Source organism: Paenibacillus apii (assembly GCF_011043685.1).
GTDB classification, from domain to species: Bacteria; Bacillota; Bacilli; order Paenibacillales; family Paenibacillaceae; genus Paenibacillus_AQ; species Paenibacillus_AQ sabinae.
This window is the reverse complement of record NZ_JAAKGU010000003.1, coordinates 1-230,686: the sequence shown is the minus strand read 5'-3', so window position 1 is coordinate 230,686 and position 230,686 is coordinate 1. Positions and strand designations below refer to the sequence as shown.

The window sequence follows — 230,686 nt, the reverse complement described above, 5'->3', positions numbered from 1 at the left end:
TAATCAGGGCCGTCTGGAGCAGAAAGGCACGCCTTGGGATATTTATAAGGAGCCGAAGACGACGTTCGTGGCGACCTTTATCGGCGAGTCGACGCTGATCGAGAATGCGGCCGAGCTGAAAGGGTTCAAGCCGGCGGAAGGCAGCCAGCCGACCAAAGCGCTGATCCGCCCCGAGTACATCGAGGTAGGCGACCTTCAGGATTTCAAAATGGCTTCGGCAACCGAGAAAGGCATTGTCAAACATCTGCAATTCCGGGGCAGCGAATGGCTGGTCGAGGTTGAAGTGAACGGTCACAAGCTGGTGACCTATCGTTCGCTGGAGAAGGAAACGCTGCAGGTGGGGCAGGAAATTGCCGTGCTGGTGCACCGCGCTTACCTGTTCAATGACGAGCGCAGCTGGATTCAGGAGAACAGTTTGAAGGAAGATCCGATGCCGGTATATATTTAAGACCCGTTCCCCGCAGAGGAATCGGCGTTATCTGAATTGGCGCCGGAGCTGGACTTCACTTTGCGGGGTAAATTTTTGGCGTGGCAACTTGGGAAGAAATGAGGCTTGGAAATGAAGCTTTTCAGAAGGAGCAGACAACTGCACGGATGGCTGGCCGTATTGCTGCTGGCGCTGACGCTTACCGCTTGCGCAGCGGAAGGGAAAAGCACGGCGTCGGAAGCCGGGGCAAAAGGCGATGTAACCTTGGTCATTGGTGCTTACAGCGTGGCGAAGGATGCGATGGCGGATATTTTGCCGCTGTTTGCGGAGAAATGGAAGGCGGAGACCGGACAAACGATAGTGTTTCAGCAGTCATATGAGGCTTCGGGGACTCAGGCCCGGGCGATCGCCGGCGGATTCGAGGCCGATGTGACGCTTCTGGCGATGGAAGGCGATGTCAACAAGCTGGTCGACGCGGGGCTGGTGAACCCATCCTGGAAGGAACGGGGACAGAACGGCATGGTGACGCGTTCGATCGTCGTGATGGGCACGCGCGAAGGCAACCCGAAGGGGATTAAGGATTTTGCCGATTTGACGAAGCCCGGTGTAAAGGTGCTGTACCCCAATCCGAAGACCTCGGGCGGCGCCCAGTGGGATATCAACGCGATCTACGGCGCCGGACTGAAGCAGTCGGAGGAGAAGGACGGGCAGAAGGAACCGGAGGCGGCCAAAGCCTTTCTGGCTGACGTCCACGCCAATGTAGAGTCGCTGGACAAGAGCGGACGCGCCTCGATGGCTGCGTTCGAGTATGGCGTCGGCGATGTCATTGTAACCTATGAGAACGAACTGCTGGCGCGGATTGCCAAAGGCGTGAAGTATGAGGTGGTCATTCCCAAAGATACAATTCTGATCGAGAATCCGGCGGCGGTTGTCGATAAATACGCCGATAAGCACGGCACCCGGAAGGCGGCCGAGGCTTTCGTCGATTTCCTGGTGTCGCCTCAGGCGCAGGAGATTTTCGCCGAGCATGGTTTTCGGCCTGTTGATCAGCAGGTGTACAAGGCCAATCAGAGCCGGTTCCCCGTCCCCTCGGGGTTATTCGATATCGACTATTTGGGCGGATGGGACAAGGTCCGCAGCACGCTGTACTCGAAACGGGGCGTATGGTACCAGGTGCTTGCGGGAATTTAAGCCAATGAGAAAAAGCAGACTACCCTTCATGAGAGAGGCGGTCTGCTTTTTTTATTAGTTATGGCTGGTATATTAACTCAACTTACCATGCATAAGCCTCGGGGCTCACACCGCCGGGCCCAGGAAAAATGGCTTCAAGCTCGCGCATAACGTCCTCCCCCAGCCGAATCTCTACGGACCGCAATGTGTCTCTAAGCTGTTCAACTGTTCTCGGTCCGATAATCGGCGCTGTCACTACAGGATGTGCAAGCGTCCACGCCAATGCGACGTTCGCCTCTGTTTCTCCAAATTCCCTGCATAACGCTGAATATTTTTCAAGCTGCACCCGATGCCGTTCGATTCGCTCCGAAAGTGCGGACGTCCTGACTCCCCTATCCGTAGCGAGCGCACGCCCTCCAAGAAGTCCGCCAGCCAACGGACTCCATGGGATCACGCCCAACCCCAAGTCTTGTGCAGCCGGCAGTACTTCCAGTTCGGGTAGCCGTTCGAGCAGGTTGAATTTGTGCTGTTCGCTGACGAGTCCCATGAAATGCCGCGCCTCAGCGACCGACTGCGCCTTTACCAGATGCCAACCAGCAAAGTTGCTGGAACCAATGTAACTGACTTTGCCTGTGCGAACCTGTATTTCGAATGCTTCCCAAAGTTCGTCCCATGGCGTACGCCGATCGATATGATGCATTTGGTATAGTTCCACATGATCGGTTTGCAACCGTCGAAGCGATCCCTCCAGATGTCGCCTAATTTTGTAGAGGGATAATCCTCTTATGTCGTTTGGTCCGTCGAGCGGGTTAGATATAGGTTCATACACTTTCGTAGCCAGGATGACTTTTTCACGACGTTGACCCCCTTGTGCGAACCAGCGACCAATTATAGTTTCTGTAAGCCCTGCATTTGCTCCCCAGCCGTATACATTCGCAGTATCAAAAAAAGTGATTCCGGCATCCAGCGCTTCATCCATAATGCGAAATGCAGTTTGCTCGTCAGTATCAACACCAAAATTCATCGTTCCCAGACAAAGGCGACTGACTCTCAGGCCGGTTCGTCCCAAATAAGTGTACTCCATTGAACGTCCTCCTCTAGTATGATTGACGGTTCTTCTTCATTAACCTAACATCTTTATCAAAGTTCCTTGTTTCTCTCCTCCCTTTTCTTTTACACTTAAGATGACGGGGCTTTTTTGAAAAGGACGCAAAAACTTTTTTGGATGGTGACCTCTCATTATGCGAACTCAACATAACGAGTTATTTGAACTATATGACCAAGTCAAAAGATTTGTTGCCGCAAGGGTAAAATGTTCTACCGCTGTGGATGATATTGTGCAAAATGTGTATTTGAAGGCATATGCCAATCTTGCAAGTCTTACCGATCCAACCAAAATCAAGCCTTGGGTTTACCAGATTGCCCGGAACAGCATTACGGATTATTACCGGCTCCAAGTGCACAAAACTGTTATATTGGATGAATTGGAATTGAGCGTATCGGAGGATTCGGCTAGAGAAGATTTTTCGCAGGAAGTACTCTTTTGTATGAAAGAAGCGATCCGGCAACTGCCTGCAGCCTACCATAATGCATTGACACTTTATCTAGAAGGATTAACTCATAAGCAGGTAAGCGAGAGTCTGGGCATCTCATTATCTGGAGCCAAATCGAGAATTCAGCGCGGGCGGGAGAGAATAAGACGAAAATTAACAGGGTGCTGTCATATTGAAGCGGATCGGTATGGAAACATTGTCGATTTTGCAGTTAAAGAACGTTTCCGCAGACAAGTCGCCCGGGAATAACGTTTCTTACGTCCGATTAGGCAGACAGCGTTTTCCTATTTTATAATACAGAAAGGTTGTCTAATCTGGGTGAGAATAGAAGGGGGAGTAGAGAAATGGATACATTGAAGTTTCTGGGTACGGGCGACGCCATGGGAACGCCGAGGGTGTACTGCGGCTGCCCGGTATGCGAAGAAGCGAGAATAAGCGGAACGAACGCGCGGCTGCGGTCCTCCGTGCTGGTCGAGAGCGGTGACGATTTCTTCGTGATCGACTGCGGGCCGGACTGGCGCCGTCAGATGGAGAGCCTTGGCATTCGCGTTATGTGCAGACTGCTGGTGACCCACCCTCACTTTGACCATATCGGCGGTCTGCCGGAATGGGCGGATGCCTGCCGCTGGGTAGGGATTAAGGGCGAGTTGTATGCGCCGGCGGAGGTCATTCCGGTTATTTTGCGGCAGTATCCCTGGCTGGGAAGCCATATCGAACTGATGCCTCTTGATGAGGGGATCGAGCTGGACGGGTGGCAAATCGCCGCCTGGAGGGTAAACCACGGCAAAAACGGCTACTCTTACGCTTTTCGTCTGGAAAAAGAGGGCTACGCCTGGGTGTACTGTCCGGATTCGATCTCCCTGGGAGATGAGGAGACCCGGTTAATGCGGGAAGCGGATCTGCTTGTGCTGGGTACCAGCTTTTATCATGAGGAAGCCGAACTGTCGACCCGTTCTGTCTATGATATGACCGAAGCGGCCGAGCTGCTTGCGGATGTGAAGCCGCGGCGGGCCGTTTACACGCATATGTCGCATGACGTGGATCTGCGGAAGGCGTATGACCTGCCGGAAAATGTGGAGCTGGGGTATGCGGGCAAGACCGTGCCGCTGGGGCACCGGATCGAAGAATAACATTTTGGTCCTTGGGTAAAACAATACATGAATTTAACGAAAGCCGTCACATTGGTGTGACGGTTTTTATGCGTTTTTTCGATTAAATATCCACAAATCACCAAGGATTCTAGTTTAATCATTTACATTGTTAATTATGCAAAATTTAAATAATAGCCTTTTGACAAACTGTCTAGTGTGCCTGAATTTGAAACAATGCTAAGGTGTGATTAATTCTGACAAGCCTGATCGAATGCGTCTTTTTAACTGACATGACAGGAGCAAGGGGTCAGCATAATTATACAAAGAGAGGGGGATAGACTCGGACGCGTTGCAATCGTCGTTGCTTGCTGAACTATGACCATAAGGAGGCATCTAATGAAGATCAAGTGGACGAAGAAAATCGGTACAAGCATGCTGGTGGCTGCCATGATAGCCGTGTTATCGGCTTGCGGACAGTCCAATAATGCGGACACTGCCTCGGGCCAATCGGGCGAAGCGAAGAAAGAGCCGGTTGTGCTCTCTTTTATGACAACATGGTCGGAAAACGATCCTTTTACAGGCGTTTATTATAAAAATGCAATGGCTTTCCAGGAAGCCAATCCGGATATCAAGCTGGACATTGAAACGATCCCCTATAACGATTACCCGGTAAAATTAAGCACGACTGCGGCTGCGGGCAAATTGACGGATTTGATTCTGATGATCGGCGGGGGTTCCACGTTTGAACAGATCGCCCGTTCCGGCGCGCTGATGCCGATTGACGATATGATGGGCAACTGGAAGGAAGACTTTTTACCGTCCTCGAAAATCAAAGAATTTAATGTCGATGGCAAGCAGTACGGGATTCCGGGCGAGGTTTCATACGCTACGGTCATTTTTTACAACAAAAAAATAATGAAGGATGCCGGTTATACCGAATTTCCGAAGACGTATGAAGCTTTCAAAGCGATGGTGAAGGATCTGAAGGCCAAAAATATTACTCCAATCGCCTATGGCAATAAAACGGGCAGCGTCCTGCTGGCGTCTCTCCTGTCGCCTCTTAATGAAAGAATCTCGGGGCCGGATCTTTATGCGAAAATCAAGTCGGGAGAACAGAAGTTTACCGACCCGGATTTTATGAACGCCCTGAAAGATATCAAGGAGCTTTCCGATATGGGAGCGTTTAACGTTGATCTGAACAGTATTGACAATGTGCAGGCGACCAATCTGTTCCTCTCCGGCAATGCAGCTATGTATATAGACGGCAGCTGGGGAGTCAAGCAAATTTCCATGGATAAGGCTGCGGATTTTGAAGTAGGCTTCGCCGTATTCCCGCAAATTGAGGAAGGCAAAGGCAGCATGTCCACGATGCCGGGTGCGACGAATCAGGGAGTTGTCTTGAACGCAAAGCTGGACGAGACCAAAAAGGCGGCAGCCGAGAAGTTTTTGCAGTTCATGTATAGTGAACAATCCTACCAAAATATTATCCGGTCGGGAAATATGGTTCCGGCCAATGTAGAGGCGCCTGCGGATATCGATCCGCTGTTTAAAGAAATGACCGGCGCGCTTGGCGATGTCAAGGAAGTTACTCCGGTATTTGATATCGTAATGCCCGCTACCGTAGTCGCGGCAACCAAAAACGGCCTTCAAGGACTGACTACGCCAGGCGGAAGCGCTCCGGAGGCCGTGGCGGAGGAGCTGCAGAAGGAATTGGGCCAATAATGTTCTTCAGGCGGAGAGCAGGCTTTCAGGGGCTCTCCGCCTTCACTTTTACCCGGAGGTACCGAGCATGGAGATTCTTCTTCGCCGTAAATGGATAATAGCCGCCGGACTCCTTCCGGCCCTGCTGATTTATACCCTGTTCTCAGTCTATCCGATTCTCAGCTCCATCTATTACTCGTTGTTCAAATGGGACGGCTTCTCGCCGAAACAGTGGCACGGGCTTCAGAATTATGCCAATTTGATCGGCGACGGCGTCTTTTGGCAGTCTATCCGGAACAATCTTTATTTCGTGCTCTTCTCCGTGCTGGGAGAAATCCCGCTTGGCCTATATCTCGCGATTATGCTGAATGGCAAGCTGTTCCGCAGAGACGGCATTTTTCGAACGGTCTTCTTCATGCCTGTCGTCATCTCCACAATCGTTGTCTCCCTGATCTGGAATATGTTCTACAACTACCAATTTGGCCTTGTTAATACGGCGCTGCGGGCTTTCGGTCTGGACCACTGGGCGCAGAACTGGCTTGGCAATCCGGGGCTTGCGATCTTTGTACTCTGTCTTGTGGTGGTCTGGCAGTATACCGGGCTGTACATGGTAATCTTTCTGGCCGCGCTGCAAAATGTGCCGTCGGAGGTGCTGGAAGCGGCGGAGCTGGATGGCGCCGTCGGTTTTAAACGGACATGGAATATTGTGGTGCCGATTATCGCGGATACGATTTTTGCTTCCATCGTGCTGTGCATCAGCGGCGCGCTCCGCGCGTTCGATTTGATCTTCATCATGACGAACGGAGGACCGAGCCATTCCACGGAAGTGGGAGCCACTTACATGTTCGCCCAGACCTTCAACTCGATGAAATATGGGTACGGAAGCGCGATTTCCACGGCAATCATCATTATCAGCTTTGGCCTGATTATGATAAGCCAGTTCATGATGCGATCTCTGAAGAGGTGATTTTTGTCTATGGTACAACGACTGCTGCTCAAACGGCCCTTGTCGGCTCATATCCACCGCCTTGTTCTCGTGCTGCTGCTAGTGGTTAACATTTATCCTCTTCTGTGGATGATTCTTAATTCGCTGAAGACGGAGCAGGAACTGTCCATGAATCCGTTCGGAGTGGCCCGGAAGCCGATGTGGAGCAATTATATTGAAGCCTGGAAAGTGGCCAAGCTGGGTCCGTATCTTGTCAACAGCATTACAGTTACGCTGGCCTCGGTTGTGCTCACGCTGCTGGTCGGAGCTTTGGCCGCGTTCTTTTTAAGCCGATTTCAGTTCAAATCGAAGGGCTTTCTGCTTGTCTATTTCACCTTCGGCATGCTGATTCCGATCCACGCCACACTCGTACCGTTGTTCATCGAAATGCGCACTTTTAATCTGCTGGATAACCGACTGACTCTGCTGCTTCCCTATACGGCCTTCAATTTGCCGATCACGATCTTTATTCTGGCGGGCTTCATGAACGCTTTTCCGAAAGAGGTGGAAGAGGCCGGAATTGTGGATGGCTGCAGTGTGATGGGTGTATTTGGACGACTGATTGTTCCGATGCTGACGCCAGCGCTGGCGACGGCCTTTATCATTAATTTCCTGAATAACTGGAATGAATTCTCCTTCGCGCTGGTACTGATCAGCGATAGTGCACTCAAGACGCTTCCGCTTGGTCTGGCCAATTTCGCGGGTCAGTATAACCGCAGCTACACGCTGCAAATGGCGGGGTTGACGATCGTGCTCGTTCCCACGCTTCTCTTCTATCTCTCGGTTCAAAAATATCTGACCGCCGGCATGACCGCGGGAGCGGTTAAAGGATAACCTTCGGTGTCGATCATGAGAAACTGCGGGACGACATTATCGGCGCGCTGAGCCGGTATGGGGAAGGCACCGGTGCCGGACAAGATTAGTTCATATAATACCGGCTTCCGTGCGGGGAACGAGTGATATAATGGCATTACTTTTAAATCCCGGAGGGACTGCCATGACGCATTCTGTTGATCCTATTATGCTTTCCATTCCCGAAAGGTTAGAGACGGAGCGGCTGCTGATCCGTGCTCCGCTGTGGGGAGACGGCGCTGCGATGAACGAGGCGATTCTGGAAAGTCTGGAGGAGCTGCGGCCGTGGATGCCTTTTGCCCGAACCGCCCCCACCCTGGAGGACTCGGAGAAGCATATACGGCTGGCAAGGGTGGAGTTTCTGAAGCACTCGGAGCTGCATATGCTTATTTTCAATAAGCACACGGGAGAGCTGATCGGGAGCAGCGGCCTGCACCGGATCGACTGGGATATCCGGAGCTTCGAGACCGGCTACTGGATCAGAACCTCCTGCGCGGGGAACGGTTATATTACGGAGGCAGTGAACGGCATTGCCGATTTCGCCATCCGCGAGCTTGAGGCGAACCGGATCGAGATCCGGTGCAATGCGAAGAACGTCAAAAGCGCGGCGGTCGCGGAGCGTGCGGGCTTTACGCTAGAGGGCATTTACCGAAATAACCGGCGAGGGGAGAACGGAGAGTTAGAGAACACAAAAGTGTTCGCCAAAGTAAGGGGCATTGAGTACGAATAGAGGCGATGCCGGTTAACAGGACGGACGCCATTCTCCGGAACGTGAAACGCTCGAAACAAGAGCGGGAGAGCGGCAGATGAACGGTCGGAAGGGGTCCGTGAACCGGTAGCGCCTGATTAGTAAAAAGGAACGAACCAACCGCATCCGCGGCAGATTCGCTCCTTTTTTCGTTCTATATGAGTATTCCCGCACCGATGCCGCCCCTGAACTAGTTCATAGTCATGCCGCCTGTCACATTAATCGCCTGTCCGGTCATGTATGACGCAAGATGGCTCGCCAGGAAAAGCACGACGTTCGCGACATCCTCCGGCTGCGCCGTCCGGCCCAGCGGCACCTGCGAACAGTCCTCGGCCAAAATGTCCTCCGGCGTCATGCCGCGCAGCTGCGCCCCTTCCACGCGTTCGCGCCGCTTCATGTCCGTTTCGACTATGCCCGGACATACCGCGTTCACCAGGATTTGCTTGCGGGCAAGCTCCAGGGCCATAACCTTGGTAAATCCGAGCACGGCATGCTTGGAGGCGACGTAGCTCCCCATGCAGCGGTAGCCGTTCTTCCCGGCTTGCGAGGCGATGTTGATGATGCGTCCGCCGCCGCCCTGCCGCAGCATTTGCCTCGCCCCCGCCTGAGAGACGAGAAAGACGCCTTTGGCGTTGACGTCCATCACCTTATCCCAGTCGCTTTCCTTGATGTCCACCGCAAAATCCATCGTTGAAATCCCGCTGTTGTTCACCACGAAATCGATTCTTCCGAAGGTTGCCACGGCATAGGCGATCAGCTTGTCGGCGTCTTCCTCCTTGGTCACGTCGCAGCGGATCACCGCCAGCCGTTCCAAGGGCCGCTCCTCGCCTTCACAGGCGATATCTCCGATAACGACATTGGCTCCCGCCTGCAGAAACAAATCCGCGATTCCTTTGCCGATTCCCGACAAGCCTCCGGTAATAACCAGCGTCCTGCCGGTCAGATTGATCGTCAGCATACTTTGCTCGCTCCTTGCTTAACGCGAGAAGGGATCGTCGCTGATGCCCGCCTCAAGCACAAGCTTGGCGTATTCCTTCGCTCCGAAGAGGGAATGGTCCTTGTAGTTGCCGCATTCCAGCGCGCTGACGGCCGGTACGGTCTCCGTCTCCAGAACCTTGCGCAGCACTTTAGTTAGCGCCGCCGCGACCGCGGCCGGCTCATGCTCATCCCAGATAATCAGATAGAAGCCGGTGCGGCATCCCATAGGCGAAATATCGATAATTCCGGGCAGCTCATCGCGCAGATAGGTTGCCAAAAGATGCTCCAGCGTGTGAAGGGCCGCAGTCGGCACTGCATCGGTATTTGGCTGAAGCAGCCTTAAATCATATTTTTGCAGAACGGCTCCTGTTCCGTTTCGTTCCGTCCCGGCTACGCGCACATAGGGGGCTTTAACTTTCGTATGATCGAGTTGAAAACTTTCGACTTTTGCCATAGGTCTCTTCCTTTCGCGAGTTGTTCTATGTTTCTATGAGTTGCACTCTTATTTCAAAGTAGCATACTCGGAATTCGAAGTAAACTATTAATTCATACTTATTCGATAGAGTTAATGAAATCGGCAATAACCCGCGTTCCCAACGTATTGACAGTAATAAAGATGCATACTATGATATAAAACAATTAAAATCCGATTAATTTAATGGGTAAAGTTTGAAAATCGGATATTTTATCAAAGTGGATATTTAAGGGGGAAACTAGTATGAAAAAAAGAAAGATTCAATGGATGTCGCCGTTATTTGTCATTATGGCTGTTGCGCTTCTCATCTCGGGCTGCGGTCAAAGCACAGGCGCCTCATCTTCGGGAAACGGCTCGAAGGAGGAATCCAAGACGCTGCGAATCAGCTTTAATCCGGGGCCTTACAGCGATCAATTCAAGAACGGCGTAGCGCCATACCTTGAGAAGAAAGGATACAAGATTACATACAAGGAGTTCACGGACGGCATTCAACCGAATGTTGCGGTGGCGAATGGGGAGATTGACGCCAATGTGTTTCAGCATTCCCTGTACCTTGAATCGATCAACAAAAGAGAAAGCATCAACCTGATTGGTGCAGTGCAGGTTCCGACGCCTCCGATGGGCCTCTATTCGAAGAAGCACAAGAGTCTGGATGAAATCAGCGACGGCGCCCAGGTCAATCTGCCGAACGAGCCGGTTAATATGCTACGGGCATTGACGATTCTGAAAGAAATCGGCTGGATTACGCTGAAGGACAATATTGATCCGCTGCAAACCTCGCTTAACGATGTAACTTCCAATCCGCATAACATTGAATTTGTGGCGACGGAGCCGGCGCAGGGGCCTCAGGCGCTTCAGGATGTGGATTATGCTGCCATTCAGGGTAACTTCGCCATTGCGAATAATATCAAACTCACCACGGCGCTGAAGCTTGAAAATATGACGGACCCATTCACCAACATCGTGGCGGTGGACAGCAAAAACAAAGACAAGCAGTTCGTTAAGGACATTATCGAAGGCTATCATTCCCAGGAATTCAAGGACTATATCAAATCCAATCCGGCGTATGAAGGCTACAGATTGCTGGCTTATTTCAACGAATAACAATCAGGAGGAGGTGTTATCATGGCGAATTTTAAACCTTCCGCTGTCATTGGCCGGCTCCCCGAGCACTATTTCAGGGTACTTAAGGAAAAAGTGGCCGACTACCGCAGCAGAGGCATTGATATTATCGATCTATCCAGCGGAAATCCGGATCAACCGACCCCGGAACACATCGTTCGCAGCCTGAAGGAAGCGGCAGACAAGCCGGAGAACCATGGATACCCTCCTTTTTACGGAAAAAAGAGTACGCTTGAAGCCGTCGCCGCCTTCTACAAACGCGAGTATGACGTCGATCTGGACCCGGAAACGGAGGTTGCCGTTTTTCACGGATCGGGCATCGGCATTATGGGGATCTCGCAGGCCTTTCTCGGTGCCGGGGACATTCTGCTGACGGCCAATCCCGCTTATCCGCCGTATTATGCGGCCGCGGCGCTGGCCGGAGCGGATGTGCATGCGATCCCGGTATACGAGAAGGACGGATTTCTGCCGGATTACCGCACGGTTCCTGATGAGGCCCTCCGTCGCGTGAAGCTGCTGCTGCTGAATTACCCGAACAATCCGACCGGGGCGCTGGCGACGCGGGACTTCTTTGAGCAGTCGATCGCTTTGGCCGCCGAGCATCATTTTCCAGTGGTGAACGATTTCGCGTACGGCGCGTTAGGCTTCGAAGGACATAAGCCGATCAGCCTTCTGCAGGTTCCCGGAGGCAAGGAGTATGGCGCGGAAATCTATTCGCTGTCCAAGACCTTCAATATGGCGGGATGGCGGTTTGGGTTCGCCGTCGGCAACGCCTCGGTCATCGCCGCCTTGAAGCTGTATCACACCCATGTGTACAGCACGATATTCGGCGCGGTGCAGGATGCCGCTGCCGCCGCGCTGCTCGGACCCCAAAGCCAAGTGAAAGAGCTGGGTGAACGCTACGAACGCAGGCGCGATATTTTGGTATCGAAGCTGCGCAGCATCGGCTGGGACGTTTCCGCTCCCGCAGGAACCTTTTTCGCCTGGTTTAAAGTGCCGGAAGGCTATCGTTCGCGGGAATTTGCCGAGAAGCTGCTGGAAGAGGCCCACGTTGCGGTCGCTCCGGGCGAGGGATTCGGCTCACAGGGCGATTCCTATGTGCGGGTTGGACTGGTGAACAGCGAGGAGCTGCTGCTGGAAGCCGCCGAGCGGATTGCCAAGTCGGGAATCTTCCGCGGGTCTGCCGTTCATTCAAGCGAAAGGAGCCATCGAGGATGATCGAATTACAGGATATTCACAAAACGTTTAAACGCAAGGGACAGACGATTGAAGCGCTGAAGGGCGTGAACCTGCGGGTGGAGAAAGGCGATATTTATGGCGTCATCGGCTACAGCGGAGCCGGCAAAAGCACCCTGATCCGGATGGTTAATTATTTGGAGCAGCCGACGAAAGGCCGGGTCTTGGTGGAAGGCGAAGCGCTGGATCAATTCTCGCCGGCGCAGCTCCGCAAGGCCAAGAAGAAGATCGGGATGATTTTTCAGCATTTCAACCTGCTGGAATCGAAGACGGTATACGACAACATCGCCATTCCGCTCGTGCTGCTGAAGCAGGACAAGAAGCGCATCCGGGAGCGCGTGACCGAGCTGCTGCAGTTTATCGGACTCAGCGACAAAGCGGACAGTTACCCGAAAGAGCTGTCGGGCGGCCAGAAGCAGCGGGTGGGCATAGCCCGGGCGCTGGCGAGCAATCCTTCGATTCTTCTGTGTGATGAAGCGACCTCGGCGCTTGATCCGCAGACGACCAAATCGATTCTGGACCTGCTGAAAAAGATCAACGAACAGTATCACATCACCATTCTCATCATCACCCATGAAATGGCCGTCATTCAGCAAATTTGCAACAAGGTGGCCGTTATGGAAAAAGGCGAGATCATCGAGCAGGGCGAGGTGCTGGAGGTCTTCGGCAACCCGCAGCATCCCACGACGGAGAGCTTCGTGCGGACCGTTATTCAAACCTCCGTCCCGGATAGCGTCCTCCGGACGCTTCGGCCGAATGGAGCGGGGCGGCTGTTCAAGCTGAAATTTGTAGGAGGAAATGCCTCGGAGCCGATCGTCGACAGCCTGATCCGAAAATATAACGTCAGCGTCAATATACTGTTTGCGAACATGAGTGAAATCCAGAGTACCACGCTGGGAACCCTGATCTTGCAGATACAGGGCGAGGACAAGGATATTTTCCGGGCGGCGGAATTTCTCGGAACACGGGGTGTGGAGATTCAGGAGCTTCGGGATTATCAGAGCCTTCCGGAAGCAGAGGACGCTAAGGACGAGGTAAAGCAGAGAACGTTTAAGGAGGCAGCCGTATGAATACGATTATAACCGCCGATCAGTTGTTTCAGGCGCTGCGTGAAACGGTGGTCATGGTCGGCGTATCGCTTTTTTTCGGAGCATTGCTCGGCATCCCGATCGGCATCGTGCTTGTAATTACCCGGCCGGGGGGAATCCTGCGGAACCGGTTCGTCTACGCGGTGCTTAATCCGCTGATCAATATCATCCGGTCGCTTCCGTTCATTATTTTACTGGTCGCCATCATTCCGTTCACCCGGATTCTCGTTCACACTTCGATTGGGACCAGCGCCGCCATCGTTCCCCTGGTTGTCTATGTGGCGCCGTATATCGGCCGGCTGGTCGAGAACTCCCTGCTGGAGGTCAGTCCCGGCATTATGGAGGCCGCCGAAGCGATGGGAGCGACGACGTTTCAGGTGATCTGGCATTTTCTGCTCCCCGAGGCGTTCGGTTCCCTCATCCTGACGATGACTACCGCAACGATCGGACTTATCGGCGCGACGGCGATGGCCGGAACGGTCGGCGGGGGTGGCATCGGCGATCTCGCCATCTCCTATGGATACCAGCGTTTTGACACCTTTGTCATTCTCGTAACGGTTGCCATTCTTATCGTGTTTGTTCAGGGTATACAATCCGCGGGGAACCGGTTTGCCCGCAAGGCGCGCCGGGATTAAACCGAAGTCTCTGGCGAAATCCTGAAGGGTGAACTTCAGCGGATGAAAATAAAGGAGGAATGGGAAGGGTGGCAGATACACTGATCGTTCGCGCGGCTCCGCAGGAATATATTTGCGGGCCGGGCAGCTGGAACGGGCTTGAGCAGCACCTGGAGCGCAGGGGGATTTCCTCCGCTCTCGTCGTGCGCGGCGGACGTTCCTGGGAAGCGGCCAAAGGCTATTTTCCCGAATTCAAGCGGGTGGAGATTCAGTTTTACGGCTACGGCGGGGAATGCACCTATGCCGAGCGGGACAGAATCGCCTCGGAGGTAACCCGGCTCGGGCTTCAATCCATTATCGCCGTCGGCGGAGGCAAGGTGAGCGATTCGGCGAAGGCTGCGGCCGCGCTGCTGCGGATACCCGTCGTTATTTTGCCTACTTTGGCGGCAACCTGCTCGGCCTGGTCCTCTCTCAGCGTGATGTACGACAAGGCCGGAACAATGGTCGGCTTCGAGGTCTATCCTCACAGCAACTCGCTCGTACTGCTGGAGCCGCGGGTGATTCTGGATTCCCCTCCGGAGCTGCTGGTCGCCGGGATCGGGGATACGCTGGCCAAATGGTATGAAGCCGACGCGATTATCGCTCATTTGCCCTCCCCGTCTGAAGAGATCGCGCTGGCTCATTATGCCGCGCGCAGATGCCGCGACAATCTGATGGCCCACAGCGCCGAAGCGCTTGCCGCGCAGGAGGCGGGGGAGTTGAACGACGCTTTCGTCAGGGTGGTGGAGACGAATATTATGACCGCGGGCCTTGTGGGCGGCTTCGGCGAGGATTACGGCCGCACCGCGGGCGCGCATTCTATTCACGATGCCCTGACGATTCTGCCCGAGACTCACCGGCTGCTGCATGGAAGTAAGGTCGCGTACGGAGTGCTTGTTCAGCTCGTTCTCGAAGGAAAGCAGGAGGAAGTCGTCCGTCTTCTTCCGTTCTACGAGAAGATCGGGCTGCCTGCCGCCCTGAAGGATATGGGGCTGGACGGCTTAAGCCGCGAGGTGCGGCTCAGAGTTGCGGCCCGCGCGGCCGAACCGGGCGCTTCCATCCACCGCATGCCGGGAACGTTCGACGCGGTCACCGTGGCGGGTGCGATGGAAGATTTGGAGAGCCTTGTAGCGGCGATTCGCGTCCGCGAAACGGTTGCGGCGAGCCGCTAAGGGAAGACACACCGGGGCTGAAGGAACCTTTGGCCTTGGTTTGAAGGAGAGAAGCAATGAGTATAGCGATTATTGGCGCGATGGAAGAAGAGGTTGATGCCGTAAGAAGCCGGCTGGAGAATGTCCGGAGAGAGGAAGCGGCGGGAGGCATCTATTACAGCGGAACTTTTGACGGGCGGGATCTTGTGCTGCTGCAGAGCGGCATCGGCAAAGTCAACGCGGCTCTGACGACCGCGCTGCTGATCGAGCGCTACCGGCCGGAGCTGATTATTAATACCGGCGCTGCCGGCGGCATTGGAAGCAACTTGCGGATCGGCGATGTCGTCGTTGGGACAGAGCTGGCTTACAGCGACGTTGACGCGACGGCTTTTGCCCGGTACGAATACGGGCAAGTGCCGCGTATGCCTTCCCGTTATCCCGCGCGGGCGGAATTTCTGGCTCTCGCGCGGCAGCTTGCCGCCGGAAAGCCTGACGGGAGAGTCTTCACCGGCCTGATTACGACGGCCGATTCTTTTATTGGCAGTAAAGAGGCGGCCGATTTCATCCGCGGGCGGTTCCCGGAATCGCTGGCGACGGATATGGAAGGAGCAGCGATCGCCCAAACCGCGTACCGTTTCGGTGTGCCGTTTCTGGCGGTGCGCGCCATTTCCGACCTCGCCGGAACCGCTGCGGAAGAGCTGTTCACCTCCAACCTGGAACTGGCGGCTGCGAACTCCGCCGGGTTTGCTCTGGACTGGGTGAAGCTTTACCACACGGCGTTACGCGCCGAAGTATAAGCTTCGTAAGGCAAGCACTACACATACAGACAAAGGGAGCGCTAGACCCGTACGGCTTTGGGTTCGCGCTCCCTTTGTCTTTTTTTACAGGATGAATTTATCGATAACTTGCTTGACGCCGTCCTCGTTATTGCTTGCCGTTATATAGTTCGCAATTTCCTTCAGCGCGGGAATGGCATTGCCCATCGCTACCCCAAGGCCGGCCGTCTCCAGCATTTCATGATCGTTCCAGGAATCGCCAACCGCGATTGTCTCGGACACGTCGCAGCCGAAATAATCGGCGAGGAACTCAAGCGCAAGTCCCTTCGTGCCTTCGCGGTGCATGATCTCGAGGAAATGCGGCTTCGATTTGGTAATGTGCACCGCGTCGCCGAGAAGTTCCCTAAGTTTGGGCGCCAGTTCGTCGAGGAAGTCGGGATCGTCGATGATCAGCAGCTTAGGGGTCTTGATCCCGGCAAGCTTTTTCCAATCCGGCTCAATGTAGTATTGGGTCTTGTTCAGCGTTGCATAATCGATCAGCTTCTGGTTCTCCTCGCGGGAGTACAGCTTGTCGTCGACATAGGTTTGCAGGTGAAGGTTGTGCTCTATGCAGTATTCGAAGACTTTATGAACCGCGTCCTGGGGCACATACCGCTCGTACAGCACCTTCTCGTCGATCAGGTTCTTCACCAGGGAGCCCTGGTATGTAATGATCGGCACGTTAAGACCGGTCTGGCGGGCAATGGCCTGGGCCGATGCGTAGGCGCGTCCGGTGGCGAGCGTAACGACCACACCCTTGGCGACGGCCGCTTCCAGCGCCTCCTGCGTGGCGGGGGTTACTTCCTTGTCATCATTGATCAGCGTATCGTCAATATCGATGGCAATCAGCTTGTACATTCGGTTTCTCTCCTTAGTAAGTCCTCTGCTTGGTAAACGGACTATTTGTCTAGATTGTATCCTAAAAAGAAAGCGAGAACAATTGCACAAATCTGGACTGGACAAAAAGAAAAAGGCTTGTTATACTTCGGTAGCCGCACATTTGTTCGCGTTTATGAGAGAGGGCTGTCCATTTTAAGATGGGCGCACCACGTTTCTCCTGACATCTTAGAAAGGGGCGAAGCAGAGCAATGATGGGCAAATCCCACCTGGTGATTAGCACCGGAGTCACTTTGTCGGCCATGCAGCTGGCCGGCATTCATATCACGGTTCCCGCCGTCGCCGTAGCGGCGCTCAGCTCGCTGCTGCCTGACATCGACGAGCCGAATTCGCTGCTCGTGCGCAAGGCGGTTCCCTCCATGCTGCTGCGTACGCTGCAGTTAGCGTTAATTGCCGCAGCCATCTTTTTGTATTTTGCGGACATCGCGCCTTATCCCTGGAATATCGTGCAGGCGCTGCTCGTCGGCAGCGTGGCGTTTCTGCCGGGACGAAGGCTGCGCAAGCTCGTCATGCTGCTGATTGCAGTGGGGCTGATTGCGTTCGGAAGCGCTTATGATCCGTGGAATGCGATTGCGGGCAGTATTCTGGCTATTGCCGCCGTCGTTCCCCACCGGGGCCTGACCCATACGCTGTACGGTTTGGCCGGGTGGACGGCGCTGCTGTATATGGCCGGGAAGGGAATGGAAGGCGGAGAACTGCTGTGGGTTGCCGGAGGACTATCCTACGGGCTGCATCTGCTCGCGGATTCCCTCACCCAGCGGGGCATCACCCCGCTGCCGCCCCTCCCCTTCAAGCTTCGCCTGAAGCTGATGAGCACCGGCACGAAGAAGGGCGGGGCCGTAGAAGGCACATGCGTGGCGCTGACGCTGGCGCTTGTCGTCCTTACTTTTATTGTTGGCCGGTAGCGGTGGCTTCGGACTCTCGAAGTTCGACATGTCCGCATAACGCGCGGGCCGATGCGCGAAGAGCTTTTAACCGTCCGGGATTCCCGGAGCTTAAGCCTTCGCGCTTTTTTCTTGTCAAAAGATTTGACTTTCTTACTTGAAGCACAAATAATGGAATTCAGCTTGAGGCGATCGAATACATGGTATGATTAATGTGATGAATAAGCGATATAGGATGAATTGAACGGAGAAATAGCGTGGCTGAGATTAAGGTCCATGGATGAAAAGGCGGATATTTTGCAAGCGTAGTCATAAGGAGGGGGAGAGCATGGGAAACGGTATAAAGGGATGGTTCGGGAGACTGCCGATCCGCCGAAAGATCATCCTCATCTTTATGCCGCTGATCATCTTTCCGCTGCTGGCGCTTGGTCTGCTGTCCGGGGAAATGTTCAGCCGTTCGGTGATTGAGAAGACCAAGAACAACGTCCGGGACGAGTCCCGGCTTATTCTCTCTCAGATTGACTCCATCGTGAAAAATACGGAGAGCAGCGCCAATATTATGCTGACCGATATCAACCGTCTGTATGATGAACGCTCGGCCTCGCCTGAGGTACTGGAGGAAGAGAAGTTCCGCAATCTGATGGAGAGCCGCCTTTCCATTGACCTGGTGCTGTTTCCCGATGCAGACTCGGCCGTATTCGTCGATGTGACCGGAAGGGTGTATTCGTCGTGCCCTCCCCAAGAGAGCCGGGACAGAAAGGTACTATATAGCGGCCTGCCGGAGAAGGTGAAAAAGATGGGCAGCTATGGCGTGGGCCGCTGGCTGCCGGTGGAACGGCGGGATTTTATGGTCAGTGATCCTGCTGTTCCCGTGCTGACGCTGGGCAAGATCGTATTCGACCTGGATACCGGCAATGAGCTGGGTACGCTGTTTGTCAATGTCAGGGAGACGACCTTTGCTTCGATTCTACAGGTTATGGGCGAGAACTTGGCTTCCAAGCAGTATTATATTGTGGATGGCGCTGGAAGAATCGTTGCGTCGCCAAATGAACAGCTGCTGCTGAAGCCGTTCGCGGCAAATGTGTCCCCGGATCTTCTGGAGCGTGAAACCCCGGTTTCCGACATTGTCAGCTCGGGAGAAGGGAGCAAATTGGCAACGGTAACCGCATATGACAGGCTGGACTGGAAGCTGGTGAACATGGTTTCACTGCAAACGCTTAACAGCGATATCCGCCGGAACTTTGCCCTGACGTTCGCTTTCGGCGCTTTATGTCTGCTGCTGTCGCTGCTGCTTGCGGGGAAGCTGTCGCAGATTATTGTGAACCCCCTGCTTCAGGTTACAAAGGCGATGCGGAAGGTGAAGGAGGGCGACATCCATGTCTCCTCGCCGGTAACAACGCAGGACGAAACCGGGCTGATCGCCACGGTCTTCAATTCCATGGTGCAGCAGATCAAAGAGCTGCTGAAAGCCATAACCGAGGAACAGGGCCGCAAGCGGGAGTACGAGCTGGCTCTGATACATGCGCAGATTAGGCCTCATTTTTTATATAATACGCTGGATACGATTTATGTTCTGAACGATTTGGGAATGAATGAGGAGGCCCGGGATACGACCAAGGCGTTGGCCGATTTCTACCGGGTGGTGCTGAGCAAGGGCAGTGAACTGATACCGCTTGCTGCCGAGATTGACAATGTCCGGGATTACCTTAACATCATGCAGGTCCGCAATCCCGACGTGCTTCGCTATGAAATCGATGTTCCGCCGGAACTTACGGGCGTGATGGTGCCCAAGCTGTCGCTCCAGCCGCTTGTGGAGAATGCCATCTACCATGGGCTGAAAACGAAAGGCAGCCAGGGACTAATCGCCATCCGGGGAAGAAGAGACGGGGATGATGCGGCGATTGCCGTGATCGATAATGGGGTTGGCATGTCACCCGAGCAGATGCAGAAGGTTACGCGATTTGCCTCCGGGGACGGCAAGCCCGCATCCATCGGAATATACAGCGTCTATGAGCGCATCAAGCTCTACTTCGGTGAGCCGTACGGGCTAACGGTCCGCAGCAAGCCGGGGGAAGGGACGGTAATGGAAATGAAGGTGCCCTGGAAGGAGAGGAAGGCAGGCCATGTATAAAGTGATGATAGCCGACGATGAGCCGCTGTTCCGGTATTACATGCGCAGCAAGCTCGATTGGAGCGGATACGGCTTTACGATCTGCTGTGAAGCGGCCAACGGACGGGAAGCGCTGGAGGAGGCGAAGCGATACCTGCCCGATTTGGCGCTGATCGACATCAGCATGCCCTATATGAACGGTCTGGAGCTGGCCGAGAAGCTGAAGGTGAATGTGCCCGGGCTGCTGATCGTTTTTGTAACCGGACATAATGAATTTGAATACGCGCAAAAGGCGGTGCGGCTGGGCGTCCATGATTATCTGCTCAAGCCGTTCGACCAGCGGGAGTTCGGGTCCATGATGGGAAAAGTCAAAGAAACCCTGCGTCTGCGGGAAGGATTCGTCCCGCTGGCTGGCGAAGCCGACGGGAAATTGGCTTTGCCGTTCATTAAGGAACAGTCGGCGCAAAAGGCCCGGGCGCTCTTCAGTGAATCCTCGGCGGCTCCCGGGGAAGGAGCGCCCCCTGTTCGGCACGAGCTTCATCCGGGAACCCATGAAACGCTGCTGATGGCACTGAAGATGCGCGATCATGAGGCCGCCGCGGGCGAAATCGGCCGGACCATTGCCCAGTTTCGGGTTCGGCGCACCGGAGACCGGTTTGCTTTAACCGTTCTGATGAGCTATGTTTCGCTGTGTCTGTCCTATGCGGGCGAAATCGGCATGAACCCGGAGAGCCTGTGGCAGCCGGCGGCTTCACCGGAGCAGCGTCTTCGGGAGATGGTCTCCTGGGAGGAGACCGAGGAATGGATTGCCGGTCTGTACCGTAAAGTGATCGAGTACAGACCCGACGCGCGCCCCTCCAAATCGTATAATTTATTTCTGGCCGCCAAGGATTACATTCACCGACACTACTCCGATCCGGAGCTGACGGTCGATCAGGTGGCAAGCGGCATGTATGTCGATTCCAGCTATTTGCGCAAAGTATTCCGCAAGGAAGGGGCCATTGCCGTTCTCGATTACATCACCTATACGCGGATGAAGCAGGCCAAAGATCTGCTGGCCGAAGGCAACGTCAAGCTGGCCGAAATCGCCGAAAGGGTGGGCTACGCCGACCCGAATTATTTCAGCAAAAGCTTTAAAAAGCATTACGGCATGCCGCCGTCGGAATTCGAGCAGCGGGAGATCCGCATTCGGCAGAGCGGGCAATAGCTTTAAATATAGGCGATCATGGGGCGGTCCGTATTGGGCCGCTTTTTACGATGTCAGCCTGGATAACCCATCCAAGGCTCCGAAGCACTTCGGACATTTTAGCGGCTGCTTTTGTCCCGGATATTACCGATTATGCCCGGTTTAACCCTTATCGGTTATAGCGGGCTTCACTATAATTAGAGACATCAACCGACTGGAAGCGCTAACAAAGAGCGGTTTCAGAAACAGGATGAATTTTGGGAAGGTAAAAAAGAAAGGGGATTCAATATGAAACCGAAATATATGAAAGCGCTTAGTGTACTAGCTGCTCTATCCCTGACCCTCTCGTTGACCGCTTGCGGAGGAAGCAAGCCGGACAATTCAGCCTCCTCCGCAAACAGCGGCGGGGCAAACGACGGATCGAAGAAAATTCAAATCAAAGTATATGCGCAGCATTTTGACGAAGATACCGCCAAGCCTTTCGACTATGCGGTGGAAGAGCTGAAGAAGGAAATGCCGAATGTGGAAATCAAGCTGGATGAAGCGGTGCAGGACGGCTACCAGAAATTGAAAACGTATGCTGCAACCGGTAACATGCCGGATATTTACGAGACGGACTGGACAACGCTCCAGACCTTTGCCAAATCCAAGAACGTCGAGCTGCTCGACAGCTATCCGGAAACCGCTGACTTCAAGTCCAAGCTGAACACGGGGCTCGAATCCCGGCTGACCGCTCCGGACGGACATGTGTACGCCTTCCCTTATACGGGAATTGAGTTCCAGCTTCTTTACTACAACAAGGAAATCTTCCAAAAGGCCGGTATTCAGACACCGATAAAAACGGTCGATCAGCTGGCCGATGCCGCCAAGAAGCTTTCCACCGCAGGCTACACGCCAATGGCCATCTTCGCTAAGGAAAAATGGATTACAACCGCCTTCTACGCCGGATTGGCAACCCGGGAAGATGCAAAGGGCTTCGGCGATCTGGAAGCGGGTAAGCCGGCCGCGCTGCCGCCAGCGTTTGTTACAGCCGCTGAGCAGATGAAGAAGCTGCAGGAAGCAGGGCTGTTCGATGCCAACGCCACCAACACCAACTATGACCAGGCTTCGTCCCAATTCTATTCGGGCAAAGCGGCCATGTTCGTCAACGGCCAATGGGAGATTTACAGCAGCACGGAAAAGCTGGGCGACAAGGTAGACTGGATGTACTGGCCGGCCAAGGATGAAGCGACCTATGACAGCAGCAAAGGCTTTATCAACGGTGCGGGCGCACCCGGCGGATTCTCGGTATCCCCAAGCAGCAAGAACAAGGAAACGGCCGTGAAAGTGGCAAGCTTCCTTGCGCAAAAATACAGCGAATACAAATATACCGAACTGGGCAGCCCGATTGTATCCGTCAAAGTGGATAAGCCAATGACCGGCGAAGTGCCTCCTATGATGAAGCGGATTGCGGATGAAGTTCTGCCGAACGTGAAGAGCTACGCGACAGCGGTCAGCAATATTCAGATCAAAAATGCAATCGATGACAATACCCAGAACATGCTGGTCAGCGGCTTTACGGTGAAACAATTTACAGATAATGTTAACCGGATTCTGGCCAAGGAAAATAAATAACTTGGTTCAGAGAAGTCTGTTCGAAAGCAGCCGCCTGCTTCCCATGGGAAAACGGGGCTGCTTTCTAAAAAAGGAGTGGAATCATACGGTATGAACAGATATTTAAGCAATAAAAAAGCGATTGCGCTGTTTTTGCTTCCGGCCCTGCTTATCTATAGCGTCGTCATTATTTATCCGGTGCTTCAGACCGTATACCGGAGCTTCTTTAACTGGGACGGGCTGAGCACGGCAACCTGGAACGGGATTTCCAACTACAGAGATCTTTTGCAGGACCCTCTGCTTATCACTTCCCTGCGCAACGGCCTTCTCTTCGCGCTTGTGCTTGCGGTGTTCCAGATTGGACTTGGGACGGTGCTCGCGCTGGCCTGCGCGGACCCGCGCATCAAGGGACGCAAGCTGCTGAAGACGTCTTATTTTATCCCGGTCGTCCTATCCGTCACCGTTGTCTGCCAATTGTGGATTGCCATGTACGACCCGGCCAACGGGCTGATCAACCGTCTTTTTAACCTGCTGCATATTCCTTACCAGCAGAACTGGCTCACATCGCCGACTGTTTCCATTATTGCGATTGCGTTCGTCAATGCCTGGCAGTTCATGGGATATCAGTTCAGCCTGCTGTACGCGGGCGTCAAGTCCATTCCCGAACAGTACATGGAAGCGGCTACGATTGACGGCTGCTCCAAATGGATGGCGCACCGCAAGGTGACCATTCCTCTGATGAAGGAAAACTACAAGTTCTGCCTGATCGTTGCGATTACCTCCGGGATCGGAGCGTTTGTGCAAATGCTGATTATGACGAGCGGCGGACCGGGAACAAGCAACTATACCCTGACGTACATGATTTACCGCTATGCCTTTATGGAGAGCAATTATGGCTATGCCTGCGCCGTTTCGGTTGTGCTGGTTGGCTTGTCCCTGCTGGCGACAGTGATTATCAATAAGACGTTTGACCGGAACGAAGCGTAAATAGAGCGTTGTCCGGCAAGGAAGGAGTGCTATATGAATAAGCTGAGAGCGGTTCTGGTTCAGACTCCGTTATGGATCTATTTTGTGATTTCCGTCTACCCTCTGGTATGGATGATTTCGTATTCCCTTAAAAATAACGATGAAATTTTCGTCACCAACCCGTTTGGCTTTCCGACGCATTTCAGAATCGAGAATTATATTGCAGCCTGGTCGCAGTTCAATATTCCGCGCTATTTTATCAACAGCTTTGTCGTCTCAACCATTTCCACACTGCTGATTATTGTGCTGGCCCTGATGTTCTCGTTCGCCATCGCAAGAATGCGCTGGAAGTTCCGCGAGAGCGTCAGATTGTATATGACCATCGGCATGTTCATGCCGCTTCAGGTGATCATGATTCCTCTTGCCATTCTGGTTCGCGATTTTCATTTGACGAATACCTACGGCGCGCTGATCGTTCCCTATGTCGCCATCGGCCTGCCCTTCTCCTGCCTGATATTCTACGGCTTCATGAAAGGGATTCCCGGCGAGCTGGAGGAATCGGCCTGTATGGACGGAGCGAATATTTACCGGATGTTTCTCCAGATCATTGTGCCGGTAGTAACTCCCGCCATCGCGACGGTTGCCATTTTCCAATTCCTTAGCAACTGGAACGAATTCATGCTCGCCTATATTCTCATTTCCGACGAAGCGATGAAGACGCTCCCGCTCGGCCTGCTCTTCTTCCAGGGACAATACAGCACCGATTGGGGCGGCATGGGCGCGGTTATGACGATTGCGAGCTTGCCGATGGTTATTGTCTATCTGTTCTTCAGCGAACAGGTCGAGAATGCGATGACGGTCGGTTCGGCTGTAAAAGGGTAATCATTCAGGGACTCGTGAAGCCTAGCTTTATAATTCCTACGGTTATTGTTCCTATATGTGTAAAATCACAAGCCGGGCTTTTGAACATTTCAGTTTAAAGGTTCGGCTTTTTTATTGTCATAATAATCCATGAGGGAGTAACTTTGGCGGAGAGGTTCTCAATGACTTGAGTATAGACGAGGTGTTGAAGCACTTTACGGAACTCAGGGAGATGCAGGAGATAGAGCATTTCTGAGAGCGCTGCATTTTTATGAGGAAAATAGCCGGGTGGATCAACAGGTCGAAGCTTTGAATAACGATAATGCGGATGAGTTTCTAAGGCTGGTCAATGAATCCGGCAATTCCTCCTGGAAATGGCTGCAAAATTGTTATTCAAATTCGGCGCCCGAGATCCAAGGGGTAACGGTACATTTGGCTCTTACCGAACTCTTTATTAAGAGAATACGGGGCGGTAAATTTAAATCTTCTGTAATACTAGAGCGTCCCGCTTTGACAAATTAACGTGTACGTTCAAGGCTTTTTTGACGCTGGCTTCGATTATGGTCTGGCTGGTTTATTTTGCATACACGCCCTAGCTCAATCCTGCTGTAGTGTTATCCATCGTGGTATTATTGGATTACTGACTACATAATTTTGGAAGACTGGGGCTGATGGGGCGTGTATATGAAAGATCCTTTTAAGATAAAAAACTTCGATCTAGAAGAAACAAGCATATTGGATTTACAAGACGCGATGGCCCATGGAAAAACTACCTCAAGAGAATTAGTGTTTTGTTATTTATCCCGTATTGCAAAGTATGATCAGGATGGTCCTCACATCAATGCAATTATGGAAATCAATCCCGATGCCATCTTCATTGCAGAGGCGCTCGATTTAGAGCGGCAGCGTAAGTGCAGTAGAGGCCCTCTTCATGGAATTCCGATTCTTGTGAAGGATAATATCGAAACCGGAGACAAGATGCAGACTAGTGCGGGAGCATTAGCATTGGCACAGCATGTAAGCAAGGAGGATGCTTTTCTGATCCGGCGGTTAAGAGAAGCAGGAGCTGTCATCTTGGGCAAGACCAATATGACAGAATGGGCCAACGGCGTTTCCTCCACCATGTGGGCAGGATACAGTTCAAAGGGCGGTCAGGTCACGCACCCTTATGGTGAATTTTTCACAGGTGGGTCTAGTACTGGATCGGCGGCTGCGGTTGCGACGAATCTCGCAGCGGCGGCGATAGGTACAGAAACCTCTGCTTCCATTCTAAGTCCGGCCGTACAGATGTCTATCGTGGGCATCAAGCCGACCGTTGGATTAATCAGCCGTTCGGGGATTATCCCTTTTTCTTACTCCCAAGATACGGCCGGACCGATGGCAAGAACGGTTTCGGATGCGGCAATTCTGCTTAGTGCATTAGTTGGGAGGGATGAGCAAGATCCGGCTACTTGGCGGAATGAAAGCTGTCATACCAAGCAGGACTACACCGCATGCCTAGACAGAGAGGGATTATACGGAGCGCGAATTGGAGTCTTCTGTGAGGTACCCGATCATGTGCGAGAATCTGGCGAGTATGATGAGGCGCTATTCAATCAGGCAATCTCCGACTTGATTAAGGCAGGAGCCGAAGTGGTGGAGCAAATAGATATTCCCTCGTTTCATGGACCATGGAAGTGGAATAAGATGAATCTGGAATTCAAACATGGAATAGAGAATTATCTGCATCACCTTCCGGCACACATGCCGATTCATTCATTGTCCGAGCTAATCGAATGGAATAAGGAGCATGCTGAAAAAGCTCTAAAATACGGTCAAGATTGTTTGGAGTTCCGGGAAAGGCTGGCCGATCCCCTAAAAAATAAAGATTATATCCTGGAATCCATAATGGATTTGCATCTTGCTCAGAATGAAGGAATCGATTATGCGATACAACGTAATCAATTGGATGCGATAATGTTTCCTGCTTATATTGGAGCGGATCTATGCGCTAAAGCGGGCTATCCGTCCATTGCTATCCCCGCGGGGTATAGAGAGAACGGCAGACCCTTTGGGATTACTTTTGCTGGAACAGCATTTAGCGAGCCTACTTTAATTCGCATAGCATATTCTTTTGAGCAAAGAACGAAACATCGCAAAAAGCCTGTATTCAACTAACGGAGCGTGAGCTATCCTCCGCTGCAAAATCCGATCGAGACTGCGTTTCGTGCTATTGACGGAAAACAGCGTGTTTAACACAGGACTCAAAATATAAAAAAAGCGTCCCGGCATTATTCATGGCGGGGCGCTTTTCGTTTGCTTTTGTCAGCTAATCCTGAATCCTATTCCTCCAGAAAAATCAAACCGATGACATCCTCCGGCTCGATGCGTCCGAAATAATGCTTCAGATCAAGATGGGAGAGCGCCTGCCGAATCTCCTCCTGCTCATACCGCTTGCCGCGCAGCGCATCTTCTACGTCGGCCACGTCGCCCACGCCGAAGAAGTCGCCGTAAATCTTGATTTCCTCGATCCGCGCGTCCTTGATCTCCATTCGAATATCGACGATGCCGCCGGGGAACTTGACCGCATGCTTCACATTGCTCTTCGGCGACTTGCCGTAGTTCCAATCCCAGTTCTGGTAACGCTCCTCAGAGATTTTGTTGATCTGGAACCAGTCTTCCTCAGTAAGCTTGTACTGCGGCACCTCGGCAGGCTCCATCCCGAAGATGGACCGGAGAAGGCCCGCGCGGAATTCCTCAATGGTCATGTCTGTTCCAAGCAGCTCCTTAATATTGGCGACCCGGCTGCGGACCGATTTCGTGCTCTTGGACTTGAATTTTTCCGGATTCGCATTCAGCGACGCCTGCACGTCGTCCAGATTCAGGTCGTACATCAGCGTGCCGTGGCTGAACATGCGCCCCCGGGTCGAGAACTGTGCGTTGCCGGAAATCTTTTGCTCCCCGACCTGAAGGTCATTGCGTCCGCTCAGCTCGGCGTTAACGCCCATGCTCTTCAAATAGTCGATGACCGGCTGGGTGAATTTCAGAAAGTTATGAAAGGAATCGCCGTCGTCTTTAGTAATGAAGCTGAAATTCAGGTTGCCGAGATCGTGGTAGACCGCCCCTCCGCCGGACAGCCGGCGCACCACCTTGATATTATGTTCTTGGACATATTCCTGGTTGATTTCTTCTATAGTATTTTGATGCTTGCCGATGATAATGGACGGGCTGTTGATATAAAAAAGCAAGTAGCTGTCGTCCATGGGCAGAAACTTCAGCGCGTATTCCTCAATCGCCAAATTAATGGCCGGGTCCGTAATTCCGGCGTTATCGATAAAGAGCATAGTCCATTCCTCCGTTTAGGCTAATGAATACAGCTATTATTTTAAACCAGTTTCGCCTGTTTCACAAAAGAGATCCGGTCCCCCGGAGAACCGCGCCCGGCGGAAATCGCCGCTTGCGCGGTTCTTTTTTTGTCTGCGCAAATATGCCATGATAACGGTGGAGGAGATGCACGTATGTTCAATGATTTCAAGCTTGCGGAGGGGCGCCCGGTCTATCTCCAGGTCAAGGATTACATGAAACGGCTGATTGTCCAAGGGGCGCTTCAGGCGGACCGGCGGCTTCCCGCGACAAGAGAGCTTGCCGGGCTGCTCGGCGTCAGCCGCAATACGGTCATCTCTGCCTATGCGGAACTTGAGGAAGACGGATTCGCCTACACGGTTCAGGGCAGGGGCAGCTTCGCCGCCGAGGTGACGCCCAAGCGTACAGCCGATGAGGGGATAGCCGGCGGTTGCGGAAAGCTGGACTGGAGCGAACGCGTCAGTGAATACGCCCTCCTCGCGGAGGAACTGGACCTGATGAAGCGCGGCATCCGGGGCGCGAAAGGGATCATCTCGTTTACGAGCATTGCGCCCGACGAGAAGCTGTTCGATCTGGACAGCGTAAGGCGCGCTTTTTCGGACCGGATGGCCGTGGAAGGCAATGTGCTGCTAAATTACGGCTACGCCAAGGGCTACAAGCCGCTGATCGACTATTTAATGGACTATATGGCCCGCAAGGGCGTGGATACTCAGAATAAAGATATGCTGATTACGAGCGGCTTCACCGAAGGCTTCGACATCGTGCTGTCTGCCATCAGAAAGAATAGCGGAATGGTGCTGTGCGAGAACCCGACCCACAATACGGCCATCAAAAACTTGAAGCTGCACGGCTTCGGGATCAAAGGTATTGCGATGGAGCCGGACGGTATCAGCATTGGTGGGCTGGAACAGGCGCTTGAGGAAGGGGCTTACGACCTCGCCTATTTCGTTCCGTCCTACCATAACCCGACGGGCATCGTGACCTCTCTGCAAAAAAGGCTGGAGCTGATGACCCTGATGAATCGCTACGGGATTCCCGTAATCGAGGACGGCTTCAATGAAGAGCTGCGTTACTCTGGCTCGCATGTGGCGCCGCTGGCAGCCATGGCGGGTGCGGGAAATGGCGTCATTTATATCGGCAGCTTTTCCAAGGTGCTGTTTCCGGGTCTCAGAGTAGGCTGGGTGCTGGCGGACCAGCAACTGATCGGCACACTGGAGAGCATCAAGCGGGCCCGGAGCATTCATACCTCGACGCTCGACCAATCGCTGCTGTATCAATACTTGCATAACGGAAATCTGGAAAAATATTTACGCAGATCCCGGACCGAATATAAACGGAAATACGAGTGGACGCTTGCGTGCTGCCGGGAGCTAATTCCTTATTCCACCCTGTCGGGAGACGGCGGGCTGCATCTGTTCATGACGTTTGAGGAGGGCTTCGACACAAGGGAACTGCTGGCGGCCTGCTCGCGAAGAGGCGTAATCTTTACGCCGGGGGACAATTTCTTTACGGACGGAACAGGCGGGAATACGCTGCGCCTGGGCTTCTCCAGAGTGGCGGATGAGGACATCCGCAAGGGAATCGCCATTATTGGCGAAGCCGCAAGAGAGATGTTGAACAGCCAAGGAAGGAATGACGGCAGCCGGCGACAACAGGATGAATAGGCTTGTATGAGAATGGATGAACCGGTTAACGAAAAGGAGCGATACACATGAAGGTTGGCGTAATTATGGGCGGCATTTCGTCGGAAAGAGAGATTTCACTGAAGACGGGCGTGGAGATGTTAAAAATGCTGGACCCCGCCAAGTATGAGGCCGTTCCGGTCGTCATCAATAAGCGGGAGGAGCTGGCGGAGCAGGTGCGCGGCCTTGATCTTGCGCTGCTCGCGCTGCACGGGGCATTCGGCGAGGATGGAACGGTGCAAGCCGTACTGGAATCGCTGGATATTCCTTATACAGGAAGCGGCGTGCTGTCCAGCGCGATTTGCATGGATAAGGATATGTCCAAAAGACTGCTCCGCTCAGCCGGCATCCCTACCGCCGATTGGCTGTGCTGGAACCATATCGACGAGTTTGCGCCGAAGGGTGCGGAACAGCTCGGCTATCCGGTGATCGTCAAGCCTTCTTCGGGCGGCTCCAGCATCGGCATGACCAAGGTGAACGGGCCGGGTGAGCTGCAGGGCGCCGTAGCAGAAGCATTCCGCTGGGACCGGTCGGTTATGGCCGAGCGCTATGTCCGGGGAATGGAGATTACCTGCCCCATTCTGGACGGAGAGACGCTGCCGATCCTCGGCATCGTTCCACGGAACGCGGAGTGGTTCGACTACGACGCCAAGTATACCGAGAACGGAGCGGTAGAGCAGGTCGCCGTTCTGCCCCCTGAGCTGGAAAGCAAGGTACGGCAGATCGCTTTGGATTGCTACCGGACGCTGAAGTGCAGCGTGTACGCGCGGGTCGATATGATTCTATCGGACGACGTTCCCTTCGTCCTTGAGGTGAACACGCTGCCGGGCATGACGTCCGCCAGCCTGCTGCCCAAGAGCGCCAAGGCTGCCGGGCTGACATTTAGCGGTCTGCTCGATGCCATCATCACCGCTTCGCTGAAGGAAAGGGGCGTGCCCGTCCATGTCCGGTAATTGGATTTGTCAGACCGTCCGCGAGCTTCCGCCGTCGGGCATCCGCGCTTTCTTCGAAACAGCCGCGAATGACAAGGACCTCATTCAGCTTGGAGTCGGCGAGCCGGATTTCCGGGTGCCGGAATCGGTCCGGAAGGCCTGCATCCGCGCGCTGAACCGGGGAGAGACCGGATACTCCTCCAATGCGGGGCTGCCGGAGCTTCGCAGGGAGATCGCCGGTTATTTAAGCGCCGGCTTCGGGCTTTCCTATGATCCCGGGACGGAGATCATCGTCACGATGGGCAGCAGCGAAGCGCTGGATATCGCGCTTCGCACGGTCCTTTCGCCGGGGGACGAAGTGATCATCCCGTCACCCGGTTATGTGGCCTACGCGCCGATGGTTGCGCTGGGCGGCGGAGTCGTGATTCCCGTGGAGACGAAGCGGGAAGAAGGCTTCAAGCTGACGGCCGAGACGCTGCGGCGGAGCATTACCCCGCGCACGAAGGCGCTTCTCGTGAATTACCCGAATAATCCGACCGGCGCGGTGATGACCCGCAGGGATTGGGAGCCGATCGCCGAGCTTGCCGCCTTGCATGATCTGGTTGTTATCACGGATGAGGTCTATGCCGAATTGACCTACGGTGACCGGCATGTCAGCATAGCGTCGCTGCCGGGAATGAAAGAGCGGACCATCGTCATCAGCGGTTTCTCCAAGGCGTTCGCCATGACCGGCTGGAGAGTCGGCTACTGCTGCGCATGCGGCGAGCTGGCCGCCGCAATGCTCAAAATTCACCAGTATATCGCCATGTGCGCTCCGGTTCCGGGACAGATTGCCGCTCTTGAATCGCTGCGGAGCGGGCTTGAGGCGAAAGACCGGATGAAGGCTGCCTTTGACGCGAGGCGCGCCCTGTTCGTGGAGGGCTTGAATGCGCTCGGCCTGCCATGCCACATGCCGGATGGCGCCTTCTATGCCTTCCCGTCGGTAGCCGGAACCGGGCTGACCTCGGAGCAGTTCGCGCTCCGGCTGGTCCGCGAAGCCGGCGTCGCGGTCGTCCCCGGTTCCGTATTCGGACCCGGCGGGGAGCGGTACGTCCGCTGCTCCTATGCGGCTTCGTCCGGGCAGCTGGCCGAGGCGCTGCGCCGGATCGGACGTTTTATGGCATCCCTGTCTTCCGGCGGGAACGCGTTCCACTTTCAGGAGGACCGAATCCCAGGGCGCGGGGAAGCGGGGATTGAAGCCGGGGCGGCTGCGGTCGGCACTTAGTCCGTAAATGGCCGGACTTTTGCGGCCAAATTCGAGGAGCCGCTGAGTCCGGGACCGGATGATGATGGAAGTCGAAGCCGCCGGTTAGCGTTAGGGCAGCACAAAAGGTCCCGTCAGGCAAGGTGGATGCCTGACGGGACCTTTTTGAAATATAAGACTTTATAAGCTTTGCGCCTATCGTTTGGTCTTATATTAAATCTTGAACTTCCGGACCGCTTCCTGCATCTTCAGCGTCTGCTCATGTAAATGCTCGACCGTCTTCGCGTGGCCGTCCAGCTGTTCCTGCTGGGAATGGTAATTCTCGTTCAGCGCCTCGGCCCCTGCCTTCGATTTGGAAGTGATCTGCGCGGTTTCTTCTACGGACGCGGTCACTTCCTCGGTTCCGGCCGAAATTTCCTGCGTGGCTGCGGACACGGACTGGATGCTCTGGTTGATGCTTTGAATGAGGACGGCAAGGTGATTAAAGGCATTGCCCGCTTCTTCAACCTTGCCTACGCCGGACGCGACCTCTTCATTCACCTCGCTCATGCTGGCTACCGAACGCTGCATTTCCTCCTGCAGGCTCAGCAGGAACCCGCGGATCTTCTCGGTCGCTTCTCTGGATTGCTCCGACAGCTTGCGCACTTCTCCGGCGACAACGGCGAAGCCGCGGCCATGCTCGCCCGCCCGTGCCGCTTCAATGGAAGCGTTGAGGGAGAGCATCTGGATTTGCTTGGTGAGCTCCGAGATGCCCTGGACGATATCGCCGATTTTCTGCGACTGCTCGTCCATTTTGCGGAACTGCTCCAGCGACTCCCTGGAAGCCCGTCCGACCTGGCGCATCTGTTCGACGGCGCTTTGAGCCGTGCCGTTGCCGCTGACCGCTTCGGCGGAGGCTTCATGAATCTGCTCGGTGACCTCGCCTGCAGCGGAAGCGATATGCTGGATGCCCGAGCTGATTTCTTCCATGGCACGGGCGTTATCCGCGGCGCTGCTTGCGATTAATGTGCTGCCCTTACCGATTTGTTCGACAGATTCGTTGGAGCGTTCGGCCATATTGCGGATACCGTCCACTCGCTCCTTCAGATCGTTGGAGTCGGCCATAACGGTGTCGGCGGTATGCAGCACCTGACCGATCAGCTCTTTCAGGCGCTGGGTCATCGTCTGGAAGCTTTCGGCCAGCCGGGAGATTTCGTCGTGTCCTTCCACAACCAGCTCCTGGGTGAAATCGCCCTCGGCCAGTTGGTCGCTGTATGCCGCGAGCCGGGTGATCGGACGCGTAATCCGGCGGCTCATGAACAGAGCGGCGGCCATGCTGATGACCAGGGCCAGGAGCGTAATCCCTGCGCTGGTCCACAGGATGCTGTTCATCTTGTCTTCAACAAAGGTTAAGTCCGAACTCACACCAACGATAAGGCTGCTGCCGGGGATGCCGACATAGGCCGTTTTATGTATGCCATGACTGTCTTTGTAGATATCGCTGATCGCGGGTTTTCCCTTGGAGGCTTGTTGAAGGGCCGGAGTCACAACCAGCTCTTCCTTCCGTTTCAGCGCCGAGCCGTGATCCGCGCTCAGCACGACAGCTTTGCCGTTATTGTAGTCTGCCAGAAAGATCGTCTCCACATTATGCTGGGTACGCTTGTCCTGGAAATAATACTCAACATTCGTGGCAGCCTGGTCGTTGCTCCGGGATTGCTGGGCGTGGGTTGTATTCAGAGCCTTGAACACATCCTGCGAAGCCACGCCGAGCAGTTTATCAATCTGCGGGACGACATAGCTCTTGATGGTGTTCACGGATATGAAGTAAAAGCTGATACTAAGCGTAAGCGAAGTAAACAAGAGGGCGGCGAGCAGCAATAACATAAATCTCCGGCCGATGGAATGCCTGATCCGAAACATACGGTTCTCTCCTTTTTATTACAAGTAGTAAATTCCCATATCCGTAAGGCGGATTTGGCAGGGCAGCGGGAAATTCATAGATGCTTGGGTCTTTGATCCTACCTTTCACCGTGTATAAAGACATGGCGGGAACGTGCATGAATACTATTTTATATAATTAACCCTCGGTTGAATAGATAGAAATGCTCTGATGTAAGGTAAAATTTTCTGCAATATAATTACTTTTCCGATTTCTTTCGAAAGGTTTTTCTTTTTTCTGCAATCGGCGCCGTTTTCAGAGCATACTCTTTTATAAAAAAATTGTCGGAACCCCCTGGATTTCACCTTCCGCAGCAACAAAAAAAGAGAGTGCCGCGTCCTGAGGACAAGCGGGACTCTCTCTTCGTTTTCAACGGCCGCAGTTACAGTTCCAGCACGGTCAGGCCTTTCGGGAACCGGGTCAGCGTCCGGGCGCCGCCGCCCTCAACAAGCACCTCGTCTTCGATTCTGACGCCTCCGATTCCCGGTACATAGATGCCGGGCTCCACCGTGAAGACGTTGCCGCTCTCCATGATGTCCGTATTCAGGCCGTGCAGGGAAGGATATTCATGAGTATCCATGCCAAGGCCGTGGCCGACGCGGTGAACAAAATAAGACCCGTACCCCGCCTTGTCGATAACGGTCCGGGCCGCCAGATCGACTGAGCCGTATGAAGCGCCGGCCTTTGCGGCGGCAATGCCGGCTTCGTTGGCGGCCAGCACGGTATCATAGATGCGGACAAGCTCGCTGTCCGCCCGCTCCACGGCGAAGGTGCGGGTAATGTCGGAAGCGTAGCCGTCCGCGAATACGCCGAGATCGAACATCAGCAGATCGCCCGCCGCGATTTGGCGGCTGCCGGGAACGCCGTGCGGGAGGGCGGTATTCGGCCCGGACAGCACCATCGTATCGAAAGACGGACCGGAAGCACCGAGCTTTTTCATCAAATATTCCAGCTCCGCGACAAGCTCAATCTCGCTTACTCCTTCCTTTACGTGGACAAGCCCCTGGCTCAGCACTTCTTCCACCAGTTTGGCGGCGTGCTCCATCCGCGCGATCTCCTCCGGCGATTTAATGGCGCGCATCCGTCGAAGAAGCGGGCCGATATCGGCAAAGCCTTCTGCCTGCACGGCGCTGGACAGAAGCTCAAAGCGCGCGACGGAGAAGTGTTCCTTCTCGATGCCCAGCTTTCCAAGCTTCGGACCGAAGCGCTCCTTCAGCAGACTGTACGGGTCATCCGTATCGCTGTGCGTCACGATGGAGGAGACGGACGACGAAGCATGGGCCGACTCGGCGTCGAGCGCGGGCACGACAAGCACCGGCTCTTCGCCGCGGATAAGCAGCAGTCCCAGAAACCGCTCGTGCGGATTGCTGGCGAAGCCGGTCAAATAGTATACATGTTTGGGATCGGTGACAAGCAGGGCGTCCAGCCCTTCCGCTGTCATTTCCCTTTCCAGGCGTTTCAGAGCTTCATTCATTGGCGTATGGCTCTCCCTTCGATATACAATAAACAGTGAATATCTTAATCCATTCGCCTGCAAAAGGCCAGCCGCCGCCGGAGCTCTTAAAAGATTGACTTTCCGGGCGGCCATGGATTACCTTGAAACTAGTATGCGCTTGATGGAGGAATGAATAGATGGATTGGCAGAAGAGCCAAATTGAAGACGCAACGCTGGAAGATCTGCCGGGGATCGTGGCGATTTACAATTCCACTATTGCGGGCAGGATGGTTACGGCCGACCTGGAGCCCGTGAGCGTGGAGGACAGGCTTGCCTGGTTTCATGAGCACGGAAGCGGGCATCGTCCTCTGTGGGTGCTGAGGAAGGACGGGGAAATTGCCGCCTGGCTGAGCTTTCAGTCGTTTCACGAAAGACCGGCCTATAACGGAACGGCAGAACTCAGCATTTATGTAAGCGAAAAATACAGGGGAACAGGAGCCGGAAGACTGCTTGTAGGCAAAGCGCTCGAAGAATGCGGGCGGCTTCAAATAACTAATCTGGTGGGCCTGGTATTCGGTCATAACGGACCGAGTCTCGGCCTATTGGAGAGGTTCGGCTTTGAACGATGGGGGCTGCTGCCGGAGGTAGCCGATATGGATGGGGTGCTGCGCGATCTCGTTATCGTCGGCCGGAAGGTTTAGAGCGCCGGAAGTCTGCTTCGGGCGAAAAAAAGGAACCGGCCCGGCCGGTTCCTTTTATGCGATCTTCAATCGATCAGGTATGCTGGCTGCTGCATTCGGAATCGGTTTCAATCCAGTCCCGCGACCAATACTCCAAACCGCGGATAACCGATTCCAGCGCCATTCCTTTTTCGGTCAGGGAATACTGAATGCGCACCGGCGTCTCGGGGAAGACTTCGCGGCGCACGATGCCCTCCTGCTCCAGATCCTTCAGCCTCTCGGACAGAAGTCTTCCGCTGACTGGAAGGGAGGCTTCGATGGTGCCGAAACGCTGGGGTCCCTGAAGCAGCTGGTAGATGATCAGACCGGTCCAACGTTTTCCGATAATGTCCATGCTTTTTTGCAGACGGGGACAAAGGGAAGTCTGCTTCATGAGTCTCACCTCTTGCTTTCTATTATAAACGAAAAGACAATGGACCAAAACCAATTTAAATAAATAAAGGAGGGAACACCCAGTGGCAAAAAAGAAGAAAATTCCAAATGCACCTCGGGCGGCCAAGGAGGAGCCTCAGGCTACCTTGAAGGACCTGCTGAGCAGTGAGGTGCTGAATAAGCTGAAGGCGCAGGCCGACGAGCTGAAGAATGAGGAGGCCGACCGCAAAGAAGCCGAGCGGAAGGCGGCGGAGGAAGCGCGGAAGGCGGAGCAGAAGCGGCTCGACAACGATTTTGGCCATCTGCTGGAGAACAGCAGCCAGGACTGGCGCAAATATAAATAAGACAAGAACAAAGCTGGCCGGAACCTTCGGCCGGCTTTGTTAGTTCTGTTCCCCAACAACCGGCTGCTCCCCCTACCTTGTCATAATACGTGCGGCGATGATTAAAAAGTTGTTACTTAATGAATGATGAGGCGGAATATGATAGGGGTACAAATAGAAGCGAGACTGCCGATGGTAAGGAGAATTTTTACGTTGAGAAAAAGAATCGTCCCTGTAATGGCTGCCGCAATTCTGATCGGTCTTGCTTTTTTTTTCGGTCTCAGACACAAGTCCCGTGAAGTTGATTTTGAGATTGGGGGACAGAAGGTCAAAGCATCCGGCCCCATCGCATATTCGGGCCATGAACTGCTGGTCCCGCTAAAGTTCGCCGAAAGGCTGCTGGGCGTAAATATCCGCTGGAATCCCCCGGCGTCTTTGCCGAAAGGAGTCTACTACCGGGGCAAGGTTGCGGTCCTCATGTACCATCATTTGTCCCGGAAACCGCTGCTGCCCTCGATTTTGCCTGCGGACCGGTTCACCGAGCAGATGAAGCTGCTGAAACAGGACGGGTATCATGTGATCACCATGGAGCAGTACCGGCGGTTTATGCTTGGTAACGGCAAGGTACCGGACAATGCCGTGCTGATTACCTTCGATGACGGCTACGAGAGCTTCTATAAGCTTGCTTTTCCTGTCCTGCGGAAATACGGGTATACAGCGGTGGACTTTGTCATTGTCTCCGATGTCGACAACCCCGGCAAGGGTGGCCTGCCCAAGCTGACCTGGAGCCAGATGCGGGAAATGAAAAAATTCGGCATGGGCTTCTACAATCATACCTATGACCTGCATTATTACGTCCCTGTCGATGATCAGGGAGGGATGGGGCCGGCGCTTAGCTCACGGCTGTATATCGACGATGAGACGCGGAGCGAGTACAACGAGGAATATTACCGCAGAATTACCGGAGATCTCGGATTGGCCGAGCGCAGGCTGAAGGAGGATCTCGGCAATACCGACTCTGCGCTTGCCTTTCCGTACGGATCATACAATGACCACGTGCTGGATGCAGCGGGTTCGCTTGGAATTCCCCTGACTTTCACCGTCAAGGAAGGGCTGGCGGAGAGAGGCGAAACGAATGCCGACCGAATTAACGGGGGAAGCAATCTGCGCACCCCCGCCCAGACGATCGGCCGAATCAGAAAATTTGTGCCCAAACGGGAATTGACGGTTAACGGGCGCGGCGTGCCGCTTGCCGCCATCCAGCCGCAGCTAAGGAAGGGAACGCTTCTCGTTCCGCTTGACGATATCTGCCGGTCACTGCACATCGCCATGAATTACGACGGTCTTAAAGGCATGGTGAAGCTGACGATGCCGAAGGCAAGGCATGCGTAGCGCCGCAAGCGGGGAACGCACGGGAACAGGAAAATCACCGGCCTTTTCTTCCCGCCGAACCTTGTTCAAGGCTCTTGGTCCGCTGCTCGCCGCTTACAGTCTGGCTTCGCTCGGCTCTTATATTTTTGACATCGGCATTATCGTTGAGCTATACCGGAGGACGGGTTCTCCCGCCGCCGTCGGAGGATATTTCATTATTCAATTTCTGCCCGCGCTGCTGCTGACCCCGGCCCTCGGAACTTTCATCGACCGCTGGAGCCGCAAACGGATACTGCTGTGGACGAATCTGGCACGGGCGCTAACCGTAGGTGTCCTGCTGATCCACTTATCCGTCGAAACGATTTATGCGGCCGCTGTGCTGCTCGGGATATGCGACGAAATCTACGCCGCCACGGCTAATGCCATCGGTCCCGAGCTTGCCGGCCCGGAGGACCTTCCGCGCTTCAATTCGCTGCTCTCCGCATCGGACTCGATAAATCTGATCGCCGGCCCCGCCATTGCCGGACTGTGCGTATCGCTTGGCGGCACCAGGGCAAGTATCGGCGCAGATGCCGCCGTGTTCGCGCTTGCAGCTCTGCTCGTGCTGCTGATGCCGTACCGGACTCCGCGCAAGGCAGCTGAGGCTGCGGGATTTCTGGATGAAATGAAGGAGGGGCTGCGGATCGTTTCGGGAGAGCCGGTTGTCCAAAAAATGCTGCTCGTCTGGGGGCTGCTGCTCGCCGGCGTCGGCAGCACAGGCTCGCTGATCGTTGTCTTCATCGGCGGCACGATGGGGCTTCCGGCCGAAAAGTACGGATGGGTGATGGCCTTTCAGGGGGCGGGAATCATTACCGGTTCCGTATGGATTATGTCAAGGAAAAAGGCCCCGCGTCCCGGGAGGCTTATCCTCCTCGGGATGACGCTCATCGGCGTCGGGCTGCTCGCCGTATCGGCCGCCGGCACGCTGGCGGTTCTGCTCGGAGCCTATCTGCTCATCGGACTTGGCGCCGCAGCCGCGCCCAATGGCATCCGCTCCACGCTGCAAAGCGAGCTCGACCCGGGCGTGCTGGGCCGTGTGTTCATTACGGCCCGTTTCGTGGTGAACACGGTCCGGACGCTGTCCATCGGCGCCGCATCGCTGATCGCCGGAATTACCGGTCTTAGAGTTGTTTTTGCGGCAGCGGCGCTGTGCGTTCTTCTGGGCGGTAGCGCCGCTTATGTGATGGGAAGGCGGGCTGGGAAGGCCGAAGAGAGTGGAATTAATGTCATCGGAAAAAATTAAGTATGATTGATAATAAACTTTGTGCCATTTATAATCATAGGGAACAACTTTTTCTAGATTTTTAGTTGTTTTCCAGATCTCCATTAAATAATGAAAGGATGATGCCAGATGATAAATGCAAAATTGTCCGCTCACAACATTTCTTGGAGGGTGACTATAATTTAGCCCTCCTAAAAAAACGGAGGATTAGTTTACTATGTCATTTAACTGGATCAACGCAGAGGAGTTCTCTTTTAATAGCTTTTTGTTAATGGACAGATGGATGATTCGAATGATATGCAACAAGTATGTCGAATGGGATGAGTTTTGCGATAACTTGGGTATAGCGTTAGCACATAATCCATCAGTGGCGTGGTACTTTACTCATAAAAGTCCTGAAAGCAAGCCTGCGATTGAACAAATGATTGCAAAGGCACCCAAAAATCTTCCCCATCATGAAATTCGAAAAGCAGAAGTATTTGTAATTCACGCAATGGAAACTTCGGTCGTTTATGTTTATCCCGACATGATGAACCAAAATTGCGATTACATTAACGCCTGGGATAAACAGTTATTATTTGAACTTGCAGATTTTACGGATAAGGTCGTTCTCGACCTGGGAAGCGGTACAGGAAGGCTTGCATTTGCCGCAGCAGAAAAGGCGAAGCGTGTTTATGCAAGTGAACCTGCCGATATGCTGAGGGAGTACATGCGTGATAAAATCAAACGTGAGAATATTGATAATGTTGTAGTCGTAGACGGCATGATCGAGCAAATCCCTTACGAGGATAATTCCTTTGATATTGTGATGTCGGGGCATGTAGTAGGGGACAATTATGATCTTGAGATTGCTGAGCTGTCAAGGGTTGTTAAGAACGGCGGTTACATTATTGATTGTATCGGGGAAGATAATAGGAAGAGAGAAGCCGATGAAGAATTAATAGAAAGAGGATTTGAGTCGTTCTATCATGTTAGTAAATCTGGCGGCGATATCTATAGGTATCGTAAGCTGGTTAATAAATAAAGTCTCATCAATAGCTTGCCAGAAGGCTCTGTATTAACGAACAGAGCCTTTTTCATTATTCATCAATCTGAAGACAGGGGTTAATTATGGTGCAGGATTATGCTAATAGGAAACAATAGGCGTCCTGTGGACGAAGCACTGGCTTCGTCGTACAATGATTAACAATCTTATACCAATAAAGCGGGGAGATGAGCGATATGAAAGTGGGAATCGTATCCGATACGCATTTGGGCCGGATGGTGAAGCTGCCGAAGGCGCTGACGGAGGGTCTGGCCGGGGTCGAGCTGATTCTGCATCTCGGAGACTGGGTCGATCTGGCCGTCTACGACGAGCTGTCCGCTCTGGCCCCGGTAGACGGAATTGCCGGAAACAACGACGGGACCGAGATTGTGCGGCGCTTTGGCGAACGCAAAATTCTGACGCTTGCGGGCGCGCAAATCGGCATGGTTCACGGACATCGGCCGTATACCGGAAAGGGTACGGACAGCAATGCGTTGAGGGCGTTCGCCGGCGAGAGCCTGGACTGCATCCTGTTCGGCCACTCGCATCAGCCGCTGATGCGGAGCGAGAACGGTGTGCTGCTATTTAATCCGGGCTCGCCCACGGATAAGCGGAGGGAGAAGCTGTACTCTTTCGGACTGATGAATATCGAGGGCGGAAAGATTGAAGCCCGCCATATTTTTTACGATTCGAAAGGATGAGAGGACATGGCTTTTGAACTGAGGGAGCTGACGGTTACAGAGGATCGGCAGATCTACGGGATGGCTCGCGAAATCGGTCCCGGAGAGAACGGGTTTGTGAACAGCCTTTACACAGCCGGATACTCCAAGTTTCTGAGTCTTCTCCCGGTGCTGCGGGATTATTCCGCCGGGCGCGGTCTGCCTCCGGGACATGTGCCGCAGACGCTGTATTTCCTGTATGCTGATGGCGTTCCTGTGGGCTACGGCAAGCTCCGGCACCGGCTGACCGACAGCCTGCTTGTTACGGGAGGCCATATCGGCTACTGCATCCGGCCTGCCGCGCGGGGTAAGGGCTATGGGACAGCCCTGCTGGCCAGACTGCTGGGCAAGGCGTCGGAGCTTGGCATCGAACGGGCGCTGCTTACCTGCGACGAAGACAATCAAGGCTCGCGCCGCGTTATCGAGAACAACGGAGGGCGGCTGGCCGAGGTGGATAACCGGTACTGCCGGTACTGGATCGACCTTATGAGCGTCCAGGCGGCGGGCGGGCGGCCGGGATAAGTCCAAATAATGCGGCAATTTCTCCATGGCAAAGCACTAAGGCCGATTTTACAATGACGGTATAAAGGCTTTGACCAAAAAGGAGCGATGAAAGTGAAACGGTATGCTGCGGTGCGGGCGGGACTTGAGGATTTGGAACAAATTATCCCTCTGTTCGACGAGTATCGGATTTTTTACAGACAGGAATCGGACCGGGAGAGCGCTCGGGCGTTTCTGGAAGAACGGCTTAAAGCGCAGGAGTCGGTTATTTTTCTGGCGGTTGAAGCGGGGGAAAGCAGCGCCGGACGCGCGGTCGGCTTTACGCAGCTGTACCCCTCTTTTTCGTCGGTTACGATGCAGCGGCTGTGGATTCTGAACGATCTATACGTCTCGGCTGAGGCCCGGGAAGGCGGCGCCGGTGCGCTGCTGATGGAGACGGCCCGCGCCTATGCGGTGGAGACCGGCACGAAGGGGCTGACGCTGACGACCTGGACCGATAATTTTACCGCCCAGCGGCTGTACGAGAAGCAAGGCTACATCAGGGATGACGAATTTTACAGCTACAATCTTTTTTTCTGACTATAATATCCAGGGACAGCGGTTACATCCTGTCCTAATCAATAGTGGAAGCTAAGGGGCGTTGAAATGGAAAGCAGCGGTAAAAGGGCGATTTTTTTTGATTTAGACGATACGCTATATGATCATCTTGTCCCGTTCCGAAACGCGGTGAGAGAAGTGATTAAGCCGGACGAGAGCGTGCTGGATGTACTTCATTTATTTGACCGGGTAAGGTATCACAGCGACCAGTTATGGCCGAAGTATCTGCAAGGGGAGTTCACGCTGACGGAGACGCGGGTGCGGCGGATGGAAATTGCGTTTAACGAACTCGGAATTCCACTTACCCGGGAGCAGGCTGAGCTGGTGCAGGAAGGCTATATCAGCCGCCAGTACAGCATCGAGATGATTGAAGGCGTTCTCCCGCAGCTGAAACGGCTCATATCGGAAGGGCATGTGGTTGGCATCATTACCAACGGGCCGGTAGATCATCAGATGAGCAAAATCCGCGGACTCGGTGTGGACAAGCTCATCCCTGCGGATCGGATCTTTATTTCGGATGCTGTCGGCATTGCCAAGCCTAATCCGGAAATCTTCGCTTATGTTAACCGGAAGACGGGTACCAAAGTGGAAGACAGCGTGTATGTGGGCGACACTTGGCATAACGATGTGGTCGGTGCGCTGGATGCCGGATGGAAAATGTGGTGGTACAATCCGAGAGGACGGGAACCTATTGCCGGTCATATGCCGACCCATATTTTCCGGAATTATGAAGAGTTTGCCGGACTGCCGATCGTTTAAGGGCGGCCTCCACGAATAACGATTTTCAAAAGGGACGGCGCAAGCCGTTCTTTTTTTATGCGATAGGGGATACCTGCGATACAACCTTGCAAAAAAATTTCGGACTGCAACAACATTCCGTCTGCTGCATCGTTATATCAGCGAAAGGGGGTGCAGGATGGGGCCCGGGCACCTGGAGCAGCTGCTTCAACCTAAAATGGCGGAAATCCGCCGTTATTTAATCCGCTTGGGCGCTGGCGCCGCTGATGCGGAAGACATTGTGCAGGACACGGTCTACAAAGCGCTGCTGTATCTTGAAGCGATCGACGAACGCAAGTTCAGCGCTTGGCTGTATAAGGTTGCGATCAACCGCTATTATGATCTGTGCCGAAGGCAGAGGCGGTTTCACTATGACGAAGAACCCGGAGATTATGAAGCTTCGGAGGTTGAACTGCCGGAAGAGTCCCTGCTTAGGCGGGAGCAGCAAGAGCAGATCGAACGCGTTCTCGGGATGCTGAATCCACTGCACAGACAACTGATATTGATGAAATACGAAATGGAGCTGTCCTATCGGGAGATAGCGTCCCTTCTGGGCATCAGCGAGGGGAAGGTAAAAGCTTCGTTGTACCGTGCAAGGCAGCAATTCCAACATTATTACGGAGGTGAGGATGAATGACCGCTCCCTGGGAAGGACAGGAGGATCAAGAACTTGCAGCAACGATCAAAAAGGCCAGACGGAGAACGTTAATCCGCAATATTTTGATATCCCTGGCTGTAAGTCTCATTACGTTGGTCGCCATTTTTATCGGCGCAGCCCATCTGATTGATTATGAGTCCTCTGAAACGATGTTCGATGAATACGGCTATATGACAATCAGCAGCCCCAATGAGTTCCTGCAAAACGGACACAAGGACCGGAGAGGATTCCTTTCCGGAGTACTTGAACTGGATACTTACAAGATCGTGGAGGGGATACCCATTCCGTGGCGGGAAAAATGGATCAATTACCATGTGCCGGGATTCCCGTTTACAACCGGGGTACATGGGGGAACCACCAGTCTGGAGGGGAATGATCCGGCGCTGAAAACGCAGGGGTTTGAATATAACCGCAGATACAACCCTGATAACGGCCAAAGGGAGATGCTGTTCTATGTGCCGGGTGCCGATTACAACGGCAAGGTACTGAATGATATTCCGGCTCTTTGGCAGATAGAATCCGGCAAGCTGGTGGAGATGGCGCTGTCTTTCGACAAGAATTATTCCTTTGCCGAGGTGAAGGCGATGCTGCCTGCGGGCGTGCGGCCTGTATGGTATTGGGTCGATACGTATGATGACTGGAAGGATTTCGGTCTTGAGCCTGAGAAAAATGGGGACGGCGTGATCGTATATCCGCAGCCGCTCATGTCGACTTACGGGGTGTACGGTTTTGGAGTCAGACCCTACTCCGACAAGCCGGACCCGGCCAACTTTATTGGGAGCGTAAAGGTGGGACTTCAGCATAAAGGTAAATACTACAGCGAATACAAGCGCATCTATAATTATCTGAAAAAAGATAAACCCGAACCGGGCACCGGCGATATCCGCATCCTTGGCGTCGTCGTCACTGGAACCGCCAAAAGGCTGCAAAGCCTGAACGGTCAACCCTATATCCGGGGGGCCGCTCTGGGCGCCGTAGCGGATAGGTATTAGGCTTGGTCCAGGAAGCTATAACCTCAAGTTGATTTCGGTGATTCATTCAGCATGAAATGACAGGAGCGTACGGCAAGGTCAAGCCGGTGACCGGTTACGGTACCAATGCCCCGGCAGAAGTCTAAACGGATGTACCGGGCTGGAGACCCGGTTTATACGAATGGCAGTCCGGTACCACACCTGGGATTGAACAGCGGCAGAACGGACATACGGCGTACAAAAAAAGGGATACCGGAACGTTCATTCCGGTGTCCCTTTCTCTGCCAGGGTTGGACATCCCATCCACCCTATGGCATTTTATTGGTTAAAACGAGACAGCGGGGAATCTTCCGGCACTTCATGCGCCGGGCAGTGTCAGACACTTCCGTCAGTTCCCGAAGCTGTAAGTCGGGTCGGTCAGCACCAGCCGCTCCCGGATTCCGGGCGTCGCGTAAATTTTGTTGTCTTCGGTAATGAAGAAGCCTTCGACTTTCTCCGGCAGGGACTCCAGGTACTTGAGTCCGTCCTCTACGCCCATCAGGAATACGCCGGTAGAAAGGGCGTCCGCGTCGGTGGCGTTCGGGCTCATGATGGTCAAGCTCTTGAGGCCGAGTTGTCCGGGATAGCCCGTCCGCGGATCGAGAATATGATGGTATCTTACACCGTCCTGCATGAAGAACCGTTCATACACGCCGGACGCGTCGATCACTTCATTGCTGATCTTGATCGTTCCAAGCTGGGTTCCCCGGCTCTGGTCGGGGTCCTGCAGCCCGATGTTCCACTGCGAGCCGCCGGGCTTGGTTCCGAGGCCGATAATGCTGCTGCCGCCGAGATTGATCATCGCGCTGTCCAGCCCCTGCTCCTTCAGATATTCGGCGATCCGGTCCGCGGCATAGCCCTTGCCGATCCCGCCCAGATCAAGCACCATTCCCTCTTTGGCAAGCTTGACCGTTTTGGCCTTCTCGTCGATGATGATATCCTTGTAATTCGTCAGGCTCTTGGCTTTATCAATCTCGGCTTGGGGAGGAACATGGTCTCCGCCGTTGCCGATATTCCACAGGTCCACCAGCGGACCGATGGTCGGATCGAACAGCCCGTCCATCTCTTGGGCGTATTTGATCGACCGTTTTACCGCATCCAGTGTTTCATCTGACACAGTCACTGCCTCTTTGCCGGCAGCCAGGTTGACGTTGTAGACCTCGCTGCCTTCTTTGGTACGGCTGAATTCCATATCCATTCGTTCCAGCAACTGCTGGATATCGTCCATATTTTTCTGGGATACCTTATCCCCAAAAATCTTAATATTCACTACCGTATCGTAAATGTAAAACTGCTGTGAGAGCGATTTCGTTTCTCCGTCTCCCGATACCTGCGAGCCGCTCTGCGCAGAATTGGGTTCGCTGTCTCCCTTGCTGCCAAGGAACAGCCATGCTCCAACGGCTGCGGCGATAATAATGACGAGTGCGGCGAGAAGCAGCGCCGTCTTTCTGTTCTTGAACATGTTCCACCATCCATAACGTAGATTCTTGATCACAACGATTCTGTCATAACTTATCTATCATAACCCAGATATAACGCGACGGGTATTATTTTTCATGACAGTTCGTGAGTTTGTTAAAATTTTCGTCAAAAATAGGCAAGCGATTAAGGCCGTCCTGATCCAGTTTTAGAGGAGATGATCAATATGAGCTTTGAAGAAGCGCACACCCGGAGCAACGGACAAACATGTGGATCGTTACGAGCTTCAGAGGGACGCGGTGAACCAACTGATGCACAAAGCCTGAAATTGTACATCCTTTGCCGGACTTGGAACTTTTGCTGGATAGGATACCTTCCAAAATACAGTTTTTTGCCCGTTTAAGCTCCATTGCTTGCGGGGGAGCCTGAAATTCCTGCACTATAGTAGTTATTTCCTGTTACACCGGACTTTTGCTCGAAAATACCTGCACTTTCGTAGTTTTTAAGACGTAGATTCGCTGTTTTGCGAGGCCACTGAACTACATCATTACCAACTTGATTGCCGTTCCCTTGATTTGGAGCGCCATCGAGTCCGCAGTCTCACGCTGGGTTCATCCTTCTGGTTCATCGATTGTCCCGTCTTCGTCCATAAGTAATGATAGCAATTCCCGATTTATACTTTATAATTGTAATTGAGTATTAAAAAATCACCAATCAACGGAGGTTATCCAATGAAAATAGAGGTATGGTCCGACTATGTCTGTCCTTTCTGTTATATAGGCAAAAGACGGCTTGAACACGCGCTGAGCCAGTTTCCGGAGCAGGACAAGGTGGAAGTCGAATTCCGCAGCTTTCAGCTTGACCCGCAGGCAGGTCCGACGAGCAAGAGCATACATGAATTATTGGCGGCAAAATACGGCATCACCGCCCAGCAGGCCAAAACGATGAACGCGCAGGTTGGGGATCAGGCGCTGGGCGTGGGTCTCGACTTCCGGTTCGACACTATGATTCACGCTAACACCTACGACAGCCACCGTCTGGCGCATTTCGCCAAAACCAAGGGGCTTGAAGCCGGTTTGACGGAGATTCTGATGAAGGGTTATTTTACGGACGGGCTGAATTTGGGCGACCGTGAAACGCTGACGACGCTTGCGGCGGAGGCCGGGTTGGACAAGGAAGAGGCGGCGAACGTACTGAATTCGGACGCATATGCTGATGAAGTGAAGGCGGATATCGAGGCTGCGCAGCGGCTTGGCGTTACCGGTGTGCCGTTCTTCGTGTTTAACAATAAGTATGCTATTTCCGGCGCCCAGCCGGGACCGGTATTCCTGGAGGTGCTGGATCAGGTCTGGAGTGAGGAGAAGGAGGAGCCTGCGCTCCGGGTGATCGGCAGTTCTGCTGAAGCATCCGGCGGTGACGGCTGCGCGGACGGTTCTTGCAGCGTGTAACGCCAAAGGGCCGCACACACACGCACACACGCACATAAGTGGAAGGGGAGACGCAGCGTTGCGCCTCCCCTTTTTGTCGTGGAAGAATGGATAAGTCCCCGAGCCAAAGCCTTACCGGAACGAAGTGACCAAGCTCGCAATCAGCGTTCTAACATCGTACTGGTAATGATTGATCGGAGTGATCGGCTTATTCACCCCAAGCAGCGTATAGACGGCGATTCTTGCTGTCCGGACCGAATATTCCTCGGTGAACACGACGTCGTCCGGAATTTCGCAGAATTGGCCGATGAACGCCAGGTTGGTGGAGCCGTCCGGCACGACCTTCGGCCGATCGCCGATGGCTCTAGGCATGAATTGGGCGGTGATGAACGGCATCATGCACGGAATACAGTTTGCCGTCGACATAATGGCCTCCTTGTGCTCCTCTAAATGCAGATGCCCGAGCAGCTCGGTCATAATTTCTCCCCCGGTACAGTCGGACATTTTCTTCTTCACGAAGTCGCCTTCCTTGTCGGGATACAGGCCATAGCCCCAGAATACCCGGACATGCTCCGGCTGATTCCGGAAATGCGGCTGGTACGCGAGCACGATCGACATCAGCCAGCTTGAATCCTTGAACGTGACCAGGGCGCCGGTACCCGGACGGTTGCGCGAGAATTGTTCCATCAGATCGAAGAAGACGGTATCGCTGAACGTTACTGTGAACGATTCCCATTTGGAGCCGTCGATATGGTCGTCAAAGGAAGAGGGGGTGCCGAGCCCGGGCTTCTTCACGGCGATCCGTTCCCACAGCTTCCAGGAGCTTCCTTTCTCATTCAGGCGGGGAGCGGAGGTCATGGAGCCAAGGCTGGAGCTTTCCGTCATCGATCCGTTCGTGATAATGACCAGATCTTCTTCCTTGACGGCGATATACTCTTCAGCTCCGCCCCGGATGACATGCAGGCCGGTAACGGTAATACCGTCGCCTTCCTTGAAATCCAGATCGGTCACGGTGCATTTCAGCGTGAAATCGACGCCATGATCCTCCAAATATTTTTTCATCGGCAAAATAATCGAATCATACTGGTTGTACGGGGTACGGGTTACGCCCTCCAGGGTCTGGATTCTCGGAAATTCATGCATGAACCGGATCATGTACCGTTTCAGTTCGACCGCGCTGTGCCAGGGCTGGAACGCGAACGTCGTCGCCCACATATACCAGAAATTCGTCGTGAAAAAATGCGGGCCGAACCAGTCGCTGATCCGCGCCTTGCCCATTTGTTCCTCGGGCGTAATGATCAGCTTACCCAAGGCGAGCCGGTCGGCCATATCGAAGCCCATCGACAGCACATCAACCACTTCGCCGCTTGCGTTCACCAGTCTGGCATTGGAGTGCGTCGGATTCGCATTATCGAAAGCGATGATCTCTTCACGCACCGACTTTCCGGGATGGTCCAGCGAGGGAATCGACATCAGAAGATCCCACAAATTCTCGTATGTCTCGTCATTCAGCATCCTTCCGCCGCGGATGACATAGCCCTGCTCCTCGCTGCCTGCGCCGTCATTGCTGCCGCCCAGAATATTCATTTCCTCGATAATATGAATGCCGCTTCCCGGGAAGTCACAGTCTCTGATGAGAAAAGCGGCGCCCGCCAAGGACGCGATGCCTCCGCCAACAAAATAAACCTGCTTGTTTTCGTATTCCTGTACCACAGACAGTCGCCTCCACATGAATATTGAATTCTGCCGTGCACCGCCCGCAAAAGCGTGGAAACTTGCACGCCGGTCACATGTTCAATGTAATCCATGCCCGCTGCGCATTGGTATCGTCAATCCCCGCCGAGTGTATAAAAATTTGTCACTTGAGCGGAAATGTAGAGTTTTGCGACAGAATTCCCGGAGGTTCGCAATTCAAATAGCCATCCCGGCCCGGAGGCTAAGACAGCTGTTTCTCGTATTTATTCAGGGCCTTCATAAAATGTCCTTCAAGAAGTACGCTCAGCCGTTCAATAATGTGCTTCGGGCTTTCCTTCATGCCGTCTCTCATCCATTGGATAAGCAGGCCGGCAAACGCCAGCGTATAGAAATTGGCGATAAATTGCTTGTCATCCTCGTTCACCCGCATACCCGCCGCCAATTCATTAATTACGCCCATTATAAGATCATTCGTAACGGCGTAAAGGTAGGCGTCCAGATGGTTTCTCCCAAGCGATTCCAGTGTATTGAGACAGAACGCGCGGTTGTCTTCAATGTAGAGAAATATTTTATAAAACCCGTCCGTCCATGTGCCGTAGCCTCTGTACTCGGCGATGCCGTCGACAGCCTCTTTCTGATATATCCAGCCCAGCAGCTCAAAAATATCGTGAAAATGGTAGTAAAACGTCTGACGGTTCAGCCCGCAATCGTCTACCAGCTGTTTTACGGTGATTTTATTTAGCGGGATATGCTCCATCCGTTTTTTGAGACAATGGGCCAACGCTTTTTTGGTCAGCAGGGAATTGGACATCTTCGTCACCTCTTGCTCTCATCTTAACTTTGGATCGTTCGAAAATAAACAGACAAGCTTCACTTGTTCCGCATGGTTGCCCCTTCGCCGCAAAGTCCGGTAAACTAAAGGAAGAAAGCTTTGTAAGGAGCATTGATCTCTATGAATCCTCAGGAACTTACAATGGAACATGCGCAGGAAATGCTGCAAAAATATTACGGCTATCCCGATTTCCGGGAAGGCCAGAAAAAAATCGTCGCGAGCCTCTTGGAGGGCCGCGACACGCTCGGCATTATGCCGACCGGCGGCGGCAAATCGATCTGCTATCAGGTGCCGGCGCTGCTGCTCCCGGGCCTGACGCTCGTCGTGTCGCCGCTGATCTCTTTAATGAAGGATCAGGTCGACGCGCTGACAGCGGCGGGCATTTCTGCCGCTTATATCAACAGCACCCTAACCGGCAAAGAGGTGAACGACCGTATCCGCGCCGCTCGTCGGGGCGAGCTGAAGCTGCTCTACGTCGCGCCCGAGCGGCTGGAGCTGGACTGGTTCCGCCTGGAGATGGCGGGACTGTCCATTTCCTGCGTTGCGGTGGACGAGGCGCACTGCGTCTCGCAGTGGGGCCATGATTTCCGCACCAGCTACCTGGCGGTGTCGCCGTTTGTGGAGGAGCTTCCCGAGCGGCCGATTCTGGCGGCCTTCACGGCGACGGCGACGCCCGAGGTTATGGAGGACATGCGCAGGCTGCTCCGGCTGCGCGATCCGGGCGTCTTCGTGACGGGCCTTGGCCGCGACAATCTGGCAATGTCGGTGCTGCGGGGCGAGAACAAGAAGGAGTACGTGCTGGAGTATGCCGCCTCGCACGCCCACCAGCCGGGGATCGTGTACGCGGCTACCCGCAAGGACGTCGACGACCTGTACCAGCGTCTGCGGAATGCCGGATTCGCAGCCGGCCGCTACCATGCCGGCATGAGCGACGAGGAACGGGCCGAGAGTCAGGAGGCGTTCCTGTATGACGATATCCGCGTCATGGTCGCGACCAACGCCTTCGGCATGGGGATCGACAAGTCGAATGTACGGTATGTCATCCATTACAATATGCCGAAGAATATGGAGGCTTATGTGCAGGAAGCGGGCCGCGCGGGGCGCGACGGCGAGCCGAGCCAGTGCATCCTGCTGTTCAGCGCGCAGGATATCATGACCCAGAAGTTCCTGATCGAGCAGAACCCGCAGGACTCGGATCGCAAACAGAATGATTACCGCAAGCTTCAGCAGATGATCGATTACTGCTATACGACGCGCTGCCTGCGGAGCGCGATGCTGGACTATTTCGGCGAGGCCCACGGGGACAAGTCATGCGGCATTTGCAGTTCCTGCACGGACGAGCGCGAGCTCGTCGACATGACCATCGACGCGCAGAAGATCTTCTCCTGCATCCACCGGATGCGCGAGCGCTTCGGCGTGGCGCTGGTGTCGTCCGTGCTGAAGGGCTCGCGCAGCCAGAAGGTGCTGCAGTACGGCTTCGACAAGCTGCCGACCCATGGCGCCATGTCCGGCCGCACCGAGAAAGAAATTACGGAAATCGTCAATGTGCTGATTTCCGAAGGCTATCTGGCCTTGTCCGAAGGCCAGTACCCGGTTGTGCGGCTCCAGCAGCCGGCCGCCGAGGTGCTGCGCGGGCAGCAGCAGGTGCTGCAGCGCGTCGCCCGGCCAACCCGGACGTCCGGTGGCGGCAGGGACCGCAGCCGGAGCCGAGACCTCTCGCCGTCAGCCGTCAACGAGACGGTGTTCGAGCAGCTGCGCCTGATCCGCCGCGAGCTGGCGGGCCGGGAGCATGTGCCGTCATATATTATTTTCAACGACGCGACGCTGCGGGAGATGAGCGTTGTATGCCCGCAGACGGAAGAAGAAATGATGAAGGTAAAGGGCGTCGGGGAAGTGAAATACCGGAAGTACGGGAAGGAATTTCTGGAATTTTTTCAAAGCGAACTGTATTCCAATGAAATGTAAAGGGGTTATCGCAGCATGAAGGTCGTCCTGGCCACACTGAACGCCAAGTATATCCATACCTCGCTGGCCATCCGCCTGCTCAAAGCCTACAGTCAGCATGAGTTCGACATCCGTCTGTCGGAATACACGATCAAGGACCCGGTGATGAACATCGCCTCGGATTTGTTTGGGCAAGCGCCCGATGTGATCGGCTTCTCCTGCTACATCTGGAACATCGAAGAGACGGTCAAGCTGATCGGCATCCTGAAGAAAATCATGCCTGGCGTGACGATTGTCCTTGGGGGACCGGAAGTGTCCTATGAGCCGCTGTACTGGATGAACCGCGAGCCGGGCATTGACTTCATCGTCTGCGGCGACGGGGAAGAGACGTTCCATCATCTGCTGCAGGAGCTGCGGGACGGGCGCAAGTTCCATTTTGTGTACGGGGCGGCTTACCGCAAGGGAGATGAGGTGATCGTCAATCCTCCGCGTCCGAAGAGCGATTTGAACACGCTGCCTACGCCGCATCGTTTTCCGGAGGATCTTCAGGATTTGGGCAAAAGAATCACCTATTTTGAAACCAGCCGGGGCTGCCCGTTCAACTGCCAGTTCTGTCTGTCCAGCATCGAGGTGGGTGTCCGGTATTACGATATCGAGCGGGTTAAAGCGGATCTGCTGTATTTGATTAAAAATGGAGCCAAAACGATCAAGTTCCTCGACCGCACCTTCAACATCAACCGCGAGTATGCGCTGGAAATGTTCCGGTTCCTGATTGACAACCACGGCGGCTGCGTCTTCCAGTTTGAGATTACCGCTGACATTATGCGCCCCGAGGTACTGGATTTTCTGGCGAACAATGCGCCTCCCGGCATTTTCCGCTTCGAAATTGGCGTGCAGTCCACCAATGACGAGACGAACGAGCTAGTCAAGCGGCGCCAGAATTTTACCAAGCTGTCCCGCACGGTGATGAAAATCAAGGAGAGCGGCAATATCGACCAGCATCTCGATCTGATCGCGGGGCTGCCGATGGAGGATTACGCGACGTTCCGCAAAACGTTCAACGATGTGTTCGCCATGGAGCCGGAGGAGCTTCAGCTCGGCTTTCTCAAAATGCTGCGCGGCACCGGACTGCGTGCCCAGGCGGCCAAGTACGACTATGTCTACATGGAGCATGCGCCGTATGAAATTCTAAGCAGCCATGTGATGCCATTCTCGGACATTGTACGGCTGAAGCGGCTGGAGGATGTGCTGGAGAAATACTGGAACAGCCACCGGCTGGACCATACGGTCAAGTATTTGTTCCGCCATATTTTTGCGTCTCCGTTTGATTTCTTCCAGGAGTTCGGCGATTACTGGGAAGTCCGGGGCTGGCAAAAGATCGGGCATCAACTGGAGGATCTGTTTACCCGGCTGAACGAATTTCTGCTGGAGCGCGGCACACCGGAGATGGAGATCGTAACGGGCCTCATGAAGCTCGATTATTTCCTCGGCCACAAGTACAAGCCGCGCAAGGTGTGGTGGGAGCCGGTTCTAGGTAAAAATGAATGGGGACGCTATATCCGGGAGATCGCCGAGCGGCCTCAGCTTCTTAGCGACCCTTGGACCCCGGCGGCGGTGTCCGGCGAAATGGCAGGGAATTGGGCTGTGGGAGCTCCGGCGGCGGAAATGCTGACGGCGGGAATCAACGAACGGGAGCTGCAAAAATACGCGGCGCTGGAGATTTTGCCGTTCTCGCTGACACGGGTGCTGTCTTCCAGCAGCGGACTGCGGGCGGGAGCAAGCGGCGCCGAAGGCATGGGCTCACCGGACGCTGGAACGCCGCTGCAGGATACCGAGAGCACCTTGCTGCTCGTGCTGTACCAGCAGGATGAGAGTCAGAAGCCGAGAGTTTATGACCTGCCGGTTCAGCGGGTTCTCCAGTAGGCGGAGGGGGGCGGCTTAAGAGCACTTCCCATTCGCTTGCAAAGCCAAGTTAAGGGAACATAAGGAGGCTTCATGCCGATGAGCGGTTCGATTCGACTCGTTCACTATGAGGATAAATACAAGGAAAACCTGCTTGCGTTCTTCCTTCCGAAGGAGCAGGAGGAGTTCACGGGAATGCCCGCCGATACACTGGAACCGGCCTTGCAGGACGTTAACCGGCATCCAACGGTTATTTAGGACGGAGATACGGCTGTTGGATTCTTTGTGCTGCATGGCTGGGAGGGAATTGCCGATGTTTACAGTGGCGGTTCCCGGGCGATGCTGTTTCGCGCATTCCTCATTGATTACGCCAGCCAAAGGAAAGGCTACGCGACGGCGGCGCTCAGACTGCTGCCCTCGTTCGTCAGCACCCGGTACCCTGGTACGAATGAAGTCGTGCTGAGCGTAAATGAAGAAAATAGCTCGGCGCTTCGGCTTTACATGATAGCCGGCTTTCAGGACAACGGTCTGCGGCGGATGGGTCCCAAAGGGCCGCAAAAATACTGCAATACCCGTTGTTAGGCGCGGCCATCATTAGCCCGAGCTCACCGTCCTTCTGTGGCGGACCTAGCGGCTGCTGATCGGTTTCTTGGCGGCTACGAGCATATGCTGGCTCATCCCGAGCAGGCTTTCCTGATCTTTAGGTGGTGGAGCTGATCTTCAGCAGCGTCAGCGGTCCCATCAGCAGCACCAGATCAGCGCCCCCGCCGATATCGTAGATCACCATGCACCCTTCAGATAAGTGGCAGGAGATAATCTGCTTGCTCCGCTCCCATTTGATGACACGCATCCCCTTCTCAAGCCGGTTGATTTCCGTACCCGCGTTGTAGTAATCCAGAATTTTCCGCAGCTCATCTCTTTTATCGTCCACATTCATCCCCCCCCTTTTTGATATAAAGCGGAGTATATCTTGCTTTACCTGTTTTTGGATATGATCTTTTTTTGAAGCTGTCAAGTTGTCCAAAAGGTGGTAAACTGTCTTCAACTTTAAGCGAGACTGCAGAGCTCAGCGCATGCACCGAAAGCGAAAATGAGCCACCGGAACAAGGAGGGAAAGACGGGATGGAATGGTTAGAAATGAGACAGCTGTTTCCCAACCAGTATGTTTTGTTTTCCGTCCTTGAATATCATCAGGAAGGCACCCGAAGATTTATCGACAAGGTCGAGCCGATTCGCGCTGTTGCCGACGAAGACGCACGTACGGAATTCAATCAGGCCGGACCCGGAAAGCTGGTCTATCACACTTCCAGCAAGGTATGCGTGATCCGTATCCGCAGGAGAAAATACAACCGGGTAAGACGTAAAAAAACGAAGTAGCCCGCTTTTGCAAAAGATTGGCGATGGGCCAATGAGGGCGTTGGAGACGCCCGTTTTTTAGCTTTTTTCAAAGGGAGGCGGGTTGGTTGGAATCGGTAATTCGTTACTACGACGGCTATGATGAAGCTTCCAGACTGATAAGGGACAATACCGGGAAGCTTGAGTTTATCACGACTGTGCATATCCTGGACAAGTACATATCGAAAGATCATCAAATACTGGATGTTGGCGCCGGGACGGGGATTTATTCTTTTTATTATGCGGAAAAAGGCCAACCGGTTGTCTCGACCGATCTTTCGCCTAAGCATGTTGAGATCATCCAGGACAAGATCACAAGTGGAGGCTATTCGAATATGATCGCCGAACGGACGGATGCGACGGATCTTTCCAAGTTTGAGCCGGGCAGCTTTGATGCCGTTTTTTGTCTGGGGCCGATGTATCATCTCACAGATCAAACGGATCAGCGCAAGTGCATAAGCGAATGTCTGAGGGTGCTGAGGCCTGGAGGGATTTTGGCCGTCGCCTATATCAACAGGTTTTTTATACTTCCCTACCTCGTTAAGAACGACTCCGGCTATCTGACCGACCAGTGGGTAGCGAAATTTCTGGAGCAGGGCGGAATCAGTTCAGCGGACGAGGATTGTTTTTGGACAGATGCTTATTTCCATACACCCGAAGAAATCGAGCAATTGCTCGGTGATCAGGGAGTAAGTAAGCTGGACCATGCGGCAGCGGACGGGATAGGCGTAATCATGAAGGATACCGTTAACCGGTTCAGTAAGGAACAGTTCGACTCCTGGGTAAATTATCACCTAAGAACCTGCTCCGAGCCATCCATTCTTGGAATCAGCAACCACGGCTTGTATGTGGGACGAAAATAGCAGCACACGCAAAAAAAGACAGGTCCGCCTCCGGGTGCGGAGGGGCCTGTCTTTGCCGTTTATGGCGGTTTTTGTGTTACGTTCGAAGGAGGCCTCGTCCGGCGGGGAGATGGCGGATCAGCCAATCGAGCAGATCGTCCATCACCTCGCCGCGGTTCCGCTCATTCAGCATTTCATGCCGGCCGTCCGGGTACAGCCGCACCTCCAGATCACTCACGCCCAGCCTCCGGTACAGCTCGGCCAGACGATGAATTCCCTTGCCGTTCAAGCCGACCGGGTCCTTCTCGCCGGAGAACAGATAGACCGGTTTGTCTTTGCACAGCGAGCCCAGCACGGCTTTGGAATGGATATCCTGCAGCAGCCTGAAGAAATCCCGGAAGAACCGGGTCGTGCAGATCGCTCCGCAGAACGGGTCGGATATAAAGCTGTCAACCTCCGCATTATCGCTGCTCAGCCAATCGAAGGCTGTGCGGACAGGGGAGAAGGAGTTGTTATTGCCGCCGAATACGATGCTGTTCAGCAGCACGCTGCGATGCTTTTCGCCCTTAAGCGCCAGCTGCGCCTTGGCCAGCGCTTCTCCGAACCGCAGCATCCCGCGGGGACCGTTGCTACCGCTCAAAATATAGCCCGCATATCTTTCGCTCCCCGGCTCGCACATCAGCTTCTGGGTAAGAAACGAGCCCATGCTGTGCCCGAGCAGAAAAATGGGGAGTCCCGGATGCTTGCCTGACGCGATGGCGCCAATTTGGAGAAGGTTGCGGCGCATCCAGTAGAAGCCGTCGCGTCCGGCATCGCCGAGCAAATCGATTCTTCCGGCGGTCTTGCCGTGTCCCCTGTGGTCTCCCGCATACACCGCGTAGCCCGCGGCGTTCAACCGGCCTGCCACTCGGACGTATCTGGCTGCCGTCTCGCACATGCCGTGCGAGATCTGAACGATGCCCCGGATAGGGCTTTCGGCCTCGGGCAGCCATTCGTAGACATGGATCGGGACGCCGAGAGGATCGGTCATCGTAAAGGTATGTTCTGTCACCGGTTGTTCCTCCTATAAACAAGGGCAAGCGGCAGGGCGGCTCGGGAGAAGCTTCCATATCCAGGCCGGGAGCGCCGCCTATGAGGCTAAATCAATCTTAAGGCAAATACGAGCGAAGCAGGGTGGCCTGCCCTTCAATGGTATAGGCGCCGAGATTGGCCGGGAGCAGATAGCATTCGCCCGCAGAATATGGCTGGGAGCCTCCCTCCCATAAGAGGTGCCCGCTTCCTTCGCAGACAACCAGCACGGTAAAGCTCTCCGGATTGGTTTCAAGGCCCCAGCTGCCGTTTACAATGCCTTTTTCCACGATAAAATAAGGTGACTCCGCCAGACGCAGCCATTCTCCGGGCACCGCGCCGTCCGTCTTCATGGAAGTCGCCCCCGCGCCTTCGTATGCTGTGACGTTCAGCGAATCCTCGATATGCAGCTCGCGGGGCTTGCCGTCAAGGCCGGGCCGGTCGTAGTCGTAGATCCGGTATGTAGTGTCGGAGTTCTGCTGGATTTCCGCAACGACGACGCCCGCACAGAGGGCATGCACCGTTCCGGCCGGAATATAGAACGTATCCCCTGCCGAAACCGGCACCTCCTGAAGGAGCTCCATGACCGAGCCATCTTCCAGCGCTTGCCGCAGACTTTCTCGGTTCACGCCTTCCTTGAGGCCGTAGATGATTTTGGCGCCCGGCTCGGCTTCAAGCACGTACCACATTTCAGTCTTCCCTAGCTCGCCCTTGGGTAGCCGCTCGTAGTCGTCGGTGGGATGAACCTGAACGGACAGGTTGTCGTTGCAGTCCAGCAGCTTGATCAGGAGAGGGAATCTTCCGCTTGCTTCCGAATGGCCTTTGCTGCCGAACCATTCACGCCCGTAAGCTTCGCGGATCTCGTCCAGGCCTTTGCCCGCGAGTTCGCCGTTCACGACGGCAGAGGTTCCGTTCGGGTGGTCGGCTATCATCCAGCCTTCACCAATATGGCCTTCGGGCAGGTCAAGACCGAACTTCTCCAGGGCTCGTCCGCCCCAGACCCGTTCTTTGAATTCCGGTTGAAATTTTAAAGGGTACGGCAAAGTCATGGGTTCATCTTCCTCTCCAATTCAAATTTGGGAATCCAGTCCCTTCTTTTTCTCAAGCGCGATAACATAGGGCGCCGTCCTGCGCTGAAGCTGGCGGTACAAGATGGCGCTTGCCGTCTGCTGCGGAACGGAGGACGCCCAGGCCATGACCGCTTCGGCTTCCAGTTCTCCTCCGGGATGTCCGGGGTACAGGACCGCGGTTACGATCCCGCCCGGCCGGAGAAGCCCGAGGGAGGCTTCCAGCGCGGCGACCGAGCTGCCTGGCAGAGTGATTACACTCTTGTCCGCATCATCCGAGGGAAGATAGCCGAAGTTGAACATGACTGCTCCGACGCTGCCGTGCCATGACGGAGGCAGCTCTTCGGCCATTGCGGCATGGCTCTTCAGCAGAAGCGTGGAAGGAGCGAGGGCGTTCCCTCCTTCCTCCCTGGCGCGGCTCAGGCGCTCTTCGGCAAGCCTCAAAGCCTCGGGCTGGATATCGAAGCCGCAGACCTCGCCTCTTGGCCCAACCGCCTTGGCCAGGAACAGCGTGTCCGCGCCGGTTCCCACCGTGGCATCCACGGCGCGATCGCCGGGGGAAAGGCGCTCTTGCACCATTTTATGAGCGAAGCTCAGGACGGACAGGAAGCCCATCAGCGCTTTCTCCAATACTTACCCTGCCAGGTATCTCTGCGCACCAGCTCATTGTCGATTGCGTTGAGCACTTCCCATTTCTTGAGGCTCCACATCGGCCCGATCAGCAGATCGCGGGGAGCGTCACCGGTCAGACGGTGCACAATCATTTCAGGCGGCAGCATTTCCAGCGAGTCGGCGATAAGCTTCACATATTCGTCCTGCTCCAGGAACCGCAACAGCCCAGCCTCGTACTGCTTGACCATCGGCGTTTTGCGCATCAGATGCAGAAGATGGATTTTGATGCCCTGCACATCCATCTGCGATACGGCGGACACCGTTTCGAGCATCATTTCGTGGGTTTCCTGCGGGAGGCCGTGGATAATGTGCGTGCAGACCCGGATGCCGCGGCTGCGCAGCTTCTCTACAGCCTCGTAATAGCACTCTGTATCATGTGCCCGGTTAATGAGCCGCGAGGTGGACTCGTGGATCGTCTGCAATCCCATTTCCACCCACAGATACGTCCGTTCGTTCAATTCCGCCAGATAATCGACAACATCATCCGGCAGGCAGTCGGGACGGGTGGCGATGGACAAACCGACCACTCCGGGCTGCTCAAGGATAACCTCGTAATACTCCCGCAGTTCCTCGACCGGCGCGTAAGTGTTGGTATAGGCCTGGAAATAGCCGATATACTTGGCGTTCGGCCACTTCAGATGCTGGCGGTCGCGGACGCTTCCGAACTGGGTCACCAGATCGTCACGCCGGCTTCCGGCGAAATCTCCCGAGCCTCTTGCGCTGCAAAACGTGCAGCCTCCCTTGGCAATGGAGCCGTCGCGGTTGGGGCAGGTAAAGCCGGCGTCGAGCATAACTTTGAATACTTTGTCGCCAAACTGCTCGCGCATTTCGTAATTCCAGGTATGAAAACGTTTATCTCCCCACAGCAAGGCTGCAGAAGGGACTTCAAGTATAGTCATGGATGTCTCCTTTAATTGCAAGTAATCATGTTACACGAGTTCATTGTATCAAAAATCGCAGTCGAACGTAACCGGACCGGGTCCCCGGGAGGTTAGGCAAAAAAGCCGATGGTTAGCGCAGTCAAAACCGGTTGGCAGGCAGGTCAAAAATAGGCCGGAAGAACGAGGAAATTGGCTTGAAATTACTTACACGCCATGTTATATTCTAAGTGTAAAAACGCTTCATCGTTACCGGCCGGAAGGCCGGAATCAATGAAGGAATTCATTAATCTCTTGTCGCCGTGGTCAATTATATTAACCGTGAGGTGATCAAACATGAATTCTCAAGCCGTACATCCTGAAAGCAGAGGTCCGATCGATGTCCAGCTGACTCCCGACGAGGCTCTTGCGCTTACGGGCGTGGAATTTAAAGGGAATCCGAAGATCAAGACGGAAGCGCAGCGCAAAATTCGCAATGCTTTCGAGAAGACATTTGATTTTAACTCCGAAGCAAGATAGACTATGAGTTGTTGAAATTAGGGACCCCAATTCCAAATACAACAGAGAAGGAATTTCCTCATGCTTTCGCTTTAGGCGGGAGATCGGGAAATTCCTTTTTCTTTTTCGCTTTTTTCATCTTTACTTTTGGCGGCAAGTTAGGCACAATATTGCAGTTGACAGGGAATGAACCGAAATGCCCAGTAACCGATTCGAGGCGTTTCTTCATGGCTAAATTTTGCTCAAATTGAAAGGAGTAAACATGCGTTTACGCGGAAGAAAAGGAATACGCGAAAGTCTGGAGCAGCAGACCGATCTGGTCGTGCTCGAAGCTCGCAGCCACAAAGGACAATGGTCTGATTTTTTTGGAAACGACCGCCCGATTTATGTCGAGTTCGGAATGGGGAAAGGCCAGTTCATCAGCCAGATGAGCCGCAAGTACCCGGAGATCAATTTCATCGGCGTCGATATGTACGATGAGCTGATCCGCCGCGGCGCGGAAAAAGCCCGTATCGCTTGGGAGCCGGAGGGCGTGGAGACCCCGCCGAATCTAAAGCTTGCGCTGGCCAATATCGAATATGCGGAGGAAGTGTTCGCCGAGGGAGAGCTTCAACGGATTTATTTGAACTTCAGCGATCCGTGGCCGAAGTCGAAGCATGCCCGCCGCAGATTGACGCATCCCCGGTTTTTGCACAAATATCGCGGGCTGCTTGGCTCGCTGGGAGAGATTCATTTGAAGACGGATTCGCGCAGCCTGTTCGAATTTTCCCTGAATGCCTTTGCCGACTTCGGCCTGCAGATGACGAACATTTCGCTTGATCTCCACGCGGGAGGCATTAACGAAGAGCATGTCATGACCGAGTATGAAACCAAGTTCGTCGGCCAGGGCGTTCACATCCACCGCTGCGAAGCGATTGTTGGAACGGAAGCGCTGGAACGTTATCAAGCCGCGCGTTTGGACAAATATAGACTGTAACCGGCAAGGCGCTGATGGAACACCCATGACCGCCGCCGGGCACACCGCATTTCCATGACAAAAAGAGGGTCTTTCAGCTTATGCCGGCAGAACCCTCTTTTGATGTCTCCCAAAGGATATGAATCGGGGCTTTCGCCCTGGTTTTTTTGAAAATATAAGAAAGTATAAGCTTCGCGCTTATCATTTGCCTTATATTTCTACGAGAAACGATACCTAAAAGCGATACTCGTATCGCCACTTCGGAAGCTTAAGCTCCTAACAGGACGGCGCAGCCGTTTCTTCTTGGAAAAGTGTCTGCGTTGCCGGGCTCATGCCGGCGGACTATTTTTGCCTCCCGGGTATAAAAAAGCCTATCCAAGGCAAGCGTGGTAAGAATGACTAACGATTTCCGCCCCGATGCACAGCCCGGCATGACGCGGCCTTAACTCCACAAGGTAACCGTTCCTGCGGCAACCGCGGTGCCGATCAGAGCGCCGGCCGCCACATCGGAGGGATAATGGAGTCCAAGATAAATCCGCGAGAATCCCACAGTCAGGGCAATCGGCAGCAGGATGAAAGCCAGAACGGGAAAAGCTGCGATATAAGGCACAACGGAAGCGAAGATGGCCGTCGTGTGCCCGGACGGAAACGAATGGTCCTTGAGCGGATTGCGGAACGTATTCGTTCCGGGCAGCGCCAGGTAAGGACGCACCCGGGGATACAGCCTTTTGGCGACGGCGACCGGAAGATGGCTGACGGCCAGGGCGATCAGCGCCTGCTGGGCGGGCAGTTTCAACGTATGCGGGGCAAGCCCCCATACCAGAAGACTGATTCCGATGCTGGCCGTAGCTCCGCCCAGATGGGTCAGATAAAAGAGCCAGAAATTCAAGTGACGGTTGTGCAGCCGTCCGTTGATCCAGTGAAACAGGCGCTGCTCTGCAGTAAGCAATTTTAACATTTTAGGTCTCATAGTGGTCCCTCCGTTTGTAACGGCAGCCGGATGACCGGCCTTGATTAGGATAACCCGCTTTTGCCTGTACAACTACCCTCATCATACTTTTTTGCACGAACCGATTTCAAGAAAAAGGTCGGTTTTGCGCGAAAAATGACAGCTTTGACTTAGAGTGCCATTAAGCCGTACAATGATTCAAGCGGCCTTTCCACGTTTATATGGTAACAGAGAAAATCAAGCGTTTTGTAAAGTCAGGGACGCTGGGCAGAAATTCCATATCGACGGCATATATAAAAAAGGATAAGCCCGCCGGGAATAACCGCTTGGACATCGAAGCGATGTACGCCAGGCGTTCAAGCCTGCAACAAAAGGGTCATTAACCACAGTTCAAAAGGTCAGAGAAAAAAAGAACCTGAACCAAAAAAAGGGGGCATCAAAGGATCATGACAGATGCAATTTTTGTAACGCTCCAAGTGATCTTGGCGTTGATCGCAATTTATCAGTTCGGATTCTCGCTCTTCGGACTGCGCAGAAAGAAGAAAAAAGAGCTTGTCCAGCCGCAGAAATCATTTGCGGTGCTCGTAGCTGCGCACAACGAACAAGAAGTGGTCGGAGCGCTGATGGAAAATTTGAAGCAGCTGAATTATCCGAAAGAGCTTTACGACGTATTCGTCATTTGCGATAACTGTACGGACGCTACGGCACGAATAGTCCGCGAGCACGGCATGAACGCCTGTGTCCGCACCAACAATAACCTGAGAGGCAAAGGCTACGCCATCGAGTGGATGCTCGGGAACCTGTGGGAAATGCCGCGCCAATACGATGCCGTCGTGATGTTCGACGCTGACAATCTGGCCCACACCGACTTCCTGATGGAGATGAACAACGATCTTTGCGCCGGCGCCAAAGTCATCCAGGGCTACATCGACACCAAGAATCCCGAGGACTCCTGGATCACCGCAGCCTACGGCATCTCCTACTGGTATATTAACCGTCTGTGGCAGCTGTCCCGACACAATCTTGGAATGGCCAACTTCCTGGGCGGAACGGGCATGTGCTTCGAAACGAATCTGCTCAAGGAAATGGGCTGGGGAGCCACCAGTCTTGTTGAGGACCTGGAGTTCACCATGCGCAGCGCGTCGAAGGGCGTATATCCTGTATTCAACTACGACGCCAAGGTGTTTGACGAGAAGCCGCTCACGTTCAAGGCTTCGTCCAGACAGAGGCTTCGCTGGATGCAGGGGCACTTTACCGTCGCCCGCCGCTATTTCTTCCCTTTGCTGTGGCAGAGCATCAAAGAGCGGAGCCTGACCAAGTTCGACCTGGCCCTGTACGGCGCGAATGTGTACATTGTGCTCCTTACGTTCCTGATGACCGCGGTCATGTGGATCGACAGCTCGCTGCTTGACGGGCCGCATATCGCCAACCTGTACGGCCACTTGCCTTTGTGGCTGAGCTATGTCGCTATCGGCGCCAACATTTTCACCTTCTTCATATCGATGATTCTCGAGAAGGTAACGTTCAAGAAGGTGTACGCTTATATGCTGGTCTTTCCGGTTTACCTGATTTCCTGGTATCCGATTACGTTCTATGCGTTCTTTACGCAGAACAACAAGCAGTGGAGCCATACGAAGCATACCCGCGTCGTACGCCTGGAGGAAGTCCAAAGCAAGCAGGGATAGCCTCCTGAACATAAATTGCCGGAATAGTAGTTGACATTACTATGGCGGATAGTGTATATTATTCGAGTGCGCTAAATATGTCAGAGATTACAAGCAGAAGCACCGGCTTCTCACCTGATCGGCTTTTTTGCCGGCTGGTTTTGATCTCAATGCTTTATGAATGCGATTTGTTCATGAACGTTGATCAAACGGGTTGTCGGTAATTTCCGGCAGCCCGTTTTTTAATGGGAAGAAGCTGTTTATATCTATAACCAATCAGATCCGGAGGTGGAGAATTATCAGTAAGGACCATATGATCAATGATGAGATTCGGGCGAAAGAAGTCCGTTTGGTTGGTGCGGAAGGAGAACAAATCGGGATTAAACCGATCCGCGAAGCGTTGCAAATGGCAATAGATCTTAATCTGGATTTAGTCAATGTAGCGCCGCAAGCGAAACCGCCGGTATGCCGCATCATGGATTACGGGAAGTTCCGTTATGAGCAGCAGAAGAAAGAGAAGGAAGCCCGCAAGAACCAGAAGATTGTGGACATCAAGGAAGTCTGGTTCCGTGCGAACATTGAAGAACATGACTATCAGACCAAGTTCCGCAATGTGGTCAAGTTTCTGAATGAGGGCGACAAGGTGAAATGCTCCGTCCGCTTCCGCGGACGCGAAATTACCCACGCGAACATCGGCCAGAAAATTCTGGAGCGCGTCAAATTGGAAGTGGCCGAAATTTCCGTTGTAGAACGCCAGCCCAAGCTTGAAGGCCGCAGCATGATTATGATTCTGGCACCCAAATCATCTTAACAAGCAGCATAATTATTAAGGAGGAAACACCATGCCTAAAATGAAAACCCACAGCAGCCTGAAAGGCCGCTTCAAAATTACCGGAACAGGTAAAGTAAAGCGTTACAAAGCTTACAAAAACCATCTGCTGTCCCACAAGTCCAAGCGCGCTAAGCGGGTTCTGGGAACCAACCCTGTAATGGCACCTGGCGACGTAAGACGCCTGAAGCAAGGTCTGGCTAACTTGAAATAGTTTTTATAACACAATTTTTGGGAGGTTTATTAATATGGCAAGAGTTAAGGGCGGCTTCGTCGTACGCCGTAAACATAAAAAGGTACTGAAACTGGCAAAAGGTTACTTCGGCTCGAAACACCGCATTTTCAAAACTGCTAAAGAACAAGTAATGAAATCGTTGGTGTACGCATACCGCGACCGTCGTCAAACAAAACGCAACTTCCGCAGACTGTGGATCGTTCGTATCAACGCTGCAGCCCGTCTGAACGGCCTGTCCTACAACAAGCTCGTACATGGTCTGAAGCTGGCCGGAGTGGACATCAACCGCAAAATGCTGGCCGATCTCGCTGTTAACGATCTGAACGCGTTCAACTCCCTGGCTACCGTAGCCAAAGAGAAAATCAACGCGTAAGAGCGGCTCTATATATAAGAAGCACCGCTGCCCGGGGTTCCCGTGCAGCGGTGCTTTTTAGCGTGAACTTTTGAGAAGATAGCGGAAGCAGACTACTCCCAGTACTTCGTCGTAATTAGCTGACCAGCGAGCTTCTTACTGGCGGCGCGTCTGACCTTTCGCTGCTCCGAACGTTCCTCCGCCAAATCGCTAACGAGCTTCTCCTCGTCTGTTTCGGGGACCACTTTGGGTACGGGAGCAGGCCTTCCGTCAGGTCCGATAGCTACAAAGGTAAGAAAGGAAGTGGCCGCAACGGTGCGCTCGCCTGAATATAAATTTTCGGCGATGACCTTCACGAATACTTCGATGCTGGTTCGTCCGGTCCAGGAGACAAAGGATTCGAAGCAGAAGGAGTCGGTAGGCCGGATCGGGGACAGAAAGTCAACCGAGTCGGTGGAGGCGGTGACGACATTGCATCGGCAGTGGCGCATAGCGGAGATCGAGGCGACTTCATCTATGTTGCTCATCAGCTTCCCGCCGAACAGGGTTTGGTGATTGTTAACATCGTTGGGGAAGACACGGCCTGTTTTAAAGACGCGCGATTCCCGGCAGTATTTTGAAGCCGGAGCTGCCGGCTGGGATGATTCACTCATCATAATCGGCTTCCTTTCCTTGGAATGATAAGGATATATAATAATAGAATTTGCTTGATTGTGCAATAATATTTATATTTGTTTCAGGCAGGCTGGCCGACTCTGGAGAAAAGTTAACATCAACAAAACATGTACATAACACTGGAATGTTATGGAAAGCGATTTCCCGAAGGAAAATGCAAATTTTTATTAACCAAGGGTCATTAATTGCTGGATTTTACCGTTTTTACCCGTTATAATTTGTTTCAATGGCATGTCCAATGAGAACATAGAAGACATCCAATTTCTTAAGGGGGATAATAATCGATGAAAAAAGTTTTCAAGCTGTCTCTCGTTATGATGCTTGCTTTCATGGTCATTCTGGCCGGCTGCGGAAGCGACAACAACAATGCATCCGGAGACACAGGAACTAACACAGGCACCAATACTGCAGCCAATACGGGCTCAGGCGAAGCTACTGCGGAGAACTCCAACATCAAAATCGGTATGGTTACAGACGTTGGCGGCGTAAACGACAAATCGTTTAACCAATCCGCATGGGAAGCCCTGCAAGCTCTTGAGAAAGAAAACGGCATTAAGGTTCAATATCTGCAAAGTAAATCCAATGCGGATTATGAGCCGAACCTGAACCAGTTTGTTAAAGGCGGGTTTGCTCTGACCTGGGGCATTGGCTTTAGCATGGGCGATTCCGTGAAGAAGGTTGCGCTCGAGAATCCGGATGCCAAGCTGGCCATCATTGACAATGTGGTAGAGGCTCCTAACGTTGAATCTGTTACGTTTGCGGAGAACGAGGGCTCGTTCCTGGTCGGCGTTGTAGCCGGTCTGACAACAAAGTCGAACAAGGTAGCCTTTATCGGCGGTATGGAAAGCCCGGTCATTAAACGCTTTGAAGCAGGTTTCAAGGCAGGCGTAGCTGCAGTGAATGCGAACGCTAAAGTAACGGTTACTTATGCCGGCGCGTTCGACAAACCGGACACAGGCAAATCCTTGGCTGCTACATTGTATAACGCAGGCAACGATATCATCTTCCCGGCTGCGGGCGCAACGGGCAACGGCGTATTCAACGAAGCAAAATCCCGCAACAAAGCCGGCGGCTCGAAAGTATGGGTTATCGGGGTGGACAAAGACCAGTCGCTTGATTTTGGCGATGACGTAACGCTGACTTCCATGCTGAAACGCGTTGACGAGGCGGTTAAGGTCGTTTCCAAGCAGGTGATCGACGGAACGTTCAAGGGCGGCACTACAACTGTTCTCGGCCTGAAAGACAATGGAGTAGGTCTGCCGGAGACTTCCAAAGCAAACGTGAGCGCCGACATTCTGGCTAAAGTCGATGATTACAAACAGCAAATCATCGACGGAAAGATTACAGTACCTAGCGAGTAACATTTAATTTATAATTGAATAAGATCGGAACCAGAATCAAGGCCGGTTATATAGCTGGCCTTGTTTCTTAGTTAGGCGGGGTCCGCTTGTCGGGGATTCATTCCTTCGGGTCCGTACAGTTACCGCCTCGCATGAGGCGGTATAGCCGTGTCTGCGGCCGTATTTGAACTACCGGATCTATGAAATTCCAGCTTTCCTGAATTTCCCATTTCAGGTTCCCCGAACGTCCTCTATTTGGGCGAAGGGACCGGATGGCGGCTTTTGCTGAATTATAATCTGTAATGAGGGTGATTCCATGAGTGCAGCGGCTCCTGTCGTAGAGTTGAAGCAAATCACGAAGCGTTTTCCCGGTATCGTCGCCAATGACTCTATCAGCCTGACGCTGGAGAAAGGCGAGATTCATGCGCTGCTCGGCGAGAATGGGGCAGGCAAATCAACATTAATGAATATCGTATTCGGACTGTATCAGCCCGACGAAGGCAGTATTGAAATCGGCGGCAAACCGGTTGTTATCGACAGCCCCAATAAAGCGATCGAGCTTGGCATCGGCATGGTCCACCAGCATTTCAAGCTTGTAGAACCATTCACAGTAACGGAAAATATCATTCTCGGCATGGAGCCGAAGAAAGGCCTTAAAATCGACTATAAATCCGCAGCGGAGCAGGTCCGCAAACTGTCGGAGCTGTACGGTCTTCAAGTGAATCCTCATGCCAGAATCCACGACATCTCCGTCGGGATGCAGCAGCGTGTGGAAATTATGAAAACCTTGTACCGCGGAGCGGATATTCTTATATTTGACGAGCCTACCGCCGTTCTGACCCCTCAGGAAATCAATGAGCTAATGGCAATTATGAAGCGCCTCGTTGCCGAGGGCAAATCCATTATTCTGATCACTCACAAGCTTAAGGAAATCATGTCGATATCGGACCGGGTTACTATTATCCGCCGCGGGAAGGTGATCGACACTGTCAAAACGTTGGAGACCAATCCGAACGAGCTGGCGGAGAAAATGGTCGGTCGGGATGTAACATTTAAAGTGGACAAGCAGGAGCCGAAAGTCGGACAGACGGTTCTAAAGCTGAGCGGAGTAAACAGTAAGAACAAGGAAGGTATCTCCGTCCTCGACAATCTGAGCTTTGAAGTCAAGGCTGGAGAAATTCTCGGCATTGCCGGCGTGGATGGAAACGGTCAGAGCGAGCTGGTTCAGGCCATCACCGGCCTCCGCAAGATCGATTCGGGTTCCATTACCGTGGAGGGGAAGGAAATCGCCAACCTGTCTCCGCGCAAAATATCGGAAATGAATGTATCCCATATTCCGGAGGACCGGCATAAACACGGTCTCGTGCTGGACTTCACCGTCAGCGAGAATATGGTGCTTGAAACCTACTACAAGAGCCCGTATAACCGGAACGGTTTTATGAATAATGAAGTGATTGACAAGCATGCCGAGGAGCTCGTCCAGGCTTTCGACGTACGCACGCCATCAATCCATAACGCGGCCCGTTCCTTGTCGGGAGGCAACCAGCAAAAAGCGATTATTGCGCGGGAAATAGACAAAGAACCGACCCTGCTGATTGCGGCGCAGCCGACTCGCGGCCTTGATGTGGGCGCTATCGAATTTGTGCAGAAGCAGCTGATCGCCCAGCGGGATCAGGGCAAAGCGGTGCTGCTCGTCTCCTTCGAGCTGGATGAAATCATGAATGTATCCGACCGTATCGCCGTTATATATGAAGGGCATATCGTCGGTGAGGTATACCCGAAGGATACGAATGATCAGGAGCTTGGACTTATGATGGCGGGCAGCCTGAAGCAGGGAGGTAAAGTGGGTGTTTAAGTTAAAAAAAATATTTGTGACAGACAGCTACATCGTGCCGCTTGTCGCGATTTTGCTCGGACTGTTGGTCGGAGCAATCGTTATGCTGATCGGGGGCTATGACCCGATTGCGGCCTATGGGGCCTTGTTCAACCGCGTCTTCGGAAGTCCCTATGATTTTGGAGAAGCGATCCGGGAAATGACGCCGCTTATGCTGACCGGTCTTTCGGTAGCCTTCGCATTCCGTTCCGGCCTGTTTAATATCGGCGCGGACGGACAGGTGCTGATCGGCATGACGGTAGCATCTCTAATCGGCATCAAATGGGCCGGTTTGCCTATGTTCCTTCTCGTTCCGCTTGCGGTGATTGGTGCAGGGCTGTTCGGCGGGCTGTGGGCCGGCATTGCCGGATATCTGAAAGCCAAGCGAGGCATCAATGAAGTTATAACGACCATCATGATGAACTGGGTCGCTCTTTATTTGGCCAATTATATCGTCCGGACATTTTTGCTGATCCCCGGTCAGGACCGTTCGGAGGATATTCCGGCTTCCTTGTCGATAACCTTTCTGGTCTCCCTCTTCGATAATGCCCGTATTCACTGGGGAACCATTATCGCGCTTGCGGCGGCGCTGTTCTTTTACATCTATTTGTGGAAGACAAAACAGGGCTTTGAGATGCGGGCTGTGGGGCTGAATCCCCATGCCGCCGAATATGCCGGGATGAATGTGAGCCGCAATGTAATGAAATCCATGTTCATTGCAGGGATGTTCGCGGGACTTGCCGGAGCGGGAGAGGTGCTCGGCGTGTTCCATTACCAATCGGTGTTTGCCGCTTCTCCGGGTTATGGCTTTGACGGCATCGCTGTGGCGCTGCTAGGGCTTACCCATCCGTTAGGCGTTATTCTGGCTGCGATTCTATACGGCATGCTGACTTACGGGTCGGCGGGCATGAGCTTCAACGCGGACGTGCCTCCGGAGCTGATCCGTATCGTAATCGGGTCGATCATTTTCTTCATTGCGGCACAGGGAATTGTGCGCTGGGTGCTGAGACCCTTTTATTTCAAGCGCAAGAAAGAGAAGGTGTTATAGATGGATGTGCTGACGCTGCTTGGCCAAATGCTTAATACGACGCTTGTATTCTCCACAGCGCTCATTTTCGCCGCTCTTGGCGGCATCTTCTCCGAACGTTCGGGTGTGGTGAATATCGGGCTTGAGGGCCTCATGATGTTCGGCGCCTTTGCCGCCGCTGTCGGCGGCTATTATGCTCAGGATGCGGGATACACCAACCTGGCTCCCTGGATTGGCCTGCTCTGCGCCATGGCGGTCGGTGTGCTCGGAGCACTTATTCATGCCGTCGCCTCCATTACGTTCAAGGCGGATCAGACGATCAGCGGTACGGTAATCAACTTCCTCGCTGCCGGCAGTACGCTTTATTTGGTCAAGCTTCTGTTCGAGGGAGCGGGCGAGACGCCGTTGATTGACGGCTTCAGCGTGACTCCAATTCCGTGGCTTTCCCAAATTCCGGTCCTTGGCACGGGAATATTCAGCAGCTACCCGACCACTTATTTGGCGATTATTCTTGTTATCGTTGTCTACTTCCTGCTCTTCAAGACGCCCTTCGGCCTTCGCCTTCGTTCTGTGGGTGAGCATCCGAGCGCTGCGGATACCCTTGGCGTGAACGTCAACCGGATGCGTTATATCGGCGTTCTGCTCAGCGGCATGCTGGCGGGCATGGGCGGAGCGACGATCACGCTGACGACGACAGGAACCTTTGCCCATAACACGATTTCCGGACAGGGCTTTATCGCGATTGCAGCCATGATCTTCGGCAAGTGGAATCCGCTCGGCGCGTTCGGCGCCGCCGTCTTCTTCGGGTTCTCGCAAGCAATTCGCAACTATGTTCAAATGTTCGGATGGTCTCAGGACATTCCTCAGGAATTTATCTATATGATTCCTTATGTGCTGACCATTATTGTTCTTGTAAGTGCCGTCGGGCGCTCCTCGGCTCCATCGGCGCTCGGACAGTCTTACGATCCAAGCAAGCGTTAACGAGCGCTTATAAGCTCAAATGTTTTTTCGGTTTAACCGTATTCCCGGCTTTTGTCGGTAATGCGGTTTTTTATTTATACATACTTCGATCCAGACGGGGGCCTGGGCAGAGGTACAGGCGGGCAGCGGCTGCAGCGAATACAATGTTCTCGAAGACAGCAATCTTATGGCCGCAGAGCCCATTTTTGTCTGTGTGCCCAGTTCTTAAGAAATTCAAGAGGAGGGATATTATGACACAACATGTGACCAAGAAGCAGGTTGCGAAACTGGTGGGTAAAAATATCGTAGCGGTGAAAAAAGACGGAACGAAGGTTGCCGGCAAACTGATTCGCATCTCGGGCAACCGTCTGATTGTGCAGCCGTCCGATGGTAAAAAAGTACAAACGAAAGCCCTGATTCCGCTGGTTCTGTTCGACCTGCTTGCTGTAGGAACCGCTCCATACGCTTACGGCGGCTATGGCTACCCCGGATACCACGGCAAGCCTTACTATGGCCCGGGTTACGGCCCCGGCGGCGGTTATGGCCCCGGCGGCTATGGCGGTTACGGCGGCGGACCTTATCCTTACGGTATATTCTAAAATTTTTTATGCAAACGCCAATCGCTTAAAAGCGTTTCTCCATCTCGTAGCACATGCCCTGTGACGAATATCGGACCACGGAGTAGCCCAGCTTTTCATAAAAAGCAAGCCCGGCGGCATTCCCGATATCTACAGCTACCCTGGATCGCAGGCATCCGCGTGATAGTGCAAACCGCTCCGCGCGGTCCATGAGCATATTTCCCCAGCGCTTCCGCTTCGAAGACGAGTCGATGGCCAGCATATCGATGTACAGCAGATTTCCGTGCAGCATAAAGTGGACAAAACCCAGCGGGTCGCTGTCGTAATCGTGACTCGCCACAAGGGTAACTCCCCGTCCAAGCCGGTCAGGGAGTTCTTTTTTGACCTGATTCAGCATTTTTGCAGGCAGATGGGACAATGGAACAAGCTCGGTCTCAATCAACCGGTGAATGATCGCGTCATCCTGTTTGGGTCTGCGGTAACGGATCACGGCGCTTCCCCCTTCCACATATTGTCGTACATTATATGATTGGCAGGGGGGTGCGGGTTCCGCCCGGGACTAAAGAGGGACAAATCGGGCAGATTAAAATAAGGGATTGACTAACCGTGTAAGGAATCATATAATGTGTCTAAACATTTCATTGACTATATTCAACGGCAATGAAGAGGACGAAGTTTTAAGGGCTCTTTTGACCAGAGAGCGAGTGGAACTGCTGAAACCACCGCCAATACCCCTTATATACGAGCTCACCTCGGAGCTGTTTTCCTGAAAGGTCCGTTTATCAATTCGGCGGAATTATTAGGGGAAATCGTGTGGTCCGCGTTACGGACTTCAGGTTGCAGAAATCGGCTTATGCCTACATCGATGGGTTTTTGCATACCTGCCAAGGCATTGCATCGCGAGATGCATTGCAAATATGGGTGGTACCACGGAAGAACAGCCTTTCGTCCCTCACGTGCTTATTGCGGCACGTGGGAGATGAAAGGCTTTTTTGATTGTGTGAAGCCGGCTGATTCGAAGAATAATGGCGATCGTCGTTTGCATAGGAAGTTTGACATTTTGTAAGGAGGATGACTGAATGATGACGCAAATACCGGAAGCGCGGACAACAGAAGAGTTACGTAAGAAATGGATGAAGCCGGAAGTGATTACCGGATCGGATATTTTGCTCCGCAGTCTGGTGCTTGAGGGCGTGGATACGGTGTTCGGATATCCCGGCGGAGCCGTCTTGTACATCTATGACGCACTGTACGGCTTCAATGATTTCAATCATGTGCTGACTCGCCATGAGCAAGGGGCGATTCACGCGGCTGACGGATATGCAAGAGCAAGCGGCAAGACGGGCGTGTGTATCGCGACTTCCGGACCCGGGGCGACCAATCTGGTCACGGGCATTGCCACGGCCTATATGGACTCCGTTCCGCTGGTGGTGATCACGGGCAACGTATTCTCCAGCCTGATCGGTACGGATGCTTTCCAGGAAGCGGACATTACCGGCATCACGATGCCGATCACCAAACACAGCTATCTGGTTCGCAATGTGGAGGATTTGCCGAGAATCATTCACGAAGCTTTCCACATTGCATCGACGGGCCGCAAGGGGCCGGTACTTATCGATATTCCCAAGGATGTATCCGCGGCGAAGACGCTGTTCACACCTGTGACAAGCGTGAACCTGCGGGGATACAATCCGCGCACGGTTCCGAACAAACTGCAGCTCGACAAGCTGGTGCGTGCGATTTCGGAAGCCGAGCGGCCGATCATCATTGCCGGCGGGGGCGTTATTTATTCCGGCGCGCATGAGGAGATGTACGAATTCGTCAAGAAGACGGAAATTCCGATCACGACCACATTGCTTGGACTGGGCGCTTTCCCGAGCGGCCATGAGCTGTGGATGGGCATGCCTGGCATGCACGGTACGTATACGGCGAACCACGCCATCCAGAACTGCGATCTGCTGATCAATATCGGCGCCCGGTTCGACGACCGCGTAACAGGCAAACTTGACGGCTTTGCGCCAAAAGCGAAGATTGTCCATATCGACATCGACCCTGCCGAAATCGGGAAGAACGTATCCCCGGACATCCCGATCGTAGGCGATGTCAAGACGGTGCTCGAACTGCTGCTTCCTGAAGTGGCACGCGCTGCGAACGCGGACGCCTGGAGAGCGCAGATCGCCCAGTGGATGCAGGATCAGCCGCTTCGTTATAACGACGACGGCAAAGTGCTGAAGCCGCAGTGGGTCATCGAGATGATCAATGACACTACGGAGGGGGAAGCGATTGTAACGACAGACGTCGGTCAGCATCAAATGTGGGCGGCGCAGTATTACAAGTTCAATCATCCGCGTTCCTGGGTGACCTCCGGCGGTCTTGGAACGATGGGCTTCGGTTTCCCGTCGGCGATCGGCGCGCAAATGGCCAACCCGGAACGGCTTGTAGTTTCGATCAACGGCGACGGCGGCATGCAAATGTGTTCCCAGGAGCTGGCGATCTGCGCCATCCACAACATTCCGATCAAGATCGTTGTTATCAATAACGAGGTGCTCGGCATGGTTCGCCAGTGGCAGAACCTCATATATCAGAAGCGATACAGCTACACGGATCTGGCCGGAAGCCCGGATTTTGTGAAGCTGGCTGAAGCTTACGGGGTTAAGGGGCTTCGGGCGACCACGAAGGAAGAAGCAAGGTCGGCATGGCTGGAAGCTCTGGAAACGCCGGGACCGGTATTGGTGGAATTCCTCGTTTCGAAGGACGAGAATGTCTATCCGATGGTAACCCAGGGCTCGACCATCGATCAAATGCTGATGGGGGATGAATAACAGTGGCAAGAAATACGATTTCCGTACTCGTTAACGATCAGCCCGGGGTACTCCAGCGGGTATCGGGGCTGTTCGGACGGCGTGGCTTTAATATCGAGAGCATTACCGTCGGTCAATCGGAGGAAGCGGGGCTGTCCCGGATGGTCATTGTGACCTTGGGAGACGAGGAGCAGTTGGAACAGATTGAGAAGCAGCTCTACAAGCTGATCGACGTCATCAAAGTAATCGACCTCAGCGTAAGGCCGATGGTTGCCCGCGAGCTGGCGTTGATCAAAGTCAAAGCCGACCCTTCCGAGCGGCCGGAGATTATGGGTGTAGTCGAAACGTTCCGCGCTTCCGTTGTCGATATCGGCAGCACGAGCCTGCTTGTGCAGGTGGTCGGGGACACGCAGAAGATCGACGCCATGATCGAGCTCTTGAAGCCTTACGGCATCAGGGAACTTTCGCGGACGGGCGTTACGGCAATGCTACGCGGAAATGTGCAGTAGGTATATTTTACAACTTTAACGAATTGCTGCTTTTTTGCAGTACAATATAATCTATGAACGGCATGCCCGCTAAAGAGCGGGAGCTTGAGGGGAAAGCGACGAGGCATGGTCTTCTCCTGAAGCACCCGCTCTTTAGATGGGTTCCAAATTAAAGGAGGATTTTGACAATGGCAGTAACAACGTACTATGAGCAGGATGGGGATCTGAGCGTATTAAAAGGTAAAACAATCGCGGTTATCGGATACGGAAGCCAAGGGCATGCCCAGGCGCAGAACCTGCGTGACAGCGGACTTCAAGTAATCATCGGCCTGCGCGAAGGCAAATCGTTCCAAACCGCGAAGAATGACGGTTTTGAAGTTCTGCCGGTCTCCGAAGCGGTATCCCGCGCGGATGTGGTGCAAATTCTGATGCCTGACGAAACACAGGCGGCTGTATATAAGAATGAAATCGAACCGAACCTGAAACAAGGCGCGGCGCTCATGTTCTCCCACGGCTTCAACGTGCATTTTGGCCAAATTATCGCTCCGAAGGATTCGGACGTACTGCTGGTTGCTCCGAAGTCCCCTGGACATATGGTTCGCCGCACTTATGAAGAAGGCTTTGGCGTTCCCGGCCTGATCGCAATCGAGCAGGACGCTACAGGCAACGCGAAGGCAATCGGCCTGGCTTATGCCAAAGGCATCGGCTGTACCCGCGCTGGGGTAATCGAGACTTCCTTCCGCGAAGAAACCGAAACCGACCTGTTCGGCGAGCAAGCCGTACTGTGCGGCGGTGTAACGGCTCTGATCAAAGCGGGCTTTGAAACGCTGGTTGAAGCCGGCTATGCTCCGGAAATGGCATACTTCGAGTGCCTGCACGAAATGAAGCTGATCGTTGACCTGATCTATGAAGGCGGCATGGCTACCATGCGCGATTCCATCAGTAACACAGCGGAATACGGCGACTATGTAACCGGCCCGCGCGTCGTAACCGAAGAAACGAAGAAAGCGATGAAGGCCGTACTGAGCGATATCCAACAGGGCAAATTCGCACGCGACTTCATTCTGGAGAACCAATCCGGCCGCGCGTTCCTGACCGCTACGCGCCGCAACGAAGCCGCTCATCCAATCGAGGTTGTCGGCGGACAACTGCGTGAAATGATGGCTTGGATCAAGAAATAAGACGGACATAATCAGTACCCGGATTCACATATACTGCATTTTGCATAATGCTTATACATGCAAGTCTTCAGGTGCGGCTCCGCTTCTAGCGGGCCGCATTTGGAGCGTTTGAAGATTACTTTTAAGGAGGTGCCCGGCATGCGGAAAATTTATGTTTTCGATACAACGCTGCGTGACGGAGAACAGTCCCCCGGCGTGAATCTGAATACTCGCGAGAAGCTGGAAATCGCCTATCAGCTGGAAAGGTTGGGTATTGACCGGATGGAGGCGGGATTTCCCGCGGCGTCGCCTGGTGACTTGGCCGCGGTCAATGCCGTCGCCCGGGCGGTAAAGAATGTAACGGTCATCGGTCTTTCACGCTCCCGTGAGACGGATATTGATGCCGTCAGGGAGGCGCTTCAGGGCGCTCAGGACCCCTGCATTCATCTGTTCCTCGCCACTTCTCCGATTCACCGGCAGCACAAGCTGCGGATGGATAAAGGGCAGGTGTTGGAGACTGCGCAGGCAGCTATCCGGTACGCGAAGAAGTATTTCCCCAAGCTGGAGTTCTCGCTGGAGGATGCGGGGCGGACCGAGCTTGACTTTATGGCCGAGGTCGTCGGCATGGCGGTACGCGAAGGCGCGAACGTCATTAACATTCCCGATACGGTCGGTTATCTGAACCCCGCGGAATACGGGGCGATCTTTAAATATTTAAAGGAAAATGTTCCCGATATTGATCGCGTTCAGCTTAGCGCGCATTGCCATAACGATCTGGGAATGGCGACGGCGAACACGCTGGCGGCCATCCAGAACGGGGCGGATCAAATCGAGGGCACGATCAACGGCATTGGCGAACGGGCGGGCAATACGGCCATTGAAGAAGTGGCAATGGCGCTGGAAACGCGCAGCGAGTATTTCGGCGCGAAGACCTCGCTTGTCCTGTCCGAAATTTCCCGTACGAGCCGTCTGGTCAGCAAGCTGACCGGCATGGTGGTACCGGGCAACAAGGCGATCGTCGGCGCGAATGCTTTTGCTCATGAGTCGGGTATCCATCAGGACGGCATGCTGAAGGAGAAGACGACGTACGAGATCATGACGCCGGAAACGATCGGTTTGAAAGAAAGCAAGCTGGTGCTCGGCAAGCATTCCGGGCGGCACGCCTTCCGCGACAAGCTGAGCGATCTCGGCTATGATCTGCCGGAAGACGAGCTGAATGCAGCGTTCTCCAAATTCAAGGAGCTGGCGGACAAGAAAAAGGAAGTATCCGACGAGGACATCCTCGCGCTGCTGGAAGCCAGACTGCTCGATACGCCGGAAATCTACAGCCTGCGCACCCTGTATGTCACTTACGGCAATGAAGCGACGCCTACGGCGAAGCTGGTTCTAAACGGTCCTCCGCAGGAACCGATTGTCGCCGTGGCCGAAGGGAACGGTTCGGTGGATGCGATTTATAACGCGATCGACCAGGCGACGGGCGAGGAAGTCAAGCTTGACGACTATTCCATTAAATCGGTCAGCCAAGGTAAAGATGCCCAAGGCGAAGTGCATGTCATTCTGTCGCAGGGCATTGTAGCCGCGGCGGGAAGAGGACTCAGCACCGATATTCTGGAAGCCAGTGCCCGGGCTTATCTGGATGCGCTGAACAAGCTCATCGAAAAGCGAAAGACGTATACGGGGCGTGAAAACGCTCATTTATAGCAATTGGAGCTGCCGTTTCCTCTTGGACTGAAAACGGCGGAACACGAAGGACTGCATAAGGACGCGGATGATTCCGAGGTCTTTCGCAGTCCTTTTTTTATCGACATTGCCGCTAGAAATGACGGAGAGGATAAAAGGCAAACCGCCTTCTCATACTAGATGTGGGAAGATGGAGGTGAAGGTCATGCCCAAAAACAGCGCCGATCCCAAGAAGGACCGTGCGGATAACCGCGCAGACAAGAAAGACAATCAGCAAAACAACGCCCATTTCACCGAAGAGCCCCAGATGCTGAATAACAGCAAAGCGGCCGATTATGTACCAAGCTTAAACGGTGTTACCAAAAATGAAACGTAAATAGCCGAAAAGGCTGCTCTTACGCCGCCTGATTGACGGGAGAGCAGCCTTGCCATGTTTTGAATCCTATTTTTTCTCGTAAAGAACCAATACAACCCCGCTAAGAATCAGGACGGACCCGAACCAGAACGTAACGCCTATCTTCTCGCCCAGAATAAGCCATCCAAGCCATGTTCCCACTACAGGTTGAAAGAAGAAAAACAGCCCCCCGCTTGAAGCGTTAAGCATTTGCAATCCCCGGTTCCAGAGCAGGAATCCCCCAGCCGTTGAGACAATCCCCAAATACAAGATGCCTCCCCAGATCGCAGGATGTCCCAATTGAGCGACAGGAATGGCGGATAACCGCCCCAAAACAAAAGGGGTCAATACGATCAGTGCAACCAGAATGGAATAAGTCGTCACGACAATCTGCGAATAATCACTCGGCACGCGCTTGACCAGAACCGACATGAGCGCCCAGGTTAGCGCGGCCACAAGCAGTGAAATGCCGCCAAGCTTGCCGGTCAGATTCACATGATCGACGCCGACGATGAGAAGAACACCGATGGTCGCGAGGCAGACGGACAGCCCCTTTTGTACAGTCAGCCGTTCTTTAAGCAGCAGCCGGGCAAAAATAACCATAAATGCCGGTGTTGAAGAAGTGATAATCGCTCCCATTTGCGCAGAGGACAGCATGGTGCCCGTTTCCTGGGTAACAATCGAAATCGCGTTGCCGATGATTCCAATGGCTATGATGAGAAAGATATCCCGTTTATGGATTCGCCAGCTTTGCCGTTTGATCCAGCCGATCGCGACAAGGGCGATTATAGCTACCAAATAGCGCATCCACACCAGCTCAAGCGGCGGTATGACCGCTACGACTATTTTAACGACGACGTACATTCCGCCCCAAATGCTGGCGGCTAAAGCCAAATAGATCGAACCTAACCAAGTGTTTTTCATTTGTTGTTTGTACCCTCCGTTTATAATATAGGCCGGTAAAATGCCCTTAACGGAGAGATGCAGGCACCTTCACTCCACTAAGGGCGTTAGAGTGCTGCAGGTACATCGTTTTCAAATAATGGCGCCAGGTACATCTTTATCCACCTCAAGTCTTATCTGAATTAAGTTATACATTTTTCTAATCGTAGCAGATGGAGCTATGTTTGAACAGACAACCCGGATTTTTTGTGCCGCCGATTTAATCATTTTCAGGTGCTTTCGGCGTTGTAAAATTCAACTGAACGTTTGCCCGAAATCAGGTTATGATGAAATCAAAGATTTTTGCAGGGAAAAGAAAGGTTCGGACGTCAAACGTAATATAGAGGGGGAGGGGAGACAACTGGAAGAGGCGGAATGGATATCGGCCGTGTTAAGCGGCGAGCGTCAAGCTTTTGCGCATCTGGTGACGCGTTATCAGGGCATGGTATACCGGGTGTGCGTAAAAATAACGGGAGAACCCGAGTCGGCCAAAGATATGGCCCAGGAGGTATTCATTAAAGCCTACAAGGCGCTTCCCTCCTTCCGGGGTCAATCCTCATTTTCTACCTGGTTGTACCGCATCGCCTACCGCACTTGTCTCGACTACAAAAGAGCGAGCGACAGGGAGTGGAAGCACCGCAGCATGGCGGATTACACGGAGAATGACTATGTGACCCACCAGACGCCGGAGCATGCCGTGCTTCGCAAGGAGGCCTCCGAAGAGCTTGGCGAAAGTGTGAACAGTCTTGCGGAACCGTACCGGTCGGTTGTGCAGCTGTACTATTTTAACAGGCAAAGCTATCAGGAAATTGCGGAAGTGAAGGGCGTCTCGGTAAAAACGGTCGAGTCCCAGCTGTACCGCGCCAGACAGATCATGCGAAGAAAAGGGGAGAGATGGGAATGAAATGTACTGCAGTGACGGAATGGCTTCCCCATTATATCGAAGGTCTTCTGTCTCCCGAAGCGGAGCGGGAATTGACGCGTCATATCGAAGGATGTCCCGGCTGCGCACGGTGGCTGGAGGAAGCAAGGGCGATGGAACAGATATGGAAAGAGATGGACGGCGACGATGAGCTCAGGCTGTCTTTCGGGGGGCCCGATCTTGTCCCGCCGGTGATGGCGGAAATCGAACGGCTGGAGGACGCGCGGCGCAGCAATAATACGCAAGACAGTCCTTCCAGAAGACGGTTTGCGCTCCGGACCTCATGGATTCACTATGGCCTTGCCGCCTGTCTGACCTTTGTACTGCTGGAGTTCGGCGTGTTTGAGCAGCTGGGCTACGGGCTTACCGAAATCAACGGCCATATGTCGAGCTCGGTTACCAAGCTGTTCGGCGCCCAAAGAACGCATTAAGCGGTTGAAGACAAATAAATCGATATTTTGCATGCGGAATGTCGGCAATACACCTAATCAGGAGGATATTACATGATCAAGAAGAAACGCTGGCTCACCTTTATGCTGGCCATGGTTCCGGGACTCGGACATTTGTACCTGGGCTTCAAAAAACAGGGAATGCAGTTTATGATTGGCGCGTTTGCCTGCATCATTTGCATTCCTTCCATCCCGCAGGTTTTCCCGTTCGCGCTGGCCGCCCTGTGGTTCTACCAGCTGTTCGACGCGCTTCAAAAAGCAACCTGGAATAAGCTTGCGGCCGCTGAACAAGAACGGCTGATGTACGGACCGGAAGGCTTCGACGCGCCGTGGCCGCCGCTTTCCATGCCGCCGATGCCCGATTATCCGAAGGATGACGTGAATCCGGTGCTGCTTGGAGGCGCCTGCATCATTGCGGGGGCAGCTCTGCTGCTCATCACAATATTCCCGGATTTGTGGATGCTGCTTTCAGATTTAAATATCGGCACGATCCTGGTAGCGGTTGGCCTAATCGGTTACGGGCTGCATATGCTAAAGAAAAATACTAGAGCATAGAAACGGAGAATTACGGGCATGGGAAGATGGAAAATCGGAAGTCTGACTGCGGCGCTTGGCTGCATCGCGCTTGGCGTCATCATTGCGCTGATTCAATACGGGAAGCTAACCTTTGCGGCTATCGGGTATTTATGGCCGGCGCTGCTCATCCTGCTGGGACTGGAAATGCTGATTCGGCTGCTCAATCGATCGGAGACCAGGACCCGGATAAGCGGATGGGCCATCGTCCTGATTGTACTGCTGGGGCTCGTGAGCGGAGGACAATCGGCGCTTCCGGGAGGCTCGCTGGACACTATATTGGGGAAGGCGCATTTAAGCTCCGTTAACGGAACGGTGCAAATTGGGTCTGATATTAAAAAGGTCGTCATTTCCATTCCAAACGGCAAGGTTAAGGTAAACGGGATTGAAGGAAGCGTTCTGACTTATGACGGCAAACTGATGTCCCCGGGCAGCAGCAAGAGCGAAAGCGAACAGGCGATGAAAGAGTACTGGAAGGTAAGAACGGATGGCGACACGGCAGTGCTTGAAATGACTGCGGAAAAGAGCCTTTTATCGGGGATTTACTTCGGATTTTCCGGCAACAGTCCATATCTGAATGTAAGTCTTCCGGCGGCGCTCGCTGTCAAGATCGACACAAGCGACGGTTCCCTGGACGTTTCGGATCTGGGGGGCGGAATTGAGGCCGACACCTCCAATGGCAGAATCGAAATGAAAGGCATAAAGGGAGGAGTCAAGGCCAGCACCAGCAACGGTTCGTTAAACCTGCAAAATGTGGACGGAGGTGCGCACATCACCAGCTCCAACGGTTCCATTACGCTTGAGGGGATTTCCGGCCAGGTGTACGCCAAGAGCAGCAACGGCAAAATCGTCATTAAATCCCCCATTACGGGAAATTGGGATTGCTCTTCCAGCAACGGCAGCATCTCGCTGACGATGCCTGAGAAGACGGATGCGACAATTGCAGCCGATACGAGCAACGGTTCGCTGAAAGGAAGCGTACATTGGCAGGAAAAAAGCGGCGATCAAGGTACCGCTGTGCTTGGAAGCGGGAACAACACCGTCAAGCTGTCCACGACGAATGGCAGCGTGACCGCGGATATCGCACAATAGCTGCAGAAAGAGCCGCAAGCGGCCGGAGGAATCCGGCAAGCTGGCGGCTTTTTGTGGTGGTTCTCAGCTTAAATTCATCAGTTGTATGCCTTGGGCTATCCGCAGCCGGCTTGCATGACTCTTAACTGATTCGTCCATAATAAAAAACCCAAGGCGATGCCATGAAGCGCTCACGCTCCAATCCTTTATGAAGCACCCGCCTCCGCACTCTGACGCTAAACCTGCCAAAGTATTGTTTTTCCGTCTGATTCTCATATCTACTTATAGGCGAAGCCTATCAATTAATAGATTCCATATCTTTGTTCTTTTGATCTCATTATGTTACAACAATATACAGAAGAACTATGTCCGCGTGGGAGCGGATCAACTTGAGGAGTGACGAAGAATGAGTGAAGTTAAAAAAATCGCCGTAATCGCAGGGGACGGTATCGGTCCCGAGGTTGTGGCGGAAGCGGAAAAAGTATTGAAAGCAACCGAAGAGGTATTCGGCTACAAATTCGAGACCGAGCATGCGCTGTTCGGCGGCATCGCCATCGATGAGAAGGGAACTCCGCTGCCTGAGGAGACGCTTGAGGTCTGCAAGAGAGCGGACGCCGTGCTGCTGGGCGCTGTCGGCGGCCCCAAATGGGACACCAATCCGAAAGAGCTGCGTCCTGAAACCGGGCTTCTGGGCATCCGCAAAGCGCTGGGCCTGTTCTCGAATCTGCGTCCTGCGGTTGTCTTCGACTGTCTGAAGGATGCTTCCACGCTGAAGCCGGAAGTGCTTGAAGGAACGGACCTGATCGTCGTGCGCGAACTGACCGGCGGCATCTATTTCGGAGAGAAGTTCCGTCGTCCAAGCGAGCAGGGGGAAGAAGCCGTTGACACCTGTGCATACAATGTGGCTGAGGTGGAACGTATCGCCCGTCAGGCCTTTGAAATTGCCTCCAAGCGCCGTGGCAAGCTGGCTTCCGTAGACAAAGCGAACGTGCTGGAAACGTCGCGTCTGTGGCGTGAAGTGGTGATCCGTGTCTCGGCCGATTATCCGAACGTGGAACTGGAGCATGTGCTGGTCGACAACTGCGCCATGCAGCTGCTGCGCCGCCCGTCCAGCTTCGACGTCATCGTGACCGAGAACATGTTCGGCGACATTCTGAGCGATGAAGCCGCAATGCTGACAGGCTCCATCGGCATGCTCGCCTCCGCTTCGCTGGGTGAGGGAAGCTACGGCCTGTATGAGCCGGTCCACGGTTCCGCGCCGGACATCGCCGGACAAGGCCTGGCCAATCCGATTGCAACGATTCTCTCGTTGGCTCTGATGTTCCGCCTGACCTTTGGCTATGAAGACGCGGCAGCCGCAATCGAAGCTGCAGTGGCACAGGTGCTGGATGCCGGTCACCGTACCAGCGATATCGCCGTGGACAAGAGCAAGGCGATCAGCACGAGCGAAATGGGCGACCTCATCGTTGCGGCCATCCGCAAATAAGAAAACGTCACATAATTTTGCTTATTTATAATAATTACAAAAAAATAATCAATGTAATCTTGACTTTGATTTTGTGCGGTGATACCATTTGGTTTGTAACAGCAACAACGTAACCAAATCTAATCATAATCAAGAAAGACACCGCCTTTTCGCCTCGCTTTCTGAGGGATGGACGATTGTTTTTCTTACATAATCAAAGGAGGATTTTCGCAATGGCAGAACGTTTGGTAGGTAAAGCGGCTCCGGATTTCACAATGGAAACTGTATCGGGAGACGGCAAAGAATTTGGTAAAGTGAGCTTGTCCGACTATCGCGGCAAATGGCTGGTATTCTTCTTCTATCCTTTGGACTTCACATTCGTATGCCCGACGGAAATTACGGCTTTGAGCGATGCGGCTGACCAATTCGCGGCTCTGGATACCGAAATTCTTGGCGTAAGCATCGACTCCGTGCACAGCCACAAGGCTTGGATCAACGCTTCGAACGAAGTGGGCGGTCTGGGTCAGCTGAAGTTCCCGCTTGCTTCCGATATTACGAAGAAGGTTGCCAGCGATTACGGCGTACTGATCGAAGAAGAAGGCATCGCGCTTCGTGGTCTTTTCATTATCGATCCGGAAGGCGAACTGAAATACCAAGTTGTCAACCACAACGATGTTGGCCGCAGCGTGGATGAAACCCTTCGCGTGCTGCAGGCGCTGCAATCGGGCGGACTCTGCCCAATGAACTGGAAACCGGGCGATAAGAACCTGTAAGCTGTTTAGCTTTCCGCTTTTTGTCCTTTGAGAAACACTGACTAAAGCCTCCTTCCGGATTGTTAATCCGGTCAAGGGGGTTTTTTGCAACAATTGGCCATTATTTTCCCTGAATATGTTTGAAAATAGGCGCAAAGTTTAATATAATCCTTAAATCAGCAGGAATCGCCATCTAACGTGTATAATACAATAATAGGAAAACCAATGGAACTGACCTATAGGAGGGTGAACAATCATGAGTTTTTGCTGTGGAGCGAGTATGGTAGGTACTAAGGGAACACTGAAGCATTATCGCACGCAAGTCCATAATGTTCCCCTGCTCTTTTGTCCGGTATGCCACCGGGTGGAAGTTCATTACAAGGTCGAGAATGAGTATGAGATCCTGGCGGAATATGCGCACGGTGATGGCGTTACTGACGTGGATTTTCAGGATTATGTGATGGAAGATGAAGCATCGATCTTTGAAAATGTCGTTAATATGGAGAGCGAAGACGCCTTGACCGTTATCCGCAGCCAGATTGATATGGCGCTTGATTTGCTGGCCGTAGCCAAGCAGATTGAAGACGTCAAGTGGGAGAGGGAGCTGAAGAGGAGACTGGCCGTAATGAGTCAGCGCCGCCATCGTCTTCAGCAAAAAGCATAGAGGTATGCGCATCCTATGATGATTTTACGGTAAAGACCTCTGCGGCCTGCGGAGGTCTTTTTTTGGATAAATGTATGGCATGTTTCCTTTGGCCTGTATCCAGAGGGGCACTAAAGTATCATTTTACTTTTTTTTTGCCATTCGACAGTATCTCCGATTGCTTTGGCTACTCTTCTTGGATATGATTGGAATATAGTTAAACGCTTGGATAACTGAATAATACAGCGATTGCCGAATGTTCTTGCGGCTTCACTAGCATCTACTGAAAGACAGCATAACTTGATGTCGCAGAACTGCTCCGTTAATTTTGTAGTCCTGCTTCGTCAATTTCAGTTGAAGGGGGAACTTCACATCGTGTTACACGAAATTCAGGATAGTCGGCATCTGCCGGCACGGCCTATCCAAACCGGGCTTCTGGACAGTACATATGAGAATGTTCTGGAGCATATGGACAGTGGCGTTATGCTGTTTGATGAAGAGGGTTCCCTTACCTTCCTAAATGCAAGGGCATACGGAATGCTTGAGCTTCAGCGCTATGAGCTGTCGGGATGCACCATCGTCGATATATTAACTCATCTTTCTTTGTCCCGCACCAAAAAGAGACAACTGTTGAAAGTCTATCGGGAGACGGTGTACAAAGGAAAATCGATATGTGAGTTCATGGATGAATACGGCCGGTATTGGGAAGTGAACGCCTCTTACGGAGCGGATATGAACGGCAGCTACTTGTTTACCATCAAGGAAGTTTCCGATTATAAAAAAATAGAACAAACCGCTTACCAAAATGATAATTTGGCCATGCTCGGGAAGTTATCGGCCTCAATCGCCCACGAAATCCGCAATCCGTTGACAGCCATCCGCGGGTTTATCCAACTGCTTCGCCCGCATCTGCAGGGGCTGGGGAAAGAGGAATACGCCAAAATCATATTAGCCGAAATCGACCGGGCCAATGACATTATTCATGAATTTCTGTCTTCGTCCAAGCCATCCTCTCCGCAGACGAGAATCGCTTCCATATCAGCGCTGCTGAAGGAAGTTATACTATTGACGGAAAGTGAAGTCTTGATGAAGGGCTGCCAGATCGATCTTCAATCCTTGCCCGGTGACCTGTACGTGTCCGTCGATGTGAAGCAGATGAAGCAGGTTTTGATCAATATGATACGAAACGCCCTTGAAGCCATATCCGACCGTTTGGATGGGACAACTGGGAGAATCGAGCTCGGGGCGCGGCGGGAAGGCAGCGAAGTGCGGATATTAATTTCGGACAACGGCAAAGGTATGGATGCTTGCACGATGAATCGCCTTTTCAGCCAGTTCTTTACTACCAAGGAGAACGGCACGGGGCTGGGACTTTCGGTCAGTGACCGGATCGTAAAGAACCACGGGGGACGAATTTCCGTCACAAGCCGGGTTAATGAAGGCACCAGCTTTGTGATATCGCTTCCATTGATCAATGGCCTCACATCTTAGCTAGAGAATTCTTCATTCCTGCAGGTCCTCCCGTAAGCAGAGGGGCCCTAAGAGCAGGTAATTCATGGCTGCTTGAAGCGCTGATCGTCCGCTACCAATAACATTAACAGACCGGCCAAGGGTAATCCCTTGGCCGGTCTGTTTGGTTTTAATAGTACATATAAATGCGGGATGGACCTCAGATACTTACAATCCGGCTTGGCTGCTGTGCTGCATTCCTGCAGGCGGGACATTGTTGTTCCCTGGGCCGCAGCAGGACAAAGGAGAATTCATAGAAGCGGCTTCGCAGCTCTTGCCTTTGTCGCATCCGGCGCAGGCGCCCTTTTTCCCTTTTTGCACATGGCGGTACAGAATCCATCCGGAATATCCGAAGATCGCACCGGCGATCAGAGTGTTAATTAACAGGCTCATCATGACAGGTTCCTCGCTTTCCTCTATTTAAGCTTCACGCATCGGATCAGGCCCATCCAAGGAGCCGTCCGCCCTGATAGATTACAAGACTCACAACATAGGCAAGGGCAACCGAATAACCGATGGAGAAGAAGGTCCACTTCCACGAAGCCGTTTCTTTCTTAATTACGCCGACCGTAGCCAGACAAGGCGTATACAGCAGGATAAAGGCCATAAAGCTGACGGAGGCAAGCGGCGTAAACGTCTGGGCGATCTGTGCTTCCAGTCCGGCGGTTTCCGGTGCGTGATAAATAATGTTCATGGTCGAAACGACAACCTCTTTGGCCAGAAAGCCCGGAACGAGTGTCGAGCCTGCCTGCCAGTTCCCGAAGCCGAGCGGCTGAAGCAAAGGAGCTACAAGACCGCCAAATTTGGCGAGAAAGCTGTTATCCATTTCCACATTGAATCCGGCAGGACCGGCATAAGACATAACCCAGATAATTACGGAGCCGGCGAGGATAATCGATCCCGCTTTGCGCAGGAAGCCCTTGCCCTTCTCCCATGTGCTCCGAGACAATGATTTAAGCATCGGCATACGGTAGGGAGGAAGCTCAATGACGAATACCGAGGACTCGTTCTTGAACAAATATTTCGAGAATATCTTGCACAGCAAGAGCGCGAACACAATACCTAAAGCATACATCGTCATGATGACGGCGGCCTGGTTTTGCGGGAAAAAGACGGCGGCGAACAACAGATATACCGGCAGTCTCGCGGAGCAGGACATGAGCGGGAGCAGCAGAGTGGTCAGCATCCGGTCCTTGGGCTGTTCGATGCTTCGTGCGGCCATGATGGCAGGCACGTTGCAGCCGAAGCCGATGATGAATGGAATAAACGCCTTGCCGTTAAGTCCCATCCGCTCCATAATGCTGTCCATAACCAGGCTGACGCGTGCCATATACCCGGAATCTTCCACAAAGGAAATAATAAGGAACAGAATGAAGATTTGCGGTACGAAGACGATAACCCCGCCAACCCCGCCGATAATGCCGTCAACGACTAACGCGTGAATGAATTCGGAAGCCCCGACGGTATCCAGAAAGGAGGTTGCGCCGCTGCTGATCGGTCCGGAAATCAGGCCGTCCAGCAAATCCGAGAGTGGAGCGCCAACCCATTCAAAAGTCGTTTTGAACAGCACATACATGAACGCAAGGAATATAGGCAGTCCGAGAAAACGGTTCGTAAGTATGATGTCAAGCCGTTCCGTCAGATTATGGGGCTTAATGCCGGATGTGTCCAGAGCGTCATTGCAAATCGAGCGGATGTAATCGGTTCGGATAGAGCGGATCCATTGCGGGAGGGTAAGTGCCAGTTTATTGCCTTGCAGCTTGTTTTGGCAGGTTTCACGGACAGCCAGCAATTGGGTGATATCGGTTCGATCCTTAAGGAATTGAATAATGACCGGATTCTGCTCTAATAACTGCAGGGCGACCCAGCGATGATCGGGAAGACCGGGAATGTGTCTAAGCTCCTGTTCAATGGAAGCAACAGCTTGTTCGACAATAATTCCGTAATCCAGCTTGAAGTTTACAGCCGGGATATTCTCTGATTTCTCCAGCATGCTGAGAACCTGGGAGCTGCCTTTGCCAGTTCTTGCGACTAGCGGCAGCACAGAAACGCCTAGCCGGCTTTGCAGAACATCCGGATGAACCTTTATGCCTCTGGCTTTGGCTACATCAATCATGTTCAAGCCGATGACCGTCGGCCTCCCGTATTCCAGCAGTTGGACGGTCAGCAGAAGATTCCGTTCAAGCTGTGAAGCGTCCACGATGTTGACGAGCGCTTCCGGCGATTCCTCGAGGAGGTATTGAGTAGCAACACCTTCGTCGCGTGACAGCGGGTGAAGGGAGTAAATGCCGGGAAGGTCGATCAGTGTGCCTGCGCCGTTTCTCAGGTCGCCGACTTTTTTCTCAACCGTAACGCCTGCCCAGTTCCCTACATATTCATAAGAAGAAGTCAGTGTATTAAAAAGGGACGTCTTACCGGTATTGGGATTTCCGAGAAGTGCGATCGAACTCATGACACGTTCACCACGATTTTCGAGGCTTCTTTCCGGCGGATGGCCAGCAATTGTCCATTACATTCCAACATGACAGGACCCAGCAAGGGACCTTTACCCTTAATACAGACGGTGCAGCCTTCCGAAACTCCCAGGTCGGCCAGGCGGCGGCGCAGGATCGGGTTCATTCCTTGAATCTCTTGAATAGCGCCGGCGGAACCCGGTTGCAGTTGCAGTAATTGACAACAAGCTGAAGCAATCATTTTAATCCCTCCGGTGGAGACTGAGAATCAATCTCATTTGTTTTTATGTAATTTATCATTATTTTTAGATATATTCAATGATTAAAATCACATAGATAAGTTGGGTGGACAATCAGGCGACCAGAAAACTCATAAACAGATGATTTTCTGTGTGCATATGATATATGGGATACTTGAAGAAAATGGACATATCATTTCCAAATAATTCGTAAATGTGCATAGTTTTGCTGTTTTATTAGGGATTGTGACGTATTTTTCATATAAAATGTCGATATAACGCTGTAACTTTACAACCCTATCCAGCCGATATTTATTAGGAGGATATAAAGTTCCATGACTTAAAGAGAATAATTAGACGCGAGGGGCCTATGAATAGAGAAGAGAAAAAAACGGTACTTGCAGCAGTCTGCGGCGCAGCGCTTTTTCTGCTGATCCAAAGCTTGCACATCACGCTGAAAGGCACGTTTGAGCGAAATACGCTTTCTGCACTGTATCTCGTTGCCAGTTGGTGTACCAGTGTCTTTGGATTTGCCATTTTCGCCCAAGGTTGGCTGCTTTTCTCCAATCAATTATCCAGAGGAAGGCTCTACTCGTCCGCGCTCTTTCTTGGAGTTTGCGTATTTGACCTATTGCATACGTTGGGGTTTGTCGGCGTTCCGTTTATCAGGAGCATTATAAGCGAGGACCGTTCGCTTTGGCTATTGACTTTCTCGCGGCTGGCGAGCAGCATCGGCATTCTGGCGATTTTCGGCAAGGAGGACACTCCGATGCTTGTCTGGGGCAAAAACAGCGTCCTGCGTAAATCTATTTTATTGGTTGCGCTTTCACTCGTTATATTCTCGGCCGGCTGCTATTATCTGCCCGGGGTTGTCAGTCCCGCCAAGGCGGATTTCGCGATGAATCTGCTGAATTTCTTTGTGCTGATCGTTTACCTGCTTGCGATCGCTATCATCGTGTATACAAAGCGCATGGTGAAATCGTCCTCCCTGCTGATTATTATCCGATCGCTCGTATTTTTAACGTTGGGTCAGGCGTTCTATTTGAGCATGGGCGGGGGCATGAATATCGCTTTGATGCTTGGCACAGTGAGCAGCGCGGTTGCCTATTATTTGCTGCTTAGCGGCGTATACAGGCTGACGATTGAGGAGCCGTTTAACGAGAAGCAGGAGATCGAAGCCCAAATCAATTATTTGGCGTATCATGACGATCTGACGGGGCTGCCGAACAGGCGCCGGCTGCTGCAGTGTGTGGATGAAATGATCCAGTCGCACCGGACCTCCGCTATTCGCGGCTTTTCGGCGCTTGTCGTCCTGAATATCAATCATTTCAAGAATATTAACGATTCGCTTGGCCATTATGCCGGTGACAGGCTATTGCAGCTGGTAGCTCAGCGGATCAAGGAAGCAAGCCAGCACGGTGAGGAATTGTTCAGTATGGGGGGCGACGAGTTCGCTTTTTTGATGACCGACCGGGTCGGTCTGGACAGCTGCCTTCTCCGTTCCAGAGAACTGCTGAAGCTGTTTGAAAAGCCGGTCGACCTGGAGTCGGGCGAATACCATATTTCGCTCAGCCTCGGCATCTGCGTGTATCCTGGTGACGGAGAGACGGCGGAGCAGCTTATTCAGAACGCGGACGCCGCCGTTCATAATGCCAAAGAGCAGGGCGTGGACATCCGCCGGTACGTGCCTCTGATGCAGATGAAGGCTGCGGAAAGGCTAAAGATGGAGAATGATCTGAGGAGAGCGCTGGAGAGGGACGAATTCTACCTGGAATACCAGCCGCAGGTTCAGTTGTCCACCAAGGAGTTGGTCGGCATGGAGGCGCTGCTGCGCTGGCAGCATCCGAAGCGGGGAATTGTGTCTCCGGTGGAGTTCATTCCCGTTGCGGAGGAGAGCGGTCTGATCGTTCCGATCGGAGAGTGGGTGCTCACCACAGCATGCCGCCAGAACAAGGAATGGCAAACAGCGGGTTACCGCCCGATTTGCGTCTCGGTCAATTTGTCCATGCGGCAGTTTCTTCAGCCGAACCTGGCAGGCAAGATCGGAGAGTTTCTAAAGCGTATCGGTCTCGACCCGTGCTATGTGGACCTTGAAATTACGGAAAGCATGACACTTGACAAGGAAAAAGCCTTCGAACAGCTGAAGCGGCTCAAAGAGCTTGGCGTATTTATCAGCATCGACGATTTCGGAACAGGCTACAGCTCGCTGCATTATTTGAAGAACATGCCGATTGACCGGCTTAAAATCGACCGTTCCTTCGTCTCCGAGGTTATGGAGGACAGCAACAACGCCGCTATAGTCTCCACGATCACTTCCATGGCGCACCACTTGAAACTGAAGGTGACGGCCGAGGGTGTCGAGAACGAAGATCAGCTGCAATTTTTGCGCCAGCAGCGCTGCCATGAGGCTCAAGGCTACTTCTTCAGTAAACCGGTCAGGGCGCAGGAGTTCGAGAATATTTTCCTGAAGTCTGCCACCTTTGGAATGCCTTCCTGATTAAGAATTGCCTTATTCAATCGGAAGTGCTAGAATAGTAAAGGTCCACATAAGCGGGTGTAGTTCAATGGTAGAACTTCAGCCTTCCAAGCTGATAGCGTGGGTTCGATTCCCATCACCCGCTCCAGATTCCTTTCCATAATTGAAATGTCCAAACCCTTGCCCAGCAAGGGTTTTTTAGTTATTTCGGGCAGCGTGGTGAACTCTGGAATTGGGCAGTGATCGCCGGGCGGTCGCCCCTTTTATCGCGGAAAGAAGTTCGTCTTTATTAAAAAAGGCTCTTCGCTGTCTTACAGCGAAGAGCCTTTTGTCCTACACGGCCTGGCTTTATTCTGCCGCCAGTTCTGCCGTTCCGGCAGATTTCAGAAATTCCACGATCGTCAGCAGGCCCTTATCGAAGTTCTCCAGATTGAAGTGCTCGTCGGGCGCGTGCAGGTTCTCGTCATTCAATCCGAAGCCCATCAGCACGACCGGCGCCTTCAGGATACGGGAGAAGCTTTCCATAATCGGGATGGAGCCACCATCCTTGGTGAACAGGGCGCGGGTGCCGTATACTTTGCCATAAGCGTCCGCTGCCAGTTGAAGGAAGGCATTCGACGGGTCGCTATTGAAGGCGAATGCCTTCTCGACCTGCCGCACATGGACCTTCGCGCCCGGCTGAATATGCGATTGCAGGTGAGCTTCAATGGCGTCCAGAATATGCTGGGGATTCTGGTCGCCGACGAGGCGGCAGGTGATTTTGGCGTGGGCCTGTTTCGGGATAACCGTCTTGGTGCCTTCGCCCTGGAAGCCGCCATATACGCCGTTAAGCTCCAGCGTTGGCCGGGCTCCTACGCGTTCGACGAACGTATAGCCCTCCTCGCCGTAGAGTGCGGACAGGCCCAGTCCCTCGCGGATTTTCTCTTCGTCGATGCCCTGCTTGGCGAATTCTTCGCGCATCACCTGGGACAGCTCCGGGACGCCTTCATAGAAGCCGTCCACCGCGATGCGGCCTTTATCGTCATGCAGCGACGCTAGAAGGGATACAAGCGCGTGCAGCGCATTGGGAACGGCGCCGCCGTAAGTGCCCGAGTGCAAATCCGTAGAAGCGGTCGTGACCTCCACTTCCATCGAGCAGAGGCCCCGGAGCCCGGTGCAAATGGCCGGTCTTCCGCGTTCGAGAAGCGCGGTGTCGGAGACGAGCACGGCGTCCGCCGCCAGCAAGTCTTTATGAGCTTCGAGGAAGGGAGGGAGATGGACGCTGCCGATTTCCTCCTCGCCTTCAATGCACAGTTTGATATTGACAGGAAGCGTGCCTTCTTCCTTCAGGATAGCTTCCAGCGCCTTGATATGCATGAAGACCTGGCCTTTATCGTCAGTCGCGCCGCGGGCGTACAGCTTGCCGTCTCTTATATTCGGCTCGAACGGCGGAGTCGTCCAAAGATTCAGCGGATCGACCGGCTGGACGTCGTAGTGCCCGTAGACAAGCACTGTCGGCTTGCCCGGCGCATGCAGATAATCCGCATAGACGACGGGATGGCCTTCGGTCGAATGAATCTCGATATGTTCGAGCCCTGCTTTTTTCAGCGTATCCGCAAGCCACTGGGCTGCTGTCAAAACATCCTTCTTATGCTCGGACAGCGCGGAAATGCTGGGGATCTTAAGCCAATCGCTCAGTTCATTCAAGTGTTCGTCCCGGCGGGATTCAAAATAGGCTGCGTAAGTCATCATTATGTACCTCCTGGATTTACGGGTCGCAAGCCAGCGGCTTGTGACGGATGCGCCGAACCGGATTCGCCGCTCCATAGACTTTATTATACTGGAATAAACCCCGCACAATCAAAATTTGGTAATGCCGCAAGCGTAGCATGCAGCAGCGAAGTTGTTTGACGCGCCGAAGCCGTGATAGACTCTAGGTAAAACTGTAAAGTGCAGGAACGGATTAGACGAGAACCGGAGAGGAGCGGGAATGGCTATGGAGGAAAAATGGCTGACCTGGGCCAAGGAGATTCAGGCAATCGCCCAGACGGGACTGGAGTATGCCAAGGACGTGTACGATATCGAGCGGTATGAAATGCTCCGTGAGCTGAGTGTGGATATTATGGCGAACTACACGTTTGAAAGCAGGGAGAAGATCAGAATATCCTTTGCGGGCGACAAAGGCTACAGCACGCCAAAGGTCGATATTCGGGGCGTCGTATTCAAGGAAGACCGGATTCTGATGGTTCGTGAAAAAATAGACGGCAAATGGTCGCTGCCCGGAGGCTGGGCCGACATCGGCTATTCGCCGAGCGAAGTAGCAGTCAAAGAGATCCGCGAAGAATCGGGGTTCACAGCAAGAGCGGTGCGCCTGCTTGGCGTGCTGGACAAGAAATTCCACGGTCATCCGCCGGACCCATATCATATTTACAAGCTGTTTATCCTGTGCGAGATTGTCGGCGGAGAGGCGGCAGGGGGTCTTGAGACGAGCGACGTCGGCTTTTTCAAGGAAGAGGAGCTGCCGGAACTGTCGGTGGGACGGAACACGGAGAAACAGATTCGCACGATGTTTGAATATCTGCGTCACCCGGATAAGCCAATCATGTTGGACTAAAGCAGATACAAAAAATACATAATTAAAAATGAATTTTTTTGTTTAAAAAACGGTCAGAATCGTTTAAAATAAGTTATTGAAAGGGCTTACATTTAGAGTATATCCGCTGAGTCTTTTAGGCTATAATAAATTTACCCGAGACATAAAAATTTTAGGTCCGGCGGTCTAAATTTTTTCCTCTTTTGTGACGATAAGATTAGGTAGGAGGGGATCGCATGGAAAAGCAACAGAATTTGAGATTGCCGCTGAAGCAGGAAAGTGTCAAAGTTCATACGGAAGGCCGATTCTCGGCAGGACTTTTGTGGGGGTTACTGCTCAGCGTCCCGTTATGGATTTCGATCATCGGCTGGTTTATGAGCTTTACCCGGTAATTTCAGGACCGATTATATAGATAGCAATACCCAAATTCATGAAATAAGGCCGCCTCTTCGGTTAAGAAGAAGCGGCCTTTCTGCATCTGGCTCCGATTATCGGTTACTGCTGCATGCTGCCGAGCCATTCCTTATACATGGCGTCAAGCGTTTGCTGCACCTGCTCCCTTTCGCCGTGCAGGACGGACAGACGGGCGGCATCGCTGGCAAGCACCGGGTCCAGCATCGCCGTGTCGATTACGCGCAGCCGATTCTCGGCTTCCGCAATTTCCTTCTCCCAATAAGCGGTGCTGCGGGCTTCCCGCAAGGCTTCCCGCGGCTGCGCGGAACGCGAGCGTTCCGGCCGCGGCCGCTCCTGAGATCTTGCGTTTCCTGCGGGCAAGGAGGAAGAGGCTTTCCCTGGCGAGGCTTGCGGTTCGTATTCCTCGGAATCGGAGGAACGGCGTTCCCGCGCCTCCTTCTCCGCCCGCTTTTCCTTGTAATACTCGTAGCTGCCGGAAAATACAGAGAATTTCCCATCCTCAATCGTCCAGATTTTGCCGAAGCAGCGGTTGATGAAATAGCGGTCATGGGATACCGCAAGCACCGTTCCCAGGAATTCCTCCAGTGCCTCCTCGAGCGCTTCTCTCGAGTCGATGTCCAGATGATTGGTCGGCTCATCGAGAATAAGCAGATTGGGCCGGCGGTGCATGAGGATGGCGAAACGCAGCCGCGTCCATTCTCCGCCGGACAGCCCTCCGATGCTCTTAAACACATCGCTTCCGTAAAACAGGAATCTTGCGAGCTGCCCGCGGGCTTCGCCTTCCTCCATCCCCGCCTCCTCGCGGAAATATTTAAGGACCGAGAGCCCGGCGTCCTCCGGGACGGCTTCCTGTGCCAGATAGCCGACCGTTACCCGAGCGCCGAGCGTGCAGCTTCCGGCGCCGGGCTGCTCCAGGCCCAGGATGATGCGCAGCAGCGTGCTCTTGCCCGCGCCGTTGCCGCCGATCAGCGCAGCGGTCTCGCCGTAGCGCAGCACGTCCTCGGCTCCCGAGAACAGCACGCGCTCGCCATAGGCTTTGCCCACGCCGTCAAGGATCAGCGCCCGGCTGCCCGAGCGGTCCTGCTGCTCCAGCTGCAAATCCATGCTTTTACGCTCCAGCACGGGACGCTTGATCTTGACCATCCGGTCCAGCGCTTTCTGCATCGAAGCCGCGCGGCGGTGAAAAGAAGGATTGGGCGGATTGGCGTTGTTGCCCCATTCGATCAGCCGTTTAATGCTTTCCTGCACTTTTTTGATTTTTTTCTGCTGCTCCTGGTAATCGGCGAACTGCTGGAGCAGCCGGGCTTCCTTCTCTTTCTGGAAGCCGGTGTAATTCGTATGATAGACGACGGCCTCGCCGTCCTCGATCTCGATCACCTTCGTCACGACCGCGTCAAGAAAATAACGGTCATGGGAGATGACGACCACGGTCCCGGCGTAGTCCCGCAGGAACTGCTCGAGCCACTCAATGGCAGCCATATCCAGATGATTCGTCGGCTCATCGAGGAGCAGCACGTCCGGCCGCCGCAGGAGCAGGGCGGCAAGACCCGCTTTGGTCTTCTCTCCGCCGGAGAGGGAAGCGAAAGGCCGCCCGAGCAGCTCGCTTCCGATGCCAAGGCCGGAGGCGACGCGCTGGATTTCGGCCTCGATTTCATAGCCTCCGGCGGCTTCGAATTTCTCCTGGAGCGAGCCGTACTCGCGCAGCAGCCCGTTCCAGCGGTCCTCGGCGCCTGCGTTCATGGCGGCCATCTCCTGCTCAAGCTCCCGCAGCCGCCGCTGCCACGCCAGCGGCTCGGCGAAGCTGCGCTGGAGGACGGCATACACCGTATCGCTGCCGCCCTCCTGGTTTTGCGCCAGCAGCCCGACGGTGCAGCCTTTGCGGATGGCGATTTGCCCGCTGTCGGGCGCGTCCTCGCCGCTTAACAGGCGCAGCAGGGTCGTTTTGCCGCAGCCGTTGCGGCCGATGAGGCCGACCTTCTCGCCTTGGCGGACGGCCAGCGTGATATCGCTCAGTACCTCTTGAGCGCCGTGATATTTTTGAACATTTTGACATTGAATGATCATGGGGATTCTCCTTTTTGGCTTCGGGAGCCATACGGCCCCCTGGCGGATAATGATTTCTGGAAAACGCCCCCTGCATTCTTACGCGCAAGGACAACACAAAAAGGCCGCAGGGAAACGTTCCCCGCGGCCTTGTCCGTGTAAGCCTAAGGCTTAAGCTGTACGTTCGGAAGGCAGGAAAGACATTTCTGGGTAGGCAGGCGCTATGATATTGGCAAAAAAGGGCAGACTTCTCCCGTTGTCGCCAAAAGCATGAACGATGCCCGCCGCTGCGATAGGCAAACGGCTGACCATGCTACCCAGACCTCCATAATTCATCTTTCCTCACCTCCCTCATAAACAAAGTTACACTAATTTTAAAATAACCGGCTGCTGATATCAAGTCATATTTTTCCTCCTCTGCCTTACACTCCCCGAAGCGGTTAACCCGGAATACCTTTCTGTTTTTTCAATATCTATGGAAATAGGCGGCTTGCCGTCATCACAGGATAATCAGAAGGAGGGAAAAGAAGTGGCATTTTTTGACGGCCTGCTCGGCAATGCATCTCAGGTGGATCTCCAGACGGCCCGGAAAGAGTACGGCCAGATTCTCGCGCCCGGGGAGCAGATCGAGCGAGCCTACAAGCTGATACGCGACATGTTTATTTTTACGGATAAAAGGCTGATTCTGGTCGACAAGCAGGGGGTAACCGGCAAAAAGACGGCGTATCACTCCATCCCCTACAAAAGCATCAGCCATTATTCCGTAGAGACGGCGGGGCATTTCGATCTGGACGCGGAGCTGTGCCTTTTTATATCTGGCAGCTCGCTTCCGCTCAAGAAGGCGTTCAACAAGAGTGTGAATATTTACGAGGTGCAGGCCGTGCTATCGCAGTACATTTTGAAATCGTAAAAAAAGAAACGGCTGCGATCTCCCGTAATGGGGCGTCAGCCGTTTCTTTTTGCCTTAAAAATAAAGTTACTCCCGTATATAAGCGCCCGGATTACATGCTGTGCGCAAGGACAAGTCCGCCATAGACAAAAGCGGCGAGGATAACGAGAGCGGGGTGGATTTTGCGGCGCTCCATCGCCCAGAAGGCAATGGCCGCAATAATCAGCGTCTGCCAAATTCCAATGGAGGCGGCAGGCCCTTTTCCCATTTGCCAGGTCAGGACGACCATCATGATGGCGATAACCGGCTGAACAAGCAGCGTCATGCCTTTGACGACATTGGACTGCCGGTATTTTTGCAGTACTCGGAGCAGAACGATCAGGGCTGCGGCCGACGGCAGGACCGTGGCCAGCAGGGCGACAATCACTCCGATCCAGCCGTAAATCTCGAAGCCGACGTAAGCCGCCACCTTCGTGGCGATCGGTCCGGGAAGTGCGTTGCCCAGCGCCAGCATGTTCGAGAATTCCCCGTCAGACAGCCAGTGGTAATGCGGGACAATTTCTTCATACATGAGCGGGATGGAGGAAGGGCCCCCGCCGTAGCCGAGCAGATTGGCGATGAAGAACCCGATGATCAGTTGAATCCATTCCATTTAAGGCGTTCCCTCCTTCCGTCCTTGCTTGCGGCGGCCGGCCACAGCCCGGTAATGTACTGAGCCGTAAGCGAGAAATAGCACGATGACGATGGCCGGATGGACATGCAGCACCTCAAGCAGCAGCAGGGCGAGCAGCATGAAGGCGACGCCGGCGGCGATACCGAGGCCCTTTACGGCTTTTTTTGCAAATTCGTACGCCATAACACCGAGCATAACGGCGATGACGGGCGAAACGGCGGCAATCATTCCCTTGACGATCTTGGAGCCCGCAAGATAATTGACGGCCGACAGCAGCAGAATCATGGCAAGAACACTGGGTAAAATATGCGACGTAACGGCGAGAATCGCTCCCCAGGCTCCTCTGCGCTTGTATCCTAAATAAGCGGCCATTTTAGTGGCGATCGGTCCCGGCAGCGCGTTGGCCAGCGCCAGCGTTTCCCCGAACTCCTCGTCACTGAGCCATTTGTACCGGATAACGGCATCATGGCGGATCAGCGGAATAACCGAAGGGCCTCCGCCATAGCCGAGAATTCCCGTTCTGCACATTGAAATGATAATTTCTATATAATCTTTTTGAGCCGGTCTCATACCGTTCCCCCCTTTAAAACCCCATTCTATACTAATCCTCAGAAGTACATCCCTATTATATTTCGTTTCGAAGCCCTCCGGCCGGAACTTTGTGCATCATACACAAATCGCGGGTGCGCCGTCTTGGGAATGCGAGCCTTCCGGTTGACTTCGCCGGGCGGTGTAATGTTAAATGACATTAATTCACGGGAGGGAGAAGCTTATGACAAAGCGACCGGTAATCGGTACAAAAACGATGGTGGTCAGTCCGCATTATCTGGCATCGGCCGCGGGCGCGCGGGTTCTGCAAAAGGGCGGGAACGCCTTTGACGCGGCGGTGGCCGTCAGCGCGGCGCTGGCGGTTGTCTACCCGCATATGACAGGCTTGGGCGGCGATGCGTTCTGGCTGACCTACAGCGCTGATGAAGGGCGCGTTCAGGCCTATAACGGCAGCGGCCGCTCCGGCTACGGAGTGCATCGCGGCCGGTTCGCCGGCGAACCGGCGATTCCGCGGCGGGGCGCCCGCAGTGCGATTACAGTGCCCGGCATGGCGGACAGCTGGGACGCAGTGCTGAGCCGGTACGGCCGTATGCCGCTCGCGGAGGTGCTGGAGCCGGCGATTGAATACGCGTCCTCGGGCTTTCCGTTCTCGCCCGATCAGCACGCCAATACGGTGCTTGCCGGCGCCGCGCTGTCGCCCGAGGCGGCAGCCATCTATATGCCGGGCGGCAAGATTCCGCAGGCTGGAGAGAAGTTCGTGCAGAAAGACCTGGCCCGGTCGCTTTCGATTCTGGCTTCCGGGGGCCGCGACGCTTTTTATAAAGGCGAAATCGCCGGGGCGATCTGCGACGGACTGGCGGAGGCCGGCGGCTATTTGCTCCGCGAGGACTTTGCCGACCACCGGGGCAACTGGTGTGAGCCGATCAGCACGGAATATCACGGCTACACCGTTCATCAGGCTCCGCCCAATTCGCAAGGCTTCGCCGCGCTGATGGCGCTGAATATATTGGAGAAGTATGATTTCAGCGGGATTTCGCACGGTTCTTATGAATATTATCACCTGCTCGTTGAAGCGATCAAGGCCAGCTTCCGCGACCGCGACGCGGTTCTTACCGATCCCGAATTCAGCGAGATTCCGCTGGAACGGCTGCTGGACAAGAATTATGCGGCACAGCTTGCGGCATCGATTTCTCTACGCAGCGCGGCCGCGCTGTCAAGCGAGCCTACCGGCCGGGACACCGCCTATGCGGCAGTTGTCGATGCGGAAGGCAATGCCGTCTCCTTCATCCAGAGCCTGTATTTCGAATTCGGCTCGGGGGCCGCTCCGGGCGGCACCGGCATTCTGCTGCAGAACCGGGGCTCCTTCTTTTCGCTGGACCCGGCGGCGGTCAACACGCTGGAGCCGCATAAGCGGACCTTCCATACGCTGATGCCGGCGATGGCCTGCCGGGACGGCAAGCCCGCCATCCTATACGGCACCCAAGGCGGTGAGGGCCAGCCTCAGACCCAGACGCTGCTGCTGACCCGGATGCTGCATTACGGAATGAATCCCCAGCAGGCGGTCGACGAGCCGCGGTTTGTCTGGGGCCGTACGTGGGGCGAACCGACTCAGGAGCTGACCGTGGAAAGCCGGGTGGGAGACGCTGTGCTCGAAGAGCTGGCGGCAGCCGGCCACAAGGTGCGGAAGGTGGCGGACTATGACGGACTGGCCGGGCATGCCCATGCCATCCGCATCGATGAGAACGGCTACCGCAGCGGCGGGACCGATCCGCGCTGCGACGGAGCGGCCATCGGCTGGTAACGGGAAGCCTCCGGAGCGGATGCAGGATGGGTCCACTCCCGCTCCCGCATCGAAAATGCCCGGATTTCACCTGTTTAGGCTTCATTCGAAGATGAGGATTGAACTTGTTGCCGGGAATTCACTGAGAAACATCTACCGGCAATGGTTCACTGGAAATCACGAATAGACAGGAATAACTCCCTTTTATTTGTCCGAAACAATGATATTTTTATCAACGAACGGGAAAATCTCCCGTTTAATGCCCGCTTTTTCTTTATTTTTGGCTGAAACGCCGGATTTAGCTGGAGATTTTCCAGCTTACGCCTGCAGAACCTCCTTTATTAAAGAATTAGGGGGAGAAATTCCGCTTCGTCTGTCATGCTGCTTATTTTGTTCGGCAGTTTGGGGCATTGCGGATACATTGGAAGGAGGAAAGGGCGGATGAGCTTGGACAACCGGTATGGAGCTTTTATCGATCCCGGACTTGAGGTCCAGCCGCTGGCGCGAGGAATTCTGGATGGAATGACGTTTGCGGTTAAAGATGTATTTGCAATCAAGGGCCATGCCTCGTCGGCCGGCAATCCGGACTGGCTGCGAAGCCATCCGGCGGCGGAGGAGCATGCCGGAGCGGTTCGCCGCCTGCTGATGGCGGGGGCCGCTCTGAGGGGGGCTGCCCACACAGATGAACTGATGTACAGCCTCGGCGGGGAAAATGTGCATTACGGCACGCCGGTGAATCCGCGCGGGGAGGGAAGAATTCCCGGCGGATCATCCAGCGGCTCGGCGGTTGCCGTCGCCGCAGGAAGCGTCGACTTCGCGCTCGGGACGGATACCGGCGGCTCGGTGCGCGTGCCTTCCTCGTACTGCGGCATTTACGGCTTCCGGCCGAGTCACGGTGCGGTGGACATGAGCGGCGTAATTCCGCTTGCTCCGCAGTTTGATACGGTCGGCTGGATGGCCGGGAGTCCCGGACTTCTGCTCCGGGTCGGTCAAGTGCTGCTCGGAGCCGGCAGCGAAGGAGAGAACGCGCCGGGGACAGCTGCCGTCAAGGACAAATCGGCAGACAACGAACCCCGTCCCGGTGTGAGCACCTTGTTCGTCGCCAAGGATGCCTGGAGGCTCGCGGAACCGGAAAGCGCCGGACCGCTGTCCGGTGCCTTGAAGCTGCTGCAGGCAGGCGCCGGACGGAGCGAGGAAACGGAAATCGCTCCGGAAGGGCTGAAGGCCTGGATGGATGTCTTCCGGGAGCTTCAGGGCAATGAGATATGGGAGACGCACGGAAGCTGGGTGCAAGAGGTGCAACCGGCGTTCGGGCCGGATATCGCCGCCCGCTTTGCGCTCGCGGAAAAGTTGTCCGGACAGGATCAAAACGCTGCCGCCTCCTTCAAGAAGGAAGTCGTAAATCGTCTGCGTAATTTGCTTGGAGAGGACGGGGCCCTTGTCATTCCGACGGTCCCCGGCGCGGCGCCGCTGTCCGGGGGCGACGCGGCTCGGCTGGAGTTTAACCGAAGCGGAGCAATGTCGCTCAGCTGCATTGCCGGCCTGGCCGGTCTTCCGCAAATCACGCTTCCGGTTGCCGGTCCCGGCGGCCTTCCGCTCGGACTGTCCGTGATCGGAGGCTTCGGCCAGGATCTGCGGCTGCTGGCATGGGCGAACCAAATTTGGAAGCCCGCGCTGGTTTGATCATACCGTTCTAATGAACTCAATAAAGTACTAATATACAGGGCTGTCCCGCGGCAATTTTTCGCGTTGGACGGCCCTTTTTTATCCGGCTGAGACAGCGGAGAAAAGCAATATGAAATATATGTAAAGTTACATAACATGGGGCGGAGTTTTTAAACTTTTATCTTTTCAAAGGGAGGCATATTCTTTATAATGTTACATAAAGTAACACCAAAAAACATAAAAGTTTTGCTTTTATTAATATAATGGAGGAGGGGCGTCATGCACCTTACGGTCGAAGAGGCGTTATCGATATATCCTTTATCGGAAGCAAAGCTGATTGCCGGTTCCAAAGGGACTCACAGAATCGTCAAGTCGATCAATGTGATGGATGCCCCGGACATTTCAGACTGGATCAAAGAGGGGGAGATGCTGTTAACAACGGCCTACCTCATCAAAGATAATCCCGAGCAGGCGTCGGCGCTGCTCCACAAGCTCAACCGGAGGGGCTCCTCGGGCCTTGGAATCAAGCTGGGGCGTTTCTGGGAGACGGTCCCCGAAGCGTTGATTGCCGAAGCGGAAGAACTGAATTTTCCGCTCATCGAGCTGCCGTTCCAGTTTACGTTCTCGGATCAGATGAACGGCCTGTTCCGCGCGGAGCTCGCCCGCAGCACAGGCGTGCTGCAAGCGGTTCTTGAGAAGCAGCGGAAGCTGATGCGCTTTGCCCTGCGCCCCGTGCGCAGCCGTTCGCTGCTGGAGTCGGTCTCCGAGTGTGTCGGCCACCCGTTGGCCGTCGTCGGCAGCCGAGGGGAGCTGCTCTTCAACAACTCCGCTCACAGTGAACGGGAGCTGCTGGGCGGATGGCCGTGGGGGAACAAGAACCGCAAGGTGCGCATCGGCGAGGAAGCGGGTTACCGACTTCCGCTCCTTCAGGGAGAGGAATGCACGGGCTATCTCGTCTTTTGTTCCATCGATCCCCTGATGCTTTCCATGGAAGAGAGCCTGTTCGTTCAGGGAGCCGAGCTAATTTCGTACCACATCCGGTCAGGCGTGGAGGATTATTTTGAACAGGATCTGCACAGGGAATTCGGCAGGCAGCTTCGCCGCTGTCTGAAGGGCGATCTGTCCTGCGCCGAGCTGGCGAAGGCGGCTGACGCTATGGACCCCGGACTGCTGCAAGGATCCTTTCAGTTTGTTCTTAGCGACGTAGCCGAAGCGGGCGAACTGCGGCAGCATGAGCTAACCCGCATAAAAGAAGAATATATACAGCATCCTGAACTTGGAAAGTTGAACGCTTTTCATCTTATTGTGGAGGAAGGTCTGCTGTCGATCTATTCAGGGGAAAGGCTGGCGCCGGAACGGTTCAGCGGCATGATTGAGGCTTGCTTCGACAAGCTGGAGATCAGTGAGGGTTGTTATCCCCGGGCTGCGGTCAGCTGCCGGAAGAGCAAGCCGGAGGAAATCCGGGAGGCTTTTGCCGAGGTGAAGGAAGCCATGCGCTTGACGGCATACTGGAACGCCGGACAGCAGGTTGCGCACTACCGTCAGCTTGAGCTGGCCATGGTACTGCAGCAGGTTCCTGCCGAAATGATGCAAAAATACTGCAGCCGCACCCTGGCCGGACTGCTCGGCCGCGAGCCCGATTACGTAAGGGAAATGCTGCATACATTGGAAGCTTTTCTCGAAAATGACGGCCACATCAACGAAACGGCCAAGAAGCTGTTCATTCACCGTAATACTGCCACTTACCGGATGGAGAAGCTGAGCGAGCTGCTGGATGTCGATTTTAAGAAAACAAATGATTTGCTGCGGCTGCAGCTGGCGTTCCTGTTCAGGAAAATGCTGGAGCGCGGCTGAATCCGATCAAGGAAGACGGCCGAAGGCTGACTGCCGAAGACTACAGGGGGGAGTTTCATGAGCGCTTATGATATTGCAACCCACATTAAGAGAAACGACCTTCCCGCTGTGCTGGCCACGCTGATTTCTGTGGAAGGCCACTCCTACCGAAAGCCCGGAGCGGCAATGCTGTTTCATGATGGCGGAACGATAGGAAGTATCAGCCCCGGGTGCCTGGAGAGCGATTTGCAGCTTCGGACCGGGGAAGTGTGGAAATGTGGGGTGCCGGAATTCGTAGAATATGATATGCTGTCTCCTGGTGATTTTTCCTGGGGAGAAGCGGTGGGCTGCGGGGGAAAGATTAAAGTCGTGCTGGAGCCCGTAAAAGGCGACCTGCGAAATTTGCTGGTTGAAGCCCATGACCGGATGTTGTCGGGACAAAGTGTGATTTTGCGGCGTACCCGCGAGGGCGCCGGCTATGCCTACTCGCTGGAGCCGATTACCGGAGAGCAGGAGGTTCGAACGGGGAGCGGCTATAGCGAAGCTTCATTTATAACGAAGCTTGTTCCCAAGCCTCGGCTGATTTTGTTCGGTCCCGGGCATGACAGCCATCCAATCGCCGATCTGGCGTTTCGAACCGGATTTCGGATCGCGGTTGCGGACTGGCGGGAAGCCCGCGTAAAGCATGGGCTCCCCGCTGAGGAAACAGCCATCTGTTCTCCAAGGGAGGCCGCGGAGCGGCTTCGGATCGGGAGCGGCGATTATGTCCTGATCTGCAGCCATCAATTCCAGCGGGACCGTATGTTCCTTGAAAGCGTGCTTGAGCATGAGCCGCATTATATCGGGATTATTGGCTCCACCGCAAGAATAGGCCTGCTGCTGGAGGGGCTAAGTGCGCCGGAGACTCTGCACGCGCCCGTCGGACTGCCGATTCGCGGAGAAGGGCCGGAAGAGATAGCCGTCAGTATTGTTGCAGAGATGATTCAGGTGAGAAGAGCGGATTCGCGCAAACAGCCGAAAGGAGCGGATGACGTTGAAAGTAGCCGGAATTTACCTGGCGGCGGGCCGGAGCAGCAGGATGGGCACCCCCAAAGTTTCTCTGAGGTTGTCGGAGGACGTGACCCTCGGGAGCGTCGCGCTCAGTGAACTGGAGCGCTGCGGCTTTAAGCCGCTGGTTGTGGTCGTAAGGGCCGATGACAAACTGGAATGGCTGCCGCCCGAGAGTGGAGTCCGGGGAACCAGGCGGACGGAAACCTGCCTGACTGCCCATTTGGGGCTGTCCTTCTCTCTTCGCTGCGGCCTCAATGCCGTGCTGCCGACCGAACCGGATGCGGTGGTGGTGGCCCTGGCTGACCAGCCGTTCATTACGGCGGGGCTGATCGGCCGCTTGATCGATACCTTCCGGCGTTCGCCGGATCTGGATTATGTGGCCAGCCGGGGGGATGGGACGGTCATGCCGCCGGCCTTGTTTTCCAAGTCGCTGTTCCCGGCGCTTCAGCAGCTTGACGGCGACCGCGGGGCGGCGAGCATCCTTCATTCCCCGGCCTATAAAGGCGCGGTGATCGAGGGAGAGTCCCCTTTTTTCATGGATGCCGATACCGAAGGGGATTTCATGGAGATCCGCCGCCAGTGGATGCTCATAAACGGGCAAAACCGGGACTCAGCCGGCATCTAAACCGCGGCAATGTTATGATTCCTTACAATTTTCAATATATCAAGGCTTGGGTTAGTGCAACCTGCACAAAATAATCCCTCCTTTTCATCTTTATGCACAAACGTATGTTATATAAATTTACGCATGGCTCCGGTCTCTTTATAGTTAGAGGTAGAAATTAACCGGAGCTAAAAATGAAGGAGCTTCGGCCGGAAACGGCCAGTTCATATTTGTGTAAGCTCTATGCTACACGACATTTTAGTGAGGAGGAAAACAATGAAACAAAGGGGTCGGGCATTCAAATTGAGCTTCATGCTGCTGTTTGTGCTTGCAATTGTGCTTGCAGGCTGCGGCGGCAACAATACGGGAGGTAACGCGGGAGCGTCCTCAGAGCCGGCAGCTACGGCGACGGCGGGAGCTTCTGCAGGCGCGTCGGCGCAGCCGTCCGGAGAGAAACCGAAGGTAGCATTCGTATACATCGGGCCTCCAGGCGACGGCGGTTATACTTATCAGCATGATCAAGGTCGCAAAGCCATGGAGCAAGAACTTGGCATTAAAGCCGATACTGTTGAAAATGTTCCTGAAGGACCTGACGCTGAGCGCATTATTACCGAGCTCGCGCAAAGTCATGACATTGTCTTCACAACAAGCTTTGGTTACATGGACCAAACGCTGAACGTAGCGAATAAATTCCCGAACGTCAAGTTCGACCATGCTTCCGGCTTCAAGACGGCCGGCAACATGGGCACTTACTTCGGCAAGAACTACCAGGCGAGCTATCTGACGGGTATTGCCGCAGGCAAAATGACCAAGAAAAACCATCTTGGCTATGTCGGCGCATTTCCGATCAGCGAGGTTATCTACAACCTTAATGCTTTTACGCTTGGCGCGCAAAGTGTAAATCCGGACATCAAGGTCGACGTCGTATGGACGAACACATGGTACGATCCGACGACCGAGCGCCAGGCGGCGATCAGCTTGCTGGATAAAGGCGCCGACGTGCTGCTTGCGTACCAGGATTCCCCTGCAACTCTGCAGGCTGCCGCGGAACGCGGAGCTTTTGCGGGCGGCAACGACTCCGATATGAAGAAGTTCGCACCGGACAACTATTTGACGAACCCGGTGTGGAACTGGGGACCTTACTACACGAAGACGGTTAAATCCGTTATGGATGGAACCTGGACAAATGAACAGTATTCCGGCGATATCGCTGACGGCATGGTAGATCTGGCTCCTTTCGGCAACAAGGTTCCCGAGGATGTTCAGAAGCTTGTTACGGATGCCAAAGCGAAGATCGTCAGCGGCGAGCTGAACGTCTTCACGGGCCCGATCAGCGACAACCAGGGCAATGAGAAGGTTCCTGCAGGAAAGAGTCTTACGCTTGAAGAAGTGCTGGGTATGAACTGGCTGGCGAAAGGCGTAGTAGGACCGCTTCCTAAATAAATCATGCTTTGACCTGTTTTAAGCTTAACCATTATTGCGGTGTCCATTTATAAGAGGAAGACCATATGGGTGGGGCGGGCTCTTGATCAAAGAACCTTCCCCACCCGTACTACAACTATGAGGAAGGAGGCGTTCCATATGCAGGAATATTCGGTGGAAATGCGCGGAATTGTCAAACGTTTTGGTTCGGTTACCGCGAGCGACCAAGTCGATTTTTCGGCAAACGCGGGCGAGATACACGCGCTGCTTGGTGAGAACGGGGCGGGAAAAAGCACGGTCATGAGCATGCTGTCGGGCGTGTACAGAGCGGATGAGGGAGAGATTCTGATTCACGGCAAACCAGCCAAGATTCGTTCTCCCAAAGACGCGGGCTTGCTCGGAGTAGGCATGGTGTTTCAGAACTTCAGACTGGTGCAGACCTTGACGGCGGCGGAAAATATCGTGCTTGGCGAAAAATCGTCTTTCTGGCGCGGGAGAAACTGGATTAAAAACAAACATAAAGAAATTGAGGAGCTGGCGGAACGCTTCGGGCTGAAATTTCCGGTGGACCGTCCTATATGGCAGCTTTCCGTCGGAGAACAGCAGCGGGTGGAGATCGTCAAGACGCTTTACCGCGGCGCCGACATTATCATCCTGGATGAGCCGACATCGGTGCTTACGCCCGGCGAGGTCGAAGGGCTGTTCAACACGCTGCGCCGGATGAAGCAGGAAGGAAAGACCGTGATCATGACCACGCATAAAATGAAGGAGGTCATGGCGTCCTCGGACCGCATTTCCGTTATGCGCAAAGGCAAAATGATCGCGACACTGGCCACCAAGGATACCGACGAGCGCGAGCTTGCCCGCCTGATGGTCGGCAGAGAAGTCGTGATCGAGCGGCAGGAGCGCGAAGCCACGCAGGGAGAAGACTTACTTGACGTGAGAAACTTAAGCGTCTACGCCGATCACGGCCGCAAAGCACTGGACGGCTTGTCCCTGTCGGTAAGAAAGGGAGAAATCGTCGGGGTAGCCGGAGTAGCAGGCAACGGCCAGAAGGAGTTGGCCGAGGTGCTGACGGGTCTTCGAATCTGGAGAGAAGGCGAGATTATCTTTGACGGAAGTCCGGTCAAGACGGCTTCCGTCCGCGGAGCGATTGATGCCGGTATTTCTCACGTGCCTGAGAACCGCATGAAGAGCGGATTGGCGGGACGTTTGGGTTCGGTTGACAATCTGTTGTTCAAGTCGTACCGTTCCGAGGAACATTCGAAGTTCGGCATTCTGAAAGCGGCCAAGAATCGCATATGGTCCGAAGAATTGGTACGGAAATTCGATGTGAGAACGCCGGAGCTGGATACGCCAGTCCAGCATTTGTCCGGGGGCAACCAGCAGAAGCTGTTGTTCGCGCGGGAAGTTACCCACCAGCCGAAGCTGATGGTGGCCGTTCATCCGACGCAGGGTCTTGATGTCGGAGCGACGGCGGGAGTGCATGAGCTGCTTATGGAGTTGCGCGCTTCCGGGAGCGGCGTACTGCTGATCTCGGAGGATCTGGATGAGCTGATGCAGCTGTCGGACCGGATATTGGTCATTTATAACGGAGCAATCATTGGCGAGGAAACCCATGAGACGGCGGACAGAGAAAGAATCGGCCTGATGATGGCGGGCATTCGCAGCAGAGAGGAGATCATGGTATGAGCCAGGAAAAGGCAAGCGGAAGGGCGCTTCCGGGACCTGTAAAACAGACTTCCGGAGGTAGGCTGCCCTGGCGGCTGGAATATGATTCATCCCGCATCCGCACGCCGTGGTGGACACCTTTTTTATCGGTGGCACTGGCGCTTTTGCTGTGCGCGGTCTTCATCTATGCCAACGGAATGAGTCCGGTAACCGTCTACTTGAAAATGTTTAAGGGGGCCTTCGGAACCTCCTTCGGCATCACCGAAACGCTCGTTAAAGCCATTCCTCTGCTGCTGTGCGGCCTCGGTATTGCCGTGGCCTACCGGATATCGGTCTGGAATATCGGAGCCGAGGGCCAGTTGACGGTCGGTGCGATGGCTGCTACTGCGGTTACCATTTATTTTCCAAATCTGCCCGGCTTTTGGTCGATTCTGCTGATGCTGATCTTCGGCGTTGCCGCCGGCGCTTTCTGGGGGCTGCTCACAGCCATTCCGAAGACGCATTTCGGGGTGAATGAGCTGATCACCTCGCTCATGCTCAACTATGTGGCATTGCTGGCCCTTGATTATGTCGTGTTCGGACCGTGGAAAGACCCTAAAGGCTTCAATATGCCGGGCTCTCCGATGTTCAGCGCCGCGCAATCGCTGCCTGTACTCGGATCGACCCGGCTGCATATCGGTTTAATTTTAGCGCTGGTTGCAGTTGTCATTTATTACTTGATGATCCGTTTTACGCGCTGGGGCTATGAGCTTCGTCTGATTGGAGCGAACCCGACCGCTGCCCGGTACGCCGGGATTCACATTTCACGCCATATTATCATCGTTATGCTGATCAGCGGAGGACTTGCCGGTCTTGCGGGGATGGCCGAAGTATCGGGGGTTAGCCATAAGCTGATGCAGGGCATTTCGCCGGGCTACGGCTATACCGCCATTATCGTGGCATGGCTCGCCAAGCTGAATCCGCTCGGGCTTGTTGTCACTTCGGTGCTGTTTGGCGGATTGATCGTCGGCGGCTTCAGCGTTCAGACCATCGGTCTGCCGTCGTCCATTTCGGAAATGCTGCAGGGCGCGATCCTGTTTTTCCTGATTGCCGGCGATATGGTTGCCCGCTTCCGCATTCGCCGGGGAGCGTAGCCCAAAGGAGGAGTCGAAAGAAATGGATTTTGTCACACAGTTATTGATCGCCGCCATTACCGCGGGCACGCCGCTGCTCTTGGCGACGCTTGGAGGCATATTAAACGAACGCGCAGGCATTATTCAGCTCGGAGCCGAGGGTCTGATGCTGATGGGAGCGGTCTCGACCTGCATTGTGTTTATTCGCACCGAAAATCTCGGACTCGCGCTGCTCGCTTCCGTTGGAGTAACAGCGCTGCTGGGCCTGGTTCATGCCTTCCTGAGCGTTACGCTCCGCGCCAACCAGACGATGTCGGGTCTTGCGATGACACTGTTTGGCAGCGGCTTTAGCGCCTATCTTGGCAAGTCGATCAGCGGCAACCCGCTGCCCGGCATTTTGCCGAGGGTGCATCTGGACTTTTTGAATCCGATTCCGGTGATTGGCCCTATTTTTGGTAATTTGGACGTTTTGACCTGGTTAAGCTTCGCGCTTGTTATTGTGCTGCATTTGCTCATTCACCGCACCTCCTTCGGGCTGCATCTGCGGGCGGTCGGAGACAGTCCGGCCACCGCGGATGTCATGGGCGTTCGCGTCCGGCTGATCCGTTACGGGTATGTTATCGTTGGAGCCATGCTGATTGGCCTTGCGGGAGCGGATATGGTTCTGACCGTCGCTCCGACCTGGAATGAAGGGCTGACGGCGGGCAGAGGCTGGATCGCGGTTGGGCTAGTAATTTTTGCCCGGTGGAATCCGGTAAGAGCGCTGCTGTGCGCCTACTTCTTCGGAGCGCTGGATTCGCTCGGTTTTCGCATGCAGCTGCTCGGCAGCGCCATTCCGCCGTATTTCCTGAAAATGATCCCGTACATCGTAACGATTCTTGTCCTGATGTATTTGGGATACCGCAATCGCAACAAGCCTTCCGGCACGCCGGAATCGCTGGGTGTTCCTTACGTTCGGGAGCAGCGGTTCTAGCGCCGCGAGGCGGTCTTGAGATAGCTGAAGAACTGTAAAAAGGGAGGGGAGCTTATGGAAGCTTTGCGTGACGAGCCGCTGTGGACGCCGGCTGTTCATCGGCCCCGCAGCCTGAATGAGGCATGGGAGCTGAAACGGGCGCTCGGCGCGGATGGCGTCTATGTCTCCGGAAGCACTCTGCTGCGGACGCAGTGGGAAGCCGGAACGGTCGCCATGCCGAAGGCGCTGATCGATTTGCGAGGGATTAGTGGTCTCTCGGATATTGATGAAGATGGCGGAAGGCTATCCATCGGCGCCCTTGCCGACTTGTCCCGGTGCCGGCGAAATGCCGCGCTGGGACAAACGGCGCCCGCCGTTCAGGAGGCGGTCCGCTGCATCGCCGCTCCGGCGGTGCGCAATCTGGCGACAATTGGCGGCAATATCGCAGCTGGCGTCGGCGATTGTCTTCCCGCGCTGCTTGTCTGCGATGCGGAGCTGGCCGTTTTTGACGGCAAGTTCCAGAGCCGCAGGCGGATGGAGGATTGGCTGGCCGACCGGTGGAGCGGAACGCTTCCGCCAGAGGAAATCCTGACGGGGCTATGGCTTGCGCCCCCGGCAGGTCCTTCGGGAAACAGGCGGATTGAGATCTTCCGCAAAGTCGGCCGAAGGGAAGCGTTCACGCCATCGCTGGTTACAGTGGCGATAGGGGGCTTTATTGGCAGTGAAGGGCGCCTCAGCAGCGTGAAGATCGCGGCTGGAGGAGGAAGCGGCCGCCCGCAGCGGCTTAGCCGAGCCGAAGCGCTGCTGGAAGGTGCCGATATCGTTCCGGAGCTGCTGACTTCGGTATACGAGGCGGTATTCTCGCAGTTTGAAACCTACAGTGATCCTTTTGTGACGGTGGAATACAAGAAAAAGACAGCAGGCAATCTTCTTGTTGCCGAGCTATGGAAGGCTTTGGAAGGAAACGCTGGAAAATAAAAGGCGGACATTCATGTAACACGGAGAGAGGGCGAGGATTACCGGAGCTATTGAAAGGGGAGAGGGAAAATGCTGCTAAGCAGAGAATCCAGCGGGGGCCGCTGGAGAACACGGCCCGACGGAATGGAAAAAGTCACCGGCACACTGCAGTATTTAACTGATATGAGCGCAGAAGGCATGCTGGTCGGCAGAGTTCTTCGCAGCCATCAGGCTCATGCCCGGATTCTGGCTCTTCGCACGGAGAAGGCGACCGCCGTACCGGGTGTGCATGCCGTAATCACGCATGAGGATGTTCCCGGCTTGAACGGCTTCGGCATCGCCCTTCCGCATCAGCCGGTATTCTGCGAAGACCGGGTCCGGTATACCGGCGATGCGATCGCCGCGGTAGCCGCAGACAGCGACGAAATTGCGGAATATGCGCTGTCACTGATCGAAGTGGATTACGAGCTGCTGCCTGTTATTACAGACCCTGAGGAAGCGATGAAAGAGGATGCTGTCCTGCTGCATCCCGAAGGCAATGTGCTGCATCATACCGAATACCGTAAAGGCAATGTGGCCGAAGCTTTTGCGGAGTGCGCCCATGTGACGGAGGAGACATATTTTACGCCCCGTCAAATGCATACGTATATGGAAACCGAAGGCGGACTCTTTATTCCTGAAGATAACGGACGCCTGACCGTATACTCGGCCACGCAGCACGGCCTGATGGACCGCAAGCAGCTGTCCCGGATTCTGGAGATGCCGGAGGAGAGCATCCGCGTCGTATCGAGTCCGATCGGTGGATCGTTCGGAGGCAAAGACGAGCTGAACGTTCAGCCTTATGGCGCTCTCTTGGCGCTTCGAACGGGCAAGCCGGTTCGGCTGCATAATTCCCGCGCCGAATCCGTCCGGGCGGGGCTCAAGCGCCACCCTATGAAGATCACCATGAAGACCGGCTGCGACAAGGATGGCCGGCTGTTGGCTCATCAGGTAAGGATCGTATCGGACACCGGGGCCTACGCCACGCTTGGAACCGAGGTGCTGAATTTCGCTACGGAGCATGTGATGGGTCCTTACCTGATTGAACATATGGACGTCGAAGGCTTCTGCATCTATACAAACAACGGCGTTTCCGGCGAATTCCGCGGATTTGGCGGGAATCAGGCCATCTTCGCCGTTGAAGGACAGATCGACCGGCTGGCCGAAGCTGCGGGCATCGATCCGTGGGAAATGCGTCTCCGGAATCTAAGGAGATACGGCGATCCTGGTCCGCTGGGACAGCCGATCGTCCAGACGCACGGAGCTATGCAGGTATGGGAGGCGCTGGCCGCCGCTTCACTGATGGCGGAGAGAAAGAACGGGCCGGGCCGGGACGCCAGGGACCCTTGGACGGTAACCGGCGTCGGTGCGGCCATCGCCATGCACGGTGCCGGGCTCGGCAAGGGGATTCCCGATCCGGCCGGAGGCAGGCTCTGTCTGGCGCTTGACGGCAAAATCGAGGCCGTATTCGGCTACGAGGAGTTCGGCCAAGGGCTAATCGCCACGATGGAGCAGATGCTCATCGAGCAGTACGGATTTGGCGCCGGCGATCTGCGGATCATTATTGGCGATACGGATGTGGTGCCCGACAGCGGTTCAAGCACGGCGTCCAGAGCGACCAGCATGATGTGGATGGCGCTGCGGAGACTGCATCCTGATTTTACCGCCCGGCTGGCGGAAGCGGCCGAATCGGCTTCCGGCGTAAGCGGCCTGACTGCGGGACCCGGAGGAATGTGGAAAGAAAGCAAGCTGATCCTATCCTACACTGATCTTGCCCGTACTCTAAGTGAACCTATTGTGTGCGAAACCGTGTTTCATTATCCAACAACGTCTCTTGAACGAGTTGGAGCCCATTTTCTCTATACGTACTCGGCGATTGCGGTTAAAGTTGAAGTTAATCTTCTGACAGGCTGTGCGCGGGTCGTTGACCAGTATCATGCGGTTGCCGCCGGGCCGGTTGCCAATCCGCAAGGCTATCTAGGGCAAATCGAGGGCGGCAGCAGCATGGCTGTCGGCTTCACGCTGACGGAGGATGCCTTGATGAACGAGGGTTCCTATGCTACGAAGAATCTGGATACGTACATTATTCCGACGATTGCCGATATGAGCGGCGTTCAGGTGGAGGCGATCGAGGATTTGCCGGAGCATGATACTTACGGCCCCCGCGGCGTAGGTGAAATCGGCTCGGTGAATCTGGCTCCCGCAGTCGCTTCCGCCATCTTCCAGGCGGTAGGCAAACGGGTGACCCGGCTGCCGATTGAGCCCGAATTTCTGCAGGAAACTCCGTTTATACCACAGAAGGCGGTGAATGCGAATGTTGGATAAACACGCAGCTAATCCGGGAAACCGGAATGAACATCTTCCGAAGCCGGCCCAGGATAACGAAGAGGATCGCTGTATGCCGAATGGCGCCGAGGCTGCACCGGGGATGTTGAACCACCCGAATTCCTCTGAAGCAGGCCGTTCGGGCGAAGACGGGGAGACGCTGATCAAGCTTACCTGCCGCATCAACGGTCAGCCGGTGACTGCCGAGGTTCCGCCTTCGCGGCGTCTTCTGACAGTACTGCGCGAAGAGCTCGGGCTGACCGGTACGAAGCGTTCCTGCGAGATTGGGCGCTGCGGCGCCTGTATGGTGCTGCTCGACGGCCGTCCGGTCAATTCCTGTCTGACGATGGCCTACCAATGCGAGGGAGCCGAGATCACGACGATTGAAGGCTTGAGCAGCGGCGGATTGCATCCGGTACAGCAGGCTTTTTTGGAGGAAGGCGGTTTTCAATGCGGTTATTGTACGCCAGGGATGGTGGTTTCGGTCGTCGCCCTGCTTGCGGAAAATCCGAAGCCGTCCCCGGAAGAGATTAAAGAGGCGCTGTCAGGCAATTTGTGCCGGTGCACCGGATATGGCGGCATTATACGGGCCGTAAACAAAGCAATTGAAAAAGGAGTAGGATAAACGATGGCAATCCCCGCTTCACCTCTTACGCTTTCAAAAATCAACGGAATGAACAACGAAGAGTTTGTGGAGACGCTTGGCGGTATTTTTGAGCATTCGCCGTGGGTTGCCGAATCGGCTTACGCTTGCCGTCCATTCGGATCGGTTGGCGAACTGCATGATGCGATGACGGAAGCTGTCCGAAGCGCGGGCCAAGAGAAGACGCTGTCGCTGCTGCGGGCTCACCCCGATCTTGCCACAAGACTTCAGGTAACGCCTCTTTCGGCAGCGGAGCAGAAAGGCGCAGGGCTTGACCGGCTAACCCCGGAGGAATTCGAATTATTAAGCGTTTTGAACAAGAAGTATACTGAAAAGTTTCAGTTTCCGTTCATTCTGGCCGTCCGCGGCAAAAATAAAGACGATATCATCCAATCCATCAGCGAGCGTGTTAACCTTCCCGCTGAGGAGGAATGGAACCGCGCGTTGTTTGAAATCGGCAAAATTACGAGATTCCGCCTTGATGATCTGCTGATGGAATAAACGAAAGTGAATAACCCTACAGCAACCATGCATTCTTAATTATCATTCAACTTTCAGACGGGGGCGTTCAGAGTTAAGGGGAACTCAAAAATCGGACAGTGTATCCCCAGCTTACTAATGAGTATTTTCACCAAAACTACCACGACACGCAATGATATATAGCACGTTCATAATCACGATTGTTCAAGGGAGGTGGCGGCATGAGCGGACGTTTGACCACACACGTGCTCGATCTGGTGCAGGGGATTCCTGCCTCCGGAGTCTTCTTGCAGTTAAGGCGGCTGGAGAACGGAGAGAGTCTTCTGCTCCGCGAAGCGGTTACGAATGCGGATGGAAGGCTGGATGCTCCTTTGCTGGAGGATGCGGAGATGAAGCCCGGCGAATATGAGCTGCTGTTCCACGCGGGAGATTATTTTCGGAAAAAGGATCAAGGCGCCAGCAGTTTTCTTGATTTAATCCCGATCCGTTTCCATATTGGAGGCGAAGGCGGCCACTATCATGTTCCGCTTCTGCTCGCTCCCGGAGGATACAGCACCTATCGCGGAAGCTGAATACCGGACTATTTGCCAAAGAATACTTGAAAAAATTGATGACGACGGGAGGGAACGGAACATGAGCGATTCTTATGAATTGATAATAAAAAATGGTCTGGCGGTCCTCCCCGGGGAGGTTGTGAAGCTCGATATTGGCATTTCCGGCGGTAAAATCGCGGCACTGGAAGCCGATATCGAAGCCGGACCGGATACGGCCGTCCTTGATGCCGAAGGACAGTATGTGCTCCCTGGCATGATCGATATGCATGTTCATTTTAACGAGCCGTCGTTCGGCCATTGGGAAGGCTTTCGGACCGGATCGGCGTCGCTGGCTGCCGGCGGCTGCACCACCTATGCGGATATGCCGCTGAACGGCAATCCGCCGACGGTGAATCTGTCCGCACTTCGCCTGAAAGCAGACATGGCCTCCGGCCATTCCGCAGTCGATTATGTGCTGTGGGGCGGGCTGGTTCCGGGCAATCTGGATAATCTGGAGGAGCTATGGTCGGCGGGCGTCACCGGCTTCAAAGCCTTTATTTCGAATCCGGGGGGCGAGGGCGAAGGACGCTTTCGCGAGGTGGACGATGAGACCCTGTACCAGGGGATGAAAAAGATCGCCGCGCTCGGCGGCATTCTGGCGCTGCATGCGGAGAGCGACGAGATGACGGCGGTCCTTGCGGCGGAAGCCGTTCGCGAGGGACGGACGGGAGCGCGTGATTTTGCGGCTTCCCGGCCGGCGCAGGCGGAGCTTGAGGCCGTAGCCCGCGCGCTGCTGTACGCGGAGCGGACGGGATGCCGGCTGCATTTTGTCCATATCAGCACTGCCGCTGCGCTCGAGATGATTCAGGAAGCTAAATTGCGGGGCCAGGATGTCTCGGCGGAAACCTGCCCGCATTATTTGATATTGACGGAAGACGACATGGAGAGCATGGGACCGGTCGCGAAATGCGCACCTCCGCTGCGGAGCGCCGAAGAGCGGGAGAAGCTGTGGAAGGCGCTGGCCGAAGGAAAGGTCGATCTCATCGCATCGGACCACTCGCCATGTCCTCCCGAGCTGAAGCTTGTCTCCGGGCTGTCCTTCTTTGAAGCCTGGGGCGGGATTTCCGGGGCGCAGAGCAGTATGGAACTGATGTTCCACGAAGGGGTGAACATGCGCAGGCTTCCGGTTACGCTGATTTCCCGCCTGCTCTCGGGATTTCCGGCGGAGCGCTTCGGATTGTCCGGCCGCAAAGGCGCCATTGCTCTCGGGATGGACGCCGATCTGGCGGTGCTGAACCCGGATATGTCTTATACTCTTGCCGCTTCGGATTTGCTGTACCGTCACCGGCACAGCCCGTATGCCGGCATGGATCTGTCCTGCAGAGTAACCTCCACCCTCTGCAGGGGCAAGATTGTGTACACCCTTAAGCAAGGCGTCATTTCCCCTGACGGCGGAGAGTGGATTCAAACCGGCGAAGGGCAGCCGGTCTTATGAACGAGTCCTTCATTCAATCTCCGGCCGCCGAAATGATCGAGCTGCTCGAGGAGCTCGCAGCGTTCAGCGCGCCGGGAGAAGGAGTCACCCGGCTGCTGTATACGCCTGCATGGAAGCAGGCGCAGCAGTTTCTGCTGAACCGGGCAGCGGAAGGCGGCCTGAAGGCCTATTCCGACAGTGCCGGCAACGTCTATGGCAGGCTTGACGGAACTAGCCCTGACGGCAAGGTCGTGCTGACCGGATCGCATATTGATACCGTCGTAAGGGGAGGGAAATACGACGGGGCTTACGGGGTAGCGGCAGCTCTTACGGCGCTGTGCTATCTGGGCCGGGTGTACGGCCCGCCGCTTCGGACGCTGGAGGCCGTTTCGTTCGCCGAGGAGGAAGGCAGCCGGTTTCCGCTGACCTTTTGGGGTTCGGGCAACGTGACCGGCCTGTACGACGGCAGCGAAGCAGAGAACTGCAGGGATGCCGAAGGGGTGACGCTGCGTGAAGCGATGGCAGGCAGCAGCTTGGACGGTGATAAGTCTCCCGCTCCAAGAGATGATATCTCCGCGTATGTTGAGCTTCATATCGAGCAGGGGATCGTCCTTGAGCGGACGGGGACGCAGATCGGCGTCGTGTCAGCGATTGCCGGACAGCGGCGGTTCGCCGTGTCGGTCAAGGGGACGGCCAACCACGCCGGGACTACGCCGATGGGGCTGCGCCATGACGCACTGGCTGCTGCGGCCGAGATGATCGTGCAGCTGGAGCGCTCTGCCGCGGAGGCTGGAGAGCCGCTGGTAGCCACCACCGGCAGGCTGGAGGTCTATCCCAATACGCCGAATGTCATTCCCGGCGAAGTGATGTTTACGCTGGACATCCGCCACAGCGACGGGAATGAACTGGAGGCGTTCTGCGCAGCGGCTGTGTCCGCGTTCGAAGAAATCGCGAAGCGCAGGGGTGTCACCGTGAACATAACGGCCCGGCTGAGCGCTTCTCCCGCGCCGATGGACAGAGGTCTCAGCGGAGAGCTTGAGTCCATCTGTACCCGGCAGGGCAGGACGTACCGGACGATGGTAAGCGGAGCGGGACATGACGCCCAGCTCTTTGCGCCCCTAACTAGAACGGCGATGATTTTTGTGCCGAGTCGCGCCGGCATCAGCCATTCCCCGGAGGAATATACACCGCCTGAAGAGCTGGCGGCCGGGCTGGATGTGCTGATCGCGCTATTATACAAGCTAGGATACGAGGATTTGAACGATAACGGTTTAACGCCGCATAACACGAAGGAGAGATGGACATGAAGCGGTTTGAGGACTTGTCGCCGTCGCTGCGATGCATCATGACTCCGGGACCGGTGGAAGTGGACCCGCGCGTACTGCGCGCCATGTCTTTTCCGGTGCTCGGCCAGTTTGATCCCGAATTTACGAATATTATGAATGAGACGATGGGCATGCTGCGGGAGCTGTTCGCTACAAGCAACCAATGGGCTTATCCGGTAGATGGAACCTCCCGCTCGGGAATCGAGGCGGCGATGGTCAGTCTGATTGCTCCGGGAGACCGGGTGCTGATCCCGATTTACGGGCGCTTCGGGCATCTGCTGCATGAAATCGCCGAACGCTGCGGCGCGGAGGTGCATACGATTGAGAAGCCGTGGGGAACGGTATTCGATAAGGAAGAGATCATTGCCGAGATGCGCAGAGTGAAGCCCGATGTGGTGGCGATGGTTCACGGCGAGACGTCGACCGGACGACTGCAGCCGCTCGAGGGAATCGGGCAGGCCTGCCGCGAAATGGACGCTCTGCTCATTGTCGATGCCGTAGCGACCATCGGCGGGGTGCCTGTCGAGACGGATGCCTGGCAGCTCGACGCCGTGATTGGCGGAACGCAGAAATGCCTGTCCGTCCCGTCGGGAATGGCTCCGATTACGTACAACAAGCGTGCCGAAGAGAAGCTGCTGAAGCGCAAGCGCGTGGAGCGGGGGCTTCGTACCGGCGATGACGGGGCGGACGAGATCACCGTAGTGAGAAGCAATTATTTCGATCTTGGAATGCTTCAGGACTATTGGAGCCCTCTGCGGCTTAATCACCATACTGAAATGACTTCCATGCTGTACGCCCTGCGCGAAGGGCTGCGGCTCGTATTGGAAGAAGGGTTGGAGGCGCGCTTCGCCAGACACCGTCTGCATGAACGGGCGCTTGTCGCCGGTCTGGAGGCGATGGGACTTGAGCTGTACGGAGACCCCGGCTGCAAAATGCCGATGGTCACCTGCGTGACCATTCCGGACGGTATTGACGGAGAATCGGTGCGCTCCATGCTGCTGGACCGTTTCGGCATCGAAATCGCCAGCTCCTTTGGTCCCCTTAAAGGAAAAATCTGGCGCATAGGCACCATGGGCTTCAGCTGCCGCGGCAACAATGTGCTCAGAGTGCTGGGCGCGCTGGAGGCTGCGCTGATCCGCCACGGCTTCACCCCTCCGGCCGGAAATGGCGTTCAGGCGGCGCTTGACGTCTACGAACAGGAATAAGATAATCGTAGGAAATATTGGATGCAAGGCGTTCGGGCGGTTACCCGTCCCGATGGAATTCGAAAAACGGCCACCGGTCCCTATGGGAAGGCAGAGCCGTTTTTTCTTAAAATTAATGAATGAAGGGAGCGTAAAAATATGGCCTTTACAAGAAAACCTCTTGCCGAATGCGTTCCCGCACTTGTCGCCACGGCGCGCGGCGAATTGCCGGCTACCCTGGTCATTACCGGGGGAAAGCTGGTTAACGTATGTTCCGGCGAAATTTTGGAAGGCATGTCCGTCGGCATTCAGGAAGGGCGTATCGCCTATGTCGGCAAGGACGTATCTCATATGATCGGGGAGAACACCAAGATTATTGATGCGGCGGGAAAATATATCGCTCCCGGTCTGCTCGACGGTCACTGCCACATCGAGAGCACGCAGCTGACCGTTACCGAATTTGCGCGCGCGGTTCTTCCGCTCGGAACGACCGGAGGCTTCTTCGACGCCCATGAAATCGCGAATGTATTCGGTCTTAAGGGCATCAGGCTGATGCTGGATGAAATGCGTACGACCCCGCTCGCCGCATATATGCAGGTGGCTTCCTGCGTTCCGTCGGCAGGTCCCGAATTTGAAACGACCGGAGCGGCAATCGGGCCGAAGGAAGTGGCGGAGGCGTTCACCTGGGGAGACGATGTCATTGCCCTCGGCGAGGTGATGAATTTCCCGGGTGTCGTCTACGGCGACGATAAGATGATCGGGGAAATTCAAGCGACCCTGCGCGCCGGAAAATACGTCGACGGGCATTTCACCTGGCCCGCGAGCGACTGGCGGCTCCCCGTGTACGCGGCGGCCGGCGTAACCGGCGATCACGAGTGCGTGACCGCCGAGGACGTGATCGAGCGCGTACGGCTGGGCATGTACGCCAAGATGCGCCGAGGCTCCGCATGGCATGACGTCGCCAAGACGATAACGGCGCATACCGAGCATGGCCTCGACCCGCGCCGGATGATGCTCGTCACGGACGACCGCAGCTCGGAATCGCTGCGCGATGAAGGGCATATGGACTTTGTGGTCCGGCATGCCATTGCTCAGGGGGTGAAGCCGGTGACCGCCTTCCAGATGGCAACGATCAATACCGCAGAACGCTTTGGCGTTGCCCGGGACATCGGCTCCATCACTCCCGGCTCGATCGCCGACATTATTCTGCTGGACGGCAATCTCGCCGACGTCAACGTCGTCATGACGATCGCCGCCGGGACCGTAGTGGCAGAGAATGGGGCGATGACGGTTTCCCTGCCTTCCTTTGCCTATCCTCAGGAAGTGCTGGCTTCTGTACATCTGCCGAAGCGCCCGGTGGCGGCGGATTTCGTTATTAAGGCGCCTGTCGAGTCCGGCACCATCGCCACCCGGGTGATCAAAGTGCTGGAAAATCATGTAGAGACGATGGAACGCATTCTGTCTCTGCCCGTATCGGACGGGAAACTTCAGGTAGGAGGCGGGTTGTGCAAAATCGCCGTTCTGGAGCGCCATAAAGGAACGGGAAATAAGTCGGTCGGCGTAGTGGAAGGAGTCGGCTTCCACGAGCCGGCGGCCATTGCCATGACCGTGGCTCATGACAGCCATAATGTGCTTGTAATCGGCAGCGATGACGAGCTGATGGCCCAGGCAGTAAATGCCGTCGCCGACGCCCAGGGCGGAGTTGCGGTCATTTCCGGCTCCGGCACGACCCTGTTCCCGCTCGCCATTGCCGGTCTGATGTCCGCCGAGCCGTTTGAGGTCGCCGCCGCCCAATCGGCCGCGATCAGCAAGGCGCTGTACGATGCAGGCTGTACCCTCAATTACGCCTTTATGACGCTGTCGCTGCTCGCGCTTGCGGTCATTCCGACGCTGCGCCTGTCGGATAAGGGCCTGGTGCGGATTACGCCGGAGGATGGCATTCAGCTTGTACCGCTGTTCTGCGAAGAGGGCGTTAACGCCCCGGTATAAAAATCCGTGGGACGGTTAGAGCCGCCGCCGCTAAAGTGCGTCAACCGTGCCTGTCGGCCGGGCTTCCCGCATCGCTTGTCCCGACCCTTTGGACCGGGGGCTATCGTGCGCAGGCTGCCGTCCGAAAGCGGGGCAGCCTGCTAGAGCGGCCGGATTCATCTCCCGAGCCCAGCTTCAACAACAAAACTCCGCTGCTCCATTTTGGGCAGCGGAGTTTTTATTGTCTAGATAGCCAATGAGGAAGGCACAGGACCGGACCGGACTGGTCCTGGTTATGACTCTGGCTATGCTCAACTCTCCAAATCTATTAAATCAAAGATGGGAATATCATTTTTCGACGCCAAATATGTATTAAATTTACATAAAATTTCTGAAAATTTGAATTTTAAATGAATTTTATGCGTTTAGGCATCAAAATCATTAACCAGAACGAATAGTTTTGAAACATTTTTCCCGAAAAGATGCTAATATAATATTAATTTAAGGCATCCCGAAGACGATATAACTAAAAATGAACAATAAATAGATTTGATTGATCCAATGCTCAAAGATTAGCGCTAAGCCTGAATTAAAAATTATGCGGATGGGGGAACACGAGATGATCAGATTGGAAACGAAGGATATCGTGAGTATCGCCAAGAAGCAAATTGCCAACATTTTTAAGATGGAGCCGCTTGAGCTGAGATTTGTTGATGACTTTCAAGGGGAGAAGAGCCTCTTGACAGATGACAAGCTTCATCTGACCAACCGTCATTATTGGGCTAAAGTAATGGATTGTATCTTTGAAAATCAGGTTCGGCCGGTCTTGATGTGTGAAGTGCTGTATTTTCTCCGCAACGAGTATTTGGAAAGTGAGATCGACCTGAAGTTTTCGTTCGATTTCTCCGAAGGATCCCTGGTTGATGTCGACGCCGTCGCAGAGGTTAACTTTAATGACAACCCGGATCTCGATAAGAATGAAATTGCCGAGCTGATCGATTTCGCGCTGGCGCTGCAGGACAAACAGTGGTTTGAAGAGCTTTCCCAAAAGTATAAAGAACTGAGCGCCTAAGTGACATGAAACAAATAGACATTCGCCGGATGACGCCGGCTAAAACGGGCCGCCTCTTTTGACAATGATTGGATTGTTCAGAAGAAGGCGGCTCCTTTGTGTTCACATCAAAAAACTGCCATATTAATAGAAGGAATTGAGATATAATTCCATAAAAAAAGAATTCGTGATTTTTATTATATAGGGTGTGATTTTACATACAGATTACGTTTTCAACGGTCTGCTATGATCAAGCCATTAGAAGCTGGGAAAAGTTACATCTGGTTTTGTGAAAATATTCACTATATAACGTGAAAATTTTCACTTCCTTTCCCGGACTTTATGAAAATGGCCGATCGATCATACAAAGAAGGTTCAGGCCTAGCGGGAAAGGGGGAAGGGCCATTCTTATGCAAGTTCCTGCAACTTACATAAGAAAGACTACGGTGCCAGCATCAGATGTACAAAGAGCTGTATAATACTGGGGATTTGGTAAAGGAGAATCGGGATTGAAAAAACTTATTTCACTAACTGTAAGCGCTATGATGCTGTTATCGCCTTTCGCCTTCGCAATTAATGCGCCGGCATTAAATTTAAAGGTTGACGCAGTTTCCGCCGCTTCCGAAGAACAACCGGCGGCAGCGACACCGAAACCGGCCGCAACGCCTAAACCAACCGCTAAACCGAAAGCAACTGCAAAACCAAAAGCGACAGCCAAGCCGAAAGCGACGGCTAAACCAAAAGCGACGGCTAAGCCGAAAGCAACGGCCAAACCGAAGGTAACTGTGAAGCCGAGCGCGAAACCAGTCGCGAAGCCTGCCGCAGCAGCCAAACCGGCCGCAACGGCCAAGCCCGCTCCTAAAGTGACGGCCAAACCGAAAGAAAGCGCCAAACCGGCAACCGTCAGTGCAAATGTATATCAAGACGGCGTGTACGTTGTTTATGGAAACGCTTATTCCAAAGGCACCGAAGGCGCCAAGGTTACAATCAAGAACGGCAAGATCGCCGATATCGAGCTGCTCAGAACGAGCCCCAAGCTGATTGACAGAGACGCCCGCAACAACTACAGCGGTGTGTGGGTTGCCTATGAGCTGATGAAAGAAAGACTTCTGGGCAAGACAAAAGAAGGCGCTGCCAAGGTCGATGCGGTATCCGGCGCCACGCGTTCGAGCAACGGCTGGAAGCTGTCGGTGGACAGAGCGTTTGTAAGAGCGCTGCAAGTGAAGCCGAAGGGTGTTGTATACTTTGCCGGCGAACACATGGGTGTCGATCCGGAAGGCAAATACGCCGTATTCTCCACTTATGACTCTGCCAAACTGACGGGAGTCAAAGTCTACCCGCTGAACAGCGTGGGCGACATCATTGAAGAAAAAGCGTTTACGCCGGAACAGGCGGCAGCGGTTGCAGCCATTACTCCGGCTCTGCTGGCGAAGGGAACGGCTGCACAGCCTGCCGCCGGACTGGAAGCGGATTTTAAAGCGGCAGTCAATGCTTTCTGGGACGCCGAGCAGAACGCACTCATCAATAATACAAGCAAGTACATTGACGGTTTCTATTCCTCTTACGGCACGGCAAGAAGCGTAGGCGTGGAAAGAGCCGACATTATCATCCGCAACGGCAAACTGGTCGATGTGAAGCTGTACCGTCTGGGAAGCAACCTGCTGGACAGAGGAAAGACGGCTTATGCCAAAGTCGTGGAAGCCAATGCTCCGATGACCGCGAAGCTGCTGGCTAACGGTTCATACATTGCGAACTACGACGAGAAGGTTGACGGCATTTCCGGCGCAACCGAAAGCAGCCACGGCTGGAACCAGTCTGTGGAAAGAGCGTTCGAGAAAGCGCTGAAAGTTCCGGCGAAGGGTCAATATTTTGACGGCAAATTTGCCGGTGTAGACAATCAGTCGAAAGTGCTGCTGCTGGTTGATATCGCTTCGGATAAGGTTACAGGTGTTACCGTAAGCTTGTTCGGTGCTGACAAAAAGCTGATCGCCGCCGACAAGCTGGCCGATGAGCAGAAAGCTCTTGTTGCCCAATTGACTAGCGGCCTGCTGGATAAAGGCGTACAATTCGCCGATATTGCCGGACAGGAAGCCCTTTCCGCCGCGGCCAAAGCGGCTTTGGCCGATGCCTTGGCGAACGCGTCCAAGACGCAGGGAGTCTATAAAGACGGCACCTTTATCGCTTACGGCGACGCTTACGACAAAGGAACCAACCAGGCTAAAGTTACGCTGCGCAACGGCAAAATCGTTGACCTGGCTCTGTACCGCCTGGGCATGAACATGGTTGACCGCGGCGAAGCCGCATATAAAGAAGTGGTTAAGGCCATTCCTCAGCTTACCTCTGAGTTTTTGGCGGCAGGCACAAGAGAAGGCGTTCAAGAGGTTGATGCCGTCTCCGGCGCGACAAGCAGCAGCAATGCTCTGAAAGCCGCCGTTGACCGGGCATACGGCAAAGCGGAAATTACGGAAGCTTACAAAGCGGCCTATTTCAACGGCATCTACATCGGGGTGAGCGCTGATAAATCCGTGAATGTCATGGTAACTGTCAAATACAACGTTCCGGTGAAGATGGTTGTCTACTATCTGGACGAAAAAGGCAGTGTAAAAGCGAACGATAAACTCACAAATGACGAGAAGGCCGTAAAGAGCGAAATCGAAACGCCTTCGTATGACAGCTTGCACAAGTACGGCTACAGAGCTGCGGCATTCGGCGTGAACGATGCCCAGAAGGCAATATCCGCCAAAGCGGTGGAAGCGATCAAGGCCGCGCTCGAGAGTGCAGGCAAATAACGGGCGCAAGCCCTAAGTTGAAGGAGCTGTTCCCGGGACCATACCAATGGACCGGGAACGGCTCCTTTTGTCTTTATTGCCGCCGTTTGAAGGGATTGCAGCCTCCGATGTCAAAGTTAATGGGGATCGAAGAAGGTTTAACTTAGGTAGGAGGCTCACCATGAAACAAATTAACCAACTGGCGCCACAGGACGAATTCATCGGCTTTTATCTGTTGCGGGAATTGACGGTCAAGCAGACGAACGGCAATCCTCCCAAAGATTATTTTGATATTGTGCTATGTGATTCCAGCGGTCAGCTGTCCGCGAAGTACTGGGATGTATCGACTGCGGATAAAGAGACTTTTTTTCCAATGGGACTGGTTAAAATTCAGGGCATTGCCCATTTATACCGGGAGAAGCTGCAGGTCAAGATCATTAAAATGAGACTCGCGACGGAGGAGGATGGGGTGTCGCTGACCGAATTTATCCGCTCCGCGCCCATCCGGCCGGTCGATTTGATTCATGCGATCAAGCAGGCGATGAATGCCATAAGTGATTCGGAAATTCGGACGATTGTTGCGTATTGTGTGGGCAAGGTGGAGGAGAAGCTGATGCATTATCCGGCGGCCAAGACCCACCATCATGCTTATTTTGCCGGGCTGGCCTACCATATGACGAGAATGCTGGAGATTGGCGATTTTCTTTGTAAACAGAGGCCCTTTCTTAACCCCGATCTGCTCAGGGCGGGCATTATTTTGCATGATATCGCCAAGCCGGAGGAAATGATCGCCGAGCTCGGCATCGTCTCGGATTACAGTGTCCAGGGCAAGCTGCTGGGCCATATCGCGATGGCCTCGAACTGGATTACGGAGGCGGCGATCCGCTCCAATATCGATCTGCAGTCCGCGAAGGTTCTGGCGCTTCAGCATCTGGTACTGTCACATCACAATCTCGGAGAATGGGGAAGCCCGGTACAGCCGCAGACAGCCGAGGCGGTGGCGCTGCACCATATCGACGCGATGGACGCCAAGCTTCAGATGGTAGAGGATGCGCTGGATACAACGCCGGAGACCGAAGAGTGGACGCCGATGATCCGCGGGCTGGAGAATAAGGCCGTATACCGGATGAAGCTGTAGCCCGGGACGGCAAAATAGGCCGGGGCAAACGCCAGACAGGAATTAGTCCCCGGAAGCAGGGAAAATCTCCGGCTGGACCAGTCACGCAGATAAAAGTTATCCAGTGGAATTCTTAGCAGCCGGACTTGGAAGCCGGGAGCCGATCATGAATCGGCTCTTGGATCAGAGTCCGGTTTTAGTTGTGGAGACACTCGGAAGCAAGAAAAAAGCATAGCAATCCATAAGCATCACTAAACATGGAATATAAAGTAACACTTACTTGACGCAAATTTGTTGGAATCTCGTGCAAAAGAGACGTGAATTGATAAGAAAATAAAAAAATCAATGATTTTGGTATACAAAATACCGAAAAACTATTCATCAACTATGAAAGTTGTGTTACAATCCTTTCGAAAGTAAGTTAAATCCACAGAAGAAGAGGGATGCTGATGATCACAATGTCGCATGTAGTGTATGGTTTAGTGACTTTGAGTGTCATTCTGGTCATGCTGTTTAAACGGGGAGTTGTCATTCCGACTCTGATCGGTACCTTCCTCATCGGCTGGATTTACACGGGCAGCTCGATCAGCGGTTTCAAGACGGTGTTCAACGCGAATTTGACGGCGGCCAGAGAACTGTTCGTCATCTTTCTGATCATCACGTTCATGGTAGCGCTGCTTGGATCGATGCGGGACATCGGCGCTGACCGCCGCATGCTTCAGCCAATTCAGAAATGGATGGTTAACGGTCACATGGCTTATTTTCTCCTCGCCGCCATCACCTTCATCATTTCCCTGTTCTTCTGGCCGACACCGGCTGTTCCTCTTATCGGTGCTCTGCTGTTCCCGGCGGCGATTCGCGCCGGACTCCCCCCAATGGGCGCGGCAATGGCCGTGGCGCTTGCCGGCCAAGGCATGGCCTTATCCTCCGATTATGTGATGCAGACTGCTCCCAAAATGAGCGCCACAGCGGCGGGAGTAGCCGTCTCCTCGGTCGCCGACAAGGCGTTAGTGCTGTCACTCATTACCGGTGTAATTGCCATTGGCGGGTCCTATTTGATGATTCGAAAATCCATCAGGAAGAAATCTTTCGAAACAGCAGATTCATCGCTGGTCTTTGGAGAAGCCGGCAGAACGCAGTATCCGGCACAGGGCGTTCCAGCCGCCGCTATTACATCGGACGAGCCTGCAGCCAAGGTTCTCTCCGTGAATGCTTCCGCTTCAGGTTCCGTCAGATTGGAAGATTCGGAGCTGTCGGCCGCCTATGCGGAAGCAGCGGCGGCAGTCGACACGCTGGATCCTTCCATGATGAAATGGTCCAAGCTGTTCGCCGTCCTTGTCCCGCTTGCCATGTTCGGCGTCATGGCAGTCATGGTTGTGAGCAAGTTCTCAGGCAGCGGCGGAGCGCTGATTGGCGGCGACGGCGCGGCATTTATCGGCGGCGTAGCCGTGATGCTGCTCATTATCTGCAGTACGGCATTCCACAAAGTTAAGGCGCTGGACAGCATCGGTGACCACTTGGTTGAAGGCTTCGTATTCGCTTTTAAAGCGATGGGGCCGGTTATTCCTATTGCCGGATTCTTCATGCTCGGCAGCGCGGATTTCTCGGGAGGCATTCTGTCGCTTGGGGAAGGCGCGACTCCTCCGGCTTTCCTGTTCGATATGGTATCTGCTATGCAGCAGTATATTCCTTCCAGCACCATCCTGACCGCGTTCAGCATCCTGCTCATCGGCATCCTTACGGGTCTCGACGGATCGGGCTTCTCGGGACTGCCTCTTACGGGCTCGCTCTCCGGAGCACTTGCCGAGCATGTGAATGCCGATCCTTCCACGCTCGCGGCGATCGGTCAGATGGGAGCCATCTGGGCGGGCGGTGGCACGCTAATCGCCTGGTCGTCACTGGTTGCCGTTGCGGGATTTGCGGGCGTATCGGCCATTGAGCTGGCGCGCAAAAACTTTCTTCCGGTTGTTGTCGGATTAATTGTCGCTACAGTGGCCGGTGTTCTGCTCTGGTAGCTTGGAAAGAGGATTTCGATCGTGGAATAGATCATCCAGTATCCTGGCAGGGATCGTCCGAAGAAGAAGCCGGACGATCCCGGAGGCCGGATCACATCCAGGAGGATAAGCGGTTGTTCGCTTTCGCATCCGCAGCCTGGCGGCCGGCCTGCGCAGCGATTCGAGGCAGCAGCTGTTCAGCGGACTTGCTGATTACATCCGCAATGGTCACGGCCATGTCGGCGACGAAGGTAAGGCTGGTATGCTCCAGCACCTTGTGGTTCAGATCGGGATCAAAGTTATTAACGATTCCCTTTAAATGAATATTTCCGATTTCGGGCAACTGCTTGTCCAGGCTTGCTCCGGGCTGCAGGGCTCCTTCCACCAGTTGTATGGTGCCTACCTTGTAATACCGGCCCAGGCAGGAATCTACGGCAATGATATAAGGGCGCTTATGTTCCTTGTTGATCCGTGACACCAGCTTGGCGAGATTGAGAGAGTGTACGGGCTTCTCCAAAGTGCCGTAAATGGCAATGCCGGGAGTGCTGCCGAACCGTTTCTCCAGCCGGCTTCCGACCAGCGGCCCCAGCGTATCTCCGGAATAGCGGCAGGTTCCGATCCCGACCACGACAAGCTCATCGTATTCCGGGCCCTTCAAGAAGTGCCTGAGCAGCGCTTTGGACAAGTAAGCTGTCGTTCTTTTTTCAAGATAATGACTGTTTGTTACCATGATGATCAGCTACTTTCTTGTTAACAGGTTTTAGAAAGCTTCTATTATATAATCGTATCGGCAAAAAAAGACCGGAATGCATGCTTTCATTGTATGGATAAATTCGGCAAATAGCCAGACCCGAAAGTCAGGTTAACCGGTTGCCTAACCGGTCTTGAGACTCAAGTGTCCGGAGCTCGGAAGGCTAAAAGAAACTGCTCCTTCTTTTTTCGCCATTTGGTATACAATATACCATAGAAATTTGAACATGGAAAGGAGTGCCGTTCATGCCGGTTACCTATTTATTAACCCAGATGACGTGGCCTGAAGTGGAGGAGGCGCTAAAAACGGTAAAAATAGCCATTATTCCGTTAGGAGCCCATGAACAGCATGGCCCGCATATGGCAGAGAGCTGTGATGCCGTGTTGGCCGAAGAGATGGGGAAGCGGCTGACCGAGGCGCTGCACCCGCTCGCTCTGATGACTCCCGTCATCAATATGGGGGTGTCTCCGCATCATTTGCATTTTCCGGGAACGATCAGTCTGGAGCCTGCAACACTAATCGCCATTCTCCGGGATATGGTGTCATCGCTCCGGAACTATGGCATCCGGAATTTTCTCGTACTGAACTCTCATGGCGGCAACCAGTCCACACTTGGGGTCGCTGCCGGAATACTGTCCACGGAGCTGGATGTACGGTTCATGTATGCCAAGACGACCGCTTCGGCCAAGGATGTGATGGACCGGCTGATCGATTCCAGGCTGTACGGCCACAGCTGCGAGCGGGAAGTGTCCGAGGCCTTGTACTTGGCCCCCTGGCTCGTGCGACAAGATAAGCTTGCATCCGGTGATATCCGTGAGGGAGATTGGCGGAAGCTTCGGCCGGGAAATCCCATACAAGGTTTTTATTATTATGAAGAAATGACCCGAAATGGCTGTATCGGAAATGCCCCGGCAGGCAGTCCCGAAATCGGGGAGGAGATTGTGGAGACGGCGGTTTCGCGTCTGGCCGCCGCCGCCCGCGAGCTCATAGAGCCATGATGAAGGCGGTCCGGCTGCTGATGGCTGGGGCGATGGCGGGCTATATCTGGAATGAGCTCGCGCCGGGCCGGGCGGCAGGGATTGTGCTCTCCGTATGCAGTCTGGGTGCCGCGGCGCTGCTGCCCGGCATCGTCAAGGGCATACCGCGTCTGCTCGGCCTGCTGTTTACAACTGCCGGAGTAGTCATGTATGCCCGGCACGGAACGGCCTGGCAGGAAGCGATAAACGGCTTTGGCCGCATGCTGAATGTCATCACGCTGCTCACGATCGTTCCGATCGTCTCGCTTCCGATTGAGCTTGGCGGCTATGCGCGCCGCATTCAGACTGTCATTCGCAGCAATATTAGGCATACAGGGCCACTCTATATCGTGACATCGCTTCTGTCCTTTGTACTGAGCGCGTTTATGAGTCTGGCCACGCTGCCCATGGTGTACCGGGTAATCCGGCCGTCGGTCGATTTATACCCCGTTGAACATAAGGAGAGATTTATGAGCCGCGCCATCACGCATGGCTACAGTATGCCTTTCCTATGGACGCCGGTGGCTCCGATTGTGGGTGTTGTTGTAGAGATGACCGGAGTGAGCTGGGGCCGGATGCTTCCGCTCGTCATACCGTTCAGTCTGCTTGGCCTTGTTCTGGATTGCGGGATGGGCCTCGCAATCGCTGGTCGTCACAGACGACGAATGGCTGCACCGGTTCTGGCGGTGCCGGCTTCCGGCTTCCGTTCCGCGGATATTCAAAGGGCATCCGGGCTGAAGAACGATGTCTGGCTGCGCGGCATCGGCGCGGGAGACGGGCCGGCTGTGTCCGATGGGGAGCTCCGGACGGCTCACAGCCGGCCTAAACAGCCTTGGAGTTCGGATGCTGAGGACCCAGACGCCGCTGCAAGTATCGTTGCTGCAGCTGAGGCCCCTGAGAATCCGTCATCACCGGATCTCTCAAGCCCGCAGCGGGGGAGAAATCCATTTCAGATACTGCTGGCAATGGCTGTCTTCGGGCTCTCGCTGCCGCTTCTTCAGGCCGTCACCGGGCTCGGATTTTTGCTCTTGGTAACGCTGTTCACGATCCCATTTGCACTCATGTGGGCGGTTTTCATTTCGGAAGGACGAACGTTTGTCGTCAACATCCGGGAGCTTCTTCCTATGCAGCTGCTGCGCATGAAGGATCAGTTTCTTGTGCTGATATGCGCCGGATTCATGATTTCCGCGATTGAGAGTACAGGAGCCGGTCTGACGGTTAACGCCGGAATTTCCCTGCTTGGCGGTTTGGTTGGCGAGCATCTGTTTCTGGCTCTGATTCCCATGATCCCCTTGGCTCTGTCTATGGCGGGTGTGCATCCGGTCGTGGGAACCGCGCTGACTGCCGGCGCGTTGAATCCGGCACTTTTGCATGTACCGGTGGAGCTGACGGCGATGGCTATGCTTGTTGGCGCTTCCTGCTCCTATATGCTGGGACCCTATAACGCTACGGCCGGATTGATGTCTTCACTGTCCGGGGAGACACCGCAGCGGATCTCAAACTGGAATGCGCCGTTTACCGCCGTCTTTCTGCTGACGGCTATGGTGTTTCTGTATGTTAGTTCGATGTAACCAATAAAGACAGCTGCATAAAAATACTTAAAAATTTCAATTTTTAGATTGACAACACTAAAGGATGTAAGCAATAATAACGGCATAACCCAATTTGGTATACAATATACCAAATAGAAGTTAAGAAATCCGACATGGATTTTCCGGACAACCCGTCCGGTCTGCCGGCAAGATGACAGAAGCATTTTGCCGACAGCCAGCCCTGAGACTAAACCATCAGGCTGCGTAACCGTTTCGAGTGAACCCCCTTTAAAAATGGAGAGGAGAGATTTCAATGGCTCAAACGATCAGCAAACCCCGCTTTCTGAACAAAGAGGAATTCCGGCATGCGCTGGAGCAGGCAATTGAAGGCAACGCGGTTGCCAAGGCTCCCTTTACGACCATGTGGGCGAACGGCGAACTCACCAAGGATATCTTTGCCAGATGGGTGGAACAGCATTATGCCTATGTCGGTCCTTTCGCCGATTATCTGGCTTATATTTATGCGAACTGTCCGCATGAGGACGCCAAGGATTTTCTGCTTCAGAACATGTGGGAGGAAGAGCTTGGCGGAGACCGGCACACCGATCTGCTGATCCGCTTCGGCGAAGCCTGCGGGACTAGCCGGGAGAAGGTCGAAGCGATGGAGAACCTTCTGCCCGAGACGATCGGACTTCAATCCTGGTGCTACCGGATGGCGTTCCGCGAGAATTTCCTGTACGCAACGGCAGCGCTCGTCGTTGGCCTGGAATCTCAGGTGCCCGCCATTTACCGCCGCCAAACGCCGACGCTTCGCGAGAAGTATGGTTTCACGGATGAAGAGGTTGAATTCTTCGATCTGCACATCGTATCCGACGAAATTCATGGCGAACGGGGATATCAGATTGTGCTTGAATACGCCAGAACAGCGGAAGAGCAGCAGCGGTGCATTGAAATCGTTGAGGAAGCGACAAAAATGCGCAGAATGTATCTGGCCGGCATTTCCCGTGAGTTCTGCGGCAAGTAACTTGGCAGGATGACCGCTTGTAACCGATATTGGTACAGAAAGGAGCGCCTGACATGACAGTCAAAGCGAGGCTGGCAGTGGAAACATACAGAAATCTGGTAAATGGTGAATGGACCGAATCGCTGGGCGGTGAAACCTTCGACAGTGTTAACCCGGCGGATACGGAAGATGTCGTCGGACGCTTTCAAGCCTCTGTTCCTGAAGATGTAGAGCGTGCAGTCGCCGCGGCAGAGCGCGCCTTCCGCACCTGGAAGGACGTTCCGCCTTCCCGGAAGGCGGCGCTGATGTTCAAAGCCGCGGACCTGCTGGAAGCCCGGCTGGAGACGCTGGCGGCGGAACTGACACGCGAAGAGGGCAAGACGCTCTTAAACAGCATGGCGGAGGTGAAGCGATCCGTACAGACGTTGCGGTATTACGCCTCGGAGGGTATGAACGTTGCCGGCGCGACACTTCCCTCGGACGATCCTGCGACATTTGTCTATACGAAGAAGGAGCCGCTCGGCGTTGTCGCCGTGATTACGCCTTGGAATTTCCCGCTGTCCATCCCGGTCCGCAAAATCGCTCCGGCACTGGTGACGGGCAACACAGTCGTCTTCAAACCGGCATCCGATACGCCGCTTGTCGCCTACCGGCTGGCGGAGGCGATTCACGAGGCAGGGTTTCCGCCCGGCGTCTTCAACCTCGTAACCGGCTCCGCCTCACAGGCAGGCAAGCCGCTGACCTCCCATCAGGCCGTCAAGGCGGTAACGTTCACCGGCTCGACCGCCGCGGGAGAGCAGATTCAGCGGACGGTCTCTCTTTCGACCCGGACCCAGTTTGAGCTTGGGGGCAAAAATCCGTTGATCGTCCTTGACGACGCGGACATCGACTTTGCGGTTGAGTTGGCCGTGAAAGGCGGCTTCGAGCTGACCGGTCAGGCCTGTACCGGGACAAGCAGGGTAATCGTCATGGAAGCTGTGCACGACGCTTTTGTCGAGAAACTGATAGAACGGACGCGCACTTTGACGGTAGGAAGCGGCTTCGACAGCGCTTCTGAAATCGGGCCCCTCGCCAACCGCAGCCAGCTTGACAATGTGCTGTCCTATATCCGGATAGGCCAGGACGAAGGAGCGGATCTGGCGGCAGGCGGAGAACGCCTGACCGGAGGGGATTATGACAGGGGCTATTATGTCCGCCCCGCAGTCTTCACCGGCGTCAATCCCAAGATGCGGATCGCGCAGGAGGAAATTTTCGGACCGGTCATTTCCGTCATCAAGGTCAAGTGCTTTAACAAGGCGCTGAAGGTGGCGAACGGGGTACAATACGGATTGTCAGCATCGATCTGTACGGCAAGTCCGGAGCGCATCCAATATTTTATCGACCATATGGATTCCGGACTGGTGAAGGTCAATGCGCCAACAACCGGCAATGCGGTCAATGCGCCGTTTGGCGGACTGAAAATGTCGGGAACCGGCACTTACCGCGAAGCGGGAAGGGCGGCGCTTGATTTCTACCTTCGGGAGAAGACGGTATACCAGCAGGCGCGTCCTATCAAATTCTGCTGTTCGCTGTAGGATTAGCGAAGGAACAGTAATTCCGGATTCGTCTGCCAACAAATGCTGCTCTGGACAGAAGATTATGATTCCAAAAATAGACGGAGGATAGTGCGATGAGATCGGTACTGAAGCTGGAACTGGAGGAAGCCAGGGTGATGATCGAGGCGGCGAAGGAAGCCTCCCGGCGGGTCAATGCCCTTGAATCGATCTGTGTGGTCGATGACGGCGGGTATGTGGTCGCGCTGGAGCGGATGAACGGCGGACGCATCACAGGTCCTGAAATCGCGATTGCCAAAGCGTTCACGGCAGCCGGCCACAAGCGGTCGACGCATCTGTTCAATCAGCCGGGCGGTCCCGCAAGTCCGACAGGCGAGGCTTTCGGCATCCATGTGATGCTGCCGGGCAAATTCGCCATCTTCGTCGGCGGCTTTCCGGTTGTTGTCAACGGGGAGGTGGTTGGCGGCATCGGCATCAGCGGAGGCAATGGCGAACAGGACACTGCAGTCGGAACGGCTGCGCTTGCCGCGCTGCAGGAGCACCTCGGCTCCGCTTATGAGGTGCTGACCGATGCGGATATCAAGAAGTAGCCGCTTCGCTGAAGGAGGAGAATGGAAGAGTCTGGCAGCAGGGTTGAAAACCGAGTCTGTAATCTATAATATTATAGGAAAATCTACTCGGGGGTATACCATATGCCAGTCGTTTGGAACAGTGCAGAAATCACGCCGATCCGTGACAAAGTTTATGAATATATCAAACAGGCGATCGTGCAGGGCCAATACAAATCCGGCGATCGTATCATCGAACGGGAGCTGGCCGATCAGCTAAATGTCAGCCGGACACCGATTCGCGAAGCGCTCTTTCGGCTCGAATCCCAGGGTTTCGTCAAGACGCTTCCTCGTAAAGGCGTAATCGTTTCCAAGCTGACGCCGGAGGAAGTAGTCGAGATCTTTATGATTCTATCGGCGCTGGAAGGACTGGCGATGAATCTGGCCGCCGAGAAAGCAAGCCCTGAAGAACACGCTGAGTTAACGGAGATTATCAAGAAGATGGAGACTGTACTCGCCGAGCAGGATGGCTCGGATGAGCGCTGGAAGTTCCATTTTGAAATCAACGATGTGATCTTCCGCGCGGCGCAGAGTCCACGTCTTACCCAGATGCTGGACGGCTTGTCCGATTATATCCGGGCTTTCGTGGAGCTCGGATATGAACTTCCGGGACGTGGACGCCAGGCAACGGAAGAACATCTGGAGATTGCCAAAGCGGTCCGTGACGGCGAGGCTGAATTGGCCAGTCGCCTGACACGGATTCATCTGGAGAATGCCAAACAAGCTTATCTGCAAGCTTTAAACCATCAATAACACAGCAGCCTGTCTTCCTGACATTCCTGGGGCATGGCTGCGGGAATAGGGAGGACGATCGCTTATGCCCATCGTGAAGCTTCATCAGAACGGCCGGCTGCTTCAGCAGGAGGTGGCGCCGGGGAGTAATCTGGTTGTACTCGCCGGAACGAGGAAGTTCGACGGTCTGTCCTATGGCTGCGGAATGGGGAAATGCACACGCTGCATGGTGAAGGTGCTGAGCGGCGGGGAAACGCTGCCCGAGCCCAACTGGAAAGAGAACAAAATGCTTGGGGACAAAATCCGGGACGGCTACCGGCTGGCCTGCCAAATCTATGTTCACGAGGATCTTGAGCTTGCGCAGGAGAGTGCTGTCCGTTCCCGGGCTGGGAGCTCTTAAAGAGAGCCGAACTTTTAAGGCAATTGGTTAAACGGATAAGACTTAAATAAGGAAGAGGAACGGAGGAACCGGAAATGAGCCAATATGTGATGCTGTCGACGACAGAACGCTACCGGACGGTAACGGACAACCCGAATCTGGAAATGATGGCGAATTACGATTACTACTTTTTCGGGAAGAAGAAGACGACGTTCTCCATCTGCAAAATCAAAAGTCAGGATACCCGCATACTTATTCAAGGGGTTGGTGAAGTTTTTCCGGATAACAGCATTCCGCTGAAGGTGTTCCCCAAGTTCGAAACGACCGAAGAAATCGAGAAGGAAATCTACGAGCTCGATATCGATAAGGACAGCCGGGTTGTCAAAACGGAAGCCCAGGCGCAGCCGGTTTGATCGGGGTTTATTGAAAAAAGCGCAGAGGAGAAGTCCTCTGTGTTTTTTTCATTCTTTGGGCTTTATGTCTGTCCTTAGGCATTCTGTTTGCCGGCCAGCTTCGGAACAGGCGGATCGGATCAGGGCAGAGATATAGGGCCAAACGGTTATACAGGAAGGGCATAACGGACAAAAGGCGCCTTTCGCTGTATGCGGTAGGCACCTTCTGTTTTTTTATTGAAGAAAGGTTATTCCTGGAACTCTTTAGGAGCTGGCTGCGTTAATCCGGCGTTTGGCGATCTTGTCGAGACGTTCAAGGTCCTTGTCTCCCCAAGCGATCGTTACATCTCCGGTAATGAAGGTTTGACATGCCAGCCGGTAGCCCTGATCGATATTATCCTGGCCGAGTCTGTCGATTTCTTTTTTCATCACTTTACTGAGATGCTCCTGCCCGTCGACGACCCTCACCCGGCATGTTCCGCACAGACCTCCGCCGCATTTGTAGGGGACCGAGCCTTCGTAACGAATCGAGGTCCGCAGCAGATTGGCGTTCTCAGCCACTTCAATCGTTTTTCCAGAGGTATCATATTTAATTACCGGCATGTCAGCATCCCTCCCTGTGATAGTAAGACAAGTATACCATAAATATTTGGTATATGGTATACCAAATACCGTTTTTTTGTTATGATGAATAGCAAGAAAATAAAGTCTTTATTTGTACAGGATGCCGAAAGATTAGAAGACAGGAGGAACGGATTTGAGAGTCGGAATTATCGGGTACGGAACGATTGGAACGGACGTGGCAGGCTTCATACAGCGGGGTGAAGCGGGAGAAGCTTCTCTGGCAGCTGTGCTGGTTCGCAAGGGTCTAACCTGCGAAAGTGGCCCTGCGGGTAAAAGCGGCAAGCCGCTGTTCACCGCAAGCTTTAACGAATTTATGGAGCAGGCGCCTGATCTTGTTGTAGAATGCGCCGGACATTCGGCCGTAGCCGCTTATGGAGAACGGGTGCTGCGGACTGCGGATTTCATGGTAGTCAGCGCCGGGGCATTGGCGGATGAAGATCTTCATGGCCGGCTCATGAAGACGGCCCGCGAGAACGGACATCGGCTGGTCGTGCCTTCGGCCGCCATTGCCGGACTTGACCGGATCGCGGCCGCAAGCGTCGGTTACATGGAAGAGGTCTCGCTCATCACGCGCAAACCGCCGAAGGCCTGGATCGGCACGTTCGTTGAGGACAAGCTTAATCTGGAGGGACTGACGGAGCCGGTGTGCGTCTTCGAGGGGCCGGCCAGGGAGTCGGCGAAGCTGTTCCCGGAAAGCGTCAACGTCTCAGCGGCGCTCAGTCTGGCCGGAATCGGCTTCGATCGAACCACCGTTAAAGTGTTCGTGGATCCAGGCATTACGTCCAACCGGCATCAGGTCGTGGCACGCGGCAAATTCGGAGAGCTTCAGCTGGAGGTAGGCAATACGCCCTCGGCGGCTAACCCGAAGACGGGCTACATAGTAGCGATGAGCGTGATCCATAACCTGCGGAAGCTGAGCGGGCCGTTTATGATCGGGTTGTAATCTATAGATTATATGAAGCGGGAGCGCAGCGGGCGAAGACCGGCCATGAAATGGGGAGGCATATCCTGAAAAGGAGCATGCCTCCTCTTCTTATTCTCTGCCCGGCGCCTCGCTGGAGGCTGCCGTTTCGTTATGCTGGAGAAGGGCTTGGGCGGATTCGGATTCCGCAGGGACGGACGCCGATTTGATCCCGGGCCTCTTCCCGGCAGCTTTCGTCTTCTTGCCGGACGGCTTGCGTGCCGGGATCGAGAACGGCGTATAGCCTCCGGAATGCAGCGAGCCGATCCGGCAGCCCAAATCTTCCGCCAGCGCCGCAAGGCCGGAGTGCCCCGCCTGCTCCGACAGCTTCAGCAGGATGACCGCCGCGGCGCGGGCATCCTCCAGCGCGTCATGATGCCGCAGGGGAATGCCGAAATATTCGGCAAGGATATGAAGACGGTAAGAGCCGAGGCCGGCCAGCATTTTTTTGGCGAGCAAATAAGTGCACCAATATTGAAAGGACGGATAGGGCAGAGCGCTCTGATCCAGTCCGTAGCGAAGCACGCTCATATCGAAGGAAGCATTATGCGCAACTACATTTTTCTCATGGATAAGCGGTTCAATGAAGGGCCACAGCTCGCGGAATGTCGGCTGCCCGGCGACCATTTCTGGCGTTATTCCGTGGATGGCGATATTTCGGCGGTCGAATGACTGCTCCGGATTAATCAGCCAGGCCTGCTCGGACACGATCCTCCCAGCCTTCACTTCCACCAGTCCCAATGCGCATGCGCTGGCCCGGCCGGCATTCGCCGTCTCAAAATCGATTGCCACAAAATCCATCATGCAAGCTCCTGTCTTTCTTTATTGGCAGATTCAAAGTTTCCCTTTCTATAAGTATAGCAGACGCGGCTCTGAAAATAGAGCGAGTTACTTCTGCTCTCCCGGAATATCGACGACTTCTTGATTCATGATGACATCTTGGGTGCCGAGCTCCGTCGCCGTTCCGTCCGGGTCGATAAAGCCGTAAGAGGCGGCGCCGATATGGGGCATGACATGAAAGTAGGCGAGACGGTTAGTCAATATGGGTCGGACGCCGCTCTCTTCGGACGCCTTGGTTTCCTTGTAGAACAGAACGCTGTCCGTCTTTGCGCCGCCAACCAATCTTGCCGTCCAAATCAGCTGACTCCGTTCGTTCACCACTTCATAATAAGAGACAACGTCCCCGCTTATGGTCAAGAACCGCCCATATTCGCCTTCCGGAAAATAATAGGTGAAGTTCTGGCCCTCCAGAGAGGATGGCGCCGGTTTCAGGTTCCTGATCTTGCTCACGCGGGGCAGCTGCAGGGCCGCTCTCCGCGCTTCGGTCAGATTGCCGGACGCCAGGCGTTCCTTCAATCTGCTGTCGGCCTTTGCCACATACACCGTACGGGAATGGGAATTCCAGGTCACATAAGCATCCGACGCTTCGGCGATAAAACGCAGCGGAACCATGATGCGCCCCTTTAGCAGGGTGGCCGGCTTGGAAAGCGCGATTTTACTGGAACCGGTGTAGGCCGACTTCCGTCCGGCAACCAAAACAAATGCTTCACTGCCGCTGATAACCTTTACCGTCTTGGTCTGGTTATCCCAGCTTACCGATATTCCCGGAATCTGCCGCACAACGTTTAAGGGGACCATAGTCGTTTCGTTCGTCAGATAGGCGGAGGTTTTCTGCCCGGCAGTACGGTTGTTCACGATGACTTCGATTTCGCCAGCCGCTGACGCTGTTCCTCCCGATATCAATGCCAGGACAAGGACTCCGGCGCAGCCCAAACTTATCAGCTTTTTCATTGCACGAATACCTCCGGTAAAAAGATTCTTTACATCTTAGACGCAGCCCGGTCCAATAAGTTACAGAATCTTACAATAAAAAGCACTCTCCCTGCCAGCAAGGAGAGTGCCCGTATAGTTCCGTAACCGCCGCTCGGTATTGGAAAGCTGTTCTTCGTCTTCGTATTATTCCGAATCTTTCTGCCCGGCGCTCTTCATCCGTCCGCGCAGGCGTTCCAGCTCGGCTGCCGCCTGTTCTTTAACGCGGGCGTCGGCGCGGCCGCCTTCAGTGTCAACAGCCGGAGAAACATTCCGGACCGGAAAATCCCGTCTCGCTTCCCACTCCTGGATTTTTTCTTCCATCCGCTCAAAGCCCCGCGCGGCGGCATGAGTATTCAGGCCGGAGAATGCAGTGCGGCGGGGAGCGGGAATGGAAGTGGAAGCGGGGCCGTCCGGCGCTTTGTGGAGACGCTCGGTGCGTTCGGCAAGCTCGGCTCTCTTGGCTTTCAGCCGGACCCGTTCTTCCTTGGCGGCGGCAATCTCATAGCCGAGCCCCGCCAGAACCTGCCGGGTCTCTTCCAGCCCGGCGGCGCATTCCCGCTCGTTCTCCTTGTACGCCAGCTTCGCCTCAATGGCCTGCTTGGCCTGTTCTTCGTCGCCTCGCTCCAGCGCCTTCAAGGCGTCGCCTTCGCTAAGCTCAGCCAGCATCGCGTATTCTTTCAGCCGCCGCTCCAGGAGCTTGGCTGCTGCCTGCAAATCGCGGCTTTGCTGCTCGGCTTCCTCAATCCGGTCATCCAGATCGCGTAAATATTGCCCGGTCATAATGACCGGGTTCTCCAGACGGTTCAACCCTTCGTGCATGGCGGCTTTCGTCAACGTTGCAATTCTTTCCAAAATACTCATCGGTATCTCTCCCTTTTTTGTATTCAGCATTTTACAAGTCTCTAACTTAGTAATATTGGTGTCCGTCCATGAAGCTTCCTGTCGGTTCGCTCGGAACAATCAGGCTGGCGATCAGATAAAAAAGAATGAACGACCCGAAGCTGCCCAAAGCGACGATTACGGCAACCAGGCGAATAATCGTGGAGTCGATGCCCAGCCACTGGGCCAAGCCCCCGCACAAGCCGCTGAATTTCTTGTCTCTTTCGGAACGGTAAAGTTTTTTCATAATTCATCTCTTCCCTTCGTCATATCCGTTATCTATGCTTTTATTCTAGTGTCTTTAAGGCCGCCGCAAAACGGGCCGGAGACGGTTTTGCGATCTCGACCTTAGACGGGGGAAGGTTCGGCAATTGGACGGGGAAATGAATGGGGAACGTACAAAGCTCTGCAAAACAGAGCTTTTAGTCTGTCGGAAAAGTCTTGATAAGCATTAAGTATTTTTATTTAGCCATAAGCAATTGGTATTTTAAAAGTTATACACTATGCTGTATAGTATAGAATCACAATATGATATTTATCAGATATATGCGGATTTCGGGAGGAACCTATGATCAATGACCTACTTCAACGCCCGCTCAAAGATTTGAGAATTTCCGTCACGGATCGTTGCAATTTTCGCTGCGTGTATTGTATGCCTAAGGAAATTTTCGGGCCTGATTATCCCTTCCTTCCCAAATGGGAATTGCTCAATTTTGAAGAAATAACGAGACTTGCGCAAATATTTGCGGCTCTAGGTGTGACCAAGATACGTCTCACTGGCGGCGAACCGCTGCTCAGAATCGATCTTCCGCTGTTATTAGACAAGCTTGCTTCCATAGAGAGTATTAAGGACATAGCGCTGACAACAAACGGCGTGTTGCTCCCTAAATATGCCGCGAGCTTGCAGGCTGCGGGACTGAAACGCGTATCGGTAAGCCTCGACTCGTTATCGGACGAGCGATTCGGTCATATTAACGGCAGAGGGGTCGGAGTCGAACCGGTTCTTAAGGGAATTGAAGCGGCTTCACGGGCCGGGTTGAAAGTGAAGATCAACATGGTTGTTCAAAAAGGCGCCAACGATCAGGATATTGTTCCGATGGCGAAGTATTTCAAGGACGCTGGACATACGATCCGCTTCATCGAATATATGGACGTGGGAAACACCAACGGATGGAATCTTGACAAGGTCGTAACCAAGCAAGAGATCATTGACAGGATTGACCGTCATGTGATGCCGCTTGAGGCTGTTCCCGGCCAATACTTCGGAGAAGTGGCTTCCCGTTACCGGTATAAAGGAACGGAGCAGGAAATTGGTATTATTTCGGCGGTTTCGGATGCCTTTTGCGGAACATGCACAAGAGCAAGGATTTCAGCGAACGGCTCCTTGTATACGTGTCTCTTTGCCACTGAAGGTACCGATCTCAGGGAACTTTTGCGGTCTGGCCTGTCGGATGAAGAACTGGCGGCCAGGATAGCGTCCGTCTGGAATAACAGGGACAATCAGTACAGCGCGAAGCGGGGGCAGGATACGCATGAAGCAAGCGGCAAACAGAAGATTGAAATGTCTTATATCGGAGGATAGATACTTATAAATCCCGGGCTTTTACGAGAAAACCAGAATCTGCTATCATATAGGCAGGATGTTTCAATGATCGTCTTATATTCGCGCAGAAGCTGACACGGCTCATATGAATAAGGGCGGGTGAAGCTGTTCTTATTGCCTGGAGGGAAGACTCTGATGGACTTAGCTGATAAGCTTATTAAAGAAACGACGACCATGGCTGTATACAGACGGTTGTATGATCTGGTGCTGAGCGGGAGATTTCCGCCGGGTGAATGGATCAGGGAACGCGAACTGAAGGAGATGCTCGGCGTAAGCAGTACACCGATTCGTGAAGCGATGCGCATGCTGGTGCAGGAGCGCATTCTGGAATCTGTTCCCCATCACGGTGTTCGAGTCAAGGAGTTATCGCTGAAAGAGCTGAAGGATTTGTATGAGCTTCGCGCCGAACTGGAGGGAATGGCGGCCAGGCTTGCCGCCGAGCGGGGGAACAGCTCGCATTTCAAGCAGATGGAGAATCTCTTAAATCTGGAGCATGCACATCGCGAGAGTACCGGCCACGCCGTAGATGCCATTGAATTAAATAATCGGTTTCATGATCTTGTTGTGGAGGCCGGCGGGAATCTGGCGCTGAAGAACACCCTGCATCATTTGCGCGCGGGAATTAACTGGATACAGGTAATGGCATGGAATCGGAATAAAGAACGCCATGCGCTTACCGACTACCAGCACCGCGGGATTTGGGAGGCGCTGGTTAATAGGGACCCCCAGCTAGCCCATGCCAGAATGCACGAGCATGTATGGGATACGATCAGCTTAATGCTAAATTCCCGGCAAGAAGAAGCAAGCGAGCAAGCGGGAGAATCGGATCAAGCCGATTGAACAGATTTAGACATGTACCAAGACCAGAAGTTTAGACTTATGGTCCTTGTGTACATGTTTTTTTGTTATGGACATTCATATTGTTTATCTGGAGATAAGTAATTGATATTTAACATTATATATAATATATTTTAAAATTTAAATAAGTATACGATGACAATTCATCGTTGCAAAAAGAAGGTATACCGAGACGAATCGGGTTCCTAACCAACGAGGAGGAATGACATGGGAACAACCATAATCAAACCGGTGGCTAAAAAGAAACTGTTGTTCGTTGCAGGACTTGGCTGGCTCTTTGATGCGATGGATGTGGGCATTATTGCATTCATTGGTGCAGCTCTAATGAAAGATTGGAATCTGTTGCCCCAGCAGATAGGGTGGATCGGGAGCATCAATTCTCTAGGAATGATGGTTGGCGCTCTGTTAGCAGGAATATTTGCCGATCGTGTTGGGCGTAAGCCGATATTATTGGCTACTGTATTATTGTTTTCTCTTGCCAGTGGCTTCTCCGCGTTAGCAACAACATTCACGGTATTTCTTATTCTCCGTTTTTTAATCGGTTTAGGACTAGGCGGAGAGCTTCCCGTATCAAGCACGTTAGTATCCGAAAGCATTCCCGAGAAGCATTCCGGCCGAACCATCGTTTTGTTAGATACCTTTTGGGTTGCCGGATGGATTTTGTCGGCGGTCATATCCTATTTTGTAATACCTAAATTTGGGTGGCAGTCGGCTTTGCTGATTTGCGCGCTGCCAGCCCTCTATACCGTATATTTAAGGCGGGAAATTCCGGATTCACCATCGTTTCGACAACCAAGGCAGAAGAAGCCTTCCATTAAAGAAAATATGAAAGCCATCTGGTCGAGTAAATATGCCAAATCCACGATCATGCTTTGGCTCTTATGGTTCTGTGTTTTCTTTGCCTATTATGGCATGTTTCTCTGGCTGCCGTCGGTGATGGTTCTCAAAGGATTTGCTCTGGTCAAAAGCTTTGGATACGTTCTTGTTATGACACTGGCTCAATTACCCGGCTTACTAAGCGCTGCCTGGTTGATTGATAAAGTGGGACGCAAGTTCGTTATTAGCACCTACTTAATCATGGCGGCCATTTTCGGCTATTTCTTCGGCACTGCGGATTCGCTGTCTATGCTTATGGTATGCGGCATTCTCCTTTCCTTCTTCAATGTAGGAGCAATAGGTACCATTTGGGCCTATACCCCGGAGCAATATGAGTCTAAAATTCGCTCAACCGGTACTGGAACAGCGTCGGCAATTGGACGTATAGGAGGGATTTTAGGACCGTTGCTGCTTGGGTATCTTGTAGCGGCAGAGGTTACCTTCGGTATTATCTTTGCTATATTTTGCGGGTTTATTGTCATCGGTGCTCTCAGTGTACTTCTTCTGGGCAAAGAGACTCGCCCTGATGCATTGGACATGGACGAAGGAGAGACATCTCTAGATCATGCGTTATAAGCTTCCACACAAAAGGGAGCTGTCCCATAAGTAGATTTTCAAAGTCAGAGACAGTTCTTCTTCATTCTAGAAAACGCAAAAAGTCAGCAAAACAGCGATTCTCCGGTTATTGGAGAATCGCTGTTTTGCGTTTTTGGTCCACTGCGGCTTGTTTTAGTACATTATGGGCAAGGGAAAGCCACCCGACCTCAAGCGTCACTTTCTCCATGCCGCGAAGCAGAAATCGCCGGAAGCCCCGGTTGTTTTTCAGTTGTCCAAATACACTTTCGGGCTCTGTCATTCGACGTACGGCCAAGGCGTAACCTTCCTCACTTCGCAGAATTTCCCGAGGCTTTACTTTTCTCTTTATGGTAGCTGCCGTATTTCACCACAGCTTGAATCTTTTTCTTTTCCAGGTAGGCGTAGTTTTCTTCACTGCCGTAGCCTGCATCTGCAATGACCGTCTGTGGGAATTTCCCAAGCATCTGCCTTGCCTTTTCCATATGCGGCTGTAAGCAGCGAGTGTCTGTCGGTCTTTGGTGGAGACTGTAGGCCAAAATAAACTGATTTTCGGTCCCAATCTGTACATTGTAGCCGGGTTTGAGTTGACCATTCCGCATGTGGTCTTCCTTCATCCGCATGAAAGTTGCATCCGGATCTGTCTTGCTGAAGCTATTCCGGTCGCCAAGTAGTGTTTGGTACCGTTCGTACTTCAGCAGCCTTGGCAGCAAATCCTTTCGAAGCTTCCGAACGGCTTTTTTCAGAGGCTTGTCTTTGGGTTTCTCCAATAGCTGGGCTTCAAGTTTCTGCGCTACTTGTTCTAGTTTCTCGCTGCTCATCTCGGAAGACTCGCCAAGTTCAGCAAGGTCTCTTCCCTGGTATTCGTGTTCTTCTTGGTTCTCTGCCGCTTCGATGTCAGCGAACAGGGCATGTACGTTCTCTTGCAGTTTGGCCTTGTGTTTGCTGACAGCTTTGCCCCATACAAAAGTGTAGCGATCGGCGTTCGCCTCGATTTTGGTTCCGTCCACAAAGTAATGCTCCAGAGAAACGTATTTTTCGTCAGCCAGAAACTGAAGCACGGCGGTAAATACCTTTTCGAGGACGTTCTTTATTCGCTGGGCGTAGGCATAGATAATGACTTTGGTAAGCATTTTAGGGTGGTAGCTGTCGCGGCCACCGCCGGGATAGGCAGCGTCAAAGATGGCGTCGTCGAGCCGATTCACGGCTGCGTTAACGACACGAACGAGGTGATGTTCTGGAATGTCTTCTTCCAGATCCATTGGCAAGCAAAGTTGGTCCATTACCAAAAGAGCGATTTCTTTTTTTGCGTTTTTAAGAAACTGTTCCCGCTTAAAGCAGCGGAGAGGACGGAACGATTGTGGAAAAGCGGCAGCGGTCGCCTTTGTGTCCGGATTTTCACCGCCCAGGAGAATGAAAAAAATCTGGACACAACAGCGATTGGAACAACGGTCCGTTCGCGGAGCGTCCACACCAAGCACTCACGTCGATCCTGCTCTAAACAGGGGTGCCCCAAGCAGCCATTTCATGGCTTTTGGGACACCCCCTTTTATAATACCACTCGTTAAGTATATCTTAACAGCTAGACAACCTCTTCGAAGGTCCAGTTATCCTGATTCAAACGAATTCCTTTTTTCAACAGATTCTCTTTATTGCAGGTTAAATAGTAGTTGATTTTATTCAGTTGAATATTCTCCGATAACGGAATGCTGACCATTTCGTTATTTTTTATTTCCTTCTCAAGAATCATAGGGGGAAGAAAGCAGACTCCGTGCTGTTCATGGATCAGGCTTTTGATCACTTCGACCTGGTTGGAATAAAGCTTCTTTTTAAAATCCAGATCCGTTAAATCCGCAATGTTGTTCTTGTAGGGTTCATAGAAGATGATATTCTCTTCTTTCATGCATGTGAAGTTCTCCAGCAAGGGCTGATTCGATAACGGGTGCTCGGTGGGGAGGATCAGGTTGAACTCCTCAGAGCCAAGCGGATAGCTCTGATAGCAGGTGTTCATCATTAAATCGGTTGTAAAGGCGACGTCCACTACATTATCAACCAGTGCTTTCAAAATGCTGGAAGATTCCAGGAAGATCAAATGGATATTCAAATGCTCGTTCAGATTGGAAAGATCCTGAATGACATTATAGATGAGAGGGTGGCTGAGGGGAACCGAGCTTCCGATCGACAACGAGGTGGTATGGGTAATTTCCTGCTTGGCCATCTTGAGCGTATCAATGACGGATTGGGCATGAGGCAGGAATCTTTCTCCCGCACGCGTAAGCTGAACATTTCGCTTTCCTGACTTTCCTCTGGCAAAAAGCTCTTGACCGAGCTCATCCTCCAACTGATTGATGCGGTTGGTTACGGTTGGTTGAGGAACGTAAAGATGTTTGGCCGCCTCTGTAAAATTACCGTATTTACACACGATGATGAAAGTCTCCAGATGCACGATGTTCATGGTCAAGAATTCCCCCCTGATAACACAATGTGGAAATATTAGTAATATGAGTTACAACCTGCAAATCCTTCACGACAACCTCGAAACCTTCTTCTATGTAACAATATATATCATATATAATATTTAGTCCACGGTTTATTAACAATTCAGCCTGATAAAATAGTTATTGTGTAATATAAAGTGACATTTATCATAGCGGTTTAGACGAAAAACACATATAACATGCTTTATTTTTATTTGGAAATAAGGGATTCATATTTAACATTATATATAATGCATTTTATAATCCGACTATACTAACTTTTCAAAACTTAATTTCACAAGTGCAGAAGGGGGATGGGCAAGGAATTTGAATTACCAAAAAAAGAAGAATGAGTATGCGGAACTGCTATCGCTTGTCAAAGAACAATCAGTGACGCAATTTAAAGACGGGTACGACTTTATTGTTAAAAAAATTCCGGATTCGGATAATGACGGCGAACTTGATCCGAGAGTGTTAAGTGTCCTTCAGCAGCATCAGAGTGAAATTTCGGACGATGAGCGTAAATCGGAGCCTTCAGACGGTAGGGCATTTGAGAAGATTGCCCTCCGGATGAGAGCCGGCATGCTCGGTTCGGGCAGCGAGGATATTACGGACACGGAAGTTGTAACCTCCAAGCTTGTCATTAACGGAACGAACGGCACTATCCCAATTCGTATATATAGACCCGGAAACGGAGAGAAACTGCCTGTAGTTGTATTTTTTCATGGAGGGGCATTTATCGGCGGAACGGTGGATGGCGCGGAGAATGTATGTAAAGCTTTATCAGAGAAGGCTGACGCCGTTGTTATCTCCGTGGATTACAGGCTTGCTCCCGAGCACCCTTTTCCGGCCGGATTTGTCGATTGTCTCGATGTGGTGAATTGGACCTGGCGGAGTGCCGAACAACTTGGCATCAACAGGAATCAAATTACGGTTGCGGGCGACAGCGCCGGCGCAAACCTAGCAGCAGCCTGCGCCCTGAAAGATAAGGAATTGGGGACGGGAATGATCAAGTATCAGGCATTGATTTATCCCGTCGTCAATAATGCCGAAGCCGTCACGGACGATTTCAGCTGGAGCATTGACGAGTATATCATTAACAGAAATCACGAGTTTATAATGCCGGGTATTCAGGAAATAAAGGGCAACCTTGAAATCATCAGGCAGGTATACGCGAAAAATTTAGAAGCATCCATACCCTATATCTCTCCATTATTAGCTGAACAGCTAAACGATCTGCCGGAAGCTCTGATCCTGACAGCCGAATACGATTATTTAAGATTGGAAGCTGAAGCCTATGCCAGAAAGCTGTCAAGATGCGGAGTCAAAACCAGGCTGATCCAGTACAACGGCACGAATCACGGTTTTCTGGATAAGCTCGGACTGTACCCTCAAGCGGAAGATTGTCTTGATGAAATTTCCGAAGGAATTCGAAGAATGCTTTGAGTCGAAGTTTAACCACATTCATCATCCCATAATTACTCCGAGATAAGAGAATTGTAAAGATTATGTAATCAATCGAATCGCTTTAGTTCATCGAACATAGGAAGAAGCGGCACCATCGGCCTGAAGACCGGTTATGCAAATGATTTATATAACTCTACTAACAGTTAGGAGCAGTGATGGGAATGACGAAGAAAATTGGATTGGTAGTATTGTCCTTCATGCTGATGTTTGCTTTGGCCGCATGTGGCGGAAACTCCGCAAACTCCACGAATTCCGCTCAACAATCCGAAACCCCGAATTCCAGCAGTGCTCCGGCGGAAGCGTCAACGGACGAGCTTACCCCCGAGCCCGGCGCCAAGCTTGTATTCTGGCACCCCAAGACTCCATTCTCTGAATATGCGGTACAGGAATTCGAGAAAAAATTCAACATTCCCGTAACGCTGCAAGATGTCGGTTACGACGCGATCCTGAATAAATATAAAGCCGATGGCCCGGCCGGAAAAGGAGCCGACGTCTTTGTCCTTGGCAGCCTTGATTTGGGGGATGCCGTGAAATCGGGCAGTGTGCTGCCCAACGATTATTTTGAAGAAGACACCAAAAATATGATGCTTGAAGAGGCGATCAAGTCTTTCACGTGGGACGGTATTCTCTACGGTTACCCTAGCTATGCCTATTTGCCCGCCATATTCATCAACAAGGATTTAGTGAAGGATGCCAAATTCGAAACCTGGGATGACATTAAAGCTTTTGCGAAACAGTTTAACGATGTCAAAAACAATAAATTCGGATTTTTCTTTGAGGCTAACTCCAAAGACAGCGCTTATCCGTTTATGGCTGCAGAGGGCGGTTATTATTTCGGCAAAGACGGAACGGACGCAAACGATATTGGCATCAATAACGAGGGCGCGGTTAAAGGGTTGGAATATTTCCAAAGCCTGAAAGAAATATTGCCTTTAAAGGCAGCTGATGCGTCTGTTGGCGTTAAGACCAGCCTCTGGGAAGAAGGCAAAGTCGCCATGATTATGGATGGAACGTGGAACAGCGGAAGATTCAAGCAGCTTCCTTTCAAAGTAGAGTCCATGCCGCTGCCCAACCTGCCGGACGGAAAAATGGCTCCGGTAATGACCGGCGTCGGCGGATTCTTCGTCGGGTCGTATACGCAATATCCGAACGCCGCCAAGCTGTTCGCCAACTTCTTGATGTCGGAAGAAATGCAGATGAAGATCAATGAAGTTACCGGGTTCCTTCCTTTGGCCAAAAACCTGCAAAATGAAGAGCTGTACAAGGATGATCCGGTTACCCTGGGCTTCATTCGCCAATTGAAGCAATCGCATTTTTACCCGATTATTCCTGAAATGAAGGTTCTGGCGTACAACGATACCATATTCACGCCGGCCATTGAACAAATATGGGACGGCGCCGACGTCAAAACATCATTGGATAAAGCCGCACAGAGCTTGAAAGATTCGATTGCCGGAAGTCAGTAACGATACGAATGGCCTAAACGCTTGGTTAGCAGTAAATTCCCCCCGGCAGAACATAGCCGGGGGTATCCATTACGAATTATTAAAGGAGTTGGCTACATGTACGAGCATCGCAAGACGCTGGAAGGGGTATATCAGCCTCACAAGGTTGTCGAACATCGTAAGGTTGCGGCAGTCTTGTCTGTTCTTCTCATGGGTCTTGGCCAATTGTACAACCGTCAGTACGGGAAAGGGATTGTACTCCTGATCTTCTCCTGTCTGGGAATCTATACGGCGGTTACCCGGCTTCCGCATGCTATTTGGGGCATTGTCACTCTGGGCGAAAAAGAAAGGCATCTGGAAAAGGTAGGTAAAATATACAAGCAAGTTATGGGCGATCATTCCATCTTCCTTCTGGTCGAGGGTCTGATTACCATATTTTTGTTGATTGTGTTTGTTTGGATGTATTTTTTGAACATTAAAGATGCGTACCGTACCGGAAAAGTAAGAGAAGAAGGCGGAGCAACGAACACGTTCAAGCAAAGCCTGCAATACGTTGCCGATTACCGGTTCCCGCAGATCGCAATCTCCATCCCTATGCTCGGCATTCTGTTTTTCACCATTATGCCTATTATATTCATGATATTGCTGGCTTTTACGAATTACACGATCAACAATCAGCCGCCCGCACATTTGATCGATTGGCAGGGCTTCAAGACCTTTAAGGATATTTTCGTGATCAAATCGTGGAGCTATACCTTATATTCTGTGGCGCTATGGACATTTGTATGGGCGCTGCTTACGACGCTGACCAGTTTTATCGGCGGATTTGCCGTTGCTCTTGTGGTGCAGCGCAAAGAGGTGCGTTTGAAATCATTCTGGAGAACGCTTTTCATTCTGCCCTACGCCATTCCGGCGTTTGTTTCGACCTTGATTCTGAAGAACATTTTTAACGGTCAGTTCGGTCCGATCAATCAATATTTGAAAATGTTGGGACTTCCCATCGTACCCTGGCTTTCCGACCCGACGATGGCGAAAATAACGCTGGTGATCGTCAACTTTTGGCTAAGCTTCCCGGTGATGATGCTGATGATTATCGGAATCCTGTCCACCATTCCGAGCGATATGTATGAAGCGGCCGATATCGATGGAGCAAGCGGCTTCCAAAAGCTTCGGCTAATTACGTATCCGGCTGTTATGTTCTCGATGGCGCCGCTGCTCGTCATGCAGTTCGTCGGCAACATTAACAATTTCAACCTGATCTTTCTGCTCACGGGAGGAAAGCCTGGAAGCTCGGATTTCAGATTCGCCGGCCATACCGATATTTTGATTACCTGGATCTATAAACTGACCATTGATCAGGGCCAATACAATTTTGCCTCGGTTATTGGAATTTTTATCTTCATTATATTGTCGTTCTTTGCCGTCTGGAGTATACGCAACACGAAAGCGTTCAAGGAAGAGGAGGTTAAATAAATGGGTGGTGTAAAACCGAAAAAAATCGTCAGCATCACATCTGTTTATTCCTTTCTGATCATCGTTGGTGTCATCTCCATCTATCCCGCCATATGGGTCATCATGTCCTCATTGCGCGTCGGAGGCTCGCTATTCAGTGAGTCGCTTATTCCACGGCAGGTTACCTTCATTCACTACAAGGAACTGTTTGCCAAATATGATTTCGGGCTCTGGTATTTGAATTCGCTCAAAATTTCAGTAATCAGCACGATTTTTATGACGATTCTGATTTTGCTGACCGGATATATATTCTCCACCTTCCGTTTTGGCGGCCGTAAAACCTTGATGAGCACCTTGCTGGTTCTCGGGCTGTTTCCCTCTTTTATGAGCATGATCGCCGTTTACATTTTGCTGAACATGATGAATCTGCTGGACACGCATCTGGCTGTCATCATCGTCTATGTAGCAGGCTCGCCGGTGTTCTTCCTGTTTGCCAAAAGCTACTTCGATACGATTCCTAAAGGGCTGGTTGAAGCTGCCCGGATCGACGGAGCGAATCATCTGGGCGTTTTTTTTCGAATCGTCGCACCGCTGTCCACGCCTATGATCGTGTATATGGCGCTTCTCAGTTTTACAGGCACGTTCACGGATTTTATTTTCGCGAGACTGGTATTAAGCTCAACCGAGACGAAGACGCTTGCTGTCGGGCTGTACGATATGATCACCACCAATTTTTCGAACGACTTTACGGTGTTTGCTGCCGGATGCGTACTGATCGCCATACCGATCACGCTCTTGTTTATGATCATGCAGCGTTTTCTGGTGGACGGCTTGACTGCGGGCGGCGAAAAGGGCTGAACCGCCGGAGTCCCGGTATATCTAACATTCATCAACTTTATCGGAACATAAGCAATTGATATTTAACAATATATATTATATATAATATAGTTTTTTTAGGGACAGGAAACCGAACCCGGACAGGCAAGGAGTGAGTACAAATGACGCAGCAGCCCGACAGGCTAGTTAAAGAAACAACAACCATGGCCGTCTATAAAAGATTGTTTGACTACGTAATGAGCGGCCAGTTTGAACCGGGCATATGGATCAGGGAGCGCCAGCTCAAGGAGATGCTTGGTGTCAGCAGCACACCGATCAGGGAAGCGCTGAGAATGCTTGTACAGGAGCAGGTGCTTGAATTGGTCCCCCATCACGGCGTCCGTATCAAAGAATACTCTACTAAAGAAATCCAGGATTATTACGAGCTTCGCGCCGAGCTCGAAGGCCTGGCTGCGGAGCTCGCAGCCGAGCGGGGAAGTAGGCTTATGTTCGACAAGATGGAAGAGATTCTACGCCTACACCGGACATTTGAGACGGAACGCTCCGATAAAGCGATTGAGCTAAATAACCAGTTCCATGATCTCATCGTGGAGACCAGCGGAAATCTCTCATTAAAAAATACGCTCCAGCATTTAAGAGTGGGTATTAACTGGATTCAAGTCATGGCATGGAGCCGCAATAAGGATCGGCATTTCAGCACCTTCCATCAGCACCAGGGCATTCTGGATGCATTGATGGCCCGGAACCCGAAGCTGGCCCGTTCCCGGATGCAGGAGCATGTATGGGATTCCATTAAACTCATCATAGAGTCGCCAGGCACGCTGCAAATGGCAGGAGAACTTCGAAAAAGTTAAACGGATGGTACGGAAGGGAGAGGTGACGCATCTATGGAGACGCCCAAGAACGAAGTGAAGACAGACGTATGCATCGTTGGAGCCGGCCCTGCCGGAATGCTGCTCGGCTTGTTGCTTGCTAAACAGGGAATTAACGTGATCGTACTGGAGAAGAATGCAGACTTTCACAGGGAATATCGCGGAGAAATTACCCAGCCGCGTTTTGTCCAGATGATGAAGCAGCTCAACCTGCTTGACTATATCGAAAGCCAAGACCATGTAAAGATCAATGAAGTGGTTGTATTCCATGATCATAAGGAAATTATGCAGCTCGCATTTAATACGTTAATTGACGAGGAGAGCTATTGTGCCAGACTGACCCAGCCGACGATGCTGGCAGCCCTCCTGGAGAAAGCCCGCCATTATCCGAATTTTAAGTTGCTGTTCAATACGAAAGTGAAAGACCTGATTAAAGACGGCGACACAATCATCGGCGTTCATGCGCTGAGAACAGCAGGGGATTCTACAAACGCGGAGGAGCTGGCGGAGGAAGGGGATTTCGATATTCGCGCGGCGGTAACGGTAGCCGTGGACGGCCGGAATTCAACGATGGAAAAACTTGCCGGTTTCGAACTGGACCTCGACTATTATGTGAATGACCTGCTGTGGTTCTCTTTTGAGAAACCGGAGTCATGGGATTACAACATCTACCACTTCTACTTCCAGAAAAACTACAATTATCTCTTCCTGCCCAAGCTGGGCGGACTCATCCAATGCGGAATTTCGCTCACAAGGGGCGAGTTTCAGAAAATCAAGGAGGAAGGCATCGAAGCCTTCAAAAGCCGGATTCTCGAAGACCTGCCCATTCTTAAACCTTATGTGGAGCCGATGGAAGACTTCAAGTCCTTTGTTCTGTTGTTATGCAAAATGCGGTATGTCAAGGATTGGGCCAAAGACGGCTGCCTGCTGATCGGCGATGCCGCCCACTGCGTCACGCCCTGGGGAGCGGTTGGCAGCACACTAGCGATGGGGACTGCAATTATTGCGGCGGATGTTATTTATAAAGGGTTCCGTACCGGCGATCTGTCGCTTGAAACGCTGAAGCAGGTTCAGGCCAGACGCAAGGATGAGGTGAAGATGATCCAGAATCTTCAGGTAACCCTGGAAAGATTCCTGACCCGGGAGCCTGTCAAGAAGGATCTGGCCCCTCATATTTTCAGCATTTGCACGAAGCTCCCGGACATCACGGATACGTACAAGCGTCTTTATACGAGAGAGAAGCCGCTTGACATTGACCCATCATTTGTTTTTGCCGACTAACCGCCGGAGGGAGAGTCTATTTATGTTTATTATAAAAAATGACGGCAACCTGCACATTGTTAATCAATACGACCACTCCGTTCAGGCCGGGCAGGTTGCGCGCCGCTGGGGAAATGGGCAGTTCCGGCGTCCGGATCATTTTGAGTCGATGTGTCTGGCCGTAGAGAAGCATGATATCGGCTGGGTCGAGTCGGACATGAAGGTGCTGTTCAACCCGGAAACGGGACAACCCGTTCCGTTCTTAAGCGTCAATCTGCTCCAGCATGTCGAGTTCTACGGCAAGGGATATGAGCAGGTCAGGGATGAAGACCCGTATGCCGGACTGCTCGTAGGCATGCACTGGATCGGTCTGTACACCAACCGGTTCGGGTATGATCCGTCGTTTACATTCAAAATTCCAGGCGAACTGGCTCCGTTTATTGACGAGAATACGATCAAACAGCAGAAGGAATGGGTCGATCTGAAGATGGCCCTGTGGAACCGCGCGGAGCGAAGAAGCCTGTTTGAAGATAACCTGTGGATGAACTATGAATTGGTCCAGATGATGGACCGCTTGTCCCAGTACGTATCTATGCTGACTCAGGACACGAAGGAGAAGTGGGTTCTTGGTCCGGTTCGCCGGACGCTTGGTTCTGAGGGTGAAATGATTACAGTTCAGGGGCTGGGGGACGGCAGCGTTGCCGTCGATCCGTTCCCGTTCGATTCGGTGGTAGAAACGACCGTGCTGCGGCGCAAAATTCCCGATACCCGCTACGCTTCGCATGAGGAGCTTTATGAAGTGATGGAGAAGGCCGAGACCGAGGAGATTGTCTGGAAGCTGGTTCCGGCAAAAGGTTGATCATCATTGAAACCGACAAGGAGGGAAATGGCATGGCCAAAATTTTAATTCATCTCACACATGGACCTGAAGCGCCGACTCAGGCCGACCGCGCGTTTCTTATCGCCAAAACTGCCATTCAGGAAGGGCATTTCGTCTCCATGTTTCTTGCGGGGAGCGCCGTACAGCTTCTGCGCGACGACATTCTGGACAGCGTGATCGGAGTGGGAGACGGCGTAACGACAGTCCGTGAATCCTATGATGCGATTGTGGGAGGCGGAGGGGCTATTTATCTCTCCCGGATATCCTGCGGCGCGCGGGGAATGACGGAGAAGGAACTAAGCGGCAAGCAGGCCCGGCTTGCGGAACCGAACGTGCTGGTGCGTCTGACGGTTGATCATGACCGAGTTATTACCTACGGATAAGGAGGATTGCTCGTGGGGCGAATCTGGGACAACTATCTGGATGAACGGGACAAGAGGGTTTACGCGAAGGCAGGTCTTGGCCATGCAATGGGCATCGGCAGCCGTCCGGCCCTGATTATTGTAGATGTGCAGTACGGATTCACAGGCGATTCACCGGAGAGTATCGAGGAATCCATTCAGAAATATCCGACAAGCTGCGGGGAAAGCAGTTGGGCAGCGATTGCCCATATCAAGGAACTGCTGACGGCCGCAAGACTGGCCGGAATTCCGGTGTTCTTCACGATTATTGAGGGCAGCAAGTCAGCTCCGAATGACCGGATTGCCATTAAGGGCAACATTTTCGATCACCCCGAGCTTCTTGAAGGCGCAAAGGGAGCGCAAGTGGTCAAGGAGCTTGAACCGCAATACGGCGAAATCGTCATCTCCAAAAAGAAGCCGAGCGCGTTCTTCGGAACGCCGCTGATGTCGTATTTGACGGCGCGCCATGTCGATTCAGTCATTGTGACAGGTTGTACAACAAGCGGCTGTGTGCGTGCTTCCGTCATTGATGCGTTCTCTTACAATTTTAAAGTCATTGTGCCGGAGGAATGCGTGTTTGACCGCGGCATTGCCTCCCATGCGATCAATCTTTTCGATATGCAGCAGAAATATGCGGATGTCGTGCCGGTAGCCGAAGTAATCGCGGAACTTAAACCATTAAACGTTTAATAAGACAAGCAGCCGTTAATCAACACACTTGGGCAGCAGAAATGGAGGATACTTATGGAGGTTCAGGGTGAAGTAAAGGTAAAGGCCGGTAAAGAAGCGGTGTGGAAAGCTCTTAACGATCCGGATGTTCTGAAAAAGGCCACACCGGGCTGCAATTCGATTACTGAGACGGAGCCGGATACGTACAAGGCCGATATTACGATCGGAATTGCGGCGGTGCGCGGCAGTTATGAAGCGGAGATTAAAATTCTCGACAAGGATGAGCCGGAGAATTACCGCCTTGTTATGAAGGCGAACAGTCCGGCCGGATTCATTGAAGGCGACGCCCGCGTTGAGCTTCAGGCCGAGAGCGATTCGGTAACGATTATCAAATATGACGGAACGGCCCAGGTGGGCGGTCTGATTGCAGGAGTGGGCCAGCGCATTCTGTCCGGGATCGGCAAGTTGATTGTGAAAGACTTCTTCAAGAAGCTTGCGAAGGAAGTGTAGGGAAGGTAAGGGAGGAGCCGCACACAATGAAACCTGCAGCGTTCGATTATTATAAACCGGAAACATTGGATGAAGCCTTATCGCTACTGGATGAGTTCGGATATGACGCCAAAATTTTGGCGGGAGGCCAAAGCCTGATTCCGATGATGAATATGCGGCTGGCCAGGCCGCCGGTTCTGATTGATATTAACGGCGTTCCGGGCATGACCGGAATTGAAATCGGCGACAGCGAGATTGTCATCGGGGGGCTGACCCGTCATTACATGGTGGAGCACTCTCCCGAGATTCAGAATAGCTGTCCGATGCTCGCGGAAGGCATTAAGCTGATCGGGCATTCGCAGATTCGTTCCCGCGGAACGATTGGCGGCAGCATCGTGCACGCGGACCCTACGGCGGAGCTTCCGGTTATGCTGACGGCGCTCGGCGGGAAAGTGACCGTTGTGTCGAGCGAAGATGAGCGGGAATTGACTCCGGAGGAACTGTTCCTGACGTATATGACGACGACGATTGAACCGAATGAAATTGTCAAATCCGTACATTTTCCCGTCATTGCGGAACGGACAGGCCATGCGATTGAAGAGTTTACCCTGCGCAGCGGCGACTTCGCCATCATTATCGCCGCGGCTTCCGTTACGCTGGATGAGGAAGGCCTTATCGAGAGCGCTGCGCTCTGCATCGGCGGAGTGGACGGCATTCCGGTCAAGCTGGAGGATGTCACCGACGAATTGATCGGCGAGGCCCCGAGTGAAGAAATATTCGCGGAGAAATGCGCGCAGATCGTGGATCTGGTCGACCCGGAGAAAGACATTCACGCCAGCGCGGAGTACCGCAAGGATTTGTGCGTGGCATTAAGCCGCCGTGTGTTGAAGAAAGCTGCGGACCGGGCGAAACAGGCCTGACAGGAAGAAAGGGAGGATGAGCGTCCATGACGGAAAAAACCGCGGAATCGAGCCGGTTGAAGACGATAACGTTGAAGGTCAACCATAAGGAATATACGGTCGACGTGGAGCCTCGCATGCTGTTGTCCGATGTCCTGCGTGACGAACTAAGGCTGACGGGAACGCATGTGGGCTGTGAGCACGGCGTATGCGGAGCCTGTACAATTATGATAGATGGCCGACCCGTCCGTTCCTGTCTCGTATTTGGCGTTCAGGCGGATCAGGCGAACTTATTGACGGTTGAAGGCCTGGAGAGCGAGGACGGGGAGCTTCATCCGCTGCAGAAGGGATTCTGGGAGAAGCACGGACTGCAATGCGGATTTTGCACGCCGGGTATGCTGATGACAGCTTGTCACCTGCTTGAGCACAATCCGCACCCTAGCCGTGAAGAAATCCGCGAAGCGATCTCCGGCAACTTGTGCCGCTGCACAGGATACCAGGGGATTGTCGATGCGGTGGAATACGCGGCTAAAGAAATGAGGGAAAGGGCGGAGTGACATGTCGATTGGCGCAAGTCTGAAACGGCTGGAGGATTACAATCTCTTAACGGGAAGAGGACAATATGTCGGAGATCTGCAATTTCCGGATCAGTGCGAAGCCGTGATCATCCGATCTCCGCATGCGCATGCGATCATCCGTTCCATCGACGTGGAAGAAGCCCGGCGTTTTGACGGGGTGCTCCTGATTCTCACGGCATCCGACCTGCCGGGTGACCTGCGGCCGATTCCGATGCGGCTGTCTCCGGACCCGATACTCGAAAAGGCTCTGCAATATCCTTTGGCGAAAGACCGCGTCCGTTACGTGGGGGACCCAGTGGCGGTGATTGTCGCAAAGGATCGTTATATGGCCGAGGACGCCGCGGATTTCATCAAGATTGAATATGATGTGCTGCCTCCGGTGACGGATGCGGTTCAATCGTTACAACCGGATGCGCCGCTCCTTCATCCTGATGCGGGTACGAACGAGATGTATCTGATCCACGGTAAGAAAGGGGACGCGGCAGAGCGGCTGAAGACATGCGAGCATGTGCTGAAAGAGGAACTGTACGTACAGCGCCATTCCGGCATCCCGATGGAAACGAGGGGACTTCTTGCGCTGTGCGACGAGGACGAGCGGCTGACGGTATACGGCGCTGCAAAGGTTGTCCATTTCAATCATCAACTGATGGCCCGTCTCCTCAATAAGAATATAGAAGAAATCCGGTTAATCGAAACCGATTGCGGCGGCGGATTCGGGCCTCGGGGCGAGTTCTATCCGGAAGACTATTTAATTCCGTTCGCCGCCATGCGACTGAAGCGTCCGGTCAGATGGATCGAGGACCGCCTGGAGCACTTCAAAGCGACGAACCACTCCAGAGAACAGAAGCATCAGGTAACGGTCGGCTTTGACGGCGACGGACGGATTTATGCGCTGCGGGATGAAATCTTCTTTGATCAGGGCGGGTATATCCGCACGCATGGTACGACCGTGCCGTCTCTGACCCAGGCCATGTTCCCTGGGCCTTATGATTTCAGCGATATTGAAATCGTGACGCATCTGGCATTGACCAACAAGACACCGGTTGGAACGTACCGCGGGCCGGGACGGTTCGAGGGGACGTTTGTCCGCGAGCGGGTGATTGATATGGTCGCCGCACATTTGAAGCTGGACCCTACCGTTGTCAGGGAACGAAATTACATTCGTCCTGAACAGATGCCCTACAGCAACGGGCTGTCCGCTCTCGGCCAGGTGATTGAATATGACAGCGGCAACTATGCCGAAACGCTTGACTACGCCCGGAAGTTCATGGGCTGGGAACAGTTTGCCGGGAAGCAGGCCAGGGCCAGGGAGGAAGGGCGCTTTATTGGTCTAGGCTTTGCTTCCTTTGTGGAAAAGTCGGGCTTTGGCCCATGGGAATTTGCCGAGGTGGAGATGCGACCGGACGGCCGGGTGATTTGCAAGACCGGACTGACGGAAGTCGGTCAGGGGATTACAACGACGCTGGCGCAAATTTGCAGCGATCAGCTTGGCATTCCTTACGAATATGTCAGTGTTGTTCATGGCGATACCGATCTTGTGGAGAAGGGCAACGGTTCATTCGCGACCCGCGGAGCTGTTGTCGGCGGTTCGGCCGCCTGGCATGCCGCCGGATTGCTGAAGGAGAAGCTGCTAGAGGTTGCGGCCGGGCAGCTTGCGGTGCCGGTGGACATGCTCGCCCTCAAGCACGGGAGCGTGGTGTATGCCGAAGCGGAGCAGGTCGCCATGCCGCTGGATGAATTACTGCAAATTTGCTCGGATCGCGGCATTTCGCTGTGTGAGAAATATACGTTTCATATTGAACATATGACTTACCCTTACGGCTGCCACGCGGCCGAGGTGGAGCTTGATCCCGGCACGGGGGCGCTGCATATATTGAACTACTATATTGCCTATGATCTCGGAAAGGCGATCAATCCGATGCTCGTGGAAGGCCAGCTCATTGGCGGAATGGCCCAGGGACTGGGAGGCGCCATTTACGAGGAACTGAAGTATGACGAAATCGGACAGCTTGTGTCCGGCAGCTTCATGGATTATCTGATTCCAACCTCGATGGAAGTTCCGGAGGTTCGTGCCGAGATTTTGGAGAACTATCCTTCACCGCTCAATCCGCTCGGAGTCAAAGGCGCGGGAGAAGGCGGAACGGTAGCCGTAGCTCCCGCGATTGCCAATGCCATCGTGAACGCGCTGCAGGAATACGCCATTCCGATAACCTCTCTCCCCCTTCGCCCCGAACGCATTCGCAAGGCGTTGAAACAAATGAAGCCAAGGACGGAACGGCGGAGCGCTGGTCCGACCGGATGATGGAAGAGCTATTCGGTCTATAGACTGTGGAGGTGAAGGTATGAAGTATATAGGTCAGCCCATGAAACGGAAAATTGATCCCCGATTGATCAGGGGACAGGGACGATATGTCGCCGATATTCACATGGACGGAGCGCTCAGCGCCGCTTTTCTGCGCAGCACGCACGCACATGCCAATATTACGGAAATTGACCTGGAGCAGGCGAGAAAACTGCCGGGCGTGGTAGCGGTATTCGGCCCCGATGAGGCGGCGGAGCTTCCCTGCTTGCCTGTTGTGTTTCCCAATCCCAACCTGATATCCGTTACCCAGCGGCCGCTTGACAGAACCGTTCACCATGTAGGCGAGCCGGTTGCCATGGTAATCGCAACCTCCAGATATATAGCCGAAGACGCAGTCGATCTGATCAAAATCAAATATGAGAAGCTCCCTGCCGTTTCCTTTCTGGAAGACGCCGCGCGTCCCGGAGCGCCGCTGGCTCACAGGCATTTGGAATCCAATGTGGCGATGAGCATCAGTCAGTCGATCGGCAACGCCCATGAGAGAATGAAGGAGGCCGATGTCGTCGTCAGCCACCGGTTTGAAATCGGCCGGGTGAGCTGTCTGCCGATTGAGACGCGCGGACTGCTCGCGAAGTGGAGCCATCACCAACCCGAACCTATGCTGGAAGTGTATGCCGCGACTCAGAGTCAGCATGAAATGCGCAAAATTCTGTCGGAAACGTTCCGGATCTCGGAACATCAAGTTCGGGTCATTGCCCCGGATGTCGGAGGCGCTTTTGGCGCCAAAGCTCCGTTCTACGTGGAGGACATGCTTGTTCCCTGGGCGTCGCTTCAGGTGGGCGCGCCGGTAAGCTGGATCGAAGACCGGATGGAGCATATGATGAGCTGCATTCATGAGCGCGAACAGATTCATGAGGCTACGCTCGGAGTGACCCGGGAAGGCAAGATTGTGGCGGTAATCGATAAAGGCCTGGCGAGCACGGGCGCATACGTGCCCTGGGGCGTTATCGTTCCCATCATTACATCTTCATTAATCCCCGGCCCGTACCGCGTGACCGACTATGCCTGCGATATCGACGTCTTCTATACGAATACGGTGCCGCTCGCGCCATACCGGGGAGCGGGAAGACCGCAGGCGGCCATGATTCTGAACCGGTTGCTGGATGAGGCGGCCCATGAACTGAATATGGACCCGCTTGAAATTAAACGAAGCAATCTGATTCAGGCTGATGAATTTCCTTACCGCACCGGTCTTTTGTCAAGAGATGGGAAGCCGCAGATTTACGATAGCGGCAATTTCCCCAAGCTTGTGGAAACCGTTAAGTCGGAAGGGGAGTATGAGCATTGGCGCGAGCTTCAGGAAGAGTACCGGAAGCAGGGCAGAAATATCGGAATCGGCACGGTCGTCTGTATCGAGAACACCGGCTTCGGCAATTATGAAGGGGCGACCGTCCGCGTGGAAGATACGGGCGAAGTGACGGTGTTCACAGGCGCCGCTACCCAGGGGCAGGGACATGAAACGTCTCTAGCCCAGGTTGCGGCTGAAGTGCTGGATGTCCCGCTTGAGAAGGTGATCGTCCGGGAAGGCGACACAAGCCTCTTTCCGTATGGCACCGGTACATTCGCCAGCAGGATTGCGACCATTGCGGGCAACGCGGTGTACAAGGCTGCCCAGAAAGTCAAACAGCATGCGCTCCGGCTCGCTGCGCATGAGCTGAATGTTCCGGAAAGCGCACTTGAATTGGCTGGCGGATATGTCCGCAAAAAAGACGAGCCCGGTATGCACATTTCACTGGGAGCCTTGTCCCATGCGGCGAAGGGGGGCGCTCCAGGTAAAACCTACGATCTTCCAACCGATCCGATGCTGGAGGCAACCGATTATTTTGCTCCCGAAGGTGCGGCCATTACATCGATGTCCGATATGGCAGTCGTCGAGGTGGAACCCGAGACGCTGCAAATCAAGGTTTTGCATTACTTATCTGTCCACGACAGCGGCAAGCTGCTTAATCCGCTGATTGTAACCGGGCAGTATCAGGGCGGCATATCGAACGGAATCGGCAACGCCCTATATGAAGAAATTGTCTACGACCGGGAAGGGCAGCTTCTTACGAGCAGCCTGATGGATTACCTCGTCCCTTCTTCCACGGAAATTCCGGAAATGACGATTCATCATATTGAAACGCCATCCCCGCTCAATCCGCTTGGCGTCAAGGGAGCGGGTGAAAGCGGGTCGATACCGGTTCTCGCCGTTATTCAATCGGCCGTTCAGGATGCGCTTCGGCACACCGGCGTCAAAATTCATAAAATTCCTGTTAAGCCTTTGTATCTGAAGGAGCAATTAAGCAAAGCGGCGTTAGAAGAAGACGAAGTTGCGATTCAATAATTCATAAAAACAGCAAGCTTCCGTGCCGCCGGAAGCTTGCTGTTTTGCCGATTGGGGAATGTCCAGAGTTATTTCCGTAATTCTCAGTTCGTGCTTTCGCGGATCGCCAGGTAATGGGTGACGTTCGAGTGCTGCGGAATATCCGAGGCGCCTCTGATCATTTTGATGAGATTTCGGGTGGCTGTCATGCCGATCTCGGATGCGGAATACTCCACCGTCGAGAGCTTGGGGCGGATGACCGACGACAGATAGCTGCCGTCAAAGCCGAATACGGCCACATCCTCGGGGATGCGCATACCGTGATCCAGCAAATAATTTATCGCTCCGAGCGCCATCCAGTCCGTTGAGCAGAATACGGCGCTTGGCATGTCTCCGGTCTCCGCAAGTCTCTGCATGGCGTTCATTCCGTCATCCACGGACAGATTGCTTTCCACAACCCAGTCTTCCCTGACCGGGAGGCCCGCATCGCTCATCGCCTGCTTATAGCCCTTGAAACGGTCGCTTCCGATGCCCGAATCGCCGGTTCCGCGGATCATCGCGATTCGGCTGTGCCCTTTATGAATGAGATGGGTCACGGCTTCGTAAGAGGCGGTGACGTTATCTACATGGACGGAAGGGATGGATGGGGTATTGGAGACTTGTCCAATCACTACACAGGGGATTTCCGCCGCTTCTATTGTTTCAATATGCCTGCGTTCCAGAATGGAGCCGACAAAAATGATCCCCTGCGACTGGATATTCCCGAATCTTTTGAGATGATCCAGCTCGCTTTCAACCGTTCCGTCGGTCAGCCCGATCAGCAGCTCGTAGCCGTACAGCCGGGCAACCGACCCGATTCCCGCCACCATATCGTTAAGCACGGTGTGGCTGAACTGCGGCGCAATGACTCCGATGAGCTGGGATTCGGTTCTGGCGCTGTCGTCTATGATGGAGCCGGAACGATAATTGGTGCGTTTGATGGCTTCCATGACCCGCATCCGGACTTCCTCTTTAACCGGTTTGCTGTTGTTGATAACCCGGGAGACGGTCGAGATTGAAACTCCGGCCATTTTGGCAATATCGTTAATCGTTACTTTCATGAGCATCACAACTCCGAATATTTAAATGGATGGAACGGGAAAATATTTTCCTGATTCATATCATATCATGCCGAAATCCGCCTGCCAATTCCACTTGACTAGGAAAAAAGAGTTGTTTTATACTCCGAATAAGGAAAAGATTTTCCTACCTAGCTGGAGGAGCTGACGGAATTGGAAAGAGTATGGTGGAAAGAAGCGGTGGCCTATCAAATATACCCCCGCAGCTTTATGGATGGCAACGGAGACGGAATCGGCGATTTGCGCGGGGTTATCGACAAGCTGGATTACCTGAAAAATTTGGGCATCGACGTGATCTGGATCTGCCCGATCTACAAGTCGCCCAATGACGATAACGGTTACGATATTTCCGATTATCATGACATTATGGACGAGTTCGGCACGATGGAGGATTTCGATGAGCTCCTGAAAGAGGTTCATAACCGGGAGATGAAGCTGATCATGGATCTGGTCATCAACCACACCTCGGATGAGCATCCCTGGTTCATCGAATCCCGCTCAAGTAAAGACAACCCGAAACGGGACTACTATATATGGGCCGATCCAAAAGACGGCGCGGAGCCGAATAACTGGGACAGCATCTTCGGCGGGTCCATCTGGGAATACGACATGGTCACGGACCAGTATTTTATGCACGTATTCTCCAAGAGACAGCCGGACCTGAACTGGGAGAACGCGGATGTGCGCCAGGATTTGTACGATATGGTTAACTGGTGGCTGGATAAAGGAATCGACGGCTTCCGGATCGACGCGATCTCGCATATCAAGAAGCTGGCCGGATTTCCCGACCTGCCGAACCCGGAAGGCTTACGCTATGTGAGTGCTTTTGAAGGACATATGAACCGGGAAGGGATTCATGATTTCCTTGAGGAACTGAAGCGCGAAACGTTCGACAAGTACGATATTATGACCGTCGGGGAAGCGAGCGGGGTAACGTCTAAGGATGCGGATCTATGGGTCAGCAAGGAAAAAGGCAAGTTCAACATGGTGTTCCAATTCAATCATATGCATCTTTGGGACCTAAGCCTGGATCAGGGCTTTGACATTCCAAAGTTCAAGAAGGTGCTGACCGAGTGGCAAAAAGGGCTGGAGGGCACCGGCTGGAACGCTCTGTTCATGGAGAACCACGATAAACCCCGCTCGGTGTCCACTTACGGCAATGATGGACCGCTGCGGGTGCAATCGGCCAAGGCGCTGGCAACGATGTATTTTCTGATGCAGGGAACTCCCTTCATCTATCAAGGACAGGAAATCGGCATGACGAACGTCCAGTTTCCGTCGATTGATGATTACGACGATGTGCATATGAAGAACTGGTACCGGCTGGAAAGAGAAGAAGGCAAGGAACATGAGGATCTGATGCCGGTGATCTGGAGAACGGGACGGGACAATTCGCGAACGCCGATGCAGTGGAACGCCGGGGAACAGGCCGGATTTACGACGGGAACGCCGTGGATGAAGGTGAACCCGAACTGCAAGGAAATCAATGTGGAAAGCGAGCTTGCGAATCCCGATTCGGTCTACCATTATTACAAAGAGATGATCCGGCTTCGCAAGAGCAATCCGGTCGCCATCTACGGCGTCTACGATCTGATTTTGCCAAAGAACAAGCAAATCTACGCGTATACCCGAACGCTGGAGGATGACCAATGGCTGATCATCACCAATCTGACCGCGGACGAGGCGCTGTTCCATCTGCCTAAAGGCATTCGTTACAGCACCGCCGAGCTGCTGCTTTCCAACTATGAGGCCCCTGCGGGGGGCAGCATCCGGACGATTAACCTGAAGCCGTTCGAGGCCAGGGTATACCGGCTGCATGGTAAGTCATTGTAAGCCAACTGCAAATTTGACCTGAATAAAAAAGCGAGAAAGAGGGACGGAGACATCCGTTTCTCTTTTTTTGCTGCCGTAGAAGGAGTCTTTGGATCGTTCCGCAATGTGATTATATCTCACACGTACATCCTTGAAAACTGTATGGGTTTCATAAAATGGAGTGAATTGCATTCAAATAAAAGAGTAATCCTCCATTTTACAAATAAAAAAAGTGTTTACTTTTATTTTGAGATCGAATATGATAGGAACAAGTTAATCAAGGGGGGATTTGGATGAAAGGTTTATTAACTCGTTGTGTTGCTTTGGCATTGTCTTTGACCGTCATTTTGGCGGGCTGCGGCTCGAACCAGAGCGGTTCCGCCGATGCGGGCGGCACTTCCGGCGGAAACGGACAATCGGGAACTTCCAAGGTATCCATGGTGTACTGGCCGGGACCGGAGAGCGACGCCATGCAGAAAGTGGTGGATGCCTATAACAGCGGGCAGGGCAAGACCGACGGCGTGAATGTCGAGATGGTGCTGCTGAGCCGCGACGGAACTTACGAGAAGGAAGCGGCGATGATGAGCTCCAAATCGGATGAAGTAGATATGTACTTTACAGCAAGCTATATTATCGGCCAGCATGCGTCGAGTCTGGACGCTCTGGACGGCAAGGTGAACACGGACGGTTATCTGAAATCCTCGGTCGATTCCCTGCGAATGAACAACGAAACCCTGGCGATTCCGATGGACGTCAGCAACCATTTCCTCCTGTACCGGAAGGATTTGATCGATCAGTTGCTGAGCGACTCCACCTGGAAGAGCAAATATGGCGAAGTCAGCCAAAAGGTGCTGGGCCAAGTCCTTCAGCCCAAAGATCCGAAGGACTGGACATGGGATGACTTTATCGCGGCCGCGGCGTTCTTCAGCCAGGAGTACAATCCGGATTCCCCGACGAAATACGGCACCGCGCTGCAAATGAAGAACCTGATTTTCAACGTCATGATTTGGGACGACTTCTTGTGGTCAAATGGCGGCTCTTGGCTGGATGAGAGCGGTAAGCCGCAGCTCAATTCCGAAGCGGCCAAGAAAGCGATGGGTATTTACTCGACGATTTATGGCGGCAAAATGACATCCCCGAACTCGACCGTTGCGGAGTACCCCGAAACCCAGGCGGCTCTACAATCCGGCAACGCGGCCTTTGCCGTTCAATGGGGAGCAGCGTATGACGAGCTGAACGATCCGCAGCGTTCTCCGAATATTGCTGGCAAAATAGCGGTTGCGCCGATTCCGGGCGAGCACAAGACGCATGTTCACGCCCTTGGGGTGGGACTGAACAAATACGCCAAGAACAAGGAAGCCGCGCTGAAATGGATGAATTATTTGACGACGAAAGATGCCATGCAGATCTATGCTGATGGCGGCGGGATTCCTCCGATTGCGGAAGTGCTGAACGGTCTGGGCGAGAAAAAGCCGGTGCTGCCGCTGATCGCGGAGCATGTGGACAAGTACGGTTATTCCACACCGATTATTGCCGAAACCCAGCCGATCATGCTGAAGCTGGCAGAAGATTTGAGCGGAGCGTGGGCAGGAAAGGTCGATATCGGAAAAGCGCTTGAAAAAGCGCAAAGCGATGTAAGCGAGACGCTGTCTAAGTAAGCCGCAGCCGGTAAAGGGGGGATTTCTCCCCTTTATCCTATCTTTTAAAAAGAGGTGTTGAAATGGGCTATTCGGAAAAGGCGGCAAAGTGGGTCCTGTCTTTCCCCCTGCTGTTATTCTGGGTTGTCATGGTTGTATTCCCGGCGGGATATGCGATTTACTTGAGCTTACACGATGTATCCATGGGCCAGGGAATGTCCTCTTTTTCCGGGTTTGGCAATTATCTGGAAATTTTGCGGGATGCCGACTTCTGGCACTCCATCGGCTTTACCCTGAAGTTCGCTCTGATTACGACGGTTATTGAACTGGTGCTCGGATTTTTGCTTGCACTGCTGTTTAACCGGTCATTTCCCGGGAAACGGCCGCTTCTGAGCATGGTGCTGCTGCCGATTATGGTCGCGCCTTCGCTTATGGGCATTATGTTCCGCCTGATTTTGAATGAGAACAACGGCGTCGCAACCTATTTTCTATCCCTGCTGCATATCCAAGTCAACCTGTTCGATCCCGATCTCGTCGTGCCATTGATGATCGTACTTGACATTATCCAGTGGGTGCCGTTCACGTTTCTGATCATTTATTCCGGGCTGCAGGGTGTCGATCCGGGACTTTATGAGGCGGCTTCGGTGGACGGGGCTTCATATTGGAGAACCGTTGTGCAGATCATTCTTCCCGTGATTGCTCCGATCTTTTTTATCGCGGCGTTTCTGCGGGGGATCGATGCGTTCCGCACGTTCGACGTCATTTATGTCCTGACGAATGGCGGACCGGGCAATGTCACGAAGACGGCAAGCATTTACATCTATGAAGCGGCGTTCAAATCCGGCCAAATCGGGCAGGCGGCCTCGGCCTCCGTCATTGTCGCTGTGTTCCTGCTGCTGCTCATTCCATTCTTCGTGAAGAGATTATCCAAATAAAGAGCAAGGGAGGGTCGTCCTCTTATGAAAGCAAGAAAGCCGTGGCTTACAACGATCGCCGTCAGTGTCATCGCTGTGTTTCTGCTCCTTCCATTGCTCAACACACTGATGACCAGCTTGAAAACGACGGGCGATATCAATTCCTTCCCTCCGAAATTTACGTTCGCTCCGACGCTGGAGCATTACCGGAATGTGATGTTCGCGGCGGGGTATGATTTCACCGGATATTTCAGGAATAGCATCCTGCTGTCCGTGTTTACCAGTCTATTTGTCATCTTGATCGCGTTGCCGTCCGCCTATTCCGTCATCCGGCTGGGCTTCAGCTCCGGGAGGCTGCTGACTTTTTCGATGGCGCTGAGACTGTTTCCGCCGATTGTATTTGCCATTCCCTACTATTTAATGTTTCAATATTTGGGACTGCTTGATACGGTTGCCGGACTGATTCTTATTAATATTTTCCTGAATATTCCGCTTGGGCTGATTTTAATGGTAGGTTTTTTGCAGGAGCTGCCCTATGAGATTGAGGAATCGGCCAAAATCGACGGCTGCAACGTGTACCAGATTTTGTGGAAGATCATCCTTCCGCTGATGGCGCCAGGCATCGCTTCCGTGGCCATCCTTGCGTTCATTTTTTCATGGAACGATTATTTGTTTGCCGTTATTATATCTCTTAACAAGGCTACTCCCGTTACCCTAGGTTCGACGATGTTCATTACAAGCTGGGGAATCAAATGGGGAGATATTTCAGCCGCCACCGTATTGTCGATACTGCCGCCGCTTCTGTTCACCTTTTTCGCCCAGCGTTATCTGGTCAGCGGATTGTCGATGGGTGCGGTTAAAGGCTGAGCAGATGCAATGAGGAGGAACTGCCGGGATGGAAAAAATAAATATACCCACCGGAAATGTAATCGCGTTTATCCGAAGCGTTTATCCAACACTGACCAAGGCCGAGAAGAAAGTGGCCGACGTCGTTCTGAGTGAAGTCAAAAATATTATCTTCGACTCGCTCACCGATCTTGCGGAAAAAGCCGGGGTTGGGGATACCTCCGTCCTCCGGTTCTGCCGGCATATCGGGTACAAGGGATTCCAGGAGTTCAAATTGGCACTTGCCCAGGAGCTGGATTCCGGCCAAGAGCAGCTGGGAGATTCGATCGGGGACGGCATTACCGAACAGGTCAGACAAAAAAATCTTCATATTATTAATGAAACGACCGCCCTTCTGAAAGAGGAGCAGATTCGGGAGGCGGTGAATATGCTGCTGCGCGCAAGGCAGATTGTGTTCTTCGGCGTGGGCTCCTCGGGATTTACGGCGGAAATCGCCAAATACCGGTTTATCCGCACAGGTCTGCCTGTCGAAGCGGTGACGGACGGGCATCTCGGGCCTGTTAAGGCGACCTTGATGACGGAAAGCGATGTCGCCGTATTGCTGTCGGTGTCGGGCAGCACGGTAGATATGGTGGACATTGCCCGAATTGCCAAAGAAGAAGGAAAGGCGGGCGTCGTGTGCATCACGAGCCACATCAAATCGCCGGTCACCAAATACGCCGATGTCGTTTTGCTCAGTTCATCGCGGGAGAAGCCGACGGAAGGCAGCGCCTTTACGTCAACAATTCCGCAGCTATATATTCTGGATATTATTTTTGCGCATGTGATGCAGGAGCTTGGCGAGACCGCCGAGGGAACGATCCGGAAAACGGCAAGGGCCACCAGTAAAAACTTATACTAAAAGGAGTGGCAAAATCAGTGGATAACAGCATGAAGCACGGACTCGTGGTATCCTGCCAGGCGCATTTTGACCATCCGTTGAATCATTCGCTTCACATCGCGGCTTTGGCGAAATGCGCGGAGCTCGGGGGGGCGGTCGGAATCCGGGCCGACAGCCCCGAGCATATCAGAGAAATCAAGAAGAATGTAAACGTTCCCGTAATCGGGATCAATAAAGTACTGCAGCACGGACACCGCTTCTTTATTACACCGACGTTCGAGCACGCCAAGGACATCGTCGAAGCCGGAGCGGATATCGTTGCGCTGGAAGCGACCTTCCAGAATCAGCCGGACACGGAAGCGCTGAAAGAACTGATCCGAGAGATCAAAGAAGAGCTGAATACGCCGGTTATGGCGGATATTTCCACATTTGAAGAAGGCGTGAGAGCCTGGGAGCTCGGGGCCGATTATGTAGGGACCACGCTCTCGGGTTATACGGATATCAGCAAGAACCGCCAGACGCCGGATATCGAGCTGGTTAAGGCGCTGGCGGATGCCGGGATACGGACGATTTGCGAAGGGCATGTCTCTTCGCCGGAGCAGGCGCTTGCGGCGGTTGAAGCCGGCGCTTACTTCGTTGTCGTCGGAACGGCAATAACCGATACGGTAGCTATTACCAAAGGCTATACGGGAATTTTGCAAAATCACGGCGCAGGAAGTGATGGCGATGCTAATTATATGCGTTGACGGAGGACAGACGAAGACCTCGATTGATCTGTTCGACGGGAACGCCGGGTTAATCCGGAACTGGAAGGCCGAGCCGGTTATCCATTATGCCCGGCCGGGCGGTCTGGACAGCTACTACCGAATCGCGGCGGGGCTGTGCGAGGAACTGAACGGGATGAAGCTGGCCGAACCGGTCTCCGTATGCTTCAGCCTGAGCGGCTACCACGGAGACGTATCCATTATTCCCGAGACGATTGAGCGCGGGATGAGCGGCCGGAGCTTTACCCTGGCCGGGCTGCTGGTGGTGCCCGACTACTTGGGCAACTGGCGGGCCGTAACGGGCGGGAAGCCGGGGATCGTCGTCATCAGCGGCGGCGGCACGGTGGCCTACGGCAGGAATGCGGCGGGAAGTTCGGCCCGTCTAGGCGGCTGGGGACACCATCTGGGAGACGAGGGCAGTGGCTACTGGATCGGTCTGGAAGCGGTCAAGGAAGTGCTTAAAGCACGGGCCGGCATTTCGGCCGGGACGGCTTTGGAGCAGGCGGCTATGTCCGTGCTGGATTGGAAAGAGGAAAGCTGGCTTCTGGCCGGTTTCTACTCGGGTGAAATCACCGACAAGGATCTCGCCTTGCTCGTTCCGGCGGTTAATGAACTGGCCGAGCGGGGCGACCCAGCCGCACGCCGGATTATGGAGGAGGCGGCGGGGCATCTGTTTCGCTTGGCTTCCGCCGCGCTTAGGCGGCTCGGCGAAGAGCTTCCCGTCTATTTGTCCGGCGGGGTCTTCAATGCTTCGTTTCTTCGGACAAGCCTGGGGGGCCTCTTCGAAGCGGCCGGGATTTCCCGGCTCGTATCGATCTGCGAGGGGAATCCCGCGCAAGGCATCTACAGCCTGGCCAGGGAGAATGCAGCTTTATAAGCGGGCTTAAAGCCTGGCCATTCGTTATTGCCCAACGCAAAAGGGAGGACCGGTAAACGGCCCTCCCTTTTGCGTTGGGGTCCGGAGAGGAGTTCAGCGTCCATTTTTTTGACTCTTCCGGCAAGCTTCCGTTTCGTTGTATACTTGACCAAAGTTATTTTGACCTTGGAAGGATGAAGCAGGATGGCCATCAAGTGTAAGCATCGTTGGATTGTTTATGTGTTACTGTTGTCCCTGTGTCTGCCCGTGATCGCCGGCTGCGCCCGGAATACAGCGCTCGGCGGCGCCTCCGCCACCTCAAGCCCGGCAGCCGGGTCGTCAGCCGGACAGACGGAGCTGCTGGTATCGGCGGCCGCAAGCCTTAAAGATGTTTTAAACGAACTGGTCCCGAAATTTCATGCCGCGCATCCGGGTATTGCCGTGCGCCTGAACCTGGCGTCTTCGGGATCGCTTCAGCAGCAGATCGAGCAGGGCGCTCCGGCAGACGTGTTCATTTCGGCGGGCGCCAAACAAATGAACGCCCTTGCGGACAAGCAGCTGACGAATCCCGATTTGACCGGAACCCTGCTCACCAATGACCTGGTGCTGGTCGTTCCCGCAGATTCGGCGGCTGCAGACGTTAAGGCCGAAGATTTAACCGGCCTCGGGTTCGCGAAAATTGCGGTCGGACAGCCTGAATCAGTACCGGCGGGCATGTACGCGCAGCAGTTCCTGCAACAAGCGGGCCTTTGGGATACGCTGCTGCCCAAAATCGTCTTTGCCAAGGATGTCCGTCAGGTTCTGACCTACGTGGCGTCCGGCAATGTGGAAGCGGGCTTAGTGTACGGCAGTGACGCAGCTGGGGAACCGAAGGTGAAAGTCGCCATGAAGGTTGATCCGTCCACCCACGATCCGATTAGCTATCCGGCCGCCGTTCTGGCGGAAAGCGCACATCCGGAACAAGCGAAAGTCTTCTACGATTACCTGTTTACGAAGGAAGCCGGTGATGTATTCCTCAAATACGGCTTCAAGCTGGCCGGAAAATAAAGCTTTATTTTCGCATAAGCCGTTCCTGTTGCAAGGCGATCTGTTCCGGTATATCCGGGCAGGTCGCTTTCAAATTTTATCCTTGATTATAGATGATGCATCATCTATAATAGGATCAAATGATGTATCATCTACTTCTATAACAAATGAATCAAAGGTGATTTTTAGATGGATAGAAATAAGTATTCCAAAGCAGAAACCTTTCGCTACGAAATACTGGCCGTACAGCGGCAGGGAAACAGGCTGCTCAATAACTTACTGAAGGAAATCGGGTTAACAGCATCGCAAGCAGAAGTGCTACGAATATTGGATGAGTGGAAGAACCTTTCTCTGAAAGATCTTGGGCATTTATTGATCTGTGAGTCCGGCAGTCCTTCACGGCTTCTGGAACGAATGTGTGCCGACGGTCTTGTTGAAAAAGTAGTTGATCCGAAAGATTCGCGGTATGTAATTCTTCAACTCACAACTCAGGGATTGGAGAAAGCCAAATTAGTCGAAGGCATCGAGCAGGGGCTATACGAACAGCTCATGCAGCTCTATTCCGAGAAGGAGCTTGAGACCATTAATTCTTTGTTGTTTCGTTTTTTAAAGGGGCAGGCTTTGGCGGACACGCTCAAACGGCGCGGATACGAACCTTAATCAGTCATAATTTTTTTACCCTATTAAATGACATGTCATTTATTTTCTGATACGAAGGAGAGTTTTAAATGAACGTACTGATCATCTATGCGCACCCCAATCCGGCAAGCTTCAATCATGCCACCCTGGAAAAAGTAAAGCAAGGTCTGAAAGAAAAAGGCCATACATTCACTGTTATCGATTTGTATCAAGAACAATTTGATCCCGTTCTGAAGTTCGGCGAGACCTCCAAGAGAAGGAATTTAAAGAATGATCCGGAAACGGAACGTTATCGTACTCTTGTGAAACAGGCAGATCATTTTATCTTTGTATATCCTGTCTGGTGGTACGGTACGCCTGCGATATTAAAAGGTTTTTTTGACAGAGTGTTCGTATCCGGCTTTGCCTACATATATGAAGGATTGATGCCTAAGGGATTATTGGCGGGAAAATCCGCATGGGTCATTTATACGATCGACTCCCCTTCCTGGTTTGTGAGGCTTTTAAGAGGAAGCGCCGAATGGAAAGTAATCAAGACATCCATCCTGAAATTTTGCGGCATTCGGTCTGTGAAGAGAATGATGTTTGCGGGAATGAAAGGCAGCAGTATCCAGCGAAGAGAGAAGTGGCTGCAAAATGTCTACCGTCAAGCGCGTCAACTTTAAAGCTTAGCAAATACCTAAAATAATAAAAGAAAGCGGTGCTGTTCATGAAGGTGCTGGATACATTGATTCGTGTATTTGTTGAAAGAGATGCCCTGGATCAAACCATTCGCTTCTATGAAGATTTGTATCAGGAAAAGTGTAAAGCTCGCGTGTTTTATGAGGAATTAAACTTGGAATTGGCGATGATTGCCCGTACGGTCATCATTGCAGGAGATGCGGAGTCCAGACGGCTATATGAGTCAGCAAGTGCAACCATTTTAGTTGATTCCATTCAAGAAGCGGCCGTATATTTGCAGCAGCATGGAGCAGTCTGTTTAACGGAAGCGAAGCGGACTCCCGAAAGCTGGATTATGCTTGTCAAACACCCGGACGGCTTGATTGCGGAATATGTGCAAGTCGTTCCGGTATGATACAGGTTTTTCTGCTCCCCTTCTTAAGCGGTCTGTTCCGGCGATCCGGACAGGACGCTTTTTTTTATTGAATTAAATGCTTAAAAACACTTAACAATTTGCTTAATAATGCTTATAATAAGGGTGAGAAGGGAGGAGTTTTCCATTTATCAGGAGGAACGGCTGCTCAAAATTTTGGATCAATTGAAGACCCGTACCCAGCTATCGAATGCGGACATTTGCGAGCTGCTGGACATCTCGAGGGATACGGCGAGAAGGGATATTATCAAGCTGGTGGAGGAAGGCGCTGCCATAAGGACGCATGGCGGAATTGCTTTGCCATTTTTCAAGGAAGAAATTAAAGCCTACAAGGAGCGCGCGGCCGCCGCTTCCGCACAGAAGCTTGAAATTGCCCGGACAGCCAACGCCTACATTGGCAAAGGGGAGGTCATCTTCATGGATGTCTCCACGACGATCCGGGAGCTGTGCGCGGAAATTCGGGAAAAGATTACGGTCTATACCCACTCGCTCGACAACGCGGAGGTTCTGGCGGGTAATACGGACGTGGAGCTTCAACTGCTCGGCGGAAAGTTTAACTACGACAACCGGTTTTTTTATAACGAATCTCAAGCGGAGCAGCTCAGCGAAATTTACTTTGACAAGGCCTTTCTGGGGGCGGCAGCGATTATGGAGGACGGCATTTATTTTGCGAACCGGGAAGATGCACTGGTCAAAAAGCTTGTAGCGGGGCGGGCCGGAAAAGTATTTGTGCTGACGGACAGCCAAAAGTTCAATCTTACCGCTTCATTCAGGGGCATGGAGTTCTCCGATATCGACATTTTGATTACCGACGAAAGCCCGCCGGAGCATCTGCTGCCTGTCCTGCGCGAAAGCGGGATCGAACTGATCCGGACGGCCGTGGAAGAGTAAGCCAAAAATTGTCAAGGAGCGATGCGATATGATCAAAGCGATTTTTAGCGATATTGACGGTACCCTGCTGAATTCGCGGCACCAGATTACGCCGGGCACCAAAACCGTTATTCAGGAGGTAAAGGAACGCGAGATTCCGTTTGTCCTAGTCTCGGCCCGGATGCCGAGAGGCATACTTCCCCTCCAGCAGGAGCTTGAAATCGATGCGCCCGTCATTTGTTACAGCGGAGCTCTCGTTCTTGGCGGAAGCGATGGCGGCGGCAGGGAAACGCTTCACAGCATCGGACTGAACCATAACAGCGTGAAGGCTATCCTCGACATCGTGAGTACGAGCTTTCCGGACACCAGCATCAGTCTGTACAGTCACGACCAGTGGATTGTTGCCGACCGCTTCGACCCGTGGGTCATTCAGGAGCAGGAGATTGTTAATGTTGAACCGGCCGAGCGCGAGCTATCCGCTTATCTTGACGAAGATCCCGAGATTCACAAAATATTATGCATGGGACATCCGGAGGAGATTAACCGGCTTACGCGAACCCTGCAAACGATAGTACCAGGCATCAGCCTGTACAAATCCAAAGATACTTATCTGGAAATCATGGACGAAATGGTGTCCAAATCGTATGCGATCCGCGAGCTGGAAGAGGTGTTTCACATCTCCAACCAAGAACTGATGGCGATCGGCGACAATTACAACGACATCGACATGATCCTGTACGCGGGACTGGGGATTGCGATGGGGAACGCGCCGGACGAAGTAAAACAAATAGCCGACAAGGTTACGCTCAGCAATGACGAGGACGGTTTGAAGGACGGGATTGAGCGGTTTGTTCTATTCCCCGGCTCGCAGTAAGTCAGGAGTTTCACCGGTTCACTCTCTAGTTAATATGCCCTTAACATAAGTTACTTATAGTAGAATCAAGACTTCATGACTTATAAAAGGGTGGCTGAACCGATGGGAATCCATGCATATTTCCGGTCTCTGGGCGGACTTGAACGGATTATCCGCTGTCCGGGGAAGTTCAAATTCGAGGAACACAGTGTGGCGGCCCACTCCTGGAAAGTGGTGCAGTACGCCAAGACGCTGGCAGATATCGAAGAGCAGCACGGCGTGAAGATCGATTGGAAGAAGCTTTACGAGATTACGAGCAGCCATGATTACGGCGAAATTTTTATTGGCGACATCAAAACGCCGGTCAAGCATTCCTCCCCGCAGCTTCGGGCGCTGATCCAGCAGGTGGAGGAGGGGATGGTGCACCATTTTATCGAAGAAAACATCCCGTCCGAATTCAAAAGCATCTTCTACAACCAGCTTCGCGAAGGCAAGGATCAATCAGTGGAAGGGCGCATTCTTGAAGTCGCCGATAAGCTGGACCAGGTGTACGAGGCGTTCGCCGAGCTGCAAAAGGGCAATACGGAGAAGGAATTTATCACGATGTACCGCAGCGCCCTGATGAAGATCAAGGACATCCCGCTGCACTGTGTCGGTTATTTTCTTAAATACATCCTGCCCGATCTCGTAAACGAAGAGACGATTTCCCCGGTCGACATCAGACGGATCACGGAGGAAGTACTGGCTAATTAGTATCAGATGAAACCGGTAATTATAAGCAGAGAGGGCCTAACGCGTGGTTGGGCTCTTTTTCTGTGTTTAAAGCATTTTCTCCATAATCATCACGTCGATCGGCTTATAATAAGGGTAAGGATAATCGCATGATATCCTCTGGCCGCGAACAGCTGCAGTTTGAGTTTATAATTAAAATTCAGAATACGCCGAGCGGTAAAGGTTTGTCCCTCGAAATGAGGGTGGGGGGTCAAGCGCCTTTACGTAGTTTCCAAAATCAAACAGTTCCTTGAGTGCATAGAGCAGCGGAAATCCATGTATTTTACGAGCCAACGGAAGGCTCAATCGAGGAGAAGATTCTGGAGCTGCAGCAGCGCAAGAAAGATTTAATCGAGGAAGTCATTGAAGCAGGAGAGAACTCCGTCAGCAGATTGTCCGAACAGGATATCCGTGAAATGCTAAGGATGTGAGCAGCTTGATGAAGGAACTGAAGCTATCCGAGGGACAAATGAAAGAGCTTGTTGAAACTTATGATCTGTATATGGACGGGATTGACTTTTTTCTGAATATTGAAACAGGTGAGATCGTAACCCTAAATTCCTTTGACCCGGATGATGAGGATAAGGAATTGAGTGAGATTATTGATGAGGGTTTTAACGAAGTATATTTTCGTGTTCCGAGCAGGGAGTCGCATGCAGGATACAGGGATATGTCCGATTTTGCTGAAACTGTCGATAATGAGAAATTAAGAACTAAACTGGTTCATGTTTTGGACGGGAGCGAGAAGATATTTCGAAAATTCAAGGATACCTTGGCATCGGATGAACAAGAGTTGGAACGCTATTATCAGTTTGTAGAAGTCCGCAATCGTCAGCGCGTTATCCAATGGCTGGAGTCCAAAGGTTTCCGATTGGAAGTGAAATGACTATTAAACTGTGATGTTGACGGAGACACCGGCCGGTATTTGGGCTGCTATGGACAATCGGTTGAAACGCCGGCGATTGACACTTTGACTGGGGAAGCATCTATTCCATGTGAAATTTAATTTGGAAAAATTGTAATTTTGCTTTATATTAGATTAAGATATGTATTGAAAGGAGCGTTTAAACCATATTCAAACTTTATAGAAATAACGTTCGTTTTTTCATTGGGGTAAGCTTATTTATCATTCTGTTTGACCTTGTTGTTATTAAATCTGTACTGTCTAAACAGAATGATCCACTCCTGACCATTGGTGTTTCGTTAGATTTTGTTGTTGTAATCCCTTTATTGCTTTACTTTCTTATTTACCGGAAATTAAACAAAAAAATTGTATCGATTCTTCCTTTCGCTCTTTTAGGTTACATAGCTTTAATGTGGATTGTACCCGATACAGGTCAAGGAACACTTGACGACATAAAATATATTCTTATGCCAGTGGAACTTATGTTCATTAGTTATGAGATTTACAAAGTCTATCAAATCATCTCTAATTTTAGACGCAATAGGGCAGTTGATTCCCACCCGATAGACACACTTCGAAAAAGTCTTGAAGAGTCATTGAGCAATTCTAAAATAGCATCTTTACTTGTTCATGATGCATCTGTCTTTTACTACGCTTTATTCTCTTGGAGAAAAAAGCCTTATTTACAAACGGGCGCTGCTTCATTTAGTTATCATAAAAATTCAAACTGGCTCATAACCATATTAATCTTATCTAAGATACTGCTGATTGAAGGTATATGTATTCATATTCTCCTTATGCAATGGTCCCCTATTGCTGCATGGGTACTTTCATTAGGAAATCTGTATATCATTATCTTATTAATTGCTGATTACCGGGCTATGTGTTTAAATCCAATTTTAGTTTCCAAACAAGAGATAAGAGTTCAGTATGGCATTCAGATGTTATCGAAAATTGATATAGATAATATTGAGTCTGTCTCTATGATTAAGTTTATGAAATTAACCAAGAATGATTTAAAAACATCATTTACTCCCCTTGTTATCGAACCCAATATACTTATTCGTTTGAAAAGTAAAATCCCCGTTATCCGTCTGTTTGGAAAGCGGCAAATGGTTGATCAAGTTTATTTATCCTTGGATAAACCTCATGAATTCCAAGTTGAATGTCATAAATTAATGGATAGACCAAATAATATTTAATCGTAAAACCAAAAGGACAGCCAATTCAACGCTGTCTTTTTGGTTATTTGTTGTTCATTTCCGAGGAGTCAAGTTAAGTCGTGCGGATACCAAAGATTTTTATTTTTGCAAGCATCAGGGTGACTGCAAGCGCCAGAAACATTAAGCCGCCCCAGATGATCTGGTGTGTGCCCATATGCAATAAGAACTGACCTCCTGAAGCGGTGCCGATCGCGATGCCCAAATTCGAGAAAGAGACGAACAGGCTGTTGGCGAATTCAGGCGCTTCAGATGCTTCGGAGGCCAACCAGTTCTGATTGATAATAAAGCCCCCGGTATGAATGAATCCCCATACGACCACGATGATCATCATTGGAATGAAGTAACTTCCGCCCCAGAATACGATCAGATACGTGACGGCCAATACAGCAGGATACAGAAGGGTCGTTTTGATCACATGCTTGCTAAGCAATCGTCCTGCCTGCAAATTTCCCAGAACACCGCTCGCTCCAAACAGAATCAGCATGGTGCTTATTAATTTTCCGCTCATCTTCGTAATCTGTCCAAGATATTCCGCAAAATAGCTGAATACGGCAAACATCGCCGAAATGGTTAAGCAGACGGTGGCAATATTCAGCCATAGCTGGGGTTTAGCTAAGACCCCGAGCTGCTTTTTATAAGATAATTTAGCCGTTACCGGCATGCTTGGAACCCAGATGAGCAGACCGATTAACGCGATCAAGTTCAGAGCGGCGGAGAACAGGAAGGAGGCCTCAAGCGAAAATTGATCCGCGATAAAAGAGGTGATCGGCACGCCCAGAACCATTCCCACCGTACCTCCGGTAAATACATAGGCGGTTGCTTTATTCTTTTGTCCACTCGGGAAAAAACTTGCCGCGGCTACGAAAGCCAGCGAGAAGTAGACCGGATGAAGAAAAGCGGGCAGGATGCGGACAATCAGCAGAACCGAAAAGTTTGGAGCGGCTGCCGACAGAAGATTGGCGACGGCAAAAAGGCCAAGCACGGAGGCCATGATCCGTTTTTTGTCAAACCCTGAGAACGGCAGCGTCATGAACGGGCCAAAAATCGCAATTGTGAGCGCAAACAAACTGACAAGCATACCGGTCTGCGAAGCGCTGATTTGATACTTCTCGCTAATTTGAATAAATGTGCCGATGACGCCAAATTCGGTGTTGACGATGCTGAACAGTCCGAACGCGATAATGGCAGAATAGATATAAGCTCTCATCTGACTTTATGCCTCATTTCAGCCAGCCAGTTAACCGCATCTTCCCTATGCTGAAAAAACTTCAACTCGTACGGAAACTCGTCGATGGTGCCGACAATCCGGTTTAAGCTTGATTTGGCGACGACTTTCTCCGGCGCAATTACGGCGCAATACTGGATATCTGAAGCCCGTTTCACCCAGTTTTGGGAAACCCAGGCTTGATCCTCTTGACCAATGACCGACATTTTGCGGTTGTCATACAGCACTTTGCTGCCATTCATTTTTCCGGCCAATTCCACTACCTTATCCATAGCGGTACGAAACTGTACACCTTGGGCGAAAGCCTTCCATCTCAGCTCAACGATCTGCTGCGCTTCATTCCAGGAAATCTCCACTTGAGGGGATTCATAATAAATCATATCTCTCACGCTCCATCGCTCATTTTTTAATATGTAAACTTCGGCAGCAAGGGTGTCCAGGGAGCCTCGGGTCACCAGCCATACCGCATGACCTGTGTTCCTTGGACACCGCCCCCTGACGAGACTTAAGGCAATTTGATCAGGTTAAGTGTAGGGAGGGGGCCTCCCGGAAATTGATGCAATTTGCCGCCGTCAGCGAGACCGCCCAAATCAATGGTGGCGAATCCGATTTTATCGTTAATCCGGGTGACTTCAGCCTTGGCCGCGGCATCGTCGCCGGATATGAAGATGACGCGGCGTCCGACAATTTGCGGATCGGAGCCGAGCACAGCGGGAGTAAGCGTATTGAATCCTTTAACTACCCTTGCGCCGGGAACAAGATCCGCAACCACCTCGCTCGAAGTTTTTCCTCCAAGATCGGCCACGATGAATTCAGGAGTAATAATCGGGTTCATGGCGTCGATTACGATACGTCCGTTCCAGTCGGACAGACCGGACACCGTATCTTTCAGATGCTTCCAGGGTAGGGAAATGAACACAATATCGGCGGTAGCGGCTTCCCGGACGGTAACGGCTCGGCTCTTCCCTCCAAGTTTGGCAACGAGCGGAGCAAGCGATTCCGGTCCACGGCTGTTGCTCAGGAGCACCTCATAACCTGCTTTCACGACATGTTTGGCAAATGCTTGCCCGATTTCACCTGCGCCAATAATTCCAATAGACATATAAATTCTCCTCTCAAATTTGGGTTTTGGTTTCAAGTTTGGATGCGAATCAAACAGTGGTTCCACCGTCCACGTTAATGGTTGCGCCGGTCACGAAAGCGGCACCGGGTGTAGCCAGATAAGCTACCATGTCGGCGATTTCTGCGCCTGTACCGTATCGGCCGACCGGAATCATGCCGGAGACAACCGGCGCGTAAGGACCGTCCGCCGGGTTCATATCGGTGTCGGTTGGTCCGGGCTGCACGTTGTTGACGGTAATACCGAGCGGAGCCAGGTCGCGGGCCAAGCCCCGGGTGAGTCCGGCGACAGCAGCCTTCGACATAACATAGAGGCTGTTTCCTGGGAACGGATTGAAGTCGGCGTTGATGCTGCCGATATTAACGATGCGTCCGCCTTCGCCCATTTGAGGCGCAGCCGCCTGCACCGCCGCGAACACGGCACGCACGTTGACGGCAACCATGCGATCAAATTCTTCGATGGCGAATTGATCATAGGGCTTCAGGTTTGCCAGTCCGGCATTGTTCACGAGAATGTGAATGCCGCCGAAGGCTTTTACCGTTTCGGCAACAGCGCCTTTCACCGCATCGGCGTCTCCGCTGTCAGCGCGAAGTGCCAGCGCGCGCCCGCCGGACGCTTCAATTTCTTTCACCAATTCTTCCGCTTTTTGCTGCGCGCTTGCGTAGGTGAAAGCTACTGCCGCGCCGTCATTTGCAAGCCGTTTTACGATGGCGGCCCCAATGCCTCGGGATCCTCCGGTTACCAGTGCCACTTTTCCAGAAAGAATATTTGTTGTTGTCATAATAAAAACCTCCTCAAGTTTTTCGTTTTGAAACGATCGGTTCAAAACTATGTGCTAACTATAACCTTGGGGAAAATGAATTGTCAAGAGGGAAATTAAAAAAAGTGAAAAAATAAAAAAACATTCATCAAGGGATCATGCATACCCATCGATGTTCGATAGGAGCATGTTCCGATGATGAATGTCGCGTTGTAGATATAAGCGGGGAAGAAGGGGGCGTCTTACGATGGCCAAGCCTGCATTGTAAGTTCAATCACATCCTGCAATTCGTCGCGGGTTGAGCCGTCCGCAGCCCGGATGGACATGCCTTCGGTGACGGTCATGATATAGCGGGCAAGCGCCGCCGGATTAGAGCCAGCCGGCAGGTCACCGGCGGACTTCGCTTGTTCAAAGCGATGGCGCAAGGTCATTTCCGTCTCCACCCGGAGCGATGTAAGCACTTGGCGAATCACTTCCGCGTCTTCTCCGCAAGCAATGGCTCCGCGAATGGTCAGACAACCCTTCGGGTTAGAAGGATTTGTAACGGAATCGGCCGTGACATTCAAGAACCTTTCGACAACGGCGCGGGCTGTCGGCTCGTTAAAAGCCGCGCTTGTCAGCTTCGGTGGACCTTCAAAGTAAAGATCAAGCGCCTGGTTAAATAATTGTTCCTTGCTGCCAAAAGTGGCATAGAGACTTGACCGGTTAATCTTCATCGCTTCGGTTAAATCCGAAAGGGAGGCGCCTTCATACCCTTTTTCCCAAAACACCTGAAGCGCACTCTTTAACGCCTCGGTATTATCGAAGGTGCGCGGCCGTCCTGTCGCCATATGAATTCCTCCTATGTGTATGCAGATCAAACACCCCTCCTTCGATTGGATGGGGATTGATTCCGCTTATTATTTTGAAACGTTCGGTACATATATGAAAAATATCACGCGGCAGGATGGATGTCAAGTATTCCCGCCAGAGCGGACTGTGTGTATGTAATGGCTGGCAAATGCCATGCAATTGCTCGGCAAATGCCCGCGAAGAAATGCCGGTTTTTTTGTTCAGAGACGGAACTTGCCGTGGAATATTGGATGAGTCGAAAGGTCAGACGGTATTTTTTACATATAGGATACTGAGGATAAAGCGGTTTGATCTATGTTATGATTAAAAACGGCAGTCTGGTGGTAGTTCATTCCGGACTGCCGTTTGTTATCAAGCGGCAAGGACAATCCTACCGCTGAATTACGGAAGGAGAGCAATTAGTATGAACCTGCAACCTGCGCAAGCTGCGTTCGCTCAACTCCTTATATCCGGGACGCTCGTGCATGAAGGAAGTTTCGAAGAGATACGCCAGGTGCTGGGTTTACAGGTGAACCCGGACCTCGTCATTGTGGTTTCCATTGATCGGTATCCGGAAATTGCCGTAGGCAAGCCGGAGGAATGGAAAATCAACATTGGCAGTAAGTTGGTGGAAGCCGTCCATAAGGCGATCTCAAACCCTTTTCTGTGGGTCTGGAAGGAGGAAGGTATTCTCGCCGTCCTATTGGATACTCGGGCAGCCCATCCCCATTCACAAAAATATTTACTTTCCGTTATTCGGCAGATACAGAAATCTATCGATGCGCAAGGTTTTTCCGTGTCTGTCGGTATCGGTACTTCTTATGACAGCCCTTACTTGCTGCATCTCTCTTTTGAAGAAGCAAATGAATCGATGGTCGATCGGTTTTTTCAAGGAAACCGCATCGTTTACCAATATGATAAAGAGAAAAGAGTAGCCAAAGAATTGAAGAAACCGATTACAAATGAAGAAAAAATGGAACTGCTGGCGCGTGTGCGAATCGGTGATGAGGAAGGGTCCGTTAATTATCTGAAAATTTTATTGGATAGAATCGCCCATTCCTACAAATTCCATGTCGATATGTTTAAATCCGAAGCTGTCGATTTGATCATGTCCTTGTCCCGGATGGTTCTTGATAGGGGAGGAGACGGTTCTGTCATCTTATCTGAAAATGCGAGGATGATTCAAGTTTTGATCGGCACGGTCAGGTATGACAACTTTATTAACAAAATGTGTGATTATTGGAGAGAAATTGCGAAACAAGCTAGGCAAGCAGATGAAATAGAAGCATCTCCGATCGTGCGTTCTGCTATAAAATATATAAAAGAAAATCACCAGCAAAAAATAACATTGGAAAAAATAGCACAATATTGTTATATAAGCAATTATCATCTCGCTCATGTATTCAAAAAGGAAGTAGGCGTAGGATGTGTCGACTTTCTAAATCAAGTTCGTATTGAAAAAGCCGTTTTCTTACTAGAAACGACAGATTTAAGCGTTAATCAGATCGCAGGCCATGTCGGATTTCAAGATGCTAACTATTTTACCCGTAAATTTAAAAGGTACATGAACTGCAGTCCAACTGAGTATCGCGCAGCAAGATTGTGCTAATGATTCGCAATTTCACCTAGTTGTCCCTAACTGATTATTAAGGTATGATTTTAGCATGTTAGGTTTCAGGACATGGAGTACAAGAGTTCGACACATTGAACGTTATAAGTTGGTTTTTATCACGTTCAATGTAAGTTTAACTAACCATTTCGATTAAGAAGGAGGAGAGAAACGTGAAATATCTAGTGTCAAATTGGGAACGGGTTGTGGAATTGTTCTTTCAGCATCTCTTCCTTATCTCGGTTTCATTAGTAATCGCACTAGCCATTTCGATACCTATTGGCGTGATCATATCCAAAGTAAAAGTGTTATACAATCCGGTTGTTGGGTTACTCGGTATCATTTATACGATTCCCAGCATGGCGCTTTTCGCCCTATTGATACCCCTTGTCGGATTGGGAACCCGGTCTGCCATTTTTGCGCTTGTCATGTATGCTCAAATGATACTGGTTCGCAACGTAGTTGCTGCGCTTGAAGGGATTAGCCCGGCTATATTTGAAGCGGCTAAAGGAATGGGCATGGGAAGGTGGCGCATATTTTGGAAAATTGAAATGCCTCTAGCCATGCCGGTGATCATTGCGGGGATTCGGATTACGGTTGTTTCACTGATTGGGATTGGAGCTATTGCTGCCTATATTAATGCAGGTGGACTGGGATTACTAATTTTTGAAGGGATTAACCAGTTCAACCCGCAGAAGGTCATTGCCGGTACTGTCGCTATTACCCTGTTGGCCATCGTGACGGATCAGTTATTACAGTTGCTGCAAAAGAAAGTCATGCGTTCCGCATAATTAAGGAAAGCGGGGGGATAAAGCTGGAAACATTAGTTGAATCGGTGCAATATATTTTCGCTCATACCGATACATTTTTGACAGCTGTAAAAATTCATCTAACACTCAGTGTGACTGCCATGTTAATCGGAATTATCCTATGTGTTCCGCTGGGAATCTATTTGGCAAAATCCAATAAAGGCTCGGTATTCCTGTTAAATCTGATTAATATGGGCCGCGTTATTCCCAGTCTCGCTGTATTGGCTTTTGTTATGCCCTATCTGGGAATCGGGTTCGTTCCTTCGTTGTTCGCCTTAACCATGCTGGTCTGCCCGCCCATATTAATCAATACGGTCGCCGCTTTAAAAGAGTTGGATAAGAGTATTATAGAAGCTGCACACGGGATTGGTATGGATCAACGCCGGGTGCTTTACAAGGTGGAATTGCCGCTGGCGCTTCCGGTTATTATTACCGGAATCCGGACCTCTTTTGTGGATGTTATTGCCGGCGCGTCGATTGCTGCTTTTATTGGGGGCGGCGGACTGGGAGAATTCATCATCAACGGCTTGGTGCTGATGAAGCCTTCCTTACTTTTTGTCGGTGCTATACCCATCGCTCTATTGGCTCTGTTGGTCGATATGTTGATGGGTAGATTACAAAAATGGGTGTCACCTCCGGGTGTTTAAACGATCCCAATCGTTGCTGAATAACGAACTTAAAAAAGGAGAATGAAAATAGTGAAAAATCGAAGCACAAGGAAAGTTATTGCTGGTTTGCTAATGAGTGTTGTCGTTCTGCTGTCCGCATGTTCTTCCGGCGGTTCGGGGTCGTCGTCTGAACAGGATGGCAAACCGACTATCAAAATCGGTTCAAAAACGTTTACGGAGCAATATGTCCTTGGTGAGTTATACGCACAGGCATTGGAAGAGAAGGGATTTAAAGTTGATAGAAAATTGAATCTAGGCGATACATTGGTTGTTTTCGAAGCTCTCAAAAACGGGGAGGTCGATTTGTATCCGGAATACTCGGGAACCTCATATATGGAAATCTTAAAAGAAGATCCTTCCAAAGAGTTGACCTCTGAGTTTGTATACGACACCGTAAAGAAGAAGTATAAGGAAAATTGGGATATCGACACCTTGGAACAGACGCCGTTCAATAATACGTATGTACTCGTAACCAGCGATGCAATCGCAAAAAAGCATGGTTTACAAACACTTTCTGATGTAGCGATGAAAGCGCCGGAGCTTAACTTCGGAATGGTGCCCGCTTTTGCCGAACGCGATGACGGATTGCCGGGATTGAAAAAGAAATACGGCGGTTTCGAATTTAAGTCATCCAAACTTTTTGATTTTGGTTTGAAGTATCAGGCACTTTCCAGCGGCCAAGTTGATGTGACCGTCGGAACCGGCACAGACGGACAAATCGCCGCCTATAAGCTTGTAGTCTTGAAGGACGATAAAGGGCTGTGGCCTCCGTATCATGTCGCACCGCAAATTCGTGGAGAGCTTTTGAAAGCATATCCGGAAATTGGAGACATCATTAACGGTATTGACAAGCTGCTGACAGATGAAGTTATGTCGGGTTTAAACTGGGAAGTTGAGGGTGACAAGAAGAGAGAACCTAAGGATGTCGCCCGTGAGTTCCTCAAAGAACATGGCATCGTAAAGTAAAACATTAAGAAAACAAGGGGAAGAGTTTTATCTGGTTCTTCCCCTTAATTTATCATGGGAGTGTACAACGATGAGCGGAATTGTATTTCAAAATGTGACGAAATATTATGCGTCAAGCGAAAGTCCCGCTGTCAATCATGTCAGTTTAACGGTGGAATCCGGTGAATTTGTAGTACTGCTCGGCAGTTCAGGGTGCGGAAAGACTACCCTTCTGAAAATGGTGAACCGCCTTTATGAATTATCAGAAGGGACCATTCTTGTTGGAGGGAATGATAATAGAGCAGTCCCTGTCAACGAATTGCGCAGGCAGATTGGGTATGTCATTCAGCAGAGCGGTTTGTTTCCGCATATGACCGTGGAGCAAAATGTGGCAACCGTGCCGGAAATGCTCGGTTGGGATAAGCAAAAATTGAATAAACGGATTGATGAGCTTCTGGAACTGGTGCATTTGGACCCCAAAATTTACCGTAAACGATATCCTCGCCAATTGTCGGGAGGGCAGCAGCAGCGGGTTGGTCTGGCTCGGGCATTAGCTGCCGATCCGCCATATATGCTAATGGATGAGCCGTTTGGCGCGATAGATACGATTACGAGAGCATCCTTGCAGGATGAAATGCTTCAAATTCAAAAAAAATTGCATAAAACCATTCTCTTTGTCACTCACGATGTGGATGAAGCTTTAAAATTGGCGGATAAGATTGTCGTAATGAAGGATGGCCAGGTGATACAGTTCGATACCCCTTTGAATATTATTGCAAGCCCCAAAAACGATTTTGTCAAAGAGTTGATCGGCGGCGACGATTTAATGAGACAATTGAGCCTGATCCCGGCCCGGCAAGTAATGAAAGATGCGGATCAGAGCATGACGAATGCTGTCTGTGGCTCGATAGCGGAGCATGTCAATTTGAAGGAGGCGCTCGCGCTCATGCTGAAGACGGGCAATGACTGCATTCTGGTGACTGATCCAAGCGGGAATGTGGCCGGATATGTCTCGCTTAAGCAGATCCGGGAAATATTTTCGTAAATCGCAATCGTACCGATGCGGAACAGCTAGCTATTTGCCAACATAACCGTTAGGGAGGTTCCAAAAATGTTGTCATACAAAGATTCAGTAATCATTGGCGATTCTCCGCTCACCATTAAACAGCTCGTTGGCGTTGCGCGGTTTGGGGCTCAAGTGGCCATTTCAGAACAGTCCAAGACTGTCATTCAGAGCATGCGAAATCATGTGGATGCAATAGTAGAAGAAGGACGTCCTGTCTACGGTCTTACTACCGGAGTGGGTGACCTTTACCGGGTAGCCGTCGCGCCCGAAGCCATCAGCAATATACAGGTAAACATGCTGATGAGTCATGCATGCGGAGTGGGAGAACCGTATCCTATCGAGGTCATTCGAGCCATGATGCTTCTCATTATCCGAAGCATGGCATATGGCCATAGCGGCGTCACGCTTGGACTGCTGGAAACGATGGTAGAGATGCTAAATCGCGGCGTGACGCCTTGGTCTCCCAGCAAAGGCTCGGTGGGGTATCTTCTGGGACCGGCGCATATCGGCCTTGTCTTAGTAGGACGCGGTCAAGCCTATTACGAAGGCGAATTGTTATCTGGAGCCGAAGCGATGCGGCGGGCGGGCATCCCTCTTCTCCAACTTGGAGCGAGGGAAGGACATGCCTTGATGAGCGGCACTTATGAGATCACGGCCTTGGCTGGTCTTGCCGTCCATGATACCGACATGCTCGTTAAGACCGCGGATCTGGCGGCAGCTATGAGCCTGGAGGCTTTGCGCGGGAACGATCGGGCGTACGATCCCCGCCTGCAAAGTCTACGCCCGCACCCCGGTCAAGCGGCCACGGCGGCCAACCTCCTGCGAATACTGGACGGCAGCGAGATTGTGGCTTCATACCGCCATCATCGGCTGCAGGACGCCTTGAGCTTGCGCTGCGCCCCTCAGGTTCATGGGGGAGTTCGTGACGCGCTAGCTTATGTCCGCTCCGTTGTTGAGACCGAGATGAACGCTTTGACGGACAATCCCGTTTTCTTCATCGAAGATGGGGAAGCCGTGGCCATTCCCGGCGGGAATGGCCACGGAGCGCCGATTGCCATAGCTATGGATACACTTGCTATCGCAGTGGCTCAGCTTCTCAATATTTCCGAGCGCCGTACAGATCGGTTAACAAACAGTCATGTCAGCGAGCTGCCGGCTTTTCTGGTCCGGGAAAACGGGGCAAACTCCGGTTTCATGATTCCGCAGTATGTAACGGCTGCATTGGCAGCGGAAAATCGCGCGCTCGCCGTGCCCGCTTCGGTAGAAAACATCCCCACCTGCGCTCAGCAGGAGGACCATGTCAGCATGGGCGTTAATGCCGGATGGCAGGCAAGGAATGCTATCGCCAATGCCCAGCAAGGGATAGGGATCGAACTGTTAACCGCAGCCCAAGGTCTGGAATTTCATCGGCCGCTCCAACCTGGCCGCGGTACCGCCGCGGTCTATCGGGTGATTCGAGAGAAGATTCCTCCACTCGATGCAGATCGCGAGCTATATCTCGACCTTGCCGCTGTGATGGAACTGGTAAGCAGCGAGTCGATAGTGGCTGCGGCAGAGGAAGCCGTAGGCGAATTGACAGTCTGAACTGAGCGAAATATCAAAAACGATTTTACAAGGAGAACGAGAGAAATGGGCGAAAAACCGATATTGTCTGGCGTAAAAGTACTGGATCTTTCACGTGTGCTTGCGGGTCCGTTATGTTCAGCCCTCTTGGGGGACCTCGGCGCTGAGGTAATTAAGGTGGAGGTTCCCGGAAGCGGGGACGACTCCAGGCAGTTCGGACCTTACCAAGGCGAGGAAAGCGCCTATTTCATGATGCTGAACCGAAATAAGCAAAGTATCACCCTGAATCTGAAGTCCGAAGAAGGCCGGATGCTGCTGCATCAGTTGGTAGCCAAGGCTGACGTGCTTGTGGAAAATTTTCGGCCGGGGGTGACCGAGCGTTTGGCTGTGGACTACAAAACCCTGAGTGCCATCAACCCGCGTCTTGTTTATGTGAGCATATCCGGTTTCGGCCAGATCGGCCCCTTGGCCCATCGGCCTGCCTATGATCATATCGTTCAGGCAATGGGAGGTTTAATGAGCCTTACCGGTTGGCCCGAAACCCCGCCGACCCGGGTGGGTGAATCGATCGGCGATGTGCTGGCCGGCGTTTATGGCTCCTGGGGAGCCCTTGCGGCGCTGTTGCACCGGGAACAGACAGGGACGGGGCAGCACGTCGACGTAGCTATGATGGATTGTATGTTCTCCCTCATGGTGACTGCCTTGTCCCAGCATCTCTACGGCGGCAACGTTCCCGGACGAATCGGCAACCGGCACTCCATGAGTGCTCCGCTAGACAGTTATTCGGCAAGCGATGGGTTCGTTGTCATTGCCGTTGCCAACGATAACCTATTTGCGGTCCTGGCCGCTGCTATCGGACGTCCGGAGTTGTCTTCTGACGAGCGCTTTGCAACGGATGGGGAGCGTGTGCGGAATGAACCGAAGCTGCGGTTGTATATTGAGGAGTGGACCAGCCGCCATACAGTAGAGGAAGTGGTGTCAATCCTAGAGGGGGCCGGAGTGCCTGTGGCCCCCATATGGGATGTGGCGCAAGCAGCCAACAGCGAGCATATCCGGCATCGCCGGATGCTCAAGCAGGTTACGCATCCTAAAGCAGGGGAGATCACCCTCATGCAGCAACCGTTGCACTTCTCCGGCATGCCCGAGTCGATAACTGGTCCGTCTCCCATGCTCGGAGAGCACACCGAAGAGGTGCTGTCCAAACTGTTGAATTTAGATGCAGAAGCGATTGCCGAACTACGCAAGAATAAGGTTATCTGACGAGGAGGTTTTACCATGTCAAAACTTCGTATAACAGTGGTAGGAGCCGGTCTGATGGGTGCCGGCGTAGCTCATGCTTTTGCCCGGAAGGGTTGCCAGGTCTCGCTGTATTCTCGTCGTTCGCAGACCCTTGAGGAGGCCCGCAGGTCAATTATGGCGGCTGAAAGCCGGCTTGCGGTAAGCCAAAGCGGTCAGAGCGAATATGTTTCGACGATCATGTTTACCGATTCGCTGGAACAAGCATTGGCTGATGCTCAGCTGGTAAGTGAGAACGTCTCGGAAGACCTGTTGTTGAAGCAGGAAATATTGGCTCGAATAGAGTCGGGAGTATCGGGCGACTGTCTTATTACAACCAATACCTCCAGCGTCCCTATATCGAGTCTGGCATCCGCTTTGAAAGATCCCGGAAGGTTCCTCGGCATGCACTGGTTTAACCCGCCCGTTCTGATGCCATTGGTCGAGTTGATTGCCGGCAAGGAAACATTGGAATCCGCCATGGATCAAGTGGAAACCATCACCCGCAGCATCGGAAAAACAACAATCAGGGTGCGCGCGGACATCCCCGGTTTTGTTGTCAACCGGATTCAGTATGCGGTGCTTCGAGAGGCGCTGCATCTTGTGGAGTCCGGGGTCGCTTCAATCGAAGATGTCGACAAGGCAGTAAAAAGCACGCTTGCGCCGCGGTGGGCGGCAGCCGGACCACTGGAATTAATGGACATGGCTGGACTTGACACGGTGATCCGCGTGTCTGATATACTGCTGCGCGAGCTCAGTCATACAGTGGAGCCTTCCCGCATATTGCAGAGGCTAGTGCAAGAAGGTTCCTTGGGCTGCAGATCCGGCCAAGGTTTTTATAGCTGGACCCCGGAACGGGTTGAAGAAGTTCGAGAGTTGAGAGACCGAACCGTGAACCGGCTTATGGCGATGGATGAGCAAGCGTTAGGAGGGAGTTCGTTATGAGTTACAAGGCGATCCTGGTGAACGTTGAAGCCGGAGTGGGATGTGTCCAATTCAACCGTCCGGAGGCACTTAATGCCCTCAGTCGGCAGTTGATGACCGAACTAGTGGCAGCGCTCCGGGAGTTTACCGCCGATTCAGAGGTTAGGTGTATCCTGATTACCGGCAACGACAAGGCATTCGCAGCCGGCGCCGACATCAAGGAAATGATGGAGGCCGGAGCGGTTGATATGTACCTGGGCGGCTTCAGTGCCCTCTGGGACGCGGTTTATGAGGTCAAGAAGCCGCTGATTGCCGCGGTCAGCGGCTATGCGTTTGGCGGGGGCTGCGAATTGGCTATGATTTGTGACATTATCGTAGCGTCGGAAACGGCGCAGTTCGGACAACCGGAGATTAACATTGGGGGCATTCCGGGAGCTGGTGGAACGCAGCGCTTAACCCGGGCAGTAGGCAAGTCTCTCGCGATGGATATGGTTCTGTCCGGTCGTCGTATCACTGCCCAGGAGGCGTTGGCGACGGGTTTGGTCAGCCGTGTTGTACCGGTAGAAGCCCTGCTTGCCGAGGCCATGAAGTTGGCGAAAGAAATAGCCGTCAAATCGCCGGTGGCGCTCCAGCTGGCTAAAGAAGCGATCTTGGAGTCGTTTGAGAGCCCTCTCTCGGCCGGTGTGCGGGTAGAACGAACGCTTTCTCACCTGACGTTCGCCACGGATGACCAAAAAGAAGGCATGCGTGCCTTCTCGGAGAAGCGGAAGCCGTTTTTCAAGGGAAAGTAGACAGGCAGACGAGAATTATCTCGGGACTACTCTATTAATAATAAATAATGGCAATGACTTGGAGGCGTTTTACATGAGCAACGATAATCATACAACGATGATAAAAGCACCGCAGGGCACTCGTTTAAATACCAAAGGATGGGTGCAGGAAGCAGTCCTTCGCATGCTAATGAACAATCTCGATCCGGCGGTGGCGGAATATCCGGAAAAGCTGGTCGTATACGGCGGAATCGGCAAAGCCGCAAGGAATCTGGAAGCGCTGGAACAAATCATCGCCACGTTGAAGCAGCTCGAGGAAAACGAGACATTGCTCGTTCAATCGGGAAAACCGGTTGCCGTATTCCGTACGCATAAGGACGCTCCGAGAGTGCTGCTCGCTAACTCCAATCTGGTACCCGCCTGGGCGAATTGGGATACTTTCCACGAGCTCGATAAAAAAGGATTAATGATGTACGGACAAATGACGGCAGGCAGCTGGATCTATATCGGCAGTCAAGGTATCGTTCAGGGAACTTACGAGACATTCGCGGAATGTGCCAGACAGCACTTTGAAGGAACGCTGAAAGGGACGATTACCGTAACGGCAGGGCTGGGAGGTATGGGGGGAGCGCAGCCGCTCGCGGTAACAATGAACGAAGGCGTTGTTATCGGTATCGATGTTGACCGTTCGCGGATCGAGAAGCGGATCGAAACCCGCTATTGCGACCTGCTCGTCGAGACATTGGATGAAGCTGTTACGCTTGCCCTGGAAGCCAAACAAAACGGTAAGCCGCTCTCGATCGGCCTGCTCGGAAATGCGGCTGAAATTCTCCCGGAGATGATCGGAAGAGGATTCATTCCGGATATTATTACGGATCAAACTTCCGCTCACGATCCGCTTAACGGTTATTTGCCTGCCGGCATGACCCTTGAAGAAGGGGAAGTACTGCGGAAACAGAACCCCGAGCTCTATGTCAGAAAGTCCAAAGCAAGCATGGCACTTCATGTGCAAGCAATCCTCGAGATGCAGGACAAAGGAGCAGTGGCATTTGACTACGGCAACAATATCCGGCAGGTTGCCTTCAACGAAGGCGTTACCGACGCGTTTACGTTCCCGGGGTTTGTACCGGCTTACATTCGCCCGCAATTTTGCGAGGGTAAAGGGCCTTTCCGCTGGGTGGCGCTTTCCGGAGATCCGGAGGACATTTACAAAACGGACGAAGTCATTCTCCGGGAATTCGCCCACAATGAACATCTATGCAAGTGGATCGCAATGGCCCGGGAAAAAATCGCGTTCCAAGGTCTTCCCGCCCGCATTTGCTGGTTGGGTTACGGGGAGCGCGCGAAGTTTGGCAAAATCATCAACGAAATGGTTGCTTCGGGCGAGTTGAAAGCGCCGATTGTTATCGGACGCGATCATCTGGATGCGGGTTCGGTCGCTTCACCGAATCGTGAGACCGAAGCGATGAAAGACGGTAGCGACGCGATCGCGGATTGGCCGATCCTGAATGCGCTGATCAATACGGCGGCGGGCGCAAGCTGGGTATCCGTTCACCATGGAGGCGGCGTAGGCATGGGGTATTCGCTTCATGCCGGAATGGTAGTCGTTGCGGACGGTACGGAAGATGCCGCTAAACGACTGGAACGGGTACTGACGACCGATCCGGGGATGGGTGTCGTACGGCACGCCGATGCCGGCTATGATTTGGCTATCCGAACCGCGAAAGAGAAGGGAATCATGATTCCGAGTCTGAGCTTGAAGGGGTGAGCAGGATGAAATCGGTCACCTACATCAAATGTGCGGACCAGGTTGTGACGATGAAAGGGGCAAGCCATTTGCCCAAAAAGGGCAACGAGATGTCCGAAATCGGCGTAATCGAGAACGGCAGCATTATCCTGGAGAACGACAAAATTTCTTTTGTAGGCTCCGATCAGGAAGCGGCACAATATCTGGAATCCCTGAATGGAGCCGCCACAACGATCGAGGCTTCGGGAAAAATTGTCACTCCGGGGCTCATTGATCCCCATACCCACCTCGTATTTGCGGGAAGCCGCGAAAAAGAGCTGGAGATGAGGCTTCAAGGGGCTAAATATATAGATATTTTAAAACAAGGCGGCGGAATATTAAGTTCCACCCGTAGTACCAGAGAAGCAACCATGGAGCAATTGGTTGAACAAGCCAGCCGGAGATTGGACCGTTTCCTTCAATACGGCGTCACGACGGTTGAAGCCAAAAGCGGATACGGATTGACGGTAGAGGATGAATTGAAGCAGCTTAGAGCCGCAAAAGTTCTAAACAGTATCCATGCGATCGACCTTGTTTCCACATTCATGGGAGCCCACGCTATTCCGGCCGAGTATAAAGATAATCCCGACGCTTACGTGAATCTGGTAATTGAAGAAATGATTCCCGTGGTTGCCAGGGAAGGACTGGCAGAATTTTGTGACGTGTTCTGCGAAGAAGGGGTCTTCACCGTCGAACAGTCAGAGAAGATTTTGGAGGCCGGAAAACGATACGGCTTACTGCCGAAAATTCATGCCGACGAAATCGTTCGGATCGGCGGCGCCGAGCTGGCTGCCAAAGTCGGCGCGGTCTCTGCGGAGCATCTGCTTCAGGCATCCGATGAGGGCATTCAGGCTTTGGCTGAAAGTGGTACGATCGCCGTACTATTGCCAGGGACGGCTTTTTTCCTCATGGAAAAACCAGCGCGCGCCCGTGCGATGATCGATGCCGGAGTGGCTATTGCCATTTCCACTGATTGCAACCCTGGTTCTTCCCCTACGCAATCTATGCCGTTCGTGATGAATGCCGCTTGCCTGATGATGAAAATGACGCCTGCGGAAGTGCTAGCGTCGGCTACCATCAATGCGGCACATGCCATTGGACTAGCGGATCGGATCGGAAGCATTGAGGTTGGAAAAACGGCGGATCTCGTCCTCTTTCAAGCTTCGAATTATCAGACGCTGCAATACAACTTTGCCGTCAATCTCGTCGATACGGTCATCAAGAACGGAAAAGTCGTTGTTCAAGGGGGGAGCCTGCTTGGAAATTTCGCAGCTTCGCGTTAATCCGGCGCGTTTGGAGGACAGTATTCATAAGTTGGCCCGGTTCGGCAGTAATGGAAACGGCGGATTGGACAGGACAACGTTTACTCCGGCCGAATTGGAAGCACGGGATTGGCTGAAAGACCGCCTACAAGAATTGGGGCTGGAACTTAGAGTGGATCAGGCCGCTAATATTTGGGCGAAGCGTCCGGGCAGGGAGCATTCCCTGCCGGCTATCGCCTTCGGGTCTCATATCGACACGGTTCCAAATGGCGGAAAATATGACGGGGCGCTTGGCGTATTGATTGCGCTTGAAGTCATGAGGATATTAAATGAACATCGTATTGAAACGAGACACCCGCTGGAGCTCGTATCGTTCAGCGCCGAGGAACCTAATCCGTTCGGGTTGTCCACATTCGGCAGCCGGGCGGTTACGGGCAAGCTGAAACGGGAAAATATCGTCGGCGTAACCAATCCGGCAGGACAATTGCTCGCGGAAGCCTTAAGAAGCGCAGGTGGAGACCCGGATCGTTTCGAGGACGCTGTCCGCAGGCCGGGGGAATTAAGCGCTTTTCTTGAAGTGCATATCGAACAAGGAAAACGATTGTTAAACCGGAATATTCCCATAGGGGTCGTAACGTCGATTACCGGTATTTATCGTGAGGAGGTCGTTGTCTCCGGCGAAGCCAACCATGCGGGGACAACCTTGATGGAGGATCGGAACGATGCTTTGACGACAGCGTCCGAAATCGTGCTGGCATTGGAAGATGTGTGCCGGAGCCACCCGGCGAGCGAGGTTGTCGGTACGGTAGGTAGGATGACCGTATCCCCCAACGCGGCTAATATCATCCCGGAGAAAGTCGCTTTTATTGTCGAAATTCGCGGAAAAACACGTGAAGAAATCCGGGAGGTCCTTATGGCCTGGGAAAGCCGGATCGGGAAGACCGAGAGGATGCGTTCCGCGGTCGTAAAACGTACAATCATGCTGGATCAAGATCCTGCTCCTATGGATGAAGAGATCGTTCAAGCCAGTCTGAGACAGGCAAAATCGCTCGGCTTTCCGGCTTATTTGCTCGGCAGCATGGCGGGCCATGATGCGACCCATATGGCTTCCATTACAAGAAGCGGAATGCTGTTCGTCCCGAGCATCGGCGGTAAAAGCCACTGTCCGGACGAAGAAAGCCGCATGGAGGATATCGAGAAAGTTGCCGACGTTCTCTTGCATACCATTTTGGAATTGGACCGAAGATTGGACCATTAAGCCAAAGCAGACGAATTGTTTGCTCTGCCGCAAAACATAGGAGGGAAATGAGATGCCGAAGCTTTATAAAGCCGATTACATCTATTATAAAGAGACGTTCCGCAAAGGCCTTGCCCTGTTTGTTGAGAATGGCAGGATAAAGGAAGTCGGGGAACAAGAGGCTCTGGAGGCCAAGTATCCGGATATCGACAGGATCGACTGGAGCGGTAAAGCCATCGTTCCCGGCACTGTTAACGCGCATAACCATTCCTTCCAAAGCTTGCTTAGAGGAATGGCCGTCGACCGTCCTTTTCTGGAATGGCGGGATCAGGCGCTATACAAGTACACTCCTTTGTTGGACGAAGAAGCCATTTATACCGGAGCGTTGTTTGCTTTCGGTGAAATGTTGAAATACGGTGTCACTACGGTCAGCGACTTTTTTTATGTTCATAACGGCGGTACCGCGACGGACGAAGCGGTCATCCAAGCGGCGCAAGATTTGGGCATTCGTTTGGTGTTCGCACGTACGATGTACGATTGGGACGGTGCGCCGGTGAGCTACCGGGAAACCGTTCAGGACGCAGTTCAAAGAACGCGAAATCTTGCGAAGAAATATCAAGGTCATCCGATGGTGACTGTGCATCCCGCTCCGCATAGCCCGCACGGGGCATCGCCGGAAATGATCAAAGCCGGTCACAGGCTGGCGCAGGAACTGGATACACCGTTTCATATCCACGTGGCGGAAGAAATGTTCGAAGTAGAGGAAACGCTGGAGAAGTACAATCTGAGACCTGTTCACTATCTGAACAATCTGGGTGTTGTCGACGAAAGAATGATTGCCATTCACCTCGTTTGGCTGGACGACTCCGAAATTCGGCTGCTCGGAGAACGGAAATCGGCGCTGGCATATTGCCCTTCGAGCAATATGTTCCTGTCGGACGGTGTGACCCGGATTCCCGATTTAGCGGATGCAGGGGTCCGCATAACGCTGGGATCCGACGGCGCATGCAGCAACAATCGGATCAGCGTTTTCGAAGAAATGCGTATGTGCTCCTTGCTGCAAAAAGTGACCCGTTTGAACGGCACCTGCATTAACGCGAAGCAAGTGTTCGACATGGGGACCAAGGTTGGAGGGGAGCTTCTGCGTCTTCCTGTCGGCATTATCCGGGAAGGATATCAAGCCGATTTCGTATCCCTCGACGTGAACGATCTTTCCCTTTCCCCCAAAACGGAACTGTTTGCCAACATCGTGTACTCTATGCAGCCTAGTGCCATTAAAGATGTCGTGGTCCATGGAAAAGTCATCGTCGAAAACGGGGAGCTTAAGACAGTTGCGGAAAAAGATATCGTGAATAAGGTTGATCGGTTGTTCGAGAAATGGAAATGAGGGTTAATGTGATCCGGGCCGATGATCGGAAAACCGCGCAATGGCCGGGCGGAACTACTACCGAACTGGCGATTTACCCCGAAAATGCCGAGTACGCAGAGCGTAACTTTATATGGAGAATCAGTACGGCCACGATGGAAGCGGAGCAAACCTCCTATACTCATCTTCCTGGTTATTGGAGATTGCTTATGGCAACCGCCGGGGAGTTTGACCTTGAGCACCTGGATCGGCATACGTCCAAACTAAAACCTTTCGAGAAGGACAGCTTTAGTGGAGACTGGACAACACGATGTTTTGGCACGGGAGAGGACTTGAATGTCATGCTGGCTCCTGGATATGGAGGCGAGCTGAAGGCAGTTCCCATCGAAGAATATACCTGTGAAACGCTGCAGTATGAGACAGCCCTTCGGAATACGGATATTTTCGAATGCATTTACTGCGTGGACGGGGAAATCAATATTTCGATGGATGAGCATGCTGCCACTTTGTTAAAACCTGGAGATTTGCTTGTTTACAGTAAACGAAACGATGCCCTTCTTTCGCATATTCATTATACTAATGCCGTTTATCCATTAGTGGAAACTGTTCATGCAATCCGGATAACGATCTATAAAGAATGACATTGTTTTCACGTCATGGAAGTGGACAACTACGAACTGATTCCCGAATTACAAAGAGGTGTTCAAATGCTAACAGATACTCAGGAAAGTATCATAGGAGAAACCGGGATACATGTTGCTCAGCATCACGTTCCGGCAATGAATATTGAGGTCCCTTTGGGAAATCCGATTCGCGGGTAAAGGCGATGAAAATCGGGTTTCGTACCATCAAAACTGCGGTGGGCGTCAGCCTCTCCGTGCTACTGGCCCAGACGCTTCATTTGGATTATTATTCAGCCGCAGGCATTCTGACCTTGCTTTGTATTCAACAATCCCGAAAGAAATCCGTCAATGCTGCATACAGCCGTTTTTTTGCCTGCGTATCCGTTCTCTTTATCTCTAGTGCTTTATTTCTGCTGATCGGCTACCACCCTTATGCATTTCTTGTGCTTCTAATGTTGTTTATTCCGCTATGTGTACGATTCAGGATTCAAGAGGGGGTCGCAAGTAGCTCCGTCATCGTCATGCATGTCTATATGCACGGAAAGGTGGAGGCTTCCTTCTTTCTGAACGAATTTCTTGTGGTTGTGATCGGCCTTGGGATGGCGCTGCTGGTTAATTGGTATATGCCAAGCATCGATAAAGAGCTGAATCGGTGGAAGGAAGAGGTGGATGAGCTTATTACCGACACATTAAACGAGATCGCAGCCTATTTGAAAGAGGGTCGTACTCATTGGGACGGAAAGGAGATGCTGGAACTCTCCGATTCGCTGCAAAAGGCAAAGAGTTTGATACTGCTGGATACGGAGAACAATCTGTTGCGCAAAGACAACGTTTATGGGGAATATTTGGTGAATAAACGTCAGCAGTATGAGATATTGGAGCGGATGCTGCCCTCCATCTCCACCTACACCGTAAAGACGGAACAAGGCATACGAATCGGCAATTTCATTGGCGAATTGAGCGAAGGGCTGAATAAACGGAAGCAAACCGCGGAGTTTCACGAAACTCTTCGCAGCATTAGGGATTATCACAAGACCCTGCCTCTGCCGGAAACCAGGAAAGAATTTGAAAACCGAGCCAGTCTATACACGATAGCCAATGAATTGGAACGATTCATTGCGACCATTTGACGAATCGTATACTTAAGTGTCACCTTTTATTTTCACTGAAGTCTCTGCTTTCGGCAGGGGCTTTTATTGCTTTCCGTCAGGGACTTGCCGGCGATCCTTGATGTGGCGACTACGAGGATATTCACAATCTAATCGCTCATTGATACAATAGAGTGATAAATGTTTTTACGGATTTTTTCTGCGGCCTCCGAATGCGGGAGGTCTTTTTTTCTCAAATCGTGAGACATGATTGCAATGGACAATAGAGGAGTCGTTGGAAGGTGCAGAAAATGAACGGAACACAAACGCTCAGCCGCGCGCTGGATATTCTGTTCGCCTTGGCGGAAGCCGGCGATACGCTTACGGTCAGCGAGATTGCCGAGAAGGTCTCGATACCGGAGAGCACCACTTACCGGTTTCTTCAGACGCTGGAGCAGAATGGCATTGTGGAGAGAAGGGGGAGAAGCCGGATCGCGCTGGGGCTGCGGATTCTGGATTTGGCAAGGAGCCTCAACCTGCAGTTTCAGCGGGACCTGCTGCCCCTGGCGCTGCCGATTATGGAGGAGCTGACGGAGAAGGTGCAGGAAACGTCGGTGCTGTTCGTGCGGACCGGCAATAATGCCGTGTGCATCCAGAATGTCAAAAGCAACAGCCTGATCCAGTTCTCTATCGAGAATGGACGGATTCTGCCGCTGCATTTGGGTGCTTCAGGCAAATGTATCCTTGCTTTTGAGAGCGACAAGGTCGCCCAGCGGATTTTTCAGACCATTGAGGATGCAGAGGACAGATCACGCCTGGAAGCGGAGCTTGAAGCGGCACGGACTCACCAATATATCATCACCAAAGGCGAGGTGGATCCCGATGTATTCGCCATCGCCGCCCCGATTACGGACGGTCACGCCCATGCGGTAGCCAGCCTGTCCGTAGCCGGCCCAAGCTTCCGCTGCAGCCCGGAGCGGGAAGGGGTTATCGTTGAAGCGGTGAAGCAGGCTGCGGCCGAATTGTCGCGGCGGATGGGGGCTGTACAGTGATTTTTTGAAATTCCGACGAAAATACTAGAATTAATAGTTGACAAAATGATGTAATGAATAATAATATTGAAATGTGGAATTTGATTATCATATGTTAATAAATAATCCTTGATTATGGATGAATCATTCGTATCAAGCCGAAATTTCCAGGCGCTTATCACAAGCATCTCATGGTGTTTGTGATTTATCTTCACCCTAATTCATATTATATTGATTTGAATACTACATATTTGTGAGGTGTTCTACGGCTATGAAATCCATCCTTCCTCTTCGTGTAACAATCCCGGTAACCGGGCGATGTCGACGCTCCAACATCACGCGGCAAACGGCATCATTTGCTTTCGCCATTTTAGTTTGAAGGCGGTGACCCGGATTGATTGATCAGATGCTCGAATATCTGTCCAAGAATCACGACGTCTATCTTAAAGCCGTACTGACGCACATCGGCATCAGTCTTGCGGTTATAACCATTGGCATATTGATCGCTGTTCCACTCGGGGTACTGTGCGCCAAGTTTTTGAAGCTGTCCCAGCCAGTCCAGGGACTGTTTAACATTTTTCGCCTGATTCCGAGCCTCGCCGTTCTCGTCGTGATGATGCCGGTGCTCGGAACAGGGCTGGCTCCCGCCATATTTGCGTTGACGCTGCTTGCTTTTCCGGCGATTTTAATCAACACGAGCATTGGCTTCACGGGGATCAATCCTTCGGTTATCGAGGCGGCCAGAGGGATGGGGATGAGCCCGCGCAGGATTCTGTTCACGGTTGAATTTCCGCTTGCTTTTCCCATGATTATCACGGGAATAAGAACGGCTGCGGTGGAAGTGATTGCGAGCGCAGCGTTGGCCGCTTATATCGGCGCCGGCGGTCTAGGGGAGCTGATCATCATCGGACTCCAGGTGCCAAGCACAGCTATTTTACTTGTCGGGGGGGTGTCGGTAGCGATCCTGTCCATAGCGGCGGACGTCATTCTTGCCATTACCCAGAAGAGACTTACGAGACATTTGTGGCTGAACTGAGATTGGGCGGTAGAACTGATAAATATTTTTAGTTGGGGAGAGAAAACCATATGAAAAAATCCATGAAGTCCATATTCACCACTTCGCTACTGGCTATTGTCGTCCTTTCTGCATTGCTCTCGCTCGCCGGCTGCTCCAAGGGAAGCGCAAGCGGCCCGGCCATTACGGTAGGCTCCAAAGATTTCACGGAGTCGCTGGTTCTTGCCGAGATTTACGCAAAAGCGCTCGAAGACAACGGATTTTCGGTGAAGAGAGAATTTAACATCAGCGGGCAAGGGCCTCACGAGGCGCTGCTGAAAGGCAGCATCGATTTATACCCGGAATATACCGGAACGGCGTTAACGGTGATTTTGAAGGAACCGGCATTGTTTGACGCCAAGCAAGTGTACGACAAGGTTGCAGCCGAGTACAAAGACAAGTTCAAGCTCGACCTGCTCGATCAGGCCAATATCAATGACTCGCAGGGTCTAGTTATCACCAAGAAAGCTTCGGATCAATACGGCATCAAGACGATTTCCGATCTGCAGAAGAATACGGACAAAATCAGATATGCTTCCAACGGTTCGTTTGATCAACGCGAGGATGGACTGATCGGCCTGAAAAAAGTCTACGGAGAGTTCAACTTCAAATCCTCAAAGGTCTATGACGACGGCATCAAGTATCAGGTGCTTAAAAATGACGAGGCCGATCTGGCCGTGGCCTACACGACAGAGGGTTCGCTGGTCGATCCGCAGTTCGTCGTGCTGGATGATGACAAACATCTGTGGCCTCCTTATTATGTGGCGCCGGTGGTCAGAGAGAGCGTAGTACAGGATTCGCCGAAGGTGGCGACCATTCTGAACGCCGTGTCGGCGAAGCTTGACAACCCAACGATTATCAAGCTAAACGCCGCCGTCGATATCGACAAAAAAGAGTATGAAGAAGTCGCGGGCGACTATTTCGAGACCATCAAAGCCGATGTGAAAGCGGCAGCGGACAAATAAGATTACGAACCCAATAGGAAATGAAAACCACGTATCGCTTCGGGTAGTGGTTTTCATTTTTTCTTGGCGGTTGTCAGGTGGAAAGGGTTGATCTTCAGTGAGCAGGATAGCGCTTGAATTTAAAAATATAAGAAAAAGGTTCCCCCATGCGGAGGCCGACTCCGTTTCCGGTGTCAGTCTTACCGTAAATGAGGGCGATTTTGTCACGATACTTGGAACGTCGGGCTCCGGCAAAACCACGATGTTAAAAATGGTCAACCGGATCTATGAGAGCACTTCGGGCGATATCTTCTTCTATGGCGAAAATATTAAAAAACTGAAGGTAGAGGACTACCGGAGGAAAATCGGCTATGTCATTCAGCAAATCGGGTTGTTCCCGCATATGACCGTGGCGGACAACATCGCTACCGTGCCCAAAATTCTTCGCTGGAGCAAGGAGAAAATCAATGCCCGCGTGGATGAGCTGCTGGAACTGGTGGGACTGCCGGGCGAGAGCTACAGGGAGAGGTATCCTTCGCAGCTATCCGGCGGGCAGCAGCAGAGAATCGGGCTGGCGCGGGCCATGGCTGCCGATCCTCAGGTTATGCTGATGGATGAGCCGTTCGGCGCGATTGATGCGATCACAAGACAGAATTTGCAGGATGAACTGATCCGTATTCAGACAAAACTGAACAAAACGATCCTTTTTGTCACGCATGACATTCATGAAGCCTTTAAGCTCGGCAACAAAGTCATCATTATGGACCAGGGCAAAGTCCAGCAGTTTGACACGCCGTACAATATTCTTTTTCATCCGGCCAATGAATTTGTGGCGCAATTGGTAGCTTCCGAGAATATCATCAACCGGCTCAAGATTTTGAAAGCAGAAACCGCTGTGCAGCCATTAACAAGGGACCCGGATGATTCGGATATTTATATCGGCAAGGACGAGTTTCTCGACAGTGTGCTGTCAAAGTTTTTTGAAAGCGGCAGGAAGTCGATCATTGTGAAGGATGCGGACGGTCAGCCGGTCGGCGAGATCGCGTGGGATCAGTTAAACGGGCTGCTGCAATCCCAAGCTGACGGGGCTCAGACGGGCAGCCCAAGCCGAAACGGTGAGAAGGTGAACATTCATGCTCCAATCCATCGCTGATTTTCTGGCCTACTTCGCCAAATATGGTGACAAAATGCTCGCGATGACGCTTGAGCACCTGCAAATCGTTACGCTTGTGCTGCTTATTTCGATCCTGATCGCCATGCCGCTCAGCCTTGCTCTCTATCGTTCGCACAAGCTGGCAACGATTGTACTGGCTGTGCTGGGAGCGCTGTACGCCATTCCGAGCCTGGCCTTTTTTGCGATCCTGATCCCGCTTCTCGGGCTCGGCATCCCCACAGCCGTTACCGTGCTGGTCGTCTATACCCAATTTATTTTGGTGAGAAATATTCTCGCAGGTTTCAGATCGGTCGATCCGTTCTTGCTGGAAGCGGGGCGAGGGATGGGGCTTAGCGCTTCGCAGCTATTCTTCAAAGTGCAGCTGCCGCTTGCCATGCCTGCCTTGCTCGGCGGCCTCAGGCTGGTGGTCATTTCCGCTATCGGGATGGCGACCATCGCGGCCATGATTGGAGCGGGAGGTCTGGGCACGCTGCTGTTTGACGGTCTCCGCATGAATTTCGCATACAAGATCATATGGGGAACGATTCTGGCCTCGGCGCTGTCCCTGATCGCCAACCGGATTCTTCTGTTCTTTGAAAAACGGGCGATGAAACGGGCGCGAGGCGAACAGTATTTGCGAAAAACGGAGGCGGCGTAAAGCCGGGAGCAGATTCTCATGAACAAAATTCCTTTACTCATGGATGTCGATACCGGCACGGACGATGCCATTGCCATTATCTGCGCGCTGATGAGCACGGAGGTGCTGGAGATCAAAGTATTCACCGCCGTCGCCGGAAATGTCGGAGTCGATCTGACAAGCAGCAATACCCTGAATATTGTGGATTATCTTGGCTTTGACATTCCTGTTGCGATCGGAGCGGCGCAGCCGCTTACCAAGGAGCTGCATACCGCGATCAGTCATGGAGCAACCGGACTCGGGGATGTTATTGTGCCGAAGTCGAACCGGTCATTTTACGGGAAGGATGCGGCTGACACCATCTATGAGCATGCCGCTGCCATGGAAGGCGAGCTTGAAATTGTCGCTGTCGGCCCGCTTACCAATATTGCCGAGGCCATCCTTCGCTACCCGGATATTGTCCCTTTGATCAAGCGGATTACGATAATGGGCGGCGCGCTCCGGGGCGGGAACATGACCCAGGCTTCCGAGTTCAATCTGTATGTCGATCCGGACGCCGGGAAAATCGTGTTCGAGTCCGGCATTCCTCTGGTGATGGTCGGGCTGGATGTGACACTGAAGCCGCAGCTTCCGCTTGCGGTTGTGGAAACCGTCAAGCGGCTGGACAACAAATTTGCCGGCCTGGCCGCCCGGATATTCGATTTTATGCTGCGCCGCTGCGAGCAGTTCGGCTTTGATCCGCCGAATGTCCATGATGCTATCGCTTTGGCCAGCCTGGTCGTTCCCGGGCTTGTTACGCTGAACCGGTATGTAATGACGGTTGAGACCGAAGGAACGGTAACCCGCGGCATGACTGTTGCGGACTTCAACAATGTTACGGGAAAAGAACCGAATGTGAGCGTTGCGGTTGATATCGACTGCAATCGGTTCTGGGACTGGATGACAGGCAAATTTTTAAGCGTGGAGAGAGATTGAAACAGAAAGGATGGGATAGCCGTGAGCAGAATTACGGCGGCAAGAGGAGGAGAGCTTCGCTGCAAGGGGTGGCGTCAGGAAGCGCTGCTGCGGATGCTGGAGAATGTGCTGGAGAACGGCGAGAACCAGAAGGAGCTGATTGTCTATGCATCATTGGGCAAAGCGGCGCGGAACTGGCCGTCCTACAGAGCCATTGTGGACACGCTGAAGAATCTGGAAGAGGACGAGACGCTGGTCATTCAATCGGGCAAACCGATCGGCGTCTTCCGCACGCATCGCCAGGCTCCGCTCGTTGTAATGGCGAACTGCAATCTGGTGGGCCGATGGGCGACCAGCGAGAACTTCTATGAATTGCAGGACAAAGGTCTGATCATCTGGGGAGGGCTGACCGCAGCCGCCTGGCAGTACATTGGTTCCCAGGGTGTTATCCAGGGAACATATGAAATCTTCCAGAGCATTGCCCGCCTGCATTTCGGCGGAAGCCTGCAGGGCCGTTTCATTCTGACCGCCGGCCTTGGCGGTATGGGCGGTTCTCAGCCGCTGGCCGGAACGATGGCGGGCGCGGCGATTTTATGCGTGGAGGTCGCGGAGGAACGGATCGACAAGCGCATTGCGGCGGGGTACTTGCAGCGCAAGACCGCAAGCCTGGATGAAGCGCTGGCCTGGATTGAAGAGGCGAAGAGCAACGGAGAGGCGCTGTCGGTCGGCCTGCTCGGCAATGCCGCCGACGTGTACCCCGAGCTGCTGGCTCGCGGGGTTCTGCCGGATATTGTGACGGACCAGACCTCCGCGCATGATTTGCTCTACGGGTATATCCCAAGAGGCTATACCCCCGCCGCTGCGGCGGCGGCCCGCAAGACGGACCCCGCCGGACTTCAGGATGCCGCCGGAACGTCAATTGCGGCTGAAGTCGGAGCGATGCTGGAATTCAAGGCGCGCGGCTCGGTCGTCTTCGATAACGGCAACAACATCCGTTCGCAGGCGGTGAAGTACGGCATCGCTAACGCTTTTGACATCGACATCTTCACCGAAGCCTTCCTGCGGCCCTTGTTCGCCCGGGCCATCGGCCCGTTCCGCTGGATCGCCCTCAGCGGCGACCCGCAGGACATCCGGACGATCGACGAATATATTTTGCGGGAATTCAGCGACAACGAGATCGTGTCGAACTGGATCAAGCTGGCGAATGTTCACGTACCGGTCGAAGGGCTGCCTGCCCGGATCGGCTGGTTCGGCCACCGCGACCGCAGCAGGCTGGCACTGGCCGTGAATGAGATGGTTCGCGAAGGCAAGCTGAGCGGTCCGGTTGCGTTCTCGCGCGACCATCTGGATGCGGCCGCCATGGCCCACCCGAACATCATGACGGAACGAATGAAGGACGGCAGCGACGCGATTGCCGACTGGCCGCTTCTGAACGCGATGCTGAACTGCTCCTCCATGGCCGATCTTGTGGCTATTCATTCCGGCGGCGGTGGTTACGCGGGGTACATGACGAGCGCCGGCGTTACCATTGTCGCCGACGGCAAGGAGGAGAGCGATCTACGCCTGCGGACCGCACTCGATAACGACACCGGTCTGGGCGTGCTCCGGTATGCGGATGCCGGATATGAGGAGTCGCTGGACGAGGTGGAACGCAAGGGAATCGCAAGAATCGATACCGGCAGGCACGAAGAGATTGTGGCGGACTAAATTTTGCCCGGCCGACAGTGGCCGACGAATACATGTGCAAAAAAATAACGGCGGCGAGCCGAAAAAAGCGCTGGAAATAGGCGGATGAATGCCTTTTGTACTGCTGCGTCCGGCTTGCCGCAGAAGGAGAATGGGGTAAATGAGAGAGTTAACGAGAGATGATGTAAACGCTGCGGTTAGAGGCGGTTCGGTATTTGCCAGCGGCGGGGGCGGCTGGGTGGACCACGGCCTGGATATCGGTCACGCCGCGCTCAGCGTGGGCCGTCCGAAGCTGGTGTCGGTCGATGAGCTGCCGGAAGTCGCCATTATTCTGACCTGCACAGCCATCGGCGCACCGGCGGGCCGCGATTGGCAGATGCTCGGCAAGGATTATATCAAAGCCGTGCAGCTGGTCATCGACCACTATGACGGCAAAATTGCCGGGGTTATGACGCCGCAGAACGGAATGTCCAGCACGATCAACGGTTGGCTGCCCGCAGCCGCGCTCGGCCTTGTCGTTGTGGACGCCACCGGGGACATCCGTGCCCATCCCACGGGCAAAATGGGCTCGCTCGGCCTCGCCTCGTCCATTGATTACGAGACGGTTCAGGCGGTTGCCGGCGGCAAGCCGGAGCTGGGCAGCTACATTGAGCTGGTCGTTAAAGGGACTCCGGCGCGGACCTCGAACATTCTGCGCACCGCGTCGGACATGGCCGGCGGCTTCATCGCCGCGGCGCGCCATCCGCTTCCGGCGAAATATATCAAGGAGCATGCCGCGCTGGGCGGCATCTCGATTGCGATTGAGCTGGGGAGGGCGATCCTTGCGGCCGAGCCGGACGGCCCGGAGGCGGTGCTTGACACGATCGTGCGCCATACAAAGGGCAGAATTGTCGGCAAAGGTACAGTGACGAAGAAAAATGTGCACTATTCCGGCGCTTTTGATATCGGCACCATTGAAGTGGAAATTCCGGGGAGTTCGCTGACCCTGCACGTGATGAACGAATATATGGCGGTGGACGATCGGTCGGGCACACGGCTGACCACCTTCCCTGATGTCATTACGACCATCGATTTGGCCACAGGCCGTCCGGTCAGTGTAGGGGATCTTAAGGAAGGGCAGGAGATTGCCGTGTTTGTCATCGACAAATCGAATGTTCCGCTCAGCTCCAGTGTCAAGGACCCGAGTGTCTATCCCGAAGTGGAAGAGGTGCTGGGGATCGACCTCCAGAGCTACGCCTTCGGTAAGGAGAAGCAGGTTCATGCCTGAGAGAAGCCCGCTCTCCGGCAGCGCTCTGGTGCTGGACGGAACCGGTCTTAGTGTGGCCGATGTGGACAGCGTTTCTCGGGGCCGCCGGGAGGTTGTAATTGCGCCGAGCGCCTGGGAACGGCTGAAGAAAGCGCGGCAGGTTATATTCGAGCTGGCGGAGGGAGGACTGCCCGTATACGGGTTGAACCGGGGCGTTGGCTGGAATAAAGACAAAGTCATTTCTCCCGGCTTGTATGAAGATTACAACCGCAGCCTGCTGTTGTCCCACAGCGCGGGAATCAAGCCCGAGGCCCCGGAGGAGGTGGTACGGGCAGCGATGCTCGCCCGGCTGAATGGCCTGCTCGCCGGAGCTACCGGCTCGCAGCCGGAAATCGCCGCGCGCTACGCCGACTTCCTCAACCTGGGGCTTCACCCCGTTCTGCCGCTGCGCGGTTCGGTGGGCGCCGCGGATATCACTCTGATCGCCCACCTGGGTCTGGCGATGATCGGGGAAGGGGAGGTGCAGCTTGGCGGACGCCGCCTGCCGGCCAAGCAGGCGCTCGCGGAGGTTGGACTGGCTCCGCTGCAGCTGGGGCCGAAGGACGGGCTGGCCATCGTCAGCTCCAATGCGCTCTCCGCCGGGAACGGCGCGCTGGCGCTGTATGATCTGGCCGGATTGCTGGAAGCTGCCGATACGGTGTACGCCCTGTCGCTGGAGGCGATTCGCGGCAATGTCAGCCCGCTGGACGAAGCCGTTCACCGCAAGCGCCCATTCCGGGGGCAGCTTGCAAGCGCGGCGAATGTCCGTAAGAATCTTGCCGGCAGCGGCCTTTGGGAGGCGTATAATCCGGACTCCCTGCAGGACCCGCTCAGCTTCCGCGATGCCTGCCAGATCCACGGCGCCGCCCGTGACGCGCTTGCCTATACCAGGGAGCTGTTGGAGATTCATCTGAACAGCACGGACGACAATCCGTGCGTGCTGGCGGAAGAGCGGCGCATATTATCCTGCGCCAATTTTGATCCCGTGGTCTGGACGCTCGGCTTCGAGATGCTGGGCAGCGCCCTGCATCATGTCGCCAAAAGCTCCTGCTACCGCATCCTTAAACTGGGCGACCCGGCCTTTACCGGCCTCAGCCGCTTTCTGACGCCGGATGCGGAGCGCTCAATCGGCTTCGGCACTGTCCAGAAGACGGCCTCTTCGCTGGATGCGGAAATCCGCCATCTGAGCAACCCGGCATCCGCCGATTATATGTCGCTGGCGGGAGATATCGAGGACCACGGTACAAACGCGCCGTTTGTCGTCTCCAAGACAAGGGAGATCATTGACCGGCTGACCTATATGCTGGCGATTGAAGCCATTCACGCCGCACAGGCCATCGACCTGCGCGGAGGGGTTAAGCTGGGACGGGGAACGGAGACGGCCTACCGGCTGCTCCGCTCCGCCGTGCCGTTTCTGGATGCCGACCGCATCCAGACGAAGGATATCGAGGCGGCGTACAGGCTGATCAAGGACGGGGAATGGGTGGCAGCGGTGCGGCAGGGTTAATAGGCTTTTATCCACATAGCGGGTTGTGCAGAAGGAGTCGTGTTGGCGCACGGCTCCTTATTTATTTAGCATCGAGCATAATAATCCCCAGCATTAAGGTAAACAGCGAGAGATCGAGTAAACGGATGAACAGCCAGGAGGTCAGATCCTTTCATTGCTGGATTAATCTTAATCCCATCCGCTTTCCCACTCGCAGGCAGATAATGCCTGCTTTTTTTTACGCCTGTAGCTCCCCCAAAAGTCAAAAAAATACACGCCAACCGGTATGAGAGCTATACCGTATTTTTGACCGCCGGTTGCTATAATGAGGTCGAATAGAAGCGGCGGACCCTGCCGGGAGCGGGAATCCGCCGGGAAAGCGAGGCTCGCAATGGATAGCTACAGATTGAAGAGCAGGGAAATCCCGCTGAATACTTCCTATGAGGTGATCGTCGTCGGGGGCGGGCCGGCGGGCTGCACCGCCGCGGCGTCGGCCGCGCGGGAGGGGGCGAAGACGCTGCTGATCGAGGCCACCGGAAGTCTCGGCGGAATGGGGACGTCGGGGCTGGTCCCGGCATGGTGCCCGTTCTCGGATAAGGAGAAAATGGTCTATCGCGGGCTGGCGGAGAAGGTGTTCGAGTCGCTGAAGGCGCAGATGCCCCATGTGAAGCCGGACGCTCTCGATTGGGTGCCGATCGAGCCGGAGAAGCTGAAGGTCGTCTACGACGATCTGGTGACGGAGGCGGGAGCCGATGTACTGTTTCTGACCTCGCTGGCCGAGGTGGAGACGGACGGGCAGGGAAACGTGACGGCGATTGTCGCCTTGAACAAGGGCGGGCTGCAGGCGTTCCGGGCGCCGGTGTATATCGATTGCACGGGCGACGGGGATGTCGCCGCCTGGGCGGGTGCGGAGTACCGAAAAGGCGATAGCGACACCGGCGATCTCCAGCCGGCCACCCACTGCTTCATCCTCGGCAATGTCGACGATTACGCATATCTGAACGGACCGCTTCTCCATAAGGAGAATCCGCGAAGCCCGATTCATGAAGCGGTGGCCTCGGGCCGGTATCCGGATGTGCCGGACACTCATCTCTGCAACAACCTGATCGCGCCTCGCGCCGTCGGCTTCAATGCCGGCCACCTGTGGCAGGTGGACAATACGGATGCCCATTCCGTATCCAGGGCGCTGATCCGCGGGCGGAAAATGGCCGCCGCCTACCGCGACATGCTGGCCGATATCCAGCCTGCTTCTTTCGGCAACGCTTATGTCGCCAACACCGGCACGCTGATGGGTACCCGCGAATCGCGGCGCATCATCGGGGATTACGTGCTGACGGTGGATGACTATGTCTCCCGCCGCAGCTTCGAGGACGAGATCTGCCGCAACAGCTACTTCATCGATGTGCACGGCACCGAGAAGGAGGAGAAGAGCGAGGCGGGCTCGACTCAGACGATTACGCTGTACGGACCCGGCGAATCGCACGGCATTCCCTACCGCTGCCTGACGCCGCGCGGTCTGCGCAATGTGCTTGTGGCCGGGCGCTCCATCTCCTGCGAGCGCCGGGTGCTCGGCAGCGTCCGCGTCATGCCGGTCTGCCTCGCGATGGGCGAAGCCGCCGGATTGGCCGCGGCCCTCGCCGCCTCGGCCGACGGCGATGTGCATGCGATCGACGTCGGCCGGCTGCGGCAGCGGCTGCGGGAAGAAGGGGCCTATCTGCCGGAGATGTCCGCCGCCGGGAACAGGGGTGACGCGAGATGAGCCACCATGCAACCGTACAGAAGCAGCTCGCCGCTGCGGAAAAAAAAACGTTCTGGACCCGACGGCGGCGCGAACAGCTGGCCGGCTGGCTGTTCATCGCGCCCGAGGTCATCGGCATGCTCGTCCTCGCCGTGTTTCCGCTGGTCTTCAGCCTGGGCCTCAGCCTGACCGAATGGAACCTGGTCGGCGGCCTGTCCGCCATCAAGTTTATCGGCCTCGATAATTTTGTGGAGCTGTTCCGGGACGACAGGTTCCTAAAGGCGCTGAAGAACAATATCGGCTTCACCGCCGGCACCGTGCCGGCGACGATGCTGCTGGGCGTCGTTTTTGCGGCTTTCATACACAAGAAGCTGTACTTCAAGGATTTTTTCAAGGTGGCGTTCTTCGTTCCCTATATTTGTTCGACGGTCGCGGTTTCCGCGGTGTGGTCGGCGCTCTATCATCCGTCCAAGGGACCGCTCAACCAGATGCTGATCCATCTTGGCATCTCGGATCCGCCCCGCTGGCTGGTGGACACGAGCTGGTCGCTGGTTGCCATCATGGTGATCTATATCTGGCAGCTGCTCGGGTACCAGATCATTATTTTTCTGGCGGGAATGACCAATATTCCGGATGAGCTCTACGAGGCGGCAACGATCGACGGCGCGACCGGCTTTCAGCAGTTTCGGCGGATCACACTGCCGCTGCTTGGGCCGACGACTTTTTTTCTGGCGATTACCAGCACCATCTCTTCGTTCAAGGTATTTGACATGATCAAGTTCCTTACCAATGGGGGACCCAATTATTCCAGCACGGTGATTGTATACCAGATTTACGAAGAAGGCTTCCAGCACTTCCGGATGGGCTACGCCTCCGCCATGTCGTGGGTGCTGTTCCTGATCATCATGCTCGTGACTTCGCTGACCTGGATCACCCAGAGCCGGAAGGTGCATTATTAAGTTTCGAAATGAAGTCTCGAAGAAAGGATATAAGCGCACATGACGATACGAAAAATCAAGCTTGGACCTATCGTGCTGACGGTGCTGTTCGGCGCTCTATCGATCTTCTTCCTGTTGCCGCTGGTCTGGATGATGTCCGCCGCCTCCAAAACGGAGAAAGAGGTCTGGACGTTTCCGATTCAGTGGATTCCTAAGGATTGGCATTTTGCTCAGAATTTCAAGACGGTCTGGATGGGGGATGTCTCTTTCGGTCTTTTCTATATGAACTCGGTCAAAATCGCCCTAATCTCCACGCTCGCAACACTCATCGTCTCCGCCATGGCCGGCTATGCGCTGTCCAAGCTGAAATTTACGGGAAAAGGTCTCGTCTTCAGCGCCATGATGGCCTTTATGATGATCCCGGAGCAGGCGACGCTCGTTCCCCGCTATATCATGATCAAGGAAATGGGACTGTACGATACGCACGCTTCGCTCATTCTCATGGGCATGTTCTCCAGTTATTTCACCTTTTTGCTCCGGCAGTTCATGATCGGGGTGCATAATGATCTGCTCGAAGCGGCCGAGCTGGACGGCGCCGGATTTTACCGCATTTTTTGGAGCGTCATGCTCCCCCTGAGCCGCCCCATTCTGGCCACCGTCGGCATTATCAAATTCATCTGGACCTGGAATGACTATCAGGGACCGCTGATCATGCTGAATTCGACCAATTTGTATACGATTCCGCTTGGCATGCAGTTCTTCAAGGAGGAGTTCGGAACGACGATTTCCGTGATGATGATGGCTTCGCTTGCCGCCATTATTCCGCTGCTCGTGCTGTTCCTGGTGCTGCAGAAGCAGGTGATCAAGGGCATTTCCATCGGTGGGGTCAAGGGTTAAAAGCGCCCGGCTCGTCCGGAGGAACTTTCGATAGACGCAAAGTCAAAAATGTCTACGCCCGAACCGCAAGACTGTACACGGTGCCCGTGGCGGCAGGGTAGTATAATTAAATTGCATCAACCAACTGAAGGGGGAAATGGTATGAAGAAGCCTGCATTATGGTTGGCCGGCCTGCTGCTGACGTTCTCGGTCACCGCATGTTCCGGAAGCGGGAATGCTCCGGCCGCGAGCGATAAAGGGGCTGGCGCAGATCCTACCGCGGCAACCCAGACGAAGACACCCGGGGAGAAAGAGAAGATCAAATTCTACACCTTTAAGTCCAATAAACCGGAGGAGCCGACGTACCAGGCGGTTCAGGCCTACAACCAGTCGCAGGATAAAGTCGAGGTGGAATATATTTCGCTTGTCCAGAACAGCGACAGCACGGAGTTCCTGAAGAAGCTGGACGTTCTCGTTGCCGGGGGTGAAGTTGTAGACGCTTTCATGACCGGGAATGAGGAAGAATTGATGGAACGGGCTTCGCGCGGAGTTGTGGAACCGCTTAACTCGTATTTTGAGACTGAAGGCGTCAAGCCGGAGGATGAATATTTCAAGGTGCTCAAGCTGGATGGAAAAGTCTATGGGCTGATGGGTTCCGCGACGCAGTGGTTCACGGTCTTCAACAAACAGCATCTGGATGAAGCTGGCCTTAAGCTTCCTGAAATGGGCTGGACCTGGAACGACTTCCGCGATTACGCCAAAAAGCTGACGACTCCGGATCATTACGGAACGTATTTCCACACCTGGGGCGAATACGCGAACATCATCGCGTACACCGAGCATCCGAATCCGCAGCTGGACAAAGGCCTGAAGCCGATCTTCGATGACCCGTCCTTCAAATATTTCTTCGATCTCCGCCGCGCCATGGAGAAGGAGGACAAGAGCGTCGAGCCTTACGCGGATGTGCTGGCCTCGAACTATCATGTGCTGCAGCAGTTTTTTGCCGGCAAAGCCAGTATGCTGGCTGTTCCAAGCTACGCCGTCCGGGCGGGTCTTAATCTCGAGAAATTCCCGCATGATTTTCAGATGGTGTATGCTCCGCTCCCCCGTTCGGTTGATGCAACCGATGTCGGCATGACGAATATTTCCGGCGGCGGCCTGGCGGTAGGCGCCAAGTCGACTCACAAGCAGGCGGCGTACGATTTCATCCGGTGGATGACCAAGGAATCCTACAAGTATACGAAGGAAATTCCGGCGCTGAAAAATGTCGACGGCAAGGCGCTGCTGGAACAATTTTTTAGCGAGAACAAAAACTTGATCGATACCGACTCGCTCGCCAAAACTCTGTTCGACAGCCGCAACAAAATGCCGGAGGGTACCTTCACCGTTCCCTATGGCAGCCAACTGAAGACCATTGTCGAAAATTCCTTCGCCAGCTTTATGCTTGATAATCGCAAATTTGACGATGTCAAGGCGGAAATGACGGCGGAAGTTGAAAAGGTAGCCGCCGCCAACAAGTAACGGCCTATACCCTTAGTTGGATTAACTCCACCGGGTACCCCGCAAATCACCCGCAGGCCGGCTTTACAAGCCATCTGTGCCTTGCGGTGTGATTTTGCGGGGCGATTTTAAGCGGAATGTCATAAGCGGGGGCGATCAGGGCTTATAATGGCAGTATAACGATACTCTGGAGAAGGATGACCCGATATGCAATGGTTGAACCGTTTCTCCTATCATCGGAGGCTGCAATTCTCGTTTCTGGCCCTGATTCTGCTTCCTTTCGCCGCCGTGACCTTCTGGTCGTACCTGTCCGTTCGTCAGAACGTTAGCGACAAGATCCTTCGCACGAATGAAGAGACCATCACCGTCATCGCCAATCAGATCGAAAAAACAATCGATAACATTTCCTTCGCATCGCTCTATCTCTCCGAAACCTATGATCCCGAAGTCCTGAACAGTCTGCGCTACCTGACGAACGCCAAGAGCTTCGGTGATTACAAGTCCTACATTCATCAAGCCAAATTGAAATCGATAGGCGGCATCCTCACGATCCAGGCTCTTGACGCGGATCTTGAGATTATGATCGTCAACCGGAATAACCGGATTATTATGGGCAACCTGGACCGTCCCATCTTCTCAAAGCTGCCGGATCGATTCCTGCAGGAGAGCGCCAGGCTGAACCTGAATGAAGAGACCGTGCTCCAGTGGTTTCCCTACCGGGAAAGCGGTTCTGTTCCGGAATACTACTATGCCGCCCGTTTTATCTTCGATCCCCGGAATCATGAGAAGCTGGGCACCCTGTTCATCGGCATTCCCCGGCATTATTTCGAGAATCTGCTGGATATTGGCAACGCTTCCGTCGTTCTGTCGCTGGTTGATGCTTCGGGGGAGACGATCGCCGTTCGCGGGGGGAGCGGGGCGGAGGACCGGAAGAAGCCGCTGCGCAGCGAGGTCCGGATCGAAAGGACCGGCTGGCTGCTGACAAGCGAGCTTCCCCGCAGCTCGATCGACAGTCATATCAACCGGGAGTTTCTCGTGTCTATCTCGGTGGTCGGCGTGTTTTTCGCCGCCTTTGTGGTACTGTCCATGTTCTGGGCAGGATATATGAACAAGCCGATCAGTCTGCTTCGCGCCAGCGTCAAGCAGTATGTCGGCGGCAACCGCAGCGTGCGGATTCCGGTCAAGGGCAAGGACGAGGTGGCAATGCTGTCGGCCGCGTTCAACCAGATGCTCGAGGATATCAACCAGCTGCTGCATCAGGTCGAAAGCGAGCAGGAAGAGAAGCGGAGGCTGGAGCTTCGGGCGCTGTCGGCGCAGATTCGGCCGCATTTTCTGCTCAATACGCTGAATTCGATCAAGGTCAATTTGCTGATGGCCGGCGACACCACCCACGGGGGAATGATCGATGCGCTGATGAAGCTGCAGCGGGCTTACGTCCATGCCGACCAGCCGATTCAGCTGGCTGAAGAGTGCGCCATTCTTGGCAGCTATGTGCAGGTGATGCAGATTCGCAACCGGCTTAATATCGCCTTCCACTACCGGCTTGAGCCGGGAACGGAGGAGCTGGAGCTGCCGAGGCTGCTGCTGCAGCCCGTGGTCGAGAACGCGATCGCCCATGGCTTCTCGGCCCGTCCCGAGCATCCGCGCATCGGGCTGGAAGCGCGCCTTGGCGGCGGTATGCTCGAAATCGCGATCTCCGACAACGGCCGGGGCATGAACGAAGAGGCGATCAACCGGTTGAGCCGCCGCCTGTCGGGCGCGGAGCCTGAGCATCCGCAGCCGGAGAAGGGCGTGGGGCTGATCAACACGGCGCGGCGTCTGCAGGTGCTGTACGGGTACCGATCGCGGCTCACGGCGGCCGCGAACCCGGAAGGCGGTATGACCTTTACATTCTATATTCCGGTAACGAACAGCAAGGAGGAGTCTTCCCATGATGACGGTCATGCTGATTGATGACGATGTGCCTATGCTGGACTATGTGCAGCATTTGCTTGGCCAGCTCGATCTGGAGCTTGAGCTGGCCGGCGCGGCTTCCGGCAGCGAGCAGGCGCTGGAGCTGTTTCATGACAGCCTGCCCGATCTGGCCATCGTCGATATCGGCCTGCCCGGCATGGACGGACTGGAGCTGGCCGAGGCGTTCCGGATGATGAAGCCGGAGGTGCGGCTGATTTTCCTGACCTGTTATGAAGATTTCCATTATTCCAAACGGGCGATTCAGCTCGAAGCCGACGACTACCTCATCAAAGATGAGCTTACGCCCCAGCAGCTCAGGGACAGCGTCGGCAAGGCGATGGAACGCTTCCGGGGACGCCGGGAGCTGCTAGACCGGTACTCGTTCCAGCAAGCGATTGAGCGCAACCGGGAGGTGCTCAAGCAGAACTTCCTGAAGCAGCTGCTCTCGGAAGGCGGAGAATGGGACAATATTCTGCTGTTCGGCGAACGGCTGGGCATTTCCTGGAAGCTGCCCTATCTTCGCCACGGCTTTTTGCATATCGACGCGGCCTCCGTCGTCGGCCGGTACCGGTACAAGGATATGCCGCTCCTGCATTTTGCCGTCGGCAACATCGCGGCCGAGCTGTCCTCCGGTCCGGCGCCGATCACGGCGCTGATGGACGGAGAGACGGACATTTATTTGCTGTGGAACACCAAAGACCGGAGCGTCCCGGAAGACGAGCTGATCCGGTACATGATGTCCGTCCGGGAGAAGGCGGAGCAGTACCTGAAGGTCAGCGTGCGCGGCTTCTACGCGGCCGAGGCGGTCCCGGTCCGGCAGTTCGTCGAGACCTACAAGCAGTTGGCCGAATACCGCGACCACAGCTTCTACGGCCAAGGCCTGCCGGCTGTGATGCTGAAGCCGGACCGCACATTCTTGCAGACGGCCGAATCGAAGCCGGAGAAAGAGAAGGCGATGCTGTCACTGGCGCTGGAGGAAGACAATGCCGCCTGGATTGATCTGGCCGTAAGCAAGCTGCTGCAGCACGCCGAAACGGAGCATTGGGCGCCAAGGCTGCTTAAAGAAGCTTACGCCGATTGTGTCCGCAAGATGGCGTCGGAGACGCACGGAACGGCGGAGGAAGCGTTCTTCGTCCATTTAAGCCGGTCCCTCCGGGCCGAAGAGGCCGCACATCTGACCAAGCGGGAGCTGTGGAACCTGTGGCGGCATCAGGCACTGACGCCGATCAGCGACTTGGAGAAGGACATCCGGCTTCAGGCCATCGACGATTTTCTGCGGGAGCATGTAGACCGGACGATCACGTCGGTAGACATGGCGGAGCATCTGCACCTGAACCCCAGCTATTTCTCCCGCTATTTCAAGCGGCTGGCCGGGATGAAATTTACGGATTACGTCAATCGCTACAAAATCTCCATCGCGATCTCCATGCTTCGTCAAGAGAACGAGACCGTCGAGAATGTGGCTTACACGCTCGGTTTCTCGGACCGGGCTTATTTCTCCAAGGTCTTCAAGAAATACAGCGGCAAAAGCCCCAGCGAGTTCAAGAATGCTTAAGAGGCGGGGCTAGAACGATTATGGGGGAGTATTTATGAAAGCGGTTACTTTGAGAAAATTATTACTGCTTCCGCTTATGGCCGCCCTGTTATTTGGTCCGGTCGGCCTCATGCCGGCAGACCGGGCGTCGGCGGCGGGCACAACATATTATGTGGATGCGGCGGCGGGAAGCGACACGAATGGCGGCACAAGCACAGATAATCCCTGGAAGTCGCTGGCCAAGGTCAACTCGGTCGTATTCGATCCCGGCGACCGGATTCTGCTTAAAGCCGGTTCGGTCTGGAACGATACCTATCTGGACCTGAAGGGCTCGGGCGTGGAAGGCAGCCCGATCGTGGTTGACCGGTACGGAACAGGCCCCAAACCGCTGATTAACTTTGGTAATACGGCGGTTGGCGGTGAAGGCTTCGGCGTCCGGCTCAAGAATGTGTCGTACTGGGAAATCAACAATCTGGAAATTACGAGCGGGCAGTACGCGACCGATATGCGCCGAAGCGGCATTCTTGTCGTCGGCGAAGGCGCGGGGGCCGGCGCGTTCAAGCATATTTATATCAAAGGCAACGACATCCATGACGTATTCGGCACCGACCGGAGGACCGGCGGCATCAATTTTCACGCGCGGGGCGGCGGTACCGATCCCGAGAGCACCTGGGATGACGTGTTGATTGAGGACAACACGGTAATCAACGTGGCGGACACCGGCATTCAGGTGATGACGGACGCTTTTGCCAATGCTTCCTGGGCTCATAAGTTCGACGCCTTCACCCGTTTGATTATACGCGGCAACTATGTGGAGAAAATTCACCGGGACGGCATTCTGGTTCGCGCCAGCGTCTCTCCGCTGATTGAGTACAACACGACGAACGAGATCGGCGTCAGCTGCGACGTGAACACGTCGGTGGTCAATTATCTGGATAACATCGGTTTCGTCGCCGCCCAGTGGGCTTATTACACGACCGGAGCCGTCTTCCAGCACAACGAAGCGTTCAATACCCGGGTTCTGCAGGGAGACGGCCAGGCCTGGGACTTTGACATTAAAGTAAGTGACAGCATTTATCAGTATAACTTCAGCCATCACAATGAAGGCGGAGCCCTGCTCGTTATGGACAGCACGAACAATAATATTTTCCGCTACAATATCAGCCAGAATGATTATGACGCCTTCGGCACGTTCCATTTGAGACCGGGCGGCGGCAATCTGTATATCTATAACAACGTCATTTACCGCGACAACGGAATTACGTCGGCGCTGACCAATTCCAGTACGAGCGGAATGGCATATTACAGCAACAATATTTTCTATAACGCCGCCGGAGGAACGTATAAGAACAGCAGCTTTGTAAAATACAACCACAACCTGTTCTACGGAGCCAACTCGAACGTGCCCAATGACCCCGGCAAGGTTGTCGCCGATCCGCAGTTTCTAAACGGCGGCGGCGCATCCGGCATCGACACCGCATCGGCGTATAAACTGGCCGAAGGCTCGCCGGCCATCAATTCCGGCGCCGTCGTTGGGGGCAACGGCAGCATCGACTTCTTCGGCAATCCGCTGTACAGCGGGGCGCCGGATATAGGCGTATACGAAGCCCCTGGAACGGGGGGGCCTCCGGCCGCGCTGTTCGAGGACAATTTCGAGGACGGAGCGGCGGACGGCTGGGCCACGGTTGGAGGAAGCTGGAGCATCGGAACGGAGGAGTCGCTGGCCTTCGCCCAGAACGGTCTGTATGGGGAAGCGATCGCTTACACCGGCGAAGCCTCCTGGACCGATTACACCCTTGAAGCGGATGTGAAGGTGAAGAAACTCGGAGGCAATGGCGGTATCCTGTTTCGCTATCAGGATGCGAACAATTTTTATATGTTCCGGCTGAACGATACGGGCAGCACCGCCGATCTGTACAAGAAGACGGGAGGCAGTCTCCAAATGCTGGCCAGCGTGCCGGTAACGGTAAATCCGAATCAGGTATACAGGCTGAAGGCGACGGTTCAGGGCGCGTCCATTACCGGGTCCGTCGACGGCACGGATCTGATCTCCTGGACCGGCAGCGGAGCCGAACTCGCTTCGGGCAAAATCGGCCTGCGCGTGCACTCCGGCATGGCGTCGTTCGACAATGTGCGGGTGACCGAATAGCATCCGGGTGGCCGACTAAGTTGGCCATCCGCCGCGGTCACGCGCCCCGCAAGTATGCGGGCGAACTTGTACGCGTTCACGGCTGCAAGTATGGAATGATTGCCTGTAGTACCGTTAAGAACGCCGCTTGCTTTCCCTGGATTAAGGCTTGCAGGCGTACCAGGAGGGATGCACGATGACCGTCGATAAGACGGCGAGGGGCGAAAGCCGCAAACGCCGTCTGCGCTCGGGAAGACGGCTCCGGCCGCTGGCGGCGCTGCAGCTGCTGCTTGTGCTGCTGGCGCTGCTGGTGCCCGCCGCCTGCTCACGGGCCGGGCCGCCTGCCGAACCGGGCGGCGGGGTGGGGCCCGATCTCTTTACCGCCGTTGCCTGGGTGAACGGCGAACCGGTCGCGTACGGCGAATTCCGGACCCGCATGCTGGAGCTGCGGGGAGAGGTCATCGCCGAGACGGCGAAGGGCGGAGCCGACCCGGCGGCCAAGGGGTTCTGGACCTCCGGCGCCGGAGACCGGACGCCGCTTGATCTGCTGAAAGAGAAGACGATGAACCTTCTGGTCCGGGTCAAGGTACAGCAGATTGCCGCGAAGGAAGCCGGAATCGCCGGGGACATCGGATACAAGGCGTTCCTGATTCAGCTGGATGCGGAGAACCGGACGCGCAGCAGCCGTCTCCGGCTCGGCGAGCCTGTCTATGGCCCGGAGCAGTACAGCGAAAAGGCCTATTATCGCTACACGCTGGCCAACCTGGAGCTGGCGCTTCGGAAGTGGCTTGCCAAGGAAGACGGTGACCGCTCCGGCAAGCCGCTGGACGATGAGCGGTACGAGGCGTGGCTGAACCGGGAAGCAGCGAACGCCGAGATCCGGGTTAATTCTTCCGTATACGATAAGTTGTCGGTGGAGATTGCTCCATGATTTGTATTGTACGAAACGATAAGAGAGGGAAAGCAGCTTGTCATTGACAGGCTGCTTTTTCTTTCCCCCAGAAAGTAACATTCAGAACTCGTGTTAAATATTTTAACATTGAAATAAAAAAATATTGCCAATATTCTGCTTCGGATGTATTATGAATATATAAATTTTTCGAAAACGTTTTAGAAAATGCGGGGTGCGTTATTATAGTTAACATAAGAGATATCGCCAAAGCGGCTGGGGTTTCCGTATCCACCGTCTCCAAAGCATTGAACGGCTATTCGGATGTAAAGAGTAAGACAAGGGAAATGATTCTCGATGTAGCTAAGGAAATGGATTATTTACCTAATGTAATGGCCAGAGGGCTCATCACGAAGAAATCGAATACCATCGGAATCTTTTTCGGAGACAGGCAAAACTCGGGGTTCGACAATCCGTTCTTCAGTGAGCTGATCCGCTCGATCAAGGATGTGGCCGGGGCGGAGGGGTATGATATTCTCATCTTCGCCAATCAGAAGCGAAATACGTCCAGCTATAAGACCATTTGCTATGAAAAAGGTGTCGACGGCGTTATCCTGATTCTCACCGGCGACCAACGTACGGATGAAAACATCCGGGAACTGCATGAGAGTCTACCGACCGTTTACATAGACAGTGTATCCTATCAATACACCAATGTTAACTTCGTTGAAACGGAAAATGTGAATGCCTCGTTCCAGGCGGTTGAACATCTGATTCAACTGGGTCATACGAGAATTTTGAAGATGGCGGGAGACCAGGTTGCCAAGGCGTCGTACGACCGGATCGAAGGCTATAAGCAGGCACTGAATAAGTATGGGCATAAAGTAGATAGCGATTTGATCCTGTACGGAGAATTCTCCAGGGACAAAGCCTATCAGTTAACCAAACGTTTCTTCTCAAAAGACAGCGGGGTTACGGCCGTATTCGCATCCAGCGATATGATGGCTTTCGGAATCATTGATGCTCTGAAGGACTTAGGCTTCAAGGTTCCTGAAGATATTGCTGTCATCGGCTTTGACGATATCGACGAATCCAAAGACTATCAGCCTCCATTAACAACCGTCCACCAGCAGCGTTTTACAATGGGGGAGACGGCGGCAAAAATGCTTCTTCAGCTGATCGACAGCCAGGACGGAATTACCCGGCATGCCACGATTCCAGCGAGATTTGTGATCAGAGAAAGCAGCGGAACGAAACGAGAGGGCTAACGCCTTCCTTTCAAATTTTATCTAAAACGTTTTAGTAAATGGGTGGACCGAATAAGAAGCTTTCCGGAAGAACTCTAAGCTTTTTATTCGTTTCAAATATATGGAAGCAGATGGGCAGCCGATTATTTGAGAAACAAGGGGTGTGATACGGTGAAAAAACTCTTGTAGCATTTCCTTTTTTCGGAAAACGTTTTAGAAAAATACACCGGCAAATATGAGGAGGAGAGAATATCATGCAAAAAATGAAAGTATTGGTGCTGGTTTTCGTATTGGCAGTCATGACGATCTTGGCGGGATGTGGAGCGAAAAGCTCCGATTCCGGCGCTTCTCAGAATACGCAGGGGGGAGAAAGCACAGCGGAATCTTCCGCTGAACCAACTTCCGCTGAACCGACTGAATTAACCGTCATTAACCAGGACCGCTGGGCTCCTTATGTGGAAAAGGCGGTGAAAATCTGGAACGGGGAACATCCGGATCAACAAGTGAAGCTCAATCAGCTTGTCCTGGGCTACCCGCAATTGCGCCAGAAAATTACAACCGCAGCTGCAGCCGGACAAGCTCCCGACTTCTCCCTGATCGACTCGGTATGGGTGGCGGAGTTTGCGGACGCCGGATATCTTAAACCGCTCGATTCGATCGATCCAGACTGGGTTGAGAATGATTTTAAGAAAGACTTCTATCCGGTATTCGTTGGCGGTGACTCTTATGAAGGGAAGCCTTATGCCATCCGTTCGCAAACGGATATGGCTCTAATCTGGTTCCGCAAGGATTGGTTCAGCCAGGAGGGCATTCAGCCGCCGAAGACTTGGGATGAATTGATGGCTGCAGCGAAGCATTTTTCGCAAAAGGACGTTCAGGCCAAATACGGGAACTCTCAAGGCATTGCTTTTCCTGGGGGTATGAAAGCCGGAGAAACGACGACAAGTCTGTTAATGCCCTTCTTCTGGTCCAGTGGCGCGGATGTCTTCAAGGACGGGAAAGTGGTATTAGACAGTACGGAGTCGAAGGCGGCGGTCCAATTCCTGACTGATCTTGTGGGTGAAAAGGCGTCTACCAAGGAAGTGATTTCCTATGAATGGGATCGGGCCACGAAATTGCTGGCAACGGGAAAAGTAGCTTTGTCCGTAGGGGGCAGCTACGAATACGCGATGATCAAGAACACGACCGGGTGGAGCGATGACGAAATGAAAGAAAAGCTTGGTTTTGTGCCTATTCCGGCCGGCGGAAGCGGGAAAGTAGCGACATCTGCGGGCGGCATGGACTATGTCATTTATGAACAGGCCAAGCAGCCGGAACTCGCCATGGAGATTTTGAAAATTGTAACCGGCCCTGAACTGATGAAGGAGTTCGTAGTGGACACGGCACAGAATTCTCCGCGGATTTCGGTAACCGAAGGTCTGGACAAAGACAAGGACTGGTTCCTCGCTGAAACGGGCAAGTTCCTGTATGACGCGAATGTCCGTCCGGTTATTCCGGAATATGCAAAGGTATCGGAACAAATCCAGAAGATGATCGAGAGTGCGGTATCCGGCAAAACGCCTGCCGATCAGGCGGTAACGGAAGCGGCTAAGGCGATCAGCGATGTTACAGGACTTCCTCAGCAATAGCTTGCAGTAAGGGGGATGCCTTCATCCCCTATTCTTTTTAAAAAGGTGGTGGCATATGTGGGACAGTCGCTGATCACAGCGATCCGGGATAACACCGGTTCAACCAGATCCAGATTCAGCAAGAAATGGGCCAAAACCATCCCCTTCTTGCTGATGCTTCCCGCGCTTGCGGTGATGGGACTTTTCGCTTTGTTTCCGGTCATCAACGCATTTCGGCTCAGTTTATTTGATAAGCAGCTTCTGAATCCGGGGGAGACGTTCGTCGGGCTGGATCATTATTCTCAGCTGTTCTCAAACGGAGAATTTATCAATGCCTTGAAGGTTTCCGTCATCTATGTGGCCGGCTCGGTCGCGCTGCAATTTCTCGTGGGGCTTGCGCTGGCTGCTCTGCTCTCCGCTCAGGGCGTCAAGGGGAAAAGATTTTTTCGGACGGCGTTTATTGTTCCCTACACGCTTTCCGAATTGGTTGTGTCGCTAATCTGGCTGCAGATGCTGGACACTGAGTTCGGGATTATCAATTATTTTGCCACTCTGCTCGGCGCTGATCCGCAGAACTGGCTCTTTGACTTTGCGCTTCCCGCTGTTATTGTAGCGAATGTCTGGTGGGGAAGCACCTTCTCCCTGCTTATGCTGGAATCGGCGATGCAGGGTATTCCGAAGGAACTTTATGAAGCGGCGGAAGTGGACGGCTGTACATCCTGGGGCAAATTTATTCATATCACGCTGCCATCCATACGCTATGTGTCGCTTTTGAACATGATCATGATTACCTTGTACACCATTAACTCCTTCGGCATTATCTTTGTCCTTACGGCGGGCGGACCGCTTGGAAGTACGGATGTGATCGGAATGTTTATGTGGCGCAGCGCATTCCAATTCATGGACCTCGGGCTCGGCGCAACCATTTCGACCTTGATCTTTGTTGTCAATATTCTGATTACTCTGGTGTATATCCGGTTGTTCGGCTTGAACACGCTGAAGGAAGGTGCGTAACAAGATGACAAACCGAAAGAAATCACTCGGAATCTATATCTTGATGAGCGCTGCGGCGATCGTCATTGCCTTTCCTGTTCTTTGGATGTTCGTCATGTCCGTCAAGCCAGCCGATGAGCTGTACCGGTTTCCTCCTACGATCTTGCCGGACAAATGGGAATTTGCCAACTATACCAAAGCGTTATTTGAAGCGGGTATCGATAATGGATTGATCAACAGCCTGATTCTGGCCGTAGGCACGCTGGCTTTAAGCGTCACATTGAGCTTTCCGGCTGCATACGCACTCGCGAAATACGAATTTAAAGGGAAGACGATTCTTCTGCTGGCCATCCTGGCCACCCAGCTGATTCCCGGTATGGCGGCGATTGTGCCTTTATTCGATATTTTGCAGCGAATGCATCTGGTGAATACTTACAGCGGCTTGATTCTCATTTATACCGCAAGAACGCTGCCGCTTAACATTTGGATTTTAAAAGGCTTTTTTCAGTCCATTCCGAACGAATTAATCGAATCTTCGATGGTGGACGGCAGCTCGAAAATCGCTTCCCTCTATCGCGTCGCACTGCCGCTGGCTCTGCCTGGCATCGGGGCCGCCGCCATGTTTACATTTATGCAGACCTGGATCGACTTCATCCTGCCGTTAACGATGCTGTTTAATGAGGACAAGTTTCCTTTCAGCGTTATGCTGTATAAATTTGTCGGCGATCCGATCATGGGGACCAATTACGGTGTCCTGTTCGCCGCTGCCGCTCTTGGCACTATACCGACTTTACTGATCTTTGCTCTGCTTCAGCGCTTCTTCGTTCAGGGGCTTACAGCCGGAGGCGTTAAAGGCTAATCATGTGAAATTGTGAAAATGACGGAGGAATGAATATGACGGAGCTGACAATCGCGATTGCACAGATGGACAGCAAAATTTTGGATAAGGAGTATAATCTGCAAAAAGCAGAGGCCTTATTGGACCAGACAGGGGGCAAAGCGGACGTTATTTGTTACCCGGAGCTGTTTACGACCGGCTACAATTTCGATTTGATCGGAGATGCCTTTTACGAGTTGGCGGAAACGATTCCGGGTCCGACCGTTGAACGATTGGCGAACAAAGCCCGTACCTATGGAACAGCCGTTATCGGAACGATCGTGGAAAAGGACGGGAACCAGGAAGGCGTGCTCTATGATACAACGTTTGTCATCAATGAAAAGGGCGAATATATCGGGAAGTATCGAAAAGCGCATCTGTATCCGACAGAGCATCAATATTTCCGCAGCGGTTCGGATTTTCCCATATTTGAGATTTGCGGGGTAAAAACAGGCATTGCCATCTGCTATGATCATGCATTCGGAGAAATGTTCCGGGTGTTGGCCTTGAAAGGAGCCCAGGTTATCTTTATCCCTTCGGTCATCCCGAAAGATTTCGAATACCTGCTGGATTTGCGAACGAGAGCCCGTGCCCAGGACAATCAAATCTTCACGGTAGCCGTTAACCGGGTAGGCTCGGAAGCAGGCATTGTCTATTGCGGAAACAGCAAGATCGTCAATCCACGGGGCGACGTGATTTGCGAAGCCGGCGATGAGGAAGAAGTAGCGACAGCCACGATCGATCTTTGCGAAATCGCAAGTGAGCGGAAGCAGGAGATGAGCCTCCGCAGCAGAAGACCGGAACTGTACGGAATATTGGCACAGCAGCCATAATTGAATGCGGAACACTGGAGGAATTCCTTTGTCTATTTCATCTTTTGAGTTCATGCCTTTACCTGATGCACGAAACCGCAAGCCTCTGGATGTGGGGTGCGGCCCGCTTTCTGCCAGCATCGGAGAGGATGGTTATATCCGCTCGATTAATCACTTTCATTCGCGCCACGGATTCATTACGCTGGAACCTACAGAACCATTTCCAAATGATAAATGGTACGACAGTGAATACGTTCGTCATTATCGCAGACGTCTAATAGATCAGGGGCATATCTCCGAGGGAGCCGCCGGATTCGGGATACAACCGAAGGGCCCGGGGTGGAAACGAGAGTGTTATTGGGTTCTGAATCATTTCCCGCTCATCCGGTACAGAAGGCAGACCATGGAGATCAATGCTGTATATATCCCTTTTCATCATGACGGGATGAGCGGCATGACCCAGCAGCTTACGGTTACTAATTACGGAGACAAACCGGAGTCCGTTCCTTTGACGGTGGGCGGCACCTTCAGCCTTCACCGGTGCAGCTACGGACAATTGACGGAAGGCGGTCCGATCCCGATTCCGCAGGCGGATCTTGCTGTCACTACCGCTAACAACCGCCTGACAATTACCAATCGGAATCTGCCGGCTGAGGCGAGCCTGTATTTCTTTAACGGGGCAGACCCGCTACAATTGCTGCCGATGGAGAAAACTGTGGACCGCCCGGTAACCTATATACAAGATACAGAATTGATTGTAAACAACGGTGAGAGCCGCGAGCTTACGATGCTTTGCCTGATATCAGAGGTAGCAGGCGAGCCGGCATTTTTCAGCTTTGAGGAACTTCAGGCTTGGAAAAAGCGGGCATGGGAAGAGACGCCGAGGCTGACAACGGACAGTCTTTTGGATGCGGAGAAGCTCATTATTCACAGGAACATCGCCTACATCCTGTCCTGCTGCTCCGTCCCGGTCGATGAAGAGGCTGTGTGCATCATTACCGATCATCAGCTTCTGCCTCTGTCGTGGAACCGGGATTCCTATTATATGATGAGACTGCTGCTTGATTCGGAGCAGCACGCACAAGGGCTGTATGAGGAGTCTTACGTTCCCAAATTCAAAAATCAGGTGCAGCGAACCGTCAAGGGCCATCTATTGTGGATGTTCGAAAAAGCCGTTCGTCCGAACCGTTACTGGGGCCGCGCCTACCTGACGAACGGATTTTGCAAGGATGATGTATTCCAACTGGATCAGCAGTGTTATCCGCTGCTTCAGCTTTGCGAATATTACGACAGGTTCCAGGATCGCCAGACAGTTATAAGACTTTTGCCCAAGATTCACGAAATACTGGTTATGATCATGGAATACAAGGATAGGGAACAATGGCTTTTTCAAACGGGTGAAACTCCGGCGGATGATGAAGTCACGTACCCTTATCATTTCTCCAGCCAGGTATTGGTTTGGCATACGCTGAAATCGCTGGCCAAGCTGAATGAAACCTTTTCTTTTACGGAGCTCGAATTGTTGGAAATGGCCCGGCTCGTCAAGCGCGATATTCTGGATTACTTTGTTACGCCGCATGGTGACGGAGAATTGTTTGCCTATCTTACCGACTTGAAGGGCAGCTTTCAGCGTTATCATGATGCGAACGATCTTCCGACCGTTTATGCTCCGATATGGGGATTCTGTAATTCGGATGACCCGAGCTGGGTAAATACGATGGAGTTTGCTTTTTCGGAGGAGAATAAGGGAGGCTTTTACGGCGGGGAATATGGCGGACTCGGTTCCGTCCACACCCCTCACCCTTGGCCATTGGGAGACGGGCAGGAGCTTCTGTACAGCCTGCAGATCGGAGACGAACAACGTCACCAAAAAGTCCGGAGTAAATTGGCGGAGATTGTTCAGTGGGACGGACTTTTCCCTGAAGCGGTAAACGGGCATACGGGAACAGTGGAATCACGGCATTGGTTTTCCTGGCCGGGCGCGTTTATCTCTTCTGTATTGCTGCGCTGCTGAGCGGTCTCGTAATCATTGCCCTCAAATTTTCTCCCGTACATGCACTTCTAGGCATTCACCCACATACAATGAAGTGACCGTGAACCCGTAAGAATGACTGACCGGTTTCATTGTACATGTGCGGGAGGTGTCGCCAAAGTGCCCGGATTTCTTAGCACCATTGCACTGTTGATCAAAGAACTGTCGCTGCTTGTATCTTATGTAAGGAACAATGCCTTTCCCCAACCTTTGACTGAGCAGGAAGAAAGCAAATACTTGGGAATGATGGCCGAGGGAGATGCCAAGGCACGGAATTTGCTGATTGAACATAACTTACGCTTAGTCGCCCATATAGTAAAAAAATTCGATAATACTGGTGAAGATATGGAGGATCTTATCTCCATCGGCACCATCGGGCTGATCAAAGCGATCGAGAGCTACCGCCCGAACAAGGGGACCAAGCTCGCCACCTTCGCGGCCCGCTGTATCGAGAACGAGATTCTGATGCACCTCCGTTCGCTTAAAAAGACCCGTAAGGACGTGTCACTCCACGATCCGATCGGGACGGATAAAGAAGGTAACGAAATTACGCTCATCGATATTCTGGGCTCGGATACGGACGATGTCATCAAGGAAGTGGACCTAAAGATCGAGAAGAGCAAGATCTACCGCAACCTCGACATTCTGGACGACCGGGAAAAAGAGGTGGTTGTCGGCCGTTTCGGCCTCGATACCGGTGGCGAGGAGCGGACGCAGCGGGAAATTGCGAAGGAGCTTGGGATCAGCCGCAGTTATGTGTCGCGGATTGAAAAGCGGGCGCTCATGAAGCTGTATCATGAGTTTTATAAGGCGAAGCGATAAATTAAAGGAGACTTTCCTGACGGAAGGTCCCTTTTTGGTTTCTGGTAAAACTTGCATGTTGAATAAATAGTTCAGACAAGGTATATTATTAGTCCGGCCGCTGATTAAAACATGATAGGTCGATTGGTAGAAATTACAGGTTGTATAGATCATAAACAATATGGTATATTATTAATCTAGTCGTTTTATTGCGGCTAAGAAATTAAAA

General features: G+C 53.2%; 217 protein-coding genes, 1 tRNA gene and 1 pseudogene (1 of these 219 cut by a window edge). 177 read left to right on the top strand and 42 right to left on the bottom strand.

Features of this window, described 5'->3' with window-relative positions; translation table 11 throughout:
• Nucleotides 1–448, top strand: the 3' portion of a protein-coding gene (locus tag G5B47_RS09395; protein WP_165097206.1) for a sulfate/molybdate ABC transporter ATP-binding protein. 617 nt of this gene lie to the left of the window's left edge; 448 of the gene's 1,065 nt are visible here — the last part of the coding sequence; its start codon lies beyond the left edge, outside the window; the stop codon is at nucleotides 446–448.
• Nucleotides 449–559: 111 nt separating this feature from the next.
• Nucleotides 560–1,618, top strand: a complete 1,059-nt coding sequence (locus G5B47_RS09390) for a sulfate ABC transporter substrate-binding protein (protein WP_165097204.1) — start codon at nucleotides 560–562, stop codon at nucleotides 1,616–1,618.
• A gap of 82 nt (nucleotides 1,619–1,700) precedes the next feature.
• On the opposite strand, the gene G5B47_RS09385 is transcribed toward G5B47_RS09390, so the two are convergent.
• Nucleotides 1,701–2,681, bottom strand: coding sequence for an aldo/keto reductase (locus tag G5B47_RS09385; RefSeq protein ID WP_165097201.1), 981 nt, complete (start codon nucleotides 2,679–2,681; stop codon nucleotides 1,701–1,703).
• A gap of 157 nt (nucleotides 2,682–2,838) precedes the next feature.
• Between G5B47_RS09385 and sigZ the strand changes: the two genes are divergently transcribed.
• From sigZ to G5B47_RS09355, 6 genes are all read left to right on the top strand, one after another.
• Nucleotides 2,839–3,399: an RNA polymerase sigma factor SigZ gene (gene sigZ, locus G5B47_RS09380; RefSeq protein WP_165097198.1), complete on the top strand. Its 561-nt coding sequence runs from the start codon at nucleotides 2,839–2,841 to the stop codon at nucleotides 3,397–3,399.
• A 95-nt stretch (nucleotides 3,400–3,494) separates the two neighbouring features.
• On the top strand, nucleotides 3,495–4,280 hold the full coding sequence (locus tag G5B47_RS09375; RefSeq protein ID WP_165097195.1) for an MBL fold metallo-hydrolase: 786 nt from the start codon (nucleotides 3,495–3,497) through the stop codon (nucleotides 4,278–4,280).
• Nucleotides 4,281–4,637: 357 nt separating this feature from the next.
• The gene (locus G5B47_RS09370; protein WP_165097192.1) at nucleotides 4,638–5,963 is read left to right on the top strand and encodes an ABC transporter substrate-binding protein; all 1,326 of its coding nucleotides are present in this window, start codon (nucleotides 4,638–4,640) and stop codon (nucleotides 5,961–5,963) included.
• Between the two features lie 67 nt (nucleotides 5,964–6,030).
• On the top strand, nucleotides 6,031–6,909 hold the full coding sequence (locus G5B47_RS09365) for a carbohydrate ABC transporter permease (RefSeq protein WP_165097189.1): 879 nt from the start codon (nucleotides 6,031–6,033) through the stop codon (nucleotides 6,907–6,909).
• A 9-nt stretch (nucleotides 6,910–6,918) separates the two neighbouring features.
• Nucleotides 6,919–7,761, top strand: a complete 843-nt coding sequence (locus tag G5B47_RS09360; protein ID WP_165097186.1) for a carbohydrate ABC transporter permease — start codon at nucleotides 6,919–6,921, stop codon at nucleotides 7,759–7,761.
• A 163-nt stretch (nucleotides 7,762–7,924) separates the two neighbouring features.
• A complete protein-coding gene (locus G5B47_RS09355) occupies nucleotides 7,925–8,509 on the top strand; it encodes a GNAT family N-acetyltransferase (RefSeq protein ID WP_165097183.1) in 585 nt (194 codons plus the stop codon).
• 208 nt (nucleotides 8,510–8,717) lie between these two features.
• On the opposite strand, the gene G5B47_RS09350 is transcribed toward G5B47_RS09355, so the two are convergent.
• On the bottom strand, nucleotides 8,718–9,485 hold the full coding sequence (locus G5B47_RS09350; protein WP_165097180.1) for an SDR family NAD(P)-dependent oxidoreductase: 768 nt from the start codon (nucleotides 9,483–9,485) through the stop codon (nucleotides 8,718–8,720).
• Nucleotides 9,486–9,503: 18 nt separating this feature from the next.
• Nucleotides 9,504–9,959 (bottom strand): S-ribosylhomocysteine lyase, encoded by a 456-nt coding sequence (locus tag G5B47_RS09345; RefSeq protein ID WP_025333758.1) that lies wholly within the window; start codon nucleotides 9,957–9,959, stop codon nucleotides 9,504–9,506.
• 264 nt (nucleotides 9,960–10,223) lie between these two features.
• Between G5B47_RS09345 and G5B47_RS09340 the strand changes: the two genes are divergently transcribed.
• The 6 genes from G5B47_RS09340 to G5B47_RS09315 are packed head-to-tail and all read left to right on the top strand — an operon-like array spanning nucleotide 10,224 to nucleotide 16,027.
• A complete protein-coding gene (locus G5B47_RS09340; RefSeq protein ID WP_165097179.1) occupies nucleotides 10,224–11,084 on the top strand; it encodes a MetQ/NlpA family ABC transporter substrate-binding protein in 861 nt (286 codons plus the stop codon).
• A gap of 21 nt (nucleotides 11,085–11,105) precedes the next feature.
• Entirely contained in the window at nucleotides 11,106–12,320 is a 1,215-nt protein-coding gene (locus G5B47_RS09335; protein WP_165097176.1) for an aminotransferase class I/II-fold pyridoxal phosphate-dependent enzyme, read from the top strand.
• Nucleotides 12,317–13,408, top strand: a complete 1,092-nt coding sequence (locus G5B47_RS09330; protein ID WP_165097174.1) for a methionine ABC transporter ATP-binding protein — start codon at nucleotides 12,317–12,319, stop codon at nucleotides 13,406–13,408. The genes G5B47_RS09335 and G5B47_RS09330 overlap by 4 nt, the downstream gene beginning before the upstream one ends.
• Nucleotides 13,405–14,061, top strand: a complete 657-nt coding sequence (locus G5B47_RS09325) for a methionine ABC transporter permease (RefSeq protein WP_165097171.1) — start codon at nucleotides 13,405–13,407, stop codon at nucleotides 14,059–14,061. Before G5B47_RS09330 ends, G5B47_RS09325 begins: the two co-directional genes overlap by 4 nt.
• Before the next feature lie 59 nt (nucleotides 14,062–14,120).
• Nucleotides 14,121–15,251: an iron-containing alcohol dehydrogenase family protein gene (locus tag G5B47_RS09320; RefSeq protein WP_165097169.1), complete on the top strand. Its 1,131-nt coding sequence runs from the start codon at nucleotides 14,121–14,123 to the stop codon at nucleotides 15,249–15,251.
• 56 nt (nucleotides 15,252–15,307) lie between these two features.
• Nucleotides 15,308–16,027 (top strand): 5'-methylthioadenosine/adenosylhomocysteine nucleosidase, encoded by a 720-nt coding sequence (locus G5B47_RS09315; protein ID WP_165097166.1) that lies wholly within the window; start codon nucleotides 15,308–15,310, stop codon nucleotides 16,025–16,027.
• Nucleotides 16,028–16,111: 84 nt separating this feature from the next.
• Here the strand turns inward: G5B47_RS09315 and G5B47_RS09310 are convergent, their stop codons facing one another.
• On the bottom strand, nucleotides 16,112–16,903 hold the full coding sequence (locus tag G5B47_RS09310; RefSeq protein ID WP_165097163.1) for a Cof-type HAD-IIB family hydrolase: 792 nt from the start codon (nucleotides 16,901–16,903) through the stop codon (nucleotides 16,112–16,114).
• Between the two features lie 230 nt (nucleotides 16,904–17,133).
• Between G5B47_RS09310 and G5B47_RS09305 the strand changes: the two genes are divergently transcribed.
• The 8 genes from G5B47_RS09305 (at nucleotide 17,134) to G5B47_RS09270 (ending at nucleotide 26,699) form a co-directional block, all read left to right on the top strand.
• On the top strand, nucleotides 17,134–17,847 hold the full coding sequence (locus G5B47_RS09305; RefSeq protein WP_165097161.1) for a metal-dependent hydrolase: 714 nt from the start codon (nucleotides 17,134–17,136) through the stop codon (nucleotides 17,845–17,847).
• A gap of 307 nt (nucleotides 17,848–18,154) precedes the next feature.
• Entirely contained in the window at nucleotides 18,155–19,957 is a 1,803-nt protein-coding gene (locus G5B47_RS09300; protein ID WP_165097158.1) for a cache domain-containing sensor histidine kinase, read from the top strand.
• A complete protein-coding gene (locus tag G5B47_RS09295; RefSeq protein WP_165097155.1) occupies nucleotides 19,950–21,143 on the top strand; it encodes a response regulator transcription factor in 1,194 nt (397 codons plus the stop codon). The genes G5B47_RS09300 and G5B47_RS09295 overlap by 8 nt, the downstream gene beginning before the upstream one ends.
• A 267-nt stretch (nucleotides 21,144–21,410) precedes the next feature.
• Entirely contained in the window at nucleotides 21,411–22,736 is a 1,326-nt protein-coding gene (locus tag G5B47_RS09290; RefSeq protein ID WP_165097153.1) for an ABC transporter substrate-binding protein, read from the top strand.
• A 90-nt stretch (nucleotides 22,737–22,826) separates the two neighbouring features.
• Nucleotides 22,827–23,702, top strand: coding sequence for a carbohydrate ABC transporter permease (locus G5B47_RS09285; RefSeq protein ID WP_165097150.1), 876 nt, complete (start codon nucleotides 22,827–22,829; stop codon nucleotides 23,700–23,702).
• A gap of 33 nt (nucleotides 23,703–23,735) precedes the next feature.
• Entirely contained in the window at nucleotides 23,736–24,563 is an 828-nt protein-coding gene (locus tag G5B47_RS09280; RefSeq protein ID WP_165097148.1) for a carbohydrate ABC transporter permease, read from the top strand.
• 267 nt (nucleotides 24,564–24,830) lie between these two features.
• Nucleotides 24,831–25,064: a hypothetical protein gene (locus G5B47_RS09275; protein WP_165097145.1), complete on the top strand. Its 234-nt coding sequence runs from the start codon at nucleotides 24,831–24,833 to the stop codon at nucleotides 25,062–25,064.
• A 162-nt stretch (nucleotides 25,065–25,226) separates the two neighbouring features.
• On the top strand, nucleotides 25,227–26,699 hold the full coding sequence (locus tag G5B47_RS09270) for an amidase family protein (RefSeq protein ID WP_165097142.1): 1,473 nt from the start codon (nucleotides 25,227–25,229) through the stop codon (nucleotides 26,697–26,699).
• Between the two features lie 164 nt (nucleotides 26,700–26,863).
• Here G5B47_RS09270 and G5B47_RS09265 read toward each other — a convergent pair whose 3' ends face one another.
• Nucleotides 26,864–27,865, bottom strand: a complete 1,002-nt coding sequence (locus tag G5B47_RS09265; protein ID WP_165097140.1) for a lipoate--protein ligase — start codon at nucleotides 27,863–27,865, stop codon at nucleotides 26,864–26,866.
• Nucleotides 27,866–28,039: 174 nt separating this feature from the next.
• Here G5B47_RS09265 and G5B47_RS09260 point away from each other — a divergent pair, with 174 nt between their 5' ends.
• Genes G5B47_RS09260 through G5B47_RS09250 form a run of 3 tightly spaced genes read left to right on the top strand, consistent with a single transcriptional unit; the run spans nucleotide 28,040 to nucleotide 31,762 of the window.
• Nucleotides 28,040–29,548 carry an aminotransferase-like domain-containing protein gene (locus G5B47_RS09260; RefSeq protein WP_165097137.1) on the top strand — a complete coding sequence of 503 codons (1,509 nt, stop codon included), beginning with the start codon at nucleotides 28,040–28,042 and terminating at the stop codon, nucleotides 29,546–29,548.
• Between the two features lie 47 nt (nucleotides 29,549–29,595).
• The gene (locus G5B47_RS09255) at nucleotides 29,596–30,519 is read left to right on the top strand and encodes a D-alanine--D-alanine ligase (RefSeq protein WP_165097136.1); all 924 of its coding nucleotides are present in this window, start codon (nucleotides 29,596–29,598) and stop codon (nucleotides 30,517–30,519) included.
• Nucleotides 30,509–31,762, top strand: a complete 1,254-nt coding sequence (locus G5B47_RS09250) for an aminotransferase class I/II-fold pyridoxal phosphate-dependent enzyme (RefSeq protein WP_165097133.1) — start codon at nucleotides 30,509–30,511, stop codon at nucleotides 31,760–31,762. The genes G5B47_RS09255 and G5B47_RS09250 overlap by 11 nt, the downstream gene beginning before the upstream one ends.
• A 192-nt stretch (nucleotides 31,763–31,954) precedes the next feature.
• Here the strand turns inward: G5B47_RS09250 and G5B47_RS09245 are convergent, their stop codons facing one another.
• Together G5B47_RS09245 and G5B47_RS09240 are read right to left on the bottom strand one after the other, a co-directional pair.
• Nucleotides 31,955–33,640, bottom strand: coding sequence for a methyl-accepting chemotaxis protein (locus G5B47_RS09245; RefSeq protein ID WP_165097131.1), 1,686 nt, complete (start codon nucleotides 33,638–33,640; stop codon nucleotides 31,955–31,957).
• Nucleotides 33,641–34,041: 401 nt separating this feature from the next.
• Nucleotides 34,042–35,133, bottom strand: a complete 1,092-nt coding sequence (locus tag G5B47_RS09240; RefSeq protein ID WP_165097128.1) for a M24 family metallopeptidase — start codon at nucleotides 35,131–35,133, stop codon at nucleotides 34,042–34,044.
• A 158-nt stretch (nucleotides 35,134–35,291) separates the two neighbouring features.
• On the opposite strand from G5B47_RS09240, the gene G5B47_RS09235 reads away from it, so the two are divergent.
• Nucleotides 35,292–35,795, top strand: a complete 504-nt coding sequence (locus G5B47_RS09235) for a GNAT family N-acetyltransferase (RefSeq protein ID WP_165097125.1) — start codon at nucleotides 35,292–35,294, stop codon at nucleotides 35,793–35,795.
• A gap of 73 nt (nucleotides 35,796–35,868) precedes the next feature.
• Here the strand turns inward: G5B47_RS09235 and G5B47_RS09230 are convergent, their stop codons facing one another.
• Nucleotides 35,869–36,207: a winged helix-turn-helix transcriptional regulator gene (locus G5B47_RS09230; protein ID WP_165097123.1), complete on the bottom strand. Its 339-nt coding sequence runs from the start codon at nucleotides 36,205–36,207 to the stop codon at nucleotides 35,869–35,871.
• Between the two features lie 82 nt (nucleotides 36,208–36,289).
• On the opposite strand from G5B47_RS09230, the gene G5B47_RS09225 reads away from it, so the two are divergent.
• From G5B47_RS09225 to G5B47_RS09180, 10 genes are all read left to right on the top strand, one after another.
• A complete protein-coding gene (locus tag G5B47_RS09225; RefSeq protein WP_165097120.1) occupies nucleotides 36,290–36,550 on the top strand; it encodes a YqkE family protein in 261 nt (86 codons plus the stop codon).
• 192 nt (nucleotides 36,551–36,742) lie between these two features.
• Complete coding sequence (locus G5B47_RS09220) at nucleotides 36,743–37,921, top strand: polysaccharide deacetylase family protein (protein WP_165097117.1); 1,179 nt, start codon at nucleotides 36,743–36,745, stop codon at nucleotides 37,919–37,921.
• The gene (locus tag G5B47_RS09215; RefSeq protein ID WP_165097114.1) at nucleotides 37,914–39,182 is read left to right on the top strand and encodes an MFS transporter; all 1,269 of its coding nucleotides are present in this window, start codon (nucleotides 37,914–37,916) and stop codon (nucleotides 39,180–39,182) included. The genes G5B47_RS09220 and G5B47_RS09215 overlap by 8 nt, the downstream gene beginning before the upstream one ends.
• A 196-nt stretch (nucleotides 39,183–39,378) precedes the next feature.
• Nucleotides 39,379–40,185 (top strand): class I SAM-dependent methyltransferase, encoded by an 807-nt coding sequence (locus tag G5B47_RS09210; RefSeq protein WP_165097111.1) that lies wholly within the window; start codon nucleotides 39,379–39,381, stop codon nucleotides 40,183–40,185.
• A 197-nt stretch (nucleotides 40,186–40,382) separates the two neighbouring features.
• Nucleotides 40,383–40,886, top strand: a complete 504-nt coding sequence (locus tag G5B47_RS09205) for a metallophosphoesterase family protein (protein WP_165097108.1) — start codon at nucleotides 40,383–40,385, stop codon at nucleotides 40,884–40,886.
• Nucleotides 40,887–40,892: 6 nt separating this feature from the next.
• Nucleotides 40,893–41,426 (top strand): GNAT family N-acetyltransferase, encoded by a 534-nt coding sequence (locus G5B47_RS09200; RefSeq protein WP_165097105.1) that lies wholly within the window; start codon nucleotides 40,893–40,895, stop codon nucleotides 41,424–41,426.
• A gap of 93 nt (nucleotides 41,427–41,519) precedes the next feature.
• The gene (locus tag G5B47_RS09195; protein ID WP_407945220.1) at nucleotides 41,520–41,984 is read left to right on the top strand and encodes a GNAT family N-acetyltransferase; all 465 of its coding nucleotides are present in this window, start codon (nucleotides 41,520–41,522) and stop codon (nucleotides 41,982–41,984) included.
• Nucleotides 41,985–42,050: 66 nt separating this feature from the next.
• Nucleotides 42,051–42,761, top strand: a complete 711-nt coding sequence (locus G5B47_RS09190) for an HAD family hydrolase (protein ID WP_165097099.1) — start codon at nucleotides 42,051–42,053, stop codon at nucleotides 42,759–42,761.
• A 157-nt stretch (nucleotides 42,762–42,918) separates the two neighbouring features.
• Nucleotides 42,919–43,416, top strand: a complete 498-nt coding sequence (locus G5B47_RS09185) for an RNA polymerase sigma factor (RefSeq protein ID WP_165097097.1) — start codon at nucleotides 42,919–42,921, stop codon at nucleotides 43,414–43,416.
• On the top strand, nucleotides 43,413–44,429 hold the full coding sequence (locus tag G5B47_RS09180) for an anti-sigma factor (RefSeq protein ID WP_165097094.1): 1,017 nt from the start codon (nucleotides 43,413–43,415) through the stop codon (nucleotides 44,427–44,429). The genes G5B47_RS09185 and G5B47_RS09180 overlap by 4 nt, the downstream gene beginning before the upstream one ends.
• A gap of 367 nt (nucleotides 44,430–44,796) precedes the next feature.
• Here the strand turns inward: G5B47_RS09180 and G5B47_RS09175 are convergent, their stop codons facing one another.
• Nucleotides 44,797–45,909, bottom strand: coding sequence for an FAD:protein FMN transferase (locus G5B47_RS09175; protein WP_165097092.1), 1,113 nt, complete (start codon nucleotides 45,907–45,909; stop codon nucleotides 44,797–44,799).
• 688 nt (nucleotides 45,910–46,597) lie between these two features.
• On the opposite strand from G5B47_RS09175, the gene G5B47_RS09170 reads away from it, so the two are divergent.
• Nucleotides 46,598–47,314, top strand: a complete 717-nt coding sequence (locus tag G5B47_RS09170; RefSeq protein ID WP_165097089.1) for a DsbA family oxidoreductase — start codon at nucleotides 46,598–46,600, stop codon at nucleotides 47,312–47,314.
• A 111-nt stretch (nucleotides 47,315–47,425) separates the two neighbouring features.
• Here the strand turns inward: G5B47_RS09170 and G5B47_RS09165 are convergent, their stop codons facing one another.
• Together G5B47_RS09165 and G5B47_RS09160 are read right to left on the bottom strand one after the other, a co-directional pair.
• Nucleotides 47,426–49,006: an oleate hydratase gene (locus tag G5B47_RS09165; protein ID WP_328804498.1), complete on the bottom strand. Its 1,581-nt coding sequence runs from the start codon at nucleotides 49,004–49,006 to the stop codon at nucleotides 47,426–47,428.
• Nucleotides 49,007–49,229: 223 nt separating this feature from the next.
• Complete coding sequence (locus G5B47_RS09160; protein ID WP_165097083.1) at nucleotides 49,230–49,799, bottom strand: TetR-like C-terminal domain-containing protein; 570 nt, start codon at nucleotides 49,797–49,799, stop codon at nucleotides 49,230–49,232.
• Nucleotides 49,800–49,940: 141 nt separating this feature from the next.
• Here G5B47_RS09160 and recQ point away from each other — a divergent pair, with 141 nt between their 5' ends.
• The 4 genes from recQ (at nucleotide 49,941) to G5B47_RS09140 (ending at nucleotide 54,248) form a co-directional block, all read left to right on the top strand.
• Nucleotides 49,941–51,785: a DNA helicase RecQ gene (recQ, locus tag G5B47_RS09155; RefSeq protein ID WP_165097080.1), complete on the top strand. Its 1,845-nt coding sequence runs from the start codon at nucleotides 49,941–49,943 to the stop codon at nucleotides 51,783–51,785.
• A 15-nt stretch (nucleotides 51,786–51,800) separates the two neighbouring features.
• A complete protein-coding gene (locus G5B47_RS09150) occupies nucleotides 51,801–53,687 on the top strand; it encodes a B12-binding domain-containing radical SAM protein (RefSeq protein WP_165097077.1) in 1,887 nt (628 codons plus the stop codon).
• Between the two features lie 78 nt (nucleotides 53,688–53,765).
• Nucleotides 53,766–53,924, top strand: coding sequence for a hypothetical protein (locus tag G5B47_RS09145; RefSeq protein WP_165097074.1), 159 nt, complete (start codon nucleotides 53,766–53,768; stop codon nucleotides 53,922–53,924).
• Between the two features lie 27 nt (nucleotides 53,925–53,951).
• Nucleotides 53,952–54,248, top strand: coding sequence for a GNAT family protein (locus G5B47_RS09140; RefSeq protein WP_165097071.1), 297 nt, complete (start codon nucleotides 53,952–53,954; stop codon nucleotides 54,246–54,248).
• A 118-nt stretch (nucleotides 54,249–54,366) separates the two neighbouring features.
• Here G5B47_RS09140 and G5B47_RS09135 read toward each other — a convergent pair whose 3' ends face one another.
• Nucleotides 54,367–54,597, bottom strand: a complete 231-nt coding sequence (locus G5B47_RS09135) for a hypothetical protein (RefSeq protein ID WP_165097068.1) — start codon at nucleotides 54,595–54,597, stop codon at nucleotides 54,367–54,369.
• A gap of 191 nt (nucleotides 54,598–54,788) precedes the next feature.
• Between G5B47_RS09135 and G5B47_RS09130 the strand changes: the two genes are divergently transcribed.
• Both G5B47_RS09130 and G5B47_RS09125 read left to right on the top strand, forming a co-directional pair.
• Nucleotides 54,789–55,043: a hypothetical protein gene (locus tag G5B47_RS09130; RefSeq protein ID WP_025333800.1), complete on the top strand. Its 255-nt coding sequence runs from the start codon at nucleotides 54,789–54,791 to the stop codon at nucleotides 55,041–55,043.
• 86 nt (nucleotides 55,044–55,129) lie between these two features.
• Entirely contained in the window at nucleotides 55,130–55,924 is a 795-nt protein-coding gene (locus G5B47_RS09125) for a class I SAM-dependent methyltransferase (RefSeq protein WP_165097065.1), read from the top strand.
• A 76-nt stretch (nucleotides 55,925–56,000) separates the two neighbouring features.
• Here the strand turns inward: G5B47_RS09125 and G5B47_RS09120 are convergent, their stop codons facing one another.
• From G5B47_RS09120 to G5B47_RS09105, 4 genes are all read right to left on the bottom strand, one after another.
• Nucleotides 56,001–56,954 (bottom strand): alpha/beta hydrolase, encoded by a 954-nt coding sequence (locus tag G5B47_RS09120; RefSeq protein WP_328804497.1) that lies wholly within the window; start codon nucleotides 56,952–56,954, stop codon nucleotides 56,001–56,003.
• A gap of 97 nt (nucleotides 56,955–57,051) precedes the next feature.
• Nucleotides 57,052–58,020: a type I phosphomannose isomerase catalytic subunit gene (locus G5B47_RS09115; protein ID WP_165097062.1), complete on the bottom strand. Its 969-nt coding sequence runs from the start codon at nucleotides 58,018–58,020 to the stop codon at nucleotides 57,052–57,054.
• 21 nt (nucleotides 58,021–58,041) lie between these two features.
• Nucleotides 58,042–58,653: a tRNA (mnm(5)s(2)U34)-methyltransferase gene (locus G5B47_RS09110; protein ID WP_165097534.1), complete on the bottom strand. Its 612-nt coding sequence runs from the start codon at nucleotides 58,651–58,653 to the stop codon at nucleotides 58,042–58,044.
• On the bottom strand, nucleotides 58,653–59,609 hold the full coding sequence (locus G5B47_RS09105) for a TIGR01212 family radical SAM protein (protein WP_025333805.1): 957 nt from the start codon (nucleotides 59,607–59,609) through the stop codon (nucleotides 58,653–58,655). Before G5B47_RS09105 ends, G5B47_RS09110 begins: the two co-directional genes overlap by 1 nt.
• A 315-nt stretch (nucleotides 59,610–59,924) precedes the next feature.
• Between G5B47_RS09105 and G5B47_RS09100 the strand changes: the two genes are divergently transcribed.
• Nucleotides 59,925–60,107 (top strand): hypothetical protein, encoded by a 183-nt coding sequence (locus G5B47_RS09100; RefSeq protein ID WP_025333806.1) that lies wholly within the window; start codon nucleotides 59,925–59,927, stop codon nucleotides 60,105–60,107.
• Between the two features lie 241 nt (nucleotides 60,108–60,348).
• Nucleotides 60,349–61,062: a tRNA (guanosine(46)-N7)-methyltransferase TrmB gene (trmB, locus tag G5B47_RS09095; RefSeq protein WP_165097059.1), complete on the top strand. Its 714-nt coding sequence runs from the start codon at nucleotides 60,349–60,351 to the stop codon at nucleotides 61,060–61,062.
• 421 nt (nucleotides 61,063–61,483) lie between these two features.
• Here trmB and G5B47_RS09090 read toward each other — a convergent pair whose 3' ends face one another.
• On the bottom strand, nucleotides 61,484–62,011 hold the full coding sequence (locus G5B47_RS09090) for a phosphatase PAP2 family protein (RefSeq protein WP_165097057.1): 528 nt from the start codon (nucleotides 62,009–62,011) through the stop codon (nucleotides 61,484–61,486).
• A gap of 425 nt (nucleotides 62,012–62,436) precedes the next feature.
• Here G5B47_RS09090 and G5B47_RS09085 point away from each other — a divergent pair, with 425 nt between their 5' ends.
• The 4 genes from G5B47_RS09085 to rplT all read left to right on the top strand — a co-directional run bounded on the left by G5B47_RS09085 (nucleotide 62,437) and on the right by rplT (nucleotide 65,091).
• Entirely contained in the window at nucleotides 62,437–63,675 is a 1,239-nt protein-coding gene (locus G5B47_RS09085) for a glycosyltransferase family 2 protein (protein WP_165097054.1), read from the top strand.
• Nucleotides 63,676–63,967: 292 nt separating this feature from the next.
• On the top strand, nucleotides 63,968–64,465 hold the full coding sequence (gene infC / locus G5B47_RS09080) for a translation initiation factor IF-3 (RefSeq protein ID WP_025333810.1): 498 nt from the start codon (nucleotides 63,968–63,970) through the stop codon (nucleotides 64,463–64,465).
• A gap of 31 nt (nucleotides 64,466–64,496) precedes the next feature.
• On the top strand, nucleotides 64,497–64,697 hold the full coding sequence (gene rpmI / locus G5B47_RS09075) for a 50S ribosomal protein L35 (RefSeq protein WP_025333811.1): 201 nt from the start codon (nucleotides 64,497–64,499) through the stop codon (nucleotides 64,695–64,697).
• A 34-nt stretch (nucleotides 64,698–64,731) separates the two neighbouring features.
• A complete protein-coding gene (gene rplT / locus G5B47_RS09070; protein ID WP_025333812.1) occupies nucleotides 64,732–65,091 on the top strand; it encodes a 50S ribosomal protein L20 in 360 nt (119 codons plus the stop codon).
• A gap of 92 nt (nucleotides 65,092–65,183) precedes the next feature.
• Here the strand turns inward: rplT and G5B47_RS09065 are convergent, their stop codons facing one another.
• Nucleotides 65,184–65,726, bottom strand: a complete 543-nt coding sequence (locus tag G5B47_RS09065; RefSeq protein ID WP_407945219.1) for an acyl-CoA thioesterase — start codon at nucleotides 65,724–65,726, stop codon at nucleotides 65,184–65,186.
• 303 nt (nucleotides 65,727–66,029) lie between these two features.
• Here G5B47_RS09065 and G5B47_RS09060 point away from each other — a divergent pair, with 303 nt between their 5' ends.
• The 5 genes from G5B47_RS09060 to G5B47_RS09040 all read left to right on the top strand — a co-directional run bounded on the left by G5B47_RS09060 (nucleotide 66,030) and on the right by G5B47_RS09040 (nucleotide 71,544).
• Nucleotides 66,030–67,106: a BMP family lipoprotein gene (locus G5B47_RS09060; RefSeq protein WP_165097051.1), complete on the top strand. Its 1,077-nt coding sequence runs from the start codon at nucleotides 66,030–66,032 to the stop codon at nucleotides 67,104–67,106.
• 295 nt (nucleotides 67,107–67,401) lie between these two features.
• Nucleotides 67,402–68,940, top strand: a complete 1,539-nt coding sequence (locus G5B47_RS09055) for an ABC transporter ATP-binding protein (RefSeq protein ID WP_165097048.1) — start codon at nucleotides 67,402–67,404, stop codon at nucleotides 68,938–68,940.
• Nucleotides 68,933–70,006 (top strand): ABC transporter permease, encoded by a 1,074-nt coding sequence (locus G5B47_RS09050; RefSeq protein WP_165097046.1) that lies wholly within the window; start codon nucleotides 68,933–68,935, stop codon nucleotides 70,004–70,006. The genes G5B47_RS09055 and G5B47_RS09050 overlap by 8 nt, the downstream gene beginning before the upstream one ends.
• Entirely contained in the window at nucleotides 70,007–70,966 is a 960-nt protein-coding gene (locus G5B47_RS09045; RefSeq protein WP_165097043.1) for an ABC transporter permease, read from the top strand.
• Between the two features lie 230 nt (nucleotides 70,967–71,196).
• Nucleotides 71,197–71,544 (top strand): hypothetical protein, encoded by a 348-nt coding sequence (locus G5B47_RS09040; protein ID WP_025333818.1) that lies wholly within the window; start codon nucleotides 71,197–71,199, stop codon nucleotides 71,542–71,544.
• A 25-nt stretch (nucleotides 71,545–71,569) separates the two neighbouring features.
• Here G5B47_RS09040 and G5B47_RS09035 read toward each other — a convergent pair whose 3' ends face one another.
• On the bottom strand, nucleotides 71,570–72,013 hold the full coding sequence (locus G5B47_RS09035; RefSeq protein WP_165097040.1) for a GNAT family N-acetyltransferase: 444 nt from the start codon (nucleotides 72,011–72,013) through the stop codon (nucleotides 71,570–71,572).
• Between the two features lie 589 nt (nucleotides 72,014–72,602).
• Between G5B47_RS09035 and ilvB the strand changes: the two genes are divergently transcribed.
• The 5 genes from ilvB to G5B47_RS09010 all read left to right on the top strand — a co-directional run bounded on the left by ilvB (nucleotide 72,603) and on the right by G5B47_RS09010 (nucleotide 78,028).
• Entirely contained in the window at nucleotides 72,603–74,345 is a 1,743-nt protein-coding gene (gene ilvB / locus G5B47_RS09030; protein WP_165097038.1) for a biosynthetic-type acetolactate synthase large subunit, read from the top strand.
• Nucleotides 74,346–74,347: 2 nt separating this feature from the next.
• Nucleotides 74,348–74,833 carry an acetolactate synthase small subunit gene (gene ilvN, locus G5B47_RS09025; protein WP_038595629.1) on the top strand — a complete coding sequence of 162 codons (486 nt, stop codon included), beginning with the start codon at nucleotides 74,348–74,350 and terminating at the stop codon, nucleotides 74,831–74,833.
• A 167-nt stretch (nucleotides 74,834–75,000) separates the two neighbouring features.
• Nucleotides 75,001–75,993: a ketol-acid reductoisomerase gene (gene ilvC / locus G5B47_RS09020; RefSeq protein WP_025333822.1), complete on the top strand. Its 993-nt coding sequence runs from the start codon at nucleotides 75,001–75,003 to the stop codon at nucleotides 75,991–75,993.
• A gap of 138 nt (nucleotides 75,994–76,131) precedes the next feature.
• Nucleotides 76,132–77,673, top strand: coding sequence for a 2-isopropylmalate synthase (locus tag G5B47_RS09015; protein ID WP_165097035.1), 1,542 nt, complete (start codon nucleotides 76,132–76,134; stop codon nucleotides 77,671–77,673).
• 184 nt (nucleotides 77,674–77,857) lie between these two features.
• The gene (locus G5B47_RS09010) at nucleotides 77,858–78,028 is read left to right on the top strand and encodes a hypothetical protein (RefSeq protein WP_165097032.1); all 171 of its coding nucleotides are present in this window, start codon (nucleotides 77,858–77,860) and stop codon (nucleotides 78,026–78,028) included.
• A gap of 66 nt (nucleotides 78,029–78,094) precedes the next feature.
• Here G5B47_RS09010 and G5B47_RS09005 read toward each other — a convergent pair whose 3' ends face one another.
• Entirely contained in the window at nucleotides 78,095–78,970 is an 876-nt protein-coding gene (locus G5B47_RS09005; RefSeq protein WP_165097030.1) for a DMT family transporter, read from the bottom strand.
• Between the two features lie 199 nt (nucleotides 78,971–79,169).
• Between G5B47_RS09005 and G5B47_RS09000 the strand changes: the two genes are divergently transcribed.
• From G5B47_RS09000 to G5B47_RS08965, 8 genes are all read left to right on the top strand, one after another.
• Nucleotides 79,170–79,892: an RNA polymerase sigma factor gene (locus tag G5B47_RS09000; RefSeq protein ID WP_235957126.1), complete on the top strand. Its 723-nt coding sequence runs from the start codon at nucleotides 79,170–79,172 to the stop codon at nucleotides 79,890–79,892.
• On the top strand, nucleotides 79,889–80,341 hold the full coding sequence (locus tag G5B47_RS08995; RefSeq protein WP_165097025.1) for an anti-sigma factor family protein: 453 nt from the start codon (nucleotides 79,889–79,891) through the stop codon (nucleotides 80,339–80,341). The genes G5B47_RS09000 and G5B47_RS08995 overlap by 4 nt, the downstream gene beginning before the upstream one ends.
• A gap of 72 nt (nucleotides 80,342–80,413) precedes the next feature.
• Nucleotides 80,414–80,914, top strand: a complete 501-nt coding sequence (locus tag G5B47_RS08990; RefSeq protein WP_165097022.1) for a hypothetical protein — start codon at nucleotides 80,414–80,416, stop codon at nucleotides 80,912–80,914.
• Nucleotides 80,915–80,932: 18 nt separating this feature from the next.
• Nucleotides 80,933–82,024 carry a DUF4097 family beta strand repeat-containing protein gene (locus G5B47_RS08985; protein ID WP_165097020.1) on the top strand — a complete coding sequence of 364 codons (1,092 nt, stop codon included), beginning with the start codon at nucleotides 80,933–80,935 and terminating at the stop codon, nucleotides 82,022–82,024.
• 385 nt (nucleotides 82,025–82,409) lie between these two features.
• Nucleotides 82,410–83,489: a 3-isopropylmalate dehydrogenase gene (gene leuB, locus G5B47_RS08980; RefSeq protein WP_025333829.1), complete on the top strand. Its 1,080-nt coding sequence runs from the start codon at nucleotides 82,410–82,412 to the stop codon at nucleotides 83,487–83,489.
• A 212-nt stretch (nucleotides 83,490–83,701) separates the two neighbouring features.
• Complete coding sequence (locus tag G5B47_RS08975) at nucleotides 83,702–84,241, top strand: peroxiredoxin (protein WP_165097018.1); 540 nt, start codon at nucleotides 83,702–83,704, stop codon at nucleotides 84,239–84,241.
• A gap of 235 nt (nucleotides 84,242–84,476) precedes the next feature.
• On the top strand, nucleotides 84,477–84,884 hold the full coding sequence (locus G5B47_RS08970) for a hypothetical protein (RefSeq protein WP_165097015.1): 408 nt from the start codon (nucleotides 84,477–84,479) through the stop codon (nucleotides 84,882–84,884).
• 354 nt (nucleotides 84,885–85,238) lie between these two features.
• A complete protein-coding gene (locus tag G5B47_RS08965; RefSeq protein WP_328804496.1) occupies nucleotides 85,239–86,354 on the top strand; it encodes an ATP-binding protein in 1,116 nt (371 codons plus the stop codon).
• Nucleotides 86,355–86,540: 186 nt separating this feature from the next.
• On the opposite strand, the gene G5B47_RS08960 is transcribed toward G5B47_RS08965, so the two are convergent.
• From G5B47_RS08960 to G5B47_RS08950, 3 genes are read right to left on the bottom strand one after another with little or no spacing between them, the layout of a single operon-like run.
• On the bottom strand, nucleotides 86,541–86,768 hold the full coding sequence (locus G5B47_RS08960; protein WP_407945218.1) for a FeoB-associated Cys-rich membrane protein: 228 nt from the start codon (nucleotides 86,766–86,768) through the stop codon (nucleotides 86,541–86,543).
• 43 nt (nucleotides 86,769–86,811) lie between these two features.
• Complete coding sequence (gene feoB, locus G5B47_RS08955; protein WP_165097012.1) at nucleotides 86,812–88,824, bottom strand: ferrous iron transport protein B; 2,013 nt, start codon at nucleotides 88,822–88,824, stop codon at nucleotides 86,812–86,814.
• The gene (locus tag G5B47_RS08950; protein WP_025333835.1) at nucleotides 88,821–89,066 is read right to left on the bottom strand and encodes a FeoA family protein; all 246 of its coding nucleotides are present in this window, start codon (nucleotides 89,064–89,066) and stop codon (nucleotides 88,821–88,823) included. Before G5B47_RS08950 ends, feoB begins: the two co-directional genes overlap by 4 nt.
• Nucleotides 89,067–89,434: 368 nt before the next feature.
• On the opposite strand from G5B47_RS08950, the gene G5B47_RS08945 reads away from it, so the two are divergent.
• The gene (locus tag G5B47_RS08945; RefSeq protein ID WP_165097010.1) at nucleotides 89,435–91,561 is read left to right on the top strand and encodes a putative bifunctional diguanylate cyclase/phosphodiesterase; all 2,127 of its coding nucleotides are present in this window, start codon (nucleotides 89,435–89,437) and stop codon (nucleotides 91,559–91,561) included.
• A 53-nt stretch (nucleotides 91,562–91,614) separates the two neighbouring features.
• A tRNA-Gly gene (locus tag G5B47_RS08940) sits at nucleotides 91,615–91,688 on the top strand.
• Between the two features lie 200 nt (nucleotides 91,689–91,888).
• On the opposite strand, the gene G5B47_RS08935 is transcribed toward G5B47_RS08940, so the two are convergent.
• Nucleotides 91,889–93,268, bottom strand: a complete 1,380-nt coding sequence (locus G5B47_RS08935) for a dipeptidase (RefSeq protein ID WP_165097526.1) — start codon at nucleotides 93,266–93,268, stop codon at nucleotides 91,889–91,891.
• Nucleotides 93,269–93,515: 247 nt separating this feature from the next.
• Here G5B47_RS08935 and G5B47_RS08930 point away from each other — a divergent pair, with 247 nt between their 5' ends.
• The gene (locus G5B47_RS08930; protein ID WP_025333838.1) at nucleotides 93,516–94,133 is read left to right on the top strand and encodes an NUDIX hydrolase; all 618 of its coding nucleotides are present in this window, start codon (nucleotides 93,516–93,518) and stop codon (nucleotides 94,131–94,133) included.
• Between the two features lie 215 nt (nucleotides 94,134–94,348).
• A complete protein-coding gene (locus G5B47_RS08925) occupies nucleotides 94,349–94,504 on the top strand; it encodes a hypothetical protein (RefSeq protein ID WP_158442573.1) in 156 nt (51 codons plus the stop codon).
• Nucleotides 94,505–94,607: 103 nt separating this feature from the next.
• Here G5B47_RS08925 and abc-f read toward each other — a convergent pair whose 3' ends face one another.
• Nucleotides 94,608–96,590, bottom strand: a complete 1,983-nt coding sequence (gene abc-f, locus G5B47_RS08920) for a ribosomal protection-like ABC-F family protein (protein WP_025333839.1) — start codon at nucleotides 96,588–96,590, stop codon at nucleotides 94,608–94,610.
• A 150-nt stretch (nucleotides 96,591–96,740) separates the two neighbouring features.
• Nucleotides 96,741–96,905, bottom strand: a complete 165-nt coding sequence (locus G5B47_RS25355; protein WP_158442574.1) for an RAxF-45 family protein — start codon at nucleotides 96,903–96,905, stop codon at nucleotides 96,741–96,743.
• A gap of 193 nt (nucleotides 96,906–97,098) precedes the next feature.
• Here G5B47_RS25355 and G5B47_RS08910 point away from each other — a divergent pair, with 193 nt between their 5' ends.
• Complete coding sequence (locus tag G5B47_RS08910) at nucleotides 97,099–97,479, top strand: PH domain-containing protein (RefSeq protein ID WP_165097007.1); 381 nt, start codon at nucleotides 97,099–97,101, stop codon at nucleotides 97,477–97,479.
• A 91-nt stretch (nucleotides 97,480–97,570) separates the two neighbouring features.
• Here the strand turns inward: G5B47_RS08910 and G5B47_RS08905 are convergent, their stop codons facing one another.
• On the bottom strand, nucleotides 97,571–98,110 hold the full coding sequence (locus tag G5B47_RS08905; protein WP_025333841.1) for a chromate transporter: 540 nt from the start codon (nucleotides 98,108–98,110) through the stop codon (nucleotides 97,571–97,573).
• Entirely contained in the window at nucleotides 98,111–98,701 is a 591-nt protein-coding gene (locus G5B47_RS08900) for a chromate transporter (RefSeq protein WP_025333842.1), read from the bottom strand.
• A gap of 202 nt (nucleotides 98,702–98,903) precedes the next feature.
• Between G5B47_RS08900 and ggt the strand changes: the two genes are divergently transcribed.
• The 23 genes from ggt to G5B47_RS08785 all read left to right on the top strand — a co-directional run bounded on the left by ggt (nucleotide 98,904) and on the right by G5B47_RS08785 (nucleotide 128,648).
• Nucleotides 98,904–100,481, top strand: coding sequence for a gamma-glutamyltransferase (gene ggt, locus G5B47_RS08895; protein WP_165097004.1), 1,578 nt, complete (start codon nucleotides 98,904–98,906; stop codon nucleotides 100,479–100,481).
• A gap of 187 nt (nucleotides 100,482–100,668) precedes the next feature.
• On the top strand, nucleotides 100,669–100,905 hold the full coding sequence (locus G5B47_RS08890) for a hypothetical protein (RefSeq protein ID WP_144240490.1): 237 nt from the start codon (nucleotides 100,669–100,671) through the stop codon (nucleotides 100,903–100,905).
• Nucleotides 100,902–102,143, top strand: a complete 1,242-nt coding sequence (locus tag G5B47_RS08885) for an amidase (RefSeq protein ID WP_084266455.1) — start codon at nucleotides 100,902–100,904, stop codon at nucleotides 102,141–102,143. Before G5B47_RS08890 ends, G5B47_RS08885 begins: the two co-directional genes overlap by 4 nt.
• A gap of 261 nt (nucleotides 102,144–102,404) precedes the next feature.
• On the top strand, nucleotides 102,405–103,979 hold the full coding sequence (locus tag G5B47_RS08880; protein WP_025333845.1) for a PucR family transcriptional regulator: 1,575 nt from the start codon (nucleotides 102,405–102,407) through the stop codon (nucleotides 103,977–103,979).
• A 57-nt stretch (nucleotides 103,980–104,036) separates the two neighbouring features.
• A complete protein-coding gene (locus tag G5B47_RS08875) occupies nucleotides 104,037–105,104 on the top strand; it encodes an XdhC family protein (RefSeq protein WP_025333846.1) in 1,068 nt (355 codons plus the stop codon).
• A complete protein-coding gene (locus G5B47_RS08870) occupies nucleotides 104,986–105,633 on the top strand; it encodes an NTP transferase domain-containing protein (protein ID WP_025333847.1) in 648 nt (215 codons plus the stop codon). Before G5B47_RS08875 ends, G5B47_RS08870 begins: the two co-directional genes overlap by 119 nt.
• A gap of 255 nt (nucleotides 105,634–105,888) precedes the next feature.
• A complete protein-coding gene (locus G5B47_RS08865; RefSeq protein ID WP_165097002.1) occupies nucleotides 105,889–107,055 on the top strand; it encodes a BMP family ABC transporter substrate-binding protein in 1,167 nt (388 codons plus the stop codon).
• Between the two features lie 138 nt (nucleotides 107,056–107,193).
• Nucleotides 107,194–108,726, top strand: a complete 1,533-nt coding sequence (locus tag G5B47_RS08860; protein ID WP_165096999.1) for an ABC transporter ATP-binding protein — start codon at nucleotides 107,194–107,196, stop codon at nucleotides 108,724–108,726.
• Nucleotides 108,723–109,838 (top strand): ABC transporter permease, encoded by a 1,116-nt coding sequence (locus G5B47_RS08855; RefSeq protein ID WP_165096996.1) that lies wholly within the window; start codon nucleotides 108,723–108,725, stop codon nucleotides 109,836–109,838. The genes G5B47_RS08860 and G5B47_RS08855 overlap by 4 nt, the downstream gene beginning before the upstream one ends.
• 22 nt (nucleotides 109,839–109,860) lie before the next feature.
• Nucleotides 109,861–110,790: an ABC transporter permease gene (locus G5B47_RS08850; protein WP_165096993.1), complete on the top strand. Its 930-nt coding sequence runs from the start codon at nucleotides 109,861–109,863 to the stop codon at nucleotides 110,788–110,790.
• 54 nt (nucleotides 110,791–110,844) lie between these two features.
• Nucleotides 110,845–111,747: an FAD binding domain-containing protein gene (locus tag G5B47_RS08845; protein WP_165096991.1), complete on the top strand. Its 903-nt coding sequence runs from the start codon at nucleotides 110,845–110,847 to the stop codon at nucleotides 111,745–111,747.
• A 69-nt stretch (nucleotides 111,748–111,816) separates the two neighbouring features.
• Nucleotides 111,817–114,090, top strand: coding sequence for a xanthine dehydrogenase subunit D (gene pucD / locus G5B47_RS08840; protein WP_165096988.1), 2,274 nt, complete (start codon nucleotides 111,817–111,819; stop codon nucleotides 114,088–114,090).
• Nucleotides 114,091–114,193: 103 nt separating this feature from the next.
• Nucleotides 114,194–114,715 carry a (2Fe-2S)-binding protein gene (locus G5B47_RS08835; RefSeq protein ID WP_165097523.1) on the top strand — a complete coding sequence of 174 codons (522 nt, stop codon included), beginning with the start codon at nucleotides 114,194–114,196 and terminating at the stop codon, nucleotides 114,713–114,715.
• Between the two features lie 3 nt (nucleotides 114,716–114,718).
• The gene (gene uraD, locus G5B47_RS08830) at nucleotides 114,719–115,234 is read left to right on the top strand and encodes a 2-oxo-4-hydroxy-4-carboxy-5-ureidoimidazoline decarboxylase (protein WP_165096985.1); all 516 of its coding nucleotides are present in this window, start codon (nucleotides 114,719–114,721) and stop codon (nucleotides 115,232–115,234) included.
• A gap of 200 nt (nucleotides 115,235–115,434) precedes the next feature.
• Nucleotides 115,435–115,785, top strand: coding sequence for a hydroxyisourate hydrolase (uraH, locus tag G5B47_RS08825; protein ID WP_165096982.1), 351 nt, complete (start codon nucleotides 115,435–115,437; stop codon nucleotides 115,783–115,785).
• Nucleotides 115,786–115,846: 61 nt separating this feature from the next.
• Complete coding sequence (locus tag G5B47_RS08820; protein WP_165096980.1) at nucleotides 115,847–117,241, top strand: allantoinase; 1,395 nt, start codon at nucleotides 115,847–115,849, stop codon at nucleotides 117,239–117,241.
• A complete protein-coding gene (locus tag G5B47_RS08815) occupies nucleotides 117,238–118,527 on the top strand; it encodes a M20 family metallo-hydrolase (protein WP_165096976.1) in 1,290 nt (429 codons plus the stop codon). The genes G5B47_RS08820 and G5B47_RS08815 overlap by 4 nt, the downstream gene beginning before the upstream one ends.
• Nucleotides 118,524–119,750, top strand: a complete 1,227-nt coding sequence (locus tag G5B47_RS08810) for a pyridoxal-phosphate-dependent aminotransferase family protein (protein ID WP_025333859.1) — start codon at nucleotides 118,524–118,526, stop codon at nucleotides 119,748–119,750. Before G5B47_RS08815 ends, G5B47_RS08810 begins: the two co-directional genes overlap by 4 nt.
• 138 nt (nucleotides 119,751–119,888) lie before the next feature.
• On the top strand, nucleotides 119,889–121,718 hold the full coding sequence (locus G5B47_RS08805; RefSeq protein WP_165096973.1) for an adenine deaminase: 1,830 nt from the start codon (nucleotides 119,889–119,891) through the stop codon (nucleotides 121,716–121,718).
• A 598-nt stretch (nucleotides 121,719–122,316) separates the two neighbouring features.
• Nucleotides 122,317–122,769 (top strand): IDEAL domain-containing protein, encoded by a 453-nt coding sequence (locus G5B47_RS08800; protein ID WP_025333861.1) that lies wholly within the window; start codon nucleotides 122,317–122,319, stop codon nucleotides 122,767–122,769.
• A 488-nt stretch (nucleotides 122,770–123,257) separates the two neighbouring features.
• Nucleotides 123,258–125,537: an FMN-binding protein gene (locus tag G5B47_RS08795; protein WP_165096970.1), complete on the top strand. Its 2,280-nt coding sequence runs from the start codon at nucleotides 123,258–123,260 to the stop codon at nucleotides 125,535–125,537.
• Between the two features lie 160 nt (nucleotides 125,538–125,697).
• The gene (locus G5B47_RS08790; RefSeq protein ID WP_025333863.1) at nucleotides 125,698–126,654 is read left to right on the top strand and encodes a 3'-5' exoribonuclease YhaM family protein; all 957 of its coding nucleotides are present in this window, start codon (nucleotides 125,698–125,700) and stop codon (nucleotides 126,652–126,654) included.
• A gap of 422 nt (nucleotides 126,655–127,076) precedes the next feature.
• Nucleotides 127,077–128,648 carry a hypothetical protein gene (locus G5B47_RS08785; protein WP_165096967.1) on the top strand — a complete coding sequence of 524 codons (1,572 nt, stop codon included), beginning with the start codon at nucleotides 127,077–127,079 and terminating at the stop codon, nucleotides 128,646–128,648.
• 91 nt (nucleotides 128,649–128,739) lie between these two features.
• On the opposite strand, the gene yyaC is transcribed toward G5B47_RS08785, so the two are convergent.
• Nucleotides 128,740–129,357 carry a spore protease YyaC gene (yyaC, locus tag G5B47_RS08780; RefSeq protein WP_165096964.1) on the bottom strand — a complete coding sequence of 206 codons (618 nt, stop codon included), beginning with the start codon at nucleotides 129,355–129,357 and terminating at the stop codon, nucleotides 128,740–128,742.
• A 266-nt stretch (nucleotides 129,358–129,623) separates the two neighbouring features.
• On the opposite strand from yyaC, the gene G5B47_RS08775 reads away from it, so the two are divergent.
• From G5B47_RS08775 to G5B47_RS08740, 8 genes are all read left to right on the top strand, one after another.
• Complete coding sequence (locus G5B47_RS08775) at nucleotides 129,624–130,376, top strand: creatininase family protein (protein ID WP_165096961.1); 753 nt, start codon at nucleotides 129,624–129,626, stop codon at nucleotides 130,374–130,376.
• The gene (locus tag G5B47_RS08770; RefSeq protein WP_165096959.1) at nucleotides 130,373–131,965 is read left to right on the top strand and encodes a hypothetical protein; all 1,593 of its coding nucleotides are present in this window, start codon (nucleotides 130,373–130,375) and stop codon (nucleotides 131,963–131,965) included. The genes G5B47_RS08775 and G5B47_RS08770 overlap by 4 nt, the downstream gene beginning before the upstream one ends.
• A gap of 274 nt (nucleotides 131,966–132,239) precedes the next feature.
• A complete protein-coding gene (locus G5B47_RS08765) occupies nucleotides 132,240–132,950 on the top strand; it encodes a TenA family transcriptional regulator (protein ID WP_165096956.1) in 711 nt (236 codons plus the stop codon).
• A 53-nt stretch (nucleotides 132,951–133,003) separates the two neighbouring features.
• The gene (locus G5B47_RS08760; protein ID WP_165096953.1) at nucleotides 133,004–134,503 is read left to right on the top strand and encodes an aldehyde dehydrogenase family protein; all 1,500 of its coding nucleotides are present in this window, start codon (nucleotides 133,004–133,006) and stop codon (nucleotides 134,501–134,503) included.
• 95 nt (nucleotides 134,504–134,598) lie between these two features.
• Nucleotides 134,599–135,072, top strand: a complete 474-nt coding sequence (locus tag G5B47_RS08755; protein WP_165096950.1) for a GlcG/HbpS family heme-binding protein — start codon at nucleotides 134,599–134,601, stop codon at nucleotides 135,070–135,072.
• Between the two features lie 102 nt (nucleotides 135,073–135,174).
• Complete coding sequence (locus G5B47_RS08750) at nucleotides 135,175–135,843, top strand: GntR family transcriptional regulator (protein ID WP_165096948.1); 669 nt, start codon at nucleotides 135,175–135,177, stop codon at nucleotides 135,841–135,843.
• A gap of 64 nt (nucleotides 135,844–135,907) precedes the next feature.
• Nucleotides 135,908–136,222 carry a 2Fe-2S iron-sulfur cluster-binding protein gene (locus tag G5B47_RS08745; protein WP_025333872.1) on the top strand — a complete coding sequence of 105 codons (315 nt, stop codon included), beginning with the start codon at nucleotides 135,908–135,910 and terminating at the stop codon, nucleotides 136,220–136,222.
• 74 nt (nucleotides 136,223–136,296) lie between these two features.
• Nucleotides 136,297–136,614, top strand: coding sequence for a hypothetical protein (locus tag G5B47_RS08740; protein WP_165096945.1), 318 nt, complete (start codon nucleotides 136,297–136,299; stop codon nucleotides 136,612–136,614).
• Between the two features lie 243 nt (nucleotides 136,615–136,857).
• On the opposite strand, the gene G5B47_RS08735 is transcribed toward G5B47_RS08740, so the two are convergent.
• Nucleotides 136,858–137,196 carry a 2Fe-2S iron-sulfur cluster-binding protein gene (locus G5B47_RS08735; RefSeq protein ID WP_025333874.1) on the bottom strand — a complete coding sequence of 113 codons (339 nt, stop codon included), beginning with the start codon at nucleotides 137,194–137,196 and terminating at the stop codon, nucleotides 136,858–136,860.
• A 154-nt stretch (nucleotides 137,197–137,350) separates the two neighbouring features.
• On the opposite strand from G5B47_RS08735, the gene G5B47_RS08730 reads away from it, so the two are divergent.
• Nucleotides 137,351–138,160, top strand: a complete 810-nt coding sequence (locus tag G5B47_RS08730; RefSeq protein WP_165096942.1) for an aspartate dehydrogenase — start codon at nucleotides 137,351–137,353, stop codon at nucleotides 138,158–138,160.
• Nucleotides 138,161–138,250: 90 nt separating this feature from the next.
• Here G5B47_RS08730 and G5B47_RS08725 read toward each other — a convergent pair whose 3' ends face one another.
• From G5B47_RS08725 to G5B47_RS08710, 4 genes are all read right to left on the bottom strand, one after another.
• A complete protein-coding gene (locus G5B47_RS08725; protein ID WP_165096939.1) occupies nucleotides 138,251–138,979 on the bottom strand; it encodes a 3'-5' exonuclease in 729 nt (242 codons plus the stop codon).
• Between the two features lie 87 nt (nucleotides 138,980–139,066).
• Nucleotides 139,067–139,969, bottom strand: a complete 903-nt coding sequence (locus tag G5B47_RS08720) for a copper amine oxidase N-terminal domain-containing protein (protein ID WP_165096937.1) — start codon at nucleotides 139,967–139,969, stop codon at nucleotides 139,067–139,069.
• Between the two features lie 165 nt (nucleotides 139,970–140,134).
• Nucleotides 140,135–140,851 carry a PspA/IM30 family protein gene (locus G5B47_RS08715; protein ID WP_165096934.1) on the bottom strand — a complete coding sequence of 239 codons (717 nt, stop codon included), beginning with the start codon at nucleotides 140,849–140,851 and terminating at the stop codon, nucleotides 140,135–140,137.
• A gap of 46 nt (nucleotides 140,852–140,897) precedes the next feature.
• Nucleotides 140,898–141,116, bottom strand: a complete 219-nt coding sequence (locus tag G5B47_RS08710; protein WP_165096932.1) for a PspC domain-containing protein — start codon at nucleotides 141,114–141,116, stop codon at nucleotides 140,898–140,900.
• A 321-nt stretch (nucleotides 141,117–141,437) separates the two neighbouring features.
• Between G5B47_RS08710 and moaA the strand changes: the two genes are divergently transcribed.
• The 3 genes from moaA (at nucleotide 141,438) to G5B47_RS08695 (ending at nucleotide 144,782) form a co-directional block, all read left to right on the top strand.
• Nucleotides 141,438–142,451: a GTP 3',8-cyclase MoaA gene (gene moaA / locus G5B47_RS08705; protein ID WP_165096929.1), complete on the top strand. Its 1,014-nt coding sequence runs from the start codon at nucleotides 141,438–141,440 to the stop codon at nucleotides 142,449–142,451.
• Between the two features lie 156 nt (nucleotides 142,452–142,607).
• Entirely contained in the window at nucleotides 142,608–143,312 is a 705-nt protein-coding gene (locus G5B47_RS08700) for a GntR family transcriptional regulator (protein WP_165096926.1), read from the top strand.
• Between the two features lie 225 nt (nucleotides 143,313–143,537).
• A complete protein-coding gene (locus G5B47_RS08695) occupies nucleotides 143,538–144,782 on the top strand; it encodes an MFS transporter (RefSeq protein ID WP_165096923.1) in 1,245 nt (414 codons plus the stop codon).
• A gap of 106 nt (nucleotides 144,783–144,888) precedes the next feature.
• Here G5B47_RS08695 and G5B47_RS08690 read toward each other — a convergent pair.
• A pseudogene (locus tag G5B47_RS08690) lies at nucleotides 144,889–146,062 on the bottom strand (transposase).
• A 299-nt stretch (nucleotides 146,063–146,361) separates the two neighbouring features.
• Nucleotides 146,362–147,234 (bottom strand): LysR family transcriptional regulator, encoded by an 873-nt coding sequence (locus G5B47_RS08685; RefSeq protein WP_206107302.1) that lies wholly within the window; start codon nucleotides 147,232–147,234, stop codon nucleotides 146,362–146,364.
• A gap of 349 nt (nucleotides 147,235–147,583) precedes the next feature.
• Here G5B47_RS08685 and G5B47_RS08680 point away from each other — a divergent pair, with 349 nt between their 5' ends.
• The 14 genes from G5B47_RS08680 (at nucleotide 147,584) to G5B47_RS08615 (ending at nucleotide 163,190) form a co-directional block, all read left to right on the top strand.
• Nucleotides 147,584–148,702, top strand: coding sequence for an alpha/beta hydrolase (locus G5B47_RS08680; protein ID WP_165096919.1), 1,119 nt, complete (start codon nucleotides 147,584–147,586; stop codon nucleotides 148,700–148,702).
• Between the two features lie 182 nt (nucleotides 148,703–148,884).
• On the top strand, nucleotides 148,885–150,189 hold the full coding sequence (locus G5B47_RS08675) for a sugar ABC transporter substrate-binding protein (protein ID WP_165096917.1): 1,305 nt from the start codon (nucleotides 148,885–148,887) through the stop codon (nucleotides 150,187–150,189).
• A gap of 96 nt (nucleotides 150,190–150,285) precedes the next feature.
• On the top strand, nucleotides 150,286–151,641 hold the full coding sequence (locus G5B47_RS08670) for a carbohydrate ABC transporter permease (protein ID WP_165096915.1): 1,356 nt from the start codon (nucleotides 150,286–150,288) through the stop codon (nucleotides 151,639–151,641).
• Nucleotides 151,642–152,478 (top strand): sugar ABC transporter permease, encoded by an 837-nt coding sequence (locus G5B47_RS08665; protein ID WP_165096913.1) that lies wholly within the window; start codon nucleotides 151,642–151,644, stop codon nucleotides 152,476–152,478.
• Nucleotides 152,479–152,618: 140 nt separating this feature from the next.
• A complete protein-coding gene (locus G5B47_RS08660; RefSeq protein ID WP_165096911.1) occupies nucleotides 152,619–153,311 on the top strand; it encodes a GntR family transcriptional regulator in 693 nt (230 codons plus the stop codon).
• Between the two features lie 33 nt (nucleotides 153,312–153,344).
• Nucleotides 153,345–154,610, top strand: coding sequence for an FAD-dependent monooxygenase (locus tag G5B47_RS08655; RefSeq protein ID WP_165096908.1), 1,266 nt, complete (start codon nucleotides 153,345–153,347; stop codon nucleotides 154,608–154,610).
• A 22-nt stretch (nucleotides 154,611–154,632) separates the two neighbouring features.
• Nucleotides 154,633–155,448 carry a DUF3891 family protein gene (locus G5B47_RS08650; RefSeq protein ID WP_165096905.1) on the top strand — a complete coding sequence of 272 codons (816 nt, stop codon included), beginning with the start codon at nucleotides 154,633–154,635 and terminating at the stop codon, nucleotides 155,446–155,448.
• A gap of 32 nt (nucleotides 155,449–155,480) precedes the next feature.
• Nucleotides 155,481–155,852 (top strand): DsrE family protein, encoded by a 372-nt coding sequence (locus tag G5B47_RS08645; RefSeq protein ID WP_165096902.1) that lies wholly within the window; start codon nucleotides 155,481–155,483, stop codon nucleotides 155,850–155,852.
• A 12-nt stretch (nucleotides 155,853–155,864) separates the two neighbouring features.
• Complete coding sequence (locus G5B47_RS08640; protein ID WP_206107301.1) at nucleotides 155,865–156,560, top strand: isochorismatase family protein; 696 nt, start codon at nucleotides 155,865–155,867, stop codon at nucleotides 156,558–156,560.
• Nucleotides 156,561–156,614: 54 nt separating this feature from the next.
• Entirely contained in the window at nucleotides 156,615–157,049 is a 435-nt protein-coding gene (locus tag G5B47_RS08635; protein ID WP_165096899.1) for an SRPBCC family protein, read from the top strand.
• 26 nt (nucleotides 157,050–157,075) lie between these two features.
• Nucleotides 157,076–157,948, top strand: a complete 873-nt coding sequence (locus tag G5B47_RS08630) for an FAD binding domain-containing protein (protein WP_165096896.1) — start codon at nucleotides 157,076–157,078, stop codon at nucleotides 157,946–157,948.
• A gap of 26 nt (nucleotides 157,949–157,974) precedes the next feature.
• Nucleotides 157,975–158,484, top strand: coding sequence for a (2Fe-2S)-binding protein (locus G5B47_RS08625; RefSeq protein ID WP_165096893.1), 510 nt, complete (start codon nucleotides 157,975–157,977; stop codon nucleotides 158,482–158,484).
• A gap of 1 nt (nucleotide 158,485) precedes the next feature.
• A complete protein-coding gene (locus G5B47_RS08620; RefSeq protein ID WP_165096890.1) occupies nucleotides 158,486–160,807 on the top strand; it encodes a xanthine dehydrogenase family protein molybdopterin-binding subunit in 2,322 nt (773 codons plus the stop codon).
• A gap of 40 nt (nucleotides 160,808–160,847) precedes the next feature.
• The gene (locus G5B47_RS08615) at nucleotides 160,848–163,190 is read left to right on the top strand and encodes a xanthine dehydrogenase family protein molybdopterin-binding subunit (RefSeq protein WP_165096887.1); all 2,343 of its coding nucleotides are present in this window, start codon (nucleotides 160,848–160,850) and stop codon (nucleotides 163,188–163,190) included.
• A gap of 83 nt (nucleotides 163,191–163,273) precedes the next feature.
• Here the strand turns inward: G5B47_RS08615 and G5B47_RS08610 are convergent, their stop codons facing one another.
• Nucleotides 163,274–164,269, bottom strand: coding sequence for a LacI family DNA-binding transcriptional regulator (locus tag G5B47_RS08610; protein ID WP_165096885.1), 996 nt, complete (start codon nucleotides 164,267–164,269; stop codon nucleotides 163,274–163,276).
• Between the two features lie 171 nt (nucleotides 164,270–164,440).
• Between G5B47_RS08610 and G5B47_RS08605 the strand changes: the two genes are divergently transcribed.
• From G5B47_RS08605 to G5B47_RS08525, 17 genes are all read left to right on the top strand, one after another.
• Entirely contained in the window at nucleotides 164,441–166,120 is a 1,680-nt protein-coding gene (locus G5B47_RS08605; protein WP_165096882.1) for a glycoside hydrolase family 13 protein, read from the top strand.
• A 272-nt stretch (nucleotides 166,121–166,392) separates the two neighbouring features.
• Nucleotides 166,393–167,757, top strand: a complete 1,365-nt coding sequence (locus tag G5B47_RS08600) for an ABC transporter substrate-binding protein (protein ID WP_165096879.1) — start codon at nucleotides 166,393–166,395, stop codon at nucleotides 167,755–167,757.
• A gap of 62 nt (nucleotides 167,758–167,819) precedes the next feature.
• Nucleotides 167,820–168,671 carry a carbohydrate ABC transporter permease gene (locus tag G5B47_RS08595; protein WP_165096877.1) on the top strand — a complete coding sequence of 284 codons (852 nt, stop codon included), beginning with the start codon at nucleotides 167,820–167,822 and terminating at the stop codon, nucleotides 168,669–168,671.
• 24 nt (nucleotides 168,672–168,695) lie between these two features.
• A complete protein-coding gene (locus G5B47_RS08590; RefSeq protein ID WP_165096874.1) occupies nucleotides 168,696–169,517 on the top strand; it encodes a carbohydrate ABC transporter permease in 822 nt (273 codons plus the stop codon).
• A gap of 28 nt (nucleotides 169,518–169,545) precedes the next feature.
• The gene (locus tag G5B47_RS08585) at nucleotides 169,546–170,397 is read left to right on the top strand and encodes a MurR/RpiR family transcriptional regulator (RefSeq protein WP_165096871.1); all 852 of its coding nucleotides are present in this window, start codon (nucleotides 169,546–169,548) and stop codon (nucleotides 170,395–170,397) included.
• Nucleotides 170,398–170,414: 17 nt separating this feature from the next.
• Complete coding sequence (locus G5B47_RS08580) at nucleotides 170,415–171,122, top strand: N-acetylmannosamine-6-phosphate 2-epimerase (protein WP_206107300.1); 708 nt, start codon at nucleotides 170,415–170,417, stop codon at nucleotides 171,120–171,122.
• Nucleotides 171,103–172,017: an N-acetylglucosamine kinase gene (locus tag G5B47_RS08575; protein ID WP_165096869.1), complete on the top strand. Its 915-nt coding sequence runs from the start codon at nucleotides 171,103–171,105 to the stop codon at nucleotides 172,015–172,017. Before G5B47_RS08580 ends, G5B47_RS08575 begins: the two co-directional genes overlap by 20 nt.
• Nucleotides 172,018–172,200: 183 nt before the next feature.
• Nucleotides 172,201–173,043, top strand: coding sequence for a molybdate ABC transporter substrate-binding protein (gene modA / locus G5B47_RS08570; protein ID WP_165096866.1), 843 nt, complete (start codon nucleotides 172,201–172,203; stop codon nucleotides 173,041–173,043).
• Between the two features lie 168 nt (nucleotides 173,044–173,211).
• A complete protein-coding gene (locus G5B47_RS08565; protein ID WP_165096863.1) occupies nucleotides 173,212–173,682 on the top strand; it encodes a MarR family winged helix-turn-helix transcriptional regulator in 471 nt (156 codons plus the stop codon).
• Nucleotides 173,683–173,750: 68 nt separating this feature from the next.
• The gene (locus tag G5B47_RS08560; RefSeq protein WP_165096860.1) at nucleotides 173,751–174,326 is read left to right on the top strand and encodes an NAD(P)H-dependent oxidoreductase; all 576 of its coding nucleotides are present in this window, start codon (nucleotides 173,751–173,753) and stop codon (nucleotides 174,324–174,326) included.
• Nucleotides 174,327–174,370: 44 nt separating this feature from the next.
• Nucleotides 174,371–174,736 carry a glyoxalase/bleomycin resistance/dioxygenase family protein gene (locus G5B47_RS08555; protein WP_165096857.1) on the top strand — a complete coding sequence of 122 codons (366 nt, stop codon included), beginning with the start codon at nucleotides 174,371–174,373 and terminating at the stop codon, nucleotides 174,734–174,736.
• A 108-nt stretch (nucleotides 174,737–174,844) separates the two neighbouring features.
• Nucleotides 174,845–175,645, top strand: a complete 801-nt coding sequence (locus G5B47_RS08550) for a DeoR/GlpR family DNA-binding transcription regulator (protein WP_268958437.1) — start codon at nucleotides 174,845–174,847, stop codon at nucleotides 175,643–175,645.
• Nucleotides 175,646–175,673: 28 nt separating this feature from the next.
• Nucleotides 175,674–176,498, top strand: coding sequence for a Cof-type HAD-IIB family hydrolase (locus tag G5B47_RS08545; RefSeq protein WP_165096855.1), 825 nt, complete (start codon nucleotides 175,674–175,676; stop codon nucleotides 176,496–176,498).
• Nucleotides 176,499–176,600: 102 nt separating this feature from the next.
• Nucleotides 176,601–177,230: a YfbR-like 5'-deoxynucleotidase gene (locus tag G5B47_RS08540; protein WP_165096852.1), complete on the top strand. Its 630-nt coding sequence runs from the start codon at nucleotides 176,601–176,603 to the stop codon at nucleotides 177,228–177,230.
• A gap of 272 nt (nucleotides 177,231–177,502) precedes the next feature.
• Nucleotides 177,503–177,679, top strand: coding sequence for a hypothetical protein (locus tag G5B47_RS08535; RefSeq protein WP_165096849.1), 177 nt, complete (start codon nucleotides 177,503–177,505; stop codon nucleotides 177,677–177,679).
• Between the two features lie 8 nt (nucleotides 177,680–177,687).
• Nucleotides 177,688–178,134 (top strand): UPF0158 family protein, encoded by a 447-nt coding sequence (locus G5B47_RS08530; protein WP_165097515.1) that lies wholly within the window; start codon nucleotides 177,688–177,690, stop codon nucleotides 178,132–178,134.
• A 428-nt stretch (nucleotides 178,135–178,562) separates the two neighbouring features.
• A complete protein-coding gene (locus tag G5B47_RS08525) occupies nucleotides 178,563–179,354 on the top strand; it encodes a hypothetical protein (protein WP_165096846.1) in 792 nt (263 codons plus the stop codon).
• A gap of 73 nt (nucleotides 179,355–179,427) precedes the next feature.
• Here G5B47_RS08525 and G5B47_RS08520 read toward each other — a convergent pair whose 3' ends face one another.
• The 5 genes from G5B47_RS08520 to G5B47_RS08500 form a co-directional block, all read right to left on the bottom strand.
• Nucleotides 179,428–180,582 carry an MFS transporter gene (locus G5B47_RS08520; protein WP_165096843.1) on the bottom strand — a complete coding sequence of 385 codons (1,155 nt, stop codon included), beginning with the start codon at nucleotides 180,580–180,582 and terminating at the stop codon, nucleotides 179,428–179,430.
• The gene (locus G5B47_RS08515; protein WP_165096840.1) at nucleotides 180,579–180,980 is read right to left on the bottom strand and encodes a hypothetical protein; all 402 of its coding nucleotides are present in this window, start codon (nucleotides 180,978–180,980) and stop codon (nucleotides 180,579–180,581) included. The genes G5B47_RS08520 and G5B47_RS08515 overlap by 4 nt, the downstream gene beginning before the upstream one ends.
• A gap of 125 nt (nucleotides 180,981–181,105) precedes the next feature.
• The gene (locus G5B47_RS08510; RefSeq protein WP_165096837.1) at nucleotides 181,106–181,702 is read right to left on the bottom strand and encodes an NADPH-dependent F420 reductase; all 597 of its coding nucleotides are present in this window, start codon (nucleotides 181,700–181,702) and stop codon (nucleotides 181,106–181,108) included.
• A 49-nt stretch (nucleotides 181,703–181,751) separates the two neighbouring features.
• Nucleotides 181,752–182,501 (bottom strand): 3-oxoacyl-ACP reductase family protein, encoded by a 750-nt coding sequence (locus G5B47_RS08505; RefSeq protein WP_165096834.1) that lies wholly within the window; start codon nucleotides 182,499–182,501, stop codon nucleotides 181,752–181,754.
• 221 nt (nucleotides 182,502–182,722) lie between these two features.
• Nucleotides 182,723–183,310, bottom strand: coding sequence for a TetR/AcrR family transcriptional regulator (locus tag G5B47_RS08500; RefSeq protein WP_165096831.1), 588 nt, complete (start codon nucleotides 183,308–183,310; stop codon nucleotides 182,723–182,725).
• 425 nt (nucleotides 183,311–183,735) lie between these two features.
• On the opposite strand from G5B47_RS08500, the gene G5B47_RS08495 reads away from it, so the two are divergent.
• The 39 genes from G5B47_RS08495 to sigK all read left to right on the top strand — a co-directional run bounded on the left by G5B47_RS08495 (nucleotide 183,736) and on the right by sigK (nucleotide 230,478).
• Nucleotides 183,736–184,920, top strand: a complete 1,185-nt coding sequence (locus G5B47_RS08495) for a helix-turn-helix domain-containing protein (RefSeq protein ID WP_165096828.1) — start codon at nucleotides 183,736–183,738, stop codon at nucleotides 184,918–184,920.
• Between the two features lie 173 nt (nucleotides 184,921–185,093).
• Nucleotides 185,094–185,711, top strand: coding sequence for an ABC transporter permease (locus G5B47_RS08490; protein WP_165096825.1), 618 nt, complete (start codon nucleotides 185,094–185,096; stop codon nucleotides 185,709–185,711).
• 119 nt (nucleotides 185,712–185,830) lie between these two features.
• Nucleotides 185,831–186,376, top strand: a complete 546-nt coding sequence (locus G5B47_RS08485; protein WP_268958436.1) for an ABC transporter permease — start codon at nucleotides 185,831–185,833, stop codon at nucleotides 186,374–186,376.
• 51 nt (nucleotides 186,377–186,427) lie between these two features.
• A complete protein-coding gene (locus G5B47_RS08480) occupies nucleotides 186,428–187,363 on the top strand; it encodes an ABC transporter substrate-binding protein (protein ID WP_328804489.1) in 936 nt (311 codons plus the stop codon).
• A 70-nt stretch (nucleotides 187,364–187,433) separates the two neighbouring features.
• The gene (locus G5B47_RS08475; RefSeq protein WP_165096822.1) at nucleotides 187,434–188,387 is read left to right on the top strand and encodes an ABC transporter ATP-binding protein; all 954 of its coding nucleotides are present in this window, start codon (nucleotides 187,434–187,436) and stop codon (nucleotides 188,385–188,387) included.
• Nucleotides 188,388–188,453: 66 nt separating this feature from the next.
• A complete protein-coding gene (gene hutH / locus G5B47_RS08470; RefSeq protein ID WP_165096820.1) occupies nucleotides 188,454–189,992 on the top strand; it encodes a histidine ammonia-lyase in 1,539 nt (512 codons plus the stop codon).
• 45 nt (nucleotides 189,993–190,037) lie between these two features.
• A complete protein-coding gene (locus G5B47_RS08465) occupies nucleotides 190,038–191,231 on the top strand; it encodes a CaiB/BaiF CoA transferase family protein (RefSeq protein ID WP_165096817.1) in 1,194 nt (397 codons plus the stop codon).
• A 15-nt stretch (nucleotides 191,232–191,246) separates the two neighbouring features.
• Nucleotides 191,247–192,191: a 3-hydroxyacyl-CoA dehydrogenase family protein gene (locus tag G5B47_RS08460; RefSeq protein WP_165096814.1), complete on the top strand. Its 945-nt coding sequence runs from the start codon at nucleotides 191,247–191,249 to the stop codon at nucleotides 192,189–192,191.
• Entirely contained in the window at nucleotides 192,188–192,961 is a 774-nt protein-coding gene (locus tag G5B47_RS08455; RefSeq protein ID WP_165096811.1) for an enoyl-CoA hydratase-related protein, read from the top strand. The genes G5B47_RS08460 and G5B47_RS08455 overlap by 4 nt, the downstream gene beginning before the upstream one ends.
• A 73-nt stretch (nucleotides 192,962–193,034) precedes the next feature.
• Nucleotides 193,035–194,708, top strand: a complete 1,674-nt coding sequence (gene hutU / locus G5B47_RS08450) for a urocanate hydratase (protein WP_165096808.1) — start codon at nucleotides 193,035–193,037, stop codon at nucleotides 194,706–194,708.
• Between the two features lie 5 nt (nucleotides 194,709–194,713).
• Complete coding sequence (gene hutI / locus G5B47_RS08445) at nucleotides 194,714–196,009, top strand: imidazolonepropionase (protein ID WP_165096805.1); 1,296 nt, start codon at nucleotides 194,714–194,716, stop codon at nucleotides 196,007–196,009.
• Nucleotides 195,984–197,246: a Zn-dependent hydrolase gene (locus G5B47_RS08440; RefSeq protein WP_206107298.1), complete on the top strand. Its 1,263-nt coding sequence runs from the start codon at nucleotides 195,984–195,986 to the stop codon at nucleotides 197,244–197,246. The genes hutI and G5B47_RS08440 overlap by 26 nt, the downstream gene beginning before the upstream one ends.
• A 52-nt stretch (nucleotides 197,247–197,298) precedes the next feature.
• Complete coding sequence (locus G5B47_RS08435; protein ID WP_165096803.1) at nucleotides 197,299–198,612, top strand: amidohydrolase family protein; 1,314 nt, start codon at nucleotides 197,299–197,301, stop codon at nucleotides 198,610–198,612.
• 8 nt (nucleotides 198,613–198,620) lie between these two features.
• Entirely contained in the window at nucleotides 198,621–199,232 is a 612-nt protein-coding gene (locus G5B47_RS08430) for a HutD/Ves family protein (RefSeq protein WP_165096800.1), read from the top strand.
• A 185-nt stretch (nucleotides 199,233–199,417) separates the two neighbouring features.
• Nucleotides 199,418–200,344, top strand: a complete 927-nt coding sequence (locus tag G5B47_RS08425) for an aromatic acid exporter family protein (RefSeq protein ID WP_165096798.1) — start codon at nucleotides 199,418–199,420, stop codon at nucleotides 200,342–200,344.
• Nucleotides 200,345–200,613: 269 nt separating this feature from the next.
• Entirely contained in the window at nucleotides 200,614–201,354 is a 741-nt protein-coding gene (locus tag G5B47_RS08420; protein WP_165096795.1) for an IclR family transcriptional regulator, read from the top strand.
• A 373-nt stretch (nucleotides 201,355–201,727) separates the two neighbouring features.
• A complete protein-coding gene (locus G5B47_RS08415) occupies nucleotides 201,728–202,369 on the top strand; it encodes an ABC transporter permease (protein WP_165096792.1) in 642 nt (213 codons plus the stop codon).
• A gap of 50 nt (nucleotides 202,370–202,419) precedes the next feature.
• Nucleotides 202,420–203,352, top strand: coding sequence for a glycine betaine ABC transporter substrate-binding protein (locus G5B47_RS08410; protein WP_165096789.1), 933 nt, complete (start codon nucleotides 202,420–202,422; stop codon nucleotides 203,350–203,352).
• Nucleotides 203,353–203,449: 97 nt separating this feature from the next.
• Nucleotides 203,450–204,484: an ABC transporter ATP-binding protein gene (locus G5B47_RS08405; RefSeq protein ID WP_165096787.1), complete on the top strand. Its 1,035-nt coding sequence runs from the start codon at nucleotides 203,450–203,452 to the stop codon at nucleotides 204,482–204,484.
• Nucleotides 204,465–205,142, top strand: a complete 678-nt coding sequence (locus tag G5B47_RS08400) for an ABC transporter permease (protein WP_165096784.1) — start codon at nucleotides 204,465–204,467, stop codon at nucleotides 205,140–205,142. Before G5B47_RS08405 ends, G5B47_RS08400 begins: the two co-directional genes overlap by 20 nt.
• An 18-nt stretch (nucleotides 205,143–205,160) precedes the next feature.
• A complete protein-coding gene (locus G5B47_RS08395; protein ID WP_165096783.1) occupies nucleotides 205,161–206,096 on the top strand; it encodes a nucleoside hydrolase in 936 nt (311 codons plus the stop codon).
• Between the two features lie 21 nt (nucleotides 206,097–206,117).
• Complete coding sequence (locus G5B47_RS08390) at nucleotides 206,118–207,782, top strand: urocanate hydratase (protein WP_165096780.1); 1,665 nt, start codon at nucleotides 206,118–206,120, stop codon at nucleotides 207,780–207,782.
• Nucleotides 207,783–207,921: 139 nt separating this feature from the next.
• Nucleotides 207,922–209,028 (top strand): DUF917 domain-containing protein, encoded by a 1,107-nt coding sequence (locus G5B47_RS08385; RefSeq protein ID WP_165096778.1) that lies wholly within the window; start codon nucleotides 207,922–207,924, stop codon nucleotides 209,026–209,028.
• Nucleotides 209,021–210,553, top strand: a complete 1,533-nt coding sequence (locus G5B47_RS08380) for an HAL/PAL/TAL family ammonia-lyase (protein ID WP_165096775.1) — start codon at nucleotides 209,021–209,023, stop codon at nucleotides 210,551–210,553. The genes G5B47_RS08385 and G5B47_RS08380 overlap by 8 nt, the downstream gene beginning before the upstream one ends.
• Nucleotides 210,554–210,923: 370 nt before the next feature.
• On the top strand, nucleotides 210,924–212,291 hold the full coding sequence (locus G5B47_RS08375) for an FAD-dependent oxidoreductase (protein ID WP_165096772.1): 1,368 nt from the start codon (nucleotides 210,924–210,926) through the stop codon (nucleotides 212,289–212,291).
• Nucleotides 212,288–213,229 carry a carbohydrate ABC transporter permease gene (locus G5B47_RS08370; RefSeq protein ID WP_165096770.1) on the top strand — a complete coding sequence of 314 codons (942 nt, stop codon included), beginning with the start codon at nucleotides 212,288–212,290 and terminating at the stop codon, nucleotides 213,227–213,229. Before G5B47_RS08375 ends, G5B47_RS08370 begins: the two co-directional genes overlap by 4 nt.
• 39 nt (nucleotides 213,230–213,268) lie before the next feature.
• Nucleotides 213,269–214,105, top strand: coding sequence for a carbohydrate ABC transporter permease (locus G5B47_RS08365; RefSeq protein ID WP_165096767.1), 837 nt, complete (start codon nucleotides 213,269–213,271; stop codon nucleotides 214,103–214,105).
• A gap of 141 nt (nucleotides 214,106–214,246) precedes the next feature.
• Nucleotides 214,247–215,605, top strand: a complete 1,359-nt coding sequence (locus G5B47_RS08360) for an ABC transporter substrate-binding protein (RefSeq protein WP_165096764.1) — start codon at nucleotides 214,247–214,249, stop codon at nucleotides 215,603–215,605.
• A 186-nt stretch (nucleotides 215,606–215,791) separates the two neighbouring features.
• Entirely contained in the window at nucleotides 215,792–217,537 is a 1,746-nt protein-coding gene (locus tag G5B47_RS08355) for a sensor histidine kinase (RefSeq protein ID WP_165096761.1), read from the top strand.
• Entirely contained in the window at nucleotides 217,515–219,092 is a 1,578-nt protein-coding gene (locus G5B47_RS08350; protein WP_165096758.1) for a response regulator transcription factor, read from the top strand. The genes G5B47_RS08355 and G5B47_RS08350 overlap by 23 nt, the downstream gene beginning before the upstream one ends.
• A 34-nt stretch (nucleotides 219,093–219,126) precedes the next feature.
• Nucleotides 219,127–221,220, top strand: coding sequence for a family 16 glycoside hydrolase (locus G5B47_RS08345; RefSeq protein WP_165096755.1), 2,094 nt, complete (start codon nucleotides 219,127–219,129; stop codon nucleotides 221,218–221,220).
• A gap of 175 nt (nucleotides 221,221–221,395) precedes the next feature.
• Nucleotides 221,396–222,130 (top strand): hypothetical protein, encoded by a 735-nt coding sequence (locus G5B47_RS08340; protein ID WP_165096753.1) that lies wholly within the window; start codon nucleotides 221,396–221,398, stop codon nucleotides 222,128–222,130.
• A 155-nt stretch (nucleotides 222,131–222,285) separates the two neighbouring features.
• Nucleotides 222,286–223,356 carry a LacI family DNA-binding transcriptional regulator gene (locus G5B47_RS08335; RefSeq protein WP_328804506.1) on the top strand — a complete coding sequence of 357 codons (1,071 nt, stop codon included), beginning with the start codon at nucleotides 222,286–222,288 and terminating at the stop codon, nucleotides 223,354–223,356.
• A gap of 233 nt (nucleotides 223,357–223,589) precedes the next feature.
• Complete coding sequence (locus G5B47_RS08330; RefSeq protein ID WP_165096748.1) at nucleotides 223,590–224,963, top strand: extracellular solute-binding protein; 1,374 nt, start codon at nucleotides 223,590–223,592, stop codon at nucleotides 224,961–224,963.
• A 57-nt stretch (nucleotides 224,964–225,020) separates the two neighbouring features.
• A complete protein-coding gene (locus G5B47_RS08325; RefSeq protein ID WP_165096746.1) occupies nucleotides 225,021–225,956 on the top strand; it encodes a carbohydrate ABC transporter permease in 936 nt (311 codons plus the stop codon).
• Between the two features lie 4 nt (nucleotides 225,957–225,960).
• The gene (locus tag G5B47_RS08320) at nucleotides 225,961–226,794 is read left to right on the top strand and encodes a carbohydrate ABC transporter permease (RefSeq protein ID WP_025333947.1); all 834 of its coding nucleotides are present in this window, start codon (nucleotides 225,961–225,963) and stop codon (nucleotides 226,792–226,794) included.
• A gap of 35 nt (nucleotides 226,795–226,829) precedes the next feature.
• On the top strand, nucleotides 226,830–227,645 hold the full coding sequence (locus G5B47_RS08315) for a carbon-nitrogen hydrolase family protein (RefSeq protein ID WP_165096743.1): 816 nt from the start codon (nucleotides 226,830–226,832) through the stop codon (nucleotides 227,643–227,645).
• Nucleotides 227,646–228,027: 382 nt separating this feature from the next.
• Nucleotides 228,028–229,638 (top strand): glycoside hydrolase family 125 protein, encoded by a 1,611-nt coding sequence (locus tag G5B47_RS08310; RefSeq protein WP_165096740.1) that lies wholly within the window; start codon nucleotides 228,028–228,030, stop codon nucleotides 229,636–229,638.
• 138 nt (nucleotides 229,639–229,776) lie between these two features.
• Entirely contained in the window at nucleotides 229,777–230,478 is a 702-nt protein-coding gene (gene sigK, locus G5B47_RS08305; protein ID WP_025333955.1) for an RNA polymerase sporulation sigma factor SigK, read from the top strand.
• The last annotated feature ends 208 nt before the right edge of the window (nucleotides 230,479–230,686 follow it).

Coding starts and splice junctions, on each gene's coding strand:
- G5B47_RS09390 (WP_165097204.1), top strand. CDS start 560: ATGAAGCTTTTCAGAAGGAGCAGACAACTGCACGGATGGCTGGCCGTA.
- G5B47_RS09385 (WP_165097201.1), bottom strand. CDS start 2,681: ATGGAGTACACTTATTTGGGACGAACCGGCCTGAGAGTCAGTCGCCTT.
- sigZ (WP_165097198.1), top strand. CDS start 2,839: ATGCGAACTCAACATAACGAGTTATTTGAACTATATGACCAAGTCAAA.
- G5B47_RS09375 (WP_165097195.1), top strand. CDS start 3,495: ATGGATACATTGAAGTTTCTGGGTACGGGCGACGCCATGGGAACGCCG.
- G5B47_RS09370 (WP_165097192.1), top strand. CDS start 4,638: ATGAAGATCAAGTGGACGAAGAAAATCGGTACAAGCATGCTGGTGGCT.
- G5B47_RS09365 (WP_165097189.1), top strand. CDS start 6,031: ATGGAGATTCTTCTTCGCCGTAAATGGATAATAGCCGCCGGACTCCTT.
- G5B47_RS09360 (WP_165097186.1), top strand. CDS start 6,919: ATGGTACAACGACTGCTGCTCAAACGGCCCTTGTCGGCTCATATCCAC.
- G5B47_RS09355 (WP_165097183.1), top strand. CDS start 7,925: ATGACGCATTCTGTTGATCCTATTATGCTTTCCATTCCCGAAAGGTTA.
- G5B47_RS09350 (WP_165097180.1), bottom strand. CDS start 9,485: ATGCTGACGATCAATCTGACCGGCAGGACGCTGGTTATTACCGGAGGC.
- G5B47_RS09345 (WP_025333758.1), bottom strand. CDS start 9,959: ATGGCAAAAGTCGAAAGTTTTCAACTCGATCATACGAAAGTTAAAGCC.
- G5B47_RS09340 (WP_165097179.1), top strand. CDS start 10,224: ATGAAAAAAAGAAAGATTCAATGGATGTCGCCGTTATTTGTCATTATG.
- G5B47_RS09335 (WP_165097176.1), top strand. CDS start 11,106: ATGGCGAATTTTAAACCTTCCGCTGTCATTGGCCGGCTCCCCGAGCAC.
- G5B47_RS09330 (WP_165097174.1), top strand. CDS start 12,317: ATGATCGAATTACAGGATATTCACAAAACGTTTAAACGCAAGGGACAG.
- G5B47_RS09325 (WP_165097171.1), top strand. CDS start 13,405: ATGAATACGATTATAACCGCCGATCAGTTGTTTCAGGCGCTGCGTGAA.
- G5B47_RS09320 (WP_165097169.1), top strand. CDS start 14,121: ATGGGAAGGGTGGCAGATACACTGATCGTTCGCGCGGCTCCGCAGGAA.
- G5B47_RS09315 (WP_165097166.1), top strand. CDS start 15,308: ATGAGTATAGCGATTATTGGCGCGATGGAAGAAGAGGTTGATGCCGTA.
- G5B47_RS09310 (WP_165097163.1), bottom strand. CDS start 16,903: ATGTACAAGCTGATTGCCATCGATATTGACGATACGCTGATCAATGAT.
- G5B47_RS09305 (WP_165097161.1), top strand. CDS start 17,134: ATGATGGGCAAATCCCACCTGGTGATTAGCACCGGAGTCACTTTGTCG.
- G5B47_RS09300 (WP_165097158.1), top strand. CDS start 18,155: ATGGGAAACGGTATAAAGGGATGGTTCGGGAGACTGCCGATCCGCCGA.
- G5B47_RS09295 (WP_165097155.1), top strand. CDS start 19,950: ATGTATAAAGTGATGATAGCCGACGATGAGCCGCTGTTCCGGTATTAC.
- G5B47_RS09290 (WP_165097153.1), top strand. CDS start 21,411: ATGAAACCGAAATATATGAAAGCGCTTAGTGTACTAGCTGCTCTATCC.
- G5B47_RS09285 (WP_165097150.1), top strand. CDS start 22,827: ATGAACAGATATTTAAGCAATAAAAAAGCGATTGCGCTGTTTTTGCTT.
- G5B47_RS09280 (WP_165097148.1), top strand. CDS start 23,736: ATGAATAAGCTGAGAGCGGTTCTGGTTCAGACTCCGTTATGGATCTAT.
- G5B47_RS09270 (WP_165097142.1), top strand. CDS start 25,227: ATGAAAGATCCTTTTAAGATAAAAAACTTCGATCTAGAAGAAACAAGC.
- G5B47_RS09265 (WP_165097140.1), bottom strand. CDS start 27,865: ATGCTCTTTATCGATAACGCCGGAATTACGGACCCGGCCATTAATTTG.
- G5B47_RS09260 (WP_165097137.1), top strand. CDS start 28,040: ATGTTCAATGATTTCAAGCTTGCGGAGGGGCGCCCGGTCTATCTCCAG.
- G5B47_RS09255 (WP_165097136.1), top strand. CDS start 29,596: ATGAAGGTTGGCGTAATTATGGGCGGCATTTCGTCGGAAAGAGAGATT.
- G5B47_RS09250 (WP_165097133.1), top strand. CDS start 30,509: ATGTCCGGTAATTGGATTTGTCAGACCGTCCGCGAGCTTCCGCCGTCG.
- G5B47_RS09245 (WP_165097131.1), bottom strand. CDS start 33,640: ATGTTTCGGATCAGGCATTCCATCGGCCGGAGATTTATGTTATTGCTG.
- G5B47_RS09240 (WP_165097128.1), bottom strand. CDS start 35,133: ATGAATGAAGCTCTGAAACGCCTGGAAAGGGAAATGACAGCGGAAGGG.
- G5B47_RS09235 (WP_165097125.1), top strand. CDS start 35,292: ATGGATTGGCAGAAGAGCCAAATTGAAGACGCAACGCTGGAAGATCTG.
- G5B47_RS09230 (WP_165097123.1), bottom strand. CDS start 36,207: ATGAAGCAGACTTCCCTTTGTCCCCGTCTGCAAAAAAGCATGGACATT.
- G5B47_RS09215 (WP_165097114.1), top strand. CDS start 37,914: ATGCGTAGCGCCGCAAGCGGGGAACGCACGGGAACAGGAAAATCACCG.
- G5B47_RS09210 (WP_165097111.1), top strand. CDS start 39,379: ATGTCATTTAACTGGATCAACGCAGAGGAGTTCTCTTTTAATAGCTTT.
- G5B47_RS09205 (WP_165097108.1), top strand. CDS start 40,383: ATGAAAGTGGGAATCGTATCCGATACGCATTTGGGCCGGATGGTGAAG.
- G5B47_RS09200 (WP_165097105.1), top strand. CDS start 40,893: ATGGCTTTTGAACTGAGGGAGCTGACGGTTACAGAGGATCGGCAGATC.
- G5B47_RS09190 (WP_165097099.1), top strand. CDS start 42,051: ATGGAAAGCAGCGGTAAAAGGGCGATTTTTTTTGATTTAGACGATACG.
- G5B47_RS09185 (WP_165097097.1), top strand. CDS start 42,919: ATGGGGCCCGGGCACCTGGAGCAGCTGCTTCAACCTAAAATGGCGGAA.
- G5B47_RS09180 (WP_165097094.1), top strand. CDS start 43,413: ATGACCGCTCCCTGGGAAGGACAGGAGGATCAAGAACTTGCAGCAACG.
- G5B47_RS09175 (WP_165097092.1), bottom strand. CDS start 45,909: ATGTTCAAGAACAGAAAGACGGCGCTGCTTCTCGCCGCACTCGTCATT.
- G5B47_RS09170 (WP_165097089.1), top strand. CDS start 46,598: ATGAAAATAGAGGTATGGTCCGACTATGTCTGTCCTTTCTGTTATATA.
- G5B47_RS09160 (WP_165097083.1), bottom strand. CDS start 49,799: ATGTCCAATTCCCTGCTGACCAAAAAAGCGTTGGCCCATTGTCTCAAA.
- recQ (WP_165097080.1), top strand. CDS start 49,941: ATGAATCCTCAGGAACTTACAATGGAACATGCGCAGGAAATGCTGCAA.
- G5B47_RS09150 (WP_165097077.1), top strand. CDS start 51,801: ATGAAGGTCGTCCTGGCCACACTGAACGCCAAGTATATCCATACCTCG.
- G5B47_RS09145 (WP_165097074.1), top strand. CDS start 53,766: ATGAGCGGTTCGATTCGACTCGTTCACTATGAGGATAAATACAAGGAA.
- G5B47_RS09130 (WP_025333800.1), top strand. CDS start 54,789: ATGGAATGGTTAGAAATGAGACAGCTGTTTCCCAACCAGTATGTTTTG.
- G5B47_RS09115 (WP_165097062.1), bottom strand. CDS start 58,020: ATGACTTTGCCGTACCCTTTAAAATTTCAACCGGAATTCAAAGAACGG.
- G5B47_RS09110 (WP_165097534.1), bottom strand. CDS start 58,653: ATGGGCTTCCTGTCCGTCCTGAGCTTCGCTCATAAAATGGTGCAAGAG.
- G5B47_RS09105 (WP_025333805.1), bottom strand. CDS start 59,609: ATGACTATACTTGAAGTCCCTTCTGCAGCCTTGCTGTGGGGAGATAAA.
- G5B47_RS09100 (WP_025333806.1), top strand. CDS start 59,925: ATGAATTCTCAAGCCGTACATCCTGAAAGCAGAGGTCCGATCGATGTC.
- trmB (WP_165097059.1), top strand. CDS start 60,349: ATGCGTTTACGCGGAAGAAAAGGAATACGCGAAAGTCTGGAGCAGCAG.
- G5B47_RS09090 (WP_165097057.1), bottom strand. CDS start 62,011: ATGAGACCTAAAATGTTAAAATTGCTTACTGCAGAGCAGCGCCTGTTT.
- G5B47_RS09085 (WP_165097054.1), top strand. CDS start 62,437: ATGACAGATGCAATTTTTGTAACGCTCCAAGTGATCTTGGCGTTGATC.
- infC (WP_025333810.1), top strand. CDS start 63,968: ATGATCAATGATGAGATTCGGGCGAAAGAAGTCCGTTTGGTTGGTGCG.
- rpmI (WP_025333811.1), top strand. CDS start 64,497: ATGCCTAAAATGAAAACCCACAGCAGCCTGAAAGGCCGCTTCAAAATT.
- rplT (WP_025333812.1), top strand. CDS start 64,732: ATGGCAAGAGTTAAGGGCGGCTTCGTCGTACGCCGTAAACATAAAAAG.
- G5B47_RS09065 (WP_407945219.1), bottom strand. CDS start 65,726: ATGATGAGTGAATCATCCCAGCCGGCAGCTCCGGCTTCAAAATACTGC.
- G5B47_RS09060 (WP_165097051.1), top strand. CDS start 66,030: ATGAAAAAAGTTTTCAAGCTGTCTCTCGTTATGATGCTTGCTTTCATG.
- G5B47_RS09055 (WP_165097048.1), top strand. CDS start 67,402: ATGAGTGCAGCGGCTCCTGTCGTAGAGTTGAAGCAAATCACGAAGCGT.
- G5B47_RS09045 (WP_165097043.1), top strand. CDS start 70,007: ATGGATGTGCTGACGCTGCTTGGCCAAATGCTTAATACGACGCTTGTA.
- G5B47_RS09040 (WP_025333818.1), top strand. CDS start 71,197: ATGACACAACATGTGACCAAGAAGCAGGTTGCGAAACTGGTGGGTAAA.
- ilvB (WP_165097038.1), top strand. CDS start 72,603: ATGATGACGCAAATACCGGAAGCGCGGACAACAGAAGAGTTACGTAAG.
- ilvC (WP_025333822.1), top strand. CDS start 75,001: ATGGCAGTAACAACGTACTATGAGCAGGATGGGGATCTGAGCGTATTA.
- G5B47_RS09015 (WP_165097035.1), top strand. CDS start 76,132: ATGCGGAAAATTTATGTTTTCGATACAACGCTGCGTGACGGAGAACAG.
- G5B47_RS09010 (WP_165097032.1), top strand. CDS start 77,858: ATGCCCAAAAACAGCGCCGATCCCAAGAAGGACCGTGCGGATAACCGC.
- G5B47_RS09005 (WP_165097030.1), bottom strand. CDS start 78,970: ATGAAAAACACTTGGTTAGGTTCGATCTATTTGGCTTTAGCCGCCAGC.
- G5B47_RS09000 (WP_235957126.1), top strand. CDS start 79,170: ATGTTTGAACAGACAACCCGGATTTTTTGTGCCGCCGATTTAATCATT.
- G5B47_RS08995 (WP_165097025.1), top strand. CDS start 79,889: ATGAAATGTACTGCAGTGACGGAATGGCTTCCCCATTATATCGAAGGT.
- G5B47_RS08990 (WP_165097022.1), top strand. CDS start 80,414: ATGATCAAGAAGAAACGCTGGCTCACCTTTATGCTGGCCATGGTTCCG.
- G5B47_RS08985 (WP_165097020.1), top strand. CDS start 80,933: ATGGGAAGATGGAAAATCGGAAGTCTGACTGCGGCGCTTGGCTGCATC.
- leuB (WP_025333829.1), top strand. CDS start 82,410: ATGAGTGAAGTTAAAAAAATCGCCGTAATCGCAGGGGACGGTATCGGT.
- G5B47_RS08975 (WP_165097018.1), top strand. CDS start 83,702: ATGGCAGAACGTTTGGTAGGTAAAGCGGCTCCGGATTTCACAATGGAA.
- G5B47_RS08970 (WP_165097015.1), top strand. CDS start 84,477: ATGAGTTTTTGCTGTGGAGCGAGTATGGTAGGTACTAAGGGAACACTG.
- G5B47_RS08960 (WP_407945218.1), bottom strand. CDS start 86,768: ATGATGAGCCTGTTAATTAACACTCTGATCGCCGGTGCGATCTTCGGA.
- feoB (WP_165097012.1), bottom strand. CDS start 88,824: ATGAGTTCGATCGCACTTCTCGGAAATCCCAATACCGGTAAGACGTCC.
- G5B47_RS08950 (WP_025333835.1), bottom strand. CDS start 89,066: ATGATTGCTTCAGCTTGTTGTCAATTACTGCAACTGCAACCGGGTTCC.
- G5B47_RS08945 (WP_165097010.1), top strand. CDS start 89,435: ATGAATAGAGAAGAGAAAAAAACGGTACTTGCAGCAGTCTGCGGCGCA.
- G5B47_RS08935 (WP_165097526.1), bottom strand. CDS start 93,268: ATGACTTACGCAGCCTATTTTGAATCCCGCCGGGACGAACACTTGAAT.
- G5B47_RS08930 (WP_025333838.1), top strand. CDS start 93,516: ATGGAGGAAAAATGGCTGACCTGGGCCAAGGAGATTCAGGCAATCGCC.
- G5B47_RS08925 (WP_158442573.1), top strand. CDS start 94,349: ATGGAAAAGCAACAGAATTTGAGATTGCCGCTGAAGCAGGAAAGTGTC.
- abc-f (WP_025333839.1), bottom strand. CDS start 96,590: ATGATCATTCAATGTCAAAATGTTCAAAAATATCACGGCGCTCAAGAG.
- G5B47_RS25355 (WP_158442574.1), bottom strand. CDS start 96,905: ATGAATTATGGAGGTCTGGGTAGCATGGTCAGCCGTTTGCCTATCGCA.
- G5B47_RS08905 (WP_025333841.1), bottom strand. CDS start 98,110: ATGGAATGGATTCAACTGATCATCGGGTTCTTCATCGCCAATCTGCTC.
- G5B47_RS08900 (WP_025333842.1), bottom strand. CDS start 98,701: ATGAGACCGGCTCAAAAAGATTATATAGAAATTATCATTTCAATGTGC.
- ggt (WP_165097004.1), top strand. CDS start 98,904: ATGACAAAGCGACCGGTAATCGGTACAAAAACGATGGTGGTCAGTCCG.
- G5B47_RS08885 (WP_084266455.1), top strand. CDS start 100,902: ATGAGCTTGGACAACCGGTATGGAGCTTTTATCGATCCCGGACTTGAG.
- G5B47_RS08880 (WP_025333845.1), top strand. CDS start 102,405: ATGCACCTTACGGTCGAAGAGGCGTTATCGATATATCCTTTATCGGAA.
- G5B47_RS08875 (WP_025333846.1), top strand. CDS start 104,037: ATGAGCGCTTATGATATTGCAACCCACATTAAGAGAAACGACCTTCCC.
- G5B47_RS08870 (WP_025333847.1), top strand. CDS start 104,986: ATGACGTTGAAAGTAGCCGGAATTTACCTGGCGGCGGGCCGGAGCAGC.
- G5B47_RS08865 (WP_165097002.1), top strand. CDS start 105,889: ATGAAACAAAGGGGTCGGGCATTCAAATTGAGCTTCATGCTGCTGTTT.
- G5B47_RS08860 (WP_165096999.1), top strand. CDS start 107,194: ATGCAGGAATATTCGGTGGAAATGCGCGGAATTGTCAAACGTTTTGGT.
- G5B47_RS08855 (WP_165096996.1), top strand. CDS start 108,723: ATGAGCCAGGAAAAGGCAAGCGGAAGGGCGCTTCCGGGACCTGTAAAA.
- G5B47_RS08850 (WP_165096993.1), top strand. CDS start 109,861: ATGGATTTTGTCACACAGTTATTGATCGCCGCCATTACCGCGGGCACG.
- G5B47_RS08845 (WP_165096991.1), top strand. CDS start 110,845: ATGGAAGCTTTGCGTGACGAGCCGCTGTGGACGCCGGCTGTTCATCGG.
- pucD (WP_165096988.1), top strand. CDS start 111,817: ATGCTGCTAAGCAGAGAATCCAGCGGGGGCCGCTGGAGAACACGGCCC.
- G5B47_RS08835 (WP_165097523.1), top strand. CDS start 114,194: ATGTTGAACCACCCGAATTCCTCTGAAGCAGGCCGTTCGGGCGAAGAC.
- uraD (WP_165096985.1), top strand. CDS start 114,719: ATGGCAATCCCCGCTTCACCTCTTACGCTTTCAAAAATCAACGGAATG.
- uraH (WP_165096982.1), top strand. CDS start 115,435: ATGAGCGGACGTTTGACCACACACGTGCTCGATCTGGTGCAGGGGATT.
- G5B47_RS08820 (WP_165096980.1), top strand. CDS start 115,847: ATGAGCGATTCTTATGAATTGATAATAAAAAATGGTCTGGCGGTCCTC.
- G5B47_RS08815 (WP_165096976.1), top strand. CDS start 117,238: ATGAACGAGTCCTTCATTCAATCTCCGGCCGCCGAAATGATCGAGCTG.
- G5B47_RS08810 (WP_025333859.1), top strand. CDS start 118,524: ATGAAGCGGTTTGAGGACTTGTCGCCGTCGCTGCGATGCATCATGACT.
- G5B47_RS08805 (WP_165096973.1), top strand. CDS start 119,889: ATGGCCTTTACAAGAAAACCTCTTGCCGAATGCGTTCCCGCACTTGTC.
- G5B47_RS08800 (WP_025333861.1), top strand. CDS start 122,317: ATGATCAGATTGGAAACGAAGGATATCGTGAGTATCGCCAAGAAGCAA.
- G5B47_RS08790 (WP_025333863.1), top strand. CDS start 125,698: ATGAAACAAATTAACCAACTGGCGCCACAGGACGAATTCATCGGCTTT.
- G5B47_RS08785 (WP_165096967.1), top strand. CDS start 127,077: ATGCTGATGATCACAATGTCGCATGTAGTGTATGGTTTAGTGACTTTG.
- yyaC (WP_165096964.1), bottom strand. CDS start 129,357: ATGGTAACAAACAGTCATTATCTTGAAAAAAGAACGACAGCTTACTTG.
- G5B47_RS08775 (WP_165096961.1), top strand. CDS start 129,624: ATGCCGGTTACCTATTTATTAACCCAGATGACGTGGCCTGAAGTGGAG.
- G5B47_RS08770 (WP_165096959.1), top strand. CDS start 130,373: ATGATGAAGGCGGTCCGGCTGCTGATGGCTGGGGCGATGGCGGGCTAT.
- G5B47_RS08765 (WP_165096956.1), top strand. CDS start 132,240: ATGGCTCAAACGATCAGCAAACCCCGCTTTCTGAACAAAGAGGAATTC.
- G5B47_RS08760 (WP_165096953.1), top strand. CDS start 133,004: ATGACAGTCAAAGCGAGGCTGGCAGTGGAAACATACAGAAATCTGGTA.
- G5B47_RS08755 (WP_165096950.1), top strand. CDS start 134,599: ATGAGATCGGTACTGAAGCTGGAACTGGAGGAAGCCAGGGTGATGATC.
- G5B47_RS08750 (WP_165096948.1), top strand. CDS start 135,175: ATGCCAGTCGTTTGGAACAGTGCAGAAATCACGCCGATCCGTGACAAA.
- G5B47_RS08745 (WP_025333872.1), top strand. CDS start 135,908: ATGCCCATCGTGAAGCTTCATCAGAACGGCCGGCTGCTTCAGCAGGAG.
- G5B47_RS08740 (WP_165096945.1), top strand. CDS start 136,297: ATGAGCCAATATGTGATGCTGTCGACGACAGAACGCTACCGGACGGTA.
- G5B47_RS08735 (WP_025333874.1), bottom strand. CDS start 137,196: ATGCCGGTAATTAAATATGATACCTCTGGAAAAACGATTGAAGTGGCT.
- G5B47_RS08725 (WP_165096939.1), bottom strand. CDS start 138,979: ATGGATTTTGTGGCAATCGATTTTGAGACGGCGAATGCCGGCCGGGCC.
- G5B47_RS08720 (WP_165096937.1), bottom strand. CDS start 139,969: ATGAAAAAGCTGATAAGTTTGGGCTGCGCCGGAGTCCTTGTCCTGGCA.
- G5B47_RS08715 (WP_165096934.1), bottom strand. CDS start 140,851: ATGAGTATTTTGGAAAGAATTGCAACGTTGACGAAAGCCGCCATGCAC.
- G5B47_RS08710 (WP_165096932.1), bottom strand. CDS start 141,116: ATGAAAAAACTTTACCGTTCCGAAAGAGACAAGAAATTCAGCGGCTTG.
- moaA (WP_165096929.1), top strand. CDS start 141,438: ATGATCAATGACCTACTTCAACGCCCGCTCAAAGATTTGAGAATTTCC.
- G5B47_RS08700 (WP_165096926.1), top strand. CDS start 142,608: ATGGACTTAGCTGATAAGCTTATTAAAGAAACGACGACCATGGCTGTA.
- G5B47_RS08695 (WP_165096923.1), top strand. CDS start 143,538: ATGGGAACAACCATAATCAAACCGGTGGCTAAAAAGAAACTGTTGTTC.
- G5B47_RS08685 (WP_206107302.1), bottom strand. CDS start 147,234: ATGAACATCGTGCATCTGGAGACTTTCATCATCGTGTGTAAATACGGT.
- G5B47_RS08675 (WP_165096917.1), top strand. CDS start 148,885: ATGACGAAGAAAATTGGATTGGTAGTATTGTCCTTCATGCTGATGTTT.
- G5B47_RS08670 (WP_165096915.1), top strand. CDS start 150,286: ATGTACGAGCATCGCAAGACGCTGGAAGGGGTATATCAGCCTCACAAG.
- G5B47_RS08665 (WP_165096913.1), top strand. CDS start 151,642: ATGGGTGGTGTAAAACCGAAAAAAATCGTCAGCATCACATCTGTTTAT.
- G5B47_RS08660 (WP_165096911.1), top strand. CDS start 152,619: ATGACGCAGCAGCCCGACAGGCTAGTTAAAGAAACAACAACCATGGCC.
- G5B47_RS08655 (WP_165096908.1), top strand. CDS start 153,345: ATGGAGACGCCCAAGAACGAAGTGAAGACAGACGTATGCATCGTTGGA.
- G5B47_RS08650 (WP_165096905.1), top strand. CDS start 154,633: ATGTTTATTATAAAAAATGACGGCAACCTGCACATTGTTAATCAATAC.
- G5B47_RS08645 (WP_165096902.1), top strand. CDS start 155,481: ATGGCCAAAATTTTAATTCATCTCACACATGGACCTGAAGCGCCGACT.
- G5B47_RS08635 (WP_165096899.1), top strand. CDS start 156,615: ATGGAGGTTCAGGGTGAAGTAAAGGTAAAGGCCGGTAAAGAAGCGGTG.
- G5B47_RS08630 (WP_165096896.1), top strand. CDS start 157,076: ATGAAACCTGCAGCGTTCGATTATTATAAACCGGAAACATTGGATGAA.
- G5B47_RS08625 (WP_165096893.1), top strand. CDS start 157,975: ATGACGGAAAAAACCGCGGAATCGAGCCGGTTGAAGACGATAACGTTG.
- G5B47_RS08620 (WP_165096890.1), top strand. CDS start 158,486: ATGTCGATTGGCGCAAGTCTGAAACGGCTGGAGGATTACAATCTCTTA.
- G5B47_RS08615 (WP_165096887.1), top strand. CDS start 160,848: ATGAAGTATATAGGTCAGCCCATGAAACGGAAAATTGATCCCCGATTG.
- G5B47_RS08610 (WP_165096885.1), bottom strand. CDS start 164,269: ATGAAAGTAACGATTAACGATATTGCCAAAATGGCCGGAGTTTCAATC.
- G5B47_RS08600 (WP_165096879.1), top strand. CDS start 166,393: ATGAAAGGTTTATTAACTCGTTGTGTTGCTTTGGCATTGTCTTTGACC.
- G5B47_RS08595 (WP_165096877.1), top strand. CDS start 167,820: ATGGGCTATTCGGAAAAGGCGGCAAAGTGGGTCCTGTCTTTCCCCCTG.
- G5B47_RS08590 (WP_165096874.1), top strand. CDS start 168,696: ATGAAAGCAAGAAAGCCGTGGCTTACAACGATCGCCGTCAGTGTCATC.
- G5B47_RS08585 (WP_165096871.1), top strand. CDS start 169,546: ATGGAAAAAATAAATATACCCACCGGAAATGTAATCGCGTTTATCCGA.
- G5B47_RS08575 (WP_165096869.1), top strand. CDS start 171,103: ATGCTAATTATATGCGTTGACGGAGGACAGACGAAGACCTCGATTGAT.
- modA (WP_165096866.1), top strand. CDS start 172,201: ATGGCCATCAAGTGTAAGCATCGTTGGATTGTTTATGTGTTACTGTTG.
- G5B47_RS08565 (WP_165096863.1), top strand. CDS start 173,212: ATGGATAGAAATAAGTATTCCAAAGCAGAAACCTTTCGCTACGAAATA.
- G5B47_RS08560 (WP_165096860.1), top strand. CDS start 173,751: ATGAACGTACTGATCATCTATGCGCACCCCAATCCGGCAAGCTTCAAT.
- G5B47_RS08555 (WP_165096857.1), top strand. CDS start 174,371: ATGAAGGTGCTGGATACATTGATTCGTGTATTTGTTGAAAGAGATGCC.
- G5B47_RS08550 (WP_268958437.1), top strand. CDS start 174,845: ATGCTTATAATAAGGGTGAGAAGGGAGGAGTTTTCCATTTATCAGGAG.
- G5B47_RS08545 (WP_165096855.1), top strand. CDS start 175,674: ATGATCAAAGCGATTTTTAGCGATATTGACGGTACCCTGCTGAATTCG.
- G5B47_RS08540 (WP_165096852.1), top strand. CDS start 176,601: ATGGGAATCCATGCATATTTCCGGTCTCTGGGCGGACTTGAACGGATT.
- G5B47_RS08530 (WP_165097515.1), top strand. CDS start 177,688: ATGAAGGAACTGAAGCTATCCGAGGGACAAATGAAAGAGCTTGTTGAA.
- G5B47_RS08525 (WP_165096846.1), top strand. CDS start 178,563: ATGTGGATTGTACCCGATACAGGTCAAGGAACACTTGACGACATAAAA.
- G5B47_RS08520 (WP_165096843.1), bottom strand. CDS start 180,582: ATGAGAGCTTATATCTATTCTGCCATTATCGCGTTCGGACTGTTCAGC.
- G5B47_RS08515 (WP_165096840.1), bottom strand. CDS start 180,980: ATGATTTATTATGAATCCCCTCAAGTGGAGATTTCCTGGAATGAAGCG.
- G5B47_RS08510 (WP_165096837.1), bottom strand. CDS start 181,702: ATGTCTATTGGAATTATTGGCGCAGGTGAAATCGGGCAAGCATTTGCC.
- G5B47_RS08505 (WP_165096834.1), bottom strand. CDS start 182,501: ATGACAACAACAAATATTCTTTCTGGAAAAGTGGCACTGGTAACCGGA.
- G5B47_RS08500 (WP_165096831.1), bottom strand. CDS start 183,310: ATGGCGACAGGACGGCCGCGCACCTTCGATAATACCGAGGCGTTAAAG.
- G5B47_RS08495 (WP_165096828.1), top strand. CDS start 183,736: ATGAACCTGCAACCTGCGCAAGCTGCGTTCGCTCAACTCCTTATATCC.
- G5B47_RS08485 (WP_268958436.1), top strand. CDS start 185,831: ATGTTAATCGGAATTATCCTATGTGTTCCGCTGGGAATCTATTTGGCA.
- G5B47_RS08475 (WP_165096822.1), top strand. CDS start 187,434: ATGAGCGGAATTGTATTTCAAAATGTGACGAAATATTATGCGTCAAGC.
- hutH (WP_165096820.1), top strand. CDS start 188,454: ATGTTGTCATACAAAGATTCAGTAATCATTGGCGATTCTCCGCTCACC.
- G5B47_RS08465 (WP_165096817.1), top strand. CDS start 190,038: ATGGGCGAAAAACCGATATTGTCTGGCGTAAAAGTACTGGATCTTTCA.
- G5B47_RS08460 (WP_165096814.1), top strand. CDS start 191,247: ATGTCAAAACTTCGTATAACAGTGGTAGGAGCCGGTCTGATGGGTGCC.
- G5B47_RS08455 (WP_165096811.1), top strand. CDS start 192,188: ATGAGTTACAAGGCGATCCTGGTGAACGTTGAAGCCGGAGTGGGATGT.
- hutU (WP_165096808.1), top strand. CDS start 193,035: ATGAGCAACGATAATCATACAACGATGATAAAAGCACCGCAGGGCACT.
- hutI (WP_165096805.1), top strand. CDS start 194,714: ATGAAATCGGTCACCTACATCAAATGTGCGGACCAGGTTGTGACGATG.
- G5B47_RS08435 (WP_165096803.1), top strand. CDS start 197,299: ATGCCGAAGCTTTATAAAGCCGATTACATCTATTATAAAGAGACGTTC.
- G5B47_RS08425 (WP_165096798.1), top strand. CDS start 199,418: ATGAAAATCGGGTTTCGTACCATCAAAACTGCGGTGGGCGTCAGCCTC.
- G5B47_RS08420 (WP_165096795.1), top strand. CDS start 200,614: ATGAACGGAACACAAACGCTCAGCCGCGCGCTGGATATTCTGTTCGCC.
- G5B47_RS08410 (WP_165096789.1), top strand. CDS start 202,420: ATGAAAAAATCCATGAAGTCCATATTCACCACTTCGCTACTGGCTATT.
- G5B47_RS08400 (WP_165096784.1), top strand. CDS start 204,465: ATGCTCCAATCCATCGCTGATTTTCTGGCCTACTTCGCCAAATATGGT.
- G5B47_RS08395 (WP_165096783.1), top strand. CDS start 205,161: ATGAACAAAATTCCTTTACTCATGGATGTCGATACCGGCACGGACGAT.
- G5B47_RS08385 (WP_165096778.1), top strand. CDS start 207,922: ATGAGAGAGTTAACGAGAGATGATGTAAACGCTGCGGTTAGAGGCGGT.
- G5B47_RS08380 (WP_165096775.1), top strand. CDS start 209,021: ATGCCTGAGAGAAGCCCGCTCTCCGGCAGCGCTCTGGTGCTGGACGGA.
- G5B47_RS08375 (WP_165096772.1), top strand. CDS start 210,924: ATGGATAGCTACAGATTGAAGAGCAGGGAAATCCCGCTGAATACTTCC.
- G5B47_RS08370 (WP_165096770.1), top strand. CDS start 212,288: ATGAGCCACCATGCAACCGTACAGAAGCAGCTCGCCGCTGCGGAAAAA.
- G5B47_RS08365 (WP_165096767.1), top strand. CDS start 213,269: ATGACGATACGAAAAATCAAGCTTGGACCTATCGTGCTGACGGTGCTG.
- G5B47_RS08360 (WP_165096764.1), top strand. CDS start 214,247: ATGAAGAAGCCTGCATTATGGTTGGCCGGCCTGCTGCTGACGTTCTCG.
- G5B47_RS08355 (WP_165096761.1), top strand. CDS start 215,792: ATGCAATGGTTGAACCGTTTCTCCTATCATCGGAGGCTGCAATTCTCG.
- G5B47_RS08350 (WP_165096758.1), top strand. CDS start 217,515: ATGATGACGGTCATGCTGATTGATGACGATGTGCCTATGCTGGACTAT.
- G5B47_RS08345 (WP_165096755.1), top strand. CDS start 219,127: ATGAAAGCGGTTACTTTGAGAAAATTATTACTGCTTCCGCTTATGGCC.
- G5B47_RS08340 (WP_165096753.1), top strand. CDS start 221,396: ATGACCGTCGATAAGACGGCGAGGGGCGAAAGCCGCAAACGCCGTCTG.
- G5B47_RS08330 (WP_165096748.1), top strand. CDS start 223,590: ATGCAAAAAATGAAAGTATTGGTGCTGGTTTTCGTATTGGCAGTCATG.
- G5B47_RS08320 (WP_025333947.1), top strand. CDS start 225,961: ATGACAAACCGAAAGAAATCACTCGGAATCTATATCTTGATGAGCGCT.
- G5B47_RS08315 (WP_165096743.1), top strand. CDS start 226,830: ATGACGGAGCTGACAATCGCGATTGCACAGATGGACAGCAAAATTTTG.
- G5B47_RS08310 (WP_165096740.1), top strand. CDS start 228,028: ATGGAGATCAATGCTGTATATATCCCTTTTCATCATGACGGGATGAGC.